Annotated in this window: 222 protein-coding genes and 14 pseudogenes; 131 read left to right on the top strand and 105 right to left on the bottom strand. The window is 59.3% G+C overall.

Features of this window, described 5'->3' with window-relative positions; genetic code table 11:
- Nucleotides 1–15 precede the first annotated feature (15 nt).
- The gene (locus NBG89_RS24270; protein WP_431322889.1) at nt 16–588 is read right to left on the bottom strand and encodes a MarR family winged helix-turn-helix transcriptional regulator; all 573 of its coding nucleotides are present in this window, start codon (nt 586–588) and stop codon (nt 16–18) included.
- Nucleotides 589–783: 195 nt separating this feature from the next.
- On the opposite strand from NBG89_RS24270, the gene NBG89_RS24265 reads away from it, so the two are divergent.
- From NBG89_RS24265 to NBG89_RS24210, 12 genes are all read left to right on the top strand, one after another.
- Nucleotides 784–2,544 (top strand): type I secretion system permease/ATPase, encoded by a 1,761-nt coding sequence (locus NBG89_RS24265; RefSeq protein WP_431322888.1) that lies wholly within the window; start codon nt 784–786, stop codon nt 2,542–2,544.
- Nucleotides 2,541–3,941 carry an HlyD family type I secretion periplasmic adaptor subunit gene (locus NBG89_RS24260; RefSeq protein WP_431322887.1) on the top strand — a complete coding sequence of 467 codons (1,401 nt, stop codon included), beginning with the start codon at nt 2,541–2,543 and terminating at the stop codon, nt 3,939–3,941. The genes NBG89_RS24265 and NBG89_RS24260 overlap by 4 nt, the downstream gene beginning before the upstream one ends.
- Before the next feature lie 274 nt (nt 3,942–4,215).
- On the top strand, nt 4,216–4,875 hold the full coding sequence (locus NBG89_RS24255; protein ID WP_431322886.1) for a calcium-binding protein: 660 nt from the start codon (nt 4,216–4,218) through the stop codon (nt 4,873–4,875).
- Nucleotides 4,876–4,939: 64 nt separating this feature from the next.
- Entirely contained in the window at nt 4,940–7,192 is a 2,253-nt protein-coding gene (locus NBG89_RS24250) for a glycosyltransferase family 2 protein (protein WP_431322885.1), read from the top strand.
- Nucleotides 7,189–8,028 (top strand): class I SAM-dependent methyltransferase, encoded by an 840-nt coding sequence (locus tag NBG89_RS24245; RefSeq protein ID WP_431322884.1) that lies wholly within the window; start codon nt 7,189–7,191, stop codon nt 8,026–8,028. The genes NBG89_RS24250 and NBG89_RS24245 overlap by 4 nt, the downstream gene beginning before the upstream one ends.
- Nucleotides 8,025–9,272, top strand: coding sequence for a glycosyltransferase family 4 protein (locus NBG89_RS24240; RefSeq protein WP_431322883.1), 1,248 nt, complete (start codon nt 8,025–8,027; stop codon nt 9,270–9,272). Before NBG89_RS24245 ends, NBG89_RS24240 begins: the two co-directional genes overlap by 4 nt.
- Before the next feature lie 8 nt (nt 9,273–9,280).
- On the top strand, nt 9,281–10,012 hold the full coding sequence (locus tag NBG89_RS24235; RefSeq protein ID WP_431322882.1) for a hypothetical protein: 732 nt from the start codon (nt 9,281–9,283) through the stop codon (nt 10,010–10,012).
- 86 nt (nt 10,013–10,098) lie between these two features.
- Nucleotides 10,099–12,282 carry a hypothetical protein gene (locus NBG89_RS24230; protein ID WP_431322881.1) on the top strand — a complete coding sequence of 728 codons (2,184 nt, stop codon included), beginning with the start codon at nt 10,099–10,101 and terminating at the stop codon, nt 12,280–12,282.
- Nucleotides 12,279–13,598 carry a glycosyltransferase family 4 protein gene (locus tag NBG89_RS24225; protein WP_431322880.1) on the top strand — a complete coding sequence of 440 codons (1,320 nt, stop codon included), beginning with the start codon at nt 12,279–12,281 and terminating at the stop codon, nt 13,596–13,598. Before NBG89_RS24230 ends, NBG89_RS24225 begins: the two co-directional genes overlap by 4 nt.
- A 313-nt stretch (nt 13,599–13,911) precedes the next feature.
- Entirely contained in the window at nt 13,912–14,139 is a 228-nt protein-coding gene (locus NBG89_RS24220; protein ID WP_088702748.1) for a hypothetical protein, read from the top strand.
- Nucleotides 14,140–14,471: 332 nt separating this feature from the next.
- Complete coding sequence (locus NBG89_RS24215) at nt 14,472–15,161, top strand: GntR family transcriptional regulator (RefSeq protein WP_431322879.1); 690 nt, start codon at nt 14,472–14,474, stop codon at nt 15,159–15,161.
- A gap of 39 nt (nt 15,162–15,200) precedes the next feature.
- Entirely contained in the window at nt 15,201–15,875 is a 675-nt protein-coding gene (locus NBG89_RS24210; RefSeq protein WP_431322878.1) for a GntR family transcriptional regulator, read from the top strand.
- Nucleotides 15,876–15,885: 10 nt separating this feature from the next.
- Here NBG89_RS24210 and NBG89_RS24205 read toward each other — a convergent pair whose 3' ends face one another.
- Nucleotides 15,886–17,775 carry a bifunctional sugar phosphate isomerase/epimerase/4-hydroxyphenylpyruvate dioxygenase family protein gene (locus NBG89_RS24205; protein ID WP_431322877.1) on the bottom strand — a complete coding sequence of 630 codons (1,890 nt, stop codon included), beginning with the start codon at nt 17,773–17,775 and terminating at the stop codon, nt 15,886–15,888.
- Between the two features lie 248 nt (nt 17,776–18,023).
- On the opposite strand from NBG89_RS24205, the gene NBG89_RS24200 reads away from it, so the two are divergent.
- The 7 genes from NBG89_RS24200 (at nt 18,024) to NBG89_RS24170 (ending at nt 23,453) form a co-directional block, all read left to right on the top strand.
- Nucleotides 18,024–18,854: a transporter substrate-binding domain-containing protein gene (locus tag NBG89_RS24200; RefSeq protein WP_431322876.1), complete on the top strand. Its 831-nt coding sequence runs from the start codon at nt 18,024–18,026 to the stop codon at nt 18,852–18,854.
- A gap of 102 nt (nt 18,855–18,956) precedes the next feature.
- Entirely contained in the window at nt 18,957–19,400 is a 444-nt protein-coding gene (locus NBG89_RS24195; RefSeq protein WP_431322875.1) for a type II 3-dehydroquinate dehydratase, read from the top strand.
- 9 nt (nt 19,401–19,409) lie between these two features.
- Complete coding sequence (locus NBG89_RS24190) at nt 19,410–20,078, top strand: amino acid ABC transporter permease (protein WP_431322874.1); 669 nt, start codon at nt 19,410–19,412, stop codon at nt 20,076–20,078.
- 10 nt (nt 20,079–20,088) lie between these two features.
- Complete coding sequence (locus tag NBG89_RS24185) at nt 20,089–20,730, top strand: amino acid ABC transporter permease (RefSeq protein WP_431322873.1); 642 nt, start codon at nt 20,089–20,091, stop codon at nt 20,728–20,730.
- A 32-nt stretch (nt 20,731–20,762) separates the two neighbouring features.
- Complete coding sequence (locus NBG89_RS24180; protein ID WP_431322872.1) at nt 20,763–21,527, top strand: amino acid ABC transporter ATP-binding protein; 765 nt, start codon at nt 20,763–20,765, stop codon at nt 21,525–21,527.
- A 16-nt stretch (nt 21,528–21,543) separates the two neighbouring features.
- Entirely contained in the window at nt 21,544–22,626 is a 1,083-nt protein-coding gene (locus NBG89_RS24175) for a Gfo/Idh/MocA family protein (RefSeq protein WP_431322871.1), read from the top strand.
- Nucleotides 22,623–23,453 carry a shikimate dehydrogenase family protein gene (locus NBG89_RS24170; protein ID WP_431322870.1) on the top strand — a complete coding sequence of 277 codons (831 nt, stop codon included), beginning with the start codon at nt 22,623–22,625 and terminating at the stop codon, nt 23,451–23,453. Before NBG89_RS24175 ends, NBG89_RS24170 begins: the two co-directional genes overlap by 4 nt.
- Before the next feature lie 3 nt (nt 23,454–23,456).
- On the opposite strand, the gene NBG89_RS24165 is transcribed toward NBG89_RS24170, so the two are convergent.
- A complete protein-coding gene (locus tag NBG89_RS24165; RefSeq protein ID WP_431322869.1) occupies nt 23,457–23,774 on the bottom strand; it encodes a DUF6665 family protein in 318 nt (105 codons plus the stop codon).
- Between the two features lie 333 nt (nt 23,775–24,107).
- On the opposite strand from NBG89_RS24165, the gene NBG89_RS24160 reads away from it, so the two are divergent.
- Nucleotides 24,108–24,251, top strand: coding sequence for an iron chelate uptake ABC transporter family permease subunit (locus NBG89_RS24160; RefSeq protein ID WP_431322868.1), 144 nt, complete (start codon nt 24,108–24,110; stop codon nt 24,249–24,251).
- A gap of 135 nt (nt 24,252–24,386) precedes the next feature.
- Nucleotides 24,387–24,596: a hypothetical protein gene (locus NBG89_RS24155; RefSeq protein ID WP_431322867.1), complete on the top strand. Its 210-nt coding sequence runs from the start codon at nt 24,387–24,389 to the stop codon at nt 24,594–24,596.
- Between the two features lie 206 nt (nt 24,597–24,802).
- Here the strand turns inward: NBG89_RS24155 and NBG89_RS24150 are convergent, their stop codons facing one another.
- The 3 genes from NBG89_RS24150 to NBG89_RS24140 all read right to left on the bottom strand — a co-directional run bounded on the left by NBG89_RS24150 (nt 24,803) and on the right by NBG89_RS24140 (nt 27,296).
- Entirely contained in the window at nt 24,803–25,084 is a 282-nt protein-coding gene (locus NBG89_RS24150) for a DUF1236 domain-containing protein (protein WP_431322866.1), read from the bottom strand.
- A gap of 78 nt (nt 25,085–25,162) precedes the next feature.
- Nucleotides 25,163–26,473, bottom strand: a complete 1,311-nt coding sequence (locus tag NBG89_RS24145; RefSeq protein WP_431322865.1) for a hemolysin family protein — start codon at nt 26,471–26,473, stop codon at nt 25,163–25,165.
- A gap of 244 nt (nt 26,474–26,717) precedes the next feature.
- Nucleotides 26,718–27,296 (bottom strand): DedA family protein, encoded by a 579-nt coding sequence (locus NBG89_RS24140; RefSeq protein WP_431322864.1) that lies wholly within the window; start codon nt 27,294–27,296, stop codon nt 26,718–26,720.
- Between the two features lie 194 nt (nt 27,297–27,490).
- Between NBG89_RS24140 and NBG89_RS24135 the strand changes: the two genes are divergently transcribed.
- Nucleotides 27,491–27,994, top strand: coding sequence for a hypothetical protein (locus tag NBG89_RS24135; protein ID WP_431322863.1), 504 nt, complete (start codon nt 27,491–27,493; stop codon nt 27,992–27,994).
- 143 nt (nt 27,995–28,137) lie between these two features.
- Nucleotides 28,138–28,917: a pyrroline-5-carboxylate reductase gene (locus NBG89_RS24130; protein ID WP_431322862.1), complete on the top strand. Its 780-nt coding sequence runs from the start codon at nt 28,138–28,140 to the stop codon at nt 28,915–28,917.
- On the opposite strand, the gene NBG89_RS24125 is transcribed toward NBG89_RS24130, so the two are convergent.
- Nucleotides 28,914–29,462 (bottom strand): cupin domain-containing protein, encoded by a 549-nt coding sequence (locus NBG89_RS24125; RefSeq protein WP_431322861.1) that lies wholly within the window; start codon nt 29,460–29,462, stop codon nt 28,914–28,916. The genes NBG89_RS24130 and NBG89_RS24125 overlap by 4 nt on opposite strands.
- 142 nt (nt 29,463–29,604) lie before the next feature.
- On the opposite strand from NBG89_RS24125, the gene NBG89_RS24120 reads away from it, so the two are divergent.
- From NBG89_RS24120 to NBG89_RS24110, 3 genes are all read left to right on the top strand, one after another.
- The gene (locus tag NBG89_RS24120; RefSeq protein WP_431324537.1) at nt 29,605–30,939 is read left to right on the top strand and encodes an aspartate aminotransferase family protein; all 1,335 of its coding nucleotides are present in this window, start codon (nt 29,605–29,607) and stop codon (nt 30,937–30,939) included.
- A gap of 192 nt (nt 30,940–31,131) precedes the next feature.
- A complete protein-coding gene (locus NBG89_RS24115; RefSeq protein WP_431322860.1) occupies nt 31,132–31,809 on the top strand; it encodes a dimethylsulfonioproprionate lyase family protein in 678 nt (225 codons plus the stop codon).
- 119 nt (nt 31,810–31,928) lie between these two features.
- Nucleotides 31,929–33,731 (top strand): PAS domain S-box protein, encoded by a 1,803-nt coding sequence (locus tag NBG89_RS24110; RefSeq protein WP_431322859.1) that lies wholly within the window; start codon nt 31,929–31,931, stop codon nt 33,729–33,731.
- A gap of 43 nt (nt 33,732–33,774) precedes the next feature.
- Here NBG89_RS24110 and NBG89_RS24105 read toward each other — a convergent pair whose 3' ends face one another.
- Nucleotides 33,775–34,059, bottom strand: a complete 285-nt coding sequence (locus NBG89_RS24105; protein WP_431322858.1) for an acylphosphatase — start codon at nt 34,057–34,059, stop codon at nt 33,775–33,777.
- A 201-nt stretch (nt 34,060–34,260) separates the two neighbouring features.
- Here NBG89_RS24105 and NBG89_RS24100 point away from each other — a divergent pair, with 201 nt between their 5' ends.
- Nucleotides 34,261–34,554: a hypothetical protein gene (locus tag NBG89_RS24100; protein ID WP_431322857.1), complete on the top strand. Its 294-nt coding sequence runs from the start codon at nt 34,261–34,263 to the stop codon at nt 34,552–34,554.
- 97 nt (nt 34,555–34,651) lie between these two features.
- Nucleotides 34,652–35,323, top strand: coding sequence for a spermidine synthase (locus NBG89_RS24095; protein ID WP_431322856.1), 672 nt, complete (start codon nt 34,652–34,654; stop codon nt 35,321–35,323).
- A gap of 1 nt (nt 35,324) precedes the next feature.
- Here NBG89_RS24095 and NBG89_RS24090 read toward each other — a convergent pair whose 3' ends face one another.
- Genes NBG89_RS24090 through NBG89_RS24080 form a run of 3 tightly spaced genes read right to left on the bottom strand, consistent with a single transcriptional unit; the run spans nt 35,325 to nt 38,403 of the window.
- On the bottom strand, nt 35,325–36,119 hold the full coding sequence (locus NBG89_RS24090; protein WP_431322855.1) for an HpcH/HpaI aldolase family protein: 795 nt from the start codon (nt 36,117–36,119) through the stop codon (nt 35,325–35,327).
- 19 nt (nt 36,120–36,138) lie between these two features.
- Nucleotides 36,139–37,002, bottom strand: a complete 864-nt coding sequence (locus NBG89_RS24085) for a sugar phosphate isomerase/epimerase family protein (protein ID WP_431322854.1) — start codon at nt 37,000–37,002, stop codon at nt 36,139–36,141.
- Nucleotides 37,003–37,032: 30 nt separating this feature from the next.
- Nucleotides 37,033–38,403: an amidase gene (locus tag NBG89_RS24080; protein ID WP_431322853.1), complete on the bottom strand. Its 1,371-nt coding sequence runs from the start codon at nt 38,401–38,403 to the stop codon at nt 37,033–37,035.
- A 225-nt stretch (nt 38,404–38,628) separates the two neighbouring features.
- On the opposite strand from NBG89_RS24080, the gene NBG89_RS24075 reads away from it, so the two are divergent.
- Both NBG89_RS24075 and NBG89_RS24070 read left to right on the top strand, forming a co-directional pair.
- Nucleotides 38,629–38,937: a hypothetical protein gene (locus NBG89_RS24075; protein ID WP_431322852.1), complete on the top strand. Its 309-nt coding sequence runs from the start codon at nt 38,629–38,631 to the stop codon at nt 38,935–38,937.
- Nucleotides 38,938–39,008: 71 nt separating this feature from the next.
- Nucleotides 39,009–39,446, top strand: a complete 438-nt coding sequence (locus tag NBG89_RS24070) for a DUF1810 domain-containing protein (RefSeq protein WP_431322851.1) — start codon at nt 39,009–39,011, stop codon at nt 39,444–39,446.
- A gap of 249 nt (nt 39,447–39,695) precedes the next feature.
- Here NBG89_RS24070 and NBG89_RS24065 read toward each other — a convergent pair whose 3' ends face one another.
- Nucleotides 39,696–40,319 carry a TetR/AcrR family transcriptional regulator gene (locus NBG89_RS24065; protein ID WP_431322850.1) on the bottom strand — a complete coding sequence of 208 codons (624 nt, stop codon included), beginning with the start codon at nt 40,317–40,319 and terminating at the stop codon, nt 39,696–39,698.
- Nucleotides 40,320–40,446: 127 nt separating this feature from the next.
- Here NBG89_RS24065 and NBG89_RS24060 point away from each other — a divergent pair, with 127 nt between their 5' ends.
- Entirely contained in the window at nt 40,447–40,653 is a 207-nt protein-coding gene (locus NBG89_RS24060; protein ID WP_431322849.1) for a hypothetical protein, read from the top strand.
- Between the two features lie 71 nt (nt 40,654–40,724).
- Here the strand turns inward: NBG89_RS24060 and NBG89_RS24055 are convergent, their stop codons facing one another.
- Nucleotides 40,725–41,603, bottom strand: coding sequence for a sigma-70 family RNA polymerase sigma factor (locus NBG89_RS24055; protein ID WP_431322848.1), 879 nt, complete (start codon nt 41,601–41,603; stop codon nt 40,725–40,727).
- A 111-nt stretch (nt 41,604–41,714) separates the two neighbouring features.
- Between NBG89_RS24055 and NBG89_RS24050 the strand changes: the two genes are divergently transcribed.
- Nucleotides 41,715–42,173, top strand: a complete 459-nt coding sequence (locus NBG89_RS24050; RefSeq protein ID WP_431322847.1) for a carboxymuconolactone decarboxylase family protein — start codon at nt 41,715–41,717, stop codon at nt 42,171–42,173.
- Between the two features lie 64 nt (nt 42,174–42,237).
- Here the strand turns inward: NBG89_RS24050 and rhaI are convergent, their stop codons facing one another.
- Both rhaI and NBG89_RS24040 read right to left on the bottom strand, forming a co-directional pair.
- The gene (gene rhaI / locus NBG89_RS24045) at nt 42,238–43,530 is read right to left on the bottom strand and encodes an L-rhamnose catabolism isomerase (protein WP_431322846.1); all 1,293 of its coding nucleotides are present in this window, start codon (nt 43,528–43,530) and stop codon (nt 42,238–42,240) included.
- 62 nt (nt 43,531–43,592) lie between these two features.
- A complete protein-coding gene (locus NBG89_RS24040) occupies nt 43,593–45,689 on the bottom strand; it encodes a bifunctional rhamnulose-1-phosphate aldolase/short-chain dehydrogenase (protein ID WP_431322845.1) in 2,097 nt (698 codons plus the stop codon).
- A gap of 201 nt (nt 45,690–45,890) precedes the next feature.
- Between NBG89_RS24040 and NBG89_RS24035 the strand changes: the two genes are divergently transcribed.
- From NBG89_RS24035 to NBG89_RS23995, 9 genes are all read left to right on the top strand, one after another.
- A complete protein-coding gene (locus NBG89_RS24035) occupies nt 45,891–46,700 on the top strand; it encodes a DeoR/GlpR family DNA-binding transcription regulator (RefSeq protein ID WP_431322844.1) in 810 nt (269 codons plus the stop codon).
- 51 nt (nt 46,701–46,751) lie between these two features.
- Complete coding sequence (gene rhaS / locus NBG89_RS24030; protein WP_431322843.1) at nt 46,752–47,747, top strand: rhamnose ABC transporter substrate-binding protein; 996 nt, start codon at nt 46,752–46,754, stop codon at nt 47,745–47,747.
- A 73-nt stretch (nt 47,748–47,820) separates the two neighbouring features.
- Nucleotides 47,821–49,356, top strand: a complete 1,536-nt coding sequence (locus NBG89_RS24025) for a sugar ABC transporter ATP-binding protein (protein WP_431324536.1) — start codon at nt 47,821–47,823, stop codon at nt 49,354–49,356.
- A 10-nt stretch (nt 49,357–49,366) separates the two neighbouring features.
- Nucleotides 49,367–50,368, top strand: coding sequence for an ABC transporter permease (locus NBG89_RS24020; protein ID WP_431322842.1), 1,002 nt, complete (start codon nt 49,367–49,369; stop codon nt 50,366–50,368).
- Nucleotides 50,365–51,378 (top strand): ABC transporter permease, encoded by a 1,014-nt coding sequence (locus NBG89_RS24015; protein ID WP_431322841.1) that lies wholly within the window; start codon nt 50,365–50,367, stop codon nt 51,376–51,378. Before NBG89_RS24020 ends, NBG89_RS24015 begins: the two co-directional genes overlap by 4 nt.
- The gene (gene rhaM, locus NBG89_RS24010; protein WP_431322840.1) at nt 51,375–51,695 is read left to right on the top strand and encodes an L-rhamnose mutarotase; all 321 of its coding nucleotides are present in this window, start codon (nt 51,375–51,377) and stop codon (nt 51,693–51,695) included. Before NBG89_RS24015 ends, rhaM begins: the two co-directional genes overlap by 4 nt.
- Nucleotides 51,692–53,068 carry an FGGY-family carbohydrate kinase gene (locus NBG89_RS24005; RefSeq protein WP_431322839.1) on the top strand — a complete coding sequence of 459 codons (1,377 nt, stop codon included), beginning with the start codon at nt 51,692–51,694 and terminating at the stop codon, nt 53,066–53,068. The genes rhaM and NBG89_RS24005 overlap by 4 nt, the downstream gene beginning before the upstream one ends.
- 80 nt (nt 53,069–53,148) lie before the next feature.
- Nucleotides 53,149–53,916 carry a fumarylacetoacetate hydrolase family protein gene (locus NBG89_RS24000; protein WP_431322838.1) on the top strand — a complete coding sequence of 256 codons (768 nt, stop codon included), beginning with the start codon at nt 53,149–53,151 and terminating at the stop codon, nt 53,914–53,916.
- 267 nt (nt 53,917–54,183) lie between these two features.
- The gene (locus tag NBG89_RS23995; RefSeq protein ID WP_431322837.1) at nt 54,184–55,206 is read left to right on the top strand and encodes a C45 family autoproteolytic acyltransferase/hydolase; all 1,023 of its coding nucleotides are present in this window, start codon (nt 54,184–54,186) and stop codon (nt 55,204–55,206) included.
- Between the two features lie 204 nt (nt 55,207–55,410).
- Here NBG89_RS23995 and NBG89_RS23990 read toward each other — a convergent pair.
- Nucleotides 55,411–56,353, bottom strand: a protein-coding gene (locus NBG89_RS23990; protein WP_431322836.1) for an IS630 family transposase whose coding sequence is annotated in 2 segments (ribosomal slippage) — nt 55,411–56,016 and nt 56,018–56,353 — 942 coding nt in all. Because the reading frame shifts where the segments join, the coding sequence is not laid out codon by codon here.
- 277 nt (nt 56,354–56,630) lie between these two features.
- Between NBG89_RS23990 and NBG89_RS23985 the strand changes: the two genes are divergently transcribed.
- Together NBG89_RS23985 and NBG89_RS23980 are read left to right on the top strand one after the other, a co-directional pair.
- Entirely contained in the window at nt 56,631–56,966 is a 336-nt protein-coding gene (locus NBG89_RS23985) for a helix-turn-helix domain-containing protein (protein ID WP_431322835.1), read from the top strand.
- A pseudogene (locus NBG89_RS23980) lies at nt 56,959–57,969 on the top strand (type II toxin-antitoxin system HipA family toxin); the annotation flags it as partial. The gene NBG89_RS23985 and the pseudogene NBG89_RS23980, both read left to right, overlap by 8 nt.
- A gap of 233 nt (nt 57,970–58,202) precedes the next feature.
- On the opposite strand, the gene NBG89_RS23975 reads toward NBG89_RS23980, so the two are convergent.
- Nucleotides 58,203–58,973, bottom strand: a complete 771-nt coding sequence (locus NBG89_RS23975) for an SDR family NAD(P)-dependent oxidoreductase (RefSeq protein WP_431324535.1) — start codon at nt 58,971–58,973, stop codon at nt 58,203–58,205.
- A gap of 457 nt (nt 58,974–59,430) precedes the next feature.
- On the opposite strand from NBG89_RS23975, the gene NBG89_RS23970 reads away from it, so the two are divergent.
- Nucleotides 59,431–60,453 (top strand): DUF1214 domain-containing protein, encoded by a 1,023-nt coding sequence (locus NBG89_RS23970; RefSeq protein ID WP_431322834.1) that lies wholly within the window; start codon nt 59,431–59,433, stop codon nt 60,451–60,453.
- A 41-nt stretch (nt 60,454–60,494) separates the two neighbouring features.
- Here NBG89_RS23970 and NBG89_RS23965 read toward each other — a convergent pair whose 3' ends face one another.
- Nucleotides 60,495–60,854 (bottom strand): DUF1214 domain-containing protein, encoded by a 360-nt coding sequence (locus tag NBG89_RS23965; protein WP_431322833.1) that lies wholly within the window; start codon nt 60,852–60,854, stop codon nt 60,495–60,497.
- A 173-nt stretch (nt 60,855–61,027) separates the two neighbouring features.
- On the opposite strand from NBG89_RS23965, the gene NBG89_RS23960 reads away from it, so the two are divergent.
- Nucleotides 61,028–61,216 carry a hypothetical protein gene (locus tag NBG89_RS23960; protein ID WP_431322832.1) on the top strand — a complete coding sequence of 63 codons (189 nt, stop codon included), beginning with the start codon at nt 61,028–61,030 and terminating at the stop codon, nt 61,214–61,216.
- A 27-nt stretch (nt 61,217–61,243) separates the two neighbouring features.
- Entirely contained in the window at nt 61,244–62,272 is a 1,029-nt protein-coding gene (locus NBG89_RS23955) for an IS110 family transposase (protein ID WP_431322831.1), read from the top strand.
- Between the two features lie 441 nt (nt 62,273–62,713).
- Here NBG89_RS23955 and NBG89_RS23950 read toward each other — a convergent pair whose 3' ends face one another.
- On the bottom strand, nt 62,714–64,120 hold the full coding sequence (locus NBG89_RS23950) for an adenylate/guanylate cyclase domain-containing protein (RefSeq protein WP_431322830.1): 1,407 nt from the start codon (nt 64,118–64,120) through the stop codon (nt 62,714–62,716).
- 339 nt (nt 64,121–64,459) lie between these two features.
- Here NBG89_RS23950 and NBG89_RS23945 point away from each other — a divergent pair, with 339 nt between their 5' ends.
- Nucleotides 64,460–64,687 (top strand): hypothetical protein, encoded by a 228-nt coding sequence (locus NBG89_RS23945; RefSeq protein ID WP_431322829.1) that lies wholly within the window; start codon nt 64,460–64,462, stop codon nt 64,685–64,687.
- 537 nt (nt 64,688–65,224) lie between these two features.
- The gene (locus tag NBG89_RS23940; RefSeq protein WP_431322828.1) at nt 65,225–65,575 is read left to right on the top strand and encodes a winged helix-turn-helix transcriptional regulator; all 351 of its coding nucleotides are present in this window, start codon (nt 65,225–65,227) and stop codon (nt 65,573–65,575) included.
- Nucleotides 65,576–65,755: 180 nt separating this feature from the next.
- Here NBG89_RS23940 and NBG89_RS23935 read toward each other — a convergent pair whose 3' ends face one another.
- Nucleotides 65,756–66,601 (bottom strand): class I SAM-dependent methyltransferase, encoded by an 846-nt coding sequence (locus NBG89_RS23935; protein ID WP_431322827.1) that lies wholly within the window; start codon nt 66,599–66,601, stop codon nt 65,756–65,758.
- A gap of 243 nt (nt 66,602–66,844) precedes the next feature.
- A pseudogene (locus NBG89_RS23930) lies at nt 66,845–67,525 on the bottom strand (M20/M25/M40 family metallo-hydrolase); the annotation flags it as partial.
- Nucleotides 67,526–67,745: 220 nt separating this feature from the next.
- On the opposite strand from NBG89_RS23930, the gene NBG89_RS23925 reads away from it, so the two are divergent.
- Nucleotides 67,746–68,960, top strand: a complete 1,215-nt coding sequence (locus NBG89_RS23925; RefSeq protein WP_431322826.1) for an alpha/beta hydrolase — start codon at nt 67,746–67,748, stop codon at nt 68,958–68,960.
- 10 nt (nt 68,961–68,970) lie between these two features.
- Nucleotides 68,971–70,908, top strand: a complete 1,938-nt coding sequence (locus NBG89_RS23920; RefSeq protein ID WP_431322825.1) for a mechanosensitive ion channel family protein — start codon at nt 68,971–68,973, stop codon at nt 70,906–70,908.
- 122 nt (nt 70,909–71,030) lie between these two features.
- On the opposite strand, the gene NBG89_RS23915 is transcribed toward NBG89_RS23920, so the two are convergent.
- Genes NBG89_RS23915 through NBG89_RS23905 form a run of 3 tightly spaced genes read right to left on the bottom strand, consistent with a single transcriptional unit; the run spans nt 71,031 to nt 74,644 of the window.
- A complete protein-coding gene (locus NBG89_RS23915; protein WP_431322824.1) occupies nt 71,031–72,773 on the bottom strand; it encodes a TRAP transporter large permease in 1,743 nt (580 codons plus the stop codon).
- A complete protein-coding gene (locus tag NBG89_RS23910; RefSeq protein WP_431324534.1) occupies nt 72,770–73,480 on the bottom strand; it encodes a TRAP transporter small permease subunit in 711 nt (236 codons plus the stop codon). Before NBG89_RS23910 ends, NBG89_RS23915 begins: the two co-directional genes overlap by 4 nt.
- 21 nt (nt 73,481–73,501) lie before the next feature.
- Nucleotides 73,502–74,644: a TRAP transporter substrate-binding protein gene (locus NBG89_RS23905; RefSeq protein ID WP_431322823.1), complete on the bottom strand. Its 1,143-nt coding sequence runs from the start codon at nt 74,642–74,644 to the stop codon at nt 73,502–73,504.
- Nucleotides 74,645–74,956: 312 nt separating this feature from the next.
- On the opposite strand from NBG89_RS23905, the gene NBG89_RS23900 reads away from it, so the two are divergent.
- The 4 genes from NBG89_RS23900 (at nt 74,957) to NBG89_RS23885 (ending at nt 77,351) form a co-directional block, all read left to right on the top strand.
- On the top strand, nt 74,957–75,463 hold the full coding sequence (locus tag NBG89_RS23900; RefSeq protein ID WP_431322822.1) for a hypothetical protein: 507 nt from the start codon (nt 74,957–74,959) through the stop codon (nt 75,461–75,463).
- A gap of 99 nt (nt 75,464–75,562) precedes the next feature.
- The gene (locus tag NBG89_RS23895; protein WP_431322821.1) at nt 75,563–76,477 is read left to right on the top strand and encodes a DnaJ C-terminal domain-containing protein; all 915 of its coding nucleotides are present in this window, start codon (nt 75,563–75,565) and stop codon (nt 76,475–76,477) included.
- Nucleotides 76,478–76,479: 2 nt separating this feature from the next.
- On the top strand, nt 76,480–76,812 hold the full coding sequence (locus NBG89_RS23890; protein ID WP_431322820.1) for a chaperone modulator CbpM: 333 nt from the start codon (nt 76,480–76,482) through the stop codon (nt 76,810–76,812).
- Between the two features lie 53 nt (nt 76,813–76,865).
- The gene (locus NBG89_RS23885; protein WP_431322819.1) at nt 76,866–77,351 is read left to right on the top strand and encodes a cupin domain-containing protein; all 486 of its coding nucleotides are present in this window, start codon (nt 76,866–76,868) and stop codon (nt 77,349–77,351) included.
- 7 nt (nt 77,352–77,358) lie between these two features.
- On the opposite strand, the gene NBG89_RS23880 is transcribed toward NBG89_RS23885, so the two are convergent.
- Nucleotides 77,359–78,564, bottom strand: a complete 1,206-nt coding sequence (locus NBG89_RS23880) for an ROK family protein (protein WP_431322818.1) — start codon at nt 78,562–78,564, stop codon at nt 77,359–77,361.
- A 222-nt stretch (nt 78,565–78,786) separates the two neighbouring features.
- On the opposite strand from NBG89_RS23880, the gene NBG89_RS23875 reads away from it, so the two are divergent.
- The 6 genes from NBG89_RS23875 to NBG89_RS23850 all read left to right on the top strand — a co-directional run bounded on the left by NBG89_RS23875 (nt 78,787) and on the right by NBG89_RS23850 (nt 84,836).
- Nucleotides 78,787–80,025 carry an extracellular solute-binding protein gene (locus tag NBG89_RS23875; RefSeq protein ID WP_431322817.1) on the top strand — a complete coding sequence of 413 codons (1,239 nt, stop codon included), beginning with the start codon at nt 78,787–78,789 and terminating at the stop codon, nt 80,023–80,025.
- Between the two features lie 72 nt (nt 80,026–80,097).
- Nucleotides 80,098–80,982: a carbohydrate ABC transporter permease gene (locus NBG89_RS23870; protein WP_431322816.1), complete on the top strand. Its 885-nt coding sequence runs from the start codon at nt 80,098–80,100 to the stop codon at nt 80,980–80,982.
- The gene (locus NBG89_RS23865) at nt 80,982–81,827 is read left to right on the top strand and encodes a carbohydrate ABC transporter permease (RefSeq protein WP_431322815.1); all 846 of its coding nucleotides are present in this window, start codon (nt 80,982–80,984) and stop codon (nt 81,825–81,827) included. The genes NBG89_RS23870 and NBG89_RS23865 overlap by 1 nt, the downstream gene beginning before the upstream one ends.
- Nucleotides 81,824–82,846 carry an SIS domain-containing protein gene (locus NBG89_RS23860; RefSeq protein WP_431322814.1) on the top strand — a complete coding sequence of 341 codons (1,023 nt, stop codon included), beginning with the start codon at nt 81,824–81,826 and terminating at the stop codon, nt 82,844–82,846. The genes NBG89_RS23865 and NBG89_RS23860 overlap by 4 nt, the downstream gene beginning before the upstream one ends.
- Nucleotides 82,846–83,772, top strand: a complete 927-nt coding sequence (locus NBG89_RS23855) for a PfkB family carbohydrate kinase (RefSeq protein WP_431324533.1) — start codon at nt 82,846–82,848, stop codon at nt 83,770–83,772. Before NBG89_RS23860 ends, NBG89_RS23855 begins: the two co-directional genes overlap by 1 nt.
- The gene (locus NBG89_RS23850; protein WP_431322813.1) at nt 83,769–84,836 is read left to right on the top strand and encodes an ABC transporter ATP-binding protein; all 1,068 of its coding nucleotides are present in this window, start codon (nt 83,769–83,771) and stop codon (nt 84,834–84,836) included. The genes NBG89_RS23855 and NBG89_RS23850 overlap by 4 nt, the downstream gene beginning before the upstream one ends.
- 322 nt (nt 84,837–85,158) lie before the next feature.
- Here NBG89_RS23850 and NBG89_RS23845 read toward each other — a convergent pair whose 3' ends face one another.
- Nucleotides 85,159–86,355 carry an IS256 family transposase gene (locus NBG89_RS23845; protein ID WP_431321730.1) on the bottom strand — a complete coding sequence of 399 codons (1,197 nt, stop codon included), beginning with the start codon at nt 86,353–86,355 and terminating at the stop codon, nt 85,159–85,161.
- Nucleotides 86,356–86,511: 156 nt separating this feature from the next.
- Here NBG89_RS23845 and NBG89_RS23840 point away from each other — a divergent pair.
- Nucleotides 86,512–86,592 (top strand): annotated as a pseudogene (locus tag NBG89_RS23840) (prevent-host-death protein); the annotation flags it as partial.
- Nucleotides 86,593–86,659: 67 nt separating this feature from the next.
- Here NBG89_RS23840 and solA read toward each other — a convergent pair.
- The 6 genes from solA to NBG89_RS23810 form a co-directional block, all read right to left on the bottom strand.
- Nucleotides 86,660–87,820 (bottom strand): N-methyl-L-tryptophan oxidase, encoded by a 1,161-nt coding sequence (gene solA, locus NBG89_RS23835; protein ID WP_431322812.1) that lies wholly within the window; start codon nt 87,818–87,820, stop codon nt 86,660–86,662.
- Nucleotides 87,821–87,829: 9 nt separating this feature from the next.
- The gene (locus NBG89_RS23830) at nt 87,830–89,323 is read right to left on the bottom strand and encodes an HAL/PAL/TAL family ammonia-lyase (RefSeq protein ID WP_431322811.1); all 1,494 of its coding nucleotides are present in this window, start codon (nt 89,321–89,323) and stop codon (nt 87,830–87,832) included.
- Nucleotides 89,320–90,096 (bottom strand): ABC transporter ATP-binding protein, encoded by a 777-nt coding sequence (locus tag NBG89_RS23825; RefSeq protein ID WP_431322810.1) that lies wholly within the window; start codon nt 90,094–90,096, stop codon nt 89,320–89,322. The genes NBG89_RS23830 and NBG89_RS23825 overlap by 4 nt, the downstream gene beginning before the upstream one ends.
- A gap of 28 nt (nt 90,097–90,124) precedes the next feature.
- Entirely contained in the window at nt 90,125–90,829 is a 705-nt protein-coding gene (locus NBG89_RS23820; RefSeq protein WP_007795665.1) for an ABC transporter permease, read from the bottom strand.
- 10 nt (nt 90,830–90,839) lie between these two features.
- The gene (locus NBG89_RS23815; RefSeq protein WP_431322809.1) at nt 90,840–91,565 is read right to left on the bottom strand and encodes an ABC transporter permease; all 726 of its coding nucleotides are present in this window, start codon (nt 91,563–91,565) and stop codon (nt 90,840–90,842) included.
- 99 nt (nt 91,566–91,664) lie between these two features.
- Entirely contained in the window at nt 91,665–92,507 is an 843-nt protein-coding gene (locus NBG89_RS23810; protein ID WP_431322808.1) for a transporter substrate-binding domain-containing protein, read from the bottom strand.
- Between the two features lie 190 nt (nt 92,508–92,697).
- Between NBG89_RS23810 and hutC the strand changes: the two genes are divergently transcribed.
- A complete protein-coding gene (hutC, locus tag NBG89_RS23805; RefSeq protein WP_431322807.1) occupies nt 92,698–93,444 on the top strand; it encodes a histidine utilization repressor in 747 nt (248 codons plus the stop codon).
- A gap of 42 nt (nt 93,445–93,486) precedes the next feature.
- Here hutC and NBG89_RS23800 read toward each other — a convergent pair whose 3' ends face one another.
- The 9 genes from NBG89_RS23800 to NBG89_RS23760 form a co-directional block, all read right to left on the bottom strand.
- Nucleotides 93,487–94,299, bottom strand: coding sequence for a phosphate/phosphite/phosphonate ABC transporter substrate-binding protein (locus NBG89_RS23800; protein WP_431322806.1), 813 nt, complete (start codon nt 94,297–94,299; stop codon nt 93,487–93,489).
- Nucleotides 94,300–94,365: 66 nt separating this feature from the next.
- Nucleotides 94,366–95,217, bottom strand: coding sequence for a carboxylating nicotinate-nucleotide diphosphorylase (nadC, locus tag NBG89_RS23795; RefSeq protein WP_431322805.1), 852 nt, complete (start codon nt 95,215–95,217; stop codon nt 94,366–94,368).
- A gap of 1 nt (nt 95,218) precedes the next feature.
- Nucleotides 95,219–96,757: an L-aspartate oxidase gene (locus NBG89_RS23790; RefSeq protein ID WP_431322804.1), complete on the bottom strand. Its 1,539-nt coding sequence runs from the start codon at nt 96,755–96,757 to the stop codon at nt 95,219–95,221.
- A complete protein-coding gene (gene nadA, locus NBG89_RS23785; RefSeq protein WP_431322803.1) occupies nt 96,754–97,725 on the bottom strand; it encodes a quinolinate synthase NadA in 972 nt (323 codons plus the stop codon). The genes NBG89_RS23790 and nadA overlap by 4 nt, the downstream gene beginning before the upstream one ends.
- Nucleotides 97,726–97,993: 268 nt before the next feature.
- Nucleotides 97,994–99,673, bottom strand: a complete 1,680-nt coding sequence (locus NBG89_RS23780; RefSeq protein ID WP_431322802.1) for a glycoside hydrolase family 3 protein — start codon at nt 99,671–99,673, stop codon at nt 97,994–97,996.
- Nucleotides 99,674–99,919: 246 nt separating this feature from the next.
- Nucleotides 99,920–100,795 carry an NUDIX hydrolase gene (locus tag NBG89_RS23775; RefSeq protein WP_431322801.1) on the bottom strand — a complete coding sequence of 292 codons (876 nt, stop codon included), beginning with the start codon at nt 100,793–100,795 and terminating at the stop codon, nt 99,920–99,922.
- Nucleotides 100,796–100,907: 112 nt separating this feature from the next.
- The gene (locus NBG89_RS23770) at nt 100,908–102,020 is read right to left on the bottom strand and encodes an ABC transporter permease (RefSeq protein ID WP_431322800.1); all 1,113 of its coding nucleotides are present in this window, start codon (nt 102,018–102,020) and stop codon (nt 100,908–100,910) included.
- 2 nt (nt 102,021–102,022) lie between these two features.
- The gene (gene rbbA / locus NBG89_RS23765; RefSeq protein ID WP_431322799.1) at nt 102,023–104,794 is read right to left on the bottom strand and encodes a ribosome-associated ATPase/putative transporter RbbA; all 2,772 of its coding nucleotides are present in this window, start codon (nt 104,792–104,794) and stop codon (nt 102,023–102,025) included.
- Nucleotides 104,791–105,858, bottom strand: a complete 1,068-nt coding sequence (locus tag NBG89_RS23760; RefSeq protein ID WP_431322798.1) for an HlyD family secretion protein — start codon at nt 105,856–105,858, stop codon at nt 104,791–104,793. The genes rbbA and NBG89_RS23760 overlap by 4 nt, the downstream gene beginning before the upstream one ends.
- Before the next feature lie 239 nt (nt 105,859–106,097).
- Between NBG89_RS23760 and NBG89_RS23755 the strand changes: the two genes are divergently transcribed.
- Nucleotides 106,098–106,490, top strand: coding sequence for a helix-turn-helix domain-containing protein (locus NBG89_RS23755; protein WP_431322797.1), 393 nt, complete (start codon nt 106,098–106,100; stop codon nt 106,488–106,490).
- Nucleotides 106,491–106,521: 31 nt separating this feature from the next.
- Here the strand turns inward: NBG89_RS23755 and NBG89_RS23750 are convergent, their stop codons facing one another.
- The 6 genes from NBG89_RS23750 to NBG89_RS23725 all read right to left on the bottom strand — a co-directional run bounded on the left by NBG89_RS23750 (nt 106,522) and on the right by NBG89_RS23725 (nt 112,352).
- Complete coding sequence (locus NBG89_RS23750) at nt 106,522–106,791, bottom strand: hypothetical protein (RefSeq protein ID WP_088703014.1); 270 nt, start codon at nt 106,789–106,791, stop codon at nt 106,522–106,524.
- A 65-nt stretch (nt 106,792–106,856) separates the two neighbouring features.
- Nucleotides 106,857–107,603 (bottom strand): TfuA-like protein, encoded by a 747-nt coding sequence (locus tag NBG89_RS23745; RefSeq protein WP_431322796.1) that lies wholly within the window; start codon nt 107,601–107,603, stop codon nt 106,857–106,859.
- The gene (locus NBG89_RS23740) at nt 107,600–108,859 is read right to left on the bottom strand and encodes a YcaO-like family protein (protein ID WP_431322795.1); all 1,260 of its coding nucleotides are present in this window, start codon (nt 108,857–108,859) and stop codon (nt 107,600–107,602) included. The genes NBG89_RS23745 and NBG89_RS23740 overlap by 4 nt, the downstream gene beginning before the upstream one ends.
- Before the next feature lie 11 nt (nt 108,860–108,870).
- On the bottom strand, nt 108,871–109,002 hold the full coding sequence (locus NBG89_RS23735; RefSeq protein ID WP_431322794.1) for a hypothetical protein: 132 nt from the start codon (nt 109,000–109,002) through the stop codon (nt 108,871–108,873).
- Between the two features lie 125 nt (nt 109,003–109,127).
- The gene (locus tag NBG89_RS23730) at nt 109,128–111,074 is read right to left on the bottom strand and encodes a BTAD domain-containing putative transcriptional regulator (protein WP_431322793.1); all 1,947 of its coding nucleotides are present in this window, start codon (nt 111,072–111,074) and stop codon (nt 109,128–109,130) included.
- Between the two features lie 237 nt (nt 111,075–111,311).
- A complete protein-coding gene (locus tag NBG89_RS23725) occupies nt 111,312–112,352 on the bottom strand; it encodes a glutamine synthetase beta-grasp domain-containing protein (RefSeq protein WP_088702867.1) in 1,041 nt (346 codons plus the stop codon).
- 492 nt (nt 112,353–112,844) lie between these two features.
- On the opposite strand from NBG89_RS23725, the gene NBG89_RS23720 reads away from it, so the two are divergent.
- On the top strand, nt 112,845–113,048 hold the full coding sequence (locus NBG89_RS23720) for a DUF2735 domain-containing protein (protein ID WP_431322792.1): 204 nt from the start codon (nt 112,845–112,847) through the stop codon (nt 113,046–113,048).
- 88 nt (nt 113,049–113,136) lie between these two features.
- On the opposite strand, the gene NBG89_RS23715 is transcribed toward NBG89_RS23720, so the two are convergent.
- The gene (locus NBG89_RS23715) at nt 113,137–113,313 is read right to left on the bottom strand and encodes a hypothetical protein (protein ID WP_431322791.1); all 177 of its coding nucleotides are present in this window, start codon (nt 113,311–113,313) and stop codon (nt 113,137–113,139) included.
- 366 nt (nt 113,314–113,679) lie between these two features.
- Here NBG89_RS23715 and NBG89_RS23710 point away from each other — a divergent pair, with 366 nt between their 5' ends.
- The 5 genes from NBG89_RS23710 (at nt 113,680) to NBG89_RS23690 (ending at nt 117,335) form a co-directional block, all read left to right on the top strand.
- Nucleotides 113,680–114,444 carry a GntR family transcriptional regulator gene (locus tag NBG89_RS23710; protein ID WP_431322790.1) on the top strand — a complete coding sequence of 255 codons (765 nt, stop codon included), beginning with the start codon at nt 113,680–113,682 and terminating at the stop codon, nt 114,442–114,444.
- Complete coding sequence (locus NBG89_RS23705; protein ID WP_431324513.1) at nt 114,438–115,235, top strand: transporter substrate-binding domain-containing protein; 798 nt, start codon at nt 114,438–114,440, stop codon at nt 115,233–115,235. The genes NBG89_RS23710 and NBG89_RS23705 overlap by 7 nt, the downstream gene beginning before the upstream one ends.
- 69 nt (nt 115,236–115,304) lie before the next feature.
- Nucleotides 115,305–115,976 carry an amino acid ABC transporter permease gene (locus NBG89_RS23700; RefSeq protein ID WP_431324512.1) on the top strand — a complete coding sequence of 224 codons (672 nt, stop codon included), beginning with the start codon at nt 115,305–115,307 and terminating at the stop codon, nt 115,974–115,976.
- Nucleotides 115,973–116,632 (top strand): amino acid ABC transporter permease, encoded by a 660-nt coding sequence (locus NBG89_RS23695; RefSeq protein WP_431324511.1) that lies wholly within the window; start codon nt 115,973–115,975, stop codon nt 116,630–116,632. Before NBG89_RS23700 ends, NBG89_RS23695 begins: the two co-directional genes overlap by 4 nt.
- Complete coding sequence (locus tag NBG89_RS23690) at nt 116,610–117,335, top strand: amino acid ABC transporter ATP-binding protein (protein WP_431324510.1); 726 nt, start codon at nt 116,610–116,612, stop codon at nt 117,333–117,335. The genes NBG89_RS23695 and NBG89_RS23690 overlap by 23 nt, the downstream gene beginning before the upstream one ends.
- A gap of 69 nt (nt 117,336–117,404) precedes the next feature.
- On the opposite strand, the gene NBG89_RS23685 is transcribed toward NBG89_RS23690, so the two are convergent.
- The 3 genes from NBG89_RS23685 to NBG89_RS23675 all read right to left on the bottom strand — a co-directional run bounded on the left by NBG89_RS23685 (nt 117,405) and on the right by NBG89_RS23675 (nt 121,498).
- Nucleotides 117,405–119,522 carry a carboxy terminal-processing peptidase gene (locus tag NBG89_RS23685; RefSeq protein ID WP_431324509.1) on the bottom strand — a complete coding sequence of 706 codons (2,118 nt, stop codon included), beginning with the start codon at nt 119,520–119,522 and terminating at the stop codon, nt 117,405–117,407.
- A 237-nt stretch (nt 119,523–119,759) separates the two neighbouring features.
- Nucleotides 119,760–120,434, bottom strand: coding sequence for a YoaK family protein (locus NBG89_RS23680; RefSeq protein WP_431324508.1), 675 nt, complete (start codon nt 120,432–120,434; stop codon nt 119,760–119,762).
- 83 nt (nt 120,435–120,517) lie between these two features.
- On the bottom strand, nt 120,518–121,498 hold the full coding sequence (locus NBG89_RS23675; protein WP_431324507.1) for an alpha/beta fold hydrolase: 981 nt from the start codon (nt 121,496–121,498) through the stop codon (nt 120,518–120,520).
- Between the two features lie 408 nt (nt 121,499–121,906).
- Between NBG89_RS23675 and NBG89_RS23670 the strand changes: the two genes are divergently transcribed.
- Nucleotides 121,907–122,704 carry a creatininase family protein gene (locus tag NBG89_RS23670; protein ID WP_431324506.1) on the top strand — a complete coding sequence of 266 codons (798 nt, stop codon included), beginning with the start codon at nt 121,907–121,909 and terminating at the stop codon, nt 122,702–122,704.
- A gap of 3 nt (nt 122,705–122,707) precedes the next feature.
- Here the strand turns inward: NBG89_RS23670 and NBG89_RS23665 are convergent, their stop codons facing one another.
- On the bottom strand, nt 122,708–123,658 hold the full coding sequence (locus NBG89_RS23665) for a LysR family transcriptional regulator (RefSeq protein WP_431324505.1): 951 nt from the start codon (nt 123,656–123,658) through the stop codon (nt 122,708–122,710).
- Nucleotides 123,659–123,843: 185 nt separating this feature from the next.
- On the opposite strand from NBG89_RS23665, the gene NBG89_RS23660 reads away from it, so the two are divergent.
- The 6 genes from NBG89_RS23660 (at nt 123,844) to NBG89_RS23635 (ending at nt 129,896) form a co-directional block, all read left to right on the top strand.
- Nucleotides 123,844–124,860, top strand: coding sequence for an ABC transporter substrate-binding protein (locus NBG89_RS23660; protein ID WP_431324504.1), 1,017 nt, complete (start codon nt 123,844–123,846; stop codon nt 124,858–124,860).
- A gap of 64 nt (nt 124,861–124,924) precedes the next feature.
- A complete protein-coding gene (locus tag NBG89_RS23655; protein WP_431324503.1) occupies nt 124,925–125,752 on the top strand; it encodes an ABC transporter ATP-binding protein in 828 nt (275 codons plus the stop codon).
- Nucleotides 125,749–126,594, top strand: a complete 846-nt coding sequence (locus NBG89_RS23650; RefSeq protein ID WP_431324502.1) for an ABC transporter permease — start codon at nt 125,749–125,751, stop codon at nt 126,592–126,594. Before NBG89_RS23655 ends, NBG89_RS23650 begins: the two co-directional genes overlap by 4 nt.
- The gene (locus NBG89_RS23645) at nt 126,594–127,907 is read left to right on the top strand and encodes a cytosine deaminase (RefSeq protein ID WP_431324501.1); all 1,314 of its coding nucleotides are present in this window, start codon (nt 126,594–126,596) and stop codon (nt 127,905–127,907) included. Before NBG89_RS23650 ends, NBG89_RS23645 begins: the two co-directional genes overlap by 1 nt.
- A gap of 1 nt (nt 127,908) precedes the next feature.
- Complete coding sequence (locus NBG89_RS23640) at nt 127,909–129,318, top strand: FAD-binding oxidoreductase (protein ID WP_431324500.1); 1,410 nt, start codon at nt 127,909–127,911, stop codon at nt 129,316–129,318.
- Nucleotides 129,315–129,896, top strand: coding sequence for an NAD(P)H-dependent oxidoreductase (locus NBG89_RS23635; RefSeq protein WP_431324499.1), 582 nt, complete (start codon nt 129,315–129,317; stop codon nt 129,894–129,896). Before NBG89_RS23640 ends, NBG89_RS23635 begins: the two co-directional genes overlap by 4 nt.
- A gap of 18 nt (nt 129,897–129,914) precedes the next feature.
- Here the strand turns inward: NBG89_RS23635 and NBG89_RS23630 are convergent, their stop codons facing one another.
- Nucleotides 129,915–130,304, bottom strand: coding sequence for a RidA family protein (locus NBG89_RS23630; RefSeq protein WP_431324498.1), 390 nt, complete (start codon nt 130,302–130,304; stop codon nt 129,915–129,917).
- A gap of 550 nt (nt 130,305–130,854) precedes the next feature.
- Here NBG89_RS23630 and NBG89_RS23625 point away from each other — a divergent pair.
- From NBG89_RS23625 to NBG89_RS23555, 15 genes and pseudogenes are all read left to right on the top strand, one after another.
- Nucleotides 130,855–132,180 carry an ABC transporter substrate-binding protein gene (locus NBG89_RS23625; protein ID WP_431324497.1) on the top strand — a complete coding sequence of 442 codons (1,326 nt, stop codon included), beginning with the start codon at nt 130,855–130,857 and terminating at the stop codon, nt 132,178–132,180.
- A gap of 101 nt (nt 132,181–132,281) precedes the next feature.
- Nucleotides 132,282–133,250: a carbohydrate ABC transporter permease gene (locus NBG89_RS23620; RefSeq protein WP_431324496.1), complete on the top strand. Its 969-nt coding sequence runs from the start codon at nt 132,282–132,284 to the stop codon at nt 133,248–133,250.
- Nucleotides 133,247–134,200, top strand: coding sequence for a carbohydrate ABC transporter permease (locus tag NBG89_RS23615; RefSeq protein ID WP_431324495.1), 954 nt, complete (start codon nt 133,247–133,249; stop codon nt 134,198–134,200). Before NBG89_RS23620 ends, NBG89_RS23615 begins: the two co-directional genes overlap by 4 nt.
- Complete coding sequence (locus NBG89_RS23610; protein ID WP_431324494.1) at nt 134,197–134,409, top strand: hypothetical protein; 213 nt, start codon at nt 134,197–134,199, stop codon at nt 134,407–134,409. The genes NBG89_RS23615 and NBG89_RS23610 overlap by 4 nt, the downstream gene beginning before the upstream one ends.
- 3 nt (nt 134,410–134,412) lie before the next feature.
- The gene (locus NBG89_RS23605; RefSeq protein WP_431324493.1) at nt 134,413–135,510 is read left to right on the top strand and encodes an ABC transporter ATP-binding protein; all 1,098 of its coding nucleotides are present in this window, start codon (nt 134,413–134,415) and stop codon (nt 135,508–135,510) included.
- Nucleotides 135,503–136,510 (top strand): ABC transporter ATP-binding protein, encoded by a 1,008-nt coding sequence (locus NBG89_RS23600; protein WP_431324492.1) that lies wholly within the window; start codon nt 135,503–135,505, stop codon nt 136,508–136,510. Before NBG89_RS23605 ends, NBG89_RS23600 begins: the two co-directional genes overlap by 8 nt.
- 47 nt (nt 136,511–136,557) lie before the next feature.
- Nucleotides 136,558–138,198, top strand: a complete 1,641-nt coding sequence (locus NBG89_RS23595; RefSeq protein ID WP_431324491.1) for a dihydroxyacetone kinase subunit DhaK — start codon at nt 136,558–136,560, stop codon at nt 138,196–138,198.
- Between the two features lie 4 nt (nt 138,199–138,202).
- Entirely contained in the window at nt 138,203–138,835 is a 633-nt protein-coding gene (dhaL, locus tag NBG89_RS23590) for a dihydroxyacetone kinase subunit DhaL (protein WP_431324490.1), read from the top strand.
- Nucleotides 138,832–139,230 carry a dihydroxyacetone kinase phosphoryl donor subunit DhaM gene (gene dhaM, locus NBG89_RS23585; protein ID WP_431324489.1) on the top strand — a complete coding sequence of 133 codons (399 nt, stop codon included), beginning with the start codon at nt 138,832–138,834 and terminating at the stop codon, nt 139,228–139,230. The genes dhaL and dhaM overlap by 4 nt, the downstream gene beginning before the upstream one ends.
- Nucleotides 139,230–139,574, top strand: coding sequence for an HPr family phosphocarrier protein (locus NBG89_RS23580; protein ID WP_431324488.1), 345 nt, complete (start codon nt 139,230–139,232; stop codon nt 139,572–139,574). The genes dhaM and NBG89_RS23580 overlap by 1 nt, the downstream gene beginning before the upstream one ends.
- The gene (locus tag NBG89_RS23575) at nt 139,558–141,135 is read left to right on the top strand and encodes a putative PEP-binding protein (RefSeq protein ID WP_431324487.1); all 1,578 of its coding nucleotides are present in this window, start codon (nt 139,558–139,560) and stop codon (nt 141,133–141,135) included. The genes NBG89_RS23580 and NBG89_RS23575 overlap by 17 nt, the downstream gene beginning before the upstream one ends.
- A gap of 1 nt (nt 141,136) precedes the next feature.
- The gene (locus NBG89_RS23570; RefSeq protein WP_431324486.1) at nt 141,137–141,547 is read left to right on the top strand and encodes a hypothetical protein; all 411 of its coding nucleotides are present in this window, start codon (nt 141,137–141,139) and stop codon (nt 141,545–141,547) included.
- A gap of 57 nt (nt 141,548–141,604) precedes the next feature.
- Nucleotides 141,605–142,597: a dihydroxyacetone kinase subunit DhaK gene (locus NBG89_RS23565; RefSeq protein ID WP_431324485.1), complete on the top strand. Its 993-nt coding sequence runs from the start codon at nt 141,605–141,607 to the stop codon at nt 142,595–142,597.
- 93 nt (nt 142,598–142,690) lie between these two features.
- Nucleotides 142,691–143,356: pseudogene (locus tag NBG89_RS23560) on the top strand (transposase); the annotation flags it as partial.
- Entirely contained in the window at nt 143,263–143,499 is a 237-nt protein-coding gene (locus NBG89_RS23555; protein WP_431324484.1) for a transposase, read from the top strand. The pseudogene NBG89_RS23560 and the gene NBG89_RS23555, both read left to right, overlap by 94 nt.
- Nucleotides 143,500–144,087: 588 nt before the next feature.
- Here the strand turns inward: NBG89_RS23555 and NBG89_RS23550 are convergent.
- The gene (locus tag NBG89_RS23550; protein WP_431324532.1) at nt 144,088–144,414 is read right to left on the bottom strand and encodes a GFA family protein; all 327 of its coding nucleotides are present in this window, start codon (nt 144,412–144,414) and stop codon (nt 144,088–144,090) included.
- A gap of 572 nt (nt 144,415–144,986) precedes the next feature.
- Here NBG89_RS23550 and NBG89_RS23545 point away from each other — a divergent pair.
- Genes NBG89_RS23545 through NBG89_RS23535 form a run of 3 tightly spaced genes read left to right on the top strand, consistent with a single transcriptional unit; the run spans nt 144,987 to nt 148,060 of the window.
- Nucleotides 144,987–146,300 (top strand): CmpA/NrtA family ABC transporter substrate-binding protein, encoded by a 1,314-nt coding sequence (locus NBG89_RS23545; protein WP_431324483.1) that lies wholly within the window; start codon nt 144,987–144,989, stop codon nt 146,298–146,300.
- 57 nt (nt 146,301–146,357) lie between these two features.
- The gene (ntrB, locus tag NBG89_RS23540) at nt 146,358–147,251 is read left to right on the top strand and encodes a nitrate ABC transporter permease (RefSeq protein ID WP_431324482.1); all 894 of its coding nucleotides are present in this window, start codon (nt 146,358–146,360) and stop codon (nt 147,249–147,251) included.
- An 11-nt stretch (nt 147,252–147,262) separates the two neighbouring features.
- The gene (locus NBG89_RS23535) at nt 147,263–148,060 is read left to right on the top strand and encodes an ABC transporter ATP-binding protein (RefSeq protein ID WP_431324481.1); all 798 of its coding nucleotides are present in this window, start codon (nt 147,263–147,265) and stop codon (nt 148,058–148,060) included.
- Nucleotides 148,061–148,123: 63 nt separating this feature from the next.
- Here the strand turns inward: NBG89_RS23535 and NBG89_RS23530 are convergent, their stop codons facing one another.
- On the bottom strand, nt 148,124–148,816 hold the full coding sequence (locus NBG89_RS23530; protein WP_431324480.1) for a GntR family transcriptional regulator: 693 nt from the start codon (nt 148,814–148,816) through the stop codon (nt 148,124–148,126).
- A gap of 331 nt (nt 148,817–149,147) precedes the next feature.
- On the opposite strand from NBG89_RS23530, the gene NBG89_RS23525 reads away from it, so the two are divergent.
- From NBG89_RS23525 to NBG89_RS23515, 3 genes are read left to right on the top strand one after another with little or no spacing between them, the layout of a single operon-like run.
- Complete coding sequence (locus tag NBG89_RS23525) at nt 149,148–150,272, top strand: BMP family ABC transporter substrate-binding protein (protein WP_431324479.1); 1,125 nt, start codon at nt 149,148–149,150, stop codon at nt 150,270–150,272.
- A 17-nt stretch (nt 150,273–150,289) separates the two neighbouring features.
- Nucleotides 150,290–151,420, top strand: a complete 1,131-nt coding sequence (locus NBG89_RS23520) for an ABC transporter permease (RefSeq protein WP_431324478.1) — start codon at nt 150,290–150,292, stop codon at nt 151,418–151,420.
- Nucleotides 151,420–152,346, top strand: coding sequence for an ABC transporter permease (locus NBG89_RS23515; RefSeq protein ID WP_431324531.1), 927 nt, complete (start codon nt 151,420–151,422; stop codon nt 152,344–152,346). The genes NBG89_RS23520 and NBG89_RS23515 overlap by 1 nt, the downstream gene beginning before the upstream one ends.
- Nucleotides 152,347–152,383: 37 nt before the next feature.
- Here NBG89_RS23515 and NBG89_RS23510 read toward each other — a convergent pair whose 3' ends face one another.
- On the bottom strand, nt 152,384–152,563 hold the full coding sequence (locus NBG89_RS23510) for a hypothetical protein (RefSeq protein ID WP_431324477.1): 180 nt from the start codon (nt 152,561–152,563) through the stop codon (nt 152,384–152,386).
- A 40-nt stretch (nt 152,564–152,603) separates the two neighbouring features.
- On the opposite strand from NBG89_RS23510, the gene biuH reads away from it, so the two are divergent.
- From biuH to atzF, 5 genes are read left to right on the top strand one after another with little or no spacing between them, the layout of a single operon-like run.
- Nucleotides 152,604–153,305: a biuret amidohydrolase gene (gene biuH, locus NBG89_RS23505; RefSeq protein WP_431324476.1), complete on the top strand. Its 702-nt coding sequence runs from the start codon at nt 152,604–152,606 to the stop codon at nt 153,303–153,305.
- Nucleotides 153,302–154,852, top strand: a complete 1,551-nt coding sequence (locus NBG89_RS23500) for an ABC transporter ATP-binding protein (protein ID WP_431324475.1) — start codon at nt 153,302–153,304, stop codon at nt 154,850–154,852. Before biuH ends, NBG89_RS23500 begins: the two co-directional genes overlap by 4 nt.
- The gene (locus NBG89_RS23495) at nt 154,852–155,520 is read left to right on the top strand and encodes a cysteine hydrolase family protein (RefSeq protein ID WP_431324474.1); all 669 of its coding nucleotides are present in this window, start codon (nt 154,852–154,854) and stop codon (nt 155,518–155,520) included. Before NBG89_RS23500 ends, NBG89_RS23495 begins: the two co-directional genes overlap by 1 nt.
- Entirely contained in the window at nt 155,513–155,866 is a 354-nt protein-coding gene (locus tag NBG89_RS23490) for a cupin domain-containing protein (protein WP_431324473.1), read from the top strand. The genes NBG89_RS23495 and NBG89_RS23490 overlap by 8 nt, the downstream gene beginning before the upstream one ends.
- A complete protein-coding gene (gene atzF / locus NBG89_RS23485) occupies nt 155,863–157,695 on the top strand; it encodes an allophanate hydrolase (protein WP_431324472.1) in 1,833 nt (610 codons plus the stop codon). The genes NBG89_RS23490 and atzF overlap by 4 nt, the downstream gene beginning before the upstream one ends.
- A gap of 129 nt (nt 157,696–157,824) precedes the next feature.
- Here the strand turns inward: atzF and NBG89_RS23480 are convergent, their stop codons facing one another.
- On the bottom strand, nt 157,825–159,021 hold the full coding sequence (locus NBG89_RS23480; protein ID WP_431321730.1) for an IS256 family transposase: 1,197 nt from the start codon (nt 159,019–159,021) through the stop codon (nt 157,825–157,827).
- Between the two features lie 307 nt (nt 159,022–159,328).
- Between NBG89_RS23480 and NBG89_RS23475 the strand changes: the two genes are divergently transcribed.
- Nucleotides 159,329–159,877 (top strand): sugar O-acetyltransferase, encoded by a 549-nt coding sequence (locus tag NBG89_RS23475; RefSeq protein WP_431324471.1) that lies wholly within the window; start codon nt 159,329–159,331, stop codon nt 159,875–159,877.
- 164 nt (nt 159,878–160,041) lie between these two features.
- On the opposite strand, the gene NBG89_RS23470 is transcribed toward NBG89_RS23475, so the two are convergent.
- From NBG89_RS23470 to NBG89_RS23440, 7 genes are all read right to left on the bottom strand, one after another.
- A complete protein-coding gene (locus NBG89_RS23470) occupies nt 160,042–160,476 on the bottom strand; it encodes a type II toxin-antitoxin system VapC family toxin (RefSeq protein ID WP_431324470.1) in 435 nt (144 codons plus the stop codon).
- Nucleotides 160,473–160,793, bottom strand: a complete 321-nt coding sequence (locus NBG89_RS23465; RefSeq protein ID WP_431324469.1) for a hypothetical protein — start codon at nt 160,791–160,793, stop codon at nt 160,473–160,475. The genes NBG89_RS23470 and NBG89_RS23465 overlap by 4 nt, the downstream gene beginning before the upstream one ends.
- Complete coding sequence (locus NBG89_RS23460) at nt 160,768–161,883, bottom strand: nucleotidyl transferase AbiEii/AbiGii toxin family protein (RefSeq protein WP_431324468.1); 1,116 nt, start codon at nt 161,881–161,883, stop codon at nt 160,768–160,770. Before NBG89_RS23460 ends, NBG89_RS23465 begins: the two co-directional genes overlap by 26 nt.
- A complete protein-coding gene (locus tag NBG89_RS23455; RefSeq protein ID WP_431324467.1) occupies nt 161,864–162,583 on the bottom strand; it encodes a DUF6088 family protein in 720 nt (239 codons plus the stop codon). The genes NBG89_RS23460 and NBG89_RS23455 overlap by 20 nt, the downstream gene beginning before the upstream one ends.
- A gap of 183 nt (nt 162,584–162,766) precedes the next feature.
- Complete coding sequence (locus NBG89_RS23450) at nt 162,767–162,964, bottom strand: DOPA 4,5-dioxygenase family protein (RefSeq protein ID WP_431324466.1); 198 nt, start codon at nt 162,962–162,964, stop codon at nt 162,767–162,769.
- Nucleotides 162,965–163,080: 116 nt separating this feature from the next.
- Complete coding sequence (locus NBG89_RS23445) at nt 163,081–164,709, bottom strand: thiamine pyrophosphate-dependent enzyme (RefSeq protein ID WP_431324465.1); 1,629 nt, start codon at nt 164,707–164,709, stop codon at nt 163,081–163,083.
- 54 nt (nt 164,710–164,763) lie between these two features.
- Nucleotides 164,764–165,954: an amino acid aminotransferase gene (locus NBG89_RS23440; RefSeq protein ID WP_431324464.1), complete on the bottom strand. Its 1,191-nt coding sequence runs from the start codon at nt 165,952–165,954 to the stop codon at nt 164,764–164,766.
- 134 nt (nt 165,955–166,088) lie between these two features.
- Here NBG89_RS23440 and NBG89_RS23435 point away from each other — a divergent pair, with 134 nt between their 5' ends.
- Both NBG89_RS23435 and NBG89_RS23430 read left to right on the top strand, forming a co-directional pair.
- Nucleotides 166,089–166,574 carry an Lrp/AsnC family transcriptional regulator gene (locus NBG89_RS23435; protein ID WP_431324463.1) on the top strand — a complete coding sequence of 162 codons (486 nt, stop codon included), beginning with the start codon at nt 166,089–166,091 and terminating at the stop codon, nt 166,572–166,574.
- Nucleotides 166,575–167,232: 658 nt separating this feature from the next.
- A pseudogene (locus NBG89_RS23430) lies at nt 167,233–167,484 on the top strand (AAA family ATPase); the annotation flags it as partial.
- Nucleotides 167,485–167,590: 106 nt separating this feature from the next.
- On the opposite strand, the gene NBG89_RS23425 reads toward NBG89_RS23430, so the two are convergent.
- Together NBG89_RS23425 and NBG89_RS23420 are read right to left on the bottom strand one after the other, a co-directional pair.
- Nucleotides 167,591–168,214 (bottom strand): response regulator transcription factor, encoded by a 624-nt coding sequence (locus tag NBG89_RS23425; protein ID WP_431324462.1) that lies wholly within the window; start codon nt 168,212–168,214, stop codon nt 167,591–167,593.
- Nucleotides 168,204–170,111: a PAS domain-containing sensor histidine kinase gene (locus NBG89_RS23420; RefSeq protein WP_431324461.1), complete on the bottom strand. Its 1,908-nt coding sequence runs from the start codon at nt 170,109–170,111 to the stop codon at nt 168,204–168,206. Before NBG89_RS23420 ends, NBG89_RS23425 begins: the two co-directional genes overlap by 11 nt.
- A gap of 445 nt (nt 170,112–170,556) precedes the next feature.
- Between NBG89_RS23420 and NBG89_RS23415 the strand changes: the two are divergent.
- The 4 genes and pseudogenes from NBG89_RS23415 to NBG89_RS23400 all read left to right on the top strand — a co-directional run.
- Nucleotides 170,557–171,530: pseudogene (locus NBG89_RS23415) on the top strand (alpha/beta fold hydrolase).
- 96 nt (nt 171,531–171,626) lie between these two features.
- Nucleotides 171,627–172,253 (top strand): pyridoxamine 5'-phosphate oxidase family protein, encoded by a 627-nt coding sequence (locus tag NBG89_RS23410; RefSeq protein WP_431324460.1) that lies wholly within the window; start codon nt 171,627–171,629, stop codon nt 172,251–172,253.
- A 15-nt stretch (nt 172,254–172,268) separates the two neighbouring features.
- Nucleotides 172,269–172,715, top strand: a pseudogene (locus NBG89_RS23405) (DUF1348 family protein); the annotation flags it as partial.
- A 12-nt stretch (nt 172,716–172,727) separates the two neighbouring features.
- Nucleotides 172,728–173,556, top strand: a pseudogene (locus NBG89_RS23400) (alpha/beta fold hydrolase); the annotation flags it as partial.
- Here the strand turns inward: NBG89_RS23400 and NBG89_RS23395 are convergent.
- The 3 genes from NBG89_RS23395 to NBG89_RS23385 are packed head-to-tail and all read right to left on the bottom strand — an operon-like array spanning nt 173,469 to nt 174,644.
- Nucleotides 173,469–173,822 (bottom strand): PIN domain-containing protein, encoded by a 354-nt coding sequence (locus tag NBG89_RS23395; protein ID WP_431324459.1) that lies wholly within the window; start codon nt 173,820–173,822, stop codon nt 173,469–173,471. The pseudogene NBG89_RS23400 and the gene NBG89_RS23395 overlap by 88 nt on opposite strands.
- A gap of 22 nt (nt 173,823–173,844) precedes the next feature.
- Nucleotides 173,845–174,369: a GNAT family N-acetyltransferase gene (locus NBG89_RS23390; RefSeq protein WP_431324458.1), complete on the bottom strand. Its 525-nt coding sequence runs from the start codon at nt 174,367–174,369 to the stop codon at nt 173,845–173,847.
- The gene (locus tag NBG89_RS23385) at nt 174,366–174,644 is read right to left on the bottom strand and encodes a DUF1778 domain-containing protein (RefSeq protein ID WP_431324457.1); all 279 of its coding nucleotides are present in this window, start codon (nt 174,642–174,644) and stop codon (nt 174,366–174,368) included. Before NBG89_RS23385 ends, NBG89_RS23390 begins: the two co-directional genes overlap by 4 nt.
- Before the next feature lie 421 nt (nt 174,645–175,065).
- Here NBG89_RS23385 and NBG89_RS23380 point away from each other — a divergent pair, with 421 nt between their 5' ends.
- Nucleotides 175,066–175,368 (top strand): hypothetical protein, encoded by a 303-nt coding sequence (locus tag NBG89_RS23380; protein ID WP_431324456.1) that lies wholly within the window; start codon nt 175,066–175,068, stop codon nt 175,366–175,368.
- Between the two features lie 352 nt (nt 175,369–175,720).
- On the opposite strand, the gene NBG89_RS23375 is transcribed toward NBG89_RS23380, so the two are convergent.
- Nucleotides 175,721–176,170 carry a type II toxin-antitoxin system VapC family toxin gene (locus NBG89_RS23375; protein ID WP_431324455.1) on the bottom strand — a complete coding sequence of 150 codons (450 nt, stop codon included), beginning with the start codon at nt 176,168–176,170 and terminating at the stop codon, nt 175,721–175,723.
- The gene (locus NBG89_RS23370; RefSeq protein ID WP_431324454.1) at nt 176,167–176,469 is read right to left on the bottom strand and encodes a hypothetical protein; all 303 of its coding nucleotides are present in this window, start codon (nt 176,467–176,469) and stop codon (nt 176,167–176,169) included. Before NBG89_RS23370 ends, NBG89_RS23375 begins: the two co-directional genes overlap by 4 nt.
- Nucleotides 176,470–177,025: 556 nt before the next feature.
- Here NBG89_RS23370 and NBG89_RS23365 point away from each other — a divergent pair.
- Nucleotides 177,026–177,487 (top strand): annotated as a pseudogene (locus NBG89_RS23365) (recombinase family protein); the annotation flags it as partial.
- Entirely contained in the window at nt 177,487–177,765 is a 279-nt protein-coding gene (locus tag NBG89_RS23360; RefSeq protein ID WP_431324453.1) for a hypothetical protein, read from the top strand. The pseudogene NBG89_RS23365 and the gene NBG89_RS23360, both read left to right, overlap by 1 nt.
- Nucleotides 177,766–177,833: 68 nt before the next feature.
- Here the strand turns inward: NBG89_RS23360 and NBG89_RS23355 are convergent, their stop codons facing one another.
- From NBG89_RS23355 to NBG89_RS23340, 4 genes are all read right to left on the bottom strand, one after another.
- Nucleotides 177,834–178,718 carry a nucleotidyl transferase AbiEii/AbiGii toxin family protein gene (locus NBG89_RS23355; protein ID WP_184711142.1) on the bottom strand — a complete coding sequence of 295 codons (885 nt, stop codon included), beginning with the start codon at nt 178,716–178,718 and terminating at the stop codon, nt 177,834–177,836.
- Nucleotides 178,711–179,328, bottom strand: a complete 618-nt coding sequence (locus tag NBG89_RS23350) for a type IV toxin-antitoxin system AbiEi family antitoxin domain-containing protein (protein ID WP_431324452.1) — start codon at nt 179,326–179,328, stop codon at nt 178,711–178,713. The genes NBG89_RS23355 and NBG89_RS23350 overlap by 8 nt, the downstream gene beginning before the upstream one ends.
- Before the next feature lie 599 nt (nt 179,329–179,927).
- Nucleotides 179,928–181,277, bottom strand: a complete 1,350-nt coding sequence (locus NBG89_RS23345; RefSeq protein ID WP_431324451.1) for a GAF domain-containing protein — start codon at nt 181,275–181,277, stop codon at nt 179,928–179,930.
- Nucleotides 181,274–181,747 (bottom strand): pyridoxamine 5'-phosphate oxidase family protein, encoded by a 474-nt coding sequence (locus NBG89_RS23340; protein WP_431324450.1) that lies wholly within the window; start codon nt 181,745–181,747, stop codon nt 181,274–181,276. Before NBG89_RS23340 ends, NBG89_RS23345 begins: the two co-directional genes overlap by 4 nt.
- 283 nt (nt 181,748–182,030) lie before the next feature.
- On the opposite strand from NBG89_RS23340, the gene NBG89_RS23335 reads away from it, so the two are divergent.
- The 3 genes from NBG89_RS23335 to NBG89_RS23325 are packed head-to-tail and all read left to right on the top strand — an operon-like array spanning nt 182,031 to nt 184,052.
- Nucleotides 182,031–182,492, top strand: a complete 462-nt coding sequence (locus NBG89_RS23335; protein WP_431324449.1) for a cupin domain-containing protein — start codon at nt 182,031–182,033, stop codon at nt 182,490–182,492.
- Between the two features lie 58 nt (nt 182,493–182,550).
- Nucleotides 182,551–183,396, top strand: a complete 846-nt coding sequence (locus NBG89_RS23330) for an arylamine N-acetyltransferase family protein (protein WP_431324448.1) — start codon at nt 182,551–182,553, stop codon at nt 183,394–183,396.
- Between the two features lie 38 nt (nt 183,397–183,434).
- Complete coding sequence (locus tag NBG89_RS23325) at nt 183,435–184,052, top strand: YceI family protein (protein ID WP_431324447.1); 618 nt, start codon at nt 183,435–183,437, stop codon at nt 184,050–184,052.
- Between the two features lie 405 nt (nt 184,053–184,457).
- Here NBG89_RS23325 and NBG89_RS23320 read toward each other — a convergent pair whose 3' ends face one another.
- Nucleotides 184,458–185,651, bottom strand: a complete 1,194-nt coding sequence (locus NBG89_RS23320) for an ATP-binding protein (RefSeq protein WP_431324446.1) — start codon at nt 185,649–185,651, stop codon at nt 184,458–184,460.
- 400 nt (nt 185,652–186,051) lie between these two features.
- Between NBG89_RS23320 and NBG89_RS23315 the strand changes: the two genes are divergently transcribed.
- Nucleotides 186,052–186,534 carry a cupin domain-containing protein gene (locus NBG89_RS23315; RefSeq protein WP_431324445.1) on the top strand — a complete coding sequence of 161 codons (483 nt, stop codon included), beginning with the start codon at nt 186,052–186,054 and terminating at the stop codon, nt 186,532–186,534.
- A 71-nt stretch (nt 186,535–186,605) separates the two neighbouring features.
- Here NBG89_RS23315 and NBG89_RS23310 read toward each other — a convergent pair.
- A pseudogene (locus NBG89_RS23310) lies at nt 186,606–186,758 on the bottom strand (RpiB/LacA/LacB family sugar-phosphate isomerase); the annotation flags it as partial.
- Nucleotides 186,759–187,050: 292 nt separating this feature from the next.
- Here NBG89_RS23310 and NBG89_RS23305 point away from each other — a divergent pair.
- Nucleotides 187,051–187,242 (top strand): hypothetical protein, encoded by a 192-nt coding sequence (locus NBG89_RS23305; protein ID WP_431324444.1) that lies wholly within the window; start codon nt 187,051–187,053, stop codon nt 187,240–187,242.
- Between the two features lie 141 nt (nt 187,243–187,383).
- On the opposite strand, the gene NBG89_RS23300 is transcribed toward NBG89_RS23305, so the two are convergent.
- The 3 genes from NBG89_RS23300 to NBG89_RS23290 all read right to left on the bottom strand — a co-directional run bounded on the left by NBG89_RS23300 (nt 187,384) and on the right by NBG89_RS23290 (nt 189,832).
- On the bottom strand, nt 187,384–187,875 hold the full coding sequence (locus NBG89_RS23300; RefSeq protein ID WP_431324443.1) for a BA14K family protein: 492 nt from the start codon (nt 187,873–187,875) through the stop codon (nt 187,384–187,386).
- A 606-nt stretch (nt 187,876–188,481) separates the two neighbouring features.
- A complete protein-coding gene (locus NBG89_RS23295) occupies nt 188,482–188,976 on the bottom strand; it encodes a hypothetical protein (protein WP_431324442.1) in 495 nt (164 codons plus the stop codon).
- Between the two features lie 181 nt (nt 188,977–189,157).
- Nucleotides 189,158–189,832, bottom strand: a complete 675-nt coding sequence (locus tag NBG89_RS23290) for a transcriptional regulator (protein ID WP_431324441.1) — start codon at nt 189,830–189,832, stop codon at nt 189,158–189,160.
- A gap of 835 nt (nt 189,833–190,667) precedes the next feature.
- Here NBG89_RS23290 and NBG89_RS23285 point away from each other — a divergent pair.
- Nucleotides 190,668–191,903, top strand: a complete 1,236-nt coding sequence (locus NBG89_RS23285) for a hypothetical protein (RefSeq protein ID WP_431324440.1) — start codon at nt 190,668–190,670, stop codon at nt 191,901–191,903.
- Between the two features lie 183 nt (nt 191,904–192,086).
- Here the strand turns inward: NBG89_RS23285 and NBG89_RS23280 are convergent, their stop codons facing one another.
- From NBG89_RS23280 to NBG89_RS23245, 8 genes are read right to left on the bottom strand one after another with little or no spacing between them, the layout of a single operon-like run.
- Nucleotides 192,087–193,100 carry a deacylase gene (locus tag NBG89_RS23280; RefSeq protein ID WP_431324439.1) on the bottom strand — a complete coding sequence of 338 codons (1,014 nt, stop codon included), beginning with the start codon at nt 193,098–193,100 and terminating at the stop codon, nt 192,087–192,089.
- On the bottom strand, nt 193,093–193,392 hold the full coding sequence (locus NBG89_RS23275) for a RidA family protein (RefSeq protein WP_431324438.1): 300 nt from the start codon (nt 193,390–193,392) through the stop codon (nt 193,093–193,095). Before NBG89_RS23275 ends, NBG89_RS23280 begins: the two co-directional genes overlap by 8 nt.
- A 34-nt stretch (nt 193,393–193,426) precedes the next feature.
- Nucleotides 193,427–194,740: an alanine racemase gene (locus NBG89_RS23270; protein WP_431324437.1), complete on the bottom strand. Its 1,314-nt coding sequence runs from the start codon at nt 194,738–194,740 to the stop codon at nt 193,427–193,429.
- A complete protein-coding gene (locus NBG89_RS23265) occupies nt 194,733–195,689 on the bottom strand; it encodes an amidohydrolase family protein (protein ID WP_431324436.1) in 957 nt (318 codons plus the stop codon). The genes NBG89_RS23270 and NBG89_RS23265 overlap by 8 nt, the downstream gene beginning before the upstream one ends.
- On the bottom strand, nt 195,686–196,642 hold the full coding sequence (locus tag NBG89_RS23260) for an ABC transporter permease (RefSeq protein ID WP_431324435.1): 957 nt from the start codon (nt 196,640–196,642) through the stop codon (nt 195,686–195,688). The genes NBG89_RS23265 and NBG89_RS23260 overlap by 4 nt, the downstream gene beginning before the upstream one ends.
- Nucleotides 196,624–197,586: an ABC transporter permease gene (locus NBG89_RS23255; protein WP_431324434.1), complete on the bottom strand. Its 963-nt coding sequence runs from the start codon at nt 197,584–197,586 to the stop codon at nt 196,624–196,626. Before NBG89_RS23255 ends, NBG89_RS23260 begins: the two co-directional genes overlap by 19 nt.
- Nucleotides 197,583–199,091, bottom strand: a complete 1,509-nt coding sequence (locus NBG89_RS23250) for a sugar ABC transporter ATP-binding protein (RefSeq protein WP_431324433.1) — start codon at nt 199,089–199,091, stop codon at nt 197,583–197,585. Before NBG89_RS23250 ends, NBG89_RS23255 begins: the two co-directional genes overlap by 4 nt.
- 19 nt (nt 199,092–199,110) lie before the next feature.
- A complete protein-coding gene (locus NBG89_RS23245; RefSeq protein ID WP_431324432.1) occupies nt 199,111–200,178 on the bottom strand; it encodes an ABC transporter substrate-binding protein in 1,068 nt (355 codons plus the stop codon).
- Nucleotides 200,179–200,435: 257 nt separating this feature from the next.
- Here NBG89_RS23245 and NBG89_RS23240 point away from each other — a divergent pair, with 257 nt between their 5' ends.
- On the top strand, nt 200,436–201,539 hold the full coding sequence (locus NBG89_RS23240) for a LacI family DNA-binding transcriptional regulator (RefSeq protein WP_431324431.1): 1,104 nt from the start codon (nt 200,436–200,438) through the stop codon (nt 201,537–201,539).
- 140 nt (nt 201,540–201,679) lie between these two features.
- Here NBG89_RS23240 and NBG89_RS23235 read toward each other — a convergent pair whose 3' ends face one another.
- Nucleotides 201,680–202,552: a DUF6030 family protein gene (locus NBG89_RS23235; RefSeq protein WP_431324430.1), complete on the bottom strand. Its 873-nt coding sequence runs from the start codon at nt 202,550–202,552 to the stop codon at nt 201,680–201,682.
- 376 nt (nt 202,553–202,928) lie between these two features.
- Here NBG89_RS23235 and NBG89_RS23230 point away from each other — a divergent pair, with 376 nt between their 5' ends.
- The gene (locus tag NBG89_RS23230) at nt 202,929–203,153 is read left to right on the top strand and encodes a hypothetical protein (protein ID WP_431324429.1); all 225 of its coding nucleotides are present in this window, start codon (nt 202,929–202,931) and stop codon (nt 203,151–203,153) included.
- Here NBG89_RS23230 and NBG89_RS23225 read toward each other — a convergent pair.
- Nucleotides 203,118–203,313, bottom strand: a pseudogene (locus tag NBG89_RS23225) (dienelactone hydrolase-related enzyme); the annotation flags it as partial. The gene NBG89_RS23230 and the pseudogene NBG89_RS23225 overlap by 36 nt on opposite strands.
- Nucleotides 203,314–203,387: 74 nt before the next feature.
- On the bottom strand, nt 203,388–203,786 hold the full coding sequence (locus NBG89_RS23220; protein WP_431324428.1) for a hypothetical protein: 399 nt from the start codon (nt 203,784–203,786) through the stop codon (nt 203,388–203,390).
- A gap of 81 nt (nt 203,787–203,867) precedes the next feature.
- Here NBG89_RS23220 and NBG89_RS23215 point away from each other — a divergent pair.
- Nucleotides 203,868–204,234, top strand: a pseudogene (locus NBG89_RS23215) (RidA family protein).
- 444 nt (nt 204,235–204,678) lie between these two features.
- Here the strand turns inward: NBG89_RS23215 and NBG89_RS23210 are convergent.
- Nucleotides 204,679–205,644, bottom strand: a complete 966-nt coding sequence (locus tag NBG89_RS23210) for a 3'-5' exonuclease (protein ID WP_431324427.1) — start codon at nt 205,642–205,644, stop codon at nt 204,679–204,681.
- 237 nt (nt 205,645–205,881) lie between these two features.
- Here NBG89_RS23210 and NBG89_RS23205 point away from each other — a divergent pair.
- Nucleotides 205,882–206,153 (top strand): annotated as a pseudogene (locus tag NBG89_RS23205) (cupin domain-containing protein); the annotation flags it as partial.
- A 171-nt stretch (nt 206,154–206,324) separates the two neighbouring features.
- Here NBG89_RS23205 and NBG89_RS23200 read toward each other — a convergent pair.
- Nucleotides 206,325–206,567: a DUF982 domain-containing protein gene (locus tag NBG89_RS23200; protein ID WP_431324426.1), complete on the bottom strand. Its 243-nt coding sequence runs from the start codon at nt 206,565–206,567 to the stop codon at nt 206,325–206,327.
- Nucleotides 206,568–206,928: 361 nt separating this feature from the next.
- Between NBG89_RS23200 and NBG89_RS23195 the strand changes: the two genes are divergently transcribed.
- Complete coding sequence (locus tag NBG89_RS23195; protein ID WP_431324425.1) at nt 206,929–207,150, top strand: hypothetical protein; 222 nt, start codon at nt 206,929–206,931, stop codon at nt 207,148–207,150.
- Nucleotides 207,151–207,728: 578 nt separating this feature from the next.
- On the opposite strand, the pseudogene NBG89_RS23190 reads toward NBG89_RS23195, so the two are convergent.
- From NBG89_RS23190 to NBG89_RS23175, 4 genes and pseudogenes are all read right to left on the bottom strand, one after another.
- Nucleotides 207,729–207,837, bottom strand: a pseudogene (locus tag NBG89_RS23190) (antibiotic biosynthesis monooxygenase family protein); the annotation flags it as partial.
- Between the two features lie 360 nt (nt 207,838–208,197).
- Nucleotides 208,198–208,503 carry a response regulator gene (locus tag NBG89_RS23185; RefSeq protein WP_431324424.1) on the bottom strand — a complete coding sequence of 102 codons (306 nt, stop codon included), beginning with the start codon at nt 208,501–208,503 and terminating at the stop codon, nt 208,198–208,200.
- 706 nt (nt 208,504–209,209) lie between these two features.
- Entirely contained in the window at nt 209,210–209,395 is a 186-nt protein-coding gene (locus NBG89_RS23180) for a DUF3008 family protein (protein ID WP_431324423.1), read from the bottom strand.
- 296 nt (nt 209,396–209,691) lie between these two features.
- Complete coding sequence (locus NBG89_RS23175) at nt 209,692–210,648, bottom strand: SDR family oxidoreductase (protein WP_431324422.1); 957 nt, start codon at nt 210,646–210,648, stop codon at nt 209,692–209,694.
- Nucleotides 210,649–210,892: 244 nt separating this feature from the next.
- On the opposite strand from NBG89_RS23175, the gene NBG89_RS23170 reads away from it, so the two are divergent.
- Nucleotides 210,893–211,792, top strand: a complete 900-nt coding sequence (locus NBG89_RS23170; protein ID WP_431324421.1) for a DUF6328 family protein — start codon at nt 210,893–210,895, stop codon at nt 211,790–211,792.
- Nucleotides 211,793–212,158: 366 nt separating this feature from the next.
- On the opposite strand, the gene NBG89_RS23165 is transcribed toward NBG89_RS23170, so the two are convergent.
- The 3 genes from NBG89_RS23165 to NBG89_RS23155 form a co-directional block, all read right to left on the bottom strand.
- Complete coding sequence (locus tag NBG89_RS23165) at nt 212,159–212,377, bottom strand: hypothetical protein (RefSeq protein WP_431324420.1); 219 nt, start codon at nt 212,375–212,377, stop codon at nt 212,159–212,161.
- Between the two features lie 123 nt (nt 212,378–212,500).
- Complete coding sequence (locus NBG89_RS23160) at nt 212,501–213,514, bottom strand: ABC transporter ATP-binding protein (protein WP_431324419.1); 1,014 nt, start codon at nt 213,512–213,514, stop codon at nt 212,501–212,503.
- A gap of 516 nt (nt 213,515–214,030) precedes the next feature.
- Nucleotides 214,031–214,246 (bottom strand): hypothetical protein, encoded by a 216-nt coding sequence (locus NBG89_RS23155; RefSeq protein ID WP_431324418.1) that lies wholly within the window; start codon nt 214,244–214,246, stop codon nt 214,031–214,033.
- Between the two features lie 488 nt (nt 214,247–214,734).
- Between NBG89_RS23155 and NBG89_RS23150 the strand changes: the two genes are divergently transcribed.
- Both NBG89_RS23150 and NBG89_RS23145 read left to right on the top strand, forming a co-directional pair.
- On the top strand, nt 214,735–215,712 hold the full coding sequence (locus tag NBG89_RS23150; protein WP_431324417.1) for a L,D-transpeptidase family protein: 978 nt from the start codon (nt 214,735–214,737) through the stop codon (nt 215,710–215,712).
- A gap of 290 nt (nt 215,713–216,002) precedes the next feature.
- Entirely contained in the window at nt 216,003–216,269 is a 267-nt protein-coding gene (locus NBG89_RS23145; RefSeq protein WP_431324416.1) for a hypothetical protein, read from the top strand.
- A gap of 5 nt (nt 216,270–216,274) precedes the next feature.
- Here the strand turns inward: NBG89_RS23145 and NBG89_RS23140 are convergent, their stop codons facing one another.
- Nucleotides 216,275–216,442 (bottom strand): hypothetical protein, encoded by a 168-nt coding sequence (locus NBG89_RS23140; protein WP_431324530.1) that lies wholly within the window; start codon nt 216,440–216,442, stop codon nt 216,275–216,277.
- A 558-nt stretch (nt 216,443–217,000) separates the two neighbouring features.
- Here NBG89_RS23140 and NBG89_RS23135 point away from each other — a divergent pair.
- Complete coding sequence (locus NBG89_RS23135; protein ID WP_431324415.1) at nt 217,001–217,333, top strand: type II toxin-antitoxin system RelE/ParE family toxin; 333 nt, start codon at nt 217,001–217,003, stop codon at nt 217,331–217,333.
- Nucleotides 217,317–217,619 (top strand): helix-turn-helix domain-containing protein, encoded by a 303-nt coding sequence (locus tag NBG89_RS23130; RefSeq protein WP_431324414.1) that lies wholly within the window; start codon nt 217,317–217,319, stop codon nt 217,617–217,619. Before NBG89_RS23135 ends, NBG89_RS23130 begins: the two co-directional genes overlap by 17 nt.
- Before the next feature lie 100 nt (nt 217,620–217,719).
- On the opposite strand, the gene NBG89_RS23125 is transcribed toward NBG89_RS23130, so the two are convergent.
- Nucleotides 217,720–218,352, bottom strand: a complete 633-nt coding sequence (locus tag NBG89_RS23125) for a dihydrofolate reductase family protein (RefSeq protein WP_431324413.1) — start codon at nt 218,350–218,352, stop codon at nt 217,720–217,722.
- A gap of 250 nt (nt 218,353–218,602) precedes the next feature.
- On the opposite strand from NBG89_RS23125, the gene NBG89_RS23120 reads away from it, so the two are divergent.
- Both NBG89_RS23120 and NBG89_RS23115 read left to right on the top strand, forming a co-directional pair.
- Nucleotides 218,603–218,869: a type IV toxin-antitoxin system AbiEi family antitoxin domain-containing protein gene (locus tag NBG89_RS23120; RefSeq protein WP_431324412.1), complete on the top strand. Its 267-nt coding sequence runs from the start codon at nt 218,603–218,605 to the stop codon at nt 218,867–218,869.
- 334 nt (nt 218,870–219,203) lie between these two features.
- Nucleotides 219,204–220,415 carry a TIGR03862 family flavoprotein gene (locus tag NBG89_RS23115; protein WP_431324411.1) on the top strand — a complete coding sequence of 404 codons (1,212 nt, stop codon included), beginning with the start codon at nt 219,204–219,206 and terminating at the stop codon, nt 220,413–220,415.
- A gap of 36 nt (nt 220,416–220,451) precedes the next feature.
- Here the strand turns inward: NBG89_RS23115 and panB are convergent, their stop codons facing one another.
- Nucleotides 220,452–221,273, bottom strand: coding sequence for a 3-methyl-2-oxobutanoate hydroxymethyltransferase (gene panB, locus NBG89_RS23110; protein WP_431324410.1), 822 nt, complete (start codon nt 221,271–221,273; stop codon nt 220,452–220,454).
- Nucleotides 221,270–222,148, bottom strand: a complete 879-nt coding sequence (gene panC / locus NBG89_RS23105) for a pantoate--beta-alanine ligase (RefSeq protein ID WP_431324409.1) — start codon at nt 222,146–222,148, stop codon at nt 221,270–221,272. Before panC ends, panB begins: the two co-directional genes overlap by 4 nt.
- Nucleotides 222,149–222,446: 298 nt before the next feature.
- Between panC and NBG89_RS23100 the strand changes: the two genes are divergently transcribed.
- Nucleotides 222,447–223,112 (top strand): J domain-containing protein, encoded by a 666-nt coding sequence (locus NBG89_RS23100; protein ID WP_431324529.1) that lies wholly within the window; start codon nt 222,447–222,449, stop codon nt 223,110–223,112.
- Nucleotides 223,113–223,134: 22 nt separating this feature from the next.
- Here the strand turns inward: NBG89_RS23100 and NBG89_RS23095 are convergent, their stop codons facing one another.
- Complete coding sequence (locus tag NBG89_RS23095) at nt 223,135–224,130, bottom strand: Tim44 domain-containing protein (RefSeq protein ID WP_431324408.1); 996 nt, start codon at nt 224,128–224,130, stop codon at nt 223,135–223,137.
- Between the last annotated feature and the right edge of the window lie 6 nt (nt 224,131–224,136).

Raw genomic sequence — 224,136 nt, 5'->3', positions numbered from 1 at the left:
GGCACGACCCACCGCTTAGACGCCGAACCGTGAACCGTTGGCCCAGGCCAGTTCAAGCTCGTGCAGTGTCTGGAAGGCCGTCTCAAGCATCCGCTGATCCTGGTCGCCACGTTTCACCGCACGCTCATAGGCCATCGCCGCGTCGCGGAGATTTGCCCTCAGCTGTCGCCCCTTCGCCGTCAGCTTGATGCGTGCGGACCGCTTGTCGCGCTGGGAGGCGACGCGATCGATATAGTCGCCGTCGGCAAGCTGCTTCAGATAATAGGAAACATTGGAACCAACATAATGGCCACGTTCTAGAAGCTCGGCGACCGAAAGCTCTGAATCGCCGATTGCGAGTAGTATCATCGCCTGTGCGGGCCCAACATCATCTACACGAAGCTTGGTGAGTTCCGCGCGAATTAGTCCGGAAAACCGTCTACTTGCCCGCTCCATCAGGCGAGCGAGCTCGAAATACGTAATCTGCCGGAGGTCACCAGACTCGACATCTTGAGCATACCCGGGAACTGCTTGCGCAGCCTGACCGTTATTTTGAATTCTCAGACCGTCATTCAGTTCGGATAGATTAAGCACATCATTTTCGTTCATTATAGTCCCCATTTCGGAAAAATACTTCAAAATTTGAAGTAATCTTCAAATATGCCCACCACCCCTGATTGACATGATCTTGCCCGCGCTCCCCGTCTATGCCAGATTGGCATAAGCAATACTACACTTCAGCTCGGTTATAACCAATTCTGTCCTCCAGCAGATGGCCATAACGTTAACTCAAGGCAAATCGCCATGCGTGATACTGTTCAAAATGAGACAAGAAGCAAGGCTCAAATTTTGGGAGGCAACGACAAAAACAACCCAGGGCTGCTGATCGCACAAGCAAAGCGCGTGTTCTTGTCCGGGTTGATATATGCGGCGGCGCTTAGCGTGTGTCTGAATTTACTACAACTCACGATGCCCCTGTTCATGCTGCAAGTTCATGACAGGGTGCTCAACAGTCAGAGCATGGAGACGCTGGTCATGCTCATGATTTTGGCGATCGGCGCCCTTGTGGTGCTCGGCGTTCTGGAGTTCATCCGCGCCCTGTCTTTCCAAGCGATCGGTGGCGCGCTCGTGCGCCGCTTAAACACGCCAGTCCTGGCCGCCGCCGTTCAGGCCTCCGTTGACCAGGGCCTGTCGCGCGCGACCCAGTCACTTCGCGACATCGCGGAATTGCGAAGCTTCCTGACCTCGTCCGCGGTGACCGCGCCCCTCGATGCGGCCTGGTCACCGATCTTCCTTGGCGCCCTTTTCGTTTTGCATCCGCTATTCGGCCTCATCGGGGCCGTCTCCGCAGCGCTGCTCCTTTGCGGCGGCCTGATCACGGACATGCTTACACGCCAACTCACCAAGGAAGCGAACCAGACAAATGTCGACGCGATCTCGAAGATTGGCGCATCGCTCCGACATGCTGAGGCTATCGAGGCGATGGGCATGTTGCCTGCCCTGGCTGATCGTTGGCGCGCCCTGCAAATGCAAGCCCTCGGCGCCTTTGAAGCGAGCGGGAGCAGGAGCAAGGCGATGTCGTCCATGACTCGCAGCCTGCGCTATTCCATCCAGATCGTCACCCTGGCGGCCGGAGCGTTCCTGGTGCTGGAGCAGGCAATCACACCAGGCGCAATGATGGCATCGAGCATTCTTGTCGGACGCCTGCTGATACCTTTCGATTCGGTCATCGACAACTGGCGGCAGTGGGTTCTGGCGATCGCAGGCTGGCGTCGCCTTGAGGCCACACTCAAGACGGATCTTGCTATCCGCCAAACGATGCCCACGCCGCATTCGTCGGGCGACATCGTCATCGACAAACTGGTTTACGCAGCCCCGGGGCTGGATGTGCCAATCATCAAGGGCATTTCGTTCTCCCTCTCTCCGGGCGAGGTCCTCGGTGTGGTCGGTCCCTCCGCGGCTGGTAAATCGACCCTCGCCCGGCTGCTGGTCGGAATCTTGCGACCCACGTCCGGCGGTGTCTTCCTCGACGGCAACAACACCTATCTCTGGGAGCGCAGCTCGTTCGGCCAAGTGGTCGGCTATCTGCCGCAATCCGTCTCCCTTTTGGAGGGCACGATTCGAGAAAACATTGGGCGGATGACGGACAGCGATCCATACAAGGTGCTGGAGGCGGCGCGATTGGCCGACATCCACGACATGATCGGACGCCTGCCACTGGGCTACGACACGCCCGTCGGTGACGGACACCTGACCCTTTCGGGAGGACAGCGGCAGCGCATAGCGTTGGCACGTTGCCTCTACAACCGGCCTCGCCTCATCGTGCTCGACGAGCCGAACGCAAACCTGGACGCGATTGGCGAGCGCGCCCTCATCCGCGCGATCCAGCATGCGCGCGACGACGGCGCCATTGTCATCATAATCGCTCACAGGCCAGCCATCATGCAGGTCGCCGACAAGCTGCTCGTGCTTGAAAACGGCCGCATCACACAGTTCGGGCCGCGAACGGACGTGATTCCAGCCACAATGCCGGGCGAAGTACGCCGCGAGGTGACTGCGAAGTGACCGAGAAGAAGCCTCTTGCAGCCCGCTCCGACCTTTCCGAACGGCGTCTACAGAAACATCAGCCGGTGCTGCCTGGTGTTAACCCTCACGACTTGGAATTCGAACAATTTGATACCCGCTCGCCGCTCCGCCGTCTTGTCATCGCGGGGATGGCCACGATCCTGGTGTCCTTCGGTGGATTTTTTGCCTGGGCGGTTTCGACCGAGCTCAGCAGCGCGACGGTCGCCAGCGGCACGGTCATCGTCGATTCGAAGCGAAAGACCGTCAGCCATTTTGAAGGCGGCGTCATGAGCCGGCTGCTCGTTCAGGAGGGCGACAAGGTGTCCGCCGGGCAGCCCCTGATCGAGTTGGAGGATACGCGCGCCCGTTCCAGCCTGCGGTCGCTGCAGATCCGACGTATCGGCCTGATCGCGAAACTGGCGCGACTGAAGGCCGAGCAAATTGACACGGCGCAGATCAGCTTTCCGGACGATTTCGGCGACGCCCGGGACAGTACGGTCGATGACGCCGTCAGGGCGGAGACGATATTTTTCAAAAAGCGGCGAGAGACCAAGGACGGGCGCATCGACGTCCAAGAAAAGACCATTGAGGAGTACGTCGAACAAGCAAAATCACTCGGCATCCAGATCCAGGCGACCGACCAGCAAATCGACCTCGTCAAAGAGCACCGGACGGCGACAGAAACGTTGGTGAAAAAAGGCGCCATACCGCGCATGCAACTCATCGAGATCGACTCCAAGCTGAGCCAGCTCGCGAGGGAGCGGGGCGAACTCGTCGGCGACAAGGCCAGGGCCGAAAAGGCCGGAGCAGGCGCACAGCTTGCGCTGACTGGCATCGACAGCGATTTTCAGTCGACGATTGCCGGCGAAATCACAACGGCGCGCGTCGAGCTCGCGGATGTCGAAGAGCAGATCACCGCCTCGAACGACGTCTTGCGGCGTCTTGAAATCCGCTCGCCTCAGGACGGGATCATCAGCAACATCTTCCTGCGCACCCCTGGCAGCGCAGTCACGCCCGGCCAGCCGCTGATCGAGATCGTTCCGGAAAATGAGCCTCTCCTGATCGAAATGCGCGTCAATCCCCGTGACATTGACAGCATCGCCGTGGGCTCCAAAACGCAGATCCGGTTGACGGCCTATAATCAGCGTTCCCGCCTGCCTATGGAAGGTGCCATCACATATGTCGCCGCCGACCAGTCGGTAGATGAGAAGTCAAACTCCGCATTTTTCGTCGCGCGCGCCAAAATCGACCCGGCATCCTTCAAGGCAAACCCCGATGTCCGCCTCTATCCCGGTATGCCTGCGGAGGTGCTGATCATCCACAAGTCACGCCTTGCGATCGAATACCTTACCTCTCCCGTTGCCGAGAGTTTCAATCGCGCCTTCAGAGAAGACTAGGGCGCGGAAACAACATAGGGAGAAACCAAGTGTAATTTGTTTCAAATTTCGAAGTTATTTCAAAGTAAACTGCAGGAATTTTACATCATAAAAGCCGCCAATTTCGAAATGATGTGCCAATAAGACTCAAAATAAGAAATTTATTTCTCAAAACTAGACGCTTTCTCTTCCCGGGACGCTTGCGTAGTTTTTTTTTGCAATGCACATTCCAGGCGCGCAATCGTCGCACCCCGTGCGAACAACGCGTGCATAGAAACCTGAAGAGGAGAGGCAGATGGCCACATTGGAAGGCGGTGCATACCACGACGCCCTGTTCGGCTCCCGTTTCAGCGACTTCATTCGCGCCCATGGGGGCGATGATTTCGTGAGCGGCGGCAACGGGCACGACCTCGTGTTCGGTGATGACGGTGACGACCTGCTGTTCGGCGGCAAGGGCAACGATACCCTGTTCGGCGGCGAGGGCAGCGACTTGCTGAACGGTGAAGACGGTCACGACACCCTCGTCGGCGGCTGGGGTGATGATCTTCTCTACGGCGACAAGGGCAACGACATCCTGTTTGGCGGACACGGAAGCGACCTTCTGTCCGGCGGCAAGGGCAACGACATCCTCTATGGTGGCGATGGCGCCGACATCCTTGACGGCGGCGCCGGCAACGATGTGTTGGCAGGCGGTGCTGGCCATGACGTCTTCGTCTTCGACGGCGGCGGCGGCAATGACGTCATTCTCGACTTTACTGCGGGCGAGGATCTGCTGCAGATCTCGAAGGGCATCAATGGCCTCGACGTGTCTTCGCCCGAAGACCTGGCCTCGCGCGTCACCCAGGTCGGCGGCAATGTTGTCGTGGATCTCGGACATGGTGATACGCTCACCCTCGTCAATGTTGATGCCGACGACATCCACGCCAATCCCGACCACTACTTCACGGTTCACTGACGGCGAGCCCCGCGCGCCCTGCTTCCTCCCTTGGGGCGCGCTATTCCAATCCAGAGGATAGCGTGTGACGTTCGACGTATCGATAGACGCCACGGGCGATTTCAGGAACGCAGAAATTTTTCGGCTCGGCGCCGAGCTGGCCGTCCTTATCTTGGATCTCCCCCCAGCCCTTCCCGCCGCCACAAGGTGTCTGTTGTCCATGGACCAGTCGCCGGTACCGCTCGTCAGCATGACGCTCCCGCTTGGCAACGGACGGCAACGCATGTTCTGGGCAATGAGGCCAGGAAACCAGGCGGAGCGTGTGGACATCTGCACAGAAGACGGCGCCACTGTTGATACCATCGTGATGCAGCCCGCGCGCAGGCTCGCGCCACTCGATGTTGAGGCCCTTTTTGCCGGTCTTGCGCCAGATGCTCGCATCAAGTTCGTCAGCAACCTCCTGACTGTGTGGCGAAGCGCCTTCCGCATTGCCAGCGACGAGCTGTTCAGCATGGTGGTCGAAGACGCCCTTCACGCGCTCGTACCCGAACCGCAGGCCGCCAGCATCGTGTGCCAGGTTGCGCAAGGGCGCCATCTGATTGAGACGACCATCAATTCGGATCTCGGCGACATCACAGCGATCTATGCGGTCGGCGTGACGTCGATCACACGCATGGCCGTAAGGACTGTCCTCGGACGCAACGTGAAACACGGCGCGCGGTCGTGCCATTTCATCACGGAGGCGCCGTCCCCCTCCCCTCCGTTTCTCATCGTCCTTCTGAGCAAGAACGGCCTCGCCATCCGCCAGCTCGCCGACGGCAAGCCTCGCTATTCCAGCCTTCAGAGCTGGTGGGCTAAAAACCGCGAGGCGGTGGAGTTGCGCGAGATGATTGTGCGTCGGCTCGCCACGTTGCCGGAAAGCGGCGCCGCCACGGCGATCGACCTGCAAGTTCGCACACCACTGGCGACAATCCGGATCGCCAAGTCGTCGATGCGTCCGTCCGCAGAGGTCGATCTCGCACTGGCGCTCGAAGGCGGCCTGTTGGCCGGCGGCTGGTTCCATGCGCCGTCAACCTTGTTTTCCGGCATCGACTACGTCAAAGAGGACGGCACGGCCGTGCCGCTCGACGGGAACAGCTACGAATTTCCAGCATGGGCACAAGGGAAGGATGAGAAGAGCAAGACCGATGTGACCGGTTTCGTTGCCTGGGTCCCCCTGGCGGAGCCGCCCGGGCCGCTCCTGCAGCCACGATTTCAAATGCGCCTCGCCTCGGGAGCGGTAATGCCTCTTGTCCCGGAGCCACAGGCTTTCGAGGCCGCAATGCAACGAAACCATGTCCTGCGCGCCGTGCCACCGCAGCATGCCGTCGACCGCGCCTTCCGTACGATCCTCGCCCCTGCCTTGCAGGACGTCGAGCGACGATTGGGGAGGACCATAGAGGTCAGCCGCACCAAGGATTACGGCCTTCAAAAAGATGCGCCCCTCGTTTCGATTGTGGTCCCACTTTACCGGGTTCTCGACTTCCTGCGTTTCCAGTTGTCCGGGATGGCAACGGATCCGTGGCTCGCCGCCAACGCGGAGATCATCTATGTCCTCGATTCCCCGGAAATTCAGGACGAGACGGAACACCTGCTGGGCGGCCTGCATCTTCTGCACGGGCTGGCGATGAAGTTTGTTGTGATGAATCGCAACGGAGGCTACGCGCGCGCCTGCAATGCCGGCGCACGTTTTGCACGCGGCGCCATCCTGGTGATGCTCAATTCGGATGTCGTGCCGTGCGCGCCAGGCTGGCTGCAGGTGTTGTCGCGTGCGGTGCTGGAAAGGCCAAAACTGGGCGCCACCGGCCCGAAGCTGATTTTCGAGGACGGATCGCTGCAACATGCCGGTCTCTACTTCGGCCGCGACCAGCGCGGGATCTGGCTGAACCACCATTTCCACAAGGGCATGCCGGGCGACTACGCGCCGGCGCTGCATGCCCGCGAGGTTCCCGGCGTCACCGGCGCCTGCCTTGTGACCCGCAGGGATGTTTACGAGAGCGTTGGCGGTTACACCGAGGACTATGTAATCGGCGACTACGAGGACAGCGACCTGTGCCTCAAGATCCGTCGCCTCGGACTCCAGATAGTCTATGAACCGGCAGCGTGCCTGTATCATTTCGAGCGTCGCTCGATCCGCCGCAGCCAGGACTACATGCGCGGCGTTGCAAGCCAATACAATTCATGGCTGCACACGCAACGTTGGGAGGACGACATCAGCGAGCTGATGGCGAATCGATTCGAAGACCGGGATCGCCCCGCCACCGCGGGTGGGAGACCCCGGGAAAGGAACGCGGCGTGACGCAAGCGGCACTCGTTAATCCCCCCGCGCCGGCCCGGCTGATCGATGAAGACCGTGTTCGCTGGCTCATAGAATCCGTTCGGTCCAATCGTTTTCTACCGCGACCGGAGCCAACCAACGTCTTCGTGGGAGACGGTGATTTTCGCGCGATAGGGGCGGAGTTTCTCGGTTACTTTATTCGCATCGGCGGTTTGCGCGAAGACAGCCGCGTGCTCGACATCGGTTGCGGTATCGGCCGGATGGCCGTGCCGCTCACCCAGTATCTCGATCCACAAACGAGCCGCTACGATGGCATCGATCCGGTCGAGGGCGGCATCAGCTGGTGCCAGAGTGCGATCACGCCCGCCTACCCCAATTTCGCCTTTCAGCGACTGGATATCGCGCACAAGCTATACAACCCGAGCGGCAAGATCAGCGGAAAGGCTTTGGCCCTTCCCTTTCCCGATCATCATTTCGACTTCGTCATCATGACGTCCGTGGTCACTCATTTGCCGCCCGTGGAGGTGCTTGTCTACCTCTCCGAGGTCCGCAGAGTCCTGTCACCCGGTGGCCGCCTATTTATAACCGCCTTCGTGGTCGACGGCTTCGCCGCGGCAAACGAAAACGGGCGGCGCGATCCGCGTCTCGCTTTCCGTCGCTATGGCAAAGGGCCGTGTTGGTTCGTACCCGACCAGCCGCCGCTTGCCGCGATCGGCTTCGAAGAAGGTTTTCTGGACAAGGCGCTCGAGCGGGCCGGCCTCTCCGTCGCGCTGAAATCGCTTGGCCATTGGCGCGGCACGAACGCTGGCCACCATCAGGACTTCGTTGTGGCGAAGCGCCGGGGAAATGCTCGATGAGCAAGCGCATTCTGGTGGCGGCCCATAACCATCCGTCCCTCCATCCGGGTGGAACGGAGATATTCGCTCACGACCTGTTTCGCGCCTACCAGCGCGCTGGGCACGAGGCTCTGTTTCTTGGTGCCACGAACCAAATCCATCGCGAGGCGAGGCCGGGCACGAGCTTTCAGGGCATCGGTCCGGCGGGAGATGAAGTCCTGCTGTGGTCCGGACACTTCGACCACTTCTTCATGAGCCAGATCGACCTCTATGGCGTGGTGCCTGACATAACGGAGTTGCTGCGCGAGTTCCGGCCGGATGTAGTCCACATCCACCACCTGTTGCTGCTTGGCGCAGAGTTCCCTCACATTATCCGCCGCACCCTGCCCCACTGTCAGATCGTCATGACGCTCCATGACTACTACCCCATTTGCCATCATGACGGCCTGATGGTGCGCACCGGCAGCAAAGAGCTTTGCCATCAAGCCAGCCCGGACCGCTGCCATGGTTGCTTCAAGGACATTCCCCTCGATCGCTTTGTCCTGCGCGAACGGCACCTGAAGGCGCTGCTGAGCACGGTTGACCACTTCGTGTCACCAAGCGCTTTTCTAAGGGATCGCTTCGTGCAATGGGGGTTGGACGAAGATGCGATTAGCGTCATTCCCAATGGCATCCCCACCCGAAACGCCGCGCGACGAGAGCTGCTCGAAGGCGGACGGCCGGTCTTCGGCTATTTCGGAAATCTAAATCCCTGGAAAGGGGTGACCGTATTGCTCGATGCCGCGCGCCAGCTTCTGGCCGATGGCCTCGAATTCGAGCTGCGAGTGCATGGGGGCGCGCCCTTCCAGAGCAAGACCTTCGTCGATGAGATCGATCGCCGCTTCGCCGAAACGGCAGAATGCGTGCAGCCCCGGGGGCCTTATCGACGCGAAGATATCGGCGATCTGGTGGCGGCGGTCGATTGCACCATTGTTCCTTCCGTCTGGTGGGAGAACGCTCCGTTGGTCATTCAGGAGGCCCAGGCCCAGGGCCGTCCCGTCATCGCCAGCAACATTGGTGGCATGGCTGAAATGATCGAGCACGGCGTCAACGGCCTGACTGTGCCACCCAACGATGCGCGAGCGCTCGCCGCGGCGATGCGCAACATCTTGGAAGAACCGAGCCTGCTGCGCCAGTTCGGCGAAAACGCTCGCAAGCCCGACGACATCGATACGACCGCCCGCCGCTACCTCAAGCGGTTCGAGCCGGCACGGCTTCAGGCATAGGAGAACTCATGGCCAGTCCCGCTGAACGACCGGACGCCGCATCCGAACAGGACAACGTCAAGCCGATGAACGGCCGGGTAGATGCCATCGACATGGGTCGGGTCTTCGGCTGGGCATTCGACCCGATGGCACCAGGCCAACGGCTGACCATCCGTGTTCTGCTCGATGGCAAGGTGATTGCCGAAACGGTTGCCGATCGCAATCGTCCCGACCTGCGGCGCAACGGTATCGGCGACGGCAACCACGCATTTGAAATCGCACTGCCCGATCTCGTCCAGTCGCGCGCCAACGATCTCGTCGTCGTGGCGCGAAATGGAAGTGGTTCCGAGCAGGCCTTGCGCGTCCCCCAGCCAGACGAGCAGGCAGCCGAAGCTCTGATCGCCGCGCCGCTCGCAAGAGTGCTCGACAAGCTCGACGTACTGATGGCGTCGCAGCGGCAACTGCAGGTCTCACAGCGCTCGCTGCAGCGTACAACAGAAATCGATGTGGAAAAGACTGAGACAGTCGGCCTGACCGACCTCAGCAACGCCGTCGAAAGTCTCAGAGTCGATATCGGCCAACGGCTGAATGATCTCGATGTCCATCTGATGCGGCTCGATGGGGTGGTGGCAGGCATGGAGAAGAACCTGAGTGCGTTGCAGAAGCGTAAGAGCGGCGAGTTGAAACCCCTGCTACTGCTGCTGTTTGCGCTCGTGGGATTTGCCGCGGGCGCTGGCCTCGCGCTGATTGTCAGGATCTGAGGCGGAAAGGTTAAGGCGTGCTGGTTACTGAACAGTCCCCCGCGGTTATGAACCCCACGGCGGTTAAGCATGGGGCCAGCAGGGCTATGCGCCCAGGCAGGGTTATCGGCTGCCGTGTAGACAAGACCACCTTGTTGCTCATCGGTCTCGGTCGTGTCTTGGCAGGCGAAGTGACGGCCGGCGGCGTGATGGTCGGCGTCGACGGGGATCAAGAAGGCGCGCGAAGCGCGTTTGTCTCGGAATGGCGACTGACCCCTCGCTCGCCAAGGGCCAAGCACGGCTTCGCGGCGCTCCTGCCGACAGACGGCACGGACCGCGCCATGACTGCGATGCGGTTCGGCGAGGAGGAAACGGGCGCACGCTACATCTTCGCGCCCCGACTTGCCTCCGCGGAGGAAGCAGCCGCGATCGTGGCCGAAGCCGCAGGATCTCACGCAGCCGCCGTCATTGATGGGCTCGTCGACGTTCTGATGGCCGGCAACCTTAACCTCCGTAGACTTCTAACCATCACCGCACTTTTGCAGGCAGTCCACGCAAACGATGGTTTCATCGAGTTGATTGGTGAAAGTCATGAGGGCACGACATTCCTGCAGGGCTGGAGCCGCGGCATGGCGCCCGGGCCTTGCCGGGTGTGTGTGGTCGGCAGCCCGACATCGGTGGCCTCGGAGTGCGGCATCGCCGTCTTTTCCCGCCCGGACGCGCCCGATGGCGCCCCGGGTTTTGTCGGTCTTCTCGAGGCTAGCCAGGCTGCCCGCGCGCGCGACATAGAAGGCCTCGTCTTTCGGGGGCGCGGCGGTTGGAGGTATGCCGCGGTCCACCCGCGAAAGCGCATCGCCGGCCCGCTGGAAACGCCCGAACACGTCAGGTCAATCCTGCCGCGCGCACATGGCGCGCCGGACGTGCTCCTATCCCTGCGAGCGGCCGCTAACAGCTTTGATGGCGAAGAAACCGTCTCCAGCCTGCCGTTTCCCGTCCGGATGGGAATAGACAATATATTCGAGGCCGATGGAGGAAAACTCCTCGCCTGCGGCTGGCTTTATGATCCCGACGCCCACGTCGCGGCGGTAAGACTTCGTAGACGCAACGGCGCGGCTCGCCTGGACGAACGCTGGACGCGCCTCGATCGTCCCGATGTCACGGACAGTTTCAACGAGGAGCAGCACTTCGCGCCGAGCATTCAAGGTGAACAGCGTGCCCACGGGTTCATCGTCCACGCCCAATTGCCGAGTGAAGATCACGGTGCACCTCTCTACTTCGAACTGACGCTTCGCGATTTGCGCCGCGCGTTTTTGCCAGTCAAACCAACGCGGGTTTCGGCGCGCCTGGCGGCGTTGCGCCAAATCGGTTCCATCGATCCAGCAAATTGTGCGTTGCCGGCGATCGTCGACGCACAAATTGTGCCGTTCCTCAGCTCGTCCAGACAGTCGGCGCCCGTCACCGACGCAATCCTGGACGCTGGCTCTTTCGATCAGGAAAGCGGCCCGCCGATCGTCATCGGTGTTGGGGAGGGAGAGGAGAACATTTCACCGCTGCTGGCCTTGCTCGCGCTCGATCCGGAGACCCGGCGCGCGCCGATCGTGATCGCCATGCCTGCCGAGCGCTTTCTCAGGCAGGCAGCCCGCCTCAAAGAACTCGTGCGGTTTTATCGCCTTTCGGCCAGGTTCGTATCGGTGAAGGGAGCAGGCGACTTCTACGATATGCTTGAAGCCGGCACCCAGGCACTCTCGTGTGAAACAGTCGTGTCGTTCTCCGCCTCACTGGTCCCGCGCGGGACAGGCTGGTACGGCAAGCTCTTGGCCACGGCCGCGCCCCTGAAAGGAAGCATCATCTCGCCCGTACTGGCTTACGAGGACCATTCCGTTCGCTGGGCGGGAAACTGGATCGATGACGACAACGGCGACCTGCCAGTTGTCGGCCGATATGCCGGATATCCGCTGAAAGCAGTTACCGAAATGAAGCTGACCCGCATCGTGGCGGCTTCGCTCGAGTGCTGTGTCATGCCTCGCGACGCCCTGCTGCGCGCGGGCGGCTTTTCCGGCGGCTATCTCGGCGTCCAGAAAAAAGGCCTGGATCTCGGCCTGCGTCTCAGCCGGTGCGGTATCCACTGCTATTTGCTGCCATCGGTGCAGATGTGGGGCTGCGACGACGCACGCAACGGGGACAGTCCGGCAATGGCGGCTCTGGTGGAAGAGATCGATCGAAAAATATTGGGGAGCCAATGGTCGCCTGTCCTCGCAGGCGAGAAACATCGTGAAAAGAGGCCCGCATGAAGGAGCAGCTTCGTGTCCTTGTCGTCTCGCATGCGCACCCGACAGTGTCGCTCGGCGGGGCAGAAATCGCATCGCACAACCTGCATCGCGGCCTAAACGCATTGCCGGACGTGAGATCGGTTTACCTCGCCCGGGTCGGCCATCCGGTACCCCGGCATGCCGCCTCCGCGCTGATGAGCTTTCGCCTTGCCGAAGATGAGTTGCTGTTTCACACGGACGACTACGACCACTTCTTCTTGTCAAATGGCGACACCCAGGCGATCAGCCGAGACCTCTTGCGCTTCGCGCGCGATCTCAGGCCTCATGTCGTGCATTTCCATCATGTTCTCGGCATCGGCCTCGAAGCGCTCTACGCCCTTAGAGAGGCATTTCCCCATGCGGCCATACTGGTGACGTTCCACGAATACCTTTCGATCTGCCACAATCACGGGCAGATGGTGAAACGACCGTCCGGTCAGCTCTGTGAAACGGCCTCCCCCATCGCCTGCCACGGTTGCTTTCCCGACATCCCCGTCTCGCACTTCTTGAAGCGGGAGTTGTTTGCGCGCGGGATGCTTGACCTTGCAGACGCCTTCGTCTCGCCCAGCCGGTTTCTGGCCGAGCGCTACATCAAATGGGGCATAGAAGAGGACAAGCTCTGCGTGATCGAAAACGGGATCGCCATCGAGGCGGCTGCGCCAGCGCGCGACTTGCAGGGTCTCAAGCCGCGTCGCAACCGCTTCGCCTATTTCGGCCAGATGACCCCGTTCAAGGGTGTCGACGTCCTGATTGACGCGGTTTTGCGCATCCCGAAGGAGACATGGGGCGAAGACTCCTGCTTGATGATCTTTGGCGGCAACCTCGAGCGACAGCCGATCGAATTCCAGGAACGAATGAAGAAGCTTATCGCAGACGCTGGCCAGCGTGTCCGATTCTATGGCGCTTACCAGAACGCGGACGTGCCGCGCCTGATGCGTTCGGTCGACTGGGTGGTTCTACCGTCCGTCTGGTGGGAAAATTCGCCTGTTGTGATCCAGGAGGCCCTGCTCCATCGCAGGCCGATGATCTGCTCTGACATCGGCGGGATGGCCGAGAAGGTACGGGAAGGACAGGACGGCCTGCACTTCCGCGCGGGAAGCAGCCAGGATCTCGCGGACCGCATCGTCGAGGTATTGGGTGATAACCAGACCTGGGATCGGCTACGCGCTTCCATGCGACAACCTGCCGACCACCTCGGTTGCGCGCGCGACCACGTCAAGCTCTACCGCGCGCTGCTTGGGCGGAAGCGCGATGCCGCAATGGCCGGGAACGCTGCGCTTTTCTCCCCTGCGCTTTGACGACGCTCGTCTTGAGCAACACGAAACCGCTTCGACCAAGAAACGATCGATGCAACTACCCCCTTGAGAAGGGCCTTTCCCAGGGCCAATTTGATATGGTAATTGGATAGATCAGCCCCATCACGCAGTGGATCCGTCATCCCCATATTTGCTCAAGGTGGCAAATCGTTCCCCCGCCTATTTTCTCTCTTCGGCGAAGATGTCGCAAAACAGACACAAAATGTCGCTCCCTACTAACGCACGCAACTAAATGAAAGATAATCTATCCGATAACGAAATAAAACGCGCGCGAAGCGCGCCGGGAACGCATCAAATGACTCCGTCCGAATACAGGGCGGCGCTCGCTGTCACTGGATTGACGGCAAGCGTCGCCGCAGAGCTTTTTGGCGTCGATGAACTCACCAGCCGTCGGTGGGCGTCGGGTGAGCAGCCGGTACCGCGTGCCGTTGCGCTCAGCCTGTGGCTGATGGCGTCCTATGGCGTCTCTGTTGCCCAGGCGCGCATTCTTTCGGAAAGTCCGAAATTGCCGAAGTCTGCTTGATCGGCTTGGGCCCGGATCTTCCTGCTACGACGCGTGGACCACTTGCCAGTTAAGATCGGCATGATCCTTTGCGACGAGAGCATCGTTAAGTCGCAGAAGCGAAGCGGGGCACCCCGAAACAACCGCCTTGGCTGGGGTACGGTGACGCGATCGGTTCGCGTCCTCCCCGCAAGCTTTCGATCAAGATTGTGACGATGGTGTTGGATCCGTTGATAAAATCGGCGGCGGCTTGTTGCCGAGCGATGATCGATGCCCGCAAACTGCACCTCACATTGAATCCGACCTAGCAATTCAGATATATAGGACGAAAGGAAAAATCTCGGAGACGGAGCGTGCGTCAGGAAATTATTGAGGAAACCGTCGCTGACAGCGGCTATCGGCAAATACGCGCGGACATCATATTTGGGCGTCTGGCGCCTGGCCAGAAGCTGAAGCTGGAGAATTTGAAAGGGGCCTACGAGGCCAGCGTCAGCACCCTTCGCGAGATTTTGAACCGTTTGACGTCCGAAGGGCTCGTCGTGGCGGAGGGCCAGCGGGGCTTTGAGGTTGCACGGGTATCGATTGCCGATCTGAGGGAGATCGCAGCCTTGCGCCTGCTTCTCGAAGAGTATGCGCTCGAACAATCCTTCGAACAGGGCGACGTGGAGTGGGAGGCAAGGCTGGTTTCCGCGCATTATAAGCTTGCGCGAATGGAACAGGTGATGGCGTCGGGCGACACAAGCAGGGCGGAAGACTGGAAGCGCTATGATTGGGAGTTTCACCAGGCGCTGATTTCTGCCTGCGGATCGCGACTGCTGATGGAGACGCATTCGGCCGTTTTCGACAAATATCTGCGATATCAGATGGTTGCTTTGTCCTATCGCGGCGGCGTTGCCGAACAGGAACACAGGCAGCTCTTGGAAGCCGCCTTAAAACGCGACAGCAAGACCGCAAAGAAAGTCCTCGAGCGTCACATACAAGGCGGTGTCGAGCATGCCCTTGGAAAAGGCCTGCTTTCGGCCGTTCCAACACAAGCATCATAGCTGGTGCTTTCTTGGCGCCTGAGCAAAGCAGAGGATCTCATGCTCAAAATTGCCGGTGAACCTTCCGAAACTGTAAGCGACGTCGTCTTTCGGCAGATCCGCCAGGACATCATTTCCGGTGTCTTGGCGCCTGGTGCGAAAATCAAACTTGAGCAGGCCAAGGAGCGCTATTCCATCAGCGTCTCGTCGCTGCGCGAAATACTCAGCCGCCTGACCACCGAGAACCTGGTCCTGGCGGAAGGTCAGCGCGGCTTTGAAGTCAGCCCGGCGTCGCGCAAGGAGCTCGAAGAGCTCGCCGACCTGCGTACCGTACTCGAAACCCACGCGATCGACGTGTCTTTTGCGGCCGGAGATCTCGAATGGGAGGGACGCATTGTCGCCGCCCACCACAAGCTGGCGGCAGCGGAAAAGAAGCTGCTTGCGGGCGATACATCGCGCACGATCGACTGGGTTCGCTACGATTGGGAATTTCATCAGGCGATCGTATCGGCCTGCAATTCCGCCACGCTTATGGCGGCGCTGTCTTCCGTGTTCGACAGGTTCTTACGCTATCACATGCTGGCCCGAAGCTTTCGCGGTCAGGCTGTCGTTGACGACCACAAGCGACTATTCGAACTTGCCTTGAAGCGCGACGTCGAGGGCGCCAGGTCCGTCGTTCGCCGCCATATAGAAAGTGGCGTGGCGCACGTCCTGAAGAGCGGCCGCATAGAGTGATCAAGACCGATCACATGGCATCTTTTGGAATACCTTCCGGCCGCATCTGCCGCTTGAGTGCGGCAATCCGGAAGATCGCGTTCGGCGCCCCGTAGCCCCGATATCCGCGTCGTTCGACGATTTCGAAGAAGAATCCCTCACCGTAAGTGCCGCTGTAAAGCTGGAAATATTCGCCATGTTCGTCGCGGTCATAAAGAATGTTATCCGCTTTCAATCGCTCGGTCAGATCCGGGGCGAGGCCAAAGCGGGCTTCAACATCGTCATAATAGTTCGGCGATATATGGAGCGGCGTGAAGCCTTGCTTTCGAAGTCTCTTCGACGTGGCGAAAATGTCGTTTGTCGAAAACGCCAGATGCTGGATGCCCGAACCGAATTTCTCGGCGATGAAGTGACCAGCGAGCGTACGGCGATTTTCGGCACCGTTCATCGTGAGGCGCAGCGTGCCTGCTTCATTCTCGACGACCTGGCTACGCACGACGCCGCCAGGATCGATGATATCAACCATCGGCGTCTTCCTGGTGTCGAAGATCGAAGTGTAGAAGAGCAGCCAGGTCAGCATTTCGTCATAGGCAACCGTCTGGGCGACATGATCGAACCGCAGCAGTCCGGCACCATCGCTATCGCTGTCGTCAGCCACCTGTTCGAAATCGATCTCCGAGAAGCGGCCAAGCGGGCTCTTGTCATCAATGAGATAGATAAGCCCCCCGCCAACCCCTCGGATGGCCGGGAATTCAAGCTCCCCATCGACAACCGGCTGGCGAAACGGCTCGGCATCGAGCGCCAGGGCACGGCCATAGGCTTCGCCGGCATCGTCAACGACGAGCGCCAGTGCGTAGGCAGATGTGCCGTGAACGGCATAGGCGGCACTGGCAAAGCCAGCAGGATCGACATTGACGAGGATACGAATATTGCCTTGCTCGAAGAGAGAGACCTTTTTCGAACGATGGACGGCCGCCTTGCGAAAGCCAAGGGCCCGCAGCATGGCGACCAGTTCAGCGGCCTCGTCCTCGTCGGTCGCGAATTCGACGAAGCCCACGCCCTTGACGACAGCGCGTTTGGGCATCGCTACACCGATCGGCGTCTCGACATTGCGGCGAACCTGATCTGCCAGATAGATCAGGGAGCGATGGCCATCCGCGGCGATTTTACGCGTGGAGCCACCACGGAACTGATCATTGAAGATCTCGAGCGAGAAGTAGCCATCATACCCGGTCGAGGCCACCGCTTCTGCAAATTCAGTCACCGGTAGATCACCCTCGCCCGGCATGTTGCGAAAATGGCGGCTCCAGTAGAGCAGATCCATATCGATCAGCGGCGCATCGGCCAACTGGACGATAAAGATCTTCTCCTTTGGAATCGACCGGATCGAGTTGATGTCGATCCTGCGCGAGAGCGAATGGAAACTGTCGAGAACAAGCCCGACACTCGGATGATCGGCACGCCGCACGATCTCCCAGGCATCACGATGATCGTTGACATAACGCCCCCAGGCAAGTGCCTCATAACCCACCTTGAGGCCGCGTTTGGCGGCTCGTTCTCCCAATTCGTGAAAGTCGGCGGCCGCGCGATCGATGCCTCCCAGGGCAGCCTGCGAGACGTTCGAGCAGACGAGCACCATATCGGTTCCAAGCTCCTGCATGATGTCGAACTTGCGCTCGGCCCGGTCGAAGGTACGGCTTCGAAGCGCATCGGGCATGCCTTCGAAATCGCGAAACGGCTGGAAAAGCGTTATTGCAAGCCCCAGATCGCTCGCCATCTTGCCGACGTCGACGGGGCTCCCATCAAAGGCCAGGAAGTCGTTTTCGAAAATCTCGACACCGTCGAAACCTGCTTGTGCAATGGCTTCAAGCTTGTCGGGCAGTTCACCGCTGAGTGTTACCGTCGCTATCGAGGTCTTCATATTTCAAAACCCTTTCCTCGGCGTCACGAGAGCGCCCCCCCGGGCTGGTCTGCTTTGCGCGCCAACTCTCGATAATGGCATTATGCCGAATGTCGTGAGCATTTCAAATCAATTGGTCAAATGAAAAGTCTCATATGATTTTAAAAAACTATGTTGATTTACGAAGCATCCTCTGTCAAAAATTCCTTCATGCAGTCGGGAGAGGAAGACTGTTGGGTCCAAGGGACCGCCCAAAGGAGGAGGAATCAATGTTCAAGTCGATGCTGACGCGCCGAAGCGCGATGCTTTGTGCCGCTGCCCTCGTGGCTGCGATCGGGCTCGCAAACCCGGCTGCCGCGGTCACGCCCGAAGAAATCAAGGCCAGAGGAAAGCTCATCGTTGGTATCCAGGGCGACAACCCGCCATGGGGCTTCGTGACGAGCGGCGGCAAGCAGGACGGCCTCGATGCCGATATTGCGACACTTTACGCGAAGGAACTGGGTGTTTCTGTCGAGTTCGTGCCGCTGGAAGTCAACAACCGTATTCCGGCTCTAACCACCGGCCGCGTCGACGTTCTCTTCGCAACAATGGCCATGCTTCCGGAACGCGCCAAAGCCGTTCAGTTCTCCAAGCCCTATGTTGCCAACGCCATCGTGCTGATTGCTCCAAAGTCCATGTCGGTCAAAACGAATGACGACATGGCCAATCTCTCGATCGGCGTTGCCAAAGGTGCGGCGCAAGATACCCAGGTCACCAAGAACGCGCCCCAAAGTGCCACAATCCGCCGCTTCGACGGTGATGCGCCCAGCGTCCAGGCGCTGGTATCAGGTCAAGTTCAAGCACTTGGCGGCAATATCTTCTACATGGACCGTGTCGAAAAGGCTCGTCCGGGCGAGTTCGAAAACAAGCTGGAGTTCCAGAAGCTCTATAACGGCGCTTGCACGCGGCTTGGAGAAAAGGAAATCAACGCGTCGATCAACACCTTCATCGACAAGATCAAGGCCAACGGCGAACTCAAGAAGATCTACGACAAGTGGATGAAGGTGCCGGTTCCGGAATTCCCCGATAGCCTCGAAGGCATTCCGTTCACCGCCAACTGAGCCCAACTCAATCGGCAGGAGCAAGCTGGCGGGCGCTGCAATGCCCGCCAAAGGTGTCGCGACGCCGAATGAACGGCCTTGCGCGTCTTTTGGAGCGCGATCATGAACAAGACGATATTTGTGCTCAACGGGCCAAACCTGAACCTTCTTGGTGAGCGGGAGCCTTCCGTCTACGGCACGACGACGCTTATGGACATCAGAAAAAAGTGCCTCGCCAAGGCGAATGACCTCGGATTCGACATCGACTTTCGCCAGACAAATTTCGAAGGTGAGCTGGTGGAGAGCGTGCACCAGGCACGCAGGGAGGCCTGCGGCCTCATCATCAACCCGGCCGCCTATAGCTTCACGTCGATTGCGCTTCTCGATGCGCTAAAGACGTTCGATCCGCCGAAGATCGAGTTGCACATTTCCAACGTGCATGCCCGCGAGAGCATCTATCACAAATCCCTTATCTCTCGGGTCGCAACGGCGATCATCATCGGCCTTGGCGCAGCCGGGTATGAATTGGCGATCCAGGCTATGGCCGGCATGGTGGGACGCGACTGAGGAGAGGTGATGACCTACACGCTGGATTTCACGCCTGTCATCGATGGTCTGCCGAACCTGCTCCTCGGCTGCCTCGGCACGTTGCTGCTTGCGCTCTGCGGTATGCTTTTGGCAATCGTCATCGGCATCGGCGGGGTCGGGCTGCGAGATTCACGCTACAAGCCGCTGCGCTGGCTGGTGATCGGCTTTGTCGAGCTTATCCGCAACACGCCATTCCTGGTCCAGATCTTCTTCCTATATTTCGCCCTCCCGCTCGCCGGCATCCGGCTGGATCCGACGCCGACGGCGATCATTGCGCTTGGGATCAACGGCGGCGCCTACGCCATTGAGATCATCCGCGGCGGCGTCCAGTCGATCTCCAAAGGTCAGATGGAGGCAGGCCTTGCGCTTGGGCTGCACAAGGCTCAGGTTTTCCGTCTGATCATTCTCAAGCCGGCGCTCAGAGCGATCTATCCGTCGCTGACCAGTCAGTTTGTGCTACTGACGCTTTCGACCAGCATCGCCTCGGCAATCTCCGCCTATGAGCTTACCTCGGTTTCGCAGCGCATCGAGTCCGAAAGCTTCCGCAGCTTCGAAGTCTATTTCACGGTGACGGTTTTCTACCTCGTCATTTCCTGGCTGATGATGCGCCTCTTCGCGTTCTTTTCGCAACGTTATTTCACCTATCCGGTCAAGTAGGAGCCAGTCGATGGGTCGCGACGAATTCGTCTTCCTTCTGATCGGTCTGAAATGGACCGTCGTCTTGTCCGCAGTTGGCTTTGTCTGCGGCTGCATCGCCGGGCTTGGCGTGGCGCTCGCGCGTACCTCGGAAATTCCGCTGCTGCAGCGAGCGACGGCCGGCTATATCGCGGTATTCCAAGGCACTCCTCTCCTGATGCAGCTTTTCGTGGTCTATTACGGTCTTGCCCTGATCGGCTTCAAGCTCGATGCCTGGGTGGCCGTTGCGATCGGCCTGACCCTGCATGCCAGCGCCTATCTGGGCGAGATCTGGCGCGGCTCGATCGAAGCGGTTCCGCACGGCCAGACGGAAGCGGCAAGAGCGCTCAGCCTCAAATATGTCTCCCGCATGAGGGACGTCATTCTTCCACAGGCGCTACGCATCTCACTGCCGGCAACGATCGGGTTCCTGGTGCAGTTGATCAAGGGAACCTCGCTTGCCTCCATCGTCGGCTTCACCGAGCTTACCCGCGCTGGCAACATCATCTCAAACCAGATCTTCGAGCCGCTGACGGTCTTCGGGATCGTCGGCGCACTCTACTTTTTGATGTGCTGCCCACTGACGATCTTCGGGGCTCGCCTGGAACGGAAGTTTGCCGCGGCATCGCGGTGATTTCCAGGCCCGACAACGAAAGAGACGCAACCATGAACATTCCTTCGCCCGCATCGACTGTCGAGACCGTTATCACCATGAACCATGTGGAGAAGTGGTATGGCGCCTTTCAGGCGCTGCACGATATCAACCTGTCGGTTCTAAAGGGCGAGAGGATTGTCCTGTGCGGTCCGTCCGGCAGTGGAAAATCGACGCTGATCCGCTGCATCAACCATCTGGAGACATATCAGAAAGGAGAGATCCGCGTCGGCGGCATCCTGCTCGCAAACCAGGCCAAGGCGATCGACGCGATCCGCCGCGAAGTTGGCATGGTCTTTCAGCAGTTCAATCTCTTTCCGCATCTGACCGTGTTGCAGAACTGCATGCTGGCGCCGATGCGCGCACTTGGCATGGCAAAGGTGGAAGCCGAGGACCGCGCACGCTCGCTGCTTGGGCGGGTCAAGATTCTCGAACAAGCCGGCAAATATCCGCTGCAGCTTTCCGGTGGGCAGCAACAGCGCGTCGCAATCGCGCGAGCGCTCTGCATGCGACCGAAAATCATGCTCTTCGACGAGCCGACCTCCGCTCTCGATCCTGAAATGGTCAAGGAAGTGCTCGATACCATGATCAGCCTTGCCGACGAAGGCATGACGATGGTCTGTGTGACCCATGAGATGGGCTTTGCGCGGCAGGTCGCAAACCGCGTCATCTTCATGGCGAGCGGCGCGATCGTCGAAGAGGCGCCTCCCGGCGAGTTCTTCACCAATCCCCGCCACGAGCGCACACGTAAGTTCCTCGGCGAAATCCTGCACAACTAGTATGCGGAGGAAATTCATGTCAGCACCGTCGCAGGCGGCTTTCTTGAAAATCGCGGTGATGGGCGCCGGGCTCATCGGCCGCCGCCATATCGAAGGTGTTCTTGCCGAGCCGCGCGCCACGCTGTCGGCCGTGATCGACCCCTCCCGCGCCGGGCGCGACTTTGCGGCAAGCAAGGGCGCCAAATGGTTTGCCACCCTTGCTGAAGCGATCGTGGCCGAGCGCCTGGACGGGGTGATTATTGCCACGCCGAACCAGCTTCATGCGGCCAATGCACTGGAGGTCATCGCTGCAGGAATTCCGGTCCTTGTCGAGAAGCCGATCGCCGACAATGGTGAAGCTGCTGCCACCCTCGTTGCTGCCGGCGCAAAGGCAGGGGTACCGATCCTGATTGGTCACCATCGCCGTCACAACCCCTTGATCCGAGAGGTAAAGCGCGTTCTTCAAAGCGGCCGGCTCGGCAAGATCCTGACGGTTCAAGCGACATTCTGGGTCGCCAAGCCAGACAGCTATTTCGATATCGATTGGCGCCGACAGGAAGGTGGCGGGCCGACCTTCATCAACCTGATCCATGACGTTGATCTGTTTCGCTATTTCTTCGGTGAGGTGGACGCTGTCCATGCGATGGAGTCAAATTCGGTCCGCTGCAATCCAGTCGAGGATACGGCCGTTATCCTGCTGCGTTTCCGAAGCGGTGTGCTCGCAACCATGAATGCATCTGATGCTGCCGCCTCCCCCTGGAGCTGGGAGACGACGAGCGGGGAGAACCCGGCGTTTCCGCAGCAGGATCAGTTTTGCTACCAGATCGGCGGGACAGGCGGATCGCTGACCATTCCGCGGCTCGAACTTTGGACCAACATGTCGAAGCCCGGTTGGTTGGAGCCGCTCGTCAGGGAACACTTGCCATTTTCTCCGGCCGATCCACTAACAATACAGCTCCAGCACTTCTGCGATGTCATTCGTCGTGAGGCAGAGCCTCTTGTCAGCGCCGAGGAAGGGCTTGCCACCCTGCGCGTCATCGAGGCGATCAAGGCATCGGCGCGGTCAGGCGAGACGATCCACCTGGACGAAACCCCAGGTTCGACGAGGTCACCGAAATGATAACTGGAACCACGCGGCTTATTGCTCATCTCGGCTATCCGACAGAAGCTTTCAAGGCTCCATTGATCTACAATCCATATTTCGAGAGGAGCGGCATCGACGCCGTTGTCGTGCCAATGGGTTGCAAGGTTGAAGACTATCCCTCGTTCCTCAGGCTCGTCTTCAGACTTTCGAATATTCACGGCGCCCTCATCACGATGCCTCACAAGATCACGACCATGGGATTGATCGACGAGGTCTCCACGAACGCCAAGGTTGCAGGCTCCTGCAATGCAGTCAGGCTTGCGCCGGACGGCCGGCTGATGGGCGACATGTTCGACGGCGAAGGCTTTGTGCGTGGCCTCTTGCGCAAAGGGCAAAGAATAACGGGGGCGCAGGTACTGATCGTCGGCGCCGGCGGTGTCGGGTCGGCGATCGCCGCATCACTTGCAGGCGCTGGCGTGCGGCGAATTGCCCTTCACGATGACAACATGGCCACGCTGAATGGGCTCAAAAGCCGCTTGGCGGCCTATTATCCGGATACTGACGTGGCTGCCGGTTCGAATGATCCGACGGGTTTCGATATCGTCGTCAATGCGACGCCGCTCGGAATGCAAAAAGGCGATCCGTTGCCGCTCGATGTCTCGCGCCTGTCTGCATCCACATTCGTGGGCGAGGTCGTCATGAAGGAAGAGATCACGCCACTGCTTGCGGCTGCGCGCCAGCGCGGATGCCCATTCCAGGTTGGCACGGACATGTTGTTTGAGCAGATCCCGGCCTATCTGGAGTTCTTCGGATTTCCAACGACAACGGCCGACGACTTGCGGTCGCTCGCAAGGATTCGATGAGGATTACCTGCGCACGGCGCCGAGCCTTGCAAGAACCTCACCGGGGATCTCGTAGCGCTTGATGACATCCTTGCCATTGTGAAGCCCGCAAATCTCGCGCTGGATCAACAATGCCCAAACGGCTTGCGAGGCCTCCTCGAGAAGGGTTTGCCGGTCAACCATGCCGTCGCCCGGCGACCATGCCGCAAGCCTCGCCAGCGCCGCTTCGGCTTTCCTGCCCTGACGGCCTAAAGCATCCGCCCGCGCTGAAGCAAGCTCATATTCCAGTGGAGTCAAAGCGCTCGACTGGCCCGAGATTGATCGTGGTGGCCTCAGACTCACACTGTCTCCTTTCCGGATATTGCGTTCTGTCTTGATCAGGCAGCGACGTTGCGTTGCCAAGGGGTTTGCCGGATGCATCAACCAACACGCTCAGTTGGCTTGGCATGTTTGCGTCTTCCCATCCCGCATCAGCCTGGCTTCCTTGCCCTTGATCCAGAGCTTTACATCGCTGTTGGCGCAGGGACCGCCGTCGACGGAAAACACCTGCAGCAGCTCATCCCATTCATCGCATCACGTTCTCACCGACATCCAAGTCTAACCCTGCGGCGCGCCTGAAGAAAGGGATCGCGCTTCAGGCTGACGCGGATCGTCGTTGCGGCCGGAGCCGGTGCGATGCTGGGTGCGGCCGGCTTCATCATGCAACGTGTGACCGGCAATCCGCTGGCAAGTCCCGAGGTGCTCGGCGTCTCGTCTGGAGCAGGGGCAGCGTTGCCAGTGACCTTGTTCATCTTCGCCTTCCCTCGCCTCCGATCATGATCGCTGGCATGACGGCAGGCGCACTCACCTCATTCCTGGCCATGATCGTCCTTGCCTGGCGCTGCGGGCTATCGGCGGAGACGCTCCTGCTTGCAGGCGTCGCCATCGGTGCTTTTTTGCTTTGCAGTCATCGGCATGGTACTTTCCCAGAAAGACATGCGAAGCTACATTCTCATGACCTGGATGTCGGCCTCGACCAATCGGGCCGGGACGGTCGAAGCTGGGACGGCAATCATTTCGCTGATCGTTCCGACAGCGCCGCTCTTCCTGATGACGCGCTGGTTCGACCGCCCGCCTGCTGCTAAAGCACGGCGCGATCTTTCAGATTCGCTTGTCGCGCTTTAGTTCTTTGTTTTGACGCATGTCTTTGGCCGAAACCGGTTCCCGCTTTCGGGAGATATGCTTCAGCGCGTCCGCCAAGGATTGCGAAAGCGCCCAAGCGCATGGTTAGCGTTTGCGCTCGGTCGCATCAACCAGAGTTACCTTCCGTAACGCAAGCCGGATGCGTCCGAGCGCAAGTATAACATCAACGATCACCATGAACCGATTGATTACCTGATGATTTCTATCACGCGATGGGTATGCGGATCGACGATTATACGTTGCTTGTTGATCACCGTGTAACCGTAGACATCATTGCTGGGGATGGTGCGTATTTCGACCGAGGACGGCAGTTCTGTTCCGACAACGACGTCGCCATCATAGACAACGGACGGGACATCCTGTTCGGTTATGTAGGTCCTCACTTCTCCCGGCACGGTCACAACCGCCGTCTGAGCCATAGCGGTACCGGACACAAGTGCTGCTACCGCAGCTATTGTAAGAGCTTTCATATTTGCCTCCATATATGAAAAGGGGAACTCCCCTTTCACATGAAGGTTCCTTCACGAACAGCCGCTCGGGTGCCGACCTTAGTGAAAGCTTCGGCGAGCGCCGTCGTCGAGAGGCACTTCAGCGGTCAACAGAAGCTTGTCGATCCTGCGTCCATCAAGATCTACGACCTCGAACCGCCAGCCGTTCATGACGAAACTCTCACCGACCTCAGGCAGATGTTTCATTTCTTCCAGCACGAGCCCGGCGACCGTCTGATAGTCCCTGTCGTCGGCAACCGGGAAGTTCATGAAGTCCGCAAACTCGTCGATCGGTGTCCAGCCGGACACGAGATAGCTGCCATCGTGACGTCGCACGATCGCCTTTTCTCCAATCGAATCCTCCTGGACCGCGCCAAGGATTGCTTCCAGAATGTCACCGGAGGTGATGACGCCTTCGAAATGGCCGTATTCGTCGTAGACCAGCACCATGTGGCAGCGCGAGCGACGAATGGCCTGAATGACGTCAAGAGCGCCTGACAGGTCAGATACGATCGGCACCTCCTGCACGATCGTGGTGATGTCGACATGGCCGGACGACGCTAGCGCGTCATAGAAGTCCTTGGCCAGAAGCACGCCGATGATTTCGTCGGAGCTGTTCTTGCGCACCGGCAATCGCGCCTGCACGGTCCGTCGGAGTTGATCCCTGATCTCGTTGAAACCGTCCTCGACATCGATCACCTCCACATCGCGGCGCGGTGTCATCAAGGCCCTGGCATTTCGGTCTGCCAAACGCATGACACCGGAGATCATCGCCGATTCTTCCGTTTCGATGACGCCGGCGCTGTGCGCCTCCGCAAGCACGGTCTTGATCTCTTCATCGGTCACGACGTCGCCAGACTTGCCCGATTGACCAAGAAGACGAAGGATGGTGCGGCCGGAGATGTCCAGCAGCCAGACGAGCGGGGCGGCCATGCGAGACAGGAACATCATCGCCGGAGCGACCTTGCTTGCGACCGTCTCGGGCGCCCGAAGCGCGATCTGCTTGGGCACCAATTCGCCAACGATCAGCGACAGGTATGTGATAGCGACCACGACCGAGCCGACCCCGAGCGCATCGGCTGCGGCCGGTGACAGGCCATGCGTACCGAGCCAGCCCGCCAGTCGCGCGCCGAGCGTTGCACCCGAGAATGCACCGGACAGCACGCCAACGAGGGTGATGCCGATCTGCACGGTCGATAGAAACCGTCCTGGCTCTTCAGCCAGCCGGATTGCCATGGCAGCTCCGCGACTTCCCTGATCGGCCAGGACTTTGAGCCGAGCCGGTCGTGAGGAAACAACTGCAAGCTCGGACATGGCAAGAACGCCATTCAAGATGGTGAGAATAGCAACGATTGAAATTTCGAGAAGCAAAAATGGGAACCCTGTTATTTCGAAACTAAGCGAAACATAGGCATTCTCCCACAGAACACCAGCACCAAGCCCGTCGCAGTGACGGTTTCTTTGCTTCTTTGAGGATCGCGGAGCGCCGGAGCTCAGATCACCGCAAAACGCCAGAAGCGCCATCGCTGGGTGATGGCATCTCTTGAGCCTCTCGCGACCCGATCAATGCCGACCGCTTTCGGGCGTCACGCCATTTTTGATCGCTCGCTTCTTCTCAAGCGCCCGGGCGAGCCAAGCGTTTCGCCATTGCACGCCTCAAAGCATAGGCAGTGACCGGAACCAGAATTGCGACGCAGGCCAGCGCGATCAACAAATGCAGGTGAAGCTGCAGCCGTCCGAGCACGGCCTCAACGGCCTGTCCGGCGAGAAACCCAATCGCAGTTATCAGGACGCCCCAAATCAGCGCGGCGATCGCGTTGAGTATGGCGAACCTCAGCGCCGAAACCTTGGAAACGCCGATCGCAACGGGGCTGATCGTTCGGATGCCGTAGATAAAGCGAAAGGCGAGGATGAAGCCCGTCGGGTATGTTTCGAGGAACCGCGTCACTCGCGCAATCGGTTCCGATCCAAGCAGCTTTTGAATATAGGACCACTTCGTGGCGTAGCGACCGGACAGAAAGAAGAACTGGTCCGCGGCAAACGATCCGAGACATGCAGCCAACGCGACCTGCCAATATGGAATAAGCTGCCGATGGGCGAAAACTCCCCCCAAGAATGCGGCCGTTTCCCCTTCCACCGCAGCTCCGAGAAAGACGGCCAGCACGCCGTATTCACCAATCAGTCTTTCCAGCAATGCCTGACCTCCGGCGGCCCAACGATGTGCAATCTGCCCTGAATTGCGTCCTGCGGCAATGTCTGCGGCAAGCATACTCCCGACATTGCCGGGCCGCTGCAAGCTGTCGCGCTGCATTATCGCGAGACACCGACACAACGACACGCTCGCAACAGGCCAGGAATGTGTTAGCCTTACGAAGGCTGCGACAGAGGATGAAGAATACAAAGCTAGAGTTGGGTTCCCCCCGCTCCCCATCCCGGCGACTCGCTGGACGCGTTGCTAGAGTATCTCATGAAAGAGATCGGGTATTTGTACTTGCAATCTACGATGGCAGCTCGTTCTGCACACTGCCCATTGAGGTTAGCGGACTTTCGAAATTCTGCTGTGCCGAAGGAGAGAAATACATCAAGAGCATCGGCATAACTTATGGTTATGCCTTTGAGGGTCATTGCTACAAATTGCCCAAGCCAGAGATCATGTTTATCCCAGCAGTCGCCCACAAGATTGCCGGTGACAAATGCGGAGGCGACTGCGGTTATTCGGCGGAACGTGGCTATGCCGTTTGGCAGGTCGATCAGCTTGATCGGGTAATCGCCTTGGACATCCGTTCGGACGATGTCAAAACACTTATTCTCGACGAGAACATGCCTGGAAAACGCTCACCACAGGCCTATTCACAGTCTCTGTCGATGGCTCCCATGCGCTCGCGGGAATAAACAGTTAGCTGCATAAACGAGTGCGGCCCGGTCGTAGCATTGAACAGCCAGACTCCGCCTTGCGAGCGGCCTTGCGAGGCGGTATCCAATCGGGAAGGGCGCAATGATGGCGCGCATAACCACCGAATACGGGAGGCAGCCGCGTGGACCCACGGAAGATCGGCTTCATCGGAACTGGAACCATCACTGATGCCATGGTCAGGGGCCTGTTGACCAATCCTGCCGCCGTCTCGCGAGTGACGGTTTCGCCCCGCAACGCCAAGATCGCGCGGCAGCTGGCGGATGACTTTGCAGAGGTTTCGATTGCTGCCGACAACCAGGCTGTCATCGACGCGAGCGACATGGTGGTCCTGGCCGTGCGCCCGCAGATCGCGCAGGACGTCGTCAGCGGACTGACGTTCCGAAAGGGTCAGTCCGTTCTCAGCGTCATTGCCGCGACCGACTGCAAGACGCTTCTCGGTTGGATCGGGGTAGATGTTCATCTCGTTCAGGCCATCCCGTTGCCTTTCGTTGCGGATCGCGAGGGGGTGACTGCCGTTTTCCCGCCAGACGCCCACGTTGCCGCGCTTTTTTCGGTTCTTGGCACGGCTGTCGAATGCGAGACCAAGGAGGAGTATGACCTTTTGGCCGCGGCGAGCTCATTGATGTCGACAGTCCTTGGGATCATGGACGTCTCGGCGGCTTGGCTGGAGGAGCGCGGCCTCGCCAAAGGCAAGGGGCGCGCCTATATCGCATCTCTGTTTGCCAGTCTTTCACAGACGGCGCTTCGCTCCGACACCGTTGCCCTCAAAGAGCTCAGCAGCGAGTTTGCGACAAAGGGCGGCCTGAACGAGCAGGTCTTGTCCGACTTTCATAAAAACGGCGGACGCGATGCCCTGATCCTGGCGCTTGACGGCGTTCTGGCAAGGATCAAGGGTGCCTAGAAGGTCGGCGGCGTGCAGGCACTGATGACCTCACACGCGACCGGCCCAACGCATCGGAACCGGTGCGGCCGCCGGCTTTCGAAATAGTAGGCATCTCCCGGCCCCAGGACCCGGCGTTCATCGTCGACCGTCACCTCGAGCCGCCCGGAAAGGACAATTCCTCCCTCTTCTCCCTCGTGGACGAGCGGAACCTTGCCAGTGTCGGAGCCCGGCTGATAGCACTCCTTCAGAATCTGCAGGCTGCGGCCAAACAGGCTGTCTCCGACCTGCCGATAGGAGATTGCCCCCTTGCCGATCTCGACGAGCTCCTCGGCCGCATAAAATGCTTTCCTGGGCCGTTCGGGTTCGAAGGCGAAGAATTCCGCGAGACCGATCGGAATACCGTCGAGGATGCGTTTCAACGCGCCAACGGAGGGGTTGGAGGAATTCGACTCGATCAAGGAGATCGTCGAATTCGTGACGCCGGCGCGCTTTGCCAGTTCACGTTGCGAGAGATTGTGCGTCATCCTCAGATGACGAAGGCGGTTTCCGATATCGACGGACATGGGGGGCGTTTCAACTGTTGCATATATCGAACATATTCAACGCATGCCTATGAAATTCAAGTGCTTGTTCACATGTAGAAAAGGACTTGTCCCGTGACGGAAATCACTGAACATGTCACCACGCACAATGGAGACGATAGTGGTGGACCAGATCAGCATTTCCAACCGGCCTTCCCTCGATAATTTCTGGATGCCGTTTACGGCAAACCGTCAGTTCAAGGCCACACCCCGGTTGCTCGCCTCGGCTGAAGGCATGTATTACACCGATATCGACGGCAACAAGGTGCTGGACGGGACGGCTGGCCTTTGGTGCGTCAATGCCGGCCACGGGCGCAAGCGCGTCGCCGACGCCGTTGCCCGCCAATTGCAGGCGTTGGACTTCGCTCCGACCTTTCAGATGGGCCATCCTGTTGCCTTCGACTTTGCTGAAAAGCTCGCAAGGATCGCGCCGGGCGGCCCGGCCGCAAAACTCGATCGCGTGTTCTTCACAGGCTCCGGTTCGGAATCGGTCGATACCGCATTGAAGATTGCAATCGCCTATCAGCGCGCCATTGGCCAGGGGACGCGTACGCGTATCATCGGTCGCGAGAAGGGCTATCATGGCGTTGGCTTCGGCGGCATTTCGGTCGGCGGACTTGTCAACAACCGTCGGGTCTTTCCGCAGATTCCCGCAGACCATATGCGCCATACCCTCGACATCGAGCAAAACAGCTTCTCGAAGGGACTGCCTAAGCACGGCGTTGAGCTTGCGGACGATCTGGAGCGCCTCGTCGCCTTGCACGGCGCCGAAACAATCGCCGCCGTCATCGTCGAGCCAATGTCCGGGTCGGCAGGCGTGATCCTGCCACCAAAGGGATATCTGGAGCGCCTGCGCGCCATTGCCGACAAGCACGGCATCCTGTTGATCTTCGACGAGGTCATTACCGGCTTTGGCCGCCTGGGCACGCCATTCGCCACCGATTATTTCGGCGTCATTCCCGATCTCGTCACCGCCGCCAAGGGCCTGACGAACGGCGCCATTCCGATGGGAGCGGTCTTTGCGAGCCGAAACGTCTACGACGCATTGATGATCGGGCCGGAAAACCAGATCGAGCTCTTCCACGGCTACACCTACTCCGGCCACCCGGTCGCCAGTGCCGCCGGCATTGCCACTTTGGAAATCTACGAGGAGGAAGGCCTGCTCACCCGGGCGGCATCCCTGGCCGACACATGGCAGGACGCACTTCACTCCTTGAAGGGACTGCCGCATGTCGCCGACATCCGCAACCTTGGTCTCGTCGGCGCCGTCGAACTTGCGCCACGCGACGGCGCACCGGGGACACGCGCCTATGACGTCTTCGTGGACTGCTTCCGTAACGGGCTGCTCATTCGTGTGACTGGCGATATTATCGCGCTCTCGCCACCACTGATCATTGAGCCGGTCGAAATTGAACGCATCGTCTCCATTCTGGCGGATGCCTTGAGGCGGGCAGCCTAACCAGCGCGTCTGAACCGTTTCTGTTTGGCGATGAACAGCCAAACAGAAACAAGCGCGTTCGGTCGATGCAGAATTCTGCCGTTGCCTGTCGGCATCGTGTCAGCGTCCTCGGAAAAGGCGCTTTGAACAGTTTGCTTTTTGATCCCACCGGGATAAGGATCCCTGAGTGTGACCAAGGAGTTTTCCATATCGATGTCGAAACCCCGGTTGAGACGGGAAGCAGATCTCCTCCTGCATCGTGGAACCAGGGCTGCCAGCGGCGACTATCCCATAAGCCGCGCGCGCAGACCTGCCGCCGTGCAGCGCCTGATCGGGGCGTTGGGCAACATCATGCTGTCCGATGCGGCTCCATTCATGGAAAAATTTGTTGCAGGGAAGGTCTTTCACCTGCTGCAGGAACCGGGTGCAATCGCAACCAAGCCGGCCACGCCTGTGCCGTTGGCACCGCAATTGCAGTTTGCGTTACGCAACTTGACCTCAAAGGGTGAGCTCTTCGCCGAGGTAGCGGCAGCCATCAGCGATGTCGCCAAAAGCCTGGAATGGGTTGCGAGCAAGACCGGTCCGTTTGCCAGCATCAACATAGAGCATACACATGCGCATGCAGTGGTGGCGGGCATATCAGGCGTGGAGGAGCGAGACGACGTCGCTCTCGGCCTGACGATCATGGCGCCGTATAGCCGCTTCCCGGATCACATTCAGTATCGCTCCCGTGTTTTCCTGGCGTTATCCGACTGCGAGTTTTCCTGTGACGACAAGGGGTGGCAGCGCGCCTCCGTCGGCTCCATTTTCTTCAATGAAGCGGGCCACAACGTCGCGATGCGGTGCACCGCGCGACCGCTTCTGGCTGCCTGGTGCCACGTCGAGCGATAATGGCTCGCCTGCCTGATTTGCCTCTTGACGTTTGCGCGCCAGACCTTTGAATTGCAAGGGCCATTCTAGAGAGGACAAAACTCCTGCGCAGCAGCGATACAAATGCCGGATCAGGCGAGATGGCCGATCGCATTTATGGCGATGACTGGGAAGCAAGCGGCCTGGGCCGACCGTCTTCGTGGCCGCTCTGCCTGAAATCGGCCGTCGACATCATGCTGCCGGCCAAAGCTCAGATCGTCATCTTCTGGGGCCCGGATTTCATTGCCTTTTATAACGATGCCTATGCGCCGACCATCGGGACCAAGCATCCTCAGGCCCTCGGCCGGCCCGCCCGCGAGAACTGGAGCGAATTGTGGAGCGACCTGGAACCGCTCCTCAGACGTGTCCTCGACCATGGAGAAACGGTGGTCGCAAAGGACCGGCCATTTTATATCGAACGGCACGGCTATCCCGAGACTGTCCACTTCGACATTTCCTATTCACCGATCAGGGACGAGGTCGGGAAGGTTCGTGGAGTGTTCTGCATCGTCAGCGAGACGACGGAACGTGTGAGGTCCGAAACGGCATTGCGGGAGAGCGAGGAGCGGTTTCGCGCAATATTCTCGCAGTCGGCAGCGGGCATCTGCCAGTCGGATCTCGCCGGGAGACTCCTGCTCGTCAACAGGCGCTTCTGCGAGATCATCGGCTACTCGGAGGCCGAGCTTTTGAAGATGCGGGTACAGGACATCACATTTCCCCGGGATCTCGACGACTACGTTCACGCCTTCAGGACAATGCTTCAAACCGGCCAGAGCTTTGAAATCGAGAAGCGCTACGTTCGCAAGGACGGCAGCCTGGTCTGGGTAGCGAATTCGATCTCGCCAATGCGCGACGCGAATGGCGACATACGCCAGGCTGCCGCCGTTGTCGTCGATATTACGGAACGCAAGCGGGCTCAGGAGGTTGAGCGCCGTCTTGCGGCGATCATTGCCTCGTCCGACGACGCCATTCTCGGCACGGATCTGAACATGAGGATCACCAGCTGGAACAGCGGAGCCGAAAAGCTCTACGGCTATTCGGCCGAGGAAGCGATCGGCCACTCGGTCGTACTGCTCGTTCCCGACGACCGGATTGAAGAGGAGCCGGCAATCATCCGGCAGGTCAGCGCCGGTCTCAAGGTTGATCCCTATGAGACCAAGCGGCGGCGCAAGGATGGCAGGCTGGTCGACGTGCTGCTTAGCGTTTCGCCAATTTTCGACCCTTATGGCAGGATCGTCGGGGCGTCGAAAATAGCGCACGACATCAGCGCGCGAAAGGAGGCCGAACGGCTCCAGACCGTTCTCGTCGGCGAACTCAACCATCGCGTTAAGAACGTGCTCGCAACCGTGATGGCCATCGCGCGACAGACGCTCGGTCGCGAGAAAGCAAACCGGGCGGGCGTGGACGCATTCGAGGCTCGTCTTGCCTTGATGTCGAGAGCGCACGATCTGTTGACGCATGGCAACTGGGAGCGGGCAGAACTGGAGACGGTGGTGCGACAAGCACTGTCGCCCTATCAACCCGACAGGTTCTCGATCTCGGGCCCGAGCATTCAACTCGCGCCGCGCGCCGTCGTATCGATTTCGCTGGCACTGCATGAACTGGCGACGAATGCCGCCAAGTATGGTGCCCTGTCCGCTGCGGGCGGCCATGTTTCGATCGAATGGTCGTTCGAGGGTGATGATCCTGCCAGGTTGAGGCTGCAGTGGCGGGAAACGGGAGGCCCAAGCGTTGCGCAACCATCGCGCAAGGGTTTCGGTTCGCGCCTGATCGAAAACCTCCTGGCGGCCGAATTGAAAGGTGACGTGACAATCATCTACGATCCGGCCGGCGTCATCTGTCTGGTCGACGCCCCTGTCGGTGGTGGATGGGACCACGATCAATCGGATGAATCCCGGCAGTGACATCTGCGGCAGGCGGCCCCTCCTGCAGGCTCCTTTTTGCCATCTATGCCGTGATCCGGAATCCAGAGGGTGGTTTTGCCAAGGATGCCGCTTCCGTCTCTACTGTAACGACAGACGCGCCGGGTGGTCCTTTCCAGAATTCCTTCAACATCGCCGAAACAGCCGTTTGCGGACCGGCGATGAGAGCGGTCACAGAGCCATCATCTTCATTGCGAACCCAGCCCGCCAGGCCGAACTCCTCTGCCCTCGCCCGTGTCCAGACGCGGAAGCTGACGCCCTGAACCCGGCCGGATATCCGCACCAGAACCGCCTTGGAACCCTCGCCCATGCTAGTCTCCCTGACGCCTGCCTTGTCAGCAATCTGGCGCATCCGAAAAAAATTCAAGCGTTGCTCGCGCAACCGCATGTCGCCATCACTGAGCATGGATCGATATTGCGTAATTTTCGACGCCGGAAATGCGCGAACCGCTGGACCGAATCAAACGCTGCGCTACATTGATAAGTGCTTCAACTTGAAGGGATCTCGATCATGCGCAGGCTTATCGCAGTGACTTCAGTGCTCCTCGTCAGTTTCGTCGGTTCGGCCTTTGCGCAAGCAAGTATGGGCATGGACAGCAGCGGCCGCATTGACGGTTCGCCGCCACTTGGTACCTCGCCAGACAGCGATGGAACCGGCGGTGGAGGGTTCTCGATCCCGATCGACTTTGGCACCACCAGTTCGACTTCCGGCTCGATCCATTGGACAGGTTGCCCCGAGGACCAGCGCAGAGCAACGCATGGCCGCACCAACACGCTCACAAATCAGGCGTGCCAGAACAACTGAGCGAGACCTTTGTGACGCCACCCCGCGACGCGAATTGGCGGTTCGCGGGGTGCTTCGTATGTGCTAGGGGAAACGTGTAACACAAGGCACGACAGATATGCTCCCCTGGATTCAACTCGCTTCAGCCGCCATTCCTGGAGAAAATGGTGAATTGCGTCTCAAGCAGAGAGGCAATGAATTCTCGATCATGCTGGGCTCGAACGAACTTATGAACAGCCGCCTCAGCGGCTCGGAGGAAGCTCTTGCGACACTTTCGCGAGAAAAGATCAAGGGACATGCACGCCCCAATATACTGATCGGCGGCCTCGGCATGGGCTTCACACTTCGTGCTGCCCTGTCGGTTTTGCCAGAAGATGCTGCAATCATCGTTGCCGAACTGGTGCCGGCCGTTGTGCAATGGGCTCGAGGCCCGATGTCAAAGGTATTCCAAGGCTGCCTCGACGATCCCCGCGTCGCCATCCATGAGGGCGACGTCGGAGACCTGGTACGGCGAAGCAAGGCACGGTTCGACGCCATCCTGCTCGACGTGGACAATGGTCCCGACGGCCTTACCCGCCGCTCCAACGATCGTCTCTATGATTTCGCTGGCCTGCGCACCGCACGCGATGCGCTGCGTCCGGGAGGCGTTCTCGCCGTCTGGTCATCGGGACCGGACGCCTCCTTCACCCGGCGGCTTCGTGACTGCGGCTTTGCCGTCGAGGAGGTCAATACGCGCGCCAACGGCAAGCGCGGCGGCGCGCGTCATGTCATCTGGCTGGCCGTCAAATAACTCAGCCTGCCTGAACCCGTCGTGCGGCTGCGATCGCACTGGCAGCACCGGACCGGAGCTGCTGCGTGTCGGCCCCGGCTATGACGAAATCAAAACCCATTCTCAACAGTTCACCGGCCCGCTCGCCATTGCTTCCGAAGACGCAGGCGAATTTGCTGTGCGCCCGGCAGCGCGCGATCAGATGCTTGAGAACACCGTCAACCTCGGCCGTGTCAGGCGCCACTTTCGCTCCATCCGACAACGCAATGGACAGATCGGACGGACCGACAAAGATGCCGTCGATGCCATCGACCCGCATGATTTCATCCGCGCCCTCAAGGGCGGCGCGTGTCTCGATCATGGCAATCGCCACAGTCTGCTGGTTGGCGGTCTCGAGATATTCTGTCGCGGAAAGCCCGGTGTGGTTCATCGCCAGTGTCGGCCCCCAGCTGCGCTCGCCGACCGGCGGATACTTCGTGGCTTTCGCGAAGGCCTCGGCGTCCGCCGCCGAGTTGATCATCGGCGCAATGATACCCGACGCACCTGCATCGAGAAGACGCGAGGCCGACGAGAAATCGCCGACCGGGATTCGGGCGAGCACGGGCTTGCCGGCAAGCCTGCCCTGGCCGATGCCAATGGCGGCCGACCCGAGATCCCAGACACCGTGCTGCAGATCCAGCACGATGGCATCAAAGGCCTCTTGCGCCAGATGATTGACGAAAAGCGGATCGGGAATACCGATCCATGCGGATATCAATCCGCCCTTTCCGCTTCGGATCCGCTTTGCGAAGCCGTCGATCGTCGTTGCGCCACTCATGCCATGCTCCTTCTGCGGTTCAGCCAGCCGCGCGCTGTCTTTCCTGATGAAAGTCCTCGATGAATGCCTTTTCAAGCAGGATGCCATCCCACTCATCGGCAAAAAACGGCGAATCGTAAATCAGGGTGTATGGTCCGCTGTAGCCTGCCGACCGGCAGGCTTCCAGGCATTTGCGATAGTCCGCGCTGTCGAGCCCCGATCCATTGAAATCGGCCTTGGCGTGGCAGAGTTCCGCACGACGCATGATGTCGCAAAGCCCTGCATACTTTTCCGGCGCAGCCCAATTGCCGAGATCGCCATTCAGACCGACCCTATCTTGCAAAGCATCGAGCAGCCAGTTGGTCTGCCTTGGAGAAGCCAGAAGCTCGAACCAGTTTTCGGTGACGACACGAACGCCGCTGTTGTCAGCCCGCTTCGCAAGCCAGCCAAGGTGGCCCACGGCTCGCTTGAGGTTGTCAGCCGTCGGTGCCTGCTTGCCGGCAATCACCCGCATGTTCTTGGCGCCAAGCGCTTGCGCGATCTCAATCCAGCCGGCAATCCACTGAATATCACGCTCGCCGGTTTCTGGATGGCTTGGATCCCCATCTTCGACCAGCAGTGTCTGCGCCAGAATATCAGCGTCGTGAAGCGCGGCACGCAGCTCCGCGAGATAGGCGGGATCAAGGCTTGGCAGATGGAACGAGCATATCTCCAGCCGCCCAATGCCCCGCTTGGCAAGCTGCGCGGGGATCTCGGTCAGCGAGGAGCGCCCCGGCCCATATGGTTCCTTGCGCGCGGCACTCTTGTCCGGATCCGGGCCGTAGGGATAGACGGCTCCTAACAGCCGATGCAGCGACCACGTCGAAACTGCAAAACGTCCATTCTCCAGATTGCCTTCAGTCATGTTCTCCTCCCGCAAGCAATGCCTACCGTCTCAAATGAACTCTCCGCGGATAACCTCCTCGGCCGAAAGCGCCGCACTGAGGAGCGCCTCGTCCCGCTTGCCTACAGCAGAAAGCAGGAAACCTGCCGGCATGTTGGCATCTCCCGTTCCACAGGGGATCGATACGCCGCACCAATCCAGGAAATTGCCAAGCATCGTATTGCGCAGCGTCTTGCCATTGGTTGCGAAAAACAGATCGTCGTCGGCTTCAAGCGGCGCGATTGGCGGCGCCACGTGAGCAACTGTCGGAAAGGCAACGAAGCTTTGGCCCACAAGGCGCTCGACGTCGGCTATCAAGGTTTCACGCGCCTCGAGGATCGCAAGATAATTCGAAAGCGTTGTCTTCTCGCCAAGCCTTATGCGCATCACGACGCGATGATCCATGTCGGCGGCCTGCGGCCCTGCCAACCGCTCGCGGTGCAGCGCGAACGCCTCTGCAGTGACCAGGGCACCATATTTCGCCATCAGCGCTAGGATTTCATCGAAAGCCGGGATCTTGATCCGGCTGATCGACGCGCCCTCAGCTGCGAGCCAGTCGACCGCCGTCTCGAACGCCGCGAGGACGCCGGCTTCTGCGCCATCGAACACGACGTTTTCAGGGATCACGATATCCAGCCCCTTGAGCGGGCAGGCGACAATTGAGGGCACTGCTGCGCCGCGCATCCCGGCGTCGATCCAGACCGCATCCTGAACGGTCCTTGAGAGCGGACCGAGCGAATCCAGACTTTTCGCCAGCGGATAGACGCCCGCCATCGGGTAGCGGCCGCGGGTTGCCTTGTATCCGACAATGCCGTTGAAGGCGGCAGGGATGCGCACAGACCCTCCCGTATCCGTCCCCATTGCCACCGGTACGAGGCCAGCTGCCACGGCAACGCCGGCGCCGGAAGACGAACCGCCTGGTATGCGTGGAACATCGCTGCTCAGCGGATTGTGTGGCGTAGCATAGTGCGGATTGATGCCGAGCCCGGAGAAGGCAAACTCGCTCATATTGGTACAGCCGATCGAGACCATACCCGCTTGCTTCAGCGTTGCCACGACTGGCGCGTCTGCCTGCGCTGCCGGACCGCTTGCCAGAACAGTCGAGCCGGCCGTCGTTGTTCGATCTTTGATATCGAAGAGGTCCTTCCAGGCGATTGGCACGCCGTCCAGCATGCCACGCGAGCGGCCCTCTTTCAGTCGCTTCGACGAGGCTTTCGCCTCATTTCTTGCGCGCTCCTTCAGGATTGCCGTGAAAACCGCCCGATCGGCATATGCTTCGATGCCGTCGATCACGGCATCCGTCACCTCGATGGGATCGACAGCTGCCGTTTGAATGAGACTTGAAAGCTGCGCCACGGACATAGCGCCAAATGTTTTCGTCATCGGGGTATCCACAATCTGACTGACCCACCGAACTAAACCGAATTTCCTCGGCGAGCCAAGCCCTTAAAGTCAAATCAAACCGATTGGTTCGATTTTATGAACACTGCGTTTGCGTATCCGGTCTTCTATCGGAGCCTGAGAAAACACACATGGCTTTTTGCGTGCTGTTTGCCGGCTTGAGGACGATCATGCGCCGGTGCACGCATCAGTGTAGGAGTTAACAAAATGACAAACGGCGAGAGTTGGAACACGGCGCGCGGCGACGTGGTGCACCACCACGCAACGGATGACGAGTTGAACAGCATGGGTGAACGCGAATACGTCGAGCATGTGACTGCGCACAAGCCTTCCATATCAGAACGCTTCATCGTTCTTGCGGCCTTTACGCTTTTGGGCGTTGCCGGGCTGACGGTCCATTTTACAGCACCGATGGCATCGAGCCTGGACACGGCAACGGTTGGTTCGATCTTTGAATCGCTGCCCGCGGTCGATTTCTGCCGTGAGCACAGCCCGTATCCGGACAGATCCTGCTAAGGCTCTGTCACGCACCGGGCATGGACAACCCTCCCCTGCGATATAGGTTATGCGCAAGGGGAGGATCGTCGATGCCCGATGAGATCGATTACAATCTGGAGCGTTTTGTAGACGCGCAGAATGGCACCTATGAGAAGGCGCTCTCAGAGTTGAGAGCCGGACACAAGCGCTCCCACTGGATGTGGTTCATTTTTCCGCAGATCGCCGGCCTCGGCTCATCGTTCATGGCGGAGAAATACGCCATCCGCTCAGCCGAAGAAGCCGCAGCCTATCTTGCAGATCCTGTTTTAGGGAGCAGACTGCTGCGCTGTGTCGATGCCGTCCTTGCTATTAAAGGCAAATCCGCGCACGAGGTCTTTGGCTCCCCTGATGATGTCAAGCTGCGCTCTTCGATGACGCTCTTTGCGGCGATCAGCGAACATGGATCGCCGTTTCATGCGGTGATTGAACGGCTCTACCAGGGACAGGTCGACGATCGTACCGTCCAGCTCCTCAACGCCAGCAACTAGCCGGGGCTTAAGTGCTCCAGCGCCTCGATCCCCGTTGAGATCTCATTGATCCGCTCTCGCAACTCCTGATATGCGCCGTCGTCGATCTCTTCGTCACCGAAGAACTGCGCGCCTCACGGAGTTCAAGCTTGGCCTCAAGTTCGGCGCGCCTTGCGCACAGACGATGAAGGCAGGCAGTTCATGCCTTTGTTTCCCAGATCTTTTGAAACGAGTACAAAGGATATAGTTCCCGCCGATCAGCGGATGCCATCACGCAAAAGCGGTGATGGCAGCGGTGCAGGCCTTGGAGAAATGATTGCAACATGTGTCGTTGCCCATGGCCTGGCGCGTGACGCGAGCACCCTCCAGAAGAAGCGTCAGCGTATCGGCCAATAGTTCCGGTTCGCGCGCACCGGCTGCAAGACAGAGCGCTTCCAGCCTGTCGCGTTGCTCTGCCTTGTGGCGCTCGATCACGCCATAGGCCGGATGCCCCTCACCCTTCAGCTCGATGGCTGCATTGGCGAGATCACAGCCAACGTGTTCGCCACAAAGGCTTTGCGTTCGCGCTTCGACCCACGCCCTAAGCTGCCCCTTCGCATCGCCCGGATAGGCCGTCTCGAGATCACGCCAGATCGCCTCGGCCTTTTCCGAAGCACGCCGCAACGTCTCGCAGACCAGCTCATCCTTGGACCCGAAATGACGGTAGAGCGTCATCTTGTTGGTCAGCGCGGCATCGGCGATCGCATCCACGCCGATACCGCGAATGCCGTGCTCACGAAACAGCTCGGCAGCGGTCGAGACGATGCGCTCCCGTGGCGGGACTTTTTCGTCGGTATTTGCGGGAGACAGCAGGCTCAACGATTCTGATTTTTTTGCGGACAAGGTCCTTGACATCCATGTGACCGATCGGTAACAAATGCATTGTTACTTACCGGTAACACCACTCTTCGCGGAAGTCAACGTGGTTGAATGATGCGGCCGGCGTGGAACACGGGCTACTGCCCACGAAAGGAGGCAAACCATGAGCAAGACCAGAGAAGACCTGACCATCACCGAAGCCCTTCGTGACCCCCTGATCGCCATGGTGCTGCGCGCCGACGGTGTGAAACTTGACGATTTCAAGCGTCTCCTTGAGACAGCCGCCAAGAAGCGCGAACAGCGGGCCTCTCCAGTGGGCAAATTTCTGAACGTGATCTCCAACCCGGCTGCGATGTGCAGTTATTGCTGAGGTTTCGGGCGCTTCCCTGCCCCTGTGAGAGTCGTCGCTGACCAAGCGGCGGCTCTTTTCGTTCGAGCCTGCTATTCCTGCAGCAAGTCGTATTTCAGGTTGCCGAGATACTCCGGGTCGGCGACGGCATCGATCGCAGCAATCTTCTCTCCGTCGAAGGTCAGAAGCAGGACAACGCGCAGCTGCCCCCCAACGACAACCAGAAGGCCGAACTCTCCATCGATCATTGCTGGCTGTGCGGCCTGGGCACGCCCCTTGAAAGTGTCCGCAACGGCATCTGCGCCGCGAAGCTCGCGAACAGAAGGGTTATACCGCATCGCCGCAGCGTCAGGGGTGAAGACCACCTGCGGATCGAGGATCGACAGTAGCGCCTTGATGTCGCCGAGGCGCGAAGCCGCAAGGAACGCGTTTACGATCTGCTTCTTGCGCGCAGCGTCCGCCTCCGGCACATCGGTCCTGCCCTGGACCCGACGGCGAGCGCGGCTTGCGAGCTGGCGCGTTGCCGCCGATGAGCGATTGATGATCGGCGCGATATCGTCAAACGGCAGATCGAACATATCGTGCAGCACGAAGGCAACGCGCTCGGCCGGCGCCAGTGTCTCCAGGACGACCAACAGCGCCAAGCCGATAGAGTCGGCAAAAACCACTTCCCGCTCTGGATCAACGGTCTTGGAGGTGTCGGCAAGGCGTTCATGGACAGGTAAGTCGAACGGCTCTTCCCGCCGCGTCTTCCTTGACCGCAGCATATCCAGGCAGATGCGTGCCACGACGGTCGTCAGCCAGCCGCCGACATTATCAATCACGTCAGCGTCAGAGCGACCGAGCCGCAGCCAGGCTTCCTGAACAGCGTCGTCGGCCTCGGCGCGGGAGCCGAGCATGCGATAGGCGATGGCGCCAAGATGCGCCCGGTTCGCCTCGAATTCTCCCGCCAGCCAATTTTTCTCATCCATTGTCACATTCCTCCAGTCTGTTGCGTCAACTCCATGACGAACGAAACCCGGCCGATGTGACAAAGCAGGGCCGGCGGCGTCACTTTGGAAAAAACCTCAAGGAGACATGTGATGCAAGCAAGAATGGGAAATCCAGCCCTCGTCGTTCCCGAAGCGATGCAGGCGCTCCACGCCCTGGGTGCGATACCGGCCAAATCGGGCCTGTCGCCAATCCTCCTGGAACTCGTCAATCTGCGTGCCAGCCAGATCAATGGCTGCAGCGTCTGCATCGACGGGCATCCGCGCATCGCCAAGAAGGCCGGCGAAACGGACGAGCGCCTGTTTGCCGTCAGCGCCTGGCGCGACACGCCATACTTCACGGCGGCCGAACGCGCAGCCCTTGCGCTGACGGAGGCGGTGACCCGCGTCAGCGATCGCGCCGACCCCGTGCCTGACGATATCTGGGACGAAGCCACGCGGCATTTCGACGGCAAGAGCCTGGCAGCCCTCGTCATCGCCATCGCCAACATCAACGTCTGGAACCGACTGAACATCGCCACCCGGCAGATCGCCGGCGAGTGGAAGCCGTAAAACGGCATCGGGCCACCGTTTCATCGACGGCGGCCCGACAGACATGCCTTGGGAGGCTTGAGGATCAGATGATACCGCCACCGCCGGCAACCGAAGCCGGGCGCTCGGCAGCAACCTTCCTGCGGTAACCGCTTGCGCGATAGGTTGCGACCGGATCGATCGCACCACCGGCACGGCGACGCGCTTCCGCAAGAATCGGCTCGACGTCAGCGCGGTAAGCGCGCTTCAGGGTTTCGGTCGCCATCAGCGCGTCGTTGTCATCCTGGTAGCCGGCCAACGCCTTGCGGTCGACAATGAGCGCCTGCGCATAGGCACGGCGGATTTCGTTGGCGCTGTTGATCAGGCTTTCGATCGGATCGGTCACATTGTGCGACTGGTCAATCATGTGGGCCGGGTTGAAGTCGTTGACGCCGCGCTGTTCGGCATCGACAAGCTCGTTGAAGACGAGGAACAGGCGGTAGGGTTCGATCGCGCCAGCATCGAGGTCGTCATCGCCATACTTGGAGTCATTGAAATGGAAGCCGCCGAGCTTGCCGAACTGGATCAAGCGGGCAACGATCATTTCGATGTTGGTGTTCGGCGCGTGGTGGCCGAGGTCTACCAGGCACTTAGCCTTCGGACCGAGCGTCTGGGCGATCAGGTAGTTCGTACCCCAGTCCTGCACGACCGTAGAATAGAAGGCCGGCTCATACATCTTGTGTTCGGAAAAGAGCTTCCAGTCAGCCGGCAGCGCCTTGTAGATGTCAGCCATCGAGGCGAGATAGCGCTCGAAAGCCTTGGTAAAGTTGCTCTGGCCGGGGAAGTTCGAGCCGTCGCCAACCCACACTGTCAGCGCCTTGGAGCCAATCGCCTTGCCGATCTCGATGCATTCGATGTTATGCTCGACCGCCTGCGCACGAGTTGCAGCATCGGTATGGCTCAGCGAACCATACTTGTAGGAGTGCTTCTGTCCCGGCGCATCGGAGAAGGTATTCGAGTTCATCGCGTCGAAGCCAAGGCCAAGTGCGTCGCCCTTCGCCTTGAGCTCCCTGGCATCGGCCTTGTCCCAGGGAATGTGCAGCGAAACGTTCGGCGTGGCACGCGTCAGCTCGTTGATGACGGAGCAGTCGTCCAGCTTGTCGAAAATGCCGCGTGGTTCACCGAAACCGGGGAAGCGGGCAAAGCGGGTGCCGCCCGTACCGACGCCCCAGGAAGGAACGGCGACGCAGAACTTAGATACGCGGCGGGTGATGTCTTCAATGTCGATGCCGCGGCGAGAAAGATTTGCGCCAAGCGCTTCATAATCAGACTTCAGCGCATCCGCGCGCTTGTCGTTTTCCTGCGCAATGACATCCTGCGCGATTCTGGACTCGGCCATGAATTCCTCCCGAGAATGTGGAATGGGTCGCGGCGGACAAGCGCCCGCCGCCTTAGCTCGATTTAGCGCGGGAAGCTCTGCGCGTTGCCGGCATCGACATTGATGATGTTGCCGGTGGACTTGGCAGAAAGATCGGATGCCAGGAAGTAGATTGCTTCGGCAATGTCTTCGGGGAAGACATTCAGCTTCAGCATGGAGCGCTTGCGGTAGTGCTCCTCCAGCTCGCTGATCTCGATCTTCGACGATGCCGCGCGCTGTTCGCGCCACTCGCCACTCCAGATCTTCGATCCGCGCAGAACGGCATCCGGATTGACGGTGTTGACGCGGATGCCAGCTTCCGCGCCTTCGAGCGCCAGGCAACGGGCAAGATGGATCTCGGCAGCCTTGGCCGTGCAATAGGCGGCAGCGTTCGGCGACGATGCCAGACCGTTCTTGGACGCAACGAATACGACGTTACCGCCGAGATTCTGCTTGCGGAAGAGGCGGAAAGCTTCGCGCGACACCAGGAAGTAGCCGGTCGCCAGAATGTCGATATTCTTGTTCCACATCGAAAGCTCGGTGCTTTCGATCGGAGCAGACGACGCGATACCGGCGTTCGACACGAGGATATCCACACCGCCGAATTCGACGCAGGCCTCTGCGAATGACGAAATCACCGCGTCTTCCCTGGTCACGTCGAGCTTGACGCCGAAAACCGCATCCGCGCCGAACTGTTTGGCGAAATCGGCCTTCGTGCTATCAAGCGCTTCCTGGTCAATGTCGGCCAGAACCACGCATGCACCCTCGCCGATCAGACGGGCAGCCGTCGCGCGGCCGATGCCGCCGGCGCCGCCAGTGACGAAGGCTACCTTGCCGGCAAGGCTCCTCGGCTTCGGCATACGCTGGAGCTTGGCTTCTTCGAGCAGCCAGTATTCGATGTCGAAGGCTTCCTGCTCTGGCAGGCCCTGATACTCGGAGACCGTCGAAGCGCCGCGCATGACATTGATGGCATTGACGTAGAACTCGCTGGCAATGCGGGCAGTCGCCTTGTCACGAGCAAAGGACAGCATGCCGACGCCAGGAACAAGGAAGATGACCGGGTTCGCGTCGCGCATGGCGGGCGAATTGTCATGCTTGCAGTCGTTGTAGTAACGGGCGTAGTCGGCGCGGTAGTCTTCCAGTGCCTTGTCGAGACCGGCGACGATTGCGTCGACGTCAGGCTTTGCAGGATCGAAGTCGACGATCAGCGGGCGGATCTTGGTGCGCAGGAAATGATCGGGGCAGCTGGTGCCGAGCGCACCAAGCGGCTGCAGGTTCTTCGAATTGACGAATTCAAGCACGGCGTCCTGGTCGTCGAAGTGGCCGAGCTTGCGCTCCGCCTTGCCGATGCGGCCGCGAATTTCAGGCATCAGGCGGGCTGCAATGGCGCGGCGCTGTTCAACCGGCAGGCTGTCGGTGGCGGCGCCACCGAAGATCGTCTTGCCTTGCGTCTTTTGCGCAAACCAGACGATCGCCTTGTTGATGATCTCAAGCGTCAGCTCATAGCAGGCCTTGGCATCGTTTGCCCAGGTAAAGAGACCGTGGCTTTCAAGGACAACGCCCTTCGAATTCGGGTTTGCCTTGACGAAGGCTTCGAGGTCGAGGCCGAGCTGGAAGCCCGGACGACGCCACGGCAGCCAGCCGATCTCGTCGCCGAAGATCTGCTTCGTCAGTTCCTTCGAGTTCTTGGAGGCAGCAATTGCGATGATCGCGTCCGGATGCATGTGGTCGACATGGGTGAAGGGCACGAAACCATGCAGCGGCGTGTCGATCGAAGCGGCGCGGCTGTTGAGATTGTAGGTGCAGTGCGGCAGGAAGCCGACCATGCGGTCCTCGTCTTCGACGCCCCTGTAGATCCGCTTCAGCGAGTCCAGCTTGTCCTGGTAGAGGGTCGCAAAACCGTCGAGCTTGATGGTGCCGACGTCGCCGCCCGAACCCTTGACCCAGAGGACCTTGACCTTCTCGCCGGTCAGCGGATCGGTCTCCATCACCTTCGCCGAAGTATTGCCGCCGCCATAGTTGGTAATGCGCTTGTCGGCGCCAAGCAGGTTCGAGCGATACAAAAGCTTGCCGGGCTCGTCGAGGCCTGCCGCGTATGCCTCGTCCCAACGGTTATCCAGAAGCCGGACGGTTGCCGCCATGTCATCCTCCCATGTAAAATTCCTTGGAAGCGCGAACGAACTCAGCGCTCCCTTTGCGGTGACGGTATCGCTCATCAAAATAGACATTGTCAATCGAAAACGATCAAATTCGATTATGTTGCAACGCAATATGAAATTTTATGATCGTTTTTGATTGACACATTCTCACAACTGCGAAATAAGCAAGCTAGGAGGAACCCCATGCACGAACGCGAACGCCATCGCATCATTCTGAGCGCCGTTCAGGAAAAGTCGGTCGTCACGATTCAGGATATTTCCGAATTGACCGAGGCTTCCGAGGCGACGATCCGGCGTGATATCGCGGCCCTTCACGTGCAGGGAAAGATCCGGCGTGTGCGCGGTGGCGCCGAAGCCGTGCACCCGCCGCAACTCGGAAATCTCGCCGGACGTCCCTTCCGGGTTTCGGAATCAGTCAACATCGATAAAAAGCGCTCAATTGCGCGAGCAGCCGTTGACATGTGTGATCCTGGCGATGCCATCATCATCAATGGCGGGACGACGACGTTCCAGATGGTGCACTATATGGCAGCCCATCGCATGCAGGTGATGACCAACTCGTTTGCGATCGCCGAGCACCTGGTCAAGCACTCGAAGAACACGGTGACGGTCCCTGGCGGCGTCATCTATCGCGAGCAGAGCCTGATCCTGTCGCCATTCGACAATGATGCGATCCGCAATTTTTACGCCCGCCGCTTCTTTATCGGAGCACAGGGCATCGGTCCGCTCGGCGTCATGGAAGCCGATGCGCAGATCATTCAAAGCGAGCAGAAGCTGATGCACCAGGCCGATGAACTCGTCGTCATGGTCGATTCCAGCAAGTTTCACCGGCGGTCGAGCCTCATTCTGTGCCCGCTCGACCGCGTTTCGACGATCATTACCGACGACGGCATTCCCGAGGATTCGGTGCGGATGATCGAAGATGCGGGCATCAAGCTCGTCATTGCGAGCACGGTCTCGCAAGCGAAGGAGGATTCCTCGTCGGTCGCTTGAGTGGCGCCGGCAGGATGTAGTCAAGTCTTATCAACGTGGGAGGATGAAAGCATGAAACTCGTAAAGACACTGGCAGTGGGCGTCGCCTTTGCCGTCGCCTTGATGGCTGGCGCCGCAAGCGCCAAGGACGTCAAGATCGGCCTGGTCGTCAAGTCTCTCGGCAACGGCTTCTTCGAAGCTGCCAACAAGGGCGCGCAGGAAGCGGCAAAGGAACTCGGCGGCGTAGAGGTCATCTACACCGGCCCGACGTCGACGACGGCGGAAGGCCAGATCGAAGTCATCAACTCGCTGATCGCTCAGGGCGTTGATGCAATCGCCATCTCCGCCAATGATCCGGATGCAGTTGTTCCGGCCCTGAAGAAGGCCAAGCAGCGCGGCATCAAGGTCATCTCCTGGGATTCCGGCGTCAACAAGGACGGCCGCATCCTGCAGCTGAACCCCTCGTCCAACGAACTGATCGGCAAGATGTGCCTGACGCTTGCCAAGGACCACCTCGAAGGCGGCAAGGGCGACTTCGCGATCCTGTCGGCCACGACAACCTCGACGAACCAGAATATCTGGATCGACCAGATGAAGAAGCAGCTCAAGGACTTCCCGGGCCTCAACCTCGTCACCACGGTTTACGGCGACGATCTGTCGGACAAGTCCTACCGTGAAGCAGAAGGCCTGCTGAAGTCGAACCCGAACGTCAAGGTCATCGTCGCTCCGACGACGGTCGGCGTCCTGGCCGCTTCCAAGGTCGTCGAGGACAAGGGCCTTGTCGGCAAGGTCTACGTGACCGGCCTCGGCCTGCCGTCGGAAATGGCTGGTGCGATCAAGTCGGGTGCGACGAAGGAATTTGCCATCTGGAACCCGATCGACCTTGGCTACTCCGCAACGCAGATCGCCTATCACCTCGTCAAGGGGGACGCGACTGGCAAGCCGGGCACCGAGATCGAAGCTGGCCGCATGGGCAAGATCAAGATTGGCGCAAACGGCGAAGCCGCGATGGCTGATCCCTTCGTCTACAATGCCTCGAACATCGACCAGTTCTCGAAGGTCTTCTAAGACCTCGCTCACAAAAGCAAAACCCGGCGGTTCATGCCGCCGGGCCCTTCCCATGGAACACTGGTAGATGCTGATGAACACTGCCCTTCAACAGTCCGTCGCAAGCGCCAAGGCCGATGACACACCCGCAATTCTCGAGATGCGCGGCATTTCGCAGATTTTCCCCGGCGTGAAGGCGCTCGATAACGTCAGCATCGCGCTCTATCCCGGCAAGGTCACCGCGCTTATTGGCGAAAATGGCGCCGGAAAATCGACGCTCGTCAAGATCCTGACCGGAATCTACCGGCCGAATGAGGGCGAGATCATCGTCGACGGCAAGCCGACGGCCTTTTCCAATGCACAGGCCGCCATCGATGTCGGCGTTACCGCCATCCATCAGGAAACTGTCCTCTTCGACGAACTGACGGTTGCCGAAAACATTTTCCTCGGCCACGCACCGCGCACGAAGTTCCGTACGATCGACTGGAAACTGATGAACAGTCGCTCGAGGGAATTGCTGCATTCGCTTGAAAGCAATATCGATCCGACGATCCGCCTGAAGGATCTCTCGATTGCTCAGCGCCATCTCGTCGCCATTGCCCGAGCGCTCTCGATTGAAGCGCGCATCGTCATCATGGACGAGCCGACAGCCGCGCTTTCCCGCAAGGAAATCGATGACCTTTTCCGCATCGTCGAGGGCCTGAAGGCACAAGGCAAGGCGATCCTCTTCATCAGCCACAAATTCGACGAGCTCTATGAGATTGCCGATAACTTCGTCGTTTTCCGCGACGGTCGTGCTGTTGGCCACGGCCAACTCAAGCAAACGCCGCAAGACGATATCGTCCGGCTGATGGTCGGGCGCGATGTCGAGAATGCGTTTCCGAAAATCGACGTAGCAATCGGCGGCCCGGTGCTCGAAGTCCAGAAATACTGTCACCAGACGGAGTTTCGCGACATCTCGTTTTCGCTTCGCAAGGGCGAGATCCTTGGTGTCTACGGGCTGATCGGCGCCGGGCGCTCCGAGCTCTGCCAGTCCCTGTTCGGCATCACCCGGCCTGCCTCCGGCGAGCTGAAGCTAGAGGGCCGGTCGCTTGCCATCCACTCGCCGTTTGACGCCATCCGCGCCGGCATCGTCTATGTGCCGGAAGAGCGCGGCCGCCACGGTCTGGCGCTGCCCATGCCGATCTACCAGAACATGACGCTGCCCTCGCTTGCCCGCACCTCGCGCAAGGGGTTCTTGAAGGCGGCCAATGAATTTGCCCTCGCCCGTAAATATGCCGAGCGCCTGGATCTTCGCGCGGCAGCACTCTCTGTTCCCGTCGGAACGCTATCAGGCGGCAACCAGCAGAAGGTGGTGATCGGCAAATGGCTGGCAACATTGCCCAAGGTGATCATCCTCGATGAACCGACCAAGGGCATCGACATCGGTTCGAAGGCCGCCGTTCACGGCTTTATCAGCGAGCTTGCCGCCGAGGGCCTGTCGATCATCATGATCTCGTCGGAACTGCCGGAGATCATCGGAATGTCCGACCGCGTCCTCGTGATGAAGGAGGGGCTGATGGCCGGTCTCTTCGAACGCAAGGATCTGACGCCGGAAACGCTGGTTCGCGCTGCGACCGGCAATGCTTGAGGTAATCGGAATGTCCAGACTCCTGAAAAAACGCGAAACGCTGCTTTTCGTCATCATCGCGGTCCTGGTCGCGACCTTCTCGACAAGAGCCCAGGATTTCGCAACGCCCGGCAACCTCGCTGCGATCTTCAACGACACCTCGATCCTCATCATCCTCGCGCTGGCGCAGATGACGGTCATTCTCACCAAGTCGATCGACCTGTCGGTTGCCGCAAACCTTGCCTTTACGGGCATGGCCATTGCGATGATGAATGCCGCCTATCCCGAGCTGCCGCTGATCGTGCTCATCCTTGCGGCGATCCTGATCGGCGCCTTTCTCGGTGCGATCAATGGCTTCCTCGTCTGGGCGCTGGAGATTCCGCCGATCGTTGTCACGCTCGGTACGCTTACCATCTATCGCGGCATGGCCTTCGTGCTGTCGGGCGGCGAGTGGGTCAACGCGCATCAGATGACGCCGACGTTCCTCAATGTTCCGCGCACCGTGGTCCTTGGCATGCCGGTTCTAAGTTGGGCGGCGATCATCATCGTCGCCCTGATCTACATGCTCTTGAAGTACACCCAGTTCGGCCGCTCGACCTATGCTGCCGGTGGCAACCCGACAGCCGCCGTCTATGCCGGCGTCGATGTCGGCTGGACGAAGTTTCTCGCCTTCGTCCTCTCGGGCGCGCTCGCCGGCCTTGCAAGCTATCTCTGGGTATCGCGCTATGCGGTCGCCTATGTCGATATCGCCAATGGCTTCGAACTCGACAGCGTAGCGGCCTGCGTCATCGGCGGCATCTCGATTGCCGGTGGCGTTGGATCGGTCGTCGGTACGGTGCTTGGTGCGCTTTTCCTTGGCGTCATCAAGAACGCACTTCCCGTCATCGGCATCTCGCCGTTCACGCAAATGGCGATTTCGGGCACCGTCATCATCCTCGCCGTCGTCTTCAATGCAAGGCGCGAACGCAATCGCGGCCGCATCATCCTGCGCGACAAGGCCGCAGCAGAGATCAAAGCAGAGGTGGCAGCATGAGCACCGTCGTTTCCACCCCGAGCGAAAAGCGCGTCATCCCCGATCGCCTCGGCACACCGTTCAAACGCATCATGTCGAGCTGGGAAGTTCTGCTCTTCGGTGTCGCCGTCCTGATCTTCATTTTCAATTCGCTGGCATCCCCCTACTTCCTGGACGCCTGGAACCTGTCGGACGCGACCTTCAACTTCACGGAAAAGGCGATGATCGCCTTTGCCATGGCGCTGCTCGTCATTGCGGGCGAAATCGACCTCTCGGTTGCCGCCATTATTGCGCTGGCCTCCACAGCGATGGGGGCAGCAGCGCAAGTCGGTGTCGGGGCGCCCGGCCTCGTCGGCATCGGCATCGGCGTCGGGCTGGTGTGCGGCATGTTCAACGGTTTCCTCGTCTCCGTCATGAAGCTGCCGTCGATCGTCGTCACGATCGGCACGATGAGCCTGTTTCGCGGTATTTCCTATATCGTCCTCGGCGATCAGGCCTATGGGGGCTATCCGGAGGATTTCGCCTTCTTCGGCCAGGGCTATGTCTTCTGGGTCTTCTCGTTCGAGTTCGTGCTTTTCATCGTGCTGGCGATCGCCTTTGCAATCCTGCTGCATGCCACGAATTTTGGCCGTCAGGTCTACACGATCGGCAATAACGACTTCGCCGCCCGCTTCTCGGGCATCCCCGTCGAGCGCGTGAAGTTCATTCTTTTCATACTGACCGGCGTCATGAGCGGCGTTGCCGCCGTCTGCCTGACCTCGCGGCTCGGCTCCACTCGTCCCTCGATTGCCCAGGGATGGGAACTCGAAGTCGTCACCATGGTCGTGCTCGGCGGTGTCTCGATCCTCGGCGGCTCGGGCAAGATCGGCGGCGTCGTCATTGCCGCCTTCGTCATGGGCCTTGTCACATTCGGGCTGGGCCTGTTGAATGTCCCAGGCATCGTCATGTCGATCTTCATCGGCCTGCTTTTGATCATCACCATCGCGATCCCGATCGTCGCCCGCCGCATCAAAGCCATGAGTTCCAAATGACGCAGGAAAAGCACGCCTTCAAGATGACGCTCAATCCCGGCATGGAAGCCGAATACAGGAAGCGGCACGACGAAATCTGGCCGGAACTGGTCGAACTGCTGCATCAGTCCGGCGCCAGCGACTACTCAATCCATCTCGACCGCGAAACGAACACGCTGTTTGGCGTTCTGACGCGTCGCGGCGATCATACGATGGCGGGCCTTCCCGATCATCCTGTTATGAAGAAATGGTGGGCGCACATGGCCGACATCATGGCAACCAACCCGGACAATTCCCCCGTCCAGAGCGACCTCGTCACTGTCTTCCATATGCCATGATGCCGAACTTTAGCCGCATCGCCGTTCTCGATATTGGCAAGACCAATGCCAAAGTCGTGGTCCTGGACGGCGCGACCGGCGCGGAGGTCGCCGTGGCGAAAACCCCGAACACGGTTCTCAGGAACGGTCCCTATCCTCACTACGATATTGACCGGCTCTGGTCGTTCACGCTGAACGCCCTTCGCTCCTTCGCCAAGGAGCCGGGCTTTGACGCCATCTCGATCACAACGCATGGTGCCTCGGCTGCTTTGCTCGACAAAACTGGCAATTTGGCCATGCCGGTGCTCGATTACGAGCACGAATATCCCGCCGACATTTGCGAGGCCTATGCGCGACTGCGCCCTGCCTTCGAAGAGACCTTTTCGCCGCACCAGACGATGGGTCTGAATATCGGCGCGCAGCTGCACTATCAGATGACCGCCTTCCCCGAAGACTTTGCCAAGGTGGCGACGATCGTCACCTATCCCCAGTACTGGACGGCAAGGCTGACCGGTGTCGCGTCGAATGAGGTCACCTCTCTTGGTTGCCACACCGATCTCTGGAACCCGCGCGAGAGCCGCTATTCCTCGCTTGTCGACACGCTTGGCATCGGCGATCTGATGGCGCCGATCCGCTCAGCCTTCGATTCGCTCGGGCCTGTTCTGCCTCATATTGCCGAAGCGATCGGCCTTACCGGTGAGATTCCTGTCTATTGTGGCATTCACGATTCCAACGCGTCACTTCTGCCGCATCTGATCGACCGCGCAGCGCCGTTTTCAGTGGTCTCGACCGGCACATGGGTGATCAATTTCGGGGTCGGCGGAGATCTCGCTCACCTTGATCCCAAGCGTGACGCACTTGCCAATGTCGATGCCTATGGTCGTGCTGTTCCCTCTTCCCGTTTCATGGGAGGACGCGAATTCGAAACGATCTCGGGCGAGATCGGGAACGTTGACGGGAAAGCGGTTGCCTCAGCAATCGAACAAGTCGTCGCGAAAGGCATGATGCTGCTTCCGAATGTTGTCTCGGGTTCCGGACCGTTCCCCGGCCAATGCGCGCGCTGGGTCAACGCACAGGACGCGAGTGGGACCGAGCGGTATGCGGCACTGTGCCTCTATCTCGCATTGATGAACCAGGCTTGCCTCGATCTGATCGGCGCGCAAGGCCCGATCATCGTCGAAGGACCTTTTGCACTCAATGATACCTACCTGATGTTGCTGACCGCGCTAACCAGCCGCGATGTCATCGCCATCCCCGGATCGACCGGCACGAGCCAGGGCGCTGCGCTTTTGACCGGGATCAAGCCGCCTGCCGGCGCCGAGCGTCGGGTGCCGGCGAGCGCCATACCTGGGCTCGAAACCTACCGCCAGGCTTGGCATGCAGCGGTGGCATAACAGTCTTTCCATCGGCACCCCTCGCCCCATCTTAGCGTTAGCTATAGGCTCGCGACTCAAAGCAAAATGGAGGAGACCTCATGGCAGCTTCAGCCGCCGCCCCCTTTGATCCGCGCGCGCTCGCAGCAAAGCTGCGCGGCCTTCGCCGTTCACAAAACCAGGCGCCGACGGCGGATTTTGCGCTGCCTGCCGATCTCCGGCACGCGATGGACGCGCAGAATTTTCTCGTCGCCGATGAGGCGATCGAAAGCAACGCCTGGAAAGTGACCGTCTCGCCCGACGGGCAGGCCGTGACGGCACCACTGCATCCCTATGTGCAGGCCGACTCCGGGGCACGGATTCCCTGGCAGCGGGGCACCAGGTTCGAGGCAGAAATCGCCGTGCGTCTCGGTCGCGACCTGCCGATCCGCCGCGACGGCGCCTACAGTCGCGCCGACATTGTTGATGCGATCGACGCCGTTCATCTCGGCGCGGAGCTTCTCGCGAGCGCGGTCGAGGAGAGCGGCAAGATCTCGTTCCTGCTGTTCCTGGCCGATCGGCTTGGAAACAGTGGATATGTGCTCGGTCCTCGGGTGGACAAGCCGGTCATCGACAGCGCAGGCGGCACGCCGCTCAAGGTGACGTTTAACGGCCAGCCGATCTTTGACGCACCAGCTCAACACCCGAAGGGCGATGTGCTGACCTGGCTTCTGGACTACGCCAACGATGGTTTACGGCCGACCACGTCGCTGAAGGCCGGCGCCCTCATCACCACAGGAACGCTCTGTGGCGCCATCGAACTCATCACCCCCGGGGATATTGAAATTGCTTTTGGCAACGCTGCCTCTTTCCGCCTGATCCTCGTCTGACCCATCCTAAGGGGAGCCAGCAGGAAATTCTCACGCCATCAAATCGACCCAGTACAAAATGAACTGCGCAACATTCAATCGTGGCGCAAATACATGAGCTATTCCAAATCCCCGTTGATTGGCACGCAAGGAGATCGGCCGCCTGGTCCATCGACCCAGATTTCCTGGTAACGGTGCATCGCTGTTGGCCCCAGGTGTTGTTGCGACAATGCCGATTAGACCGACAACTGAGCAAGCAGAAGGGTTCACGAAGACATTTTCGGCAAGATGCCTCGCCATGACCGTGCCCAGCTCGACTTGCCACTCAAGGGGAGCGGTTCCTATACTCCTGTTGCTATGGACAAGACGTTCGTCACAGCAAGGGAAGATCGGCCTGGGGAAGCGTGGCTGTCCCGGTTCGTCGCAGGGCGAGCGGAGGCCGAGAGGTGGTATTTCGGTCAAACACGGTCATCGTCGCCCACCGCTAAAGACTGCCGCGCCGCCCTGTCGCAGCATATGCCCGAGTTGATGCCATACTATGACAGCGCATGTGCCCTTGTCGGAGATGATGTGGTGGCGCACCGGATTCTAAGTCACTACCGACCCGCACCGGAACGCTTTGGCTGCAGTCAGACCGTCTGGCTGGGAAGCGAGGGGCCTGCATTGGTCCGGAACTTCGACTATCCCCCCGATATCGTTTCGGATCGCTTTGAGATGTCGGCATGGTCGGGCCTACGGGTCATCAGCAAGGCGCAGCGACCATGGGGAGGTTGTGTGGACGGCATGAATGAGGATGGACTTGTCGCGAGCGTCACGCTCGGCGGCAGCCGCGCTCAGGGCGTCGGTTTCTCGATTATCCTCGTGATCCGGTACATCCTTGAGACTTGTCATCGGATTGACCAGGCTGTGGAAGCACTATGCCGAATACCGGTCGCACTTCCACAGAACGTGACCGTCCTCGAGCGCTCGGGCCGCTATGCTACCCTGTTCCTCGGCCCTCACCAGAGGCCGATCATTTCGCGCCTGAAGGCATGCACGAACCATCAGCGGACCATCAGGCCCTCATCGTCTTCGATGAGGCGACAGCTTGCTATTGATCAAGCGCTGGAGGAACCGTCCATGTCGCTTTCGCGGCTAACCGATCTTTTTCTTCTGCCGCCCCTGTACTCCAACAGCGGTTCGTCTCCAACGCTCTACACGGCCGTCTACCGACCTGCGGAAGGACGAGTGGATTATGTCTGGCCGGGCAAACGTTGGTCCCAAGGGTTCCGGAACTTCCGAGAAGGCTCGTACACTCACAGCTTTGCGTAGCGTTCGGGTCACGGCCGCATTTGGTGCAATGCGGCCGATATGTTGCCTTCTCGGCACATTGCTGACCAGATCTTCGGGTTGCGCGGGCGGTCCTGAACAACTGAGCTGGTTGCCGTGGGTGGCTTGAGTATCGATCCCTACGCCACCGGTGGCTGATCACCAAACGCGACATCTCGCGCGTGGAGATATTAGAGCCTGCTGCTTTCATACGGAAGCATATCCTGAGTTTGTAAGGTAGTTTGCGCATTCTGCAGGCGAGAAGCAGTCGAGCATTTCACCAGCCTTGCGCCATGTCGCTTCGACTGTGCGAGGTTGTTCTCTCCTGATTAGGTGCTTGAGCTTAGCAAAGACTTGCTCGATAGGATTGAGGTCGGGGCTGTAAGGCGGCAGGAAGAAGAGGTGCGCGCCTGCGGCCCGGACGGCACGACGGACGGCTTGGCCCTTATGGCTGCCGAGATTGTCGAGGATGACGATGTCGCCCTTGGCGAGCGTGGGCACGAGGATCCTCTGGATATAGAGGGTAAAGAGTTCGCCGTTGATCGGCCCATCGATGACCCAAGGGGCATCGATGCGGTCGCAGCGCAGGGCGGCAATGAAGGTCAGGGTTTTCCAGTGCCCATGTGGAACCGCGGCACATAGGCGTTGACCACGCGGTGCCCACCCCCTGAGGGGCGCCATGTTGGTCTTGATCCAGGTTTCATCGAGAAAGACCAGCCGCTGCGCTTCGATCCGCCGTTGATGGGTCTTCCAACGCAATCGTTTCCTGGCGATATCCACCCGCGTCTGCTCGGCCGGCAGAACCGTTTTTTTTGAAACTCAGGCCTTCGGCCCGGACGAACACCCAAACGGCGCGCCGCTCGGTCTTGATGCCGCGTTCGGCCAGTTCCGCCACAAGGCCCCGCGTCGTGAACGGGCCGGATCGACAGCGTTGGCGCAGCCAGTCGGCCCGTTCGCCGGACAAAGTCCGCTGCTTGCGCCCGCCGACGCGGCCCGGCGTCAGAGCGCCGGTCTCCGCAAGGCGCTTCTTCCACTTCGAAACACAGGAGGGAGCAATCGCAAGTGCTGCTGCGATCGATCGTATCGTTTCTCCGGTATTCAGGCGCGCCATCGCCCGTTCGCGAAGATCTTCAGAATATGGGTGCGTCATCCCTGCCGGCCGTCCTTTTCCGGTAGGACAGAGAATCATATTTCAGCTGATTTGCGAATCTGCGATTCTGAAAAATCGAAGCGTGCTCTAATGAAACTGCGTCGGCCGTTTTCGCCGGAAACCTCCGGAGACGCCTCCTTAGATTAGCTCCCCGGCCATTTCCATTGCGGGATCGCTGTGGCGGATGGTCAACTGATCCCGACGTCAACTGTTTTTGATCGCATTGTTGTCTACTTCGTGCTACATATTCAGCCAATTTGGAGCGCGAAGATAGCACATGCCCACGCCTCACAATCCTCCCGCCGCTGTGCGGCGAGCACTGCGCAAGCTCGGAGCGGACATCCATGATGCCCGTCGCCGGCGACGGCTACCCATGGCTGTCGTGGCCGAACGAGCCTTCACGTCCCGTTCCACGCTTCAAAGGGTCGAAGCCGGTGACACCAATGTCAGCATCGGCATCTATGCAGGTGTCCTGCATGCTCTCGGCCTGCTGGATGGCCTGAGCCAGATTGCCGATATCGGCAACGATAGCGTCGGACAGACCCTTGCCAGTGCCGAACTCCCGAAACACGTCCATCTCAAACGGCCGGCCGGATCGTCTCGCAATGGCTGACTTCGAGATCCACATCGATCTGGAAGGCCGCACACGGCAGATCGGGCAGGCGCGGAGCAATCGCGTTCGTGGAACGGAGACCATCCTCTTCGAGTATGATGGCGCGTGGCTGGAAGACCCTGACAGGTTCTCGCTGGAGCCTGCTCTTGCCTTGGGCCGTGGTGCCTTCGCGCCGACCGCCGGCCTCGCCATTTTTGGTTCGATTGGCGACTCAGCGCCTGATACTTGGGGGCGCCGATTGATGCAGCGCGCCGAACGTCGAGTTGCAGGACGCGAAGCCCGCGCCGTCCGCACGCTCGCCGAGAGCGACTATCTCCTTGGCGTGGCCGACGAGACCCGGTTGGGGGCGCTGCGCTTCCGCTGGGTGGGGGACGACACGTTCCAGGCCCCGACCCAGACGGGCGTGCCCGCCCTGATCGAACTTGGTCGTCTGCTTCACATTACCGAACGGATTCTCCGCGATGAGGAGACCGACGAAGACCTTCAACTGATCTTCGCTCCCGGCTCCTCGCTTGGCGGTGCGCGCCCCAAGGCGTCGGTGATCGACCAGCATGGCCATCTCTCTATCGCTAAATTCCCGAAGGAAACAGACGACTACAGCATGGAAACCTGGGAGGTGATCGCCCTGCGTCTGGCTGGTCAGGCTGGCATCGCCACGCCCATGCATGAACTGCTCGACGTCGCTGGGAAGAAGATCATGCTGTCACGCCGTTTCGATCGTCAGGGTGCGATCCGCATCCCGTTCCTGTCGGCGATGGCGATGACGGGCGCCAAAGACGGTGAACGCGGCAGTTATCCCGAGATCGTCGATGCCCTTGCTCAACACGGCGCTCACGGAAAAACGGACGCCCATACCCTCTATCGGCGCGTCGTTTTCAACGTGCTGATCTCCAATGTCGACGATCACCTGCGCAACCACGGCTTCTTGTGGCTCGGAAAGGCGGGATGGTCGCTTTCCCCCGCTTACGATCTCAATCCCGTTCCGAGCGATCTCAAGGCGCGACCAAAGTGGAAGCATTCGCGGCGGCATGCCCAATACGAAGTCCGCTCGCACTGAGCGGTAGCGGCACTCATACCGCCGCCGTTTCAATAGCCCCTTGTGCGGCACCCTATCCCTGAGGGCAATGTTTCCGACGTGCGCCGCGGTCGAGAACACTGTCAGCAACGACTTCGCCTCGGATCCAATGCATTTCTTCGACAGATCCGGCGATGGTCTGGTGCGGGAGCGCCTTGGCCTCAGGCGACGGACCATCCACCGTCCACAAGCAGGTTCGCACCGGTGATTAGGCTCGCAGCCGGCGATGCAAGGAAGACCACGGCACCCACCACATCATCGGTTTCTCCGATCCGGCCGAGTGGAATGTGGCCGAGCGTCACTTTGCGATTGTCGGCATCGGAAAGAAAAGATGCCGTGCCATCCGTGTGGATGAACGTCGGCGATACGGTATTTACGGTGATATTATGGCGTGCCCATTCGGCCGCAAGGCAGCGCGTGAGGTGATTAATTGCCGCCTTGCTCATGCAATAGATTGCCTCGCCGCGCAGTGCCACGGTACCAGCCTGTGAGCTGATGTTGATGATCCGGCCGCCGTTGCGCTTGATCATGTGCCGGCCAACTGCCTGGCTCATCAGAAAGGTGCCCTTGATGTTGACATCGAGTATTTCATCAAGGTCCTTCTCCTCAACGAGTTCGGCGAGATTGCCCGGAGCGACACCGACGTTGTTAACGAGCACGTCGATACGACCGAACGTCGTAACCGCCGCGGCGACGGCTTGTGCGATATGGGCCTTATTGGGAATGTTCAGTTCAACAGGGAGAACTTTCCGTCCCGTGCGCTCGAGTTCGGCAACCAGACCCGCCGAGGCTGCCACATCACGCACCCCCAAAACAATATCGGAGCCTGCTGCGGCGCAGGCAAGCGCGCAAGCTCGACCGATGCCACGGCTCGCTCCTGTCACCAAAGTCACCTTGCCCTCAAGGCTGAAGTCCGGCGCATAATTCTGCATCATGATGGCCTTTCTCGCTGAAGCATATTTATGGCAGCGTCGGCTTTCGGATGCCAGATGTTCTTGCTCACGCTGAGGAGCGTCCCTGGGCGAGCCCGAGCGTCGCTTCAGTCAGATTGATCGGGGCAGCCCCGGGAGTTGCACGCCCAAGGGCAGTCCAAAGAACCAGTTGCAACATACAACCCAGTCCAGCCCCTAAAACTGTTTGCGTAACGTAATTAGGACGTTACCCGCGTGCCGCAGCCACCTGGACGGATTTGTTCATCCGCTCGATGGCAGAAGCCACGAAACGTCAGCGCTGCAACACCTTTGCGACCGAACCTGACACGTTACGATTCGCGATTTACCGTTGCGTACTTGCGTAGCTTCTCCCCGCACGGCAGTCTGAGTTGATTTCAGATGGGTCCGCTGCGCGCCAACTAGCACGGCCATCAGAGCAAGTCTGAGGGAGGTTCAGATGAGAAGCCTTGCGATGGCGACAGCAGCGTGCTCGCTGCTCGTCGCGGGAATGGTTTGGGCCGATGAAGCAATCAAGGTCACACCCGACAATTTCGTGCGCGCCGAGACCGACATGTATTTCGCGGTGCCTGTAAAAGAAGCGGGACTTGGTAAAATCTTTCATCGACGCGAACCCTTCGATGTCAATAACCAGACTGTTGTGCGAGGCAACCGGGACACCCTGTATTCGAGCGGGGTCTTTGACCTCGATGCTGGACCGGTGACAATTACCATACCGGACGCGGGAAGCCGCTTCATGTCGCTGATCGCGATCAATCAAGATCATTATGTAACCGGTGTCTTTCACGGAGTCGGCAGCCACGTATTCACTAAGGAAGGCGTAGGCACCCGCTACCTCTTTGTCGCCGTCCGAACCCTGATTGATCCGGCCAAATCGGGCGATGCGGATGAAGTTCACAAGTTGCAGGATGACATCAAGGTGGATCAACTGGGCGGGCCGGGAAAGCTGGAGTTACCTGTCTGGGACAAGGCCAGTCAGGATAGCGTGCGCAAGGCGTTGCTGGCGCTCAATGCGACCATGGGCAGCTTCAACAAGGCGTTCGGGGCGAAGGATGCGGTTGATCCAGTTCATCATCTGATTGGAACTGCGGCTGCCTGGGGCGGCAACCCGGATAGCGAGGCAACCTATCTGAGCGTCACACCTGCGCAAAATGATGGGAAGACACTCTACAAGCTGCACGTTCCGGCAAAGGTCCCGGTCGATGGCTTCTGGTCGATCAGCCGTTACAACACCGATGGCTATTTTGTTCCCAACCCGCTCAACGCCTATTCAATCAACAACCTTACCGCCACGAAGAGCGACGACGGCTCCATTGACGTTCAATTCGGCGGTTGCGATGGCAAGACACCCAATTGCCTACCGATCGAGGCGGGTTGGAATTACACAGTCAGGCTATATCAGCCGCAGCCGGAAGTGCTGGACGGAAGCTGGAAGTTCCCTGATCCGCAGCCGATAAAGTAGCCATAAGGCATCGATAGACGTTCGCCGAAGGAAGCAGGTGCCTACGGGATGACGGCGATATCGGGCAATGTCCAGGTCTTGTCAAATAGCGCCTTCTCGGGACCATACAGGCGGAACAGCACTTCGAAGCGGGCCCCCGGCTTGGTCGGCATCCAGTTTTGTTCCTTCCCGGCAGGAGCCCTTGGTCCAAGGAAGAGGTCGACCGATCCATCCGCGTTGCTCTCGATCCCCAGTGTGTTTGATGCCCGGCTGTAGTGATCGACCTCCCGAACGAGTGCATGGGTGGAATTGTCGTAAACGGTCGCTGACCAATACTGTTTGACCGGCGGGCTACCTGGCACCGTCAAGCGGTATGACTTGTCTCCATCGAATGGTTTCCCATCCGCATCCTTCATCGTCATCAGATAAAACTGGCCCGCACCGAGGTGTTTGATGCCGACATAGCAGGCACATCCAGTTCATCGACGCAAGGACGGGGACGTGCGGAAGGCAGGCAATATGCTCTCATTCGGCCGGTAAGCGGGAACCTTCGTGGCTTGTTTGGAATTTACGGACTACCACCAAGGAGGATGTCATGATCCGCAAGCTGAAATCTGGCGAGTATCGGCTCTATTCGCGCAAGATCGATCCCAAGACTCACAAGCGCAGAAATCTCGGCACGTTCAAATCCCGCGAGGAGGCCGAAAAGCACGAGCGCGAGGTGCAGTATTTCAAGATAGGGTGGATGCCAGCCTTCTCCGGCGGCATAAAAGTCTTGGCGTAAACACCACTCAAGTGAAAGGCAGTCTTGATGAAGACGGTTACCATCATTGGCGTTGATCTGGCAAAGAATGTATTTCAGCTGCACGGAGCAGCGGCTGACGGTTCTGTTTTATTTCGTAAGAAGTTGGCGCGCCCATTATTCCGCAAGTTTATTGCTGCTCAGCCCTCCTGCGTCGTCGCAATGGAGGCATGCGCCGGCTCGCATTATTGGGCTCGCGAGATGGGGAGATTGGGTCACGAGCCAAAGCTGATCGCGCCTCGGTATGTGAAGCCATTTCTCAAACGGCACAAGAACGACGCTGCCGATGCAGAGGCCATTGTTGAGGCCGCACAGCGGCCGACAATGCGCTTTGTCGAGGCAAAGACGGAGGAGCAACAGTCTCGGGCGATTATGTTTCGCACCCGTGAGCAGCTAGTCAGTCAGCGAACCGAGTTGGTAAACATCCTACGCGCGCACCTTTATGAGTTCGGCCACATCGCGCCGCATGGAATAGGTTATCTGAGCAGGCTTGAAAGTATCCTGGCGGACGAGACCGCTCATATGCCGGTTCTGGTCCGCACGATCTGCCGCGACCTGCTGGAGCACATCTGGCAAATAACGGATCGCGTGGACTCGCTTAGCGAGAAGATAGATGGTTTATCCAACAAGGCCGAGACAACACGACGTCTGCGCACAATGCCGGGCGTAGGCCCGATCACCGCTCTGGCAATTGAAACGTTCGCGCCTCCGATGGAGGTGTTCAAACGTGGCCGGGATTTTGCTGCTTGGCTTGGTCTGGTGCCGCTACAGAATTCGAGCGGTGGCAAGCAGCGTCTAGGAAAAATATCGAAGATGGGCCAGCAAGATATTCGAAGGTTGCTCATCATCGGAGCCATGGCCGTGGTTCGATGGGCGTCACGAAAGGGTGCGCCAAACGATAGTTGGCTTGGCCGTATGATGGCCAAGAAGCCACGCATGCTCGTAGCGATTGCCCTGGCCAACAAGATGGCGCGTGGGATCTGGGCTATGCTCACAAAGCAGATGGATTACCGGAATCCGGCGACAGTGCCCGCATGAAGCGGAGCACTTGAAGCCGGTCTATGGGAGACGTGAGGAAGACAAGAACTGCATGGGCAAATGATCGATAAGATCGGGGTCAGCAAACCAGAATGACGCTTCGAGCTTCGAGCTCGCTTTCAAGATTCGGACCTGACTCGCGTATCACCATACCGGCCCGCGGCACTTCAAGGACCGCATATAAAGGCCTTACACAAGACCGCACTCGATCACGTGTTCAAAAATTTCAAATCTTCCTTGCAAAACGGCTGGCATCCACACAAGCGTCATGCTTGAACAACGGCCGTCATGGGGCCGCGGCAGGATCGCATACTGAGGAGGACATATTCGAAAAGCACGCTTGGGATGGCAAGAACGTGGTCCGCGCTCAGTTGCACTACGTCGTCGGCGCTTCTGTTATGGGGGCCATGGAACCACTAGCAGAAGACGTTTGGACGAAGTTCACGATAGCGCAAAAATTCTGACCTCCCTGCCGATGCCGTGAAGTTCCTCCATTCGGGAGACTGATGCGATGCCGCTGTCTCGCAGGATCTCGGAAACTTGCGCATCCCCGACAACCGCCTCCGTCGTCAGGATCACATTGGGATCCGCGAGACCCTGCACGCGAGAGGCGATATTGACAGTCTGGCCGAAGTAGTCCTGCCGTTCGTTCAGATTGACTGCGAGGCATGGTCCCTCGTGGATGCCGATCTTCAGCAGAAGATCGTCGCTGCCATGTTCGGCATTTAACCGCAGCATCGCCTCCCGCATCCTGAGCGCGGCCGCCACTGCGCGGTCCGGGGTTGGAAAGGTCGCCATCACGGCATCGCCGATGGTCTTGACGACCGCTCCCGTCTCTGTAGCGACGATCTCGTGAAGAACCCTGAAATGTGCCCGCACCAGATCGAAAGCGGCAAGATCTCCGACCCGCTCATAAAGAGCAGTCGAACCTCTTAGGTCAGTGAAGAGGAAAGTCAGGCTCGTGATCTTGAGACGCTGGTCGACGTCGAGCGTGTCGGTGCGGTAGATGTCACGGAAGCTCTGGTTTGTCAGTAGACGCTTGGCTGTCAAAAAAGGCCGCCTGCGACCCAGTAGGTCGTGCAGGTCGTCTCCTGCGACGCAGACATTCGGCAACACTCTGCGATCGGTGTGGTTCTCGAGGGTAAGCCGCAGTACTCCAGGACGAAGGGCAAGCGTTTCGTTCTGCCCATGCCCTTGACTGATGCCCATTGAGAGGTTTTGACGTTCGTCGGTGGGCTCGCCATTCACGTCGATGAATTGCGCAAAATGGGTCACCGCATCGAAGACGATGACGAATTGCGCTGGCAGTTGCAGTGAGACGAACGCCTTCTCGCCCGGATCCAGCTCGATCATCTCCAGCAGGATGCGGCCAAATCTCTCTTCGAAGTCCGCCGGCAGGTCGACGCCGGAGCTGAAGAAGATTTGGCGGTAATATTCAAGCGGAGGTAGACGATCGGGCTCGTGGGCAGCAATCCTGCGCACTCTCGGACTGATCGTGAACGTTACCTCGACCATTTCATCGAGGGTTGGCTCGTATCCGGCTGCGCATAGCGCGCAATGGTAAGTCTCCCTGTCTACGGCTTTGAGAGTTGTGCCCGTATCAAGGACGCCGCCGCAACCTGGGCAAAGGACATTCCAGGTCATCTCGAATGCCCCTATGCGGGCTGCATGTAGAAGCGCGGCAATCACCTTCTCTTCATCGAGATGATGCGCATCTGCGAAGGCGAGCGCGTTGATGCGGTTGAGGTCGCGATCCGAGCCGCGCACAACGACGCTCTCGATGCAGTCGACCGTCTGCGGGTCGGCCGCCTGTCGCAAGGTAGCAAAAAGCACGTCCACTTCGCTCATCAGACAGGCCTCTGTGCACGTAACCAACGGCGGACAACGCCAGTTCCGGGATTATACCACGGAACCTCCTGATAGAAATCTCGACGCCTGGAGGCTTCTCGCCTCCCCGATCTACTCCGATCGTCTGAGTACAGCACCTCCCGGTCGTATGCAGTCGCGGATCAGTATGGCAGACTGACACGTTTTGACTTCGCGGTTCCCGCTGGGCGGACTTGCCTTGGCGCTTTCTGGTTCGTCCAGATTGGGGCAGATAAGAGGCTAGGGCCACTTCGCCCGACCCTGACTATTGAACACCGCGAGCGCTCCCCTACTTGCCTCCTTCTCGAAGGGAGGCGGGCCATGCAAGACACCGATCTTCTAATTCTCTCCAGGGCCGTTCAGCAGTGGTACCTGTACTACGATATAGATCCGGACGATCAGGCATCGACCTTGCTTAATCGCGCAGCCGTTGAACTTTTCGACCAAGGCCACCGATCTGTGGAAGGCATCGCCACAGTCCTGATCGAAAACTACATTGGGCCGTGGCCGGCGACGATGAACGCCCTGGGTTCGAACACGGTCCAGTAGATGCGCCCGGGAAGTGTTACTCGCGTATTCAATGTTGCCCATCGCGTCTGAACCTCGGATTTCCTGCCAGGCGCGAGGATCCAACGCTTCAGGCGGCACGATAAGGAGCAGCAAAATTCCTGTCGATGGAAGTCCGCGGCCCAAGCCCGCCGGACCGCAACCGCCCCCCCTCGCGGAGGTCAACACGCCTTCTTCCCTGCCTCCTTCGAAATGGCCCATTCGATCGGGATCGGTCCGACCTGGCGAGCGCAGGTGCGAACAGGCCGGTTGGAACTTTGTCGCCTGGGCATCGTTGATTGGCAAACAGCTGCAGAGGAAGCGTCGTGACCAATAGGCGCGCAATCACTGTTGGCTTGGTGTTGATGATTGCGCTGCCAAGCGCCACGGAGGCTTTTGGCGAAAGTCAGATGCAGTCCAGTCGCGACCATTGTCGGGCTCCAGCACAGCAGCAATCACCGAGCGCTCCAAGACGCAGCGGCGGAGGCGATCGAGACTTTTCCAAATGTGGCGGCGTCATAGTGCCGCCGGCATCTGGCGATGAGAAAATCGAGCACCCGGCTCCGGAGACCGGCAGGACCCCGGTCATTCCGCCCTCTGAACTCCCGGGCCAGCAACACAGTCACACCGAACCAAGGTTGGCGACCGGCGAAGCTGCCCACGCTGAAGCAAATCAACGGAGGCCATTGCCAGCCAATGGTGGTTGATCAATTCAAAGTGACGACCACCTTTCCGTTCTGTTCATTGCTTTCGCCGAAATGCGAAAGCTCCTGCCTTGTCGAGCGCAAAGTCTTTGCCGTCATCCCGCCCAAGGCGGAGTATTCGATCAGCGAAGAAGGCCGGACTTTGAACCCATCCTGCTCGGTGTGCCTTGGGGAGACGGCTGGTTGACCCGCTGCAATCTGGTTGCCCGCGACGACCATCTGCCGAAAAAGGATACTGGAATGTCATCGGCTGCGTGAATTCGCCGATGTTTGGAGTTTGCCCTTTATCTCCGCATGACCGCTAGGGGCGGCGCAAAGCGGTCAGGTTCTCCGCCTCCCATCTTTCTCAGCTTTTATCGAGCGACAACTACCGCGTACCAACAATGACAGTCGCGGTCGAACGAAGTCGCACCTGGCCATCGTCAATCGACTGGCGCGCCAGTGAAAGTACCTCGTTGCGGATTTGCGCTTGCGTCGCCGTGTCGGCTCTTGCAAGTCCCGCCACGACGGGTGCTGCGATGTCTGTCATGAAGTCCCAGTACCTCTCCGGTGACGCGTGGGTCATGATGGATGAAACCTCCTCCTCACGTAGATCCGTCAGACCGGCCTCTTCAAAGGCGGAGCGCATCAATCCGGGCGGGGCGCATCGAAAAAGCCCCGGCGATCCGGCGGGCGGCGCCGGTATCTCCACATGCCTGGCGATCGTGGACATGATCGTCGTTGCCCAAGGGTTCTTGTCTGGCCCACTCCAGACAGCCGCGCAGACACGCGCACCGGGCTTTGCCACCCGTGCAAATTCCCGAGCAGCAAGTAGGATGTCGGGAAAGAACATGAAGCCGAAGCGGCACAGAACGCTGTCAAAAGCCGCATCAGGAAAAGGCAGCGCGCCGGCATCACAGACTTTGGTGTTAAAATTCGTCAGGCCACGGCGAGCCGCGTTCTCAGCGGCTACCGCCAGCATGCGTTCGGAGATATCCGTTACCGTCACCTTTCCAAGCGGCACCAAAGCGGCGGCAGTGAGCCCGGGTTCGCCGGTTCCAGCGGCAACGTCAAGGACATGCGCATCCTTCCGCAAGTTTGCGAGCCTGAGCATCGCATCACCAAACGGGGCAAGCCAGCCAAGGACCAGCTCGTCCCATTTCTTCCAGCCGGTGGAAAAGCGATCCCATGTATCGCGCTGCTGATCGCGGATCTCATCGACGTTCCAAGGCATGCCCGTCCCTCCCTCCATGACAGACCTTCCCGCTCGTCCGGGTGGCCTACTATGAACCGTGTGGACCAACTTACAACCAAATAGACGCCGTTACGGGCTCCAGCCATCTGGATTAAGACAACAACCCGGCGCCATGACCGCTAGATGAGCTTTCCGGAAGGAGTGGTGATTGCTTCTCGCGCCCCCGAATGGACCATGGCATGCCAGTTGGTTTTTGGCGGATGGTTCAGCGGGCACGCCAACTCATTTGATCGCGAGACGTCGACGTGCGATCGCGGCAAGGAATTTGGTTCCGTGCACGAGACCCTCATCGTTGAAGTCATAGTTCGGGTTGTGGAGCGGGGCCGACCCTTTTCCGTTACCGAGGAAGACGAAGCAGCCGGGAACCCGCGTCAGGAACCGTGCAAAATCCTCCGATCCGGTCATCGGCTTCGAGGCGACGGTGACATTGGATGAGCCGTAAAGCTCGGTCGCCACGGCCATGGCCTCGTCTGTCAGAGCGGGGTCGTTCATAAGCGGAACGAATTCCCGGGTGTAGTGGATAGCGGCTTCGACATTATAGGCGAGCGCGGTTCCTTGCGCGATGATCCGCATCTGCTTCTCGATGTTCTCGCTGATATCGCTTCGGAAGCTACGGGCATCGCCGAGGATGCGGGCAGTTCCCGGCAGGGCGTTCCTGGTGCCGTCGGTAATCAATTCCGTGACAGAAACGACGCCGATGTCAGCCGGGTCGATGCGGCGCGAGATGATAGTCTGGAGATTGGTGACCAGCGCGCAAGCGGCGACGAGGACCTCATTGCCCCAATGCGGTCGCGCGGCGTGGCCGCCGACGCCTTTCAACGTGATCTCGAAATTGTCCTCCGCGGACATGATCGCTTCGGGTCGGGTCTCGAAATGGCCTAAAGCATCTGGAAGGCTTGGGACCATTAAGTGGACTGATGGCGAACCCACAAGAGGAAGATAGTCCGCCGGAATTTTATCTTCCAACCGAACGCACGCCCCAAGCCGGCGTGACAATTCCGCATCACGGCAGCATGCAAGGGCACAGATATTACGTGATGCTACAGGCCTCGCCACGCGTCACCTGCTAGCGTCCAGCTTTGACAAAACCCTCTCTCTTAAGCGACAGCTGGAATATGCCTGCATGGTAAAACGCAGTGCCCCTCTTTTTCTCCTTCTCCTGACAAGTTGCGGGCACCCGAACGGCGTGATGACACCGGTTCCGCTCTCAGCTTCCGTCCCATCTGCCTCCAAGGTCGAGATGCTGGTTGCGACCACGCGCGAGCCCTCTGGCGACCCGGCCACACTCTTCAACGGAGAGCGAAGCTCAAAGCCGCATCTGACCCAGATCACGGTTTCAATTCCGCCAAAGCGCGAGACGGGCACGGTACAATGGCCAAAGCGTCTGCCGCCCAACCCGGCTACGGATTTCGCCGTGACGAATGTTGAACAGATGGACACCGTGGCGCAGGGGCAAGACTGGTTCAGGCAGCATGTCAACGGCGGACATGCGCTGGTGTTCATTCACGGCTTCAACAACACCTATGAGGACTCGGTTTTCCGGCTGGCGCAGATCGTGCACGACAGTAAGATGCAGGCAACGCCAGTCCTCTTCACATGGCCGTCGAGAGCCGAGATCACAGCCTACCAGTACGACAAGGAAAGCACGAATTATTCGCGCACCGGCCTGGAGCAGGCTCTGCGCACTTTGGCCGCCGACCCCAATGTCAAGGATATCACCATCATGGCTCACTCGATGGGAACCTGGCTTGCCATGGAATCGCTCCGACAAATGGGGATACGCGATGGCCACGTGAATTCGAAGGTTCACAACGTGATCCTCGCGTCTCCTGATATCGATATCCAGGTCTTCGCCAAGCAGTATGTGGAGATGGGCGAGCCCCGTCCGAAGTTCACGATCTTCGTGTCCCAGGATGACAAGGCCCTGGCGGTCTCGAGCTTCATTACGGGTCGGGTCTCGCGTCTTGGCGCGATTAACCCAGCCGAAGAGCCCTATCGCTCGAAGCTGGAAAAAGCTGGCATCACCGCGATCGATCTGACGGACGTAAAGACCGAGGATGGGCTTAATCACGGCAAGTTCGCCGAAAGCCCGGAGATCGTCCAACTCATCGGTGAGCGTCTTATGACCGGCCAGACGCTCACCGATTCGAAGGTCACGCTTGGCCAGGGCATCACAGCCGTGGTTGGAGGGACCGTCACGAATATCGGCACGGTTGCCGCGACCGCGGTTGCGGCTCCGGCCATGCTCGTCGAGCAGCCCCTCGCACCGCGAAGAAGACCACGGCCAGCCGGCGAAACACTCGGCGGTGATCTGAAGCCGCAACAACTGACGCAGTAGGAGATTGAGCATGAAGTGGTTTCTGTCTCTCATCGCCGGACTTCTTTTCGCCTTCAATACTTTCGCGCAGACGCCGACGGCCGCGGCCCCACCAGAGAAGATCAACGAACTCGTGCGCCTCCTGCAGGATCCAGACGTGCAGACCTGGCTCAATAGCCGAAAAGAGACCGGCGCATCTGGGGCGAAGCCTGCCGCATCGACGGGGACCTCGAATTTGGCCAACTGGGAAGCCGCCGCGCGGGCGCGCGTCAGCGAAATTCTGGCAGCGGTCCCTGCAATTCCGTCGGAGGTGGCAGCGGCCGCTTCCAGAACACGGCAGGATGCTAAAAGCAGGGGCTACGCACCCGTGTTCGTGATTTTCGGTGGGCTGGTCGCGCTCGGTCTTCTCGCCGAAGGACTATACCGCAGACTGGCTATGCCCCGCGAGACGCTGCTTGGCCGCCTGGCCCCCGTCGGCATTTTCGCCGGCGCCATGGCGATCGTATTCTTCGCGGTAGAATGGCCGCCTCTCGCCCGTGTCGCTTTGCTTGCCTACCTCTGCGCATTCATCCTGTTTCGTTTGGCGATCGCATTGCTATCCGTCGCCGATATCCGGGCGCCTTTGCGCGCGCGGTTGAGGATCCTCATCGGGATTGCGTGCTTCGCCGTTGCCACGGCCGCTATCGGAGAACCCCTTGGCGTCCCGCCGTCCGTCACCGCTGCAATCAGTTATTGCTTGTCGGTCGTCGGGTTACTTCTCGCGATCGAGGCCGTATGGGCCGCGTCGCAGCGACCTCGACCGTGGAAGGCGGCCCTGGCGGCCTTCCTCGTCGCGCTTTGGATAATCTGGTGTCTCGACATGAGAGGCCTTTTCTGGATCGGCATCTACGTGCTCGTGCTGCCGGCGATACTCAACGCGGTTGGACGCGCGGCAGCGTCGTTCACCAGTGATCCCGGCAGCCTGCGTGGTGTCTTGATCGTCCGGGGCGCACGCGCTGCGATTATCGCGCTTGCGGTCGGGTGGCTGGCGCTTGTTTGGCATCTCAATCCTGACGCATTGGGTCAGCGCGATCCGATCGTCGTCGCCTTGTTCTATGGCGGCCTGAAAAGCGTACTGATCCTGGTGGTTGCGGATCTTCTTTGGCAACTGGCCAAGGGCTGGATCGATCGAACGTTGCGGGGAGCGACCGACACCACGTCGCTTGCGCCGGCCGATGCCGCCCGACGTGCACGGTTCCGCACGCTTCTTCCGATCTTTCGCAATGCGTTGGCTGTCGTTGTGGCGGTCATGGCAGGGTTGATCGTGCTGGCGCAGATGGGCGTGCAGATCGGGCCGCTAATCGCGGGAGCCGGCATCTTCGGCGTGGCCATCGGTTTTGGCTCGCAGACGCTGGTCAAGGACGTGATCAGCGGTGTGTTCTACATGCTCGATGACGCCTTCCGCGTGGGGGAATACATCCAGGCGAAGGACTACAAGGGAACTGTAGAAGGCTTCAGTCTTCGTTCGGTTCGACTGCGCCATCACCGTGGGCCCGTCTTCACGGTGCCGTTCGGCGAACTGGGAGCCGTCGAGAACATGAGCCGTGACTGGGTCATCGACAAGTTCAGGATCACGGTCGGTTTCACCACGGATATAGACAAGGCGCGCAAGCTGACCAAAAAGGTCGGAGCCGAGCTGAAGGATGATGCCGAACTCGGAAAGCTCTTCATCGAGCCCTTGAAGATGAAGGGTGTCGAGGAGTTTGGCGACTATGGAATCGTCTTGAGTTTTGCCATGACGACGGTTCCAGGCATGCAGACCTACATCCGCCGCAAGGCCTACGCCAAGATCCGCGAGGCATTCCTGGCAAACGGGATCGCTTTCGCCCAACCGACGGTGCAGGTCGGGGGCGACGACAAGGATGGTGGCGCAGCCGCCGCTCAGGCAATTCGCGCGCAGCAGGCAAGCGCCGCTACGCCGATGAAATGAAGGTACATGAGGGACATGGGGCCTCGACACATCCAGGATTAAGACAGCAAGATGGAAGCATGGGCGGGCCAACACGGGGAAGCTTTTTGCGGCTTCGCCGTAGTGAAGAAACGAAGGCTTTTTCATTCGTAAAGGTAGCGTGGAAGCCACAGGGTCAAACCCGGCCAGAAATACATGATAACCATGCAAAGAATGACGATCAGCATATATGGCATCATCCCCGCGAAGATCTGGTTCAGGGTAACGTGAGGGGGCGCAACGCCCTTGAGGTAATAGGCCGACATCGCAACTGGCGGCGACAGGAACGCCGCCTGCAAATTGACGAAGACGAGCACGCCCCAAAGTATCGGATCGATGTCGAAGTGCCTGAGCATTGGCAGGAAGATCGGCACGAATATGATGATGATTTCGGTCCATTCGAGTGGCCAGCCGAGAATGAAGATGATCGCCTGCGACAGGATCATGAACTGCACGGGCGTCATATCAAGCGCCAGCACCCACTGCTCGATAAGCGCCTGGCCCCCAAGAATGGCGAACACGGCGGAAAAGAGTGCCGAGCCGACGAAAAGCCAGCAGACCATCGCCGTGGTCTTCGCGGTCAAAAACACCGCCTCTTTTGTACGTTTCCAATTCAGCGTCCGGGCCTGGAATGCCAACAGGAAGGCTCCGGCGGCACCAACGGCAGCGGACTCGGTGGCCGTCGTGATACCGAACAAAATGACGGCCAGCACGACGATGGTCAGTATCGCGAGCGGCATGACAGACGAAGCCAGTAGCTTTACCAGCTGAAGCCGCTCGGCACTCATATTCCTGTAGTAGCGCACGAGTACCGCCGCCACGATGACAGCAATGATCCCGAAGGTCAGGTAGAAACTGGTTGACGGCCCATTTGCCACCGCCGGACCGGCATCGACGGGGGGTGCGCCGAGTTCTTCCAGCCCTTCCGGCGCTTGCGTCTGCGTCGATGCCTGCGGGTGGATGACGACATACCACCAAACGAGAGCCAGGGTGAATGCCGCCAAAGACAACGGCACCAGCGCGGCACAGGCATTCTTTACCAGCTTCCAATAGGTGAGCCGTCCATCGTCCGTCTCGATCGCCATCGCCTTTGATGGTGAAACCAAAGCGCGGAGAAGCCCGACGAGCATGTTGGCCGAATAGAGCGCCTGAAAGCGCCTCATCCAGGAGGCCACGGGAACCCTCGTCTGGTCCTCGGGCAACGCAGGTGCAATCTTCGGATTGATCATCGCCCAGGCGAGAACGTAGACGAGATAGAGAAGCGCCAGGAAGAAGCCGGGAAACATCGTGGCTGCATAAAGCTTGACGACCGATTGTCCGGCAACGGCGGCGTAGACGATGATCATCACCGATGGCGGGATCAGAATCCCCAGCGTGCCGCCGGCAGTGATCACCCCGGAGGCAAGCTTGACGTCATAGCCGGCGCGCAGCATCGGGCTCATCGCGATGACGCCCATCAGCACCACGACAGCGCCCACAAGGCCGCTGGCGATGCCCCAGAAGGTGCAAATGATCAGCGTCGCCACGGCAAGAGAGGCAGGTACCCGCCGGAAAGAAAGCTGGATGCTGTAGAACATCTTGTCGACCAGCGCACCACGCTCCATCACGTAGCCCATCAGTACGAAGAGCGGGATTGAGACGAGCACGTCATTGGTCATCGCGCCATAGGTGCGCTGGACCATCAGGTCGAAGACGCGATTGTCGATCCAATGCTCGGCCGGATTGTAGAATGCATAAAAGCCGAAGAGCATGCCGAGCCCCATCAGCGTGAAGGCAGTCGGGAACCCCATCACGATGACGACCACGATGAGAACGAGCATCGTCAGTCCAAGAAACGGATCGCTCACGTCTCGATGTCTCCACCACGGGCCCGTTGCCGAGCCGCCCTGTCGATATCCTGAGCACGCCCAATCGCAGCCTCGCGCGTCTGCGCATCTATGTGTTCGCTATGGGCAAGCTGCTCGCCGACGACGTCGATCTCTTCCACATCCTTGTGCCGGGCGGGCCATTCGCCGGTTCCCAAGCAGACGATGCAGCGCGCGATCTCGGCCAGCCCCTGAAGCATGACGAGCCCGCCCGCAATCGGAATGACGCTCTTGAAGTAATAGATCGGCGGGCCTTCGGCCGTCACCGTCGAATGCTCGCCGATCCGCCAGGATAGCGCCGCATAGTCATAACCGGCATAGATGAGCGCGGCGACGCCCGGCAGGAAGAACAGGACATAAAGAATGAGATCGAGCACGGCCTGTATGCGAGGCCGCAGCGAACTGTAGAGAAAGTCGCCGCGAACATGAGCGTTTTGTGCCAGCGCATAAGCTCCGGCCAACATGAATAGGGTGCCGTACAACATGTTGGTAGCGTCGAATATCCACGCCGTCGGCATGTTCATGATGTAGCGCTTGAAGACTTCGATGCACACGAGCGTCATCAGCGCGATGATCAGCCAGGCCATGGCTTTACCGACCCATATGCTGATCGAATCGACCCTGATGAGAAACTGCTGAACGCGCACGGCTGCCCCCCGAGATAGCCGACCATCTTCCTCAGAAGACATCATCGCCGACCAGCGATGATGTCATAGGTCCTTCGCGACTCCATCGCGGCCGAAGTAATGATCGAAGGCTATCCGGCGGTTGACGAGGGTATCCTGTTCCCAACGAGTTGCCCGTTCTGCGAAGGCGATCTGGGACTCGATGACCTCCTTGAACAGCGGGTTTTCCGCCGCCTTCTTCTTCACGACCTCATCGTAGATTTCCAGTTGCCTTTTGAGGATCGCCTCCGGCGTCTTGTAGAACTTAACCTTGTCGACCGTCTGCATCTCCACGTAGTCTTTGGAATAGCGGTCGATCGCCTTCCAGTGCATGTCCTGTGAAGCTGCCTCCGCGCCGTTGGAGACGATCGCCTTCATCTGGTCGGGCAAAGCATCGTATTTCGTCTTGTTGAACAGCACCTCGAACTGCTCGGCATTCTGGTGAAAGCTTTGCAGCATGCAGATCTTGGAGACGTCGGGGAAACCGAGCGCCCGGTCGGAGGACGCATTGTTGAATTCGGCCGCGTCCAGCAGCCCGCGGTCCAATGCCGCGACGATCTCGCCACCCGGCAGCGCGTTGACCGCAGCACCGAGACCGGTGAAGACATCAATGGAAATGCCGACGGTGCGGAATTTCAGTCCCTGAAGATCCTCGATCTTTGCCACCGGCTTCTTGAACCAGCCGAGCGGTTGTGTCGGCATCGGGCCATAGAGGAACGAAACGACATTAGCCCCGATCGATTGATAGAGCTTTTCGAGGATCTGCTTGCCACCACCATATTTATGCCAGGAGAGCAGCATGTTGGCATCCATCGCAAAGCCCGGTCCGGAACCCCACAGCGCCAGCGCCGCTTGCTTGCCATAGTGGTAGGAAACGACGCTATGCCCGCCGTCGAGCGTTCCTTGCGAGACAGCGTCAAGCAGGCCGAAGGCAGGCACCACGGCACCGGCTGGCAGCACTTCAATTTTGAGATCGCCGCCAGTCATGTCAGTGATCTTTTTTGCGAAATCAAGCGCGAACTCGTGAAAGATGTCCTTGGATGGCCAGGTGCTTTGCCAGCGCATGTTGACGGGCCCCTGCGCCGAAACGACGCTCGGTGCCGCGACGATCGCGCCGGCGGCCATAACTGCGCCGCTCAGGAATTTGCGACGGGAAGTCTTTGCCCTGACTTGGGTTTTCGATCTCATTTTTTCCTCCCGAACGCACAGGCCGCAAAGCCCTATGCAGTTTCTCCCATAACCTGCGCATAAGCTTTTATTTTAGCACCCAATAATACTCCTGCGTAAGCTTGAAACAAAGGTCGCCTTTCGCCCCGACATCTCGTGATTGCCTGACGGTTGCCGGGGCGGTCGCTCGTTGAGGTCAGTCCGTCATCAAGGAGCTGCACGAAAATCACTTGCGTCCCGGTATCGCATCGGGACATTTTGGCAAACGTCCTCCACCAGGAGGAACTTTGAGGCATTCTGAAGCATTCTTGATCATCTCCAGGGGAGGACGTCATGAGGTGCTGGCGACATGCTGCTGTGACCGTGCTTTTGTGGGCGGTGACCGGAGCCGCATATGCCGATGAAGCTCCTTTCCTCCAGTCGCTTGCCGGCGATTGGACGGGCGGAGGCATGATGAAGCGCACGATCGCCTCGTCGCCGATCAACCTCAGTTGCAATTTCAAAACGCAGGCGACTGGCGAGGCGCTCTCGATGAAGGGGACGTGTCGCGGGATGATCGTTATCACAAAACCGGTGTCGGCCAACATCAAGGTCAGCGGCGCACAATATGCCGGCAGCTACATCGGTCCGTCAGGAGGCGTGTCCGGCCTTCAGGGAAGCCGCCGCGGCGATGCCATCAATCTCGCGGTGCGCTGGTCAAAGGTGATAAATGGTGACCGCAGCGCCAACATGACGATCCAGCGCGTCGATGCCAACGCGATACGGATTCGTACGGTTGACAGGGATCCGGCCTCCGGCCAGCCGGTGGTGACCAGCGAGATCAACCTTAAGCGTGACTAGGCAGCCTCGCCTCGACACAACCTCTCGTCCAGGCAGCAGAGCAAACCTATATAGATCGCAAAATGCCGGCGATTTCCGCAGGCTGAACCGGAGACATGTATGAGCCGCGATCCATACGAGCTTCTCGGCGTGAAGAAGGACGCCACACAGAAAGACGTCCAAAGCGCATTTCGTAAGCTCGCCAAGAAACTTCACCCCGATCTCAACCCTGGCGACAAGAAGGCTGAAGAGCGATTTAAGGAAATTTCCGCTGCCTACGAGCTTTTGAGCGACGAGGAAAAGCGCGGCCGCTTCGACCGCGGCGAGATCGACATGAGCGGCGCCGAGCAGCCCCAACGCCACTACTATCGCGACTATGCGTCTGCCGCCGACGCCGGCAATCCCTACCACAACAGCGCGGGCTTTGCCGATTTTGGCGACAACGACGACATCTTTTCGAGCTTCTTTTCGCGACGGGCACGGGGAGGCGAATTTCGCGCACACGGCCAGGACCGCCACTACTCGATGGAGGTGGATTTCCTCGACGCCATCAACGGCACGAAGACGCAGATCCGCTTGCCCGATGGGCCGGCGCTCGATCTGCAGATCCCACCGGGAACGCGTGACGGCCAAACACTCAGGCTTCGCGGCAAAGGCGAGCCCGGCATCGGCGGCGGTCGATCCGGAGACGCACTTGTCGAAATTCGCGTGCGTGCGCATCGCTTCTATGTTCGTGATGGCGACGACATTCGCTTCGACCTGCCGATTACGCTGCGCGAGGCCGTGCTCGGCGGCAAGGTGCGTGCGCCAACACCATCCGGTCCTGTCAACCTCACATTGCCGCCGCACTCGAACACCGGGAAGGTTCTGCGCCTGAGGGGCAAGGGCGTTGCAACGAAAGGCCGCAGTGCTGGAGATATCTACATCTCGCTGAAAATCGTGCTGCCGGACGCGCCCGATCAGCAACTGAGCGAGTTCATGACCGGCTGGACGGCGGGCAAACAGCAGGATCCGAGAAAGGGCATGGGAGAATAGCCATGGATGATCTTGAATTCCGCCGTTTTCTGAAGATCGACGTGAGGGTGCTTGAGGTCTGGGTCGAACAGGGCTGGCTATTGCCGCAGACGCGTGACGGCGCTCGTGATTTTCGCGACACGGATGTGGCCCGAGCGCAGCTGATCCTCGACCTGACGCGGAACATGGGCGTCAACGATGCCGGCGTGGACCTCATCATGGATTTGATCGATCAGATTCACGGGCTGCGTGGAACGCTTCGGGAAATGCTCGCCGCCATGGAAGAGCAGGACGAGGAGGTGAAGCGCAGGCTGCGCGGCAAGCTCGATGAACTGTCCGGCATCCACGGGCTTTAGCCAATGGCTGCCAAGCATCATCGCAGCGACCTGATTGCCTGATGGAGACGAACATGACCGAGGAACGGCAGAACCCTGACCACCATCCAATCGACTGGCGCGAGCATGGCGTAAAGGTCATCCCGGGCAATTCGCTCGACCCCAATACCGCGCAGACACCGGGCATGAACCGCGCAACGGCGATCAACCATGCACGCGCCGGGGCCGAGAAGATATGGGCCGGTACGGTGACCATCCACGCGAATGCAAAGACTGGCGCCCATCACCATGGCGATCTCGAAAGCATCATCTATGTGGTGAAGGGGAAGGCGCGCATGCGCTGGGGCGACCATCTGGAATTTACGGCGGAAGCAGGCCCCGGGGATTTCATCTATGTACCGCCCTACGTCCCACATCAGGAAATAAATGCCAGCCGCGACAAGACGCTGGAATGCGTCGTCATACGATCCGGCCAGGAGCCGGTGGTCGTCAATCTCGATATCGAACCGGTCGAACAGCCGGAAGACGTTGCATGGATCGACCCGATCCATCGATCATGAGCGCCCCCTAGGCCGAGCCCTTGAGAATGGCCGCAAAGCTCGGATCGAAGGCGCGGCTGATCGGGTCGGCGGCTGCGCCAAGGGCGACGGCCCAGGGATCGGTCATTCCAAGCTGAAAGCGGGGGATGACCCGGTCTTTGCGATCGGCGATCGATGGTGGCAAAGGGTGCATCGCCTCGACAAGACGTCGCGCCAGGGCTTCCGGCGCCCCACCGCACAGTATCACGGTCTGGGGATCAAAGATCGATTCGATGAGATGCACGCTCCAGCGCAGGTCCATCACCGCCTCCTCGATCCAGCTCTTAATTCTCGCATCATCCTTCAGCGCCAGTTCATTCACCATCTGATAGACGCCTGGATCTGCCGGATTGATCGCCAGATGCTGGTAGAGCGAGGCAAGTGAGGCGCGATGTTCAAGCGGCGTCGGGCTGCCAGTTGCCGAAAGCAGGGCCATGCCGATTTCGCCGGCATTGCCATTGGCACCACTGTAAAGTTCCCCACCGAGGATCAGACCGGCACCAATACCGTAACCGAGATAGAGGCAGACGGCGTGGTCAAGCCCATGGGCAGCACCGACCATGCGCTCTGCCGTGGCACATGCGGCCGCGTCGTTTTGCAGGCGAACGCCTAGCCCCGTGCCTGCCGCGAGCGTTTCCTGCAGGGGAAACGTCTGCCATGCGGCCATCATCCAGGGATCGTCACCGGCAATCTCGATTCCGAACGGGCCAGGCATTGCAACACCCAGTCCAACGAGCCGACGCTCCGATTGAGCGACAAGCCCCGCAAGATCGCGGCGAACCGTCTCGATCAGCTCTAGAATAACGGCTGCACCGCGTGACGGCCCGTCGGCTGGAAGGTTCGCCTCGGCCCGGGTCAGCACGTTGCCGACAAGATCGACGGCAATCGCCCGGGTTACGTGACGGTCGATCTGCAAACCGATCGCAAACGCCCCTTGCGGCACCAGCCGGTAGGGTGTCGATGGCTGCCCCCTGCCCTTGCGAACAGCCTCTTGGGCGGTGACCAGGCCTTCCTGCTCGAGTTCGTCGATGATGTTCGACACGGTCTGTTTGGTGAGCTTCGTGGCGCGCGCCAGGTCTGCTCGCGAAAGCGCTCCATTCATTCTAAGGGCGTCCACCATTACCCGCCTGTTATGGGCGCTGGTGCCTTCGTGGTTGGTGCCGCTCTTTGCCCGTATCGGGCGGGTGTCGTTCATTCCGAATTCCCTCTTGACAGCAGTAGAATATTGAAGAAGAAATAAGTCAAGACAATTGACTTAATGAGGAACCAAAGAGTTCCGGGGAACGAAGAGAGCCGCAGACACGGCCCTGACGACGCTCTTAGACTGGCAGCTGGCCCACCGGCGCCTTTTCGACAACTGATGGCGGCGACAGCCGCCTTTAGAAAACGGGTGAATGTCAAAAAACTGGAGGCTGGAATGTTGAAATCCCTAAACAAGACGCTGCTTGGCACGGCATTGATCGGTGTATTTCTTGCGCCGCACGCCTTTGCCGAGACCACGATCAACGCGCTGTTCATGGCGCAAGCGGCCTATAGCGAAGCCGACGTCCGCGCCATGACGGATGGCTTCTCAAAGGCGAACCCGGACGTCAAGGTCAATCTGGAATTCGTTCCCTACGAAGGCTTGCATGACAAGACGGTCCTGGCGCAGGGTTCCGGCGGCGGCTATGACGTCGTCCTCTTCGACGTCATCTGGCCGGCCGAATACGCAACCAACAAGGTCCTGGTCGACGTCTCCTCACGCATTACCGATGACATGAGGAAGGGCGTCCTGCCTGGCGCATGGACAACGGTCCAATACGACGGCAAATATTACGGCATGCCGTGGATCCTGGACACCAAGTATCTGTTCTACAACAAGGAAATCCTTGAGAAAGCCGGCATCAAGGCCCCGCCAAAGACCTGGGACGAGCTGAGCGAGCAGGCAAAGACGATCAAGGACAAGGGCCTTCTTGCAACACCGATCGCCTGGAGCTGGTCGCAGGCGGAAGCTGCCATCTGCGACTACACGACACTCGTCAGCGCCTACAAGGGCGATTTTTTGAAGGACGGTAAGCCCGCCTTCCAGAATGGCGGTGGTCTCGACGCACTGAACTACATGGTATCCAGCTACAAATCCGGCCTGACCAACCCGAACTCCAAGGAATTCCTGGAGGAAGACGTGCGCAAGGTCTTCGAAAACGGCGATGCCGCTTTTGCGCTGAACTGGACCTACATGTACAACATGGCAAACGATCCGAAGGACAGCAAGGTCGCAGGCAAGGTCGGAGTCGTACCGGCTCCCGGCGTGGCAGGCAAGAGCGAGGCGTCGGCCGTCAATGGCTCGATGGGCCTTGGCATCACGACCGCCAGCAAGCATCCGGAAGAGGCATGGAAATACATCGCCTTCATGACCTCGCAGGCGACGCAGAATGAGTACGCCAAGCTCAGCCTGCCGATCTGGGCCTCCTCCTATGAGGACCCGGCCGTGACCAAGGGCCAGGAGGAACTGATTGCTGCAGCCAAGGTCGGCCTCGCCGCGATGTATCCTCGCCCGACGACGCCGAAGTATCAGGAACTTTCGACGGCTTTGCAGCAGGCGATCCAGGAATCCCTGCTCGGCCAGGCCTCGCCGGAAGATGCTCTGAAGTCAGCTGCCGACAATAGCGGCCTCTAGGCGATAGAGCCGGCCAGGCGGCGTCTGCCCCTGGCCCCACTTCGACAATCCGATGAACTGAGAGGGCGCCTCATGTCCGGCACCTGGATGACGGTCCGCGCGTGGCTTTTGATGTTGCCGCTGCTTGTCGTGATGATTGCAGTCATCGGGTGGCCGCTGGTCGATACCGTCGGCCTGTCCTTCACCGACGCCAAGCTTGTCGGTACCGCCGGCAATCTCGTCGGCATCGACAACTACGTGAAGATGGTCTCCGGTTCGAATTTTCAGCGAACCTTGATCACCACCACCTGGTTCGCGATCATTTCGGTCGCCGCCGAAATGGTCATTGGCGTGTTTGCCGCACTTCTCCTCAACCAGGATTTTCGTGGTCGCGCTGTCTTGCGTGCGTTGATGATCCTCCCCTGGGCGCTGCCAACAGTGGTGAACGCCACGCTTTGGCGGCTGATCTACAATCCCGAATACGGCGCGCTCAACGCAGCGCTGACGCAAATCGGCCTGATCGACGCCTATCGCTCGTGGCTCGGTGAACCGGGGACAGCGCTTGCCGCTCTGATCGTTGCCGATTGCTGGAAGAACTTCCCTCTGGTGGCGCTCATCGCTCTTGCTGCCCTGCAAGCGGTACCCCGTGACGTCACTGCCGCCTCGTTGGTCGACGGCGCCGGTCCCTTCGCCCGCTTTCGCTTCGTCATCCTGCCCTATCTCGCCGGCCCGCTGATGGTGGCCCTCGTATTGCGCACCATCGAGGCCTTCAAGGTGTTCGACATCATCTGGGTCATGACCCGTGGCGGCCCTGCCAACAGCACGAGGACGCTGTCGATCCTGGTCTATCAGGAAGCGTTTTCCTTCCAGCGCGCCGGTTCCGGCGCCTCCCTGGCGTTGATCGTCACAATGCTGGTGACGCTGCTTGCCGTCGCCTATGCCGCTTTGGTGCGCAAGAGCGCGGGGAGTGCTGCCTGATGGAACGCAAGAACCCGATCTTTTCAATCTTCATTTATGCTTGCGCCTTGCTGCTTGCCGCCGTCATTCTGGCACCCATTCTATGGCTCTTCGTCATGAGCATCTCACCGGCGGCCGATCTTGCCGCCAAGCCGCTGCGCTGGTGGCCACAGTCAGCTGATTTTTCACGCTACGCCAGCCTGCTTTCAACCGTCGAAAACAGTGCAGGCGCCGCCTTCACCTCGTCACTCAGGAACAGCATCGAGGTTGCCGGCATGGCGACGATTGCCGCCATCGCGCTGGCCATTCCGGCCGGTTGGGCGGTGTCGCGGACCCCTTCGGTCGGCTGGTCGCTGTCACTGGTCATTGCCACCTATATGCTGCCGCCGGTAGCACTTGCCGTGCCGCTCTACATGGGCCTGGCCTATCTCGGCATGCTGAACAACGTTTTCGGCCTCGCCCTCGTCTACCTGACGATTCTTGCGCCCTTCACGACATGGCTGATGAAATCCGGCTTCGACTCCATCCCGAGGGAAATCGAAGCCGCGGCAACGATCGACGGCGCGGGCCTGCTCCAGACCTGGAAAATCATCACCCTGCCGCTCGCCATGCCGGTCGTCGCAACCTCGGCGCTGTTTGCCTTCCTGCTCGGCTGGGATGAATTCTTCTATGCGCTGCTCTTCACCTCCGATCAGCGCGCCAAGACACTCACGGTTGCCATTGCCGACCTGGCCGGTGGCCGTGTCTCCGATTATGGATTGATCGCAACCGCCGGTGTGCTTGCCGCCCTGCCCCCGGTGCTGGTCGGTCTCGTCATGCAACGAGCCCTGATTTCAGGGCTGACAAGTGGCGGCGTCAAGGGATGACAAGCACGATGGAAACCACACGACCAGCCGGCCTGATTGCCATCGACCGGGAAATGGCGCGCCAGCATGCCGACGCCCTGGCGTCTTACGACGGCGCAAGGAAGACCGCTCAGGCGATTGCGGCATCGCTGAAGAAGAATGGTCGCCTCCTCCTTCTCGGCATGGGCGGATCTCATGCCATCGGTCGCGCGGTCGAACCGCTTTACCGCGCCCGCGGCATCGATGCGATCGCACTGCCTCTTTCCGAGCAACTGGGACAACCGCTCTCACTCGAGGGAAGGTCCGTCCTCGTTACGTCGCAATCCGGCGAAAGCGCCGAGGTCGTCCGCTGGTTCAATGAGACCGGTGGCAGCTTTGACACGTTCGGACTGACGCTGGAGACAGGATCGTTTCTGGCGCGCACGGCCACTTCATTGATAGGATCGGGCGGCGCCGAGCAGGCATTTGCCGCCACCCGCAGCCTCACCGTCTCCTTTGCCCTGCATCTGGCCGTGCTAGGAGCCCTTGGCGAGGATCCTTCAGCCGCGCTTACCGCTCTTAGCTTCCCCGAAACGCCAGGCATCGACGCAGCTCTTGCCGCTCTGGACGGCGTGGCGACCGTCGTTACCTCAGGCAGACGCCTGCAAGGCTTAGCCGAGGCACTAGCACTTGGCCTGACGGAACTCTCCCGTCGCCCTTGCTTTTCGCTGGAGGGCGGCCAGTTGCGACATGGACCGATGGAGATGCTTAGCCCCTCAATTGGTGTCGTTCTATTCCGCGGGGCGGACAGCACGGCAGGCCTGGTCACCGCCATGGCCGTATCGGCCGTCGAAACCGGTGCTCCGGTCGTCATCTTCGATGCATCGGGCGAAAAGCCTGTGGCCGGTGCGGTTACCATCGGCTTCAAGCCGGCCTCGGATCTTGCCGCAATCTTCGCAATGCTGCCGGTGGCGCAGCGCTTCATGATTGCCTTTGCCGACGCGCGGGTCGAAAACGCCGGGACACCTGTGCGCTCGACAAAGATTACCCGGAGCGAATGATGCGTCCGCTTGCCGTCGTCGGAAACGTCAATGTCGACCTCATTCTCGGTCCCGCGGCGCCCTGGCCGAAGGCTGGCACCGAGATCATCGTCGATCATGACGAACTGCGCGTGGGTGGAGCTGCCGGCAACAGCGCGCTTGCCTGGAATGGCCTCGGCGTCGCCTTCGAGATTGCAGCCAATGTCGGCAACGACCAGTTCGGCCGGTGGCTGAGCGAGGCTTTCGGCGCGCGTGCCGCGAGCTGGCCGGTACGCCCGGAGCAAACGACGCTGTCCGTCGGCATTACCCATCCGGACGGAGAGCGTACCTTCTTTACAACCCGCGGGCATCTGCCGCGCTTCAGCCTGGGCGATGTCTTGGCCGTTCTCGACGGCGCGAAGCTGTCAGGCGGCTATGTGTTGCTCTGCGGCTCGTTCCTGACAGATGATCTGACACGCGAATACGATGCTTTCTTCGACTGGGCGGACCAGCACGAAATTGCGGTTGCGCTCGATACAGGCTGGCCGCTCGAGGGCTGGACGACCGAAAATTGCGACGCCACGCGACGCTGGCTGTCTCGCTGCGCAATCGCACTTCTCAATGAGGTGGAATCCACCACGCTTGCCTGCCTCGAGGACCCTGCCGAGGCAGCAGTTAAGATCCGATCGCACATGCCCGATGGCGCAATCGTCGTTGTCAAACGCGGCCCGCACGGGGCGCTTGCGATCGGCGCTGACGGTCAATGCATCCAGGCTGTGGCCCCCTCCGTCAAGGTTGTCGACACGATCGGCGCCGGCGACGTCTTCAATGCCGGCTTTCTTGCTGCCTTGGCAAAGGAAAAGCCGCTCGCCACCTGCCTGAAGGCCGGCACCGAAGTCGCCTCGCGGGCCATTTCCACCCTTCCGCGCAGCTACGGATCATCAGCACCCAAGGAACCGGCTCAATGAGTGCGCTTGAAATCGTCAATATCCGCAAGACATACGGCGACGTTGAAACGTTGAAGGGCATCGACATCGCACTCGAAAGCGGCGAATTTCTCGTGCTCCTCGGCTCGTCCGGCTGCGGAAAGTCGACCTTGCTCAACATCATCGCTGGACTGGCCGAGGCAACAAGCGGCGATGTTCTAATCGGCGGGCGCTCCGTCCTTGGCGTGCACCCGAAGGATCGCGACATCGCCATGGTCTTCCAGTCCTATGCGCTCTATCCCAACCTGACGGTCCACCGCAATATCGGTTTTGGCCTGGAGATGCGCAAGGTTCCGGCCGCCGAGCGCGACCGGGCTGTACGCGACGCGGCCAAACTGCTGCAGATCGAAAGTCTGCTCGGGCGCAAACCGGGCCAGCTGTCGGGCGGCCAGCGCCAGCGCGTTGCAATCGGTCGCGCACTTGTGCGCAAACCGCAGATCTTCCTCTTCGACGAACCGCTTTCCAATCTCGATGCGAAGCTGCGCATGGAGATGCGCACCGAACTTAAGCGGCTGCATCAGATGCTGAAAACCACGGTCGTCTACGTCACGCATGATCAGATCGAGGCGATGACGCTTGCCACCCGTATCGCGGTCATGCGCGACGGGCGCATCGAACAGCTTGGCACGCCGTCCGAGATTTACGACAGGCCCGCAACCCTTTATGTCGCCACCTTCGTCGGTGCGCCGGCAATGAACCTTTTGAACGCGACGGCGCGCGGAAGTGAAGTTCGGATTGATGGCAGCGACACCGTGCTGCCGCTGTCAGATGAACTTGAAACCCAACCAGAGGACGGGCAGAAACTGATCGTGGGCATACGACCGGAAGCACTTCGCCTTGGCGCATCCGGGCTTGCGATTGCGGCGAAGTGCGAGGTTGCCGAATTGACCGGCCCTGAGCTTGTCGTCAGCGCCCTCGCCGGCATGCAACGGATCACGGCCTGCCTGCCGCCGCGCACGGTTTTGGAGAATGGCCAGCCATTGACGCTTTCTTTCGACCGGGAAGCAATTCACCTCTTTGATGCAGAGAGCGGATTGCGCTTATAGAGAGCGCCACGTCTAATCGATTGCCAACGGCATGCAGTTACCAACTCATCTTTGCAAGCACTTTCACCACCCCGGAACCTCTTAGACTGGTAACGAATTGCGCCGTGGCCGTCCCGCTAAGTAAAGCTTGATGGGCGCATAGAGAGCGGTCACTTTGATAGGATCTGAACAGTAAAGCCCGCGATCTCATTTTGGCAGAACGAAATTGAATCGCGAAACCTTCATGCTAATCGCCACCAGATGGCATGCAATGCAAGAAGGTACGAGCGGGCGCACTGGATAGGGAACGGGTTATGTGCGTCAAGTTCAGCAAATTGGGCGGTCATGCGGCTTGGCGCATAGCGAGCTTTTTGTGCTCTCGTAGATCGTCCATGTTGATGTATCGATTGGCCTCCATCCAGTTTTCGTGGGTTTCAACTGCGAGGGCTCTGACGAGGCGCAAGCAGCTCTCTGCATTTGGAAAGATGCGCACCACGTAGGTCCTGCGGCGGATTTCCTCGTTGAGGCGTTCAAGCATATTGGTCGATTTCAAGTGCTTGTGATGCTGGCGTGGCAATCGGAAGAAGGTCAGCGTCTGTTCGATTGTCTCCTCGACCCAGCTGGTCAAGCGCGGATAGCGTGCCGACCACTTGGCGAGCCAGGCGGAGAGATCGGTCTTGGCTTCGTCGAGGTCGCGCCGGTCGTAGAGCCACCGCAGCTCCTGCAGGCAGTCGTCGCCATGCTTTCGTGGCAGGTGATCGAGGGCGTTGCGCAGAAAGTGCACGTAACAGCGCTGCCAGGCGGCCTCGGGAAGCGTCTCCGCGATCGCCGCCACGAGGCCGGCGTGATCGTCCGAGACCACCAGTTCCACACCCCGTAGACCGCGGCCCTTCAACTTGACGAGGAAGTCCTTCCACGCCGAGCGGCTCTCCCGGGCCGCCATTTCGACAGCCAGAATCTGCCGCCGTCCGTCCCAATCGATGCCAACGGCAACCAGCACTGCCTGGCTCATCACCACGCCAGCCTCACGGACCTTCTCATAGCGGGCATCGAGGATCAGGTAGGCAAAGGGCTCAAGAAGCGGGCGTTCCGCAAACGCCTTCAGGCTTTCGTCCAATCGCTTGTTGATCGCCGAGATTGAAGATGCCGAGAAAGCATGGCCGCAGAGTTCTTCAGTGATCGCCTTGACCTTTCTGGTCGACACCCCCTGCACATACATCTCTGCCAAGGTCGCCACCAGGGCTCGCTCGGAACGTTGATAACGTTCAAACAGTTCGGTGGAAAAGTGTCCCGAGCGATCTTGCGGAACACGCAGTTCAAGCTTGCCAACGCGGGTGATCAACGTTCGGCCATAGTGGCCTGAGCGGTATCCGAGCCGGTCCGGTGTGCGCTCGCTTTTGCCAGCTCCAAGCGCCTCGTCCATCTCCGCTTCCAGAACTTCCTGCATCACGGCGCGGATCACTTCACGCAAGCCGTCAGGGTTCGATAGCAAAATCTCTTTCACTGCAGCACTGGCTGTCTTACCATCGGTCTTGGTCATGGTGGCGTTCCCTCCGGGGAATAGGTGACGTTGAACATCACCAGTCTGCCATGGCCGCCTTCTTTAGGAAATTTGCAGAACCTTCAGCACTCTACCTAGGGAACGGAAGACGCCGCTTCGAAACAGCTGTTGCCAGGGCCGCGCCGTCTCCCAGCCCGGCGCAGGCGGGTTGTTGCGCGCATCGGCCCCGCCGACGGCTGCAAGCGCCCATTCGGTCTCCTGCGCCACCGTGGCCTCCAACAGGGGCAACCGCTTAGGGCGTCGTTCCGCCCGCCCCTAGCCGGAACGACCCCTTATAGCGAGATCAGGCGGCCTTTCGAGCAGCGACGAAGCGCTTCATGGCATCGAAGGAGAAGGCGGCGATCGGCAAGCTCGTTCCACCCTCCAGTGCCAGATCGGCGAGAATTTCGCCGACGACGCTTGCAAACTTGAAGCCATGCCCGGAGCACGGCGAGGCGACGACCACATTCGGGTTGCCGGGCGCAAGGTCGAGCAGGAAATCTTCGCTCGGCAGCATCGTGTAGCGGCATGTCAGCGCGTTGACGCGCAGCCCACCAGCCGCCGGCACGCGCCTGGCGATAAAGCCGTCGAGCAGTGCCGTGTCCGCATCATTGACCGGCGGATTGGGCTTGCTGGGATCGATCGGCTCGCGGAAGTGCGCGTGCCGGCCGACCTTCACGCCATCGACCCCGATCGCCGGGAAACCGAAGTAGGAACCTTCTTCCCCCTCGTCCCTCAGGAAGCACGGCATGCGCTGCGGTTCGGTCGAAAATCCGTCGCGCGGCTGATACCAGGCAACGACCTGGCGGATCGGGACAGCATGCTCTTTCAATTGCGGAACCAGCTCGCCAATCCAGGAGCCAGTCGCGACCACGACTTTCCTGGCACGATACTGACCAACCGCAGTGCGGATCGTCACACCATTGTTACCCGGCTCAATAGCGTTGACCCGCTCGCCGAAATGAAGGACCGCACCGTCCTCGGCGGCCAGTTTGAGATAACCCATGACGGCAGCTTCGGGTCTGAGATAGCCGCCCTGGGGATCAAGGACAGCGATGTCGTCACCGCCCAGCTGAAAGGCAGGAAACCGACGTGCCATGTCGGTCCTGTCGAGCACTTGGTGCGCCAATCCGTGCATCTCGCAGGATGCGCGCGTTCCCGCAACAATCTTGCTGTCTTCGGCGCCAATCTGGAGGACGCCGGTGATCGTCAATATGTTTGCGCGAAGCCTGGCCTCCAAAGCGCGCCAGTTGCAATAGGCGCGCTGCAAAAGCGGTACATAGGAAGGATCCTCGAAGTAGCCGAGACGAATGAGGCGGCTGTCTCCATGCGAGGAACTGAGCGCATGGGCCGGAAAATAGGCATCGATGCCGATCGTCCTGGCGCCGCGCGCCGAAAGATAGGAGAGTGCCGCACTGCCCATGGCGCCAAGGCCAATGACGGCAACGTCAAATTCAGCTGTCATGTCTCATACTCACATCAGTTCCGGCGGCAATTCGCGACGGATGAAGGTGCGAACCGCCTCCATGTCGCCGGCAAGAGGGCGATCGTCATCATAGTGCGCAACGACATCGCGTACGGCGCGGTGGATTGCGTCCGTCCCCTTGGCGCGGCCAGCCGTTGGTGCAAGGAAGTCGTGCGCCTGGGCTGCGGCCATCAGCTCGATTGCGAGAATATATTCGGCGTTGTCGATCACCGACAAAAGCTTGTTTGCCGCGGCCGTCGGATGGGCAAGAAAGTCCTCCTGCAGGCCGGAGGTAAGACCGCCATCGGTGGAGGCTGGTGCAGCCAGCCTGCGGTTCTCGTTGCTGAGCGCCGCTGCGGTGTATTGCGCGATCATGAAGCCCGAATTGCTGCCGGCGTCGCTCGCCAGAAACGGCGGCAGTCCGCTGACCAAAGGATTGACCAGCCGGTCCATGCGGCGCTCGCTCATGGCCGATATCTGCGCAAGGGCGACGGCCAGGCTGTCTGAGGCTTGCGCAAGGGCCGGCGCCACGGCGTGAGCCTGCGACGAGACCAGCGGGTTTTCGGGCGTGCCGGAGACCGCCGGGTTGTCGGTCACCGAGGCAAGTTCGCGATCGACAGCGTCAGAGGCATTGTCAAAGACGTCGCGAGCCGCCCCATGGGCATGCGGCACCGAACGCAGGCTCAAAGCATCCTGTGTGCGCTTTCCGAGCGCAGTCGCGATCAGGCCGCTACCAGCCAGGCGCCGCCTCAAAGACGCGCCGACGTCGGCAATACCGCGCGACGGACGCAGTGCCAAGACGGCTTGATCGAAAGCCGCCATTTGGCATCCTGCCGCCTCCAGCGTCAGGGCAGCGATCGCATCAGCCCAGTCAAGCAGGTGGTTGGCTCGTGCCAATGCGACGCTAGCCAGACCCGTTGCACAGGCTGTACCATTGACAAGGCTCAACCCCTCCTTCGCGCCGAGCACGAGCGGCAAAAGCCCGATCGCACTTAGCGCCTCGCGACCACTCATGCGCTTGCCAGCCACCGACGCGGTTCCCTCGCCGATGAGGACGAGCGCGGTGTGGGCATTGTGCGTGAGGTAGCCGGCTGAGCCTTTTGATGGGACATCCGGCACGCAGTCCCGTTGCAGAAATGTCGTGAGATGGCGGACAATGTCCGCGCGCACGCCGGAATGGCCGTGGGCAAAATTGGCGATTTGCGCCGCGATGATCGCTCGCACCTCGCGCGCCGCCAACAGCTCGCCGACCCCACAGGCATGGCTCAGGATGATGTTGCGCGACAATCGGCTCTGCGAGGGGCGATCGACGACCGTATCCGAAAGCGCGCCGACGCCGGTATTGATGCCGTAGGCGCGCACGCCAGTTTCGACGATCCGTTCGACGATACGGCTGGCATTGTCGATGCGCCCCCATGCCTCATCAGAAAGTGCGAGCGCCTCCCCGGCTGCCACGCGCACCACCTCACGCCAGCCGATCCGGGTGGCAATGATGACCGTCATTGCCCGCTTCCGAAATGGCCGATGAACTGGCGGAAGGCAGGCGAGGCGCCGCCACCGAACATCTCATCCGGCGCGCCGCTGCTCTCGACCAGGCCTTCCTTCATGAAAACGACCCGGTTGGAGACGTTGCGGGCAAAGCTCATCTCGTGCGTGACCACCAGCATGGTCATCCCCTCCTCGGCAAGCGCACGCATGACACGCAACACCTCGCCGACGAGTTCGGGGTCGAGCGCGGAAGTCGGCTCGTCGAAAAGCATGACCTTCGGCTTCATCGCAAGGGCGCGGGCGATGGCGGCACGCTGCTGTTGGCCACCCGACAAGTGTGCCGGGTAGGCATGTCGCTTGTCGGCTATGCCGACCTTTTCCAAAAGCACCTCGGCCTCGGCGATGCATTCGGCGCGCGGACGCTTGAGGACATGAACGGGTCCCTCGACCACGTTCTGCAGGATCGTCATGTGCGACCAGAGATTGAAGGACTGGAAGACCATGCCGAGTTCCGAGCGGATGTGGTCGACCTGCTTCTGGCTCGCAGGCCGGCTCATCGCGCCCTTGTGGATCATACGGATCTGTTCTCCATCCACCCAGATCTCGCCGTCTGTTGCCGTCTCCAAGAGGTTGATACAACGAAGAAAGGTGGATTTTCCGGAGCCGGAGGCACCGAGCAGGGAGATGACGTCGCCATCTTCGGCATCGAGCGAGATACCACGCAGGACCTCATGCGTGCCGAAGCTCTTGCGGATGTTGCGGACGGAAAGTCGGGTAACGCCTGGCATGAAAACTCCAATCGTGTCCGTTCAGCTCTTAGGCTTTCAGCGCCGGCGGGATCGCACGGCGGTGTCGCGAGAGCGAATATTCGAGCAGGGACATCGCCTGCAGAATGATGAAGTTGAGAACGAGGTAGATGATGGCCGCACAGAGAAACACTTCCATCGTGCGGTAGGTTTGCGAGATCAGCCGCTGCGCCACGCCGGTCACCTCCCATACGGTGACCAGGCTTGCGAGCGCGGTTGACTTCATCATCAGGACGATCTCGGTGGAATAGGCCGGAAGCGCGTGACGGAAGGCGATTGGCGCCAGGATGCGACGCACGAGCAGCGCACCGGACATGCCGATCGAACGAGCAGCCTCGATCTCGCGTGGTGAGACGGCGCGAATGCCACCGCGGAAAATTTCCGCCGAGTAGCCGGCGGTGCACAGCGCCAGCGAAAGCACTGCGCAAACGAACGGCTCGCGCAGGAACGGCCAGAGGAAGGAATAGCGGATGAAGCCGAACTGACCAAGGCCGTAAAAGACGAGGAACATCTGGATCAGCAGCGGCGAGCCGCGAAAGACGAAAATGTATCCCTTGGCGATCGCCGACAGCACGGGGTTTCCGCCGACGCGCATCCAGACGATCAGCAGCGCCAGAAGGCCACCAAAGAAGACGGAAAGAGAAAACAGCGCCAAGGTCATCGGGACGGCCTTGAGCAGGGTCGTCATCGTTTGAGCGAGAAAAGCGAAATCCATCGTTGCTACCTCACGCCTTTCCCATGGCCGCGGTCGGCATGCTGCGATTGGCGCGCCGCTCGGCGCCGTTGAAGACCCGGTCAGAGAGGCTTGTCAGGATCAGATACAGGATGCCGCCGACGATGAAGAACAGAAAATACTGTCGTGTGGAACCGGCAGCGACCTGACTGGTGCGCATCAGCTCCGCCAGACCCGTCACCGAAATCAGCGCTGAATCCTTGAGGCTGAGTTGCCAGACATTGCCGAGACCGGGGATCGCGAAACGCAGCACCTGGGGAATAATGATCCGGCGAAACCGGAGACCACGATGCATGCCGATCGCCGATGCCGCCTCCAATTCACCCTTGGAAATGGCAAGGTAGGCTCCGCGGAAAACTTCTGCCTGATAGGCCCCGGAAATGATACCCACAGCCAGCGCACCGGCGAGAAACGAGGGCATGCCGAGGAACCCCTCATAGCCCATTGCCTTGCCGATCGAGGTGACGGCGGACGAGCCTCCGAAATAGATGAGGTAGATGATCAGCAGCTCCGGCACACCGCGAAAGACGGTCGTGTAGACGTTGCCAAGTGCAACGAGCGACGCCTTGCCCGAGAGCTTGGCTGCAGAGATGATCGCTCCAAGCACGGCGCCGATCGCAAGCGCACTTGCGGTCACGCAAAGCGTCATCAGGGCGGCGAGCAAAAGCAGCGCGCCCCATCCGCTCGAGCCGAATCCAATCAGTTCCAGTGTTGCCATATCACGTTCCCCGCGCCCGCCGCTGTCTCGGCGGTGTCAGAATAGCATGCGGTCCCCGGCATTGAAGCCGGAGACCGGACGTCCGGCCTTCGGCGGACGTCAGTTCTGCGGGCTGACGTCGACCTTGAACCACTTCATCGACAGGTTCTTCACTGTGCCGTCGGCGAGCGCGGACTTGATCGCTTCGTTGAACTTGTCGCGAAGGTCAGTATCGGCCTGACGGATACCAAGACCTTCACCCTCGCCCCAGATCGAGCCTACGATTTCAGGGCCAGTGAAGGCCAGCGTGTCATTTGCCGACTGGAAGGCGTTGGCGAAGTAGACGGCATCGTCGAAGCCGAGATCGATACGGCCGTTCTGCAGATCGAGATCGCGGTCGGCGCCGGTCTTGTATTCGCGGATTTCTGCAATGTCGCCGAAATTGTCGTAGACGAATTTCGCATAGACGGTGGCGGCCTGAATGCCGATCGTCTTGCCCTTGAAGGCTGCCTTCAGCGCATCGATTTCCTTAACCCCGGTCTGGCCTGGCGTCATCTTGATCGTCGCGCCGGTCCCGGCTGCATTGGCAAGCGGGCTGTCCTTGGCCGTTGCAAAGGCTGCCGGTGTCGCAGCGTAGGGGATCGTGAAGCCGATGACCTTCTTGCGGTCGTCGGTGATCGACAGGGCATCCATGATGACATCGAACTTGCCGGCATTGAGCGCCGGGATCATGCCATCCCAGTCGGAAGCGACGAGCTTGCATTCGATCTTGGCGCGCTCGCACAGAACCTTCGCAAGCTCTGGTTCGAAGCCGCCGAGCGTGCCGTCGGCATTGGTCATGTTCCAGGGCGCATAGGCACCCTCAAGTGTAATCGTAGCAGTCTTCCAGTCCTTGGCTGCGACAGGAGCAGCGAAGGCGGAAAGCACAAAGGCGCCGGAAAGAAGAAGCGCGCTGAATTTCATTTGTTTAATCTCCTCTGAAGTGACGAATGACCTTGGGGGTCCGACACCGGTCTTCGCCGGCTTGCCCGATGCCGACCTTGCTGGTCGATCTTTCGAGAGGTTGTATAGGGTACCATATGTGATATTTTGTGTTATGCAAGAGGAAAGTCGATTTATCGAGCGGATTCCGCAGTTGCAAAAGGAATAAGCAATGAAGCGTCCAAGCGAGATGAAGCGGGACAACGATACCGCACCGCTCTATGCCGGTGTCAAGCAGATGATACTCGAGCGGATCCATAGCGGCGAGTGGCCTCCGAAGCATCGCGTGCCTTCCGAAAACGAACTGGTCACCGAGCTTGGGGTAAGCAAGATGACCGCCAACCGGGCGCTCAGGGAATTGGCAAGCGAGGGCGAACTGGTGCGCATTCAAGGCGTTGGCTCCTTTGTCGCCGAGCGCAAGGGTTACTCAGCCCTGTTCGAGGTGCGCAACATCGCCGAAGAGATTGCCGAGCGCGGTCACGCGCATGAGGCCGCGGTGGTAATTCTGGCGCAGGAAACGGCTTCTCCCGAGACGGCGGACGCGCTCGAACTCGATATTGGCGCGCCTGTCTTTCACTCCCTGATCGTGCACAGTGAAAATGGCGTGCCAGTGCAGATCGAGGATCGTTTCGTCAATCCGGCGGCAGCTCCCGACTACCTGGCACAGGATTTCGCCTCCCTCACCCCGAACGCCTATCTGACGGCGGCTGCGCCGCTCAGCGGATCCGAGCATATTGTCGAGGCGGCCATGCCGCAGTCCTGGGAATGCAAGCTCTTGACAATCCTCAAGAACGAGCCGTGCCTTTCGATCCGACGGCGGACCTGGTCGGGACGCCACGTCGTCTCCACCGCCCGCCTGATCTATCCCGGCAACCGCTACCGGCTCGAGGCTCGCACCGGCAAGCTGTTTGAGGAATAGCCGTAGGTTGTATATGGAACATACCCATCTTTCCGCACTTCCCTAGCCAAGCCGCGGATAGCCGAGGGCAACAGCCTGACGTTCCAATGCCAAAAGAGGTTCGTACTCGACATCGGAAAGGGTGACAAAACCTGAAAGCGCAAGCGTTTCGCGGACGTTGGCCAAGGAGGGGTCGTTGATGGCCGCCTGCAGCGCATTGCGCAATTGCTCGACCACCCCATCCGACGAACCGCTGGAGGTAACGAAGGGCAGACCCGGGCCGCTGGTCGTCTCGGCAAGGATGCGCAGGCTGGCAAGCCTCTGTGGCTCAAATCGGCGCATGTTGCCAAAGGTCACACAATCGATTGCGGCAACGTCGGCCCTGCCTTCGGAAACAGCAGTGATGCTTGCGGCGTGACCGCCGGTTTCGATCACGTCGCAAAAGAAGCGCCCACCTTCAGCGAGCGGGGCAATTGCAGCGCGAAAGAAATTGCTGCCCGAGTTGCTCTCATGATTGTTGACTGCGGCGCGCAAGCCGCGAAGATCGGCAAGCGATCGAACCGACGCCCCCTTATGAACGATGATAAAGCTGCGCATCAGCGGGCCATCACAGCCCGGCAGGTCGTAAACTGGCGTCGCCACGAGGCGAACCGAGCCGCGCAGCCGCTTCGCATAGGGATAACCGCAGCTCTGCGCAAGAACGAGATCTGGATGCAGCCACGCCTCGTCATAGGCCAATGAACGGTCGAGTTGCGTTGGCACCCCAGACAGCCCGGCCTCGTGTCGCAGGTAGTCGCTGATGTAGCGCCAAAAATCAGCGGTTGCGTCCATCAACGGCGGCGGATCGACATACATCGACAGGCTGGCAAGGCGCATTTCCAGGACCCTTCGTTAACACGCCGCGACCATAATCACGCGCCGACGAATTGCCAATGATATCAGTCAGCCTTGCACGTCGAGCCCGATATCCAGCGTCGGAGCACTATGCGTGCACCAGCCAACCGACACGAGATCGACACCCGAGGCGGCGATTGCAGCGACGCTCGCGGGCGTTACCCGCCCCGAGGCCTCGGTGATTGCGCGCCCGTTGACGATTGCGACCGCCTCGCGCAATTGATCGGGCGTCATGTTGTCGAGCAGGACGGCATCGACGCCCTGTTCCATCGCCTCTCGCAGCTGCTCGAGCGTATCCACCTCGATCTCTATCTTGACCATGTGCCCGACGCCGGCACGCGCGCGGCCGATCGCCTCCGCAACGCCGCCGGCGATCGCTACGTGATTATCCTTGATCAGGACGGCATCATGAAGTGCGAAGCGATGGTTCATGCCGCCACCGGCGCGAACCGCATATTTCTCCAGAGCCCGCAACCCGGGCGTCGTCTTGCGGGTGCAGGCAATCGATGCCTTGGTGCCCTTTACCGCCTCGACCAGGCTTGCCGTCACCGTCGCAATGCCGGACAGATGTCCGAGAAAATTGAGCGCGGTGCGCTCCCCCGTCAGCAAGCCGCGCGACGGCCCGGTAATTGTCGCAATGGTCTGACCGGGTTTAACGCGCGACCCGTCCTGCAGGTGCCGGGCCATCACGATTGCCGGCTCGACGAGGTCGAAAGCGAGCTCGGCGGCGTCAAGGCCGGCAACGACGCCAGGCTGCCGCGCGACCATGATCAAGGACGAGCGATGGTCAGCCGGGATGACGGCTGCCGAGGTGACGTCGCCGGCAAGGCCGAGATCCTCAAGCAGAGCCGCGCGCACCAGCGGTTCGATGACAAGACGTGGCAAAGGGGCAAGGGACATGTCAGGCACTCCGGGCAAAAGGATGGGTGTCGGCACGCGCGACCTCGAAAACATCGGCGAGCGTCATGAAGCGGCGTTCGCCAACCGTCAGCTTCAATGGAAAATCGGTGCGTGCATGCGCGCCGCGGCTCTCCTTGCGCAGCATTGCAAAAACGGCAATTGCCAAAGCAACAATGGCCGGATCGGCGGCAGGTCCGTCGGATTCTGCAAGCGGCAAGAGGGCCGCGATCGCCGCCTCGAGAGCCCCGGCATTCCGTAGCACGCCGAGATGGCGCGACACGATCGTGCGCACGAACGACGCATCAGGCGCGGATACAGACGGTATTTTGGGGGCAGAGCGAAGAGGGCCGGCCGCCGTTGCGCCAATATCGCGGGCCGCCCGCATGCCGAGGGCCGCCGCCTCAAGCAACGAGTTGCTGGCCAGACGATTGGCGCCGTGCAGCCCGCTCGATGCCGCCTCGCCGACGACCCAGAGACCAGGGACCGAGCTTCGTCCCGTCAGCTCCGTCGCAACACCGCCCATGTGATAATGAACTGCAGGGCGCACCGGGATGAGATCGTTTGCGGGGTCGATGCCGGCCTCGTGGCACAGCGCCTGGATCGTCGGAAACCGACGTGCGAATCTGTCACCAAGCGCGCAACGCGCATCCAGGAAGACACGTCGTCCAAGCGAAAGCTCGGCGCTGATGGCGCGTGCGACGACATCGCGCGGGGCCAGTTCTTCTCCATCAATGCCCGACATGAACCGTTCGCCCCTGTCATTGACGAGGACGGCGCCCTCGCCGCGCACCGCCTCGCTGACGAGCGCCAGCGGCCGGCGCGCTGAATCGAGACCGGTCGGGTGAAATTGTACGAATTCCATGTCGGCAAGCTGCGCCCCTGCCCTTGCCGCCAGCGCGAGCCCCTGACCGAAATTGGACATCGGATTGGTTGTGGCATCGTAAAGCCCGCCAACCCCACCTGTCGCCAACACCACCCTGTTGGTCATGATGGCGCCTGCCTGGGTTCCCCTGGAAACGATGAGGCCGCTGACACGCTCGTCGTGGATCAGAAGCGAGCGCACCTCGGTTGCATCGAGCACGGTGATCGAAGGCGTCGTTGCAACCGCTCGCACGAGAGCGGCAACGACCGCTGCACCAGACCCGTCCCCCGACGCATGCACGATGCGGCGACGCGAATGCGCCGCCTCCAGACCAAGGACGAGCCCTCCTTGGCTGTCCCTGTCGAAAGGGACCCCGACGCACTCCAGGGCAGCAATGACAGCCGGACCTTCGGCGACAATCTCGGATGCCGCCTTCGGATCGCACAAGCCGTCGCCGGCCGCAAGCGTATCGGAAAGATGCAATTGAACGCTGTCGTCGTCGCCGACGCATGCCGCAATTCCGCCTTGCGCCCAAGCGCTTGCGGTCTGCGTCCCGATGGCACCGCGGGTAATGAGCACAACGGGCTGCGGTGCAAGCGTCAATGCCGTCATCAGACCGGCGAGGCCGCTGCCGACGACGACAATCTGCCCGCAAAACGCGTCGAGACGCTCGCTCATATGGCAAGCATTCGTTCGACGGCTCGGCGCGCGGCCACAGCAACGTCAGGATCGACGGTGACCTCGTGGCGATTTTCTTCCAGCGCCGCGCGGATGTTTTCAAGCGTGATCCGCTTCATGTGCGGACATAGGTTGCAGGGGCGGATGAACTCGACATCGGGATGATGCACCGCGACGTTGTCGCTCATCGAGCACTCGGTCAATAAAACGACGCGGGCCGGACGCTGCTGCCCGACGAAATCGGACATCACTGCGGTCGATCCGGCAAAGTCCGCCGCGGCGACGACCTGCGGCGGACACTCTGGATGCGCCAGGACGGTTACACCGGGATAATTTTCGCGCAACTGCCTGACGTCATCGGCGCTGAACTGTTCGTGGACTTCGCAATGACCATGCCATGCAAGAACCTCGACTGTCGTTTCGCGCGCGACGTTGCGGGCAAGATACTCGTCCGGGATCATCAGCACGCGCGGCACACCGAGCGACTCGACCACCCGTTTGGCGTTTCCTGACGTGCAGCAAATATCCGACGCCGCCTTCACGGCCGCCGACGTGTTCACATATGTGATGATCGGCACGCCGGGGTGGGCGTGGCGCAGCAGCGCCACATCCTGCGGCGTGATCGAATCCGCCAGCGAGCAGCCCGCCCCCATATCCGGGATGAGCACCGTCTTGCCGGGATTGAGGAGCTTGGCCGTTTCGGCCATGAAATGCACCCCGGCAAGCACGATGACGTCAGCCTCGACATCGATCGCCTTGCGCGCCAGCGCCAGGCTGTCGCCGACAATATCGGCGACCCCGTGGAAAATCTCCGGCGTCTGGTAATTATGGGCAAGGATGACGGCATTGCGCTGCCGCTTCAGCTCGAGGATCGCCTCGATATCATCTTCGAACGACATCCACTCTGCTTTGGGAATGACGCGGCGAACGCGCTCGTAAAGGGAGGATGCGGAAACGCGGTGATTCATGGCCGACTCCTTCTTATACTCATATTGAGTATATTATGGGCGCCATAGATATTCTCGCGATGAGCATATGTCAATCGGCCGAGCTGCAGTTTTGATCCAGCGAGGCGCCGCTGCTGCCTGGAGGCAGAGACTCAATGCAAGCCTTCGATCGGTGGTCCGTATCGGCGTTCGCGCGGTCGCCGGCCGATCCCGCGCCTTGCGACACACTGCTTCACCGCGTAGGGAGAGCCGGCCCGCCGGTGAGCGTGACTGGCTCAGCCTTGTGCTTTCAATAGCGCGCGTCCTCAAGGCCGCAAAATGGATCGACCGGGTTCGTGCCAAGGAACGGCTTGCGCCCGAGCATGCAGTCCACAACGGCCTGCTGCACGGTGTCCATGGTCGAGTACGCGTTGATATAGGCTGGTATGCGCGGCGCGTCGTAAAGATGATAGGGATGGCCAAAAGAGACCATTACCGAGGGAATGTTCGTCCAGGGGCGGTACATCGCCTTGAACAAGCCTCCGCCTCCCATTCGATGCCAGTCAACAAATATCCGGCCCCGTACGAGCAGCGATTCGTCGCCAAGCGCGTAAATCACCAGATCGAAATCGTCAGGGCTCGGCACGATGTCCGGGCGGTCGATCGTGACGTCGAACCCCTCTTTCGCCAGGAGCTCCGGCAACACGAATTTTAGCGGCTGCTGCATGAGCGGATGGATGATACCACCATCGACCAACAGGACGCGTCTTGTCTTGGCGGGATCAAGCGGAAAGATGCTGTGGACATCCTTCACAAGCGTGGGTGATCGAGCGATGTATGTCTTGGAGGCCGCAACGCTGTCAGGATGCGCAAGCAGGCTGCGCGCTTGCGCAGCGTCGGGCAGGACATCCGACGGCTGAAAGAGTTTGAGGTGCGCCTTGAGAGCCAGCACGCGAATAACCGCCTCCTCTAGCCGCTCAGGCGTTATTCGCCCATCTACGACAGCGGACTTGACCGCTGCCATATCCTCCTGCGGTGCGTCGCTGAAGAGGATCATGTCACAGCCATTCGCGATGATATCAGGGATGGTCTGCGTGTGATGACCCCAGGCCGACAGGCCGCCCATCGGCGTAGCGTCAGAAACAATGATACCATTGAAGCCGAGCTGATTGCGAAGCAGATCGATGTTCAGCAATCGCGAAACCGAGGCCGGTCGGAAAGCTTCAAGGCCAGCATCGGGCCTCCTGGACCGGACGTAGGCGGGCAGCGAAATATGCGCACTCATCACGGCCAGCACGCCCTCGCCGATCAGCCTCTTGTAAAGTCGTCCGAACGTTTCTTCCCACTGCTCCATCGAGAGCGGATTGACGGTCGTGACAAGGTGCTGATCGCGGTCGTCGTATCCCTCGCCCGGCCAGTGCTTGGCTGTGGCGGCAATTCCATTCTTCTGCAGGCCGCGAACATGGGCAACCGCATGGCGCTCAATTCTGTCGACATCGGAACCGTAAGAGCGCGTGCCGACGATCGGTGATCGGAAGGCGGCATTGATGTCGACGACCGGAGTGAAGGACCACCGCACACCCATTGCTCTACCCTCGCGGGCCAGGATCTGCGAACTCTTCTCGGTCGCTTCGACGTCGTCGACGGCCGCCAATCCGAGTTGCCCGAGCACCGGGGTGCCGAACGCGAAGGAATGGCGGCTTCCTTCCAGATCCGCGCTGATGATCGGTGGCACTTTGCTTCTTGCGACGAGGTCCGAGATAACGCGCCGCTCGAAGTCGAGGTCAGGCGTAAAAAATCGGGTCACGCCACCCGGCCTCAATGCACCGATGCGCTTGAACTCCTGTTCATCCGTGCCAATCATGATCAAGGTGAAGAGCTGGCCAACTTTGTCGTCGAGATCAAGCGACGCATAAACGTCGCGGACCCAGGCGATCGCGACGTCATCAAGGCTGAACGGTGCTCTTGGAAGTTCATCATATATCGTCACACGTCCCCCCGTGATCAACACTTAGTGGCGACAATTGCGTTTGCACCTGAAAGGCAAGCTCGAAGGAGAGCAACTATCCACTCTCTTGGGGCAGAAGGCAACGAGGGTCAGAATGGCCAAAGCGCTCGCCTGCTCTTACAGCACACGTCCGAACGCCTCCGACGGCTCCCATCATTTTGGCCGAGAGTTCGCGTCAGGGCATGACATGACGCAACACGGCAAAATCGCACTCGTTGCCGGGACAGTCTAGATTTGTGACTCGTATTCGCGGCTTTCACTGCGGTAGCGAAACAGCTTTGCGGGGCGACCGCCTGTCTCACTTGTCGTATCGCCCGTTTCCTCGACCAGTTCCTGCTGCTCGATCAGCCGTCGGAAATTCTGCTTGTGAAGCGTCAAGCCGGCAAGCGCCTCGACGCTGCGCTGCAATTGCAGCAAGGTGAAGCTTGCCGGCATCAACTCGAAGACGACAGGCCGGTATTTGATTTTCGCCCGCAATCGCGCAATGCCGGTCGCAAGAATGCGCCGATGGTCGGCAAACATCGGCCGACCGGGATTTACCTCCGGTGGGCCGCCGGCCTCTTTCACAAGGCCCGCTTCGTAGAGGATTTCATAGCGCTGCAGCACCAGGTCTTCGTTCCAGGCGACCTCGCCGCATCCAAAGGCGAAGGTCACTCGACGCAAGCGCTCCTCCTTGCGGACGGGGTCGCGCTTTGCCCAGGTGGCGAGATGCGCAACGATGTCGTCAAGGACAGCCGGGCGCCCGGCGCGCCAGTCCTCCCAGGGAAAATAGCTGTACCAACCATGCCAGGCAGGCCCACCGGCGCCGGTTGCAGCCTGCTCCCGCACCAGGCCGAGATAACTGATCGAGATCGTCCTGCCGCCGAGGATCTCATTATTTCGGTCGCGATCGGCGAAGGTATAGAGTTGCTCCAGATAGCCGACCGGATGGCCTGTCTGCTCCTGAACCCATTCACGCAGACCGCTCTGCAAGGTACGGTGCCCCATTTCGAACGGACCTGACGGAAGGGCCTCTCCGGACCGGATCGTCATCACACGCGGCTCGCCGCCCGTTACTGCCACGAGCACGGCTATCAACTCGGCATGTGCAAACCCGATCGTCAAGGAAAATACGCCTCCTGTTGTCAGACAGGCAATCTCTCGCACAACCGACAAACTTGAGGAAGCACACCCGGCGTGAATATGCTTGAATTTTCATCTGTCGATCGATCGCCGCCTAGCGCAGGAACTGCCTGAAACGGCGCAGCGCGAGATAGAAGAAGATGGCGCCGATCGCCGCGAGCGCCACAAGCTGCGGCCACACCACGGCAAGGCCAGCACCACGGAATAAAACCGCCTGCGACAAGATTACGAAGTGGGTATTTGGCGCTGCCAGCATGATGTTCTGGATAATCTCGGGCATGCTTTCACGCGGGGTCGTTCCGCCGGAGAGCAACTGAAGGGGGATCAGCACCAACATCAGCAGCAAGCCGAACTGCGGCATCGAGCCTGCGACGGTCGCAAGGAAAATGCCCAGGCAGGTGGTGGCGAATACGACAAGCGTGGTACCGATCACAAAGAGTACGAACGAGCCTTCGATCGGCACGTCGAGCAGCCCCTGGACGATAAAGATCAATGAGAAGGTGGAGGCGGCAACGACAATGAGGCCCATCGACCATATCTTGCTCAGCATGATCTCCAGCGGCGTGATGGGCATGACGAGCAGGTGCTCGATCGTGCCGTGTTCCCGCTCGCGGATCAGCGCCGCACCGGTCAGGATGATCGAAAGCATCGTAATCGAAGAAATGACGTTGTTGATCGAGCCGAACCAACTTTTGTCCAACTCGGGATTGAACCGGGATCGCAGCGTCAGTGCGACCGATACCTGATCGCCGCCGCGATATCGGTTGACGAATTCGTTAACCTCGCCCGAGACGATCGACTGAATATAGCCGCCACCAGTGAACGCCTGAGATATCCGTGTCGCATCGATGTTCAGCTGAATGCTCGGCGATCGGCCAGCAAGCACATCCCTTTGGAAATTCGGTGGAATGACAAGCGCGAAAGTGTCAAGCCCGGCATCCATGCGGCGATCGACCTGCGAGAGCGCAATCACGTGCGGCACAACGAAATAGGGCGGATAAAATGCCGTAATGATGCGTGCGGAAAGCGGGGACTGATCCTCATCCACAATCGCGATGGCAGCCCGATTTAGCGTTTCAGGCAGAGAGTTCGACGCCGTGTAGATTGATAGCGTGAATGCATAGATAATCAGAACGAGGAGCATCGGATCGCGCGCGACACCCCAGAGTTCCTTGATCCCCAGTCGATAAACACTGGCCACACGCATGGTCAATTCGCCTGTTTCTTCAAAAGCACTGCCCCTAGGCACATCAGCACCGGGGCGGCAATCAGCAACGGTATGAAGGACTGGACCAGGTCGCCAAAGCCTAAAGCCTTGGAAAAGGTGCCACGCGAGATCGTGACAAAATGGGCGGCAGGATAAATCTTGCCGATGAAGGCCCCGACCCCTTGCAGTGATGATACGGGGTCGATCATGCCCGAGTACTGAACGGCCGGAATAAGGGTTATCAGAGCAGTACCGAAAATCGCTGCAATCTGACTGTTCATGAAGGCCGAGATCAGCAGCCCCATGCCTGTCGTTATCGTCACATAAATCAGTGCTGCAAGGGAAAATGTCAGGAAGCTGCCCGTGAAGGGGACGCGAAAGATGAATACAGCGAACGCTGTCAACATGAAGAAGTTGAGCATCGCAAGGGCGATATAGGGCAATTGCTTGCCAAACAGGAATTCGATGCGCGTGACCGGTGTCACGTAAAAATTGATGATCGAGCCGAGTTCCTTTTCGCGCACGACGCTGAGGCCGGCAAGCATCGCCGGGATCATCATCAGCAGGAGAGGAATGACACCAGGGACCATGGCGACAAGGCTCTGTACGTCCGGATTGTAGCGGTAGCGAACATCCAGCTGGAAGTTTGCGGCAGCAGCTGCGGCGCCGGCCAGCGCTTTGACCTTGCGCGCAAGCCATTCAGCGTGCATTCCCTCGACATAGCCCCGCACTGTCTCGGCTCGGCTTGGCATGGCGCCATCGATCCAGGCACCCATCTCGACGTTTCGGCCCCGCGAGACGTCCCTACCGAAGCCTGGCGGGATCTCGATGGCGAGGCTGAGCTCCCCCGACCGCATTCGACGATCCATATCGGCATAGTCGATGATCGGCGACCTTTCAACGAAGTACCGGGAGCCGGAAATCTGCAGGACATAGTCCTGGCTGATGGTCGTGTCATCGCGGTCGAGGACAGCGAAGGTCAGGTTCTCGACATCCATGTTGATGCCGTAGCCAATAACAAACATGAGAATGACACTGCCGAGGATCGCCAGTGTCGCGCGAATGGGATCGCGTCTGAGTTCAAGCGCCTCGCGGCGAGTGTAGGCAAACATTCTTCGAAAATCGAAGATCCGCCGCAGCCCACCGGCCCCCTCCTTTTCCGCGGCATCACCCGATTGCCGATCAGCAGAGGCAAGGATTGCCGGCGCAGCTTCCTTGTCCCCGATCGCGTCTTCGAGATAGGCGATGAAGGCCTCCTCGAGACTGGTTGCCAAACGCGCTTTCACAATGGCCTCAGGTGCATCGCTCACCAGCACCTTTCCCGCATGCATCAACGATATCCGATCACACAGGGCCGCCTCGTTCATGAAATGCGTCGAGACGAAAATCGTGACATTATCCTTTCGCGACAGATCCGACAGGATCTGCCAGAAATTGTCCCGCGCGACGGGGTCGACACCGGACGTTGGCTCGTCAAGGATCAGAATATCTGGAGAATGGATCATTGCTACCGCAAGCGACAGGCGCTGGCGTATGCCGAGCGGCAGGGCATCCGGCAAGACATCCATGACATTGCTCAGATCGAACCGCTGCATCGTTTCCTCGATGCGACCCGGTATCAGTTGCGCGTCGATGCCGAACAGCCGCGCATGAAGGTCGAGGTTCTGGCGAACCGTCAGCTCCGTATAAAGGGAAAAAGCCTGCGACATATAGCCGACACGACGGCGGATCTCGATATCCTGTGATTCAACCTCGCGACCGTAGAGATGCGCCGTTCCTTCGCTTGCCGGCAAAAGGCCCGTCAGCATTTTCATCGTCGTCGTCTTGCCGCAGCCGTTCGAGCCAAGGAAGCCGAATATCTCGCCCCGTGCGATGCGAAAGCTGACATCATCGACGGCAGTAAAGCTGCCAAAGCGCATCGTCAGGTGGCTGGCCTCTATCGCGATCTCGTCTTGCGCTGAAATCGTCCGCGGCGGCATGTCAACGCGGCTGTGTCCGACGCGCTTCTCCTCGGGAAGAAGCGCGATGAAGGCCGCATCGAGATCGGCCGTTGCGGTGGTCTTCATGAGCTCGACCGGCGTTCCGGTCGCCAGGATCCTGCCACCGTCCATCGCGACCAGCCAGTCAAAGCGCGCCGCTTCCTCCATGTAGGCCGTTGCAACGATAACACTCATGCGTGGGCGGCTCTGCCGGATGCTGTCGATCAGTTCCCAGAACTGACGACGCGACAGCGGATCGACACCGGTGGTCGGCTCATCGAGGATAAGCAAATCGGGGTCATGGATCAGCGCGCAGCAAAGGCTGAGTTTTTGCTTCATGCCGCCCGACAGTTTGCCGGCCGGGCGGTCGACGAAGGAGCTGAGCCCTGTGCCCTTGAGCAGTCCGGCGATGCGCGCCTCCCGCTCCTCTCTTGCCTGACCAAAGAGCCGGGCAAAGAAGTCCACGTTCTCGAAAACCGAAAGTGTGGGGTAAAGATTCCTGCCAAGCCCCTGTGGCATGTAGGCGATCTTTGGGGAGCTTATGCTCCGATGTGTCTGATCGGCAATATTGCCCCCCAGGACGTCAATCGTCCCTTTCTGGATAACACGCGCACCGGCGATCAGCGCCAGAAGGCTCGACTTGCCGACGCCATCCGGACCGATCAAGCCGATCATGCGGTCCGCCGGAAGCTCAAGCGTTATGTTGTCAAGCGCCTTTGTCTTTCCGTAGGCGAGGCTCACGCCCTCGATGCGAGCGACCTGGCGATCTGTCGCGCCGGTTGGCTCGCCATTCATTGCAGCACCGGTCCTGAAATATGGGTAGGCCACTGCGCCTTGGGGTCGAGCTGGACATATGCCATGCCCGGGAGGCCCGTCTTGACGAACTGAACATATTTACGCAGCAGGTCCGGCGGGATCCGGGCCTTGACCCTGAACATCAGCTTCGTCCGCTCTTCCTGCGTCTCGACGGTCTTTGGCGTGAATTGGGCGACGTCTGCGACGAACGTCACGTTGGCCGGTATGATATATTTGGGTGCAGCATCAAGCACGAGCCGTACCTCTGCTGCCATCGGCACGCGCCCCGCCTGGTCGGTCGGCAAGAAAAACGTCATGAAGACATCACTCAAGTCGACGATGTTGAGCACGCGGCCTCCGGCGGCAAGGACCTCGCCCGGCTGCGCTACCTTATACTGTACGCGGCCTTCACGTGGTGATTTCAGGACGCTGTCGGTGATGTCGGCATCGATGCTCTCGATCTCCGCTTTCGTGGCATCGACTGCAGCTTCCGCATCCACCACCTGCGCCTTCGCAGAGGTGATGGCGGCCTCAGCGGCGGCAAGCTGTGCCTGGGCTGCCGCAACCGCAGCCTTTGCTCCCTGGGCAGCGGCGCGATCGTCATCCAGAATCTGCTGTGAAATCGTGTTGCTTTTCAGCAATTGCTCCGACCGTGTAAGCTTCGTTTGCGCCGCGTCGGCTTGCGCCTCGCGCTGGGCAACGACGGCAATGGCGGCGGCGTGCTCGGCTTCGCGTTGTCTGACAAGGCTGTTTGCGGTGTCAACTCCGATAACGGCCCGGCGCAACTGCGCCTCGGCCTGACGACGTCGCGCTTCGAGCTGCTCGGTGTCCATTCGGGCAAGCACCTGGCCAACCTCGACAAAATCACCCTCATTGACGAGAATGTCGTGAATGCGGCCCGCAGTCTTCGTCGAGATATCGATTTCGGTAGCTTCGATACGTCCATTGCCGCTGGCTATACCATCAGGCAAGCCACTCTTGGAGACGTTCAGCCATGTGTAGTAACCGCCGACCACCAAAATGGCGAGCAGGGCAATGAATAGCCAATTCTTCTTTGGCGGCATGCTGACCTCTCAAGCTTAAGCGAATACCAATCACGATCTATGGTTGATCGTAACAATAACAGTGATTTGACGTTTCAAATAATCACGAATCATCCGGATGGCCGCATCTTCAATATGTTGAGCCGGGCCCTGGCCACCAAATAAAAACCAATCAACACAATTGATCCGATCAATTATCTCCGTTAGGTTGATGGCTAGCATAATAGTCGCGCAACAACCGGCGTTGGAAGGAGAGAACCATGAAAGATGGACCCCATGCAGTTGATGTTCACGTCGGGAAGACGATCCGCATCAAGCGTTTGATGCGCAAGGTATCGCAGACCGAGCTTGGCGATCGGGTCGGCGTCACGTTTCAACAGATTCAAAAATACGAAAAGGGATCGAACCGCGTTTCCGCGAGCATGCTGGTTGAGATCGCCGGCGCGCTCGATGTCGACGTCCGATCGTTCTTCGAGGACGTCCAGCCCGGCAGCGCCAATGACAATCCGACGCCCAGCGAGGAATTCGTTGTTTCGCGCGACGGCGTGTTGCTGAATGCCGCGTTCCTGTCGATCAAAAACGAACAGGTCCGCAAGAAGATCGTAAAGCTCGTGCAGGCAATTGCCGGCATGGAGTTGGACGACACCGAATAACGCCGTTATTCGGCGATGGACGGTCCGACCGTCAATGACAGTCGAGAAGCACCAGGTTCTCGCTGGCGTCTTTCATTGCGACCTGCGTCTTCTTGCCGATCAGCTTCTCGAGATTGACGTCGAGCTCGCGTTCAGGGTCAATGCCGTCCCAATCGATCACGACCTGTAGAAGCGCCATATTGGTCAAGTGCAGCAGATTATGCAGCTTGAGCTTCTGGGCCTCGTCTTTCGCGGCGGAGAGCAACCGGAAGATCCTGGCGTACTCGCTACCCGTTCCCTCGTCCCTCGTCAGAATGTTCATTGCCATCGCCTTCTCTGCTGATGAGCCTTCCCGGCTTCAACGGTTCCCATCATTCGGGTCGGGCGTTACTCGGGCGTTACAGGCGTGACAGCCGCCGTGACTTCGGCCCGCAGGTGCTCCCAGTGCGAGGTGGCGGCGAAGCCCCAGTCACGCTCTTGGTCGGCAAATTCCACCTCCTGCAAATACTGCAGGACGCGTTCGGCATCCTGACGCTTGCGCTCGATCTTGGCGGCTCGGATCATCCGCAGGATCGTCTTGGCGCGCCCCTCGCCGACGAAAGCGCAACCCTCGACGACCTTCGGGTAAGTGCGCTCTGAAAAGTGAAGCGCACGCCCGGCAAGCAACAGCATCTTGTGTTCGGCAAGCGACAGGACGCCCTGCCGGTACAGGCCGTCGATCGTTGGCTGAAAGTCGACCCACGGGATCGAGAGCGGCAGCCAGCCGAGTTCTTCCGGTGCGTGCACAAGCGCCACGGCTTCGTCGTCGATCAGGCGACCTTCCGCATAATCCTCATAGATCGAGCCCAGGCCGACCATGCCGAATGCTGCGCATTCGGCGGCGCGCAGCGCGCCCATGCTGGCACCGCCTGCAACGACGACATTGTGCTGCAATGCGTAGAGGATTTCCTTGTGCCACACCGAGGGCACTTCCCCAAAGTAGCCATCGACAATCCCGATCGCCCGTGCGCCGTCCTGCACGGCCTGCAATATGTCGCCGCGCGCTGCTGGCCCGCGAAATGCGATCGAGGGGTTCTCGTTGCGAAGCCTCGTAATATCGGCGCCGAAGCTCGGGCCTGCGAAAATGACCTTCATTGCATTTTTCCTTGCATAGCGTTGACGGCGCGCAATCCGAGTTGAATGAACTCGCCACTGACGTCCACCTCGAGGCCCGGAACGATCATGCGGACAACCGAAACCGGCAGGCGTGGATGGGGAAGCGGCACGGCCACCACCTGATCGACACCTCTCGCCTTGAGCCGATCGAGAATGTGGCTGATATTTTCCTGGATGCTGCGTGGCGCCGCGTCGAAAGAGAATTTGGGAGCGACGGGCGTTTCGGTGCAAAGGTTGATGAGCTCCTGCATCGGACCGCCATTGTCCAGCCTCTGGTAGAGACGCGGGGAAAAGTCGTCACGGCTGCCGGCGATCGCCGTCAAACGGCTCTGCGCTGCCTCAGTGATCGCACGCAGCGCTGCGCGAACAGGATCGGGGTGGCAGCCACATCCCCCGCAGACATGGGTCCAGCGCGCATCTACACGCTCACCAAGATTACCGGGAATGATAACGGCGAGAAAACTGGGAACGCCAATATCGGTCGTCATGTCGAGCAGCAGGAGACGCATTCCTGCGCGCTTGATGCGATTAACGATGATATCGAGGACGGGATCGCCGAAGCTCGCCGGGTCGATCCGCGCGCCACGCAGCTGCTCGTATGGGCGCAATTGCGTCAGCGCCCAGGCGTCACGTTCGACCAGCTCGCAAAGTCCGTGAAGCACGGCTTCCGCCGGCCGATTTCCGGATGCAAGACCATCACTTGATTGCTCGAAGCCGGAGGGGCGCACGCCCCGATGATCGAGACCGACGAGTGGCCAAGGCACGAAAACAGGCAGCCCGGAGATGATGTCCAGACCCTCGCCCCAGGCGATCGGCTGCGAATCGATTTCGGAGGGAACGCAGCGCGCGACCGAACCGAGGTCGATGATCGGCGCGTGCTCGGCCTTCATTCCGTCGAGCGTTGCCACCACCAGATCGCCGGGCTCAATTTCCGCAATACGCGTCTCGACAGCTTCCATCGCGGCCGAGGTCATCGCGGCCTCTTCATCGATCCCCTTTCCCTGAAAAACGGAAAGCGTGTAGCTGTTCGGCCGCGTCGCGAAAGCAACGGGGATCTCGACGAGATCGAGCGCGGTGAGCAACCCCACCCGCGTAATACCGAGTTCCTTGAAGTACGGCTTGATGGCCGCGAATGTCTGTCCAGGCGTCAGTGAACGGTCGTGATAGCTGTTGATGCCGGCCGATGACAGGCTGAGATCTTGCGCCAGGCGCTCGATTGCGGTCTGAACAGACATTCGCATCGACCTCAACGGAACTTCAGGGCGTGAACGATGCTTGCCGTGGCGTTCGTGTCAAGCTGGACAGCTTCCTGCTTCAGGACGGCCTGAGCGGCAGCGGAAAGGCGGACTACGACTGGCTTGATCTGGGTGGTCGTCATTGTGTCATCTCCTGCTGGAAGCAGCATCATGCTGCGGACAGGAAGAGCATGCCCCAACGGGCGTTATTTCGGCGTGACCGAGATTCGCGCCAAGACGGCGCCCAGAACGCCGCAGGTGTAACGCTTCAGGACAATCCGGCCATGCGAAGGCCGTCAATCAGCTGGCGCGTGTCGTCGGGATTGCGGTCCGGCACGAATTGCCAGACATCATCCGTGCGGAAATCGGGAAAATTCTCCAGCACGATGGAGGCGTAGTGCGACGCGGTCCTCAAGTCACCGTTCTTCGCGTGGGATGCTGCCAGGAGCCGCGAGGTCGCAGGCCGATCCTTGACGCGATCCAGGACCTCGATGGCCTTTGCATAATTTTCCTGCACGAAATGGATACCGCCGAGATTCCAGTAGTAGTAGTCGGGAGGCAACGGATTGAGCTTGAGCGCTGCCAGGCTCAACTCCAGCGCCCGATCACTCTGACCGTCATGCAGCAAGGCATCCGCATGATCGGCGAGAATGTCGGCGTCATTCGGGTTCAGCATCTGGGCTTCGGCGAAAAAGTCGAGACTGTCGTCGAAGCGGCGGCGATAAAGAGCGACGAAGCCCAATTCGCGCATTGCCCTGCCGCTGTTCGGGTCGGTGTCACGGGCAAGCCAGGCTGAGCGGTCGGCCTCCTCCAGCAACTGCGTGTCCTTCATCCCGCGCACGAGCCACTCCATGCCGAGCACGCGGGCCATTCCAGCGTGAGCCGATGAAAACCTGTCGTGGCGGGAGAGCGCCGATTTGAACCATTTGCGCGCCTGGCGCAGATGCTGCAGATCGGTCTTAGAAACGAGCCGCTTTCCTTCGAGGTACAGGCGATAGGCCGACGGATTGACGTCATGCGTCATATCCAGAAGCTCGCGGCGTTCGATGGTATCGGCAAGCGTCATCACAATGCGCCGCGCAAGCTGAGCAAAGGATTGGTTGACCTTCTGCATGGCGAGCGGCAGATCGATCGCCCAGAGCACCTCCGCCGTCGAGGTCTTCGTCAGTCGGCACGTCGAATAGATGTCATCCTCGCGACCATGGATCGTAACATAGACCGTGTAGTCGAACCGCAGTTCGGGCGGCGTCGGCACGATGGGATCGCCAGCAAGGCTGCGATTGACTATCTCCAGGCTCGTGTGCGCGGCAATGACCTTAAAACCGCGCTGCTGGCTTAGCCCGATCGTAACCTCTTCCAAAAGCGCGCGGCCCACACGCTGCAGCACCGGATCAGACAGGATCGTATCGGGCGGCAGGATGAGAACCCGCGGCTGACCGACTGGGTCAGCGGGGAAGTTGCCCGGGATGACCTTCAAGGGGCCTTGAAGTGAGGCAGGCGCAATGATGCCAAGCTCCTGCGCAAGAGCCAGGGTCTGACCACCCGGTTCCGCACCGTATTCTGCCTTCAGCTCATTGCGGCAACGCAAATATACCTGACGTGCGGCTGCGAGATCACCGGCGTCCACATGTCGTCGCATCAGCGCGCGGCAAGCGACTTCGTTCGCGGGATCGGCCTCGAGCAGCGAGCCTGCAAGCATCAGGATGTCGTCGGATGTGCGCTTCTCCGGCGTTTCCAGAAGCGCAACGATATGAGCCTCGCGGCGCTGTTCAATGCGCTGGCGTTCGACGACAATCCGCTCTTCGGCCTCAATCGTTGGCGCCTTGAACCCCTCGAGGAGATCACCGCGAAGCAGCGCAAACGCCGTTCGTGGCAAGGGTGCGGCAGTATCGCGAAGAACCAGTACGTCTGCGTCCCAATCATCGCAGTTGAAAAAGACATGGGTATTCGTCGCCTTCAGCAACCGCGGCAGGCTGTCCGGAATGCTGCGGTCAATCCGGGCCAGAAGCTGGCGCAGGCTGCCAGCCCGCTGCTTGGATTGATCCGACTGCCAAAGGATTGCCCGCAGGATCTCCCGCTCCATCGCGTATTGCGGCGCAGTCACGAGGAAAGCGAGCAACCCGTAAGCCTTCTCCGGCAAGACGATCTCGCCGCCCTCCGCAAAAAGCGCGGGCGCTCCAAGTAGACGGAGAAGACGGTTCTGTTTGCCTGTCACGAGCAACTCGCGATTGGAGATCCGGCCCGAGTATAAGGACAAACAATGGCAACGCAAAAGGATTATGCGTGTCCGGTTGAATTTATCAACCGGTAGATGATTTCAGCAAGTAGCTTACTGGCAGAGCACCGCGCCTGAAATGATATTCCGCCGCAATTTCGCTCCGCTGACGTCACCGAACAACAAATGGCGCCAATCTTCCGATCGACGCCATTCGCAAGAATGCAACTCGAAAGCTTAGGCGGCAGCCGAAGCAAATCCAGCGGTCGGAACTTCCGAGATCGTCTTCAGAACCTGGGAGGCGATCTGGTAGGGGCAGCCCTGGGAGTTCGGGCGACGATCTTCCAGGTAACCGCGATAGTCATTCTTTACAAAAGAGTGCGGAACACGGATCGAAGCACCACGGTCAGCAACACCGTAGGAGAACTTGTTCCACGGGGCCGTCTCATGCTTGCCAGTCAGGCGCAGGTGGTTGTCCGGGCCATAGACGTCGATGTGAGCCTGCAGGTTCTTGTCGAACTGCGCCATCAGCGCTTCGAAATAGGCCTTGCCGCCGACTTCGCGCATGAACTTGGTCGAGAAGTTGCAGTGCATGCCCGAGCCGTTCCAGTCGGTGTCGCCGAGCGGCTTGCAATGGAACTCGATGTCGATGCCATACTTTTCGCAAAGGCGCAAAAGCAGGTAGCGAGCCATCCAGATCTGGTCTGCAGCGCGCTTGGAGCCCTTGCCGAAAATCTGGAACTCCCACTGACCCTTGGCCACTTCGGCGTTGATGCCCTCATGGTTGATGCCAGCTGCCAGGCAAAGGTCGAGGTGCTCTTCGACGATCTCGCGAGCGATCGAGCCGACATTCTTGTAGCCAACGCCGGTGTAGTACGGGCCCTGCGGAGCCGGATAGCCGGTTTCCGGGAAACCAAGCGGACGACCGTTTTCGTAGAAAAAGTACTCCTGTTCGAAGCCAAACCAGGCGTCTTCGTCATCCAGGATGGTGGCGCGGCTGTTCGACGGATGCGGGGTGACACCATCGGGCATCATGACTTCGCACATGACGAGAACGCCGTTCGTGCGCGCCGGATCCGGATAGATCGCGACGGGCTTCAGCACGCAGTCGGAGCTGCGGCCTTCTGCCTGCATCGTGGACGAACCGTCGAAGCCCCACAACGGCAGCTGCTCGAGCGTCGGAAAAGCGTCGAATTCCTTGATCTGCGTCTTGCCGCGGAGATTTGGTACCGGGGTGTACCCATCGAGCCAGATGTACTCGAGCTTATACTTGGTCATTTGCGATTCTCTCAAACATAAATCGTGAGCAAATCCTCAAGCGAACCGACCGTCGAAGCGACCTGCCCGCGAAGGGATGCCAAATCATATGCATGTGGCGTGCCAGTTCGTGTGCAATGACGTCACGCACCGATCGAGATCGCCCGACAAACCGGTCGACGGGGTTTACCCTTGAGACGACAGGGGACGCGGGAACTGCAGCGGACTCAAGCAGTTAGTTGCCGAAGACATCTGCGCCGTGGGCGTTCGACCGCTGCCGCCAAATGCGGCGACGGCTGCAACATTTTTTCCTCAGTCAACCACAATTGGCTATTATTTATGCATCTGGTGATATTTTATACTTCATTGATTTCTGATTTAAATGTCAGCAGATTCGAATGCCCATATTTCCAACAGATATTGCACTTTTTTCAATCAGCTCGCGCAATTACTGTGCAGCTCTGCTATAGTCGCCCCAACGCCCTCGGGCGTTGATGAGCAAGGAGGCACTTTATGGCCATTGGTGTGCATCACGAGACGGCAACAATTTACGCGTTTCCGGCAAGGCGGTTCGCTGCGGCAGAGCGGCGCCCGGCTGTTGATATTGGACAGGATATGGCGCCCTGCGTCTATGAAAGCTGCTGGTATCATGACGAGGCGATTAAGAAAGCCGCAGAGCCAGCACAGCCAAAGTTCACGCCTCGCATTGTGGATTGATCTTTCCTTTATCGTGAACCGGCGGCCTGCGGCAATGTCTGCTGCTTCGTTTCGAGCCTGACGATCGCCGACACGATCCCGCAGACGATCACCCGGCGGTCCGCCAGACAAATGGCACCTGGACGCGTTGGTGGCCATCATCGGAGGTGGCAAGCTTGCCGACCGCGTTGGCGATCAGAATGGCTTCGTGCTCGCCTAACGTCAGCGCCGAAAACGGTTGAAACGGCAAGGCGCGGTAGCGCAAGCAGCCGGCAAAAACTGCCATCCGCCATCAGCTGATCCGACAGCCAGACGGGAGGCGCATTCAGCCGGCACTGCCCATCCGCATTTCATCTGCGTTTATCAATCTCGCTCTGGCCTATCCACAATCCAGGGCGATGCAGATGAGGTCACGGATCGCCAATCTCTAGGCGGCCTGGACGCTAGGTGCGGGCTCCAACACAACTCCGCCGTGCCAATTATCGCAACCATTTCGCGCCCGCGAGACCGCCCCCCCTTCGCGCACGTAAAATGTGCAAGAGATGGTCTTTTTTCTTGCATACTCGCCGTCAACGCCCGTGATATATCCTCTCTATATCTTTGTTATAATTACATTTTCAACCTTGGCACGGCACTTGCATTCATCTCTTGTATGCAAGACAGCACAAGTACGAGCGACAAGAGAACCGGTATAGAAGAGGCCATTGTTTCGGGCATTCTTTCGGGTCGCATCAAGCCCGGTACGCGGCTGGGCGAGAGCCAGCTGGCTACCATCTTTTCAGTTTCTCGCACCCTTGTGCGAGAAGCCCTGATGCGCTTGGAGGCCCGCTGTATCGTGCAGGTGAGCCCGCGACGCGGCTGGTATGTTATCGAACCCTCGGCGGAAGAGGCTATGATGGTCTACAGCGCCCGCCGGGCGCTGGAATCTGGCATGCTGCGGGGCTTCACCTCACTGCCTGCTGCCGCAACTGACATATTGCAAGCCCATCTCGATGAGGAACGCGCGGCAATCGCATCGGGCGAGCGCCAGCGGCTCACCTATCTCATGGGCGATTTTCATATCCGCATCGCCGAGCTTTCAGGCAATACGGTGCTGGTCGACATCCTGCGCGACCTTACGGCCCGAACACTGCTGATCTCGCTGCAATTCCAATCGGACTATCACGCCCGCCAGTCGCATGAGGGCCACTGCGCTATTGCAGCGGCCCTACTTGCCGGCGATTTCGCCGGCGCTGCGGAGCTCTCGATCAGGCACCTCGACGAGGTCGAGGCAGGGCTCGACCTGACTGTCCGCGCAGATCCGCTCGCCGATCTGCGCCAATCCCTCGCATTGCCCGACCCAATCAGCAACAAACCGGATCGGTCGAATATTTCCCCCGTCAGTAACACCAACAGCAGGAGAACATCTGAATGCTGAACCGCAGACGTCTTATTGCAGCTATCTCCGCGATCTTCGCCACCGTCACAATGTCGACGATGCCGAACCAGGCGCATGCCGATGCATTGGCCGATATCAGCGCGCGCGGCACGCTGCGCGTCGCCGTTCCGCAGGATTTTCCGCCTTTCGGCAGTGTCGGCACCGACATGGCTCCGCAGGGCTATGACATCGATATGGCGACCCTGATTGCGGGCAGGCTGGGCGTTAGGGTCGAACTTGTGCCAGTCACCAGCGCCAATCGCATTCCCTACCTGCAGACCAACAAGGTCGACCTGGTGATTTCGAGCCTCGGCAAAAATGCGGAGCGTGAGGCTGTCATTGACTTTTCAGCCGCCTATGCCCCGTTCTTCAACGGCGTCTTCGCCCCGGCCGACGTAGCCGTGACCAAGGCTGAGGATCTGGCGGGCAAGAGCATCGGTGTGACGCGTGGTGCCGTCGAGGATCTGGAATTGACCAAGATCGCGCCTGCGGATGCCACGATCAAGCGCTACGAGGACAACAACGGCACGATCTCGGCGTTTCTTTCCGGCCAGGTGGATGTGGTCGCTACCGGCAATGTCGTGGCAGCAGCCATCCTCGCCCGCAACCCGCCAAAACGCCCCGAAATGAAGTTCCTGATCAAGAACTCGCCTTGCTACATTGGCCTCAACAAGAACCAGCCCGCGCTTCTCGAAAAGGTCAATGCCATCGTCGCCACTGCCAAGACCGATGGTACGCTTGAAGCCATCGCACAGAAATGGCTGGGCGCGGGTCTTCCTGCCAACCTTTGATACTGCCTCGGGCCGGTGTCAGACCGGTCCGGGCATCCTGCCGTGATTTCAACTCGAGGTTACGCGTCCATGACTTATGTTTTCGATTTTTCCTGGCTTGCCGAATACTATTCGATAATGGTGAAGGGCATTTTCATCACCCTCGAGCTAACGGCCGTTGGCGGGTTTTGTGGCATCGCGCTTGGAATTGTGTGTGCCTGGGCGCGTGCGCTCGGGCCGGTGTGGGCAAGGCCCGGGGTCGGCCTCTACGTCGAGCTGATCCGGAACACCCCCTTCCTCATCCAATTGTTCTTCATCTTCTTTGGCCTGCCTTCGCTTGGGTTGAAGATGAGCGAGTTGCAGGCGGCCAATCTCGCCATGATCATCAATCTGGGGGCCTATAGCTGCGAAATCATCCGGGCCGGCATTCAGGCGACGCCGAAGGGTCAGTTCGAAGCGAGTGCCAGCCTGGCGATGTCGCGCTTGGAAAGCTTTCGCTATGTCGTGCTGGTGCCATCGCTGCAACGTATCTGGCCGGCCTTGTCGTCCCAGGTGATCATCGTCATGCTCGGTTCGGCTGTGGTGTCGCAGATTGCGGCGGAGGATCTGACCTTCGCGGCGAACTTCATCCAGTCACGCACCTTCCGAGCCTTCGAGGCATACTTCCTCTCCACGCTGATCTATTTGGCTTTGGCCATCATGTTGCGGCAGGCAATGCTTCTCGCCGGAAGAATGATCTTCCCGAGGAAGGTGCAACGATGACCGAATTCACGACCTTTGACATTTTGCGTGCCCTGCTGCTGGCAACCCGGTGGACGATCCTGTTGTCGATCACTTCTTTCCTCGGTGGTGGGCTTATAGGCATGCTCCTGCTGTTTCTGCGCATCAGCAAGACGAAGGCGCTCAGGGTCTTCTCCAAATATTATGTCGAGCTGTTCCAGGGCACACCGCTTTTGATGCAATTGTTCCTGGCCTTTTTCGGGTTGGGCCTGATCGGCATCGACGTGCCAGCATGGCTTGCAGCCGGTGTTGCGCTGGTCCTCTGGACGGCGGCCTTTCTCGCGGAAATATGGCGCGGCTGCGTGGAGGCCATTGCCAAGGGACAGTGGGAGGCTTCCTCGAGCCTTGCCATGGGCTACCTGCAGCAGATGCGCTACGTGATCCTGCCGCAAGCAGTGAAGATCGCCGTTCCTCCAACGGTCGGCTTTTCGGTGCAGGTCGTGAAGGGCACGGCGCTGACCTCGATCATCGGATTCGTCGAACTGTCCAAAGCTGGCACGATGGTGACCAATGCCACGTTCCAACCCTTCACCGTCTATGGTTTCGTCGCCCTGATCTATTTCGCCCTTTGCTGGCCCCTGTCGAAAAGCAGCCAGATCCTCGAAAGGAAGCTTAATGTCGCTCATCGAAATCACTGAAGTCCGCAAGAGCTTCGGCATCAACGAAGTGCTGAAGGGCATCAACATCGACGTGCAGCCCGGCGAGGTGATCGCCATCATCGGCAAGAGCGGATCGGGAAAATCGACGCTTCTGCGCTGCATCAACGGCCTGGAAACAATCGATAGCGGCTCGATCGCGGTTGCCGGTGCGCAGCTGCTGCCGAACGACCTGCATCTCAAGGCGCTCAGGCTGAAGGTCGGGATGATCTTCCAGCAGTTCAACCTTTTTCCGCATCTCTCCGCCGGCGGCAATGTGATGCTGTCGCAGATGGTCGTAAAGAAGACGCCCAAGGCGCAAGCCGAAGCAATCGCGCGCAAGATGCTGGAGCGTGTCGGTCTCGGTCACAAATTCGATGCCTATCCGGACGAACTCTCCGGCGGGCAGCAGCAGCGGGTGGCGATCGCGCGAGCGCTAGCCATGCAGCCGATCGCACTTCTTTGTGACGAAATCACCTCGGCACTGGATCCTGAGCTCGTCGCCGAAGTGCTGGCGGTGGTGCGCGAACTGGCCGCGGAGGGCATGACCCTGATGATGGTGACCCACGAAATGAAGTTTGCCCGCGACGTCTGCTCGCGCGTGGTCTTCATGCACCAGGGCCGTGTCCACGAGGTCGGGCCGCCAGAAGAGGTCTTCACTGCACCGAAGACGCCGGAGCTGAAACAGTTCATTGGTCTCCATTGAGGCGTCGGCATCGGTTTAAGGCACTGGTGCAAAATCGCGTTGAGGCTTTGCACGGGCCGGTCGGTATGACTATTTTCCTTCCGTGTTTCCTGCTGGTTTTGCAGCGGTCTTCGGCACGCCGTCCTGTAAATTCGCCTCGTCGGCAAGAATGGCTGCGGCCTCGCCCTGCAAAACGTCCTTTGCCTTCTTGCGGGCATTCTCAATGGCAATATCAGCACTCAGACTGCGTTCGTTTGCCTGCAGACCATCATCTTCACCGGTATCTTCGCCATCGCCTGATTGCGCTCGCGACTTGAGCTGATTTTCTCGAGCTGCCGCTTCTTTGCGACGCTCGGCTTCATTGAGCGAGACAACCCCTTTCTCGCGTTGCGCCTTCAGGTCAGCAATGTCCTTTAACAGGCGTTGGAAGTCAGGATCGCTCTCAACCCGCGCATCGTGGCGGCTTTGCAGTGTCGGGAGCAACGTCGTTACAGTGTCGGCGGGCGCATAGGTCGCGGGCTTAATCTGCGCCCACGGCAGGGCGTTGTCATAACTGGTCTCGCCGAAGCTTGTCGGATCCGAAAGTCCAGGCAAGCTGATATCAGGGGTCACGCCGCGCAGCTGCGTCGTACCGCCGTTGATCCGGAAAAACTGGGCAATCGTCACTTTCAGTTCACCGAATTCGGGCTTGCTGTTGCGAACCATCTCATCAAGATTGACGACCGTTTGAACAGTACCCTTGCCGAAACTGGGTTCGCCGACAATCACGCCTCGACCGTAATCCTGGATTGCCGCGGCAAAAATCTCTGAGGCCGACGCCGACCCGCGATTGATCAGGACGCCAACGGGACCAGTCCACACAGGCGCTGGAAAATCAGCGCTCCTTACGGTCACCTTGCCGTCGCTGCCACGTTGCTGAACGACCGGGCCATGGCCGATGAACAGGCCGGTCAAGTCAATCGCCTCATCCAATGAACCGCCGCCATTGTTGCGCAGGTCAATGAGAACGCTGTCGACATTTTCTTGTTTCAGTTCTCCGAGAAGCCTGGCGACATCGCGGCTTGCGCTTCTGTAGTCCTTGTCTCCTTTGTGCCGGGCTTCGAAATCCTCATAAAATGCCGGGAGAGTAATCACACCGACTTTACGTGTCGCATCGCCCACTTTCACGGGCAGCACTGCCTTGCTGGCAGCCTGTTTTTCCAGGCTGATTTTATCGCGCACGAGGCTGATAACACGATGGGCGCCATCTGCACCGGCATCGGCTGGCAGGATCTCCAAGCGCACGACGGAGCCTTTTTTTCCTCGTATCAATTGCACGACTTCATCAAGGCGCGTACCCACCACTTCTTTGATCGCCCCCTCCTTGCCCTGCCCGACGCCGGCAATGCGGTCTCCGACCGCGAGCTTTCCGGACAACTGCGCCGGCCCGCCAGGCACGAGCTCACGGATCGTCGTATAGTCGTCGCGTTCCTGCAGGACCGCTCCGATGCCAAAGAGCGAAAGCTTCATCGAGATATTGAAGTCGGCCGAAGCGGTCGCGCCGAAATAGTCCGTGTGCGGATCAATCGACGTTGTATAGGCATCCATGAACGACTGGAAAATGTCGTCACTTTTATACTTGTAAACGCGCTCGAGAGCGTTTGTATAGCGTTTGTCGAGCGTTTCGCGAATAGCCGCGTCGGTTTTGCCACTGAGTTTCAACCGCAACCAGTCGGCTTTGACGCGCTTGCGCCAAAGCTCATTGCTCTCGACTTCCGACTGCGGCCAGGGCTCCTTATCGCGCAGCAAGGAATACGTTTCCTGCGTACCGAAATCGAAGCCCTGCTTCAGCAAATTGCGCGCGTAGTTCATCCGGTCGACAACACGCTTTTCATACACGTTGAAAATCGCAAACGGGATCTTCAAGTCCTCCCGTTTGATGGCATCGTCGATCTCGCTGCGGTCAGACATGAACTTGTCGATGTCCGCTTGCAAAAAGAGCACGCGGTCCGGATCGAGTGATTTGATGAACCGGTCCATGACCCTCGCCGACAAGGCGTCGTCGAGTGGAACCGGCTTGTAGCTGAAACGCGTGAGAAATTGTGCGCTCAATTGAGCCGCTTGCGCCTGTTGCTTTAGCGGCGCCAAAACAGGCGGTGATGCGACTTCAGCATGGGCGGACTGTACGATTGCAAGAAATGCACCAAGGAGAACGTATGGTATGCGCATTCAGCGTTGATCCAATTCTTAATGCCGAGTGTCGATGTGCGATCTAGGTGAAGCAATTATGGCTTTTTGGCAACCGTGTCGATCACACGGGCCAATTCGTACGGCCAAAAAATCCGTTCAAACGATGGACAGGGAGCACCCAAAGAAGTTGCCATCCCGGCAGCCGAGCTTTCATCGACAAAGTTAGCTACTTCCTCGGCAGGTGACAAATGGCACGAAGCCCGGCCAGGTGATCCTTTAGCCCTCGGATGCCGGGTTCAAGAATAGTCCCGCCGCAGCAACGACTGCGGGCACGACGAAGGCTGCGGCAGGCGCCACAATGAAGGCGAGTGCCCCTAGCCCACAGCCGAGGGCGAAGGCGATGACTGCGACGATCATTCGTTTGATGCGCGCAGACGCTGCCTCGGTCTGTTGGCCCTTCACACCTGCAAGGAGATCAGCCAGATCAAGCATGATCTGCGTCGTCGTCCCGGTCATCAGTGTCGAGGGCGGCGCCTTTGGAAAGTGCGCCCTGTGGACGGCGTTCTGAATCGCCATCGCCGATACGAGCGTCATACCGACGAACAGCATCACGAGGCTCTCGCTGGCGGTAAACCGACCATGGTAGAGCGCATAGACGGCAACCCCAGCCAACAACAGGAATTTGACGAAGAGAAGAGGCCTGACCACCGGCAGGTTCCGCCTTTGCAGGCACAGGCCCGCCAGGCGGGAGAGGAAAACGACCACACAAAAGACCGGAAGCGCCAGGAGTTTCGGAAGCGCGCCTGCCGTGCCGAGCGCAACCGTCGCGCCGAAGGTTACGAAGTTGCCGGTCACATGCGCGGTAAACAGCCCTGACAAGGCGAGAAAGCCGAGGGTGTCGACGTAACCGCCGTTGAAACTCAATAAAAGCGGGAGAGATGGGAACTTCATATGTCTATCCGATCAATTTCAAGGTCTTGCCAATGGGAATGGCCTGCCGTGCATCGATCGGCGGCAGGCCATTGGTCGGGGGTTTACGCCTCTACGAAGGCGAGAAGGTCGCCATTCAAGACATCCGCATTGACCGTCAGCATGCCATGCGAAAAGCCGGGATAGGTCTTGAGCGTGCCGTTCTTCAGAAGCTTCGCAGATTTAAGAGCGGAGTCGGCGATCGGCACGATCTGGTCGTCCTCGCCGTGCAGGACGAATGTCGGGACGGAGATCGCCTTGAGGTCTTCGGTCTGGTCCGTTTCGGAAAAGGCCTTGATGCCGTCGTAATGCGCCTTGGCGCCACCCATCATGCCCTGCCGCCACCAATTCTGGATGACGCCTTCCTGCACCTTGGCGCCGTCGCGGTTGAAACCATAGAACGGACCGGCCGGAATATCACGGAAGAATTGGGCGCGGTTTGCGGCGAGAGCTGCGCGGAAGCCATCGAAGACCTCTATCGGCAGTCCGTCCGGATTGGCTTTAGTCTTCAGCATCAGCGGGGGAACCGCAGCGACCAGAACCGCCTTGGCGACGCGACCGGCCGGCTGGCCATGCTTGGCGACATAGCGGGCGACCTCGCCGCCACCAGTCGAGTGCCCGATATGGATGACGTTCTTGAGGTCGAGGGCCTCGACGACCGCGAAGGCGTCCGAGGCATAGTGATCCATGTCATGGCCGTGGGAGACCTGTGCGGAACGGCCATGGCCGCGGCGATCATGGGCAACAACGCGGTAGCCCTTGGAAAGGAAGAACAGCATCTGCGCGTCCCAGTCATCCGACGACAGTGGCCAGCCATGATGGAACATGATCGGCTGCGCGTCCTTCGAACCCCAGTCCTTGTAGAAGATTTCGGTGCCGTCTTTGGTGGTGATAAAGCCCATGGTCTTGTTTCCTTCGATTGGAGTGGAGGTGGATGCCGCAGTGGCGGCGGAGTTGAACGGGGCGGGAAATGCTATGGAAGCAGCAGTGGCGGCTCCAGCAAGCAGTGCGCCGCGGCGAGTAAGGGAAAAAGAATGATTGGTCATTTCTGCTCCTGCGATCTTTGCTGCTTGTCCGAAGCAGCGCTGTGTTCGTCTGATGGAGTGATATTGACTGGAAAGATTGCCACCAACAATTGCACGAATAGTTTCGATTTAATTGCGAATTTTGCAATAGCCGGTTCGGAACCAGAGGACCGCGGTGCGTGCGACATCCAAGGGGGTCGATTGACCTGCCATTTGCTTTGGCTAGACCACGACCGACCTCCTCACTTTCTTCATCGCCCAAGGCGCAGTTAACGCAGGCTGCGACCTGCCCCAGACATGCCACCGTCGTCAACCCGAGCGTTTCGCCATGTCGCAAAAAGGCAGCGGTGCGAACGCAAATTGATGCTTTCCGTATGTCGGATAATTCCCTAGTCCCTGAGAAAACCTCAACGAAGGGAACGCACGGCAATGGCGACACCATTTTATTGGAACGAGCTCAACACCCATGATTTCGCCGGGCTGTCGGCCGACACCACCATCGCCATTCTGCCGATCGCCTCGACCGAACAACACGGGCCTCATCTACCAATCGCGACCGACGTCGCGATCGCCAACGGCATGCTCGCAGAGCTTTATCGGCAGCGGCCTGATGACCTCGGTATTTTGGTGCTGCCAACTCAGGAGGTCGGCAAGGCAAACGAGCATATCTACGGACCGGGCACGCTTTCGCTGCCTGCCGAACTGCTGATCCCGGTCTGGACGGCAATCGGCGCCAAGGTTGCCGAAGCCGGGATCCGCAAGATGGTGATCGTCAATTCGCACGGCGGAAATGTCGACATCATGAGCATTGTTGCGCGCGAGTTGCGCGTACGCCACCAGATGGCGGTCGTCTCCACGCAATGGGGCCGTTTTGGACATCCTGATGGTATGATCGGCGACCATGAATCGCGATATGGCATCCACGGCGGAGAGGTCGAAACGTCCTTGATGCTGCACTTCAGGCCAGATCTCGTCCGCATGGACAAGGCAGAGAACTTCGCGTCCAGGGCCGAGTGGATGCGCGAGCAGTCGAAGTTCATCCAGCCGCTCCCGCCGCACTCGCTCGCCTGGATCGCGCACGACCTCAATCCCAATGGTGTCGTGGGCGACGCATCAATTGGTACCGCCGAGAAGGGAGAAGCGATCTGCCGCCATCAGGTGCAGGGCTTTGTCGAACTTCTCCGCGATCTGAAGCGCTATCCCCTCACAAACCTCTATTCCCGCTAGACCTCAGGCCGCCGACGGCCTGTCGGGAGCAATTTGTCCCTTGGACCGCAGCTCCTGAACGAGACCGGCAAGCTCGGCCAGCAGATATTCGACGAACAGGCTGGTCGCCGCGTCAAGTGGGGCGCGGGCGCGGGCAAAGAGTTTCATCGGCTGGTGCCGACCGTGCGGCTCGGCGATCGGCCGGAAGACAAGTTCGCCGGCGCGGCATTCGGTGATCACGTCAAGCGGATTGAGCAGGGTCAATCCCGCTCCGCATTTGACGAGTTTCTTCAGCATCTCCGACGCATTGCTCTCCAGAACCGGCTCGACGGAAACGTCAAGCCGCGCAAGCGCAAGGTTGATGACATCACGAAGGCTCGTACCCGACTGCGCGAGCACCAGCCTCTCCTGGACGATGTCGCCAAGGCTGATCGGACCCGGCCCGATCAAGCGATGCCCGGGCGGCAGCACGACGCCGATCGGAATGTCGAAGTTGCCGAGCGTGCGGATGCCGGGGGTCGCCGGAATATTGAAGCCGAGGCCGATATCGACATCGCCCGAAAGCACGGGATTGACCGTGGTCGTGCCGGCATCGTTCCTGATCTGGAAATAGACGCGTGGGTGCTCCGACTGGAATCGCGCGATGATCTCCGCAAGCGGCCCCGACGCCAGGCCGACCGTCGTGACCAGGCGGACCTTTCCGGCTTGCTGCATCTTCAAGCTTCTGATCCGCCCCTCCAGCCGATCGTAGTTCTTCAGAACCTCTCGAATATGTTCGATGCATAGTTCGCCCGCCGCCGTCAGCCGCAGCCCGCGCGGCAATCGTTCGAAGAGCGGCGCACCGATCTCCTCCTCAAGCGCCAGGATCTGCCGGTTGATGGCCGATGACGCGACGTTCAAGCGCGCGGCGGCCTTGCGGATGGAGCCCGTGCGGGCGATCTCGTCGATATAGAGAAGCTTCCTGGAATGCAGCATGAGACCCCTCGTTGCATCAATTTTAAGCGCCACGCACAAATTAGGCACAGGCCTGCCAAGAGATGCCAAAAAGGCATCGTTGCGCACGAATTTTGATGCTTTTCAAACAGCAACGCAATCGCTCAAATGAAGAAAATCGGACGCCGAAGAGTGCTCGAACGGCCTAAAAAAGGGGAACGCCGACCATGTCAAAAACATTGAATACCATGGCACTCATCGCAGCCTTGGGAGTTGGGTTCGCCGCTGCGGTCGCAGCTCCCGGATACGCGCTGGACAAAGTCAGCTACGGCACCAACTGGCTGGCACAGGCAGAACACGGCGGCTTCTATCAGGCCGTCGCCGACGGCACCTATGCCAAGCACGGCCTCGACGTGACGATCGTACAAGGCGGCCCGAACGCGGCAAACAGCGCCTTGCTGATCTCCGGCAAGATCGACTTCTACATGGGTGGCCCGCAGGGCGAACTGGCGGCCGTCGAGCAGGGCATTCCGCTTGTCGACGTCGCAGCCATCTTCCAGAAGGATCCGCAGGTTCTGATCGCTCACCCGGACGCCGGTATCGAAAAGTTCGAGGATCTTGCCAAGCTGAAGACCCTGTTCCTCGGCAAGGACGGTTACCTGACGTACTTCGAGTGGATGAAAGCGAACTACCAGGGTTTCAAGGACGAGCAATACAAGCCCTACAATTTCAACCCCGGTCCGTTCCTTGCCGACAAGGAATCCGCACAGCAGGGCTATCTCACTTCCGAACCCTACGAGATCCAGAAGCAAACCGGCTGGGAGCCGAAGGTGTTCCTGCTCGCTGACAACGGCTATTCCCCTTACTCGACGATGATCACCACGACCCAGTCCGTGATCGACACCAAATCGGATGTCGTGCAGCGCTTTGTCGATGCCTCCATCGAGGGCTGGTACCACTATCTCTACGGCGACAACACCAAGGCAAACGAGCTGATCAAGAAGGACAATCCGGAGATGACGGATGGTCAGATCGCTTATTCCATCGCCAAGATGAAGGAGTACGGCATCGTCGAATCCGGTGACGCCCTCGACAAGGGGATCGGTTGCATCACCGACGCGCACTACAAGACGTTCTTCGCCGAGATGGTCGGCATCAAGGTGCTCAAGGCCGACACGGATTACACCAAGGCATACACCACCAAATACGTCTGCAAGGGCGTCGGCATGGGTCTGAAGAAGTAAGCCGCCACATGGGTCTTGCCGCCAGAGGCGGCAAGACCGCTCCCCTCATGAAAAGAGACAGGCGATGCCTCTAGCCTCAGCCCGGATCCCGGCCAGCAAGGACGCGCGCAGGAGACCGCTTGTTTCCATGCAATCGGTCTCGAAGGTCTTCTCCAGCGGAACGATCGCCCTGTCGGGTATGTCGCTGACGGTGGAAAGCGGCGAATTCATCAGCCTTCTTGGACCGTCGGGGTGCGGAAAATCGACGGCGCTGCGCATCATTGCCGGCCTCGGCGATGTCTCCTCCGGGACCATCGATTGGCCAAGTTCGCGCATCAATGCGCGCGGCTTGCCGGAAGGCGACATCAGCTTCGTCTTCCAGGAGCCGACGCTGATGCCGTGGAAGAACGTCTTTGACAACGTTCACCTTCCGCTGAAGCTTCGCGGCATGTCGAAGGCCGCGGCACGCGAGGAGATCGTGAAGTCGCTGGCGACCGTCGGTCTGCAGGACTTCGCAGCAGCCTATCCGCGCGAACTCTCAGGCGGCATGAAGATGCGCGTATCCATCGCGCGCGCACTGGTCACAAAGCCGAAGCTGCTCCTGATGGACGAGCCGTTTGCAGCGCTCGACGAAATCACCCGCCAGAAACTCAATGACGATGTCCTGCGGCTCTGGAAAGAGACCGGCATCACGGTGATCTTCGTCACGCACTCGGTCTTCGAGTCCGCCTATCTCTCCAACCGCATCGTCGTCATGAAAGCCCGTCCGGGGCGTGTCCATGCCGACCTGCCGCTGGTTACCAGCCTCGAGCGAGACGCCTATTACCGAAGCTCCGAAGAGTATCGGCAGGCCTGCGAGACGGTCTCGCGCTCGCTGATCGGCGCCATCAACGCCGCTAAGGAGAACGCATGAGCACCGATGTTGCCGATGCGCCGATCGCGTCGCCACCCAATCCGATGAAGGCAAAGCGGCGCGACCTTGCGCTGCGGATTGCGGTGCCGTTTGCTACCCTTGCGATCCTCGTCATTGTCTGGGACCTCTACGTCAAGCTTTCCGGTGTCGCGCCGTACATCCTGCCTGGCCCCGGCGCCGTGGCGAGCGCCTTCGTCAGCGATTGGGGAACGCTCGCGCCCGCGCTCTGGGTGACGACCAAGATCACAATCATGTCGCTGCTCCTCGCTCTTGTCGGTGGCGTTGGCTTTGCCATCTTTCTCGTGCAATCGCGATGGATTGAGATCGCCTTCTATCCGCTGGCCGTGATCCTGCAGGTCACCCCCATTGTCGCGATCTCGCCGCTGATCCTGATCTACGCGCCGTCGACGCAGGTCGCACTGCTGATCTGCGCCTTTCTCGTCGCCTTCTTCCCGATCCTCTCCAACATGGTGCAGGGCCTGAAAAGTGTTGATCACAATCTGATCAACCTGTTCGAACTCTATGGTGCCTCACGCTGGCAGACGCTGCTCTATCTGAAGCTCCCGGCAGCGCAGCCCTATTTCATGACGGGCCTGCGCATCGGCGGGGGGCTTGCTCTGATTGCCGCCGTTGTTGCCGAGTTTGCTGCCGGTTCGGCGGGCGCCGGCTCCGGCCTCGCCTTCCGGCTCCTGGAAGCACAGTACCGCATGAACATCCCTCGCCTCTTCGCCGCGCTGTTGATGCTCTCGCTGCTCGGCGTGGCGATCTTTGCGATCACTTCCTTCATCTCCTGGCTCGGCCTGCATCGCTGGCATGAGAGCAGCCTCAAGCGGGAAAACTGATGACATACTCCTTCATGTCGCCTCCGAACGCCGGTCGCTTCGTGCTGAGCAATGCGACGCTGCCTGCGATTGCCGTCGAAGGCTTCAACGCGCCGACTACAGAGGGCCTCGTGCGGGCCGATATCGTTATCGAAAACGGTCTCGTCGCCGCAATCCTGCGGGCAGGCAGCGCCCCCCCGGAACTGGCGAAATCCGATCTTCGCGAGGGTATGGTCTGGCCTTGCTTCGCCGACGTGCACACGCATCTCGACAAGGGGCATATCTGGGGACGCAGCAGCAATCCGGACGGAACGTTCATGGGCGCGCTGCAGGCCGTCGGCGCCGACCGCGAGGCGCATTGGTCGGCCGACGACGTGCGTAAAAGAATGGAGTTCGCGCTTCGGTCCGCCTACGCGCACGGAACAAGCCTGATCCGCACACATCTGGACTCTGCTGCCCCTCAGCATCGGATTTCCTTCGAGGTCTTTGCCGAGATGCGGGAAGCCTGGAAGGACAAGATCGCACTCCAGGCCGTCGCCCTCTTCCCGATGGACGATATGGTGGACGAGGCCTATTTCGCCGATCTCGTCGCAGTCATCCGCGATGCGGCAGGACTGATCGGCGGTGTCACCAAGATGGGCCCGAACCTTGCTTGGCAGCTCGACACACTTTTTCAGGCGGCGGCAGAGAACGGTCTCGACGTCGATCTTCATGTCGACGAAACGGATGATCCCGGCGCGGAGACCTTGAAGGCGATTGCCGAGGCCGTTCTTCGCAACCGCTTTGCCGGCAAGGTGACGGCGGGCCACTGCTGCTCGCTGGCAAGACAGGACGACGGCATTGCCGAGCGCACCGTGGAGCTCGTTGCCAAAGCCGGCATCTCAATCATTTCGCTGCCGATGTGCAATGCTTACCTGCAGGATCGCCATCCGAACCGTACGCCGCGTTGGCGCGGCGTGACCCTGTTCAAGGAGCTGGCGGCAGCCGGCGTCGCAACGGCGGTCGCATCCGACAATACGCGCGATCCCTTCTACGCCTATGGCGATCTCGATGCGGTCGAGGTGTTTCGTGAAGCGGTGCGCATTCTTCATCTCGATCATCCGTTGGACACGGCCGCACGCGTCGTCACCACCTCACCCGCCGACATCGCCGGGCGCCCCGACATGGGTCGTATCGCCGCCGATCGGCCCGCCGATCTCGTGCTCTTCAGCGCGCGTCGGTGGAGCGAATTTCTGTCCCGCCCGCAGTCTGACCGCGTCGTGCTTCGCCGCGGCAAGGTCATCGACCGCAGCCTGCCTGACTACCGTGAACTCGATAGCGTCGTTGGAGCCTGACATGCCGGATTATTACAAGATCAAAAGAGAACTCGAAGGCATCGCCATCGAGGACAATCCGGCGCTCGTCCGTCAGAAAAGCCGCGACTTCTATTGGTACTCCCCGATCCTGAAAGCGCAACTCGATGGTGTCACCGCCGATCTGGTCGTGACGCCGAAGAACGAGGCAGAGGTCATCCAGACCCTCAAAGTGGCCTTCGCGCATGGCGTTCCCGTGACGCCACGAGGCGCCGGCACAGGCAATTACGGCCAGGCCATGCCACTCTCCGGCGGCATCGTTCTCAATCTCGCCGCAATGGACAAGATCAAGGAAATTCACCCCGGTCGCGTGATCTGCGAGCCCGGCATCGTCATCGCCCAGCTCGACAAGCAGACCAAGGCTCATTCGGGCCAGGAACTGCGCTTCCATCCGTCGACAGCGCAAACAGCGACGATCGGCGGCTTCATTGCTGGCGGTTCCGGCGGCGTGGGCTCGATCACCTGGGGCGGGCTTCGCGATATCGGCAACATCATCCGACTGCGCGTCGTCACCATGGAGGCGGAGCCGCGGGTGCTCGATCTCACCGGCTGGGATCTGCAGAAAGTGAGCCACGCCTATGGGACCAACGGCATCATCACCGAGATCGAGATGCCGCTCGCCCCGGCCTACGACTGGGTCGACGTGCTGGTCGGCTACGATGACTTCATGGCGGCTGTGCGCTACTCGGACGCGCTGGCAAAGTGCAACGGCATTCTGGTCAAGGAAATCGCACCGATCGCCGCGCCCATCCCGCACGAATACTTCACCCGGCACAAACCCTATATTCGCCAGGGGCAGTCTGTCGTCGTGCTGATGATCGCACCGCACTCGATGGATGCCTTCCGCGCCTTCACTGCGGCTCAGAAGGGCGAGATCATTTTCCGCTCCGACAAGGTCGAGAGCATGAAGGGCATTCCGCACGCCTACGAGCTTGCGTGGAACCATACGACGCTGCGGGCGCTCAAGGTCGATCCCACTTTCACCTACCTGCAGGTTCAGTACCCGGGCCCGGACCATGTGGCGAAGGTTGCCAAGATGGTGGAAATCTTCGGCGACGAGGTGCCCGGCCATCTCGAATTCATCAAGTTCGACGGCCAGATCCAGTGCTCCGGACTGCCATTGGTGCGCTACACGAGCGAGGAGCGTCTGGAGGAAATCATAAAGATCCACCAGGAGCACGGATGCCCGATCTTCAACCCGCATCGCTACACGCTGGAAGAAGGCGGCATGAAGCAGACGGACAAGGTGCAACTGGCCTTCAAGCACGAGACCGACCCGCAGGGGCTTCTTAATCCCGGCAAGATGATCGCCTGGGAGAATCCGAACTTCGACTTCTCGTCCGGCGAAAACTACCTTTTCCCCGGGCTTGCCGCCGTGATGGAGGCCACGTGAGAGTTCTGGTCCTTCACTCGCATCCGGTCGAATCAAGTTACGGCAATGCGCTTTACCGCCAGACGCTGGAAAGCTTGAAGGCGGCGGGACACGAGGTCGATGACTGCGATCTCTATGCGGAGAATTTCGACCCCGTGCTCTCCCGGCGCGATAGAATGGTTTACCACGACTACCCCCAGAATACGGAGCTGGTGAAGGACCACGTCGATCGGCTGAAGCTGGCGGAGGGACTGGTGATCGTCACACCGGTGTGGAACTTCGGCTTCCCCGCGATCCTGAAGGGCTATTTCGATCGCGTCTGGCTCCCCGGCGTTTCCTTCGAACTCGTCAACGGCAAGGTGGAATCTCGACTGCGCCATATCCGCAAGCTTGGTGCGGTGCTGACCTATGGTGCAACACCTTTCCGGGCTTTTGTTGCCGGCAATCCTCCAAAGAAGATCGTCAAGCGCGTGTTGCGTGCGCAGATCAATCCCGTGAGACCGGTGACCTTTCTGGCGCATTACGACATGAACAACTGCACCGCTCAGACGCGGGCCGCCTTTCTCGGTAAAGTGAAGGCGACCATGGAGCAGTTCTGAGACCGTAAGCTCCCCAAATCAAGCGACCTTGGCCGCCGTTACCTCGACTTCGACCAGAAACTCCGGCCGGGTAAACCCGCCGACGATGATAAGCGTCGAAACGGGTTTGGGATCGAGCGTATAGCGATCGCGCACTGCCATGTAGGCCGGGAAATCCTCCCTCTTTGTGACAAAGCCTGAGATGCGGATGACATCCGCGAAGGTCATGCCTGCCTCTTCGAGGATCGCATCGATCGCCTTGAAACAAAGTTCGGCCTGAGCTGCCGCATCGTTTGGGATCGTGTCATCAATGCCGATCCCGAGTTGACCGGATGTGACGAGAAGCGACGCGCCTTTGGGCACCAGGAGGCCATGATTGTAGTTCCCGAAGGGCTTGCGGACAGAGGGCGGATTAAATGCGTTCTTCATAAAACATCCGTGCGAAACAACAGGGTGTAATTCTGGAAGATGATGGCGATCAGTCTTCTTGGACGATGCCACAGCGAAGCAGGCATCACCAACGATTGTAGCGCGGGAATACGCGGGCTGGCCGGTGTCACCATACCTTCCCGCGTGATCGCATCATGATACCCGTCACGTTCGTTATAAGATCGGGCAAGACGTCCTGGCAACCTGAATTGCGCGCGAGCAAATCGCCGTCGTGCTCGTCACCGGCCCCGGCTCGCCTGGCCGTGAGATTTGCAACGACGGCCCTTCAGTTCTGAATTTGCCAAGCGCCCATGACGCTGGGTCCTTGATCTTCAATAGGAGCAGTCAGGCTCTTCGCGCCGCAGCAGAAGGCTGGGATCCTTCCGCATGTGCAGTGCAGCAACGATTGTCACTTGCAATGTTTATAAAAACGTCTATCACTAAACATATTGCTAAACATGAAGATTGAGGAGTTCATGTAGGCATTCTCTGAAATTGGTGAACTTTGCACGGTCGGCGGGGAGCCGGCCTTTGGTTCTGGGAGGAACGTATGCAAACGAAATCGAAAGCCCTTCTCGGGCTGGCCTCGGCATTCATCATGTCGTCAGCGCTGCCCAATCTCGCAAAAGCCGACCAACTGACACTTTGCTGGGCGGCTTGGGATCCAGCAAACGCGCTTGTCGAACTCTCGAAAGACTTCACGGCCAAGACCGGCACCGAAATGAAGTTCGAGTTCGTGCCGTGGACGAGCTATGCAGACCGCTTCCTCAACGAACTGAACTCCCACGGAAAGCTTTGCGACCTGATCATCGGTGACAGCCAGTGGATCGGCGGCTCGGCGGAAAACGGCCACTATGTCAAGCTCAACGACTTCTTCGACAAGGAAGGCATCAAGATGGATGACTTCGTGCCGGCGACGGTGGTGGGTTACTCCGAATGGCCGAAGAATACGCCGAACTATTGGGCGTTGCCTGCCATGGGCGATGTGGTCGGCTGGACCTATCGCAAGGACTGGTTCGAGCGGCCTGAACTGCAAAAGGAATTCAAGGAAAAATACGGCCGGGCTCTCGCCGCGCCGAAGACTTACGACGAGCTGAAACAGATCGCCGAGTTCTTCCAGAAGCGAGAAATCGACGGCAAGACCGTCTACGGCGCCTCGATCTATACGGAGCGCGGCTCCGAAGGCATCACGATGGGTGTAACGAACGTGCTGTACGATTGGGGCTTCCAGTACGACAACCCCGACAAGCCCTACGAGATGGAAGGCTTCGTCAATTCGCCTGATGCGGTCAAGGGATTGGAATTCTACAAGGCGCTCTATGATTGCTGCACGCCGCCCGGCAGCTCCAACGTCTACATGGTCGAGTCCGCGGATGCCTTCAAGTCCGGCCAGGTGGCGATGCAGATGAACTTCGCCTTCACCTGGCCCGGCCTCTACAAGGACGAGAAGGTTGGCGGCGACAAGATCGGCTTCTTCCCCAATCCGGCTGAAAAGAAGCACTTCGCTCAGCTTGGCGGACAGGGCATCTCGGTCGTCTCCTATTCCGACAAGAAGGACGCCGCGCTACAATACATCAAGTGGTTCGCCCAGCCCGAGGTGCAGGCCAAGTGGTGGCAACTTGGCGGCTATTCGTGCCTGAAGGCGGTCGTCAACGCTCCGGACTTTGCCTCCAGCCAGCCCTATGCACAGGCATTCCTGGATTCCATGGCGATCGTCAAGGACTTCTGGGCAGAGCCCAGCTACGCAACCCTGCTGCAGGACATGCAGAAGCGCGTTCATAACTACGTCGTCGCCGGCAACGGCACCGCTCAGGAGGCGCTTGACGGCCTCGTGAAGGACTGGACCGAAGTCTTCAGGGACGACGGCAAGATCTAGTGTCCGGCTGGACGCACAACCTTCTTGCCAGAATGGCGGCCCGGATCGCCAAGACTGCCGGGCCGCCACGTGTCTCACATACTGAAAGACCAGGTGACACCTTGAACATTTCCTCTTCTTCCATGGTCGAGAAGGCAGCAGACGCGACCGCAAGGGCAACACCGGTATCGCTCGCCCGCCGTGTCCGCGGCCTATCCGACCGAGCGATCGCCTGGGTGTTTATCGCCCCCACCATCATCCTGCTTCTCGCCATCAACATCTTCCCGCTCATCTGGGCAATCTATCTCTCGTTCACGAACTATCGTGCGAACCGCCCAAATGCACCGGTTGTGAATGTGGGATTGAGCAACTACGACCGCGTCCTGACCGACCCCGACATCTGGCAGGCGATGCAGACGACAGCGCATTTTGTTTTCTGGACGATCCTGCTGCAGACCGTCATCGGCTTTACGCTCGCTTACCTGATCGACCGCAAGTTTCGCGGCCACGCCTTCTGGACGACGCTGATCCTGATACCGATGATGCTGTCTCCTGCTGTCGTTGGCAATTTCTGGCGCTTTCTCTACGAGCCGCAGATCGGGCTTTTCGCCTATGCCGTTTCGCTTGTGACCGGCATTCCGACAGCTGATATCCAGATGCTCGGCAGCGTCTCGCTGGCACCATGGGCCATTATCATCGTCGATACCTGGATGTGGACGCCCTACGTGATGCTGATCTGCCTCGCCGGTCTGCGTTCGATTCCCGACTACATCTATGAAGCCGCCGAGGTGGATCGCGCCTCCGCGTGGCGGCAATTCTGGTCGATCACCGTGCCGATGGCCCTTCCCTTCATCATGCTCGCAGTGCTGTTTCGCGGCATCGAAAACTTCAAGATGTTCGACATGGTCACGCTTCTGACGGGTGGCGGTCCAGGCTCGACCACCGAGGTCGCCTCCATCACCTTGAAGCGGACCGCCTTCGAGAGCTGGGCAACCGGACGGGCGTCGGCTTTCGCCATCGTCCTCTTCGTTGCCGTGTTCGGTCTCGCGAACATTTACGTCAAAGCGCTCAACAAGGTGAAGCAACGATGAGCTCCGTCACCACAGCCCATTCGGTCGTCGAGCCGAGCCCCGCCAGCAAGCGCATCGCCGGCGCGATCGTGATCGCCTACGCCCTGATCACCATGATCCCGCTCGTGTGGATATTCCTGACCAGCATCAAGTCGCCGCCAGATTCCATCAGCTACCCACCGAAGATCGTCTTTACGCCAACGCTGGAAGGCTATTGCAATCTCTTAACGACAAGAACGCGCCAGACCCCGGAATACATCGCCTCACTGCCTGCCCCGACGGGCACCTGCGATGAGGTGACCCGCAAGCGAAACATGGTGATCGCCGGCCCCTCGAACTTCCTGCCGCGCTTTGCCAACTCGCTGGTAATTGCGTTCGGCTCGACATTTCTGGCCGTTTCATTGGGAACGTTGGCAGCCTACGGGTTCTCTCGCTTCAGGGTCCCTCTTGCCGACGACCTGCTGTTCTTCATCCTGTCGACACGCATGATGCCGCCAATCGCCGTCGCGATCCCGATCTATCTGATGTATCGCGAGCTTGGCCTTTCCGACACGGCGCTGGGCATGATCCTGCTTTACACCGCGGTAAACGTCTCGCTTGCCGTGTGGCTGCTCAAGGGCTTCATCGACGAGATCCCGCGCGAATATGAAGAGGCGGCGATGATCGACGGCTATACCAGGCTGCAGGCATTCTGGAAGGTTGTCCTGCCACAGGCAACGACAGGCATTGCCGCCACTGCGATCTTTTGCCTGATCTTTGCCTGGAATGAATATGCCTTCGCGGCATTGCTGACCTCGGGCGAAGCCCAGACGGCGCCGCCGTTCATTCCGACCATCATCGGCGAAGGCGGTCAGGACTGGCCGGCTGTCGCGGCAGGAACGACGATCTTCCTGATCCCGATCCTCGTCTTCACCATTCTCCTGCGCAAGCAGCTCTTGCGTGGCATTACCTTCGGAGCTGTCCGCAAATGACGCATCTCATCGAAACATCGCGATCATCGCGCCGCAAGCGCCCGTTCTTCCTGCGCCGCGGCCCGATGGAAAACATCGCAACGACGCTGATCGCCATCGGCTTCTTGATGCTTTTCCAGCCATTCCTGCTGATCCTCTACACCTACTCGCTGGCAACGCTGCTTGCCGGCACGGCGATGTTCATCATCGTCTCGAAGTTTCCGGAGTGAGCCATGGCAGACATCAGAATAGAAAATCTCCGCAAGCAATTCGGCGGCTTCGTCGCGGTTGAGGATTCGAGCTTCGCCATTCATGACGGCGAGTTCCTGGCACTGCTTGGCCCGTCGGGCTGTGGCAAGACGACGACGCTTCGCATGATCGCCGGGCTCGAGCTGCCGACCAGCGGCCAGATTTACCTCGACGGCGAAGACGTCACCTTCAACCGCGCCAGCGCCCGCGACATCGCTTTCGTCTTCCAGCTTTTTGCGCTCTATCCGCATATGAACGTACGCAAGAACATCGGCTTCCCGCTGCTCTCGCAAGGCATGTCGAAGCCTGAAATCCGAAAGCGTGTGGAGGAAACCGCGCGGCTGTTGCAGATCGACCATATCCTTGAGCGATCCGTTTCCGGACTTGCAGGCGGCGACCGCCAGCGTGTGGCGCTCGGGCGCGCCATCGTGCGCCGTCCAAAATGCTTCCTGATGGACGAACCGCTCGGGACGCTCGACGCCGAATTTCGCGAGGTCATGGTTCATGAACTTCGCGAGTTGCACAACCGCATCCGTGCAACGACGGTGTATGTGACACATGATCAGCACGAGGCGATGGCGATGGCCGACAAGATCGCGGTGATGAACCATGGTGTCATCGAGCAATTCGGCACGCCCCAGGAAATCTACAGCAAGCCTGCCACCATGTATGTCGCGGATTTCATCGGTTCACCACCCATGAACTTCATGCGCTTCACATCAGGCCTTCAAAGCGGCGCACGATCCGTCTTGCTGCATGGCGTTGATGTCAGCATTCCCGAGGTGCACCAGGATCTGGCTGAAACCGAGCTGGCGCTCGGTGTCAGGCCCGAGCATATCCGTTTCAGTGACAGCTCCCCTTTGCGTGGCGCCGTTTACGGCAGCGAATACCTCGGAACCAATCAAGTGGTGGCAGTCGAGACCTCGAGCGGTGTCATCAAGGCGCGCGTTCCGGCGAACCGCAACTTCCGCATCGGAGAGACCGTCGGTCTTGAGTTCAATCCGGCCGAGCTCGCGCTGTTCGATTGCCAGTCGGGCCGCGCCATTGCCTCGGCACTCTATTCGGAGGAGCGTCATGGCTGACATCGCTCTCAAAGGCCTCAGCAAGCGCTTCGGCGATACGCAGGCTCTTTCTGATCTCAACCTGTCCATCCGCGACGGCGAGTTCGTCGTGCTGCTTGGACCAACGGGTGCCGGCAAGACAACGACGCTGCGCCTCATTGCCGGCCTGGAGCGCCCCGACGGCGGTCGCATCGAAATAGGCGGGCGAAGCGTCGCCGGCGAAGCACCGGCTGAACGGGATGTCGCCTTCGTCTTCCAGCAATATTCGCTCTATCCGCACATGACCGTCTACGACAACCTCGCCTTTCCGTTGCGAGCGCCGGTGCGCAAGCTCAGTAACGAAGAGATCGACCGCCGCGTCCGCGACATTGCACGCATGGTCAGGATCGACCACAAGCTGGAGAACCGTTCGACACGACTGTCTGGCGGTGAAATGCAGCGCGTTGCGATCGGCAGGGCGCTGGTACGCCGGCCCGCCATCTATCTGATGGACGAACCGCTGTCGTCGCTCGATGCGAAGCTGCGGGCGGAACTGCGCCTGGAACTGAAACGCATCCAGAAGGAACTCGGCTCGACGCTGCTCTACGTAACCCACGACCAGGTCGAAGCGATGACGATGGCCGATCGGATCGGTATTGTCGCCGAAGGACGGCTGTTGCAGGTCGGAACGCCGCGCGAGATCTACGCCAATCCGGCCAGTCTCCATGTCGCAGCACGCCTTGGCCAGCCGCACATCAACCTGTTGCCCCCCGATCTTCTTCCTGGTGCCAATCCGCCGCCGGGAACGAAGACGATCGGTGCGCGAACCGAGCATCTCGATATTATCGTCGATCAGAACGCCGACGCGAAAATCGACTGGATCGAACATCTGGGGGACCAGAATCACCTTCACATCAAGGTGCGCGACCACAAGCTCGTCACACTTGCCGATCCATATCTCGCAATCCGGTCGGGTGATCGAATAAGCTTGCGGTTACACGATCCGCTCTACTTCGACGCCAGAGGCCAGCGCCTTTTATAGACAACCGAACGAAACAAAATCACTGGCATAAAGATGGGTCTTTCTCCATGAAACATTTCTACAATCGCCGGGAAACCATTGTCACCGAGGCGCTGGACGGCCTGCTCCTTGCGAGCAGCGCCGGTCATCTTGCCCGCCTCGACACCTTTCCTGACATCAAGGTGATCCTGCGGGCGGATTGGGACAGGTCGAAGGTCGCGATTATCTCCGGCGGCGGGGCCGGGCACGAGCCCTCGCATGCAGGCTTCGTTGGCAAGGGTATGCTGACGGCAGCCGTATCCGGCGAGATCTTTGCCTCGCCCAGCGTCGATGCGGTGCTGACGGCAATCCGCGCCGTAACCGGCCCGCAAGGCGCACTGCTCGTCGTCAAGAACTATACCGGCGACCGCCTGAACTTTGGTCTCGCCGCTGAAAAGGCACGCGCCGAAGGCTTCAATGTCGAGATGGTGATCGTTGCCGACGATATCGCCATCCCCGGCATCAACCAGCCCCGCGGCGTTGCCGGGACACTCTTCGTCCATAAGATCGCCGGCTATCACGCCGAAGCCGGCGCCGACCTTAAAACCGTCGCTGCCCAGGCGAGTGCCGCAGCAGGCGACATCGTCTCACTCGGCATGTCGCTTTCAACATGCAGCGTGCCCGGTCAGGCGCACGAGGATCGGCTTGGTGACGAGGAAGGGGAACTCGGACTTGGCATCCATGGTGAGCCAGGTGCCGAGCGCATCCCCCTGCAACCCGTTGTCGACCTTGTCGCGACGATGACTGAGCGGCTTGCCGCGAAGGTGGGTGACACAGGAGATCATGCGCTGTTGATCAACAACCTCGGCGCCGTGCCGCCGCTTGAAATGGGCGTCATCGCCAATGCGGTGCTGTCATCCGCGATCGCCGGCCGTATTCGCTTGATCATTGGACCGGCACCGATGATGACTGCCCTCAACATGAACGGCTTTTCCCTGTCGCTCATGCGGCTGGAGCCTGGGCGCGAAGCCGCGCTGAAGGCTGCCGTAGAACCACATGCCTGGCCGCCCGCTACCGAACGACACGAAATTTCCATCGTGTCCGAGCCGCAGAGACCATCCGTTCAGAGCAAGACCTCGTCGGCCAGCGATGATACGCAGAACCGGCGTCTTCTAACGGCAATTTGCGAGCACCTGATCTCTCTCGAGCGTGAGCTCAATCGCCTGGACAGCCGCGTCGGTGATGGCGACACGGGCTCCACCGTTGCGACCGGCGCACGCAGCGTCCTTGCCCGTATCGACACCTTGCCGCTGCGAGAGCCTGCTGCCTTGATGGCCTTTGTCGGCGAGATCTTAAGCACCAGCATGGGCGGGTCGAGCGGCGTGCTCCTCTCGATCTTCTTTACGGCCGCATCCAAGGCGATGGCCGAAAAGAAGGATGCCGCGGCTGCCCTGCTTGCCGGACTTGACCGGATGACGTTTTATGGCGGAGCTGGCGTGGGCGACCGGACCATGGTTGACGCGCTGGCTCCGGCACTTGGAGCTCTGGCATCGAAAGATCTCGCAGCCGCGGCAAGAGCCGCGGCGGCAGGTGCGGAGTCGACGAAGGCAATGCGAAAGGCAAAGGCAGGACGCGCCTCCTATGTCGGTGAAAGGGATCTGGAAGGCGTGCCGGATCCAGGTGCCGTTGCCGTGGCAGGCGTATTCGAAGTGGTTGCAGCGCTGACATGAGCGGATGTCGGGAGGGTTTCTCGTGCAGGCAGAGCCGGTTCTTCTCATGGGATTGATCGAAGCGTGCCGCGCAACGATTGCGGCAAACAGCGACCATCTGTGCGCGCTTGATCGCGCGATCGGTGACGGCGATCACGGAACGAACATGCGGCGTGGCTGCGACGCGGTCAGCGCCGACGAAGCCTCGGTTTCAGCCTTGCCCTTGCCTGATGCGCTCGAGAAAATTGGTCTGATGCTCGTCATGAATATCGGCGGAGCGGCGGGCCCTCTCTACGGTACCTTGCTGATGGCGTTGGGCCGCGAGCTTCGTACGCTGGATGACGACCGGGACTTTCCAACGGTTTTAAAGCAGGCAATCGACGCCGTGGCCCGTCGTGGCCGCTCACATGCCGGCGACAAGACCCTTCTCGATGTTCTCTATCCGGTTCAGGACGCACTTGCGCATTGTTCGCCTTTAACTGATATCGCGCGTCAGGCCGAACATTGCGCCGAACTGACGGCTGCCATGAAGGCCATGCGTGGCCGCGCCTCCTATCTCGGTGACCGGTCGATCGGCCATGTCGATCCCGGCGCCTCGAGTTGCGCGCTGCTGACCACCGCGATCTGCCGCTATCTGGAGGAGCATCGTCCGGCATGAATGGGAAAACGCCAAACGTTGGAATTGTCATTGTTTCCCACTCGCCGCTGGTGGCACGTGGCACTGCCGATATGGTGCGCCAGATGGTCGGCGACAGCGTGCCACTTGCCTGGTCCGGCGGCAACAGTCACGGCGAGCTGGGCACGGATACGAGCGGCATTCTCAAGGCGATCGAGGAGGCCTGGTCGGACGCGGGCGTCGCCGTCTTCGTCGATCTGGGTGGAGCCGAAACCAATAGCGAGATGGCGATCGAGATGCTTGGTCTGCCGCGGTCTAACAAGGTTTCGATCTGCAACGCACCCGTCGTGGAAGGCGCTGTCATCGCCGCGGCTGAAGCCTCTGGCGGCGCATCGTTGACCAAGGTGATTGCAACGGCAGAGGAGCTGTCACCCTGATGAGCGGCGGATTGCGCATAGGAGACCGGGAGGCAAAACAGGTGCATGCAAGTTGCCAGACGGAGGTCGAGGTCAAGCACAGCGTCGGACTGCACGCCCGACCCTCGGTGACGTTCACGCGCCTGGCAAAGTCGTTCCCCTGCTCTATCGAAGTGGCGGTCAATGGCAGCGACGTCTGGCTGAACGGCAAGAGCATCATCAAGATCATGGGTGCCAGGATCCGCAAGGGTTCGGTGCTCAGGATTCGTGCCGACGGGATCCTCGCCGAAGAAGCGATCCGGGCGATGAAGGACCTCGTCGAGCGCAACTTCGATGAGGAAAAGAAGCATGGCCGCACCGCTTAGATTGAAAGCCACGAGCGCATCGCCAGGCGTTGCAACCGGACCGGCCTTTGTCGCGGAGCCGCTTGCCGCTACCGCGTCACCGCCATCGACTGTTTCGGGCCGTGCCGAACTCGCCAACGCGATCGAGACAGCCATTTTCGAGCTACAGGACCTCGCGACCGGGACGGACCCGGAGAGCGGCGATATCATCGAGTTCCAGATTGAGGTGCTGCGAGATCCGACGTTAACGGAGACGGTCGGCGCGCGTATCAATGCGGGCGAAAACGTCGCATTCGCCTGGGTCGGGACACTCGACGGATATGTCCGCGAACTGGAATGTTCGGAGGAAGACCAACTGCGGGCGCGCGCCGTCGACATTCTCGACATCAAGAATCGCGTCCTGTCCGTCCTTACCGGAACGCCGGTCGACGACTTTCCAGCCGGATCGATCTATGTCGGAAAGGACATGGAACCCAGCCGCTTTCTCGCACATGACTGGTCAGCAGGTGGCGGTATCGCTCTTTATGGCGGCAGCGCTGTCGGCCATGTCGCCCTGCTTGCCAAATCCCGGTCCGTCCCGATGGTTATTGGCGCCGGTCGTTTTTCGACAGAGTGCGGACAACTCATAGCGGTTGATGGCGATTCAGGCGTGGTCATCCTTCAGACAGCAAAGGAGAAGGCGACGCCTGCTCGCGACCATTCCCTGACAAGCGCGGCGTTGACAGCCGACAACGGAGATCTGCGCACAGCCGACGGTTCGCACATACTGTTGTCCATCAACGTCAACGCTCCAGACGAAGTCGATGCGATCGCGGCTGCGACCACCGCAGGTATCGGGTTGATGCGCTCGGAATTTGCGGTGACGTCGCTCGGTGATGCCGCAAACGAAGAAAAGCAAGTCGCGATCTACCGCCGCCTCCTGGATTGGGCAGATAACCGGTCAGTCACAATTCGCATGTTGGATATAGGCGGCGACAAACCACTCTCCGGCCTTACAGAAATATCCTCGCTGCGTGGCATTCGCCTTCTGCTTGCCCGGACAGAGATTGCGCGTGTGCAGGCCCGTGCGCTGTTGCGCGCAGCCGTCTTTGGCAATCTACGCGTCATGCTGCCGATGGTGACGTTCCCTTCCGAAGTCGATGACATCATTCAGATCTATCGCGAAGAAGCAGATGAGCTTGCCCGCCGAGGCGTGCCACATCGCATACCCCCGATCGGAATGATGGTAGAGATCCCGGCCGCGGCACTCATGCTGGATGAGTTCGAAAGCGCCGACTTCTTTTCGTTCGGGACAAACGACCTCGCGCAATATCTGGTCGCTTCGCCACGCGAGAACGCCGACTTCGCTCTTTACCAGACGCTCGCAGTACCAGCCGTGCTGCGGCTGCTGAGGCAGGCTGTGAAGCTTGCCGGTGGCAAGCCACTCAGCATCTGCGGCGACATGGCCGGGGACCCATCCTGGACTGCGGACCTGCTTGCCGCAGGCATAAGGCATTTTTCCGTAGCGCCATCTCGACTTCCCGCGATAAGATCGGCAGTCCTCGGTCTGAACGCCGACGGAACAAAGGCAGCCGGAGAATAAGATGGCGCGCGAAGACACCGAAGACGCCATTATCGCCTATAAGTCCATCCTGGCGCAAATCATCGACAATCGACCTTCCGGAACACGTCAGCGGCTCGCCACGGAACTCGGCAAGCATCGCAGCTTCGTCACCCAGATAACAAGCCCGACCTATGCGACGCCTCTCCCTGCCCGACATTTAGCGACGATCTTCCGGGTGTGCCATTTCAGTGCCGCTGAACAGGAGCGCTTTCTGGATGCCTACCAGGCTGCACATCCTGGCAAACTGCCGGAGCCTGGCGCGTCGGAGAAACTGCGGCACCTGTCGCTGATGGTGCCCGATTTCGGCGACGAGAGACGCAACCGACTGCTGGAGGAAGCAATTGCCGATCTGGTGCAGAAGATTGCCGCAATTTCAGGGACGCCGGATTGAGCAAACACTTGTGGCACGTGCGAGAGGATTGATAGGATTCGCCTTGGGAGGGGCTAGATGAAGAAATTCATGAACACAGCCGAAACCATGGTCGCCGAAAGCGTCGAAGGCTTTGTCAGCGCTCATGCGGATTTCGTTGTGTTCGGCGCCAACCGCAAATGTGTACGTCGCCGACATCTGGTTCCTGGCAAGGTCGCGATCATTTCTGGCGGTGGCGCGGGTCACGAGCCGATGCACATCGGTTTTGTCGGCCGCGGCATGCTCGATGCCGCTTGCGTCGGACATATCTTTACATCTCCGACGCCCGGCCAGATCGTTAGCGCCATAGAGGAAGCAGACACCGGGGCCGGGTGCCTTCTGGTCGTAAAGAATTACGATGGCGACGTGATGAACTTCGAAATGGCGGCAGAGATGGTGGCGGGCCGGCATCAGGTCGAGATGATACTTGCCTGCGATGACATCGAAACGGGAAGGGCCGGTGACGGGCGTGGTCGGCGTGGCGTTGCCGGTACGCTTATTACGGAACGGCTTCTCGGAGCCGCCGCCGAGCAGCGCGTGCCGCTCGCCGAGCTGAAGGCCTTGGGCGACGGCCTCTCCTCACGCATCCGATCGATGGGCGTCGCTCTCAGCGGTGTCGCGTTACCACAAACGCAGCGCACAACGTTTACGCTTGGGCCGAACGAAATAGAAATGGGCGTTGGAATTCATGGGGAGCCTGGCCATTCAAGAGAGCTCTTCTCTGACGCAGACACCATCGTCAGCCATTTGGCCGAAGCGATCTTCGACGACATTGACCAAAGCACGGACAAGGTGCTGCTCTTCGTCAATGGGCTTGGCGGCACACCACCGGCCGAACTCTATCTCGCCTACAACTCTGCTCATCGCATCATGATGGAGCACGGCCTGCGGATTGCGCGCTCACTTGTTGGCACTTATGCCACCTCGCTCGACATGCGGGGTCTTTCCATTACACTTGCTTTCCTCACCGACGCGGAGTTCTCCCTATGGGATTCGCCCGTTGCAACCGCTGCGTTGCGGTGGGGCTGCTAGCCCGCATCTCTCAAAGTAAAAGGTGCATCGGACCTACGAATCTGAGAAACTGCTTTTGCTACAAAGGCTTACCAGATTTGTTAAGGAGGCCCGATGCCAACACACTGTATCTCCGCGCAACTCGAATTTGAAGGCTTCGACGGTCATAAAGTAGTGGCTGGTTTTGACGGCGGGGCGATCACCTCGGACGCCGGTGCTCTGCTGCTTCGCCACGTCGATGGGGCCATCGGACTGTTCGACCGGGTGGCCGCTTGCTTCATCGATGGCCGCGATCCGAACTGCACGGTTCACAGCGTACGCACGCTGGTCGGACAGCGCATTGCGGCGATCGCACTGGGCTACGAGGATGTTGATGACCACGACACGCTGCGCCACGACCCGGTACTCACCCTTCTGTCGGAGCGGCTGACGCCGAAGCGAGACGATTGTGCGGTGCTTGCCGGCAAATCGACGTTGAACCGACTGGAGCACGGCCGCCTTGGCGAGACGACGCGCTATCACAAGATCGCTTACGACAAAGGCGCGCTGGAAGCGCTGTTCGTGGAGCTGTTCCTGGACGCACACGACAGGCCGCCGGAGGAGATCGTGCTCGATCTCGACGCCACCGATGATCCGCTGCACGGCCAGCAGGAGGGGCGGTTCTTCCACGGCTACTATGACTGCTATTGCTATCTGCCGCTCTACATCTTCTGCGGCCGGCATCTGCTTTCGGCCAAGCTGCGGCGCTCCAACATCGATGCCAGTGCCGGTTCACCTGCGGCACGATCCGATTGAAGCTCTTGAAGATCGGCGCGCAGGTTCGTGTCTCGGTCCGCCGCATCAAGGTGGCGATGGCATCGGCCTGTCCCTATGCCGCGGAATTTGCATTGGCACATGCCCGAATACGCGCTGCGGCCCGATGATGCCGCCGGACCCAAACCCTTCCCGCCAACAAAAGAGGATACATCGCCAGCCCCAACAAACGCCACACACCGCGGCGCTGGCTGCACCCGTTCTCGCTATCGAGCCCAGCACCACGGCCGAGACAAGCCATAGCGAAAGCCAAAACTACGGGGGCTGTGAGAAAACCGGGCTAGTGATCGGCACGACTGGCCGAGCGCCTCCTGCATTCAAAGACCGCCTGATCAGCTTTGCCTTCAAGGTGCCACGACAGACGGACAGGACGCAGGACAGGCAAAGTCGCGGGACGATCTTCGGCTACCGATACGACGGGCGTATCAATCTGCGGATTGAGACGAACTCCCGTCAGCTCATCAGCGGTGCTGCAACTTGTGTTGGGTAAGACGCGCCGGAGTTGGTGGTCGACGGCAGGCGATTGAGGCGCTACTTAACAAAGACTGTTCGCGCCGGGCACGGGAACGCAACATCGCTGAACATCTGTCTCTAGCAACTTCCGCGCAGTGATTGACGTTCACGCTCTACCCGGTGACGAGCACTACGCAGCCATAAGCCACCTTGGTGCGGCGTCTCAAGGGAACCAAATGTCGTTGTCAATCTGAATGGTGGACAGCCACGGCAAGCAGGGGCTCGACCCAGCGGTGCCGTTTTGCTTCCCAGCCGGAATAAGCGGGGGGCGGAAAGACGGGATCGGCAAATGCTCCCACGGCGACAGCGATGTGGCCGGGGAATGCGTCGGCCTCCCAATAGACAGTTGATCCACATACAGGGCAGAATCGGAACGACACTAAACGTCTGGCATCAGATTGACGTGTGAATTGCGTTGCGTTGCCGGAGATTGCCGCTTGTGGCCTGGCGAACCACGCCTGGGCACCGAAAACAGCTCCGGTGCGACGTTGACACTCGAGGCAGTGGCACATCGAGATCCGCAACGGTTCGCCCTTGCAAACGACTTCCAACTTCCCACAACTGCACGCTGCGCGACGAGTTTTCATGGGCACTCCCTTTTGTTGGCCAGTACGATCATTGGCGTCACCTCACATTATCGGAACTGGGAACTGATTGGGCTCACTGCAGCGCCTCTCAGGATAGACGAACCTGATCGTCGTTCCAGCCCCTCGTTACGCCTGCACTTTGACCGCCTCACTATCTGTGCACTGCACAAATAAGTGCTTTCGTGGCGGCGACCACAGCAAGCAACTGCACAAACTTTTTTCACAGTATCGAGATGACCAAAAATTAGGCGTCTTTGAAATCAGACAATTTCCCGTTTATTTTCCTATAGTTAATTTAATCCAGCAAAACTGGCACGATCGTTGCACGGTCCAAGACGCACCGGTCAACGGCGACCGGCGCGGACAGGCGCTGTATCAGCGCCTGCACTCGACACCGACGTCGCAAGGTTTTTGATGTCCGGGATTTCAATCCCGCGGACGCAATTTCCTGCGGCGTTTTTTTGTGTCCAAATTCGGCCGGCAGAGGGAACCTGCGCATGACAAAGAATTCGACCACTGGGATTTCGACAACTGGCATTAGCCGCCGCAGCATGCTCAAGACGACTGCGATGGCTGCCCTCATCGGCGCCGTCAAGACTGCCTTTCCGTCGGGAGCCTTCGCCGCTGGGGCAGGTCCTGAAGTGAAAGGCGTCAAGCTTGGCTTTATCGCTCTGACGGATTCCGCACCGCTCATCATCGCCAAGGAAAAGGGCTTCTTCGACAAGCACGGCCTTCCCGAAACGGACGTCGCCAAGCAGGCATCCTGGGGTGCGACGCGCGACAATCTGGTGCTCGGCGGTGCCGCCAACGGCATCGACGGCGCTCACATCCTGTCGCCTCTCCCCTACCTCATGCATACCGGCAAGGTGACACAGAACAACAAGCCGGTGCCGATGGCGATCGTCGCCCGGCTCAATCTCGACAGCCAGGGCATTTCCGTCGCCAAGGAATATGCCGAAACCGGCGTGCAGCTCGATGCCTCCAAACTGAAGGCTGCATTCGAGAAAAAGAGGGCGGAAGGCAAGGAAGTCAAGGCCGCCATGACCTTCCCGGGCGGCACCCACGACCTGTGGATCCGTTACTGGCTCGCCGCCGGTGGCATCGATCCGAACAAGGACGTCTCGACCATCGTCGTGCCGCCGCCGCAGATGGTCGCCAACATGAAGGTCGGCAACATGGATGTCTTCTGTGTGGGCGAACCGTGGAACGAGCAGCTCGTCAACCAGGGCATCGGCTTCACCGCCGCCACCACCGGCGAGCTCTGGAAGGGTCATCCGGAAAAGGCGCTTGGTCTGCGCGCCGACTGGATCGAAAAGAACCCCAACGCCGCCAGGGCCCTGCTGATGGCCGTCATGGAGGCCCAGCAGTGGTGCGACAGCATGGACAACAAGGCGGAGATGGCTGACATCCTCGGAAAGCGTCAGTGGTTCAACGTTCCGACGAAGGATGTGCTCGGCCGCCTCAAGGGTGATATCAATTATGGCAACGGGCGCGAGGTCAAAGCCACCAACCTCTATATGAAGTTCTGGAAGGACGGCGCCTCCTATCCGTTCAAGAGCCACGATACCTGGTTCATGACGGAAAACATCCGATGGGGAAATCTGCCTGCGAACACCGACGTCAAGGCACTCGTCAACCAGGTCAACCGCGACGACGTCTGGCGCGAGGCCGCCAAGGATCTCGGCGTCGCCGCAGCCGACATTCCCGCGTCGTCATCCCGCGGCAAGGAGACCTTCTTCGACGGCAAGGTCTTCGACCCGGAAAATCCCTCCGCCTATCTCGACAGCCTTTCGATCAAGGCTGTCTCCTGAGTCCGCCTCCGGCGCGCGACGAGTGCGCCGGCCCTTCTTCACGTGAGGAGCGCGTCGATGTCCGCCCTGGCTAGTAAACAAAATTCCTCCACGGCTGCCTGCGCCAAGCCGGCAGCAAAGGTCGTGCCGTTTTCCCGCAAGCCTGGATTGCGGATCGACTTTCGTCATGCGGGACTGACCGCACTTCACAATGTCGTTCCGCCAGCCGTGGTGCTGGCGCTCGTCCTGCTCGTCTGGCAGGCGCTCTGTTCGTCGACGGATGCATCATTACCCTCCCCGCATCAGGTCTGGCAGGATAGCTATGATCTGATCGCCTATCCTTTCTTCAACAACGGCTCCCAGGATATCGGGCTCGGCTGGCGCGTGCTCGTCTCGCTGCAACGCGTCGCTTACGGCTTCGGGCTTGCCGGGGTTATTGGCGTCGTCATCGGCGCGATCATCGGCCAGTCCGTCTGGGCGATGCGCGGCCTCGATCCGATCTTCCAGGTGCTGCGTACGGTTCCGCCACTCGCCTGGCTGCCGCTGTCGCTTGCAGCCTTTCAGGATTCCAACCCTTCGGCGATCTTCGTTATCTTCATCACCTCGATTTGGCCTGTCATCATCAACACTGCCGTCGGCGTGCGCAACATCCCGCAGGACTACCGCAACGTGGCCGAGGTGCTACGCCTCAACCAGTTCGAATTTTTCTGGAAGATCATGCTGCCTTCGGCCGCGCCTTACATCTTCACCGGCCTCAGGATCGGCGTCGGCCTCTCCTGGCTTGCCATCGTCGCGGCCGAAATGCTGACCGGCGGTGTCGGCATCGGCTTCTTCATCTGGGACGCATGGAACTCGTCGCGCCTTCCAGACATCATCGTCGCGCTCGCCTATATCGGCGTCGTCGGCTTCGCCCTCGACAAGCTGGTGGCCGCGCTCGGCAAACTCGTCACCCGCGGCGCCATGGCCAACTGAGGAACGCACCTATGAACGCCTATCTCAAGCTCGACCATATCGACAAGCATTTCGATCGGGGCGGCGTGCGCGCCGAAGTCCTGAAGGATATCAACCTGACGATCTCCAAGGGCGAATTCGTTTCGATCATTGGCCATTCGGGCTGTGGCAAGTCCACTCTGCTCAATCTCATCGCCGGTTTGACCCCGGTCTCAGCCGGCGCCGTGCTGCTTGAAAACCGCGAAGTCAACGAACCGGGTCCGGAACGCGCCGTCGTATTCCAGAACCACTCGCTCCTGCCGTGGCTGACGGTCTACGAGAACGTCAATCTGGCCGTCTCCAAGGTCTTCAGCAGAACAAAGACCAGGACCGAGCGGCATGACTGGGTCATGGCCAACCTCGACCTTGTGCAGATGGCACATGCCAAGGACAAGCGGCCTTCGGAAATTTCCGGAGGCATGAAACAGCGTGTCGGTATTGCTCGCGCACTTTCGATGGAGCCGAAGATCCTGTTGCTCGACGAGCCCTTCGGGGCGCTCGACGCACTGACCCGCGCCCACCTTCAGGACGCGGTGATGGAGATCCACGCCCGGCTCGGCAACACGATGGTGATGATCACGCATGACGTCGATGAGGCGGTGCTTTTGTCCGACCGCATCGTGATGATGACCAACGGCCCGGCGGCCCGCATCGGCGAAGTACTCGACGTCATCATGTCCCGTCCTCGCAAACGCATCGAACTTGCCTCCGATCGGACATATCTCAAATGCCGCGAAGCCGTGTTGAAATTCCTCTACGAGCGCCACCGCTTCATCGAAGCCGCCGAGTAGCCGCAGCCAAACAGCCACGGTCGTTCTGGCCGCCGTGGCTTTCCGTCCTGTCACGGATCTGATTTACCGGTCGCGCTCCGTTCGCACCCCGGCTGATGCAAACACCGCACTGGCATCGCTGACAATCTCTACGTGGGAATATGCCGCCTGCCCCGCGGCTACAATATCGGCTCGCATGATCGCGGTGACAATCCGGCCATGCTCCTCATAGGATTTCGCCAGGCGCCCGGGCAGACGGAACTGCGCTCGCCGAAAGGGGGCAAGCCTGGCCCGCGTCTGGGTCACCATCTCGAAGACATGATCATTGTGCGCGCCGCGATAAAGCCGGGTGTGGAACTCGGTGTTGTAAACCGAATATTCCTCTTCCGCGCCGGCATGCACGAGCCTCATCGACGCCTTGTGCACCATTTCCAGCGTGCGGCGCTCATCGACTGTCATACGCTCGGCCGACAGCCTGGCACAGATCGCTTCGAGTTCCGCCATCGCCTCGAACATCGAATGCAGATAAGCCTCGGTGACGGTGGCAACGACGGCGCTTCGGTTCGGCTCACGCTCGATCAGTCTCATGGCACCGAGCTCGCGCAGGGCTTCTCGTACCGGCGTGCGCGAAACGTCGAAACGCGTTGCGAGCGACACTTCGTCGAGTTTCGCGCCAGGCAGGATTGAACCGGTGACGATCATGTCGGAAATTGCCCGCACCATCTGTTCGACGGTGGTTCCGGTACGGATGATTTCTCTGCGGCCGGCCTGCCTCACAATCCGAATCCACTCACTTTGATGTTCTGCATACAGATGGCGTCCAGGACTCAATAAGTCAAATGACGCGGTGAAGTTACTGTTAAGTTTCCACTTTCAGCATCAACAGGCGCGCCTCTGATCGCGAAACCTAACAATCAGAATGAATGATAAATATTCGTTGACTAGTTATTATGCATAAGATGGCTGAATCTGCATACAGTTTTCGCAACACACCATTTGCATTCAAGAATAATTCATAAAAACCAATGAATTAGGATTTGGCATGGGCATTGCATGCACTTTTCTGTAACATTTTTTCGAACCGGCCCCGGCCGCAAGGAGCATTCCGATGACCAAACTCCTTTCCATGAACCGCCGCCATTTCCTTCAGGCTTCAGCAGCCGGTGCCCTCGCCTTGACACCCGGCCTTTTGCCTGGCCGCGCCCTCGCCCAGAGCGCGCTGACCGTCGGCTTCATCTATGTCGGCCCCAAGGACGACTACGGCTACAACCAGGCGCATGCCGAAGGTGCCGCGGCGCTGAAGACTTTGCCGGGCGTCACGATCGTCGAGGAGGAAAATGTCCCGGAAACCGTCGATGTCCAGAAAACGATGGAATCGATGATCAACCTCGACGGCGCGACACTGATCTTCCCGACGTCGTTTGGATATTTCGACCCGCATATGCTTGCGATGGCGGCAAAGTATCCGGATATCCAGTTTCGCCATTGCGGCGGTCTCTGGCAGGAAGGCAAGAACCCGGCAAACACCGGCTCGTATTTCGGCTACATCTTCCAGGGCCAATACTTGAACGGGGTCGCAGCCGGCTACACCTCGAAGAGCAGGAAGCTCGGCTTCGTCGCCGCCAAGCCCATTCCGCAGGTGCTGCAGAACATCAACGCCTTCCTGCTCGGGGCGCGCTCGGTCGATCCGTCGATCACCTGCCAGGTCATCTTCACCGGCGAGTGGTCGCTTGCCGTCAAGGAAGCTGAAGCGACCAACGCGCTGATCGACCAGGGCGCCGATGTGATCACCTGCCATGTCGACAGCCCGAAGGTTGTCGTCGAGACGGCCGACGGCCGCGGCGCCTTCGTTTGCGGCTATCACGCAAACCAGAGCCCGCTGGCAGCGGAGAAGTACCTGACCGGCGCCGAATGGGCGTGGGGCAATGTCTACACCGATTTCGTCAAGAAGGCTCAGGCCGGCGAAAAGCTCGGCAACTTCGTGCGCGGTGGCCTGAAGGACGGCTTCGTCAAGATGAGCCCGCTCGGGCCTGCCGTGTCAGCGCAAGGACGGACGAAATTCGACGCCACTTTGGCCGAGATGATGACCGGCACGTTCTCCGTCTTCAAGGGACCGATCAAGGACAACAAGGGCAACGTCGTCGTCACGGCCGACAAGAGCTATGCCGAAGATGCCATCGAGCTCGAAAGCATGGCCTACCTGGTGGAAGGCGTCGTCGGATCCACGGCCTGAGCCAGGGGGAGAACGCCATGACAGTCGAGGCGAACACCTCCGCAATAGCCATCGCGTCCGAACGACCGTCCGTATTCAGACCCATCCTCGAATGGCTGGCACGGCGCGCGGAACCTGTTGTCATCAGCTTCGGCGCAATTCTCATCGGACTGGCACTCTTCTCCCTCTTCATCCTTGTGATCGGCAGATCGCCGATCACCTTGTTCCAACTGATGTACACGGGCGCCTTCGGCAGTTGGTTCTCGATCCAGAACAGCCTCAGCCGGGCTGCCCCGCTCCTTCTGACAGCGCTTTGCGTCGCCTTGCCGGCCCGTTTGGGGCTCGTCATCATCGGCGGTGAGGGCGCAGTGGTATTGGGCGGCGTTGCTGCTGCGGCGGCCGCGTTGCCGTTGGTCGGAACCTTACCCGCCCTTCCCGTCCTCATGCTGATGGCGGCGGCGGCGATGATCGTCGGCGGCATCTGGATCGGTCTTGCAGGGTTCCTGCGGCACTATCGCGGCGTCAACGAGACCATCTCCTCGTTGCTGCTCGCCTATATCGCCATTGCGCTGATGAACCAGTTCGTGGAAGGGCCGCTTCGCGATCCGGCGAGCCTGAACAAGCCCTCCACCGCTCCCCTGCCCGGCGGGTACATGCTCGGCAAGATGCCCGGAATGGACGTGCATTGGGGGCTGGCCATCGGCGTTATCGCCTGCATCGTCTCGTGGGTCCTGATCGAGATCACGAGCTATGGCTTCGCGGCGCGTATCGCCGGCGGCAACGTCCGCGCCGCTCAGATCCAAGGCTTGCCTGTCGGCCGCCTGATTGTCGGTTTCACAGCGATCGCCGGCAGTTTTGCCGGTCTTGCCGGCATGATCGAGGTCGCCGCTGTCCAAGGCAGTGCCAATGCCTCGCTGGCGGCGGGCTACGGCTATACCGGCATCCTCGTCGCCTTCCTGGCGCGGCACAATCCGCTGGCGATCATTCCGGTCGCCATCCTGCTTGGCGGCATCGACGCGTCGGGCGGGCTGATCCAGCGCCGGATGGGCTTGCCCGACGCGACCGTACTGGTGTTGCAGGGGACGCTCTTCGTCGTCATCCTCTTTTGCGAGACCTTTTATGGCCGCTTCAAGATCTTCAATCCCGACCTCTGGAAAAGGCGCGCATGATGGAAGCAAGCGGCATTGGCATCTGGGGCGTTCCCCTCGCGATCCTTGCGGGCGCGATCCGCGTCTCGACACCCTTCATCTTCGTCAGCCTTGGCGAGACAATCACAGAACGCTCCGGCCGCATCAATCTCGGACTTGAGGGCACGCTCGTCTTCGGCGCCATGACGGCCTACGCGATCGCCGTGCTCAGCGGTTCACCCTGGCTCGGCGTGCTGGCGGCCATGGGCACTGGCGCGGTCTTCGGCCTGCTGCACGGCTGGATCTGCAAGTGGCCGAAGGTCAACGATATCGCGATCGGTATCGCCATGATGCAATTCGGGCTCGGGCTTGCCTTCTTTCTCGGCAAGCCCTTCATCCAGCCGGCAGCCCCACACCTGCCGTCGATCCCGCTCGGCGCCTGGTCCAATCTTGCGCCGGTTCAGGCGGCTTTGAACATCAATATGCTTTTCATCCTGGGCGGCCTCATTGCGCTGTTTTTGTGGTGGGCGTTCAAAAACACCCGGATCGGTCTTATCCTGCGTGTCGTCGGCGACAGCACCGATGCGGCGAAAGCGATGGGGATCAATCCGGAGCGTGTCCGCCTGCTGGCGACCGGCGTCGGCGGATCGCTCGCCGCCGTCGGCGGTGCCTATCTCTCACTCTACTACCCCGGTTCCTGGAGCGAAGGCATCTCTTCCGGCCAGGGCCTGATGGCGGTGGCGCTGGTGATCTTCGCGCGCTGGAACCCGATTGGCTGCTTTCTGGCGGCGCTTCTCTTCGGCGGCGCGGGTGCGCTTGGCCCTGCCCTGCAGTCGGTCGGCGTCACAAAGGGCTACTACCTGTTTTACGCGGCTCCCTACGTTCTGACGCTCGTCATCCTGATTGCCACCTCCTCGCCCACCCGTTCGCTTGCCGGAGCCCCCGGCGCATTGTCGCTCACGAAGTAAGGCATCTGCCATGGATGGTTTCGCCAGCCTCACCAAATCAGGACAGGGCGCCGACCACTGCAGCCTTCGCGATTACGTCGCCGTCGAGGGCGGCGGTGACGCCCCATATAGCGACATGCACGAGCTTGTTGTCGGCAGCTGTCAGTTGTTCCTGGAAGACAAGGTCAAGCGCGTCGACGGCATTTCCAGGGCCTTTGGCAAACCGGCGCGGCGTCACGGCGAAACTCTCAAACTTTTGGGGTAGATAGGAGAAGACGATGGATGCGATGGTCGAAACCAAGGGACACTACATCAATGCCGATCCTTATGCCTGGCCCTATAACGGTGCGCTGAGACCCGACAACACGGCGCTCATCATCATCGACATGCAGACTGACTTTTGCGGTCCGGGCGGCTATGTCGATCACATGGGCTATGACCTTTCGTTGGTGCGCGCGCCGATCGAGCCGATCGAAAGGGTGCTTTCGGCCATGCGCGCCAAGGGCTACCACGTCATCCACACGCGCGAGGGCCACCGGCCCGATCTCGCCGATCTGCCCGCGAACAAGCGCTGGCGCTCGCAGCGCATAAACGCCGGCATCGGCGACGCCGGCCCCTGCGGCCGCATCCTCGTTCGCGGAGAACCGGGATGGGACATTATCGACGAGTTGAAGCCAATCGAGGGCGAGACGATCATCGACAAACCCGGCAAGGGCTCCTTCTGCGCCACGGATTTGGAGCTTATCCTCAACCAGAAGCGGATAGAGAACATCATCCTGACCGGCATCACCACCGATGTCTGCGTTCACACGACGATGCGCGAGGCAAACGACCGCGGCTTCGAGTGCCTGCTGCTCGAAGACTGCTGCGGCGCCACCGATTACGGCAATCATCTCGCCGCCATCAAGATGGTCAAGATGCAGGGCGGTGTGTTCGGCTCCGTTGCCAACTCCGAAACACTCGTGAGCCAGCTGCCATGAGCACCGTCCGCGACACCCCGCTCCCGCAACCTGGCAAGGCTATCGGCATTGACACAATCGACATGACAATGCGCTTCGGCGGCTTCACCGCGCTCGACCATGTATCGATCAAGGTGTCTGCCGGTAGCTTCCACGCCCTGCTTGGCGAAAACGGCGCCGGCAAGTCGACGCTCGTCAAATGCATCCTGGGTTTCTACCACGCGACATCGGGCTCGCTTTCCGTCAACGGCCACGAAGTGGCGATCGCCTCGCCCAGGGATGCAGCCACTTACGGCCTCGGCATGGTCTATCAGCATTTCACGCTCGTTCCCTCACTGACAGGCGCTGAAAACCTCGTCATCAGCCGTGCCGAAGTGCCCGCTGTCATCAACTGGACGAAGGAACGCAAGGATCTCACCGAATTCATGGAGCGCATGCCCTTCAAGATCCCGCTCGACCGGCCCGTCAGCGACCTTGCCGCGGGCCAAAAGCAGAAGCTGGAGATCATCAAGCAGCTCTATCTCGGCCGCTCCTTTCTGGTACTCGACGAGCCGACATCCGTGCTGACGCCTGCCGAAGCCGACGAAATGCTTAGCCTCGTGCGCGACATGACCGAGCGCGGCGAGCTGACTGTATTGATGATCTCTCACAAGTTTCATGAAGTGACGAAGTTTGCAGATGCCGTCTCGGTCCTGCGGCGCGGCAAACTGGTCGGCAGTGGCAAGGTCGGTGAGCTCTCCACATCAGACATGGCAGCGATGATGATTGGCGATGTGAAACTCGCCGAGCTCGATAGCCGCGTTCTGGTTTCCGAAAGGGCCAAGCCCGTCCTCAGGATGAATGAGGTCAAGGCGACGGACCGTTCCGGCCTGAAGACAATCGAGATCGATAATCTCATGGTGCGCTCGGGCGAGATCGTCGGCATCGCGGGCATTTCAGGCAACGGCCAGAAGGAACTGACGGAAATTTTGGCCGGGCAGCGCCACACCCACAGCGGCCGCGTCACCGTCAACGGCGACGCCTATGGCGCGACACGTCCCGAGAGCCGCATGAACAAGGTCCGTTTCATTCCCGAGGAGCCACTGCAGAACGCCTGCGCCCCACGCATGACGGTCAGCGAAAACCTCGCCTTCCGCACGTTCGATCTCAAGGCTGACGGCAGGGATGCGATCTGGCTGAACAAGGGCAGGATGAGGAAACGCGCGACAGCGCTGATCTCCGACTTCAAGGTGAAGACGGCCTCTTCTTCCTCACCGATCGCGGCACTTTCGGGCGGCAACGTGCAGCGCGCGGTTCTCGCCCGCGAACTGACCGGCGAGGTGGACCTGCTGATCGTCTCGAATCCCTGTTTTGGCCTCGATTTCTCGGCTGTCGCCGAAATCCGTGCCCGCATCATGAAGGCGCGCAATTCCGGCGCGGCGGTCCTGCTGCTCTCTGAAGACCTCGACGAACTGCTAGAAATGTCCGACCGCATCATGGTCATTTCCGAAGGCAGGCTGGTCTACGAGACAGAGGCGCGCTCGGCCGATATCGGCGCGATCGGCGCCCACATGGCGGGGCATCACTGATGGCAAAGATCAAGGCAGAACCCTTCGCCTTTCCGGTGAAGCACAATCAACTTGCCCTTATCGTCATCGACATGCAGCGTGATTTTGCCGAACCCGGCGGCTTTGGCGCCAGTCTCGGCAATGATGTCAGTCGCATCGCCAGGATCGTCCCTGACGTCAAACGCCTCATCCAGGGCTTCCGCAATGCCGGCCTGCCGGTCATTCATACGATGGAGTGCCACAGGCCCGATCTCTCGGACCTGCCACCGGCAAAGCGCGACCGCGGCAGCCCAACGCTGCGCATCGGCGACGAAGGCCCGATGGGTCGCATCCTGATCGCAGGCGAGCCCGGCACCGCAATCGTGCCGGAACTTGCTCCCGTAAAGGGGGAAGTCATCATCGAAAAACCCGGCAAGGGTGCCTTCTACGCCACGAAGCTCGGCGAAGTGCTGGAGCACAAGGGCATCAAACAGCTCGTCTTCGCAGGTGTGACGACGGAGGTCTGCGTGCAGACCACGATGCGCGAGGCGAACGACCGTGGCTATGAATGCCTGCTCGCCGAGGAGGCGACGGAAAGCTATTTTCCAGAATTCAAGGCCGCCGCCATCGCCATGATCCGCGCCCAGGGCGCGATCGTTGGCTGGACGGCCCATGTCGATGACATCCTGGAAAGCATCACCGATGCCTGAAACGACCCGCGAACTGCTGACCACAGGCGGCTGGAAAAAACTGGAATTCGGCCGATTCCGCGAAAAGGTGTCAATTCACTGGATCCGCCCCTTCGAAGGCGATCAGCCAGGCGTTGCCCTCCTGAAATATGAGGCAGGCGCCTCCGTTCCACGTCATCGGCACGAAGGGCTGGAAACCATTCTGGTCCTCGACGGCGTACAATCCGATGAGACGGGCGACTACGGCAGTGGCAGTTACATCGTCAATGCGCCCGGTACCGAGCATTCGGTCTGGAGCGATACTGGCTGTGTCGTGCTCATTCAGTGGGACCGGCCCGTAACAATACTGAAAGAGGAAACAGCATGAACTCGACGGTACCAGCCTTCGACATTGCCTCGCTGCACGATTTTTATCGCAACGGTGGCAGTGTCGCCGAGATTGTCGAAGCGGTCTTCGCCCGCATTGCCGCCGTGAACGACCCCGGCATCTTCATCCATCTGGCAGACAAGGATTTTGTGCTGGCCGAGGCAGAAAAGCTCGGCAGCTTCGATCCCTCGAGACCACTTTTCGGCATTCCCTTTGCGGTGAAGGACAATATCGATGTCGCCGGCATGCCAACGACTGCGGCCTGCCCGGACTATGCTTATCTGCCCGAACAGGACGCCACCATTGTCCGCCTGCTGCGCAAAGCCGGCGCTCTGGTGATCGGCAAGACCAATCTCGACCAGTTCGCAACCGGCCTCGTTGGTGTGCGCTCGCCCTATCCGATCCCGAAAAATGCCATCGATCCGAAACTGGTGCCAGGCGGTTCTTCCTCCGGTTCGGCTGTGGCGACAGCACAGGGCATCGTCACCTTTGCGCTCGGCACGGACACGGCCGGTTCGGGCCGTATCCCAGCCGGCCTCAACAATATCGTCGGCCTCAAACCAAGTGTCGGCGCACTTTCGACGACCGGCGTCATTCCCGCCTGTCGCACGCTCGACTGTGTCTCGCTCTTCGCGCTCACGGTCGATGACGCATGGACCGTGTTCTGCGTCACCGCTCAATATGATGAGGCGGACGTTTACTCGAAAATCATTGCCGCGACAGGCTTTGGAGCGGTTTTGCCGGTACTCGCCATCGGCGTGCCTGCGAAAGCCGAGCTGCAATTCTTCGGCGACGCCGTGATGGAAGCAGCCTATTTCGACGCGCTCTCCACGCTGGAGAAACTCGGCCACCGGCTGGTCGAAATCCCCTTCGCCGCATTCTACAAGGTCGCCAACCTGCTCTATGAGGGCGGCTGGGTGGCCGAGCGCTATGCCGCGATCAAGCCGTTTTTCGACACCAAGGAGCAGAGCCTTCATCCGGTGACCCGCAAGATCTATGGCGCCGCCAGGACGCTTTCGGCCGCCGACGCCTTTAGCGGCTTCTATGCATTGCAGGCCCTGAAGAAAGAGGTCGCGCCGCTGATCGCATCGGTCGATCTGTTCTGCGTACCGACCGCCCCCAGCCATTATACGCTGGCCGATCTCGAGGCGGAGCCGATCCGCGAGAATTCCCGCCTCGGCACTTATACGAACTTCGTCAACCTGCTCGACATGTGCGGTATTGCCGTGCCGACCGGCACCCGCTCCGACGGCCTTCCTGCGAGCGTAACGTTGCTTGCTCTTTCCGGGCGAGACGGGCTGGCCGCAACGCTTGCCCGTGATCTCCATCGGGCAAGCGGCGTGAGGCTCGGAGCCACGGGTTGGTCACAGCCCCCCTCGGCTCCTCCTACGTCTTGCGCCCAAGGTGAGGAGCTGATCGATATCGTTGTCGTCGGCGCGCATCTTTCCGGCATGCCGCTGAACCATCAGCTTACCGATCTCGGCGGAAAATTCTCTCGCCTCGCACAGACATCCACCGCCTATAGGCTTTATTCGCTCACAGGGTCCGTGCCGCCCAAACCCGGTATGACACGCGTTGGCGAGGACGAAGGCAGCGAAATCGAAGTGGAAGTCTGGAAGCTGACACCCGCGGCCTTCGGTGCCTTCGTGGCGGCTATCCCTGCTCCCATGAGCATCGGAACCATCATGCTGTCGGACGGCACTTCGGCGAAGGGTTTTCTGGTCGAACCGCTGGCGCTCGTCGGAGCAGCGGACATAACGAACTATGGCGGCTGGCGAGCCTATCAGAGCAGGCTTTCGCCGCCACACAGGGTCGACAAGGCCGGCTGATAGATCAGCTATGGAATAGCATGCGACCACACATTTTTTGCAGCGCCTCACAACAGCGCCAACCGCATCACATTAGCTTGACGTTAGCGTTTGTCAGGTTATGTGCGTCAAGTTCAGCAAATTGGGCGGTCATGCGGCCTGGCGCATAGCGAGCTTTTTGTGCTCTCGTAGATCGTCCATGTTGATGTAGCGATTGGCCTCCATCCAGTTTTCGTGGGTCTCAACTGCGAGGGCTCTGACGAGGCGCAAGCAGCTCTCTGCGTTTGGAAAGATGCGCACGACATAGGTCCTGCGGCGGATTTCCTCGTTGAGGCGTTCAAGCATATTGGTCGATTTCAAGTGCTTGTGATGCTGGCGTGGCAATCGGAAGAAGGTCAGCGTCTGTTCGATTGTCTCCTCGACCCAGCTGGTCAAGCGCGGATAGCGTGCCGACCACTTGGCGAGCCAGGCGGAGAGATCGGTCTTGGCTTCGTCGAGGTCGCGCCGGTCGTAGAGCCACCGCAGCTCCTGCAGGCAGTCGTCGCCATGCTTTCGTGGCAGGTGATCGAGGGCGTTGCGCAGAAAGTGCACGTAACAGCGCTGCCAGGCGGCCTCGGGAAGCGTCTCCGCGATCGCCGCCACGAGGCCGGCGTGATCGTCCGAGACCACCAGTTCCACACCCCGTAGACCGCGGCCCTTCAACTTGACGAGGAAGTCCTTCCACGCCGAGCGGCTCTCCCGGGCCGCCATTTCGACAGCCAGAATCTGCCGCCGTCCGTCCCAATCGATGCCAACGGCAACCAGCACTGCCTGGCTCATCACCACGCCAGCCTCACGGACCTTCTCATAGCGGGCATCGAGGATCAGGTAGGCAAAGGGCTCAAGAAGCGGGCGTTCCGCAAACGCCTTCAGGCTTTCGTCCAATCGCTTGTTGATCGCCGAGATTGAAGATGCCGAGAAAGCATGGCCGCAGAGTTCTTCAGTGATCGCCTTGACCTTTCTGGTCGACACCCCCTGCACATACATCTCTGCCAAGGTCGCCACCAGGGCTCGCTCGGAACGTTGATAACGTTCAAACAGTTCGGTGGAAAAGTGTCCCGAGCGATCTTGCGGAACACGCAGTTCAAGCTTGCCAACGCGGGTGATCAACGTTCGGCCATAGTGGCCTGAGCGGTATCCGAGCCGGTCCGGTGTGCGCTCGCTTTTGCCAGCTCCAAGCGCCTCGTCCATCTCCGCTTCCAGAACTTCCTGCATCACGGCGCGGATCACTTCACGCAAGCCGTCAGGGTTCGATAGCAAAATCTCTTTCACTGCAGCACTGGCTGTCTTACCATCGGTCTTGGTCATGGTGGCGTTCCCTCCGGGGAATAGGTGACGTTGAACATCACCAGTCTGCCATGGCCGCCTTCTTTAGGAAATTTGCAGAACCTTCAGCACTCTACCGTTTGTCAGCCTGCTGGAAAGGCAGCGCGATGGGTCGAGCGCCATCGCGCTGCTCGGGCGTTTGTCGCCTGTCTATCCATTCCTTCGACCCCGCGACGCCGTCGTGCAAATATCATGCCCAAGCCAAGCGGCACGATTGCAGCTCTTGCGATGATGCTCCTCCTTCGTCCATCATCGAACCTCCTGTATTGGAACAACCGAGGAGCGTCTCGTGAGCGCTAGTGAACGACAGAAGATGGCCGCCGGAGAGTGGTATTGCTGTCTCGATCCGGAGCTCGATGCCCTGCGCGTGGCTGCGCGCAAGGCAGTGCATCAGCACAACACACTTGATCCCGAAAGTCGCGGCAATATTGCCCCATCGCTACGCGCGCTTTTTGCGCAAGCGCCTGACGATGCTTTCATCGAGGCGCCGTTCCATTGCGCCTACGGCATGAACATTTCACTCGCTCACCGTGTCTATCTCAATGCCGGCTGCACCATCCTGGACACGGCGAGCGTGCGGATCGGCGAAGGCTCCATGCTGGGGCCTGGCGTCCACATCTACTGTGCCGATCATCATAGGGAGCCGGCTCTTCGGCGCAGTGGATTGCAGATTGACCGGCCCGTGTCGATCGGCACCGACGTCTGGATCGGCGGAGGCGCTATCATCCTCGGCGGCGTGACGATCGGAGACGGCGCCATCGTTGGCGCGGGTTCGGTCGTCACCCGCGATATCGCAGCAGGTGCAACGGTGGTTGGCAACCCGGCGCGGCAGGTCTGACGGACAAAGCGGCCACTCGATCGTTTGCCCGCAGCACTACCACCGGCGCGACCGGTGGCGCTGAATACAAAGGTGATAGGCGAACACGAGGCGTTCGAACTCGACGCCGCTGAAATCCTCGAAGTGAAACGGCCGGACCGTTCGAGCTAAAACCGGTCTACCTCCTAACTCCGAGAGCTGCGAAGCGGGTTGATAATCTGAACACCCCGGAAATCTTTTTCATTGTCTGTCACGACGACGCAGTGGTTGGCCTCAGCAATCGCAGCGACGATGGTATCTACCGCGCTTCTAGGCCGCCCCTTGGTCATGCCATCGGCCATGAGCCGCGCCCATATCAGGCCAGCTTTCTCGTCGAACGAGAGAATCCGGCCTGCAAACAAGGCCTGAGGTCCCTCAGGTCCAGCGAACCAAGCGTCAAGCACCTCACGCTTTCGACCTTTTGGCTTTTCGAGAATGCCTCGGCGGATTTCGGCAACGGTAAGCGAGGCAATGAAGAGGTCGTTGTCGTTCTGAGCGCTCATCCAAGCCAGCAGCGAGTCCGAGGGCTCCGGCTTTATAACGTTGCTGATGATATTGTTATCAAGCAGGTAACGCGTCACAGATCGACCTTAGGCCCTTCGTCGCGCGGACGGCTGAGGTCGAGATCTGCGCCGACCAAAGGTGAGCGACGCAGCGCGGCGAGAATGCCGCCTGCTTTTGGAGGTTCACCCGCCACTGCCTGCTGTATGGTCCGGCGAAGCTCCGCGACTTCCGGACCGCCCTCCGTCAACTTCCGGGCAAGGGATCGAAGCAGATCGCGGTCGGCGTCGTGTGCCTGGATCTCAAATCGCGCGATGCCGCGTTCGGCCAGACGAGACCGATAATTCTCGAGAGCTCTCTCTAGGAAGTGCTCACGAGCGGCGAGTTTTCGCTGCAATGTCTACGTTGAGAAACTGTTCGAGCTCGCTGATGCTTGCCATGACAGCATCGAACCGGGGCGGGTCCCCGAAAATCATGGCCGACATTCGCGCGTAATCGGTTGCAAGCTTCTCCGTCATATCTGGAGTCGGCGCGAGCCGAAGCGTCCCGGGCACTGCTCGATCGTAGCGATGGTCCGGTGCACGGAACATCAGTTCCTTGTGCTGTCGGCAGGCTTCGGCGAGATCGAGCATGGACGCAGTGGCTTTTCCATACTGCTCATGCGTCCAAATCTGGTGAACATCGTAATAGTGCCTGGAATACCGATTGAGGTCGGGTACTTTCCGCTCTGGGTTACCTTCAAGGCTGCGCTTCTCGGTCGTTTCCGTCATGGCATGCAGGATGAGTACCTTTTCCCAAAACGTGCGCTCGGGTTTGACCGTCATCACATTGCGGGCCGACAGATCGAAGCCCGCTTTCATTTCCGAGGCGATGTATGGCGTAATTTCCCGTGGCTCCACGGGAATGGGATCCGGTCGTGCTCCGGCCTCAATGCGCACGGCTGCCTCGACATAGCCGCCGCTCGTGTCGAATACGCTTTTGTATCGGAGCACCAAAATGTCGAGTGCTTCCTTCTTGCGATAGGCGTCGTAGCCGAAGTCGAGCGTGAAATGTCCGCTTTGTCCTGCCTCTTCCTCGACAGCGGCAATTTCTTTGCTCAACACGTCTCGAAGAGGGCCGGCGATGTATTGCCGGGCAGCCTCGTCAACCTGCTCGGCAAGCGCTTTTTGTTGCTGGTTGACTGAGGGGAGAGCAGCTATGTCGGCCTCGAGTGGCGCATGGAGGTCGGCCTTGAAAATACCGATGTCGATATCTTCGGAGAAGCGGTTGATCAGGCCATAGGCCTTGCTGAGACTTGTGCCGCCTTTGAAGTAAAGGCGAACAGGGTCGGTCGGGCGGCGATTGAACAGGAAGTCGAGTACCCAACAGACATAGAGGTCCTTTTCAATGTTCTCAGCCCGTGTATCAATGCCGGAAGCCACCGCTGAGAAGAGAGCCCTGCGCTCGTCCAGCGTCGATCGGAGGATTTCAATGAACGCCTGTTTCATGGTCTTCCCGTGTTTCTTGGGATGAAACTACCGGTGCGCGGATTATTGCGTCTACGGCGGAATACATCCAAGCGGGGATGGCATGGATGTTTTCGCGCAGATCCTGAGCAATCGCCTCCCGGTGCGGGTTTTGCGCCAGATGGCGCATGATACCCTCGATCACTGTATCCAGGTTGGATCGCTCGTCCCGGAACCAGTTGAGTGCCTGGATCACGCGCATTGCCGGGCGCCCCGCCCAAAAGGCGGTCTTTGCTGAGATGCGCTTGAAATCCAATGTGTAGATGACCGGTTTCGTCGCGTTCGGGTCGCCGGCGTTTGCTTCGATCTCGATCGTCCTCGGGTAGGTATCGGCATAGATCGTCGAGCGCGCCGGGACGGCTGTGGTTAGACCCAGGTCGTTGGCGGCTGTCATTCCGTCAACGCATACCCGGAGCTTATCGCGCCGGGCAATGGCATCGATGAATGAGGCCCGCGGCGGGAAGACCATCTTGCCGGTCAATCGGCTCGTATTTGGCTTGTCGTAGAGTCCGCGGTGAGGGCGACGAATGTCACCACGGTTGACAAGCCGCTGGAGCGCCTTCTCGACAGCATGGGGTGTTCCGATATCGAGAAAATCGGCGCGCGACCAGACCCCGGCTGGTGCCGCTTTGGCGATTCGGGCGTGAATGCGCTCCAATGTATCGGATGTCGGATCTGGCATGGCGGCATAACCTTTGACCAGAAAATATATACAAATTTTGGTCAGTGACAAGCGCCTGTCGATTACTGACCAACAATTATATTAAAATATTGGTCAGAAAGCGCCTGCTGTCCAAGCTTGAGACTATTCATCAAGCCGTGGGTATGGACCTAGTGTTTCGTCTCAGAGATTATGACGGGTTGTCTATACCACCTGATACATGGCGAGCGCGTGTGGTCCGACCGGTCGATCATGCCAGCGACCGAGGAGAACGGAGAAACGTTCGGCTATCTCCTCCCGCAACAATTCCGCAGTCTCGCGCTGCTCGGAGCCATCGAAATAGACATGGGCATGATAGCTCTCAATTCTATCAAGTTTCAGGGGTAGGTCATCTTTGGACATAAACTGACTTTCTGATTTCTCAAAGACTTGGAACGGGGCCTTCGACGGGACCTTCTCAATGCATGATCGGTTATCCAATGCGATCTTGCGCGCACGACGCGCGTCACGCCCAGAGCCTACACGGATGGCGGCGCCGGATGGAGGAAGGGCCATGGGCTAGCCTCCGAACCCTTCTCGATTGGCACCTCGATGAGCACCGGAACATTCAGAACCAATGCCTCGATGATCAGCGACTTGAGTTCGTCGGGCGATGTGGCGCGGAATGTTTTGACGCCGAAGCTCTCGCCCAGCTTTACGAAGTCCGGGTTTGTGAGCTCGGAACCAATGTATCGGCCTGAATAGCTCTGCTTCTGGTCACGCAGGACGTTACCGTAGGCGTTGTTGTTGAAAACAATTGCTACAACCGCGATATTGTGTTGAACGGCGGTCGCCAATTCCTGGACACCGAACATGAACCCGCCGTCGCCGGACACGGATACAACGGCCTTGTCGGGATTGCCGACTTTGACGCCGAGCGCGGTATTGAAGCCAAAGCCGAGATTGTCCTGATAGCCGCACGTGACATACTGTCTTGGGCCGTATACCGGGAACGCAAATCGCGCAGTGAAGCCTACCTGACTGACTTCCTCGACGAAAAAGCCGTCTCTGGGAAGGGCTTCACGGATCGCGTTGAGATAATCGACCTGCGGCTGCACAGCCGAAAAACGCTCCCTGGCCTTGCGGTTGAGTTCTGCAAACTCGCCCGTCCTGTCGGCAGAGGTCGTCGGCGCCAGAACGTCGATCAGAGCCCTGGTCCCTGCCCTCGCGTCGGCAACCACACCGACGTCCGGCTTGAGCCGGACCATTTCGGTCGGGTCGATGTCGATGCGAATGACCTTCAGTCCCTTCGGCAACCACCGCCAGCGCATGTATTCAAGCTCGAGGCGGCTACCGATACCGATCAGGACGTCTGTATCCTTCCAATAATCGAAGGCAGCCACCAAATTGAGATAGTTGGGATGGTCGTCGCTGACGACGCCCTTGCCTGAACGGTGTGAGGTGACCGGCGCGTTGAGGACTTTTGCGAGCAAAGCCACCTCATCGCCAGCCTCCACGGCGCCTCCGCCGACCATGATAAGAGGGTTCCTTGCATTTGCGAGAATGGCGGCAGCTGCCTTGATCTGCTCTGGATTGACCTGCGGGGCGGGAGCAGGTCTGGTCTGCGGAAGATCCAGTTCCGGTCCCGCCATGCCGAAGACATCCCATGGCGCTTCCACTGCGCCCGGCCCGCGTCGTCCGGAAAGCATCTTGCCGATAACCTCGGCCATCACAGTTCCGCTCTCAGACTGGTGATCGATGCGCTCGGCAACCTTCGTGATCCCCCGCATGGTCGCCAGTTGGTCGGGCAATTCGTGGAGCTGCCCCCGTCCCTGGCCAATCAAGTGGGACATGATATTGCCCGTCAGGCAAAGAACCGGGGAATTGGAGCCGTAAGCCGTGCACAGAGCAGCGCCCGAGTTCAAAACGCCAGGACCAGGCACGACTGTATAAGCGCCGATCCGGCCGGTCGACTGGGCATAGCCGTAAGCCATGTAGCCGGCACCCTGTTCGTGGCGAGTATGGATGAAACGGAGCTCGTCGCGCTTTTCGTAAAGAGCGTCATTGAAGTCATACATGTGGGCGCCGGGAATGCCGAACACCGTATCAATGCCATTTTCGATCAGGGAGCGTGCAATGGCCTGACCCGTGGTTTCCATTTTTGTCATCACTTGTCCAACTTTGAATCTGGCTTTGAATCTGGCTTTGAATCTGGAATGAGATCAGGCAGCGGGCCGCGCGTTCAACGCGCCTTCTGCGTGAAGAGACTTCACGACGGCGTCGGCGTCGGCGGGCTGCATTCCCGCGAGATTCATGCGGCCCGAATCCGCCATGTAGATCCCATGCTTCAATCGCAGCGCCGCGGCGGTTTCCTTTGAAATGGCCAGGTTCGAGAACAGGCCACGCTGCTTGGCGATAAATGCAAGGTCAAGATGCGCTGCAGCGAGTGCGGCGCGATTTCCGTTGACACGAGAGCACATTTCCTGAAGCTCATCCTTCCACACTTCCGTCAGCTCCGTGCTTTCCAGGATCGCGCGAACGATTGCCGCGCCATGATCAGGCGGCATCGACCAGTTGACACGGGCCAGGGAAGCCAGGTTGCTTTCGGCAATCTGAAGCTCCCTCGAATTCCGGCTCATGAGATAAAGTGCGCCGACCCGTTCACGATAAAGCCCGAAATTCTTATCACAGGAATAGGCAACCATGGCTTCGTCGACAGTACTGAGAACAAGGCGTGTCGGCTCTGCGTCCTGCTCAAGACCATCGCCAAGTCCCTGATAGGCAAGGTCGATGAACGGAATGAGCGCGCGTTCCACCAGGAGCGCCGTGATCTGATTCCATTGCTCAGTGGTAAAATCGATTCCCGTGGGGTTATGGCAGCAGCCATGAAGAAGAACGATATCCCCCGCATTCGCCAATGACAGCGCCTCGACAACGCGATCGAAATCGATCTTCTGCGTCGCTAGATCGACGAACCGGTAGTCCTCGACGGCCAACCGGGCGGATCCAAAGATCGGCGCATGGTTGGGCCAGCTGGGCGTCCCCAACCAGACCTGAGCATTCGGATTGGCAGCAGCGATGAGCTCTGCGCCGAGCCGCAAGGCCCCGCTTCCGCCGGGAGTCTGAATGCCGACAATACGATCGAGCAAGTTGCCCGTGGCGCCGAAAATGATCGGCTTGAGCAAATTCACGAAAGTCAAATCGCCTTCCGGACCGAGGTAGCGTTTGCTGTCCTGCGTTTCGAACAAAAACTTTTCCGCCTTCTTGACGGCGCGCATGACCGGCGTCTTGCCCTGTTGGTCACGATAGACGCCGACACCCAGGTCGATCTTGGCTTGACGCGGGTCGGCGTGAAACGCCTTGATAAGTGCCAGGAGGCTATCGGCTGGCTGCTCTTTGAGTTTATTGAACATCTTGCACCTCGCTTGTAGGATCTGGCGTTACCATACCGTCACAACGATGGTGATTTCTTGCATTTTCGTTCACACTCACGTAATAGGGCGCATGAAATTCTTTGTTTTCCCAATATTCACGCAAGAGAATAGACATGGCGAGTAAAGGGGAGGCACTTGACCAATTTGACATCCGGCTCCTTGCGGCAATCCAAAGAAACGCGGAACTGACGCAGGCCGAGCTGTCGCAGCTCGTGAACCTTTCGGCCGCGCAGTGCTCCAGAAGGCTTGACCGCCTCCGGAGCGACGGCTTTGTTCAGAATGTCGTGGCCATACTCAATCCAGAAAAGCTCGGATTTTCCGTCGTTGCCCACACATTGGTGAGCCTGCGCGCCCATACGGAGGAAGGCAATGAACAGTTGCACCGCTTCGTCGAAACCGCTCCAGAAATCCTGGAGTGTTATTCGCAGACGGGCGAGGCCGACTTCCTGATGAAAATAGTGGCCAGCGACCTTGATCACCTCAGCGTGTTCCTGGAACGGATGATCAAGGTCGCCGGCGGGCTCGCGTCCGTGAGGTCAAGTATCGTCCTGCGCACTCTAAAGAAGAGCACCGAGCTTCCCTTGCAGATCATGCGATAGGCGGATCAATCCGCAGGACTCGAAACTTCGCATCGACAACCTGCGAAATAATTGTCTGATCGGCGAATGCCAGAACCGCAACGGCGCTCAATGCGGCCCCGATCAGGGGCCACCACCGGGACATAGGTGGCAATGGCGTCCTGGGCCTTTGGTCAGATATACTGTCGCTATCTCCCCGCCCCTTCCGTATCGCAATTGGTTGCGGGGTGCGCCTCACCCGATTTGCACCTGCGGAACTAAGTGATTGATTTTCTTTAAGGGCGAATCGGGACGGCGATCCCTCGCCTGCAAAACACCCCTCGGTAACCTGTTGTGCCACCGAGGTTTTTTCGGCCTGAATCCACAGAGACTTGCACTGTTCGGCCGGCCGGTAGATGCGGGGAGATTGACTAACTGGACGGCAAGCAAGCGTTGCGATCGTATTTGGACATCGCCAGAAGCCTCTCCTCCAGCTATCAACCCGTCACGGCAAATCCCACCCACAACACACCAACTCTGAGGGGGGCGTTGCGGGGTCTCTCCCGCTGCAGGGGTACGCTGGCAACGAACCACCGGCCAGGGGGAAGGCGTTCCCCCTTCCAGATTGCGACCTTTCAAGCTCCAATTAGCGGTCCATTGACTTCCAATTAGCCGAGAACGATAGTTCCAATCGTCCGAGATTCGAGGAAGACATGTTCTCGAGAGATTTGTAGAGCAGCGCGCGGAGGAAGCCCTTTCGGATACCCCAGTCGTCCTGATCGTGGGACCGCGCCGAGCCGGCAAGACCACCCTCGTCCGAAAGATGGGAGAAGCCGGTCGAACCTATATCACGCTCGACGACCAGACGGTGCTCGAAGCCGCGCAATCCGATCCTGCTGGCTTCATTCGGGGCCTTGATCGAGCCACCATCGACGAGATCCAGCGCGCACCCTTTTTCGGATCCAAATTTACGCATCGACGAAACATTCAATCGCCACCCGCTGAGGAAGGTCCGCGGCCCCTTTAGTGTATCTCACTTTTCTTCCTAGAGCTTACTTTCAGCCCTCCAGAATGCTCGCGATCCTAACCAGATCTGCAACTGAGGATGCGTGCATTTTCCGCATCATGTGGCCGCGGTGAAGCTTCACTGTGGCCTCGGCGAGTTGAACCTCAGCGGCGATCTGCTTGTTCAGCTTCCCGGCAACAACCAAAGTCATAATCTGCCGCTCGCGGTCGGTGAGTTTGGAATACCTCAGGCGCATTGCTGCCGTTTGATTTGCCGCTTCCCGTCGGGCGCTGTCACTTGCCAAAGCGCGGTTCACGGCTTCGAGCAGGTCCTGCTCGCGTACTGGCTTGGTAAGGACATCGATTGCTCCGGCCTTCATGGCGCGGACCGCCATCGCCACATCGACATGAGCGCTGATCAGCACGACAGACCTGGGGTGTCGGCTTTTCGCGAGCGCCTCTTGAAACTCCAGACCACTTTGGCCTGGCAGGCGAATATCCAGAACAATGCAGCCAGCCCGATCCGGATCATCCGCAGCAAGAAACTCTGCTACAGAACCATGGGTTTCGGTGGTCAATCCGACAGATTCAAAAAGCCCTCTCAGAGCTTCGCGGACACTTTCGTCGTCATCGATGATGATGACGGTCGGCCGGCCCCTTTTGCGATCATCCATCATAGGCGCCTGTATCCTCCGCCCTTGGCAAGGTGAATGTGAACACTGCTCCTCCCCCATTTTCCGCCGCAGAAGCCCAGATCCGGCCACCATGCGCTTCGACGATGGAGCGGCAAATCGACAAGCCCATTCCGATACCATCGGCCTTCGTGCTGTAGAATGCTTCGAAAACCCGATCCAACTCGCCGACCGGTACCCCACGGCCTGTATCCGAGATACTCACGATTACACGCTGTTTCTGAGCCGCACATCTGATGGCGATGCGCTTTGCTCTTGACGAAGCTGTCATCGCTTCAGCGCTGTTCATGACCAGGTTGAGAACAACCTGTTGCAGTTGCGTCCGGTCTCCGACGACTTCGATAGGCATTTCCGCCATATCGAGGCCGACCTCTATCTCACGCCTTTGCAGTTCGCCCGTCAAAAGACCCATCACCTCATGCAGGGCAGCTTGTAAATCAGTCTGCTCCATTCGCGCTGGTGATTTCTGAGCCATTGCGCGGATACTGGTGATAATATCGCCCGCGCGATGTCCGTCCCGAACAACCCTTTCGGCGGCCATCCGCGCCTGCTCCAGATCGGTGTGGCCCGGTTGCAGCCAGCGCAGACATGTGCCAGCATTCGTGACGATTGCCATCAGTGGCTGGTTGACTTCATGGGCAATCGAAACGGCAAGCTCCCCTGTGGCCGTCATCCGCGTCACATGCGCGAGGTCACTCTGGCTCTGTCGCAGGGACTCCTCAGCCCGCTTGCGATCCTCGATATCAACGACGACGCCGTACCATCTCACAACACTTCCGTCTGCATCCAACAGCGGGCTTTGTCGCAAGTTGAACCATCGATATTCGCCATCGGCGCGTCTGATGCGGGCATCTACCGGGCGGCTCTTTTTCGAGGCAACGATCTCGTCCCAGGCCACACGCATCGGCTCGACGTCATCAGGATGAAACATGCGATAGAAGCCGAAGCCGACGATTTCTTCAAAAGGCAGACCGACATAATCGATCAAGTTGCGATTGAAATATTCAAGCCGTCCATCCGAGGTGCAGGACCAGGCCATTGCGGGTATGGTGTTGATGATAAGATTGAGCTTATGCTCACTTTCCCTGAGCGCAGCTTCGCTGTCCCGGAGAGCAATCTCCGCACGTTGCAGGTCTTCGATATCGATATTGCAGCCGAACCAGCGCACGACCCCGTTGGCATCAACCAGCTTGCGGCCCGCGAAATAGAACCATCGGTAGTTGCCGTCGGCTCCACGGATGCGTCCCTTCAGAACGGTGTGGTCGGAATGTTCAAGGTCTCTCTTCCAGATGTCCACCATGCCTGGGATATCGTCAGGATGATATAGGTCCAGAAAGCCCCATTCGAGGATTTGATCAGCGGGGCGACCTGCGTAGTCCAACCAGCTTTTGTTGACAAAATCAGCGCTGCCATCCGGTCGCGCCGACCACACGAGAACGGGCAGCGAATTGATGATCAGGCTGAGGTTTTCTTCACTGGCCGCAAGTGCAGTCTTCGTTTCTTTCAGTGCGTTTTCGGCCTGTTTGCGATCTTCGATATCCAGGACGACGCCATACCATCTCGTGACATTTCCTTTGGCGTCGAGCCGAGGCTTCTGTCGAAGCGTGCACCAACGATATTGGCCATCTGCGCGCCTGAGCCTGCCCACAACCTCTCTGGCAGTCTTCGAAGACATGATTTCGTGCCATTCCGAAGCGAGATGTGCCGTGTCGTCTGGGTGAAACAGCTTGTAGAAACCCACTCCGGAGATTTCCTCAAGCGGCACGCCTATAAATTCGAGAAAATGGTGGTTGGCGAAATCCAGCATGCCTTCCGATGTTGCGGACCACACCATCGCGGGGATCAGATCGATAATGGGATCGGTTTCCGGCTCTCGTTCCACAACCCTCTCCGTTCAGAGTTTGAGACGTTCCGGAGCCCAAAAATTCCGACACCATGTCAGGAAATGCCGAAGGTGGTCGATCGTCCGCCGGAAATAGTTACGGGATTTCTGCGGGTTGCGTAAGGACAAATCGATAGACGAAGGTCTATGGCGGCAATGCCATCGTCTAGTTGCGCGTGACCTAGATCGCAATTGAGAGCGATACAAAACGCGCTTACTTCTATCCCTCGAGGCCCTTGATGAACGACGACGATGGCTGGTCCGCCGGCGGGTTCACACCGAACATTTACGTGCATCGAATTCCACACCACTGCCATTTACTGACCTGGGGCAACACCCTCCGGTGACGTTGTTTATTACGACGGCGCTTGCCCGGCCTGAACGGCCAAGGCAGCCCTCATTCAAAACCAATTTTCGTTCCATTCCGACTTATGGGGAGACCATCATGCGTAGCTTGATTATGTGCCTGATGCTGGCGACCGCCAGCATGACTGCCGCGACCGTGGTATCAGCGTTTCCTGCGCAGGCCACGACAGAAGTTCACAAGGCTCCGGTTCCCATCCACTATCGGACCGCAAAGATCGAAGGCCTCGATATCTTTTACCGGGAAGCCGGTCCGACTAACGCTCCGGTCGTGCTGCTGCTCCACGGCTTTCCGACGTCCTCCCACATGTTCCGGAATCTGATCCCGCTCCTTGCGGACCGGTACCATGTCATCGCGCCTGACTATCCGGGTTACGGACAAAGTGCATCTCCCGATCGTAGCCAATTTGCCTATACGTTCGGTGGGCCGCCAATATCGTCGACAAGTTGCTGGATCGCCTGGCTGTCAAAAGTTACGCCATGTACGTGATGGATTACGGCGCGCCGGTCGGCTACCGTCTGGCGTTGAAACATCCGGAACGGGTCAGCGGTCTGATCATCCAGAACGGCAATGCCTATGATGAAGGGCTGAAGGAATTCTGGGATCCCATCAAGACCTATTGGTCCGATGGATCAGCAAAGAGCCGCGAAGCGCTCTCCGGCCTGCTCACGCTCGAAACCACCAAGTTCCAGTACACCGACGGCATGGAAGACGTGTCGCGCATCAGCCCGGACAACTGGGTTCACGACCAGGCCCTTCTGGATCGCCCTGGGAACAAGGACATCCAGCTCGATATGCTGTATGATTACCGAACCAACGTGCCGCTATACCCTGACTTCCAACGTTTCTTTCGTGAGCGCAAGCCACCCACGCTCATCGTCTGGGGCAAGAACGATTTTATCTTTCCCGAGGCAGGCGCTCATCCTTACCTCAAGGATCTGCCGGATGCAGAAATCCATATCCTGAACTCAGGTCATTTCCTGCTCGAAGAAAAGCTGGATGTCGCTGCTCCTCTTATCAACGACTTCCTGGATCGCAACGTCGCCAAGAAGTGACCAGCCATGGTCGCCGGCGGTGTGACCGAGGCTCCGCCAAATCGAGGTCGCACCGCTGAATAGCGGATACTATATTTCGGATTTTGGAACTCACCCATGCCTTACCATTTTTTGGAAGTTGCAATCACTCCGAATGTGCGGCTGGCCCAAGCTGAAATGGGTGCTGATCAGATCTGGTTAGGCGACCACCATCGCGAGTCTGATAGTTTCAACGAGAGTGAACTTGCCTTCATCGCGGCACGAGACAGCTTCTATATCGCCTCTGTGTCGGAAACCGACTGGCCCTATGTCCAGCATCGCGGTGGGCCACGGGGCTTTCTCAAAGCCGTCGACAACAAGACGCTGGCTTTCGCCGACTACCGGGGTAACCGCCAATATATCAGCACCGGCAACTTTGCCGCAAACGACCGGGCTTGTCTCTTTTTGGTCGATTATCCGCAGCGCGCCCGTCTCAAGATCTACATGCATGTCGAGAAGCTGACGCTCGACGCCGACCCTGCGCTGACCAACCTTGTTTTCGATGCGGGCTATCGGGCAAAGGCGGAGCGGATTTTCCGGCTGCGGCTGGAAGCCTTCGATTGGAATTGCCCTCAGCATATCACTCCCCGCTACAACGAACGTGAGGTGGAGAGGGCGGTAACACCGTTGCGCGAGCGATTGGCTCAACTGGAATCGGAAAATGCAGAGCTGCGTGCGCGGCTCACGGCCTTGGGAGAAAAATAGTGGAAGTCACAAGAGCCGCCGTTTTCAGCGGCCTCCGCAACTGAAAAGGTTCGACTTGCCGAGGATGGCTGGAATAGTCGGAACCCCGAAAAGGTAACGCCGGCTTATAGCGAAGACAGCCGGCGGCGCAATCGCTCGGAGTTCGTAAATGGCCGGGAGGCGATCGTCAGTTTTCTGACCCGGAAATGGCAACGCGAGCTCAAATACAGGCTGATCAAGGAGCTTTGGGCCTTTACCGACAATCGTATCGCGGTTCGCTTCGCCTATGAATGGCATGACGACAGCGGTAACTGGTTTCGGTCATACGGGAACGAAAATTGGGAGTTCGGAGCCGATGGCCTCATGCAAAAACGCTTCGCTTGCATCAACGATTTGCCGATCCTTGCCGCGGATCGACGCTTCCACTGGCCGATTGGCCGGCGACCGGATGAACACCCCGGCCTCAGCGATTTTGGCTTTTAGAGCGAGGACAAGATGAAGCGTTCGACCTACCACCGCATCAATATCGACGGTTGCGAGATGTTCTATCGGCAAGCCGGGGAACCCACAAAACCGTTCCTGCTGTTGCTGCACGGTTTTCCGTCTTCAAGCCACATGTTTCGCGATCTCATGCCACTGCTCGCCGATCGGTTCCACCTGATCGCGCCGGATATACCGGGGTTCGGCCGGTCACAGGCGCCCGCGCGCGAAAATTTCGCCTACATCTTCGACAATCTTGCCCACTACATACAGAGGTTCATTGAGGTTTTGAGCTTCGAGCGATTTGCGCTTTACGCTTTTGATATCGGTGCACCGATCGGCTTCCGCATCGCGATGGAGTATCCCGAGCGGGTGACCGCGATTATCTCCCAAAATGGCAATGCCTACGAAGAGGGGTTGAGCGACGTCTGGAACCCGATAAAGCGATACTGGTCCGAGCCGACGGAGGCCAATCGGGACGCACTACGCGAAATCATGAAACCTCCCGCCATTGGTTGGCAATACGAACACGGCGTTTCGGACTTATCGAACGTGTCTCCCGACGGCTATTCGCTCGATGCCTTCTACATGACGCGCCCGGACGCTGAAGAAATCCAGCTCGACATTGCACTCGATTACGCGAACAAACATTGCACGGTATCCCATATTTCAATTCTATTTACTGCAGTACAAGCCGCGGTTCCTGGCGATATGGGGCGACAAGGATCCGTTCTTTCTGCCTGCCGGCGCAGAAGCCTACAAAAGGGACCTGCCGAATGCGGAGGTTCGCTTTCTCGATACCGGCCATTTTGCGTTGGAGACGCACTCCTCTGAAGTCGCCGCTGTCACGCGCGGATCAGCTTCGCGGATCACCATGTCATTGTGTTCAGCTTTAAGCATTTCCCTGAACAGGCTTGATGCTTTCCGCGCGCGCTGCCCTAACCGATCAGAGCCTTTATTCTTTTGCCGGTCGATTTCGACCAGCACCGGCCGCGTAACAATCAACCGGACATGGCTGTAATTTTTCCATGGCGACCAATCGAGATCTTTGAGCGGCTTACATTGGATGAAGACATTGCTGTCAGGGAACAGAAATAGATCAGCTTGCATATCTGCTCCTGTGAATGGCGTATTATAGCGTGTGTCCAGCCGCTTTCAGTGCTTCCTCCATGGTCGTCAGCGGTATCGCCAGCGAAAGCGGGGAATCGACAAGCGGTATCGCACCATAGGTTTTATACCACTCGGCGACCCTGTCATTTTGAGCATCGATAGCTAACACTACGCCGCCGACTTCTGATGCTGCCCGCAAGCAACGTCTGCCTGCAGCCAGCATGAGCTGGCCACCCATGCCTTTTCCTTGTTGGCGCCGATCGACAGCAAGGCGCGTCAACCGGAAGCCCGGCACTTCATGCCGCCCAAGTCCTTTACGCACCGCAGTCGGCACTTTCTCAGCATCGATTGACGTCGGGGTAAGGCTGTAAAAGCCCAAAATATGCTTGTTGTCGTCATCACTGACGGCAAGAAAGGTCTTTGAACCGCCCTGATCGTGGCTCTGTCGCGCGTATTTTTGCAGAAAGTCGTTTAGTTCAGCGTCGCCACAGTCGAAATTTTTGCGATCATGATGCTTGCCGATCGCCTCTTCATGCCAGGCCGTCATATCGATTTGGGTAGCGAACGTGCAGCGGCGCGCAATTTTTCATTAGGTTCTGGCGGATTTTCCAGCAGCTCCAGAATGCGCAAGAAATCGCGTTCAGAGACTTTGATCGTTTCAGCCTGCTCGATCACGGCATCCGCTTCACGCAGAGCAGACTGTGTAACAAAATTAGTAAGGTCGGTATTGCGAAGCGCAGCGGCGCGCAACAGCTTAGCTTTGGCCGCAGCCGGAACCCGCAAACTCATACGCTCATTATTTTCGTTTGCTATGCTCGGCATGTCAGCCTCCATCTCTCACTGGAGTATATGCAATCTTGCATAGATTGTCAATATTCGTGCGCCTTCAAGGCGTACACGATTAATCGTCATCATAGCGGCGGTAGAATTTGCGCTCGGGCAAGCTAGAGAGATCAACGGACAGACGCCCTGCTCCACCGGAAGCCCGCCACATCCCATGTCGCTTACGCTCATGGGCGCGGCGGATATTGTCGATTGGATTGACTGGATTCGATCGGGCGACGGTACTGCACCTGAGCCGGAGCCCATCGAATTCATCCGACTGCAATATGCCGGCCGCAACTATCTTGCTTCAGCGCCATGGTCGTGGCGATCTGACTTTCCCCCTTGGTGGGAAGAAGATTTCTTTGGGCATCCTGGGTGGTGGCGCCATATGTCAAGCGTACGCCGAAGGATGATGTCTTTGAACGGACCTCGATTCGGCTGGTTCGTCATTGAGGAGAAGGCCGGCGCCGAATTCTTGAGTGCGCTCAGCGGAATCATTCGAGGCGGTGAGCGAGCGATACCACCCACCCTTCAACTACCGACCTTTCAGTCGATCGGGTTCGGCCTCCCGGACATCGAGGGCCTCGCCGTAAGCCGCGAAGGGGGCGACTATCGGTATGCCCTGTTTCGTGACGGCCTGGCGCTGCCCGGCGATCCGTTCCGCGGTCGTCTCCGCGATGTTGTTATATGGTCGCCAAACGAGGGGCTATCTTTGCGCTGAGCCGCTCCGGCTACATCATTCTAGGACGACATTGAAGGAGGGATACGCCCGCCGGAAAGCAGCAAGCACTCGATCGCGCGCTCGGTCCATCTCGCGAGCTGCTGTGTCGGTGAGCATGAAGGTTGGGCTTGGGTCAGGCTGTCGCGGTTGACGCATTGAATGACAGTGCGTTCATTTGGTTGGTCGTCGAACGGCAGTGTGCCGATGATGTCGCGCCCTTGATCGCTTCCCGTCTGACCGAACCAAGCAAGATCAGCCCAGCCGTCACAAAGGTGGAAAGCAAACACGAGGCGCTCAAACTCAGTCCCGCTAAAATCCTCAAAATGAATGGGTCGGACGGTTCGCGCTATCGTCACCTGCCCGCCTCCTGGTTCTCAGAGCTACGGAGCGGGTTGATAATCTGAACGTCCTCGAAATCCTTTTCATTGTCGGTCACGACGACGCAGTCGTTCGCTTCGGCTAAGGCGGCAATGATTGTGTCCAGCGCGCTTCGCGGACGGCCCTTGGCTTTGCCGTGGGCCATCAGCCGCGCCCAGACGAGGCCCGCTTTCTCGTCAAACGACAGGACGCGGCCGGCGAACAGCGCTTGCGGGCCTTCGGGGCCGGCGAACCAAGTTTCAAGGCTGCTACGCTTCTTACCTGTCGGCTTCTCCAAGATACCTCGACGGATTTCGGCGACGGTAAGCGAAGCAATGAAGAGGTCGTCGTCTTTCTGAGCGCCCATCCAAGCCAGTAGCGAACCCGACGGCTCCGGCTTTATGACGTTGCTGATGATATTTGTATCAAGGAGGTAGCGTGTCACAGATCGACCTTACGTCCCTCTTCTCGCGGCCGGCTGAGGTCGAGATCCGCGCCAACCAGAGGTGAGCGACGTAACGCCGCGAGGATGCCGCCCGCTTTCGGAGGCTCACCCGCCACTGCCTGCTGTATGGTCCGGCGAAGCTGCCCGGCTTCCGGACCTTCTTCCGCCAATTTCCGGGCAAGGGATCGGAGTAAATCGCGGTCGGCGTCGAGCGCCTGGATCTCGAACCGTGCGATGCCTCGCTCTGTTAGGCGAGACCGATAATTCTCGAGGGCTCTTTTCTGCGCACTGTTGCTCATCGCGCGTCTCCGTTCTATATCCAGATATATAGCCATGTTTTCTTTGGAGTGCAAGGCTGGTGGAATTGTTATCGGTCCCGGCAAATGAAAATGGTCGCTCTCTGACATTTGGGGTGCCGGCGGTTGCCATCATGGCAAGACGCCTCTCTCTCAAGGGGGGCGATCACAAAAATATTATTGCTACGATAGCTGTCGAGCCGTGCCCCGCCACTACGCTGCCACTCGCCAGCATTCGCTCAATCGCGACACAAGCCATTGATTTACAATCGATTTTCTCCTTGCCAGCGCGCAATCACTTGGCATCATTGTCTCGAAGCGGAGTTTTCCGCGCGAGGACAAGGACGCGATCGTGGCGCGACCAAGACGTACAACAGCCGGCAAGCTTCGTGTGGTCGCCGACGCGGCCCGCGAACCGGCTGTGTCTGCGTCGTCGAAACCCGATCAACGCCTCGTCAACTTGGTCCGCCTGCTGGCGCGACAGGCTGCACGGGACTTCGTTCAAGCCGAAACAGACAACCGGACGCGAGACCGCCTCCCGGAGTAAGGAGGTCGCCTCATGAAGGTCGCGCTCTACGCTCGCTACTCATCGGACAATCAGCGAGACGCCTCGATCGAGGATCAGTTGCGGGTCTGTCGCCTGCACGCAGAAAAGCAGGGCTGGACGGTCGTCGACAGCTATACCGACCGGGCGATCTCCGGCGCATCGCTGCTGCGACCCGGCATTCAAGAGCTGATCAGCGATGCGTTGCGCGGCAAATTCGTCGTCGTGCTCGCGGAGGCGATGGATCGCCTGAGCCGTGACCAGGAGGATATCGCGGAACTGTTCAAGCGCATGGCCTTCGGCGGCGTGCGTATCGTCACGTTGTCGGAAGGCGACGTGACGCATCTGCATGTCGGTCTCAAGGGGACGATGAACGCCCTCTTCCTGAAGGACCTGGCCGATAAGACGCGCCGCGGGCTGCGCGGCCGCGTCGAGGACGGCAAGTCCGGTGTCGGGCTGTGTTTCGGTTATGACGTGTGAAACAGTTTGCATCGAATGGCGCGCTCGTGCCCGACGAGGCCGAGCTGGCGATCGTGCTGCGCGGCGACCTGGCCGCGATCCTGCGGTTTGCTGCGAACAAGAAAAACCCCGACGTCCTTTCGGAGGCCGGGGTTTTGGGTGCCTTGCTTTCACAAGAATCGTTGGTTGCGGGGGCAGGATCTCATCTTAACTTGCGATCGACGCAACCGCTCAATGACTTACTAAAAATTCTTCTTGCTGGCGACCGCAGCGGGCTATTTCGCACAGCGGCGTAGACGATTCACCGACGTCATACGATTTCGGAAAGATAGGCCTGTAAGGCAGAAGTGAGACGGCCGATGGCTCAGCCGTTTCGGACGCCGCCGTCAATGTCGATCGCCAATTTTGCGTGAGACATCAGGAATGGCGCAATGTCTGCGAGGACATCCGTCAGCGTTCCCGGATTATGGGAGACGCCCTCGACAAATGCCTTCCATTGCCGTTGCTTCTGGTCATCCTCAGCAAACGCCGGCGTCAACCCATCGGGCAGTTCCACAGGAATTGCGGTTCCACGCCGCGCGAAGGTCGCCGCGATCGCCCGCGCCAACCTGTCATCATTGTAAGCAAATGAACGGCTGAGAATCCAGATATCGTAGAAATCCTTCATTCGGCTATTGGCGCGCCCCAGCGCCACCATCGCCTGGAATTTCTCGGCGATAACGGTCTCACGCGCATAGGCCCGAAGGCGCGGCGCGGGAAACTCCAGCATCGAGGGATAGTCGAGTACTTCGGCACCCGGCTCCGTCGCATCGCCGAAGCCAATATCAATCGTCAGACCGATGCGGGCGCCGCTGATCGAGGCCGTTGTGCGGAGCCGCAACCCTCCATATTCCAGTTCCTCGCGGATGCGATCGATGCGCAGCGCCGCAATGTCGAACTCCACGCCATCGGCAGCTTCCAGCGACATGATTTCGCGGAACGTCGCCAGCATAGGTTCGGCCTCAGACTCGCCGAAGCCCAGCAGATCAAGATCGCGCGTGCCGCGATGCGGGTCATCAAACCAGCTCATCATCAGCATGGCGCCTTTGAGAACAAAGCGGTCGGCATGCGGAGATTGTCCGAGCCTGTAGAGCAGCCGTTCGAGGGCGAAGCGCGTGAGGACGAGATCGAAACTCTGGCCGCTCGCCTTGGCGAATTGCAACAGACGCGCACGCACCGAGGCTCCGACATTCTTCAGTTCTTTAGCCATTGGCGATCAATGCCTCGAGATAGGGCCGGATCACTGTCGCGACAGCACCGCGCTCAGCATGTTTGGCGATTTCGTCCGGAGTTGCCTTGCGTTGGCGCAGCGCTTCCTGAAGCCCCTCGATCGCCACGGACAGGCCAATCTTGTTGCGATACCGGAAACAGTCTGCAATCGTCTTGGCGACGCTGAACACCTTCACGGGCACACCCTCGACGGTGTGGGTCTCAACGCTGTCGGTGAGCAGTCGATCGATAAAACGAACCAGTCGTACCGGCGCGCCCTCCATCTTGGGCGCCCAATCCTTTTGGCCGATGGCCATCCACACATGCCTTGGCATCTGATCGGTAAGTTCATGAAACGCCAGCGCCGAGACAAGGCAGACAACGCCCTTCGGCAGGCGCTTGGCGGCCTCCGCGAGGCTATGGTGTGCGTCGAGCGGGGCGTCAGGGAGCTGATAGAGACCGCGTGCAAGACGAAGCACCTCACCATCGCGCTCCATACGGCTCATGGTAGCGGCAGTCACGCCCTCAGCGCGCAGCTCGGTCAGGCGCGCAATGCCGTGGAGCCTGAGCACGGTTCGGGCAATCTGGCGTTGGGACGCGGGTTCCGTCATGATACGTTAGCTCGGAGAATAAATCCTATCATCCGAGGATACGTATCACAAAAATCAGCTTGCGGGAAGAGACCCGGCCTCATTCGATCACCCCATCCGTCCCCGGCGACAACAGGTCCATCGTGGGCGGAAAGATCGTCGGCGCGTATTTTTGCCCACTCTATTATTGACAAGTACATCAAGGCATTAAAATCAAAAGAATAAATATTTTTGTGCATAAAAACGACCGTAGTTAAAACCGGCGAAATTCTACGCTTTTGATTTTCAAGGATTTTTCAAATAGTCATCCAAAATGATACTTTCGGAGACTATCATCAACGGACGGAACATTGAAACCATGTAGATGGAACCGTAGCGCCGCATAACATACGCCACACGGACCAGCCGCCACCGCCGCTAGATGGGGTCGGCTAGACGCTTACTGTTCAAATTTCCCGAGCCAGCTCTCTGGCGTACGGGATCGTAATTTCCGGCTATTGTGGGATAGTGTAGCGTGGGAATTGGTTGCGGGGGCAGGATTTGAACCTGCGTGTGGTCTTTGCAACCCGACACAGGATATCACCTTTATCCGACACCGGCTCCATGTCGCGGTCCTTGGCTCATGGGTAATCGCCTGCGGTCGCGTCGAGAATGAGAGTGCCTTCCGCCTCGAGCCGGACGCGGCCTCTGCCGACGCGCACGAGGCGTATGGGCGCGTGCTTTTCTTCGAGCCGGCGACGCAACAGCAGGAGCCGGGTTTCGAGATTGTCCTTGATCTCCGGCATGCGGGCGCCGGCCGCAAGCCGCATTTCCCGGTTCGTAAATTCGCTCCTGCCATCGCTCAGATGCCATTCGAGCATCAGGCGCAGCAGGGTGCCGGCGACGCCCTTCACTATGTAGGTGCCGTCGATGAACACGCTGTCATCGAAGCGGTGATGGGCGATGCGAATCTCCCGTCCGGAAACGGGTTCGAGCAACGGAGCTACCTGTCTCGTTTCGGCGGCGCCCGCCTCCCGTTCGCTGGCCCAGAGAGCGCTGGCGGCCTGCCCCGCCAGGATTTCGAGAGCAGCCTCGTCCTCTTCACGGAAGGCAAGCCGCTCCGTGCTCTCGATGAAGAGCACGCCCGTCACCGTGCCGCGGGCAGTCATGGGGACTGCGATCTGGCTCATGGCCGCCGGCAATTGCGGGAAAGCGACGGTGCGCGTCGTATTTTCAGCCGCTTCCGCCTCCAGACCAATCGCTTCGCCGAACCGACGCACGCGGCTCATGTCGCTGACCTTGATTGTCAGGCCGCCCGTTGCCGCAGCGCCGATCAATCCCTCACTGGCGATGATTTCCGATGCGAGGCCAGAACGTTCGTAGCCGATGCTGCCGGTGGTGATCAAACAGCCGCGATAGTTGTCTTGGATAAGCACAAGCGCATTACTGTATCCGAGGACGCGCTGGATGGCTCCAAGCAGGCTATCAATGATCTCGTCGGCCTCCGCCTGCTGCTCGATGGCCTTGATCGCCTGCGAAAGAGCAGGCAGGCTAACGGGCGCACGGCCGGCCATAGCCGGCGCGGTCTCAACCGGCGAGGGAACCTTTTCGATCCCGTGTACCCGAAAAATATCGGCACTCCTAAGCCGCATGACGTCCGACATGCCGACCTGCACGCTGCTTGCCTTGAGCTGACGGGCGATCTTGTCGAACAGCGCGCCGGCATCCACGGAACGCACGAAACCGATGTCGAGCACGAACTGGTCACCGGTAAAGCCGTCAACGAGGATCAGGGTAACCTTGGGATTGGCGCGGACATTTGCCGCCGTCTTGGCGAAGAACTGGTTGGAAAGCGCGACATGCTCTTCATCGACCCGCACCACGTGGGAGAGATAGGAGATGTTGGGCATACCATCGGCCGCGGCGGTCGCGATGATGGAGGGGATGACACCTTCGAAGCAGGCAGAAAGATCGCAGAGCTGTATGGTCATGGGGACCTCGTGCCTGCCAGCATGCCGGCGAGCGGGCCGGGTGTCTGGATGTAGATTTCGCTGATCGAGAACCGGGCGACACGCGCCTCGCGCGCCGTCAGCCATGGCGCGATGAGGCGCCGGGACACACCGAGGGATTCAAGTTCGTCCGTCGCGGCCGCAATGAAACGGCCGGCGCGATCAAGGTCGGACGTTTCCGTGCTGCGCATTGTGGCGGAACCTTTCAGCTGGAAGCTCACATAGTCAGAGGGGCTGACGAAGGTGGCAGCGATCCGCCTCGTCTTTCGGATGCAGGGTTCAAGCCGAGGCCACTGCCAGGCGGAAAAGATGACGTCGATCGTCTCGCGGTCTTCCAGGAGATGGAAGCCGACGCCGCGTCCTGCCGAAGGACGGCCGGTTTCGTCAGCCACAGCGATGATGCACATCAGCGGCTGATTGAAGAAATCGAGGAGCCTATCGTCGAGCCTCACTGCCGTCCCCCATTGCTTGTCCCAGTCTTCTTAGCAAACTTTTAGGATATTCGGCACGGCTTGCACATTCATTTAGGAACGCCGCTTTTCGCGGCACGCTATAGAACGCCGTACCGGCTGGACGGCCTGGATAGCATCATCTGCCCGCCTTCGGCGGCATTGCCGCCGCCCAAGCGAAAGACGTCGAAGCCACGCCCCGCACGCCGGGACGAGGACACGATTTCCGCGTCCTGCCGCAAGAGTGAAAGCATCGAAAATCGATGCGTCCGAACTGGAGAGAGAGATGAAGAAGTTCACCTATGCGGCGGTTTCGCCGCCGGGGCATGGGACGCCAGCGATGGCGTTCGGTCAGCATGTCATCCGCATGATGGCGGCCACTACTGGCGGTTCGCTCGGCATGTTCGAGGCCTTCGTGCCGGCCGGCGAAGGCCCGCCTCTGCATGTGCACGAGCGCGAGGACGAGTTCTTCCGCGTCCTCGCCGGCCGATTCGGCTTTTGGTGCGCCGGTGACTATGTCGAACTCACGGAAGGCGGTTGCATCGCACTGCCGCGCGGTGTGGCACACCGCTTCCGCAATGTCGGGAAGACTAAGGGCCATCTCATGGTCATCGTTACGCCTGGCGGGTTCGAAAGCTTCTTTCCGATCGTCGAGCTCTGCAAACCGGAAACATCCGAGCAGATCGCCTCGGTCGCCAGGGGCTTCGGCCTGACTTTCCCGCCCGAGGACGACCGCAAAGTCGCCTGAACGACGCCAAACACACAACCGGACCCTCAACAACGATCCACCGAAAGGAGACCGAAGGATGACACATGTCCCTTCAAACGAAAACGGAATGCCCCTGACAGCCGCGCAGCTCGATGCCTATCTGGCCCGAATTGGGGTCGAGCGGCCGTCGCGTCTCGACATCCGCAGCCTGTCGCGGTTGCACCGCGCTCATCTGATGAGCTTTACGTGGGAGGCGCTGGACGCCTTCATGGGATGGCCCTCCGCGATTACACCGGCTGCAGCCTTCGCCAAGATGGTAAAAAGGCGGCGTGGCGGCTGGTGCTACGAGATGAACGGCCTCTTTGGCGCCGCGCTTGCAGCACTCGGCTTCGGTGTGACCCGTCTTTGCGGTGGCGTCGATCGGGAAAAGCTCGGCGACATGGCCATCGGCAATCATCTGACGCTGCGTGTCGACCTCGACCGTCCCTATCTTGCCGAAGTCGGTGTGGCGGACGCTATCATCGAGCCGGTGCCGCTTGCCGTAGGGTCGATCAGCCAGCGCGGCTTCGACTTCTCGATCATGCCGGCGGACGGCGGATGGCTCCGCTTCAACAACCATGTGCGCGGCATCGCGAAGAGTTTCGATTTCCGGCCCGACCACAGCGACGAAGCCGCGTTGGTAACAACACATGGCTGGCTGACGCAGGATCCCGCCTCCCCGTTCACCAACGCGCTCGCGGTCCTGCGACACACGGCGGACGGCTATGTCGCCCTTCAGAACGACTGCCTGCGCCGCGTGACGGCGAACAGCCTCAGCGAGCAGCACATCACGAGTGCCGACCATCTCGCCGACACGTTCGAGACCGTATTCGACCTCGACATTCCACAACCTGGCCAGGTCTGGGAACGCCTCCAGGCCATCGGCCGCGAAAAGGCCGCCTGAGGCGATACCCCGCATCATTCCAATCCGAGGAAACATCCATGCTCCGTATGACTGCATTTGCCCTTGCTCTTGCCTTGGGCGGGACCGTCGCCCTTGCCGCTGCCACCGATCCGGCGCCGGGCGGGGCCTACAAGACCGACCCCTCGCATTCGAGTTTCAACTGGTCGTTCAACCATTCCGGCCTGTCGCACTACACCGCGCGCTTCACGAAAGTCGATGCGCGGCTCGACTGGAAGCCGGAAAAACCGGAAACCTCCACCCTCTCGGTCACGATCGACCCGCTTTCGATCCGCACGGACTATCCCTGGCCGGAAAAGGTCGACTTCGACGCGGAAATCGGCGGAGAGGAGAGCTTCCTGGCAGCCAGGCCGATCACCTTCGTTTCCAAGACGATCCACGTGACGGGCGAAAAGACCGGCACCGTCGAAGGCCTCCTCACCTTCCGCGGTGAGACGCATCCGGCAACCCTTAACGTCACCTTCAACGGCTCGATGGCCGAGCACCCGATGATGGGCGTCCCGAAGATCGGCTTCTCGGCAACCGGCAGGATACACCGCAGCGAATGGGGATTGGATTTCGCAATCCCCGAACTCGGTGACGAAGTTACCTTCGCCATAGAAACGCAGATGGTACCCGCTGATTACTCATTCCAGTGAGAAACGAATTGAGATGCAGGTCCGGACCTGCATCTCAATCATTGCGGAGCCCAAATCTCCCGCGGTAGATTATTCGCGTCGGCTCGCTGCCGCGAAACGCACGCCATCTCGAATCATCCTTTATTGATCTCTGACTGCCAAGGGGTAGCGCAACTTTTTTGCGTGCGGGCCTGATCAGGCAATGAAGCTTAACACTGCTCTCGTCAAGACTTGGTCCCCGGCCGCGCTGTAGCCATTGACCCAACCTTCCGCTACCCCGCGATCAGGAATGGCGCCGTCACCGCCCGTCAAGGGCCACGGCGTCCGCAAGCGCGTATTTTATAGCGCTTGTCCCATCAACAGCTTCGTTATTCGCTATGTCGACGGAAGCGACTATGGCCGTCTGTTGCCTGCTTGCCCTGGTCCTTACTGCTGCGCATTCGTGACCCTGGCTTCGATCCAATTGCGAACCAAATAGTCGCCGAACAATGGAACCGTGAAATCTATGTCGCCGTATGAAGGGCTATAGATCATGCCCTTCTTGATGATACTTGCCCGCATCGGCCCAAGTTTGTTGGGTGGCTCTTTCATCATATCCGCAACGTCGCCTGACTTGTACGGCCCGTCACCGAGCTTCGCCATGGCGCAGACGTACTCACGTTCGCGCGGCGTCAGGCGGTCAAAACGCACTCTGAAGAATCCGTCGTCCAGTCGTCGCAAAGCCTTCTGTGAAGATTGATCGATGTCTGCGGCGTCTATTGGCGAATGATCTGCCGTGTTCCAAGCCTGATAGCCCCACTCTTGAAGGAAATAGGGGTAGCCGCGGGTCTTTGCGACAATGGAATGCAATGCGTCGACTTCAATCTGCTCACCCTCTTCCTCTATCGGATTCTTGATTGCAAGTTCTGCCGACTTTTGGTCAAGAGCGCCGACAGAGGGATAGGAGAACAGTCGCTCTGCATATGACTTTGCATCGCCCGAAAGGGCTGCCACCTGAGGCAGGCCGGCGCCGAAGAACAAGAGGGGAAGCCCTTTTTGGTTTGTCCGATGAACAGCGACAATTAATGCGGCGTAGTCCCGCTCGCCAATGTACTGGATTTCATCGATTAGAAGCGTCCAACCGCGCCCTGCTGCCTTTGCAGCCTCCCCTACTCTGACGAACAATTCGGAAAGATCATATTCAATGTTTCCACTATCCGCAGTCCCCGTCTCGGGATCGACCGACAGGGCGAAGTCCCCCATTTCAACTTTGAATATCGCAGCAAAACTTCGGAGTGCTCGCATCGCACTGAAAGCAGTCGCTCTCGCCTGTTCAATGACGCTGAGCTTGCGAAGAACCTGATGGACGCGAGGATAAAGGAGGGTTGGAAGTGGAATCCCTTCCGGCGCTTCAATCATCGACGTTAAGTGCCCATGTTCTTCCGCGATCTGCTCAATCTTGTTTAGCAAGACGGTTTTTCCGACGCCGCGAAGACCAAGTAGTATCTGCGACTGGGTCGGCTTACCGCGAATGGATCGCTGGACAGCGACATGTGCGTCTTCAAGAATCTTGTCACGGCCAGCAAGTTCGGGCGGCTGCGATCCAGCACCAGGAGCGAAAGGATTGCGAACTTCATCCATGACTCATATCCACTTTAGCCAGATATACGCCATTTATCTTATATCTGCATATATGTCAATATATCCGCTTAGAACAGCGGAATTCCGCTCCTTTGAAACTAAGCTCTCCGGGTGGGCAATCGGACCGATCGACCTTAATTGGTGATCATCGAAACACCTCTCAATCCGGCTTCCCTAGGCCGGAAGCGCCACACCGTTTTTTACTATGCCGGGCGAAAGCCGGCGGTAGGCGATGCCGTCGCCTGTTTCCGTCAGCTGATAACGGGTGACCGGGGACCCACTTTTCGGAGGTACTGTTGCAGGCGACCAACGTCCTCGGATGATCGAGCCGAACCGGAGTTGAAATATGGAGCAGATATGGCAGCATCCTACCGCGTTCGCGCCTAGGGGAGTTGGAGGGATGGAACCTAATTCGCTTTCGTTGCCCGTTTTAAAGGACCAGGATCGCGTCCAGGACCCGATCCGCTTCCTCAATGGAACCTTCTTCTGCAAGGTCTCTGCAGCAGACACGCATGGGGAGATCTGCGTGTTCGACACGGTTCGTACAGTTCGTGGTGGACCGCCTCTCCACTTTCACCATGCACAAGATGAATGGTTCTTGGTGCTAGAAGGAGAATTCGACATCCAAATAGGGGACGCTGTCCATCGCCTTCGCGAAGGCGACGGCCTGCTCGGCCCCCGACTGGTGCCGCATGCTTTCGTCAATATAACGGAGACGGGACGGCTATTGATCATGTTCTCGCCAGCGGGGACGATGGAAACTTTCTTCCGTGAAGGAAGCCGCCGAGGACCTCTGTCGGCGACCGAGTTTGCGTCGCTCTCAGAAGAACATGGCATGACGGTTGTCGGCCCCCCTATGTCAACGTCGGAACAGAAACTCTGACGTTGATGGCATTTTGCCGGACGGCATGACCATTGTGGCCAGCGCCACGTCGCCCGTGCAGCGTAGCGGCGCTACCCCTCCAGCGCCCCAATCATGTCCACCCGCGTCGCATGACGGTCGCCCTCGAAACGGGCGGCCAGGAAGACATCTACGATATCGAGCGCCAGCCCTTCCCCCACAACACGCGCGCCAATCGCAAGCACGTTGGCGTCGCGCAATGACCGCTGGTTCTGGCACCCGCGCCTCCCTCCGATCGGAGAAGTATCGTGCGTAGGGGGTCCCAGGAAATCATCGAACCATCGTTCGAGCGTCGCACGAGGACGGATTGTGTTTGGCTCGGAATGGAGATCGGTTGATGAAACTCTCTGTGCCCGTATTCCAACTGAAGCGTCGGGCGAAGCTCATGGCCCGAACAAGAATGTCCCGCTCGATGAAGCGCAGGATCAGACCGCGCATGAAGAAGGCTTCACTCGCCCCTGATGCCGCAACGTTTGTCCCGTGCTACGGGCGCCATGCTTGAAACTTCGAACCACTGTTACGCTTTCTGGCCATCTCAAGCGAACGCTTATCAACCGCTCGGATCGTGCCGGACATCTCGAACGTGCCCGGGACAGCGTCAAGTGGAAGATGATCCACTGGATTCTCGTAAAGACCAGGTCGGTGGCGGCGGAAGTCTTGTCAGTCCCGGAAACGCCCTCGATCAAGTAGTTTCTGACGCCCACGCGGCCCTCATTTACTGAACGAATGCTTGCTCGAATTTGCAGGCGTATCAACCTGTGGCGCGGATCATTCATCCAGGTCCGTGCAGTGACGACGACCTTGATCAAAAGCGTCAAGCCATTTCGTGCATCAATAGGGACCTATGCACTGGCGGCGCGGTCCGTAGTACGGCTGGTAAGTATTGTCGAACGCCCTGTATGTACGGTAGCGCGCATAGCACCAACTCACATGGCTGCCACCCTCATAGGCGACCGACGGGCCATAATACTGGCGATACGGCCGGTAATAACCGTAGGGAGAGCCATAATATGTGTCATAGTACGGACCGTAGTACGGCTGCGCCAATGCGCCACCAATGATCGCACCGAAAGCCAAGCCACCCAAGGCCAAGCCCCAGTCCGACCCATGGTGATGGTGGTAGCCGCCGTAGTGGCCGCCATTCCAATAGCCGCCGCCGTAATGGCCGCCATTCCAATGACCGCCTCCGTGACGCCATTGCACTGGCACCGCCTGCTGCGGCACTCCGATTTGGGGCGGGCTAATTGCCGGAAATGCCTGACATGGCGTAATCCCGGAAAACCCTGTAATTAAGCCAAACGCTGCCAGGGTTAGCTTGTGCATGACCAATCTCCTCTGCTCGGGACGTGGAGGAAATATCCGCCCCTCCTCCTGAACTAAAGGTGAACGCAATATGACGAAAAGCGTTCCGGATAGCCATAATCAAATGGACTATGTGGACCTTCATGAGACTGGTCCAAGGGCGCATCTTTTCCTAGTCATGCGCGCATCGAGAGCGTCTTTCACAATCCATCCGGCCATACGAAGGACACACTGGAAAACGTGAGGTGCCGCTCGATACTTTCGATGCGTTCTTGCCGTCCGAGGCGTCGCGATCACCTGAGATCGACGACTGCGTTTGCCATGACGCGTCCAGATGAGGCGACGGCCGACAACCCATGTCCGCCTGGCCGGAGATATCGAGTATGTCGCCAGCGACTGCCAGAGTTTCGCGACATCGCTATTGTCGACTTCGAAATGCGAGCCTCGAGCGGAACGACCGGGTATCGTCACAAAGCACCGGGTCAGTCCGGCGCGTGCATCCCAGCCAAGCCGATTGAGCCAGGTAACTGAGGGCGGAGCGCTTGGGCAATCAGGTGCGAGACGTTCAAGATGGCGGCGATTTTAGCCACCACGACCGTCAGTGTCCGGATCGGCGTCGTCGCCGCTCTATCGCTCAAATCGCTCCAGCATCTGTCTCAGCTGGGCATTCTGGCGTTGCAGCTTCTTCGCCAACTGACTGCGCAGCTGCTGGATCTCGTCATCGAGGTCCTGGAATTCGTTGGACACGACGGCAGCGGTCGATGGTGTTGAGCCGATCCCGGCAGACACGTTTTTCCTTCGAGGCGCGCGCGCCTTGCGGGACCTCGTTGTCGCCAAACCCTCGACAGACGTCGTTTGCGAGCCGGGGCCGGTCATCGAGGCCAGATCATCGACCTCGACCTCAGCGGACGGTCCTTCGACGACCCTCGCGATATTGGGAACGTCGCCAGTGGCGTTCGAACCCGCAGCGACCTCAGCGGCGGCATCCTGCCCATTGTCTGATGGCAGCGCCGGCGCAGCCGCTTGCAGCCCGGCCGGCTCCTCAGTCTCATTAGCTGCCGGCGTCTCGGATCTGTCCTCGACGGTCGTGCGTTCATTGTCCTTGCCATGTCGTCTCGTCAATCCAACGAGAAATTTCCAAGGCGACGCCACCATCGTTCCTCAACCTCGCGCTTGTTTCCGGCCGCCGAGCCGCCCTTCGCATGCATCGACTACCGACAAACCGCCGATGCTCGTGGCCATGGGAGCCGGATCAAAATACGGTCGGCGGTCGCCGGCACGTTTCAGGTTGCCGGTCAGGCCGTCAGGCAAGACCGAGGCGCTTGCGCAGATCGGCGTTTTCCTGGCGAAGCTTTTCTGCAAGCGATTTGCGCAGCATCTGGTTTTCTTCCTCCAGCCGCAGCAGCTCGGCCATGTCGTCGGCAACCGAAATCGGTGCCGTTACCGCAGCGGGAGAGGACTTTGCAGCGCGCGTCTTGCCGACCCGCTTCGCCTTGCCGGCGACATCCGCGGCCATCGGCGTGGTTTTGCCAGTTCGTGCCGGCCTGCCCCGCTTTGCCGGTGCAACAGGCGCCTGGGACTCCACCTTGATATCGGCACCTGCCGTCTCCGGCACCGCCTTCCTGGCGCGCGGTGCGCGCTGCTTCTTCGGCTCCGAGGCTGTGACCGCTTCACTGATCACGGGGTCGCTGTTGACGGTCGCGTTTGTTTCGTTGGCCATAATTCCCTCCTGTGGTGCCAACACTGTTGTTGGCTGCTCCAGTGGCGCTGTCAATACGGGCACCAGTTCGGGAGACCCGTGGGTTGAAGAAATTGCGTTGTCTGCGATCGGATGACCAGCGTCACCGGAGATGTCAGCACTGACTGCAGCCGAAACAGCCTTGAGATCGAGATTACCCCAGATCGAGACCGGTTTCGACGCCTGCCGCCGACGCCCGGATTTGAATTCGACAACGAAGTTTCGTTGCGGCTTTTTCATGTTGTCAGTACCTTGAACGTAGCGAAGGAGGCGACGCTGACGAGCGTCATGGTGGCTTGTGCTCGCCAATATCCTTATCAGGTGCATCCGTCGAGAGCGAAGTCGTCGCAGCGGGCTCCACAACTGGGGCATATTGCAGGCTGAAACAGCCCGGCGGGCGAGGCTCGATCAGCAGCGACGCAAAGAACCCGATTGGCAACGTTCGTGAGAATTGCTTCTGCCTTGCGGACCTCTCCAACTGACTTCCTTGCGCACCGACAGCGATTGCCACGGATCATGCCTTGGCAGACTATATCGACGGCTTCACAAATGCTGCCAACGGTACGACCAAACACGAGATCGAGCTGCGCGTCATTCAGGCCGAAGCGATTGTCGCAGCAAAGTAAGCTCAACGTCGCCCTGCCTTCGGCGGCCGCAGCATAAGTCGAAAGTCGTCGGGCTTTCCATCGTGCCGATCGCAGCGTGCTCAAACCGTCGCATGTGGAGGAAAATGTCGGCGGCGCGCTGTTGCGCTTGAGTGATGACCTGATGAAGGTCCCGCCCACTTGAGCCGGGACCACACAGTTTTACTATCGCGCTTCTGGAGTCCAGAAAAACGAAACGGGGCTGTTTGGCTGCCCAATCGCTGGGCGATGGCAGTCTATAAGATCAAAATCAAACCAATGCCGGGCGCAAGCCGTACGAGCTTTCGATGACCGTTCTGGCAAGGTGCTCGCCCTGACAGAGGCAGATGCATAGGTTTGAGTACCAGTCAGAGTGACGCGTACAAAAAACTCGATCTAAATCAATAATTTGATTAGTCTCGAACAACAGGCAGAGAGTTTGAGAGGAAGCAATGCATCTTTCCATGTGGACCTACCCTTGGGACGTTCAGGATCAAGGAATTTCGGCATTTGCCACCGAGTTGAAAGACCGCGCTGGGCTGGGCACGGTTAGCCTCGCAACATCCTATCATGCAGGCCGCTTCCTGCAGCCTCGAAGCCCGAAACAGAAGGCCTACTTCCCTGAAGATGGTACAGTCTATTTTCAGCCGGATCAGACGCTCTGGGCGGGTAAGACGATCCAGCCCTTAATGGCGCGCAATGCCGTGGAACGCGGCGATATGCTGAAGGCCCTTACCGAGCAGCGGAGCGAGACCAAGCTCAAGGTCTCATGCTGGACCGTATGCCTACATAACAGCCGTCTTGGCGCGCTGCACCCGGACCATGTGACACGTAACGCCTTCGGCAACGCAAACTATTACAACCTTTGTCCTTCCAGCCCGGCCGCGCGCGATTATGTGGTGACACTCGTCAGAGACATCACGACCAATTATCGCCCAGACATGCTTGAACTCGAAAGCCCGAATTTCATGGGCTTCGCGCATGAGTACCATCATGAGAAGGATGGTGTCGGACTGAATGCAGAAGACGATTTCCTCCTTTCTCTGTGTTTCTGTGAACATTGCATGGCGCGGGCGGCCAAGGCCGACGTCCCCATCGAGGCATCCCGCAAAGCCGTCTCGCGCTTCATCGCCGAGCTTTGCGAGCGCGCGGTGCCTGAGGTGCAGTTTCCCGATTTTCCTGAGGCAGGCATCGATGCCTTCCGCGCTCATCCCGAACTTCATGCCTTCCTCGGTTGGCGGACGGAACCGGTGACGAGCCTGATCGGCGAGATCAAGGCCGCCGCCGATCTCTCCACCCGGATCGTTTTGATCGACTTGAAAGATGGCTGGCTCGGGGGCGTCGATCTCGGGGTCGTCGGGAAGCTCTGCGACGGCGCCATCCTCTGCTGCTACGACGCGACACCCGAAGCCGTTGCCGAGGTCATCCGGACAGGCCGCGAGGCGCTCGGGCCGGACAAGTTTCTCGGTGTGGGTCTCCGGGTCTTTTATCCGGAGGTAGCCAGCCCCGAGATCCTCGTCGCACGGGTGAAGGCAGCCATCGAAGCTGGTGCGGAAGGCGTCAACTTCTACAATTACGGCCTGATCCCCGCCCCGCGTCTCGACTGGGTGAAGGCAGCGGCAGACGTCGCAAAGGGAGGCCGGGCGCCTAAGCTCCAAGGTGACCGGCCCGGCCTCCGGCCGGTCTGAGTGCCATAGGCCATCACCGGCTCACCGTTGACGGAGACATCTGACCTTGCTTTGGCAGGAAACTCTGGCGCCCTGCGCAACCCAGCGGCCGATAGCGGCGCACCGCACAGGTTCGGCCAGCCGCACCTTCAACTGCCATGATGCGTGCACCGCCGATCATGGTCTGGGTCCTGGTCTGTCTCCTCAGCCACTGATGGGTTCCGCGACCTGGATCAGGCAGTCACCGGCCTGGCTGTCGCAATGCAGGCGGTGAGAGATGACAATGCCGCCTTCGGCGAAGCGAAGCGATTCTTCTGTCTGATCCAGCCTTTCCAGATCGTGATACCAGCCGGCGAGGTCACCCGCGGCGACAGTTGCACCAAGGGCCACTGCTGGCTCAAACCACCCTCGCCTCTCAGCATAGATTCCCTGGCTGTGACGGGACAGGGATAACAGCTGGAGCGCGCCGGGTGCCGGAACCGGTATGCGAGAAAGGACAGGGGTCTCAAGGACGCCGAGCGCGATAAGGAGGCGATCGATAGCAGCCGCCGCGAACGCCATGGTCTGCGGTGTGACCGTGCCTCCACCGCCGAATTCCCCAGACAGCCCGATCGCGCCGGCGCGTGCGGCCGCCCCCATGGACGTCGGCGCCGCCGGCCCATTATCGGCGATGAAAGCATGCGACGCACCCATGGCGCGCATGAGCTCGACGGAGCGCTCAAAGCGAGCGGCATCCCCCTGCCGCTCAACAAGGGTACAAGGCAAATGCGCCATCGACGTGCCGCCCGCATGCAGGTCGAAAACAACGTCATGAGCGGGAAAAAGCTGCTCCTCTAGAAAATACGCCAGGCGCGCCGTCGGCGTACCGGTCGGGTCGCCGGGAAAAGCGCGATTGAGGTTTCCGCCATCGAATGGAGAGCAGCGTTTCGCAGCCATCACCGCAGGCAGGTTGGCTAACGGCAAGATGGTGACGGCGCCGTGAAGCTTCGACACGTCGAGGAGGCGCATGAGCCGTCCGAGATGGAGTTCTCCCTCGTATTCATCACCATGGTTTCCCGCCATCAGGAGAACGCGCGGCCCCTCTCCGTTTTTCAGGCGTAGGATCGGAACGCGAATTTGATAATAAGGCGATCGATCGATCGAAAACGGGATCGTCACGTTGCCGGCCTGCCGGCCGTCCAGCGAAAAATCAATCGGATTGGTGATGCCACTATGCATGTCGTCTCCCGTCGGGCAGTTCGAAGGGCCGAGGCACCTGGAGGGCCGCGACGGCGGTCATTTCGCCCCGCCGGTCTGGATCGGCCAATCGTGCCTCGACACAGGCACGCGACGGCTTGGATCGGTCAGCACCAGCTTCCTTCAGCAAGGCGCCGATTTTGGCGAGCACGTCGCTTGTCTGCGCTCCAATACCGGCCTTTCGGTCGTTAGCGACCTGGCCAGCGGTGCAGACGAGGCCTCCGCGGCTGACGGCCTCACTCATGCGCGTGCCCTTCTTGTAACGCTGGAGCATGGCAGTTTTCCTTTTCACTCTTTTGGAGTCGGGATCAGCCGAAGCTGGTGAGATAAGCCTTCGTTACCCGTTGCTCCCGGTCGAGGCCGTAGAGAATGGCGTGCCGGTCGAGGCAGGTGCAAGGATGCGAAATACCGAATTCGATGACGTCGCCGACCTTGGCATCGCTGCCATCCGGAAGCTTCACGAAGGCATGCTGGTCGTTCAGCCGCAGCACTTCGGCGCCTGTCAGGTCTGCGGCGCGCTCACCGTCGCGATAAAGCGCCAGTGGCCGCGGGAGATCCTGATCGCTGGCAACGTCGCGCATTCCCATGCCGGCGATCGCAAGACCGCTTTCAGGCCGTGACAGGACCTCTGACCAGAGCCGCAAGGCGGGGACGAATTCGTCCGAAGCCGATCTCACGGCGCCGCCGACGACAAAGCCGCGCCGCGCATCGAGGCTCGCAAGCCCCCGTTTATAGACGCCGTGATCGTGAAAGAAGATTGCGCCGCTGCGCAGGACAAGGACGCAGTTGGGGTCACTGGCGACCGCGTCGCCGAGCCCATCCACGACCATATCGAAATAAACCGATCCGCCTGCGGTCACGAGCAGCCGGCGGGCGTCACTGACGCGCGTGCGTACCCGGGGCAGAAAGTCGGCCATCAGAGCCATCAATCCCTTGATGCGGTTGACGGTCTCGACAGGATCGGCCGTCGCCGCTGCCCCTTCGTAGGCAGCAATCCCGCTCAATCGGACCGTCGAAGTCTCCGCTGAAAGGATTTCATCCAGGATTGCGGTCCCTGTTTTCAGGTCACGCGCACCTGCACGACCAGCGCCAAACTCAACAAGGAGCCCGAGGGCCGGCAGATCGTCACGCTCCGCCCATGCTGTACGAAGAGCATTCGCAGCATCGATCGAATCAACAAAGATATGGAACTCTGCGTCTGGAAACCCGGCGACCATGGCTGCGAAGCGACGGGCGGCAGCCAGCCCGCCGATTTCATTGGCGAGTATCAGCCGGCGAAAACCTGCTCTCAGAAAAACGCTGGCCTGTCGAATATCTGCGACCGTGGTTCCCCACGCACCCGCCGCCAGAAGCGTGTTGGCGATCGCAGTCGACATCGGTGTTTTGGCATGCGGAGCGATCTCGATGCCATGATCCCTCACATAGGCCATCATCGCCTTGACGTTGCCAGAGAATGCAGGCTCATCGAGCGACATTAGCGGCAAAGCCATTTTTCCGGCATAGGGCTTCCAACCCTGCCCGCCGATCGCATCGAGTGCCAAAGGCGCGTGCCCCGGAGGAAAGCCACGGACGCGATCGTCAACTAACGGATTGTCTGATGCATTTTGGGCAGTACTAGACATTCTGTTCTCCTCGGACGGAGGCGGTGTTGGAAAGCCCCAGCCGATAGGTGTCATTGGCAGTGGTAAAAAACAGCGCTCGCTGCTCATCGATTGACAGCGGTTCGCCAGCCCTGCGGAAGACCTCGTAGACCTCGTCGAACGAGGCGTGCAGGCCGGCGACCGGGAAATCGCTCGCAAACATGCAACGCGAAGGGCCGAAGCAACCAAGGCAGTGCTCGATCACGGGCTGCAGGCTTTCGAACGTCCAGCGATTGTCATAGGCGACAAGGTCGGAAATCTTCAGACGAACATTCGGCTCTGCACCAAGCAACTGTAGCCCGCGGCGCCATTTCGCCAAGCCCTCCTTGGTGCGGTCGGCAGGACTGCCGCAGTGGTTGAGGACGAAAACCGTCGCCGGAAAGGCGCGCACGAGATCGCAGGCCTCGTCCATCTGCCATGGATAGAGCATCAGGTCGAAGACGAGGTTAAGCCGCGAAACATGCGACAGGCCCGCCCGCCAGCCCGGATCGGCCATGCGCCCGGGACGCGGAGAGAAGCTCTTGCCAGGTTCGCAATGCCAGCTAACGATATCGCGGATGCCGGCAACGCGTGAGTTCTGGGCCTCCACCTCAAGCAGCTCAGCAGCACCGGGAGCATCAAGGGGGACGCGGGCAACATAACGGTGGGCTATCCCGCAACCGTGGTCCAGTCCATCGAGCCAACGGCTTTCCTCCAAAGGATGATCGTCCGACCAGCCGGCTTCGACATGCACGCTTGCGACGATGTTCTGGCGGGCGGCATCGGCACGATATTGCTCGACGCCATAATCTCGCAGGATCGGGGCGAGGCTGCCGGACACCATCTCCTCCCTGTTTCCACGTGCCTTTTCCAGCCACGGATGACGTTTCAAGGAGAGATCCCAGAGGTGATGATGCGGGTCGATCACCGGCCCATCATAGCGGTGTGTCATCGACGCGCCTCACGTCCAGAAACCAGCAAAAGCGCCAGGATTAGTGTGCCGAACATGATCGACCGCCAGCCGGGCGAAGCATTGACGACAGTGATGAGCGCAGTCGTCGTCACCAGCAGGATTGCGCCCGCTATAGTGCCTGCATAGGTGCCCCGGCCACCCAGAATAGAGGTGCCTCCCAACACGACGGCCGCAATCGACGTCAGGAGATAGGGATCGCCGAGGCCAACGTAACCCTGCCGGTTCATGCCGAGCAGCAAGATCCCCGCGAGCCCCGCAAAGAAACCGGAAAGCGCATAGAGGATCAATGTATTGCGGGTGATGCTGACGCCCGAAAGTCGGGCGGCGAGCGGATTTGCGCCAAGTGCCAGGAAGCGAGCCCCAATCGGCATCCGATGGATGAGGACGAGCACGATGACCGCCACGATAATCCAGAGCAACACACCGGCCGGGACGCCGAGCGGCCGCGCCTGGCCGAGCAAGATCACAGCAGGGTTCTGCACGGTGACCGCACTTCCGCCGGCGATGATGACAAGAAGCCCTTGCAGAAAGGTCGCCATGGCAAGTGTCATGATAATGGGGGGTACTCTGAGATAGGTCGCGCCCGCTCCGTTCAAAAGGCCGATGCCTGCCGCCATCAGGAGTGCCAGGCCGACACCGACCAACCCGGTCGGGTCCCAGGCTGGCGAGATCAGCGGCACCAGGATTGCAGTAACGGTGATAACTGCGCCGACAGAAAGGTCGATCCCTCCCATGAGAATGACCAGCGTTTGCCCAGCCGCAGCAATGCCGATCACTGCGGCAAGCTCCAGCAGATATCGAAGATGCCCATAGGCGCCAAAACCTCGCAAGGTGAGGCTAGCGGTGATCCAGACCAGTACCACCAGGAGGAAGGTCAGTAATGGCGGATTGCGCAATACGGTCCTGACGATACTCACCGTCCTGCCCTCCATCGTGCGAGAAGTTGCGGCACGGCTACCGCGCCGACGATGATCAGGCCTTGCGCGACATATTGGGCAACGGGTGGAAAGCCGAGGAAGAACATGACATTGATCATGACCGACAAGAGAAGGCTGCCGCAGATCGCACCGCGCATGGTGCCCCTCCCGCCCAGGAAGCCTACCCCGCCCAATACTGCGGCGGCGATCGAGTTGAGCGTGAACGGCGTCCCGATTACCGGATCACCCGATCCCGTCTGTGCTGCAACAAAGAGGCCGGCGAGTGCTGCAAGAAGACCCGACAGAGCGAATGACGTGATCTTGACCCGCTCGACGGATACGCCGGAGCGGAAGGCCCCAAGGGGATTATCGCCGGCGGCATAGATACCAAGACCGAGTGGCGTGGCGAGGAACAGCTTCCACAGCATAACAATCACGAGGAGGAGCACGAAAGCAGTCGGGGTGTGTCCCGCAAGCGCGTTCGACAGCCAGTCGGGAACGAAGCCACCGGGGCGCGGCAAGAGGATGAGTGCCACGCCTGCAACGATAAAGGACCCCGCCAGCGTAACGATGATCGCCGGAAGCCTGAGGCAAGCAACGATGACACCCGTTATCGTACCGATCGCCAATCCGGCAATGGCAACTGCGAGCAACCCGCCAGGCACACCAAGGGCGCCGCTCATGGTCGTTGCGGCAATCACGGCTCCGAGGCTGACAAGCGGGCCAATTGCGAGCGTAATTCCTCCGTTCAACATGAGCAACGCCTGCGCCATCGTGACAAGTGCAAGCGGGAACCAGTTCTGTGTGAACTTGGAGAAGCCGCCGACAGATAAAATGCCTGGAAACAGCACCGCGTAGAGAAGCAGGAAGGCTGCGACCACAAGATAGAGACCACCAAGACCGCGATTTCGCCGTCGTTGGATAGCTCCATAGAGCCAGTTTGAGGCCGTTGCGCTCATAGGGCTTTCTCCTTGCCGGTAACGCCCATCGCCGCGCCAACGATAGTCTCTTCGGTCATCGCATCCCCGGTTAGTTCCGCAACGATCCGGCCTTCGCGCAGGACCACAACACGGTCGCACAGGTTGACGAGTTCCGGGGTATCAGAGCTCACCAGAACAACGAGCCGCCCTTCGGACGCGAAGTTTCTCAGCATCAAATAGATTTCTCGCTTGGTCTCAATGTCGACCCCACGTGTGGGGTCGTTGAGAAGGAACACGCTCGGATCGAGCGGCAGCCATTTGGCGAGTGCGACTTTCTGCTGGTTTCCACCGGACAAGGCCTGGACAGGGCGTGCAACATCACCCTTGATCGACAACCGTTTCGCAAGCTCGACGATCAGCCCGCTTTCGGCGCTGCGATCTCGCAAGCCGCCGCGCGCCAGCCGTCCGAGCGATGGCAGAATGATGTTCGACGCGATCGAATGAGGCAGGACGAGCCCCTCATGTTTGCGGTCAGCCGGGACATAGGCGATACCGGCCGCGTTTGCATCGGCGACCCGGTTTTTCAAGCCGGGCTTCCCGTCAATGTCAGCGCGACTGGCCTTGGCCGGAATGGCGCCGTAAAGCCCGAGCAGAAGATCCTCCTGCCCCTGCCCGACGAGCCCGCCAATGCCGACGATCTCGCCGGAGCGGGCAGTAAAGCTCGCATCGCGCACCTGACCGGCAGAAAAACCTTCGATGCTGATGCTGACGGCACCTGGATTGGCAGGCGGCCGCGCAGGGAATAATTCGCCGGTTTCGCGCCCAACCATCAGTCTCACGAGACCTTCACCGTCAATGCCGTCGAGAGACTGGTCTGCAGTAACACTGCCATCCTTCAGCACAGTGACGTGGGAGCAGAGCGCTTGGACCTCATTGAGCCGATGAGAAATATAAAGCAGCGCGACGCCACGGTCCCGAAGGGTTGTGATCAAACGGGACAAAATGCCGGCTTCGTGTGCCGAAAGCGACGAAGTCGGCTCGTCGAGAATGAGAACGCGCGGCTTACGAAACAATGCTTTGGCAATCTCCACCATTTGGCGGCGACCAAGTGCGAGATTGGCAACGGGCGTGTCGAGCGGCTCGGTAAGCCCGACCATCGCGCAGACTTCGCCGACGCCCTTCTGGAGCGCCCGGTAGTCGATGAAGCCGAAGCGACGTGGATACGCGCCAAGACCGATATTCTCTGCGATGGACAAATCGCCGGCGAGGCTCAATTCCTGCTGCACAACGGCAATGCCAGCCGCCCGCGCAGACGCAGGCGTGAGACGTGCAACAGGCACACCGTCGATGGCGATCGTACCTTCGTCGGGCTGCAGCGCGCCGGACAGAAGGTTGATCAGCGTGGACTTGCCGGCCCCGTTCTCCCCAAGCAGGGCGTGAACCCTGCCCGGGAAAAGGGCGATATCGACACCCTTGAGAACCGGATTGCCGAAGAAGCCCCTGAACACCTGCCGGGCTTCCAGCAGGGGCTGTGCATTCTTCATGACAACGTCCTTTGCTCGGCTACTGGGCTAGCAGCTTGTCGAACAGCGCCTTGTCGTATTCAGAATAAATGTAGCCGTCTGCCGGGAATTTGTCGGCGCGTGCAAGATAGCTGTCGATCGAGCTGTCGTCGATCACGGGCAGCGGCACCTTAACGAATGCCGGCACGTTCTTGCCTTCCAGAGCCTGGACCGCCGTGTAAACGGAAAGAGCGCCGAGCCAGTTAGGCTGCATCGTCGCCCAGCCCTTCAGTCCCTTTTCCTTCCACAACTCCAGGAACTGGCGAGCATTTTCCCCGGTCACCGGCACCTGGTCTCGACCTTGGCGGTCAAAGGCCAAAACCGAACCGGCAGACAGTGCGCCGCCAAGCGACAGCACGCCGTCGATCTCCTGATTGGCAAAGAGCAAGCTTGTCATCGCTTCTTGCGCAGGCGCCACGTTGTATTCGGTATTGGTCTCGGTGATGACCTTTATGTCCTTGTTGGCGTCCAGGACAGGTTGCGCGCCCTTGCGGCGATCGTCGCTGACAGAAATGCCTGCAGGCCCATTCATGATGATGATATTGCCCTTGCCGCCGAGCTTGTCGACCAGCCATTTAGCGGCGGTGCCACCCCATTCGTTGGAATCGGTGTTGATCTTGGCGGTAACCTTGTCCGTGTTGACCAGGCTGTCGAAATTGACGATCGCAATGCCTTTGTCACACGCGTCCGAAATGACGCGATCGAGTGCGTTGGACGAACCGGCGATCACCACAATCGCATCGACGTTAGCATCGATCATCGATTGGATATGCTGGATCTGTGTTTGCGCATTGCCCTGAGCGTCGGTGATCATCAGGTCCTTGACCAAGCCAGCTTTCTTAAGCTCCTCCACCTCGGCAGTGATCGTGCCTTCGGTCTGCTTCATCCAGGTCGGGACCGAGTAAATGTTTGCCCACCCGATCGTGTAGGGCGCCTTGCGATCTCCCTTGATGCAACTGGCAGCCGCGGACGCAATGTTCGTCGACAGCACCAGCAAAAGCCCTGCGGCGGCCGAAGCCTTCAGGAAATTCCGCGGCGATCCAAGTGGTTTCAATTTGCTTACGTTCATGTGAGCTCCCCTTTTTTTGCACGGATATCTTCCGCAAACGCCACGTTTCTCAGAAGAAGCAGGTCCGCTTGACAACGTTATCATCAATGACTGGATTGCTGTCAATGACAACGTTATCAAAATCGTTCATAATGCTTTGGAGTGCCGTTCACTTTGATCCGGCACAGGGCTTCGCCACGGCGTCGGCGAATTGGGTCATTGCTTCAAACAGATGAGGCAGCTAGTGGGACAACGGGCGCCGCTGCATTGAGGAAAGAATGGAAAACGACAGTGAACTAGGGGATGCAGCATTCGTTTACGACGACGTCGTGCGAATACCCGATGCACGATCGCCCAACCAATCGGCCACGGTCGAGGGATCGGAGCTTCCGGCACAGCGGGCGAGCCTTGCAGACGTCGCGCGACTGGCGGATGTTTCTCCGATCACGGTTTCAAGAGCGCTCCGCAATCCCGAAAGCGTGCGGGCTGACAAGCGTCATCGCATTCAGCAAGCTGTCGAACAGACGGGCTACAGCATTAATCCCTATGCCAGCGCATTGAAAAGTGGCCGCTCGAACATTGTGCTTGCCTTCGCATCCAACATGTTGAGCGAGCAGTTCTCGCTCGCGCTTCAGGCCTGTGCCGAAGTTCTGGAAAAGGCCGGGTTTCTTTTTCTCGTCGGGCAGACGTCCTATTCCTATGAGCGCGAAACGGCCGCCATTCGCTCCCTGCATGCGATGAAACCCGCCGCCGTCATGTTTACCGGCGTCATCGAACTTCAGGCCAATCGAGACATATTGCGTGGACTGGATATCCCCATCATGGAAACTTGGGCGCTTCCCAAGGATCCGATCGATATGCTTGTCGGCTTCTCCAACACGGAGGCAGGACAGCTCGCCGCCGAACTGCTCTTTAAGAAGGGACATCGCAAGGTGGCCTATGTTGGTCGCCGAAGCGGTCGCGGTGCATTGCGCCTGCACGGCTTCCGCCAGCGGTGCGCAACGCTCGGAATGGAACTTGCCCGTGAAGTCCTGGTTGACGAGGTGACCGGATTGTCCAACGGCCGAGCGTGCTTATCTTCAATCGTTGAGAGCCAGACCAAGCTTGATGCAATTTTCTGCGGCAATGACGTCCTTGCACTTGGGTGTCTCATGGAAGCTCGCCGCCTCGGTATTTCAGTTCCGAGAGACCTCGGGATTGTTGGATTTGGTGAAAGCGATATCGCAGCGGAGATCCCACCTGGCCTTACGACGATTGGCATTGACAGTGCAAAGCTCGGGCGGGATGCCGGCGAAATGCTGACTGCACGCTTGTCCGGTGAGACCGTTGAGCAAAAACTAAGGCGCCTGGATCTCGTCGTGAATGATCGCGGCAGCGTTTGAGTACCCAAGACAGGCAATCTGGCGCGAGATCGCCCTATCGAATGTGACGTGATCAATCTCGCACCGCCGACCTGCCATCCGTTGGATTGTGACTGGTGCTTACTCCGTCATTGAGCGCAATGGGCTGATATGGACGTGCCCTAACGGTCCATGAAGTTGACGTTTGCGGGACCTTTACGATCGGTTGTCAGAACTATCCAGCGGTCTTTCGAAAAATAGGCCTTGGTTCTCACCTGCGGACCCGAGGTCGCCTTAAGACCAAGAGCAAAATTGAAGTTATTTTCGCTCCCGGTTTCGCGGGCGAAGCTGAGATAGGAGCCGAATCGTTCGTATTCGACATCGCGAAGGTTTTCGATCAATACGAGCGTATCCTGAAAATCAGCCCAGCCCGCCTGCTTCACAATGAGTTCGAAAATATGCAGGACGGCGGGGGAGAGGCGTCCCTGGACATCTGTCTTCGGCCCAACGAGTTTGGCGCCGATTTCAAGGATATCGCCCATTTCATTTCCACGAACCCTGAGGAAGGTCGAACGGAGGGGACGCACCTCGTTGCGTTCGTAAATGCCCTGAAAATAGCATTCATAACTGCGATTGCGCATCGATGCGACTTTCCAATCGCTCATCTCGATGCCGGCCTCTCGAAGAGCGCTGCAAATATCTGGCCCTGAGACCAACCAGGTCCGCAGAAACTGACTTGTCAATTCGAGCTTCGGGAGCTCGATCAGATGCCGCGATACAGATATAGGCGGAGGAGAAGAAGAAGCCGCCGTAGCAGGGCGGAGCTCGATACCAGATGATCGGGCAGTCTTATCGAGAGCTCGATGGTCAAAGAGCCCAATCGGATCTACGACGTGGCGAATTTCACGGTAAAAAACAGCGGTGCCTGCAAGAAGCAAAACAGCTATCAAAAGCGCTGGCCAAAACAGCCGGCGGTCGTTGCTCTGCAATGGAACCATCCTGTGCAAAAGTGAGCTGTCGCGAGCAGGATCGACCGCTGATAACACTTTGTCCATAGCGTTACCTCACAAAAAAGAGCAACAGCGGCAGCACTAGACGTGATCAGCGAGGTTTCGCCTCTGAGCAAGGAGAACCCATTAGCGCAGCGTCGGGGCGAACGACGATAACGATCTGCATCCACGCCTTGGACAAGGCCTAGGGATCAGGGGTGACAGGTTGAGAAAGCTGAGATAATTGCGGGGATCATGGACAAACACCTAGCCCCAAAAAAACTTGCCCCGGCGGTATGCAGAGCAGTGACCAGCCAGGGGATACATGATCTATATGGCACAGACCCCTGCGAATTACAAGCATCGTCCCTGACCAATGCCCCTAGCTGACATCCTCTCTACAGACCGCTTCTCCACCTACCTTGGTTGGGCGCAGGGCAATGTGTCCCTAGGCGAACGGCTGTATAGCTACAATGTGCAGCTCTCGGCCGACTTCTACGCCTCCCTTCATATGCTGGAGGTTGTCCTGCGCAACAGGGTGGATGACGCCTTGACCCAAACCCATGGCGCTGGGTGGCTGAGTGATCCCGCCGTGTTGAAGGAGGCCTACCAGCAGGGATGCGTCGCCTCAGCCCAGCGTCCTGACCTGCCGTATCAGGCTTTCTGAAAGCTCCGGCAAAGACAACCGTGTCCCTCTTCGCCAGGATGAACTGAACGTCCAGATCGGGCCGAGCCAATCGACCTGCATGGTTTTCGAGATTGAGTGGGCTCCACGCTCGTCTGAAATCTGTCAGGTCGATTTCGGGCTCAAGGCTATGGCGTATAGATCACGTTGATCCAAGCCAATTGGCGGAGATAGCGTGTCTGCCTAAAGCCTAAAGCCATCAAAGCTCGACCAAGCTCAAGATTCGACAGCACCTCGAAGAATGAAACCCTTCGAATACCGTCGAACGGCAATCCAAGTCAAAATGTCTAGGATGATAATTACGGAGAGCGGGATGATGACGCCAGCAGCATACATGTGGGAGCGAGCATTCGCTATGAGAGGAAATGCGACCCACAAAGCGTAGGTAATCTGCACCAAAACATACGCCGTAAAAATAATTGAGAAACCACTTAGAAGCTTTGCATCTAGAACCACAATGTTAAAAGCATAAAAAACAAGGATGATCGCTCCACCCATGTGGAATAGCGTTACAATAAAATCCACCAATCCGAACGAGCTGTTTCCTGCTATATAATCGAAAACGCCAAACGCGAATGAAAGCGCGCTGCAAACTGCGATTATCTTCCAACCCATAATATTCTCCCTTTCCAGAGCAATGCAGATAAAGGTTGAAATAATTGCCACAACAGAATCTAAAGTTTTAATCGTGTCAGTTTGCCTCGGCGCCTTTACGAGGAGCGCGGCTATTCCGCCGCTATCCGATCCGGTGATCTGCTGCTTGTGTCCGGACAGGTTGGCAGCCGTTCCGATGAAACCGGAACCCGATTTCGAAGGCCAAGTACGGCTGGCCTTTGAAAACCTGAAGGCAACGCTGAGCGCAGCGGGTTGCACGATGGATGATATCTTGGACGTAACCACCTTCAACACTGACCCTGAAAACCAGTTCGGAACTATCATGGCTGTCAAGCAACAGATTTTCAGCAAGCCACCCTACCCGAATTGGACTGCGCTCGGTGTAAACTGGCTCGCCGGCTTCGACTTTGAGATAAAGGTCATCGCCCGTATTCCGGCAAGTACTTGACATCGCCACACCCCGGCTGCCCGGGAAATCGCCATGTTCTGTCGCACGCGCGCTCCAGAAGAAGGCACTTGCGATGGAGTTTGCGAAAGCTCGATGACCGCTATGGGACTCTTGCACGAACCCGCTTCGCGGGAGGGCGTGCGCGGGGAGGTTGGCGCGATTATCTGAAGTTCTAGGCAGGCTGTAGGTGTTGCCTGACCATAGAGTTCCCTTCAACGAAAGGAACGTTCACGGCTCCTGCATACTTGCGCGAACTGGCACGCCCTTGTGCTCTCGACGAGGTTCCGCCCCCATTTGCGATGGTTTCCATCTCATGCGGGCGCTTTTCTGTCTACGGGGCCACGAGACGTCGGCATCTCTAGCTATTTTTCAAGGCTTGTGTGCCGTAGGCGATATGGTGGCCGAGCAGCGAGGCTCCCGGCAAAGCGAGACAGCGCTCCTCCCTCACGCCTTGAACCGATCGAACGCGGTGAGCCACTTTGTTGGCGGGTCTGCCTCATCCCAGCGATAGATCTCCGAGCGGAGATAACGCAGTTCGTCTTCAAGAGCGCCTTCGGCGAGCTCGATCCACCAGGATTTCGGGCGGCCGTCGCTGCCGTCTGCCCAACGGTAGCCGCGTGCTTTGAGAATATCCTTCATGTCGAAGGGGCTATTTTCTGCAAAGATCCGAACGCGTGATCGCCCGCTGGTTTCATAGAGTTCAGCAAATGGAGTACCGAGCGTCCCACTCGCCTGCGCAAGAACTTCAAAAAGGGCGAAGCAATCATCGACAGCACGGTGACCTTCGTGAAAATAGCCGGCCTGTCCGATCAGGTAGCCAAGCTTGGTTCCTTCGAATCCGCGCGAGGTCCAATCGATCTCCGAAACAGAGCAGGCCCAGGCCTTTCCGGAAAAGACAGGCGAGAAGGCTTCGCAGAACGGTCGATCGAAGCCTGCGTTGTGGGCGATGATGATGTCCGCCGGCGTGATCAGTGCTCGAAGCTGAGCCATGTCGATCATCTGCCCGGCCACCATTTCGTCGGTGATGCCGGTTAGCCGGGTTATATCCGGGGGGATCGGGTTCATCGGCTGTTGCAGGCCACCATACACGCCGACGACATCGCCGATGTTGCCAGCCATATCGAACGTGAAGGCAACAGCGCCGATCTCGACGATCTCGTCCTTCCTATGATCGAGGCCGGTGGTTTCAGTATCGAGAATAACGCCTCGCAAGGGGAACCCCGGAGACGCGATCGGCGCAACATCGCGTGGGCAGAGCTTTTTGAGAATGCGATATTGGCCGGTTGCCTGAAGGTGCTGGACCATTTCGTCTTCGGTCAACGCGGTCGCCGGCCGGCGCTTCGTTGCGGACGCGCAAGCCACCTCGCCCGGAGCAATCTCGCTTGAAAATAGGTCGAATTGATGCGGCATTCGGCTTCCTGGACTGAGGGTGCTGCATGCTCCGCTCATTGCCCCTCCACAGCAAGCGGTCGCATCGACACCCAATCCGTTGCTGTGCATGGTTTCTTGCTCTTGAGTGGACTGAAGAAGTGAGCCTATGCTCTTGAATGGAGTCGAACAACTGCCGGATACGTTTTTGGTAATACAGGTCGTCGAAGGAATTGAGCAATGGACCTGGAAAAGCTCCTCGGCTGAAGCTCAATCACGCTCGAGGGCGAATGTGAGTGGCATGTCGGCGATCAGGTGGTCTGCGCGACGTCTGGAACCTATCTGTTCATTCCGCCGGGGGTGCCGCACAACATTACCAATGTCAGTAAGAAACCGGCCCGTGTGTTGATGACAGTCCGCCCGGCCACGAGCACTATTTCGAAGAGCTTGCGAAATTTGCCGCGCAGGGCGCGCCGGATCCAAAAGCGCTCGCCGATCTCCGCAACCGTTACAACACGGATCGGCTCTCAACCTTGACGACGCGCACGTGAGCTTGAATTTTAGATCCGATGACTCTGGTCGATGCGATATCCGAGTTGGCTTCGATGGTAAGGATAGCCTCGGCCCGGCCAATCGTCGGCCGCCTGGCCTCAGATCCCCGCGAAAATAGAACCAGATGACGCGGCGCTCGTCGGGCGGCGCAGGGCCGCCCTCGAAAGCGACTAATGAACATGCATGTTTGCCGCCTTGACGGCCGCCAGGAATTTTGCGCGAGCGACCTCTGCGTCGATGCGGCCGGCCAGCGCGCCGCGGCAGGCATTCCGTGCCTCGATGAAGGGTACGCTGCTGCAGTCCGCCCAGCTATCGGCCAGATAGATGACCGCCTCGAACGGGCTGGCCACCGTTTCGCTGCTGCGGGTTCCAGTCGATATGGTGACTGGCGATTGCCACGTCGCTACCGGCATGACTTCCTCCTCCATTTTAACGGACCGCAAACGCAGACCGCGCACGAAGGTTCCCAACCACCAAGGCGAAATTTCGGCTATTCACCATATTTGTTAGAAATTCCTAAATTAAATTATGCGCTCCACGCGCTCGGCGCTTCCACCGGACAATTGGAGACTGGCGCGGAACACATGATTTCGATATGGAAACCACTACCCTTGATTTGCAATCGGTTGACATCCCTCCGACCAACCTCCCCTGGATTTTAGCGGCCACCAGCGGGCTCCAGGGACGGCGGAACGCTTGTGGGCGACGAAAGGCAAAGCGTAGTCATCTGGTGATTTTGTGATATCGTTCGCCTTCCTTGTGGGAGAAGGCGTGATGACGAGTTTGGTTGCGGGCGCTTTTTACTGGGCGACATCCGATAAGTATGCCGATAGGCGGACGACGATCGTGCAGGTATCCACGATCTTCGGCGAGGCCCCTGACTACTGGAGCCTGGCGGTATTGGGGTCAGATCAGCACTATATGATCAGCGACTTCGAAATTATCGCCCTTGTCGAGCCACCGGAAGAGTATCCGATGCGTCACGCTGCCGAGTAGCGGGAACAACAAGAGCGCAGCTACGAAGGACTTCTTCGCTCGAAATTCGGGAACACCTGAACGAGTACCAGGCTGCGGCCAACCGCATAACTATGCCGGCATGCCGACGCCGGAAGGACGAGAGGCGCGTGAGCATATCCTGCGCGCCGTTGACTAAAGACAATAACGGGAACTTGATCTCAGATGGCTACCGAGCTTCAGGAGGGCAGCCAGCCTTCGGCGCAGGATTAGGAGTGTCGAGGGGCCCGCCATTCGGGTTTGGCGCGGGTGCATCTCTTGTATCTCGAGGTGGATGTTTGCATTCAGCGGGTCCCGGCGCTGGATCTTGGGGGGCAAGACGGCGAACACGTGGTTTTGGATCGTCCTTTGTGAGCGAATTTGGGACTTTCTCGGTCATAGGCTCGGTACTCGCGTGCTTTCCGCAAGAAGAACTGGTTGGCACACGCAATGTTCCGACCGAATACGAGCGTCGGACTCCAGAATGGCCGCCTCATCCCCGACTATAGCATGGCGGCGATGGCAGGCTCCGCTTTGGTTAGAGCGTCTCGCTCAGCATATGTCCGCTACGGTCTACTGGGATCCCTCCAATAGGAGATCAATATGCCGAAACCGTCTGCGCCGCGGGCACTTTCGAAGCCAAGATAACCCGGCTGTCGGCTTGCGAGTTCGGGTCATTGCGTAATCCATCTCGCCACTTTCAAAGGCATCGCTTTTTGATGGTTTCTCGGGGCCGTCACTGCGCGGCCGATCTCTGCTCAGATGCAGAAGGTCTACGCTTCCACATACGACGAAAGCCGCTTCAACTCGGCTCCGTGCGTTGCCGGTGCCGATACCGACGGGGCTGGCAGACATTCGCGCGGGCATGATCGAAGTCATCCTGTGATGTTGGATAGGAAAAATGGAGTTGAGGTCAGTGACTGCCTTTGGGCATTGCGACACAGCTCAATGCCCGATGGGCAGAGACTGGCCAATCGGTCCGAACACGGCGATCGGGACTAGCATGCGCTTGCGCCGGCAGGAGGGGCGCAATGATGAAGGTCTCGACGGTCACCTCCGGCAAGCGAGACGTTGAAGTTTCCTCTCGCCTGGCTTCGCCACAACAACGGCGCCGCCACGTTTCCTTTTCATGTCGTCGGGCAAGGCCTGCCCGCTGTAGAACAGGAACGGAACACCTTGTTCGGTCAAAAGGTCGCCGATACTTTCGGTCGTCTCGCTGCCAAGACGGATGTCTAGGATCGCAAGGGAAGGCTCTTCATTCCTGACCGCGTCCATTGCCGCCAAAACTGTTGCACACGGACCGATGACTTCTGCGCCCGCGTCCAGAAACGTCGCCTCCATGTCAAGGGCGATCAAAGCCTCGTCCTCGGCTATCAACACTCTCGCGCCTAGTAGCGGTTGGTTCAGCTCAGATTTCCACACCATTTTGTGAAGCCTCCGGAAGTTCGATGAGCATCGTGCAGACGACGCCATCCGGCTGAAAATCACGGCGGACTGTCGATGCAGGCATACTCTTTTCGAATCCCTGAACCTTGGGAGGCTTGACCCGTGGACCACCGCGCTCCTTCCAGCCAAATCTACTGGCGGACCCCTTAGGCAAAAACAGCCAGCCGGAGAGATGGCCATTTAGACGCGGTTCCCGCCGCCTCTTTATAGCAAGCACGAAGGCCGCGCCAATAGGAGCGGCCGGAAACACCAGGATTATCTACCCGTTTATCGACCGTGAAAAGCGTCTGCCCAACAAACGACTGCGCAAATCCTGCTGCAGTTGAACCTACAAGGTTAAATGACGCTTAGCGAAAAAATGGCCGACGACGCGCGCCGGAGCGGCCTTCCCGCGGCTGCCGCGGCAAACGGACGGCATGCCGACGAGGGACAGCAGCATGCCTCGGCAAAGGAGAGGAGCAATTGACGGCTGATAAGTCCGCGAATCCCGGCGACGCCATTGTTTACGATCAGAAGAGCACCGGTCCTACATCACCCTGATCTCAAGCCGCCGAATGAGGTGATGGCGTCGCTGTCCAGGGGAGCCTTGGCACAACGCACAAGCGGCACTACGCCGTTAGTGCGAAACGCGTTCGGGCTTTCCCTTGCGCTTTGTCGAGGCGAATTCCTCGAGTTGTTTTTCACTCATGGTGTCAACCATCTCCTTGGAGGCGCCCTTGAGCCTGCTCTTCGATGTTTGACCACGTTTTGCAGCAAGGGCAGCCCCGGCTGCTTTCTGCTGCGCTTTGGATTTTGCGGGCATTTGGTTTCTCCTTGTCTCAGGAAGAAGGAACTGTCCGGCGCCAAGAAAGTTCCAGCTTCGAGCATTGCTCATCAGCGAGCAAAGAGTACCTGATTTCTCCGCGCGAGGACTGCTTTGCTCCCGATGCCATCAAAGTCTATGGCCGGATCTACGGGGCGCGGCGGTTCGGTGCATTGCCCGCACCTTTCATTGGCTATATCGCCGGCAAACTTGGGCCCCTTGTTATCGCGGGCCCGAAGATGGGTGCTGCGCGTCCACGTTTAGGCGCCAATGCCTGCGACCTTGGAACAACCGCGTCAATATCCGCCAACGATTGGCAGAATCTCGCCGGTGATGTAGCTCGACATCTGCGGCGATGCGAGAAACACATAAGCCGGGGCGATTTCTTCCGGCTGTGCAGGCCGCTTCATCGGCGTCTGGGATCCGAATGTCTCCACATCCTCGGCCTCTTTGTCCGAAGGATTGAGCGGTGTCCAGACCGGTCCCGGTGCGATAGCGTTGACACGTATGCCCCTTGGCACAAGCTGTGCTGCAAGCGAGCGCGTAAATGCGTGTATGCCACCCTTCGTCATGGAATAGTCGAGCAGCTCCTTCGATCCGTCGAGACCCGTGACGGAACCGGTATTGATGATCGCAGCGCCGTTCTTGAGATGCGAAATGGCCGCTTTTGCCATGTAAAAATAGCCATATAAGTTCGTCTTTAGGGTCTCGTCGAAGTGCTCGTCGCTGAGGCTTTCGATATCCTGGGCATGAACCTGAAAGGCGGCGTTGTTGACGAGGATGTCGAGACGCCCGAATTGCATGACGGTCTTCTCGACAGCCAACCGGCAAAAACCGGGATCCTTGACATCGCCGCGGATAACAAAGCACTTCCGCGCCTCCTTCTCGACGGCTGCTCTGGTTTGTTCCGCGTCTTCGGCTTCATCGAGATGCACGATGGTGATGTCAGCACCTTCGCGGGCGAACAGGATCGCCACGGAACGGCCGATGCCGGAGTCTCCGCCGGTGATAAGCGCAACTTTGTCCTTCAGCTTTTCCGATCCCCTATAGAACGGCGCATCGCACATTGGCACTAGGGGTAAATCGGCTTGCGAACCTGGTTTGCTTTGATGGATCTTCGGCAATGGCGGCTCGGGGTAGCGACGGGCTCCGGCTTGCATTGCTCCGGACGGCTTTGATTTTGCCGTCTTGTCTGTATGTTGGACTTCCTTCTGGATCTCGCGCTGCTTCTGGGCGGTGCCTTTCGATGACATGTGTGTCTCCTTCGTTGAGAAGGTAGAACTCCGAACGGCCGGAAAAGTTTGATCTTGGATTCGCACATGCTCACCGGACGTCGGCCACACTTCGATCAGGCGCCTTCGGGCGATCGGGACGAAATCGCATAGTCGGGACTGTGAGACGATCTCTCAGAGTCTCGAAAGGACCACGGGAACAATTGCCCCGACCCGCCTGTTGTAGCTTAGCCGTTCGCTTTTGCGCGAAAGAAAGGTCGAGCAGGTGTCTCTGGCCGACAAGACGAAGACGGCTCTGGACGAGTTGCGAATGCTGATGCTGGGCGCACAAATCCTGCTCGGCTTTCAGTTCCAAGCGCCGTTTCAAAACGCGTTTTCCCGTCTAAGTGCCACAGAGAAAGGGATCGAAGCGATCGTCCTTTGCATCATGGTCATGATCATCGGACTTCTGATTACACCGAGCGCGCGCCATCGGATTGTGGAGCGGGGAGAAGCGACCCCGGAGTTTAACGGTCTCCTCACGCGGATATCCATGTTGACGCTTGGCCCATTTGCCCTTGCACTCGGTTTGGATATCGGCGTTGCTTTTAACCGCGGCCTTGGATTAACGGCTGGTGTCGCAGCCGGCATCCTCGGCGGTCTCGCGGCAGTCGGCTTGTGGTACGGTCCACTGCTTCGCGACGGCAAGGAAGATACGAGCATGGCTACTTCCGACGAAAAGACAGCGACCGCCGCCAAGATCGATTATGTGTTAACGGAAGCCCGCGTGGTGTTGCCCGGTGCTCAGGCATTGCTGGGCTTCCAGCTTGCAATTGTCCTGACGAGCGGGTTTGCCGATCTTGGCGCCTCGGCAAAAACGTTTCATTGCGTCGCGCTTGGTGCGGTCGCACTTACGACCATACTCTTGGTAACACCGGCTGCATATCACCGCATCGTTTACGACGGCTCAAACGTGGCCGAGTTCTACCATATCGCGAGCCGCTTTCTGCTTGCCGCCACCGTCTTTTTGGCGTTGGGCTTGACGGCTGATGTTCACGTCGTGATCGGCAAAGCTACCCAAAGCCCGTTTCTTGCAAATGTTACGGCGGCAGTCGCCGCTGTCATGCTACTCGGATTTTGGCATCTCTGGCCGTGGTGGAAACGTGTTCAACGAGACCATATCTGACGGGCCGGGCGCCACGGCCGTTCCAATGACGGCGGGGCCTGTTCAACGATGCCAATCGCTGCGGTCCGATAGCTTTCTACAGAAGTTCTTGCGAAAAAATGAGAACAGCTTTGTCTTCTCAAACGCGCCCATAGCCGTGGCCAATAACAGTGCCGCCGAATCTTATGAAGATGTGACCGGTCCGTCGAATGTTGGTTCCCAAAGAACGACACGCCGGGCCGCATCGAGTTCCTTCGTGAGCACCTGTTAGGCTTTTGCAATCACCTCTTTCGAGGAAGCAGGCCGAGGGCGCGGGAATGCCCGGTTCTCGTGCGGATGGAGGAGGAACGAACTGTCGAAATGGAACGAGGCGGGAATGACAGGCCCTTATTCGAGTGTAGCTCCTGCCAACAGCGCCAATTGTTTTGGCTCGCGCACTCCTTGTCGGTATAACTCGATAATGATGGCAGCCAAGCGCGACACGGCCTCCTTGTCATTCTCGATACCGTATCGGTGACAAATGTCATCGAGGACGCTGTCGCAGACGGCGAGGTCTTCGGACGTCAGCGGTTCATCGCGGCGATTCTTTTCCTGTGTGTCGACCATGGCTCAACTGATGAACCATACATCGTCAATTGCAATGAGAAAGCACGGCCTCACGATGCACCCGCAGTGCGGCCAGTTGGGTCGCCGGCCGAAAAGCCTCTCGCTCGGCCCGACGCCTCGCCGCTATCGCGATACCGCAGCGGCGGAATTTGCGACGCTGTTTGCATCGCGAATGAGTACGTACTTGACCTGGGTGACCTTGAGGTCGCGGTACCAATCGACGAGCGCGCCCCAAGGGTCCGCGACCTTGTTCAGCCCCGTGATGAAGGCAACGACCGTTCCGATCTCGATCCGGCCCATTATGACGTAGTATCCACCGAGCGCGAATATCGCGGCATAGCCGAGATGGAACATCAGATTCATGAGGAAATTGAGCGAATACTTCAGCTTGTAAATGTTCATATTCGTCGAAAACAGTCGTTGCACCCTGGCTGCCTGACGTTGCGGCGCTTTCGGTGACATGTGATTTACCATCCCGTCGCTCAGATGTCGCATCACCGTGATCTTCGTCTTGACGCGCTGATTGATGAGGCTCTGCAGGATGGGAACCAGAGCCGCCTGGGGGACGAACACGGCGAGGACTGCCAGTGCGAGGAACGGCTGAAGATAGATCATGTAGCTCCCAACTGCCAGGAGAATGCCCGCTTGAAGGACCGGCTCGGAGATACTCGTGCCGACGAACCCTCCAACGGGTTCGGCCTCCGCGAGCACAATCGACATCTCGACGCCTTCTGCCAGTGTCGTCACTTTATCAACGTGCTGGTCCCCTTCGAGTACCGCCATGCGCAGCCAGCGAATAGCCACTTCGCCTATCCAGCCTCTGTAAATATTCAGAACGAGCTTAATTCCGCCTTCGCTCAGGACAATCGCGACGTAGGCGACCACCAGCGTGAGAATGGCATTCAAGCTCGATCCCCGCGTCGCACCGTTAACGATGCGCCGCTGAATCTCGAGCGGCAGGATGCCAATAGCAAACAAGAGGACCGACAAAAGCACCAGGACCGCCTGATGCCCGCGTCCCATCATCAAGATGAACCCAATCAGCTTGCGCGGCATGGTACGTTCTGTGCGGGATCTTGTCTTCCCCGCCGGCTCGTCGGCCAAAGACGCATCGCGCCGCGTGTTGTCTCCTATCATCGTGACATCCTCCAGCCAGGACATCCACCAGATGTCTGCTTGCGTTGCATTAACGCATGGCAATCAAAAACGGTCGATCGGATCGCCGTTATGCAAAGGTCAGGCTCTGACGTCGGCCTCCGAGGTCGATCACGACCATCGCGACCTTCCCCCCTTGATCGTTTTCAACCGAGATCTTTTGTGGTTTATCGACGACATGCGTCATGCGGTGTCACCGAAATCTCGAAGCTCGTAGGGATCACCAAGCGGTGGGCTCGACTCTACAAGGACTAGGTCGCCGAGCGTGACGCCCGGAGGCGCGCCAGCGCAACGATCTAAGCTGCTGAGACGGTCATCAGGCGGTTGTGTCACACGGCGGGAAACAGACAGATGTCGCCATGGGTCGATCGGCGGGCGGGCAAAAAAGTGCCCAGAGGAGTAGTGCTGGGGCAAGGTCTGTGTATGAGCCTCGAGATGACGAATCCCCAAGGCAAAGTGAAAACCCCGACGGCACAGCCCTTGTTTCATAGCTGAGATCTAGTAGGCCTTCGCTTTGAGAACTCGCATCTGACTTCCGGGGAGAAGTTCGACCGCCTTCTCATGCGTCAGCTTGACCAGCACATCCATGATTTCGGTTTCGGTGAACCCCTGGGCGATCAGACTCTGTCCTATATCGTAGAGTGCAATGACTTCTTTTCGCCGTGTTGAAAGGAGCGTTAGCAGGGCAATCTGAGTTTCAGTCCACCTGTTCACCTGGCACCTGACGATCCGAATTCGCCATTCGGAAAAGCCCCCCGCAGTCGCGGTTGCGGGGGTTAGATTGACGAGTTGGCTTTGAGGGGTTTCGATTCCCAAAGCCTGTCTTAAACAATCCGTATCGGCTTTTTGTTCCGCCTGCTGAAAAAGAGCCCCGCATGGGCACAAGCGGGGCGAGGAGGTTGACGTGGAAGGGACAAACGGCGGGAAGTAAAAAGCCGTCGCCTCTACCCCCTCAACTCTGTTCGCTCGTCATTGTTCCATCCGGCCGCGGTTCGCCAAACGACTCCAAGCCGGACCAGATGGAATTCCGTCACATGGCACGTCATTGTTTTTGCGCGGCCGATTTGGCCACGCATTTGTTGAAGCGCACCACCCTTGGCTTACCTTTCTCTCCACCCCATGACGGATCGCTGCGGTAACCGGTTTAAGCAAATTCAGCATGAATGAGGGAACAAGTTCGTTGCCTATCGCTTCTTTTATTTATGAATAATGCGTTCTGCCTCGTACCCATCTTTTCTCTGATCCTGGCTGGCGTGGCTGCCGCAGCGCCGCTCAAAGGGGAAGAGATTAACAACGCTCCGATCAATACGGTATCGACTGACCGCCTGGCCAACTCCCGGTCCAAATTTGATCCCGCGATCGTCCATCTTCAGGTGCTTCTCGACCGCGCCGGCTCGTCTCCAGGAGTGATCGACGGCCGTAACGGTGAGAACCTCGGCATGGCGATTGCCGGATTCGAGATCGCGCAACAGCTTCCGGTCGACGGAAAGCTGGACCCGGACGTCATTGGCAGGCTTCCCGACGATGCTCCCGCCATTCAGTCGTATGTCATATTGGAAGACGACGGAAAGGATCTCGTGGAAAGGATTCCCAAGGATTATGCCGAACAGGCAAAGATGCGCCACCTCGGCTATACGAGTATTACCGAAAAGCTCGCCGAGCGTTTCCATATGGATATCAATCTCTTCAAGGCTCTCAATCCTGATACCCCGGTTGCTGTTGGAGAGACGGTTTTTGTGGCCATGCCGGGTGCCTCGCGCTCCGGCGAGGTGAAAAGGATCGAGGCGCACAAGAAATCAGGGCAAGTCATGGCCTTTGCGGAAGATGGTACGTTGCTGGCCGCATATCCGGCCACGATTGGCAGCGAGGAATCGCCCTCGCCAACAGGCACGCATAAGGTCAAGGGCGTCGCGCGGATGCCGCCCTACACGTATAATCCGAAAATCAACTTTCAGCAGGGCAAGAACAGGAAGATACTGAAACTGCCCAGCGGACCGAACAACCCCGTTGGCACTGTCTGGATCGATCTGACCGAACCCACTTATGGGATCCACGGAACACCCAGCCCAGAACTCATCGGCAAGGCTAGTTCTCATGGATGCGTCCGCCTGACGAACTGGGATGTCGAAGAGTTGGCCGGAATGGTCAAGCCTGGCGTGACCGTCGAGTTTTTCGACTGATTGTTGCTCGAGGCGCGGATTACCGAGATAGATTGGATCCGTTCCGAGGACGGAAACCGCTCGCATGGCCATGTCAGATCCTTTCTGATGACCCGCTGATCGGCAAGCAGGCTCGGTCGCTAAGGAGACGAAAACCACTATCGAAAGTTAGGTCATCGGCGCAAACCGGATAGCGCTTCCGTCGCTGCTCTCTTACTCTTGCCTTGATTGCCTCCCGCGGCCCCCTGCTCGCCAGGCGCGGCGGCCGCCTCGATCACCGGCCACACCGGATGACGATCACGGCAGCTAACATGGTAAGACGACAGGACGAGCGAAAAGCTTTCAAGCCACCGCGGATGATAAGCTGGGTTCTTGACCGCTTCACTGCATTCTATGTGCCCGCCAGCATACTTTCCGTCGACGTGGATCTCGCCTTCGAGAACGATGTCTTCCCGCCTGGTGGCGATCGCCTAGCGCATTTTCATCAGGAAGACCCAGGCGGTCTTGTACTGGCATCCGAGTTCGCGGGAAAGCTGAAGGGCGCTCTTGCCCTTCACACTGTTCACGGACAACCATAGTCTCGTCAGAATGTCCCGAATGACATCGTCCGGAAGGCGAAGACCGTCTTCGAGGTGACCGAAAATTCGCGACGGCACTTCTGGCACTTGAAGCACTGCCGTCGGATCGGATAGCAGCGCTCGTGCCCGCAGTTGATGCATACGCGACGACCACCAGTCTCCGGCCAGCGGATCAGGCAGAAAGTCTTGAAGGCATCTTCCTCGGTGACCTTGCGGAGGGTCTTAAGCGTGAAGGTCCGGCAGTGCGGGGAAAGGAGGAAGTGCTGGTTGCCCCAATATTTCTACCCTTCGGAGGACCTCCAGGTCATCGGAGCTGAAGGTAATCCCGGATACGGCAGGCACGTTGATATTATTGGGATCTTCCATGTTCAGGGCCTTTAAAGGGGACAATACGAGAGCGTTCGCGATCAGGCGTTGGGTTGTCGCAGCTCTATTCGTATCGTTCTGAACATGGGACGTGCGTACCATATCGCGTTGTCAGAGTCGATCGGTTTCGGAGAGGGCGCGACAACGGCCCTGGCTGTATTGTCATCATGCTTCGACCATCGGCATGGATTGAAAATGCTCAATAAATATTTATGTTTGGCGACAAATATCAACCAGTGGCTGCGGTTGACGATGCCGTTCCAGGTTCGAGATTTTCCAAAATCTCGCTTGCTATCTGTATCACGGAGTAATATATAAATTGCCAGTGAGAGAAGGAGTTCGAGGACTGGGCCGCAGAGTACAATGTGACGGACGCCATGTTGTGTGATGCCGCGAAGGAGATCGAAGCTGGATTGGTCGACGCCAGATTGGGCGGCTTTCTTCTCAAGAAGCGAGTGGCGGCACCAGGGCGCGGCACGCGTGGAAGCTATCGGACTATCGTTGGCCATCGTCAGGGCGACAGGCTCATCTTCGTACACGGCTTTGCCAAGAGCGAGACTGACAATATCACGAAGAAGGAAAAGGAAGCCCTTCGAAAGTTATGTGATGTCTACATGCTCGCCGACGACAAAAAGCTCGCTGAGATGATTGAAATGAAACAGATACTGGAGATTCAGTGCCATGAGCAGAATTCTTAGGAACGTCCATAAGTCTGCTGCACGACTGCACGAAGCCGGCTTTGTGGACGATGTGACGATGCGGGAGTTCGACGCTCTCTGCCTTCCTCCTCTTCGTGACTATACGCCCGAGGAGATCAAGAAAATCCGGAACTCGAACAAGGTCAGCCAGGCCGTGTTCGCTCAGTTCATCAATGTTAAGAAGATCACGGTTGCCGCATGGGAGCAGGGAACGAAAAAGCCCAGCGGCACGGCCATCAAGATCCTTGATATTGTTGAACGAAAAGGGCTGGAAGTGCTGCGATAGCAGCTTGCTGCCAATAAGGAAGGATTTGCCCGCCTTGTGCGGGCATTTTCATTTCAAGAGACTCGATCTCAATGCCGCATTTGGCGCTTGGTGGCGGCTCCTACATAATTGCGTAAATCTGCGCCACCGCCCCGCCCGGAAAGGCCTTCGAGCTCATCAGTTTAAGAGGCGCGGGTGCGGCGAGTTCGGAAAACAGCGGCAGGCCCTTGCCCAGCGCGACGGGGACCACCAGCAGGGCGAACTGGTCAACCAGTCTTTGGGCGATGAGACTGCGGGCGAAGCTGACCCCACCGTGGGCAATGATCGGCTTGCCCTCCTGGGCTTTCAACTTAGTGACTTCCTCCGCCAGGTCACCGCTCGCCACATAGGCCTCCGCCCAGCCTCCCGCACCGGGCCGCAGTTCGGCAGACCGTTTGGTCCCCGCCTTGGAGCGGGTCTCATCGAGTGCCGCCGCCGTATGCACCTCCCTCAGGATTACCGATCCCCGTCGCGAAAAGACCGCCTTGGGGATCTCGTTCATCGGCGGCGCGAACTGGTCGGTAGAGGCCGGCCACCAGGCGGCCATGTCATGGAATGTGCGGCTGCCCATAATGTGCAGGCCGGCGTCCCATAGATATTCCACGGCCCAAGCCTTCGCCTCCTGGTCGGCGCCGAACATCCAAGTGTTTCGACCCTCCAGATCACTCACGAAGCCGTCGATCGATATGGACATCTTCAGGATCAGGTCTCTCACGGCTTTCTCCTCGTTGCTGTCCTAACCCAAGGACGGACCAGATCGACCAGATCCGACAGCTCCAATCGTTTTTCTGCCCCCTGCCTTCGATCTGTCGTCGACGCCGTCCATCGACCTGCCGGAAGCCTTTACTGAACAGGCCTTCGAAACAAAAGACCGAGTCCTGTCCAAGCCGGGCACCCCTGGACAACGAAAAAGTTCCTGGCCATTTACTCTGTCCTCTCCCGAGCGCGCATATCTCGAAGTCCTCATGGACGTGCCGGAGAAAATATCCTTCGAACACGCTGACCAGCTTCTGCAGGGTATGACGACACTATCGCCGCGCGTGATGGAGAGGCTTTTGCGAAAATGCACCCACGTCAAAGTGCGACGGCTCTTCTACTGGATGGCGGAACGCCATTCCTATGCATGGCTAAAGAAGGTGCCCCCTCCTGAAACGCTAGATGAACTGGGACTTGGCAGCGGCAACAGAATGCTAATCAAAGGCGGAAAACTCCGATTCAATCACACGCCCTGAACGCTAGATAACCGCATCAATATCCGCGAGGTCCGCGGCAAGACGTCCGATCCCACTTCGGCAAAGGACGACGGGCCTCCCTCCCCTGCCGCCTCCCGTTTTGTGGAGACCGCCAACCGGCCGATCAGCTTGGCGATCCCCCCGATCAACGCGTCGCCCAGGGATCGATCGAGGCGCTAGGCCAATCCCCGATCACGGCATTCCATCGGTTCTCACTGTCTTTATGGAGCATGCCCCCACCGTAGAGCCGTCCGTTTCCATGGAGATCCTCTTGCGCATCGCTATGGCGCAGGCCATGAGAGGGCCCTCGATATCGATTCCAGGGCGATTTTTGATGGTAAGGAAGCAAATCGCGATCCTCGGCGGCGGTCCGGCGGGCCTGGCGGCTGCAGAAAGTTTGTCGTCGAGAGGGCACGCGGTCACGGTATACGAGGCCATGCCGACGGTGGCGCGAAAATTTCTTCTTGCCGGCAAATCCGGGCTCAATATCACCCATTCCGAGGACTACGAGGGCTTCGCATCACGCTTCGGCACATCAAATGACCGCCTGCGCGAAGCACTGGACAGCTTCAAGCCGTCCGATGTCAGAGCCTGGGCAACGGGACTTGGTGCGGAGACATTCGTGGGATCCTCGGGGCGCGTGTTTCCGACGGCGATGAAGGCCTCACCGCTTCTTCGCGCCTGGCTGAAAAGACTTGAGGCCCAAAATGCCAAGATCCTGACGCGCCACCGCTGGATAGGGTTTTCAAATGGCGGCTACCTCGTCGAATCGCCCGAGGGCGCGAGTGCGATACAGCCGGACGCGGCCCTCCTCGCGCTCGGCGGGGCGAGCTGGCCCCGCCACGGCTCCGACGGACGCTGGCTACCGTGGCTCAGGGAGAAGGGTATTTCTGTCGAGGACTTTCAGCCCGCCAATTGCGGCTTCGATGTCGATTGGAGCGAACATCTGCGAGATCGATTTTCAGGCGAGCCCGTCAAGTCGGTCACCGCATCCTCCTCGGCGGGAACGATCCCCGGAGAATTCGTGATCACCCGGCATGGCATCGAGGGCAGCCTCGTCTACGCTCATGCAGCTGCATTGAGGGACAGCTTGATGGCCGGCGAAGCCGCAATATTTGACGTCGACCTGATGCCCGGACGCGCACAAGAGCGCATCGCGCGTGAACTGGGAAAACAGGATCCGAAGGCAAGTCTTGCGACCCGCCTGCGAAAGGCTCTCGGCATCGACGGTGTGAAAGCAGCGCTCATACGCGAGCTTGCGGGCGCCACAAACCTTGGTGAGGCGGTTCAACTGGCCGGCCTGATCAAGGCCTTGCCGATCGCCGTTCGCAGAACCCGCCCGATCGCCGAGGCGATTTCCTCGGCAGGCGGTATCGTGTGGGACGAGCTTGACCGGAACTACATGCTGAAGGCGCAGCCCGGCCTCTTTGTCGCCGGTGAAATGATCGACTGGGAAGCACCGACCGGCGGCTATCTCCTGACGGCATGCCTTGCCACCGGCCGGGCGGCCGCCCGTGGCATCGAAGCCTGGCTCGGCCGGCGCTAGCGCCTGCCATTTCCCGCATCGACAGAGCTGCCGACACTAGCGTTTCGGCTGGAACGTATGTTCCTTGGCCGGAAACTGGCCGGCGCGGACTTCGTCGGCGTAAGCCTGGGCGGCTTGCGACACCAGCGGGCTAAGATCGGCAAAGCGCTTGACGAAGCGCGGCTTGAAGTCGTTGAAAAGTCCAAGCATGTCGTCCGACACCAGAACCTGGCCGTCGCAGGCAGGCGACGCCCCGATGCCGATCGTTGGCACGCCAAGCAAGGCCGTGATGTCGCGCGCGACAGGCTCGACGGTCCCCTCGACGACGACCGCGAAGGCACCGGCCTGTGCAACCGCCAGGGCGTCGCGGCGAATTTTTGCCGCCTCCTCGTCTGAATGTCCGAGCGACCGGAAGCCGCCTGCCGTATTGACCAGCTGTGGCATCAAGCCGACATGAGCGAAAACCGGGACACCTCGCGTGGTCAGGAAGGCGATCGTCTCCGCCATTTCCTCGCCACCCTCGAGCTTGACGCCATCGCAGCCGGTCTCCTGCATCAGCCTGACGGCGTTGCGAAACGCCTGCTCTTTCGATTCTTGGTAGCTGCCGAACGGCAGATCGACGATGACGCAGGCATGCGACACGCCACGCATGACGGCGCGGCCGTGGGCGGCCATCATGTCGAGCGTCACGCCGACTGTCGTTTCCATGCCGTAAAGCACCATGCCGAGGGAATCGCCGACCAGAAGAAGATCGCAATGCTGATCGAGCAGGCGGGCGATCGGCGTCGTATAGGCCGTCAGGCAAACGACCCTGTCCCTGCCCTTCATCGCCCGGATCGCTGCCGTCGTCAGCCGCTTTTGCTTGCCATGGGTGCTCACTCTGCCGCCCTCGAATTCTTGACTGATTTGATACCGATCACCCGGTTGTCGAGGAGCCGCGTCGTGCCGATGCGCACGAAGAGCGCGACAAGGGCCGGCCCCGATTGCAGCGAGGACAGGCGCTCCAGCGTTTCAGGATGGCGTACGGCAACCACTTCGGGCGTTGCAAGCGGCTCGGCCGCGATGAACTTTCTCAACGCCGCCTCCAATTCGTCGGGGCTGTCGCAACCGTTGGCATAGAGCCGCTCGGCTTCCGCCAATGCATTCGGTACGACGACGGCTGCTTTGCGCTCGTGCTCATCGAGGTAGACATTGCGCGATGAGCAGGCAAGCCCATCGGCCTCGCGCACCGTCGGCACGGCAACGACCAGAACCGGTTGGGCGAGATCCTCGACCATCCGTTTGATCAGCGCCACCTGCTGGTAGTCCTTCTCGCCAAAATAGGCTCGGTCGGGCTGCACGAGATTGAAGAGCTTCGTCACCACGGTCGCCACCCCGGCGAAATGTCCGGGGCGCACCTCCCCTTCCAGCTGATTTCCGAGCGTCGGAACATCGACAACCGTCAGCATCGGGCGCGGGTACATTTCGCTGACCTCGGGCGCAAACAGGATATCCACGCCGGCGGCCTCGAGCAGCGCACTGTCGCGCGCCAGATCCCGCGGATACTTGCCCAGATCCTCGTTGGCGCCAAACTGTAACGGATTGACGAAGATCGAGACCACGCTGACCTCGTTTTCGGCGCGGGCGCGGGAGACCAGCTCCAGGTGACCGACATGCAGAAACCCCATGGTCGGCACAAAACCGATCGTCTTGCCGTCGCGCCGGTCGGCGCCAAGCTGAACGCGCAATTCCGCTATCGTGCTGATAATGCGCATAAAACCTCCTCCGAACTCCTCTGGCCGTCAAGCAGGCCGGACAAATGGTGGCGGATAGAACGCGATTTGACGAACACCGTCAACGCAGGCTACGCCATTATAACGATTAAGCAGTCAGCTGAGCACACGTTATTTGCCATGCAAGGATCGTCATGCGGGCTGCCCAATTGGCGCCCCTCGTGTGACTTTGTTTATTCTTTTTGTCCAAACTCCGCCCCAGTGATGGTAGAAGAAGGCCTCGATGGACGAATGCCCTTCATGGGTGTCACGGCAATGTCCGAACAGCGACGGAGGGATGGTGACCAATCCTTATGAGATTCTCGGCGTCCGGCGAGATGCGACCGAAGACCAGATCAAGGCGGCGTATCGGCGTCGCGCGAAGGCGACGCATCCCGACTCCGGTGGCGATCCCGAAGCATTCAGCCGTGTGCAAAAGGCATACGAGCTGCTGCTGGATCCGGTCCGCAGGAAGGTCTTCGACGATACGGGCTACGACGTCGAGCTCGCAGACCCCATCGACCTGCAGGCCCTTATGGTCATCGAAAAACTGGTCAATCAGCTGACCTTGGACGAGCGCGAGCCCGGTACGTTTGATCCGCTCGCCCGCATGCGATCCGATCTGTCGGAGGAAATGCGCAAGGCCCGCTTCAGCAAACGCGAGCTCGAGCGCCATGCCTCACGCATCGAGCATCACCTGGAACGGTTGGAAAAGCGCCCGGTGACCGACATTCTCGGCTCCATGTTGCGTGCCCGTATCAAGGCAATTTCGACCGCGATCGCCGAAACCGAAGCCAAGATCAAAGCCAGCGAACGGGCATGTGAAATGCTCTACGACTACACTTATGAGCTGGACGTTCAGGAGGGCGAGGAGGGTCTCGCCGTCGAAGATCAGTCAGCGCCGGCCTTGCGCAACAAGCGCGACGATCGTCCGCTTTGGGTCGTCCCGACGGCTCAAGAGGGGTGAAGGCAGCGGCACCGCGGCGAAATTACGCGGCGCGCTGTTCCGTGCCCTGGATTGCGGCGAGCTTCCACTCGTCGCCTCCCCTGCGCACGAACGTCCAGACTTCCGTCGTTTCGCTCGCTCGACGGTCGTCGCCGCTAACGAGCTTGCCGCTGGCGCGTTCGACAAGCGCGTCGATCGAGGAATAGCGCATGGCAAGCGTCGCATAGTCGGCGCCGTCCTCGCGCCAGGCTTCGGCGATATCACCCTGCAGCAGCTTGACGTTCGAGACGTCGTTGCGCACGCCGTTCGTCGCATTTTCCCCGAGCTCTTCGGCAAGGTAGGACATGGCCTCGGGCGTCGTCAGGCGACGCAAGGTGGCGTAGTCTTCCGCCCCATAGGCGGTCTGCACCTGCGTCAGCAGTTGCTCGAAGCGGTCAAGATCGCGTGGGCTCAATCCGAGTTCGTCATTCGGCTTGGTGTTCGCCTGCCGCTGTTGATAGCCCGCCCCCGATCCAATCGACGGGATCTGAAACGACGTGCCGCCGCCAGAAGCCATGTTGCTTGCCGCTGCGCGACCGGGACCGCCGTAGGCCGGCTGCCGGCGATTGGCGAAGAAGCGCATGGCAAAGGAAATCGCAATGGCGATCAGGGCGATCTGCAACAGCATGCCGAGGAAGCCGAAGCCGCCACCGAAACCGTGGCCGAGCAACATCCCAAGCAGGCCACCAGCGACAAGACCACCGATCATCGATCGTCCAAAACCATTGAAGAGGCCCGGCCTCTGCATGCCGAGCGGCTGCTGACCAGCGTACGGAGTGTTGGTCTGCGTGCGGGGCGTCATCGAGCGCTCAATGGGGGCAGCCGTCGAGGGAGCGGTGCTCGTGACGGGCGGCGCCTGAAAGGTCCGCGTGCCGCGGCTGCCGAACCCGGAGCTGCCCGCGCGGCGCGCATCCGCCTCACCGATCGAGGCAAATACGCTAGCGCCTGTCAGGGCGGCAATCACCGCAATCTTGGCAAAACGCGAAACGGCACGAGGCATTCAAAT

It is taken from the genome of Rhizobium sp. YTU87027, from assembly GCF_050644135.1.
GTDB lineage: Bacteria > Pseudomonadota > Alphaproteobacteria > Rhizobiales > Rhizobiaceae > Rhizobium.
The sequence above is the reverse complement of the archived record's forward strand: the minus strand, read 5'-3'. Positions and strand labels throughout refer to the sequence as shown.

Excerpts from the sequence above, each read along its gene's own strand:
- NBG89_RS24170 (WP_431322870.1), top strand. The coding sequence starts at position 22,623 with ATGATAACTGGAACCACGCGGCTTATTGCTCATCTCGGCTATCCGACA.
- NBG89_RS23255 (WP_431324434.1), bottom strand. The coding sequence starts at position 197,586 with ATGAGCGCAACGGCCTCAAACTGGCTCTATGGAGCTATCCAACGACGG.
- NBG89_RS23315 (WP_431324445.1), top strand. The coding sequence starts at position 186,052 with ATGGAACCTAATTCGCTTTCGTTGCCCGTTTTAAAGGACCAGGATCGC.
- NBG89_RS23345 (WP_431324451.1), bottom strand. The coding sequence starts at position 181,277 with ATGACCATACAGCTCTGCGATCTTTCTGCCTGCTTCGAAGGTGTCATC.
- NBG89_RS24060 (WP_431322849.1), top strand. The coding sequence starts at position 40,447 with ATGAGCAAGACCAGAGAAGACCTGACCATCACCGAAGCCCTTCGTGAC.
- NBG89_RS24050 (WP_431322847.1), top strand. The coding sequence starts at position 41,715 with ATGCAAGCAAGAATGGGAAATCCAGCCCTCGTCGTTCCCGAAGCGATG.
- NBG89_RS23975 (WP_431324535.1), bottom strand. The coding sequence starts at position 58,973 with ATGCAGAATTATGCGCCGGACTTCAGCCTTGAGGGCAAGGTGACTTTG.
- NBG89_RS23480 (WP_431321730.1), bottom strand. The coding sequence starts at position 159,021 with ATGACCAAGACCGATGGTAAGACAGCCAGTGCTGCAGTGAAAGAGATT.
- NBG89_RS23350 (WP_431324452.1), bottom strand. The coding sequence starts at position 179,328 with ATGACGGAACCCGCGTCCCAACGCCAGATTGCCCGAACCGTGCTCAGG.
- NBG89_RS23695 (WP_431324511.1), top strand. The coding sequence starts at position 115,973 with ATGACCGAATTCACGACCTTTGACATTTTGCGTGCCCTGCTGCTGGCA.
- NBG89_RS23800 (WP_431322806.1), bottom strand. The coding sequence starts at position 94,299 with ATGCGCCTTGCCAGCCTGTCGATGTATGTCGATCCGCCGCCGTTGATG.
- NBG89_RS23985 (WP_431322835.1), top strand. The coding sequence starts at position 56,631 with ATGCCCACGCCTCACAATCCTCCCGCCGCTGTGCGGCGAGCACTGCGC.
- NBG89_RS23815 (WP_431322809.1), bottom strand. The coding sequence starts at position 91,565 with ATGGCAACACTGGAACTGATTGGATTCGGCTCGAGCGGATGGGGCGCG.
- NBG89_RS23760 (WP_431322798.1), bottom strand. The coding sequence starts at position 105,858 with ATGCCGCCAAAGAAGAATTGGCTATTCATTGCCCTGCTCGCCATTTTG.
- biuH (WP_431324476.1), top strand. The coding sequence starts at position 152,604 with ATGGATGCGATGGTCGAAACCAAGGGACACTACATCAATGCCGATCCT.
- NBG89_RS23865 (WP_431322815.1), top strand. The coding sequence starts at position 80,982 with ATGGAACGCAAGAACCCGATCTTTTCAATCTTCATTTATGCTTGCGCC.
- NBG89_RS23320 (WP_431324446.1), bottom strand. The coding sequence starts at position 185,651 with ATGGATGAAGTTCGCAATCCTTTCGCTCCTGGTGCTGGATCGCAGCCG.
- NBG89_RS24255 (WP_431322886.1), top strand. The coding sequence starts at position 4,216 with ATGGCCACATTGGAAGGCGGTGCATACCACGACGCCCTGTTCGGCTCC.
- NBG89_RS23950 (WP_431322830.1), bottom strand. The coding sequence starts at position 64,120 with ATGAGCGAAGTGGACGTGCTTTTTGCTACCTTGCGACAGGCGGCCGAC.
- NBG89_RS23900 (WP_431322822.1), top strand. The coding sequence starts at position 74,957 with ATGAGGTGCTGGCGACATGCTGCTGTGACCGTGCTTTTGTGGGCGGTG.
- NBG89_RS23945 (WP_431322829.1), top strand. The coding sequence starts at position 64,460 with ATGCAAGACACCGATCTTCTAATTCTCTCCAGGGCCGTTCAGCAGTGG.
- NBG89_RS23790 (WP_431322804.1), bottom strand. The coding sequence starts at position 96,757 with ATGAGCGAGCGTCTCGACGCGTTTTGCGGGCAGATTGTCGTCGTCGGC.
- NBG89_RS23145 (WP_431324416.1), top strand. The coding sequence starts at position 216,003 with ATGGTAAGACGACAGGACGAGCGAAAAGCTTTCAAGCCACCGCGGATG.
- NBG89_RS24125 (WP_431322861.1), bottom strand. The coding sequence starts at position 29,462 with ATGTCCGTCGATATCGGAAACCGCCTTCGTCATCTGAGGATGACGCAC.
- NBG89_RS23715 (WP_431322791.1), bottom strand. The coding sequence starts at position 113,313 with ATGGCAGTTTTTGCCGGCTGCTTGCGCTACCGCGCCTTGCCGTTTCAA.
- rhaS (WP_431322843.1), top strand. The coding sequence starts at position 46,752 with ATGAAACTCGTAAAGACACTGGCAGTGGGCGTCGCCTTTGCCGTCGCC.
- NBG89_RS23570 (WP_431324486.1), top strand. The coding sequence starts at position 141,137 with ATGGCGCGCGAAGACACCGAAGACGCCATTATCGCCTATAAGTCCATC.
- NBG89_RS24075 (WP_431322852.1), top strand. The coding sequence starts at position 38,629 with ATGACAAACGGCGAGAGTTGGAACACGGCGCGCGGCGACGTGGTGCAC.
- NBG89_RS23150 (WP_431324417.1), top strand. The coding sequence starts at position 214,735 with ATGAATAATGCGTTCTGCCTCGTACCCATCTTTTCTCTGATCCTGGCT.
- NBG89_RS24270 (WP_431322889.1), bottom strand. The coding sequence starts at position 588 with ATGAACGAAAATGATGTGCTTAATCTATCCGAACTGAATGACGGTCTG.
- NBG89_RS23920 (WP_431322825.1), top strand. The coding sequence starts at position 68,971 with ATGAAGTGGTTTCTGTCTCTCATCGCCGGACTTCTTTTCGCCTTCAAT.
- NBG89_RS23220 (WP_431324428.1), bottom strand. The coding sequence starts at position 203,786 with ATGGGTTGGAAGATAATCGCAGTTTGCAGCGCGCTTTCATTCGCGTTT.
- NBG89_RS23130 (WP_431324414.1), top strand. The coding sequence starts at position 217,317 with ATGAGCAGAATTCTTAGGAACGTCCATAAGTCTGCTGCACGACTGCAC.
- nadA (WP_431322803.1), bottom strand. The coding sequence starts at position 97,725 with ATGAATCACCGCGTTTCCGCATCCTCCCTTTACGAGCGCGTTCGCCGC.
- NBG89_RS23665 (WP_431324505.1), bottom strand. The coding sequence starts at position 123,658 with ATGCTGCATTCCAGGAAGCTTCTCTATATCGACGAGATCGCCCGCACG.
- NBG89_RS23445 (WP_431324465.1), bottom strand. The coding sequence starts at position 164,709 with ATGACAAAAATGGAAACCACGGGTCAGGCCATTGCACGCTCCCTGATC.
- NBG89_RS23810 (WP_431322808.1), bottom strand. The coding sequence starts at position 92,507 with ATGAAATTCAGCGCGCTTCTTCTTTCCGGCGCCTTTGTGCTTTCCGCC.
- NBG89_RS23325 (WP_431324447.1), top strand. The coding sequence starts at position 183,435 with ATGCTCCGTATGACTGCATTTGCCCTTGCTCTTGCCTTGGGCGGGACC.
- NBG89_RS23265 (WP_431324436.1), bottom strand. The coding sequence starts at position 195,689 with ATGACACACCGCTATGATGGGCCGGTGATCGACCCGCATCATCACCTC.
- NBG89_RS24090 (WP_431322855.1), bottom strand. The coding sequence starts at position 36,119 with ATGAGTGGCGCAACGACGATCGACGGCTTCGCAAAGCGGATCCGAAGC.
- NBG89_RS24180 (WP_431322872.1), top strand. The coding sequence starts at position 20,763 with ATGAACATTCCTTCGCCCGCATCGACTGTCGAGACCGTTATCACCATG.
- NBG89_RS24235 (WP_431322882.1), top strand. The coding sequence starts at position 9,281 with ATGGCCAGTCCCGCTGAACGACCGGACGCCGCATCCGAACAGGACAAC.
- NBG89_RS23660 (WP_431324504.1), top strand. The coding sequence starts at position 123,844 with ATGTCAAAAACATTGAATACCATGGCACTCATCGCAGCCTTGGGAGTT.
- NBG89_RS24200 (WP_431322876.1), top strand. The coding sequence starts at position 18,024 with ATGTTCAAGTCGATGCTGACGCGCCGAAGCGCGATGCTTTGTGCCGCT.
- NBG89_RS23755 (WP_431322797.1), top strand. The coding sequence starts at position 106,098 with ATGAAAGATGGACCCCATGCAGTTGATGTTCACGTCGGGAAGACGATC.
- NBG89_RS23300 (WP_431324443.1), bottom strand. The coding sequence starts at position 187,875 with ATGCACAAGCTAACCCTGGCAGCGTTTGGCTTAATTACAGGGTTTTCC.
- NBG89_RS23925 (WP_431322826.1), top strand. The coding sequence starts at position 67,746 with ATGGTAAAACGCAGTGCCCCTCTTTTTCTCCTTCTCCTGACAAGTTGC.
- NBG89_RS24155 (WP_431322867.1), top strand. The coding sequence starts at position 24,387 with ATGGTACTTTCCCAGAAAGACATGCGAAGCTACATTCTCATGACCTGG.
- NBG89_RS23245 (WP_431324432.1), bottom strand. The coding sequence starts at position 200,178 with ATGAACGTAAGCAAATTGAAACCACTTGGATCGCCGCGGAATTTCCTG.
- NBG89_RS23845 (WP_431321730.1), bottom strand. The coding sequence starts at position 86,355 with ATGACCAAGACCGATGGTAAGACAGCCAGTGCTGCAGTGAAAGAGATT.
- NBG89_RS23460 (WP_431324468.1), bottom strand. The coding sequence starts at position 161,883 with ATGAAACAGGCGTTCATTGAAATCCTCCGATCGACGCTGGACGAGCGC.
- NBG89_RS24150 (WP_431322866.1), bottom strand. The coding sequence starts at position 25,084 with ATGAAAGCTCTTACAATAGCTGCGGTAGCAGCACTTGTGTCCGGTACC.
- NBG89_RS23385 (WP_431324457.1), bottom strand. The coding sequence starts at position 174,644 with ATGCCGAGCATAGCAAACGAAAATAATGAGCGTATGAGTTTGCGGGTT.
- NBG89_RS24205 (WP_431322877.1), bottom strand. The coding sequence starts at position 17,775 with ATGAAGACCTCGATAGCGACGGTAACACTCAGCGGTGAACTGCCCGAC.
- NBG89_RS24195 (WP_431322875.1), top strand. The coding sequence starts at position 18,957 with ATGAACAAGACGATATTTGTGCTCAACGGGCCAAACCTGAACCTTCTT.
- NBG89_RS23870 (WP_431322816.1), top strand. The coding sequence starts at position 80,098 with ATGTCCGGCACCTGGATGACGGTCCGCGCGTGGCTTTTGATGTTGCCG.
- dhaL (WP_431324490.1), top strand. The coding sequence starts at position 138,203 with ATGTCGGGAGGGTTTCTCGTGCAGGCAGAGCCGGTTCTTCTCATGGGA.
- NBG89_RS23735 (WP_431322794.1), bottom strand. The coding sequence starts at position 109,002 with ATGACGACCACCCAGATCAAGCCAGTCGTAGTCCGCCTTTCCGCTGCC.
- NBG89_RS23860 (WP_431322814.1), top strand. The coding sequence starts at position 81,824 with ATGACAAGCACGATGGAAACCACACGACCAGCCGGCCTGATTGCCATC.
- NBG89_RS24065 (WP_431322850.1), bottom strand. The coding sequence starts at position 40,319 with ATGTCAAGGACCTTGTCCGCAAAAAAATCAGAATCGTTGAGCCTGCTG.
- NBG89_RS23890 (WP_431322820.1), top strand. The coding sequence starts at position 76,480 with ATGGATGATCTTGAATTCCGCCGTTTTCTGAAGATCGACGTGAGGGTG.
- NBG89_RS23615 (WP_431324495.1), top strand. The coding sequence starts at position 133,247 with ATGAGCTCCGTCACCACAGCCCATTCGGTCGTCGAGCCGAGCCCCGCC.
- NBG89_RS23160 (WP_431324419.1), bottom strand. The coding sequence starts at position 213,514 with ATGATAGGAGACAACACGCGGCGCGATGCGTCTTTGGCCGACGAGCCG.
- NBG89_RS23260 (WP_431324435.1), bottom strand. The coding sequence starts at position 196,642 with ATGGAGGGCAGGACGGTGAGTATCGTCAGGACCGTATTGCGCAATCCG.
- NBG89_RS23240 (WP_431324431.1), top strand. The coding sequence starts at position 200,436 with ATGGAAAACGACAGTGAACTAGGGGATGCAGCATTCGTTTACGACGAC.
- NBG89_RS24190 (WP_431322874.1), top strand. The coding sequence starts at position 19,410 with ATGACCTACACGCTGGATTTCACGCCTGTCATCGATGGTCTGCCGAAC.
- NBG89_RS24185 (WP_431322873.1), top strand. The coding sequence starts at position 20,089 with ATGGGTCGCGACGAATTCGTCTTCCTTCTGATCGGTCTGAAATGGACC.
- NBG89_RS23770 (WP_431322800.1), bottom strand. The coding sequence starts at position 102,020 with ATGCGTGTGGCCAGTGTTTATCGACTGGGGATCAAGGAACTCTGGGGT.
- NBG89_RS24025 (WP_431324536.1), top strand. The coding sequence starts at position 47,821 with ATGAACACTGCCCTTCAACAGTCCGTCGCAAGCGCCAAGGCCGATGAC.
- panC (WP_431324409.1), bottom strand. The coding sequence starts at position 222,148 with ATGCGCATTATCAGCACGATAGCGGAATTGCGCGTTCAGCTTGGCGCC.
- NBG89_RS23680 (WP_431324508.1), bottom strand. The coding sequence starts at position 120,434 with ATGAAGTTCCCATCTCTCCCGCTTTTATTGAGTTTCAACGGCGGTTAC.
- NBG89_RS23425 (WP_431324462.1), bottom strand. The coding sequence starts at position 168,214 with ATGATGGATGATCGCAAAAGGGGCCGGCCGACCGTCATCATCATCGAT.
- NBG89_RS23690 (WP_431324510.1), top strand. The coding sequence starts at position 116,610 with ATGTCGCTCATCGAAATCACTGAAGTCCGCAAGAGCTTCGGCATCAAC.
- NBG89_RS24110 (WP_431322859.1), top strand. The coding sequence starts at position 31,929 with ATGGCCGATCGCATTTATGGCGATGACTGGGAAGCAAGCGGCCTGGGC.
- NBG89_RS24115 (WP_431322860.1), top strand. The coding sequence starts at position 31,132 with ATGTCGAAACCCCGGTTGAGACGGGAAGCAGATCTCCTCCTGCATCGT.
- NBG89_RS23650 (WP_431324502.1), top strand. The coding sequence starts at position 125,749 with ATGAGCACCGATGTTGCCGATGCGCCGATCGCGTCGCCACCCAATCCG.
- NBG89_RS24005 (WP_431322839.1), top strand. The coding sequence starts at position 51,692 with ATGATGCCGAACTTTAGCCGCATCGCCGTTCTCGATATTGGCAAGACC.
- NBG89_RS23165 (WP_431324420.1), bottom strand. The coding sequence starts at position 212,377 with ATGGTCGACACACAGGAAAAGAATCGCCGCGATGAACCGCTGACGTCC.
- NBG89_RS24265 (WP_431322888.1), top strand. The coding sequence starts at position 784 with ATGCGTGATACTGTTCAAAATGAGACAAGAAGCAAGGCTCAAATTTTG.
- NBG89_RS23700 (WP_431324512.1), top strand. The coding sequence starts at position 115,305 with ATGACTTATGTTTTCGATTTTTCCTGGCTTGCCGAATACTATTCGATA.
- NBG89_RS23550 (WP_431324532.1), bottom strand. The coding sequence starts at position 144,414 with ATGTGCCACTGCCTCGAGTGTCAACGTCGCACCGGAGCTGTTTTCGGT.
- NBG89_RS24085 (WP_431322854.1), bottom strand. The coding sequence starts at position 37,002 with ATGACTGAAGGCAATCTGGAGAATGGACGTTTTGCAGTTTCGACGTGG.
- NBG89_RS23655 (WP_431324503.1), top strand. The coding sequence starts at position 124,925 with ATGCCTCTAGCCTCAGCCCGGATCCCGGCCAGCAAGGACGCGCGCAGG.
- NBG89_RS23705 (WP_431324513.1), top strand. The coding sequence starts at position 114,438 with ATGCTGAACCGCAGACGTCTTATTGCAGCTATCTCCGCGATCTTCGCC.
- NBG89_RS23575 (WP_431324487.1), top strand. The coding sequence starts at position 139,558 with ATGGCCGCACCGCTTAGATTGAAAGCCACGAGCGCATCGCCAGGCGTT.
- NBG89_RS23610 (WP_431324494.1), top strand. The coding sequence starts at position 134,197 with ATGACGCATCTCATCGAAACATCGCGATCATCGCGCCGCAAGCGCCCG.
- rhaI (WP_431322846.1), bottom strand. The coding sequence starts at position 43,530 with ATGGCCGAGTCCAGAATCGCGCAGGATGTCATTGCGCAGGAAAACGAC.
- solA (WP_431322812.1), bottom strand. The coding sequence starts at position 87,820 with ATGACAGCTGAATTTGACGTTGCCGTCATTGGCCTTGGCGCCATGGGC.
- NBG89_RS24020 (WP_431322842.1), top strand. The coding sequence starts at position 49,367 with ATGTCCAGACTCCTGAAAAAACGCGAAACGCTGCTTTTCGTCATCATC.
- NBG89_RS23580 (WP_431324488.1), top strand. The coding sequence starts at position 139,230 with ATGAGCGGCGGATTGCGCATAGGAGACCGGGAGGCAAAACAGGTGCAT.
- NBG89_RS23960 (WP_431322832.1), top strand. The coding sequence starts at position 61,028 with ATGATCCGCAAGCTGAAATCTGGCGAGTATCGGCTCTATTCGCGCAAG.
- NBG89_RS24175 (WP_431322871.1), top strand. The coding sequence starts at position 21,544 with ATGTCAGCACCGTCGCAGGCGGCTTTCTTGAAAATCGCGGTGATGGGC.
- NBG89_RS23180 (WP_431324423.1), bottom strand. The coding sequence starts at position 209,395 with ATGCCCGCAAAATCCAAAGCGCAGCAGAAAGCAGCCGGGGCTGCCCTT.
- NBG89_RS23685 (WP_431324509.1), bottom strand. The coding sequence starts at position 119,522 with ATGCGCATACCATACGTTCTCCTTGGTGCATTTCTTGCAATCGTACAG.
- NBG89_RS24040 (WP_431322845.1), bottom strand. The coding sequence starts at position 45,689 with ATGGCGGCAACCGTCCGGCTTCTGGATAACCGTTGGGACGAGGCATAC.
- NBG89_RS23740 (WP_431322795.1), bottom strand. The coding sequence starts at position 108,859 with ATGTCTGTTCAGACCGCAATCGAGCGCCTGGCGCAAGATCTCAGCCTG.
- rhaM (WP_431322840.1), top strand. The coding sequence starts at position 51,375 with ATGACGCAGGAAAAGCACGCCTTCAAGATGACGCTCAATCCCGGCATG.
- NBG89_RS23290 (WP_431324441.1), bottom strand. The coding sequence starts at position 189,832 with ATGAAAAAGCCGCAACGAAACTTCGTTGTCGAATTCAAATCCGGGCGT.
- NBG89_RS23270 (WP_431324437.1), bottom strand. The coding sequence starts at position 194,740 with ATGTCTAGTACTGCCCAAAATGCATCAGACAATCCGTTAGTTGACGAT.
- NBG89_RS23910 (WP_431324534.1), bottom strand. The coding sequence starts at position 73,480 with ATGTCTTCTGAGGAAGATGGTCGGCTATCTCGGGGGGCAGCCGTGCGC.
- NBG89_RS23095 (WP_431324408.1), bottom strand. The coding sequence starts at position 224,130 with ATGCCTCGTGCCGTTTCGCGTTTTGCCAAGATTGCGGTGATTGCCGCC.
- NBG89_RS23850 (WP_431322813.1), top strand. The coding sequence starts at position 83,769 with ATGAGTGCGCTTGAAATCGTCAATATCCGCAAGACATACGGCGACGTT.
- NBG89_RS23500 (WP_431324475.1), top strand. The coding sequence starts at position 153,302 with ATGAGCACCGTCCGCGACACCCCGCTCCCGCAACCTGGCAAGGCTATC.
- NBG89_RS24080 (WP_431322853.1), bottom strand. The coding sequence starts at position 38,403 with ATGACGAAAACATTTGGCGCTATGTCCGTGGCGCAGCTTTCAAGTCTC.
- NBG89_RS23440 (WP_431324464.1), bottom strand. The coding sequence starts at position 165,954 with ATGTTCAATAAACTCAAAGAGCAGCCAGCCGATAGCCTCCTGGCACTT.
- NBG89_RS23745 (WP_431322796.1), bottom strand. The coding sequence starts at position 107,603 with ATGAAGGTCATTTTCGCAGGCCCGAGCTTCGGCGCCGATATTACGAGG.
- NBG89_RS23710 (WP_431322790.1), top strand. The coding sequence starts at position 113,680 with ATGCAAGACAGCACAAGTACGAGCGACAAGAGAACCGGTATAGAAGAG.
- NBG89_RS24225 (WP_431322880.1), top strand. The coding sequence starts at position 12,279 with ATGAAGGAGCAGCTTCGTGTCCTTGTCGTCTCGCATGCGCACCCGACA.
- NBG89_RS23830 (WP_431322811.1), bottom strand. The coding sequence starts at position 89,323 with ATGACGGTCATCATTGCCACCCGGATCGGCTGGCGTGAGGTGGTGCGC.
- NBG89_RS23880 (WP_431322818.1), bottom strand. The coding sequence starts at position 78,564 with ATGAACGACACCCGCCCGATACGGGCAAAGAGCGGCACCAACCACGAA.
- NBG89_RS23955 (WP_431322831.1), top strand. The coding sequence starts at position 61,244 with ATGAAGACGGTTACCATCATTGGCGTTGATCTGGCAAAGAATGTATTT.
- NBG89_RS23675 (WP_431324507.1), bottom strand. The coding sequence starts at position 121,498 with ATGACCAATCATTCTTTTTCCCTTACTCGCCGCGGCGCACTGCTTGCT.
- NBG89_RS23495 (WP_431324474.1), top strand. The coding sequence starts at position 154,852 with ATGGCAAAGATCAAGGCAGAACCCTTCGCCTTTCCGGTGAAGCACAAT.
- NBG89_RS24135 (WP_431322863.1), top strand. The coding sequence starts at position 27,491 with ATGAAGAATACAAAGCTAGAGTTGGGTTCCCCCCGCTCCCCATCCCGG.
- NBG89_RS23520 (WP_431324478.1), top strand. The coding sequence starts at position 150,290 with ATGACAGTCGAGGCGAACACCTCCGCAATAGCCATCGCGTCCGAACGA.
- NBG89_RS23630 (WP_431324498.1), bottom strand. The coding sequence starts at position 130,304 with ATGAAGAACGCATTTAATCCGCCCTCTGTCCGCAAGCCCTTCGGGAAC.
- NBG89_RS23855 (WP_431324533.1), top strand. The coding sequence starts at position 82,846 with ATGCGTCCGCTTGCCGTCGTCGGAAACGTCAATGTCGACCTCATTCTC.
- NBG89_RS24210 (WP_431322878.1), top strand. The coding sequence starts at position 15,201 with ATGCTCAAAATTGCCGGTGAACCTTCCGAAACTGTAAGCGACGTCGTC.
- NBG89_RS23535 (WP_431324481.1), top strand. The coding sequence starts at position 147,263 with ATGAACGCCTATCTCAAGCTCGACCATATCGACAAGCATTTCGATCGG.
- NBG89_RS23995 (WP_431322837.1), top strand. The coding sequence starts at position 54,184 with ATGCCTCGCCATGACCGTGCCCAGCTCGACTTGCCACTCAAGGGGAGC.
- NBG89_RS23370 (WP_431324454.1), bottom strand. The coding sequence starts at position 176,469 with ATGAGCAACAGTGCGCAGAAAAGAGCCCTCGAGAATTATCGGTCTCGC.
- NBG89_RS23825 (WP_431322810.1), bottom strand. The coding sequence starts at position 90,096 with ATGCCAGGCGTTACCCGACTTTCCGTCCGCAACATCCGCAAGAGCTTC.
- NBG89_RS24035 (WP_431322844.1), top strand. The coding sequence starts at position 45,891 with ATGCACGAACGCGAACGCCATCGCATCATTCTGAGCGCCGTTCAGGAA.
- NBG89_RS23120 (WP_431324412.1), top strand. The coding sequence starts at position 218,603 with ATGGACGTGCCGGAGAAAATATCCTTCGAACACGCTGACCAGCTTCTG.
- NBG89_RS23390 (WP_431324458.1), bottom strand. The coding sequence starts at position 174,369 with ATGACGGCCTGGCATGAAGAGGCGATCGGCAAGCATCATGATCGCAAA.
- NBG89_RS23965 (WP_431322833.1), bottom strand. The coding sequence starts at position 60,854 with ATGACGATGAAGGATGCGGATGGGAAACCATTCGATGGAGACAAGTCA.
- NBG89_RS24220 (WP_088702748.1), top strand. The coding sequence starts at position 13,912 with ATGACTCCGTCCGAATACAGGGCGGCGCTCGCTGTCACTGGATTGACG.
- NBG89_RS24000 (WP_431322838.1), top strand. The coding sequence starts at position 53,149 with ATGGCAGCTTCAGCCGCCGCCCCCTTTGATCCGCGCGCGCTCGCAGCA.
- NBG89_RS23285 (WP_431324440.1), top strand. The coding sequence starts at position 190,668 with ATGCATCTTTCCATGTGGACCTACCCTTGGGACGTTCAGGATCAAGGA.
- NBG89_RS23595 (WP_431324491.1), top strand. The coding sequence starts at position 136,558 with ATGAAACATTTCTACAATCGCCGGGAAACCATTGTCACCGAGGCGCTG.
- NBG89_RS23875 (WP_431322817.1), top strand. The coding sequence starts at position 78,787 with ATGTTGAAATCCCTAAACAAGACGCTGCTTGGCACGGCATTGATCGGT.
- NBG89_RS23410 (WP_431324460.1), top strand. The coding sequence starts at position 171,627 with ATGCCTTACCATTTTTTGGAAGTTGCAATCACTCCGAATGTGCGGCTG.
- NBG89_RS24095 (WP_431322856.1), top strand. The coding sequence starts at position 34,652 with ATGCTCCCCTGGATTCAACTCGCTTCAGCCGCCATTCCTGGAGAAAAT.
- NBG89_RS23275 (WP_431324438.1), bottom strand. The coding sequence starts at position 193,392 with ATGCTCCAGCGTTACAAGAAGGGCACGCGCATGAGTGAGGCCGTCAGC.
- NBG89_RS23750 (WP_088703014.1), bottom strand. The coding sequence starts at position 106,791 with ATGAACATTCTGACGAGGGACGAGGGAACGGGTAGCGAGTACGCCAGG.
- NBG89_RS23605 (WP_431324493.1), top strand. The coding sequence starts at position 134,413 with ATGGCAGACATCAGAATAGAAAATCTCCGCAAGCAATTCGGCGGCTTC.
- NBG89_RS23525 (WP_431324479.1), top strand. The coding sequence starts at position 149,148 with ATGACCAAACTCCTTTCCATGAACCGCCGCCATTTCCTTCAGGCTTCA.
- NBG89_RS23200 (WP_431324426.1), bottom strand. The coding sequence starts at position 206,567 with ATGCCGGTAGCGACGTGGCAATCGCCAGTCACCATATCGACTGGAACC.
- NBG89_RS23895 (WP_431322821.1), top strand. The coding sequence starts at position 75,563 with ATGAGCCGCGATCCATACGAGCTTCTCGGCGTGAAGAAGGACGCCACA.
- dhaM (WP_431324489.1), top strand. The coding sequence starts at position 138,832 with ATGAATGGGAAAACGCCAAACGTTGGAATTGTCATTGTTTCCCACTCG.
- NBG89_RS23720 (WP_431322792.1), top strand. The coding sequence starts at position 112,845 with ATGGCCATTGGTGTGCATCACGAGACGGCAACAATTTACGCGTTTCCG.
- NBG89_RS23600 (WP_431324492.1), top strand. The coding sequence starts at position 135,503 with ATGGCTGACATCGCTCTCAAAGGCCTCAGCAAGCGCTTCGGCGATACG.
- NBG89_RS23175 (WP_431324422.1), bottom strand. The coding sequence starts at position 210,648 with ATGTCATCGAAAGGCACCGCCCAGAAGCAGCGCGAGATCCAGAAGGAA.
- NBG89_RS23645 (WP_431324501.1), top strand. The coding sequence starts at position 126,594 with ATGACATACTCCTTCATGTCGCCTCCGAACGCCGGTCGCTTCGTGCTG.
- NBG89_RS23905 (WP_431322823.1), bottom strand. The coding sequence starts at position 74,644 with ATGAGATCGAAAACCCAAGTCAGGGCAAAGACTTCCCGTCGCAAATTC.
- NBG89_RS24105 (WP_431322858.1), bottom strand. The coding sequence starts at position 34,059 with ATGGGCGAGGGTTCCAAGGCGGTTCTGGTGCGGATATCCGGCCGGGTT.
- NBG89_RS23820 (WP_007795665.1), bottom strand. The coding sequence starts at position 90,829 with ATGGATTTCGCTTTTCTCGCTCAAACGATGACGACCCTGCTCAAGGCC.
- NBG89_RS23455 (WP_431324467.1), bottom strand. The coding sequence starts at position 162,583 with ATGCCAGATCCGACATCCGATACATTGGAGCGCATTCACGCCCGAATC.
- NBG89_RS23210 (WP_431324427.1), bottom strand. The coding sequence starts at position 205,644 with ATGCCGCATCAATTCGACCTATTTTCAAGCGAGATTGCTCCGGGCGAG.
- NBG89_RS23515 (WP_431324531.1), top strand. The coding sequence starts at position 151,420 with ATGGAAGCAAGCGGCATTGGCATCTGGGGCGTTCCCCTCGCGATCCTT.
- NBG89_RS23640 (WP_431324500.1), top strand. The coding sequence starts at position 127,909 with ATGCCGGATTATTACAAGATCAAAAGAGAACTCGAAGGCATCGCCATC.
- nadC (WP_431322805.1), bottom strand. The coding sequence starts at position 95,217 with ATGTCCCTTGCCCCTTTGCCACGTCTTGTCATCGAACCGCTGGTGCGC.
- NBG89_RS24160 (WP_431322868.1), top strand. The coding sequence starts at position 24,108 with ATGCTGGGTGCGGCCGGCTTCATCATGCAACGTGTGACCGGCAATCCG.
- NBG89_RS23280 (WP_431324439.1), bottom strand. The coding sequence starts at position 193,100 with ATGCATAGTGGCATCACCAATCCGATTGATTTTTCGCTGGACGGCCGG.
- NBG89_RS24230 (WP_431322881.1), top strand. The coding sequence starts at position 10,099 with ATGCGCCCAGGCAGGGTTATCGGCTGCCGTGTAGACAAGACCACCTTG.
- NBG89_RS23940 (WP_431322828.1), top strand. The coding sequence starts at position 65,225 with ATGAGAAAATCGAGCACCCGGCTCCGGAGACCGGCAGGACCCCGGTCA.
- NBG89_RS23490 (WP_431324473.1), top strand. The coding sequence starts at position 155,513 with ATGCCTGAAACGACCCGCGAACTGCTGACCACAGGCGGCTGGAAAAAA.
- rbbA (WP_431322799.1), bottom strand. The coding sequence starts at position 104,794 with ATGAATGGCGAGCCAACCGGCGCGACAGATCGCCAGGTCGCTCGCATC.
- NBG89_RS23250 (WP_431324433.1), bottom strand. The coding sequence starts at position 199,091 with ATGAAGAATGCACAGCCCCTGCTGGAAGCCCGGCAGGTGTTCAGGGGC.
- NBG89_RS23450 (WP_431324466.1), bottom strand. The coding sequence starts at position 162,964 with ATGTCCAAAGATGACCTACCCCTGAAACTTGATAGAATTGAGAGCTAT.
- NBG89_RS23335 (WP_431324449.1), top strand. The coding sequence starts at position 182,031 with ATGAAGAAGTTCACCTATGCGGCGGTTTCGCCGCCGGGGCATGGGACG.
- NBG89_RS23355 (WP_184711142.1), bottom strand. The coding sequence starts at position 178,718 with ATGGCTAAAGAACTGAAGAATGTCGGAGCCTCGGTGCGTGCGCGTCTG.
- NBG89_RS23330 (WP_431324448.1), top strand. The coding sequence starts at position 182,551 with ATGACACATGTCCCTTCAAACGAAAACGGAATGCCCCTGACAGCCGCG.
- NBG89_RS23235 (WP_431324430.1), bottom strand. The coding sequence starts at position 202,552 with ATGGACAAAGTGTTATCAGCGGTCGATCCTGCTCGCGACAGCTCACTT.
- NBG89_RS23625 (WP_431324497.1), top strand. The coding sequence starts at position 130,855 with ATGCAAACGAAATCGAAAGCCCTTCTCGGGCTGGCCTCGGCATTCATC.
- NBG89_RS23195 (WP_431324425.1), top strand. The coding sequence starts at position 206,929 with ATGACGAGTTTGGTTGCGGGCGCTTTTTACTGGGCGACATCCGATAAG.
- ntrB (WP_431324482.1), top strand. The coding sequence starts at position 146,358 with ATGTCCGCCCTGGCTAGTAAACAAAATTCCTCCACGGCTGCCTGCGCC.
- NBG89_RS23970 (WP_431322834.1), top strand. The coding sequence starts at position 59,431 with ATGAGAAGCCTTGCGATGGCGACAGCAGCGTGCTCGCTGCTCGTCGCG.
- NBG89_RS23395 (WP_431324459.1), bottom strand. The coding sequence starts at position 173,822 with ATGCAAGCTGATCTATTTCTGTTCCCTGACAGCAATGTCTTCATCCAA.
- NBG89_RS23725 (WP_088702867.1), bottom strand. The coding sequence starts at position 112,352 with ATGACCAAGTATAAGCTCGAGTACATCTGGCTCGATGGGTACACCCCG.
- NBG89_RS24055 (WP_431322848.1), bottom strand. The coding sequence starts at position 41,603 with ATGGATGAGAAAAATTGGCTGGCGGGAGAATTCGAGGCGAACCGGGCG.
- NBG89_RS23565 (WP_431324485.1), top strand. The coding sequence starts at position 141,605 with ATGAAGAAATTCATGAACACAGCCGAAACCATGGTCGCCGAAAGCGTC.
- atzF (WP_431324472.1), top strand. The coding sequence starts at position 155,863 with ATGAACTCGACGGTACCAGCCTTCGACATTGCCTCGCTGCACGATTTT.
- NBG89_RS23935 (WP_431322827.1), bottom strand. The coding sequence starts at position 66,601 with ATGCCTTGGAACGTCGATGAGATCCGCGATCAGCAGCGCGATACATGG.
- NBG89_RS24240 (WP_431322883.1), top strand. The coding sequence starts at position 8,025 with ATGAGCAAGCGCATTCTGGTGGCGGCCCATAACCATCCGTCCCTCCAT.
- NBG89_RS24070 (WP_431322851.1), top strand. The coding sequence starts at position 39,009 with ATGCCCGATGAGATCGATTACAATCTGGAGCGTTTTGTAGACGCGCAG.
- NBG89_RS23435 (WP_431324463.1), top strand. The coding sequence starts at position 166,089 with ATGGCGAGTAAAGGGGAGGCACTTGACCAATTTGACATCCGGCTCCTT.
- NBG89_RS23885 (WP_431322819.1), top strand. The coding sequence starts at position 76,866 with ATGACCGAGGAACGGCAGAACCCTGACCACCATCCAATCGACTGGCGC.
- NBG89_RS24100 (WP_431322857.1), top strand. The coding sequence starts at position 34,261 with ATGCGCAGGCTTATCGCAGTGACTTCAGTGCTCCTCGTCAGTTTCGTC.
- NBG89_RS24015 (WP_431322841.1), top strand. The coding sequence starts at position 50,365 with ATGAGCACCGTCGTTTCCACCCCGAGCGAAAAGCGCGTCATCCCCGAT.
- NBG89_RS23115 (WP_431324411.1), top strand. The coding sequence starts at position 219,204 with ATGGTAAGGAAGCAAATCGCGATCCTCGGCGGCGGTCCGGCGGGCCTG.
- NBG89_RS23670 (WP_431324506.1), top strand. The coding sequence starts at position 121,907 with ATGGCGACACCATTTTATTGGAACGAGCTCAACACCCATGATTTCGCC.
- hutC (WP_431322807.1), top strand. The coding sequence starts at position 92,698 with ATGAAGCGTCCAAGCGAGATGAAGCGGGACAACGATACCGCACCGCTC.
- NBG89_RS23545 (WP_431324483.1), top strand. The coding sequence starts at position 144,987 with ATGACAAAGAATTCGACCACTGGGATTTCGACAACTGGCATTAGCCGC.